The organism is Streptomyces argenteolus (assembly GCF_042902585.1).
Taxonomy (GTDB): Bacteria; Actinomycetota; Actinomycetes; order Streptomycetales; family Streptomycetaceae; genus Streptomyces; species Streptomyces argenteolus.
In genome coordinates, this window is record NZ_JBIBEG010000002.1 from 1,061,277 (window position 1) to 1,288,001 (window position 226,725).

Below are 226,725 nucleotides of genomic sequence, written 5' to 3' on the forward strand. Positions count from 1 at the left end.
TCGGGCTTTTCGATTGTTTATTTCTGGTCCCCATATTTCCCCCGGCCCCCGGTGGGGGGGGGGGGGGGGGGGCGGCCCCCCGCCCCCCCCCCCCCCGGCCGGGGGGGCGCCCCCCCCCCCCCCGCGACCGGCACCCCCGCACCCCCCCCGGCACACCCCGCGGCGACGGCCCCCGCACCCGCCCGTCAGCCCTGCGAGAACCCCCCTGCACAGGTCTCCGGCCGTACGGCAGCATGGGCGCCATGTCCGTACTGACGCGCAACGAAGCGCAGACCCGCGCCCAGCTCCTCGACGTACACCGGTACACGGTCGACCTCGACCTCACCACGGGCGAGGAGACCTTCGACTCCCGGACCGCCGTCCGGTTCACCGCCCACGAGGCGGGCAGCACCTTCGTCGAGATCAAGCCGGAAACCCTGCGCGCCCTCAGCCTCGACGGACAGCCGCTGGACCCCGAACGCCTCGACGGGAACCGCTACCCCCTCGACCGCCTCACCCCAGGCCCCCACGAACTCACCGTCGACGCCACCATGCGCTACTCCCGCACCGGCGAAGGCATGCACCGCTTCACCGACCCCGCCGACGGCGAGACCTACGTCTACACCCAGCTCTTCATGGAGGACGTCCAGCGCGTCTTCGCCGCCTTCGACCAGCCCGACCTCAAATCGGTCTTCGACATCACCGTCACCGCCCCCACCGGCTGGACGGTCCTCGGCAACGGAACCACCACCCAGGCCACCGACGGCCGCTGGGCCATCGCCCCCACCCCACCCATCTCCACCTACCTCGTCGCCGTCGCCGCCGGCCCCTGGCACTCCGTCACCACCCAGCACGCCGGACTTCCCTTCGGCATCCACTGCCGGCGCTCCCTCGCCCCCCACCTCGACGCCGACGCCGACGAGATCCTGGGCATCACCCGCGCCTGCTACGACCGGTACCACGAGAAGTTCGACGAGCCCTACCCCTTCGACTCCTACGACCAGGCGTTCGTCCCCGAATTCAACGCCGGCGCCATGGAGAACCCCGGACTCGTCACCTTCCGCGACGAATTCATCTACCGCTCCGCCGTCACCGACACCGAACGCCAGACCCGCGCCATGGTCATCGCCCACGAGATGGCCCACATGTGGTTCGGCGACCTCGTCACCCTCACCTGGTGGGACGACATCTGGCTCAACGAGTCCTTCGCCGAGTACATGGGCTACCAGACCCTCACCGAAGCCACCCGCTTCACCGACACCTGGACCGACTTCGGCGTCGCCCGCAAGGGCTGGGGCTACGACGCCGACCAGCGCCCCACCACCCACCCCGTCGCCCCGGACCCCGACGCCGTCCCCGACACCGCCTCCGCCCTCCTCAACTTCGACGGCATCTCCTACGCCAAGGGCGCATCCGCCCTCCGCCAGCTCGTCGCCTGGCTCGGCGAGAAGGACTTCCTGGCCGGGATCAACACCCACTTCACCCGCCACAAGTTCGCCAACGCCACCCTCGCCGACTTCATCGACAGTCTCGCCACCGCCACCGACCGCGACGTGCACACCTGGGCCGGCAGCTGGCTGCGCACCACCGGCATCGACACCCTCACCGCCCACGTCGAGAACACCGGCAACAGCTGGAACCTCACCGTGGACCGCGACGGCAGCCGCCCCCACCGCATCACCGTCGGCACCTACGACCACAGCCTCGACACCCAGACCGGCACCGAACAACTCGTCCTGCGCGACCGCTTCGACATCGACGTCCCCCAGGACGGCGCCCCCGCCACCCAGCCCGGCCGCCGCCCCGACCTCGTCGTCCTCAACGACAACGACCTCACCTACGCCAAGGTCCGCCTCGACACCCGGTCCTGGGACACCGCCCTCACCCACCTCTCCGGCATCCCCGACCCGCTCACCCGCGCCCTCGTCTGGAACACCGCCCGCGACATGGTCCGCGACGGCGAACTCCACCCCGCCACCTACCTCACCGCGGCCCGCACCCACCTCCCGTACGAGAGCGACCTCGCCGTCGTCCAAGGCGTCCTCGGCTTCGCGGCCACCCACATCGCCGACCGCTACCTCGCCCCCCAGGACCGCCCCACCGCCCTCGCCACCCTCACCTCCCTCTGCCGCGACCTCCTGCGCCGCACCGAAGGCCTCACCGCCAAGGACTGGGAACAGAGCCACGACGGCACCCCGCCCGGCAGCCCCGACCCCGGCCTCCGCCTGACCGCCGTACGCCACTTCATCGACGCCGCCACCCAGCCCGAGGCCATCCAGGACTGGCTCGCCGAAGGCACCGTCCCCGGCGGACCCGAACTCGACCCCGAACTCCGCTGGCGCATCCTCACCCGCCTCGCCGTCCTCGGCGCCACCGACGAAGCCGCCATCGCCCACGAACTCGGCACGGACCCCAGCGCCACGGGACAGGAAGGCGCCGCCCGCTGCCGCGCCGCCCTGCCCACCCCCGAGGCCAAGGAAGCCGCCTGGCAGGCCATGTTCACCGACGACACCCTGTCCAACTACCTCTTCACCGCCACCGCCCAAGGCTTCTGGCAGCCCGAGCAGAGCGACCTGCTGACCGACTACGTCGCCCGCTACTACCCCGACGCCACAGCCCTCGCCGACCGCCGCGGACCCGCCATGGCCGAAGCAGCCGGACGGTACGCCTTCCCCGCCCACGCCATCGACGCCGACAGTCTCCGGCTCGGCACGGCCACCCTCGACGACCCCGCCCTCACCCCCGCGCTCCGCCGCAAGCTCACCGACCAGCTCGACGACCTGCGCCGCGCACTGGCCGTACGCGAAGCCCACTGACCCACCGACCCCCCTGTGCCCGGCCCTCTCGACAGAAGGGCCGGGCACAGTCGTACGAGCGGCGCATGCCCATACCAGCCCCACCCGCGCCCGCCCACCCACACCGCACAGCAGTACCCCTTTCGGGTTCAGATCGTTGGGCTCTTCGGCCGCCCCCTCCGCAATCCGGACAAGCTGACCCCACCGCCCCCGCCCACCCGAAGGACCACACCACCCATGCCCCTCCCGCCCCTCGCCGGAGGCACCGCAGGCCCCGCCCACCTGCGCCCCCTCCTCGACACCGTCCTCGAAGCCCTGCACGACGGAGCCACCCGCCGCGACGGCCCCCTCCCCGCCGGCGGCCCCCACACCGTCACCCACCACCTCCACCACACCACCGGCCCCCTCATCCCCGACCAGGGAACCGGCGCCCACCACGCCCTGCGCACCCTCGTCACCGCCCTCGCCGAAGGCGCCGCCGACCCCGCCCACCCCCACTGCGCCGCACACCTCCACACCCCGCCCCTCGCCCTCGCCGCCGCGGCCGACCTCGCCGCCTCCGCCCTCAACCCCTCCATGGACTCCTGGGACCAGGCCCCCGCCGCCTCAGCCCTCGAAGCCGCCCTCACCGCCGCGCTCGCCGCCGAGATCTACCCCCACACCCCCCACCCCGACGCCCTCGTCACCACCGGGGGCACCGAAGCCAACCAGCTCGCCCTCCTCCTCGCCCGCGAACGCCACGGCCCCGTCCAGACCATCTGCGCCGCCAACGCCCACCACAGCATCACCCGCGCCGCCTGGCTCCTCGGCCTCCCACGCCCCGTCGTCATCCCCGCCCCCACCGGCGTCATGGACCTCACCGCACTCCGCGACGCCCTCCTCAACAACGACGGCCCCCTCCTCGTCACCGCCACCGCCGGCACCACCGACACCGGCCAGATCGACCCCCTCACCGACATCGCCGACCTCACCACCACCCACGGCGCCGAACTCCACGTCGACGCCGCCTACGGCGGCCCCCTCCTCTTCAGCCCCACCCACCGCCACGTCCTGCGCAGCCTCCACCGCGCCCACAGCGTCACCCTCGACCTGCACAAACTCGGCTGGCAACCCGCCTCAGCAGGCATCCTCGCCGTACCCCACCACCACGACCTCGACGCCCTGCACCACCACGCCCCCTACCTCAACGCCGACGACGACACCGACGCCGGCCTCCCCGACCTCCTCGGCCGCTCCCTGCGCACCACCCGCCGCCCCGACGCCCTCAAGATCGCCGTCACCCTCCAGGCACTCGGCCGCGACGGACTCGCCGACCTCATCGACCGCACCGTCACCAGCGCCCACCGACTCGCCGACCTCATCGAGGAACACCCCGCCCTCGACCTCTACGCCCGCCCCACCATCAGCACCGTCCTCTTCCGCCCAACCCACACCGACGACACCACCGTCGCCACCATCCGCCGCACCCTCCTCGAACAAGGCCACGCCGTCCTCGGCCGCGCCCGCACCGGCAACCGCCTCTGGCTCAAGGCCACCCTCCTCAACCCCCACACCACCCCCGACGACCTCCACAACCTCCTCGCCCACGTCACCCACGCCCATGCCGCAACGGAAGGCAGCACTCCCCGATGACCGACCGGACCACCCCCGAAGGCCACCGGACCCACGACCTCATCGGCATCGGACTCGGCCCCTTCAACCTCTCCCTCGCCGCCCTCGCCCACGGCCTCCCCACCACCCCCGGCCCCGCCCTCACCACCGCCTTCTACGAACAGCGCCCCGCCTTCCACTGGCACCCCGGCCTCCTCATCGACGGCGCCACCCTCCAAGTCCCCTTCCTCGCCGACCTCACCACCCTCGCCGACCCCACCAGCCCCTGGACCTTCCTCAACTACCTCCGCACCCGGGACCGCCTCTACCCCTTCTACTTCGCCGAGCAGTTCCACATCCACCGCGCCGAATACGACGCCTACTGCCGCTGGGTCAGCGAACAACTGCCCACCATCCACTTCGACCACCAGGTCGACGCCATCCACTGGAACGCCGACCGCGCCCTCTACGAGGTCGACTACACCCGCCTCCGCCACGACGGAGAAGCCGAAACACCCGGCCGCGCCCACACCCGCCACATCGCCCTCGGCGTCGGCACCGCACCCTTCATCCCCGAACCCCTGCGCCCCCTCGCACAGGCCCCAGGCGTCCCCGTCATCCACAGCGCCGACTACCTCCACCACCGCGAGGAACTCCTCGAAGCCGGCCACATCACCGTCATCGGCTCCGGCCAGTCGGGCGCCGAGATCTTCCTCGACCTCCTGCGCGCACGCCCCCGCGGGGCCGAGAAGATCCACTGGCTCGCCCGCACCCAGGCCTTCGCACCCATGGAGTACTCGAAGCTCGGCCTCGAACACTTCACCCCCGACTACACCCACTACTTCCACGCACTGCCCGAACACGTACGCGACACGCTCGTCCCCCAGCAGTGGCAGCTCCACAAAGGCATCGACACCGACACCATCTCCGCCATCCACGACGAGCTCTACCGGCGCACCCTCCACGGCGGCTGGCCCGACGCCACCCTCACCCCCGGCGTCAGCGTCCGCACCGCAGGCCGCCTCTCAGGCGCCGGCACCCGCATCGAACTCCACCTCGAGCACACCCAGCAGGCCACCCGCACCCGCCTCACCACCGACGCCGTCGTCCTCGCCACCGGCTACCGCGAACGCCCCCTCGACACCCTCCTCACCGGCATCGCCCCCCACATCCGCCGGGACACCCAGGGCCGCCCCCGCATCCACACCGACTTCCGCCTCGACCTCGACCCCGCCCTCACCGGCAACATCTACGTCCAGAACGCCGAACGGCACACCCACGGAGTCGGCGCCCCCGACCTCGGACTCGCCGCCTGGCGCAGCGCGACCATCCTCAACCACCTCACCGGCACCACCCCCTACCCCCTCCCGCGACGCACCGCCTTCACCACCTTCGGCCTCACCCCCCACACGGCGCCGGCGGTCCCCGGACAGGGCAGCCCGTCCACCCACCTCGCACCAGGCCGCTGAGTACGTCCGGGGAGACAGAGGCCACAAGCAGAAGGAGGGAGAGAGGCACGCAACGCCACGACCACAGCGCCCACTTCGGCCCGGGACCCCCGAGCCGGACCCTCCCGGACCGGAACCCCCGTCGGCCACGACCTCCAGGGGCCACGATGCCCACCATGATCATCACCGCATCGTCCGCAGCCGATTCCACACCCACCGGAGGCCTGGCACACCTCGCCGTACCGGGAAGCGCAGCCCTCCGGCACGGAGGAAGACGGGCACTCGACATCCGCGGCGCCACAGACGCCACGCCGGCACGCAGACACGCCGCCCTGGACGCCAGGGCGCAGCTGACCCGCGACCTCGGCCTCACCCCCACCGACGGCATCGGCCGCTCGTTCTTCAGACACGTCGGAATCGTCATCACCACGGGAGGACCCGTCCTGCCGGCACTCAGCGCGACCCTCGCAGCCGTCTGACCTGCCCACCCCACACGGGACAAAAAAACGGCCGCTCTCCAGAAGGAGAACGGCCGCTCCACACCGGCCCACATCACACCGGCCCGCCTCGCAGCGGACCGCGCACCGGTCAGAACACCGGCACACCGTCCCGCGTCAGACGCCAGTCCACCGACGCGAACTCCGCAGGATCGACCGTCCCCTTCGCCTCGACCCAACCGATGATCGTGTTCCGGATCTCGTCAGAATTCGCCCACACCTGCGTGGCCCCCGGAACGTGCGGGAAGTTACCCCCACCACTCGCCCGGTAGTTGTTCACCGCGAACACGAACTGCGCCGCCGGATCCACCGGCGCCCCGTCGAACGACAACCCCACGATCCGCGAACCCACCGGCTTCGCCACATCGATCTCGTACGTCACCCCCGACACCACGTCATAGTTGTAATCCGGAATGTTCTCCGCATTCGTCAGCTTCGCCGTGTCCACCGGCGCACCCGCGGGCGTCAGCACGTAGTACCGCGCCGAGTACTCCAGATAGTCCTTCAGCTGCGCGCCCGTCAGGAGCCGCGCCTCCAGCGTGTTCTCGAAGGGGTACAGCCCCGCCGCGTCCTTGATGGTCACCTCGCCCGCGGGAATCCCCGCCGTACGCGAGAAACACGCCGCCTGCGACAGCACCGGCAACGCCGCGTACTCCCCGCCCGCCAGCGCCGCCTTCACCGTCTCCGCCTGCACCACGTTGATCAGATCGATCACCGGCTCGTCCTTCCACGGCGCGTCCGCCGTGGACATCGCCGACACCGACGTCCCGATCACCTGGTTCACGTACGCCACGACCTCCCGGTGCTCGTCACCCAGCAGCGACGTGATCCGCGGGTCCTCCTCCACGGTGTTCGAGTTCAGCACCGAGGCGCCCACCTTCTCGACCACCCAACGGCCCTTCTCCCACACCAGATCGAAATCAAACAGCGTCAGCCGCTGCCCCCACTTCAACGGCTCAGACAGGACGACCTGCTTCCCCGTCTCCTTGTTCGTCACGAAGTACTCGGGAATCTCCGAGTGCGCGTGACCCACCAGGATCGCGTCGATCCCCGGCACCTGCTCCGCCACCAGACCCGCCGCGTTCTCCACGTACGGCAACTGGTCCCCGTACGACGACGTGCCCGACGAACCCGAGTGCGCCGAGACGATCACCACGTCCGCACCCATCGAACGAAGCTTCGGCACCCACTTCGCCGCCTGCTCCTCGAGGCCCGGGAACACCATCTTCCCGCCCACGTTCGCCTTGTCCCAGATCGCGATACCCGGATTCGTCAGCCCCAGCACCGCCACCCGCACATCACGGCCGTGCGGCGTGGGCATCCGCTTGATCACATACGGGGCGAACGCCGGACGCAACGTCTTCGCATCCAGCGCATTCGCACCCAGCAGCGGGAATTCACACTGCTCCTCGAACTTCCGCAGCACCGGAATCCCGTAATTGAACTCATGGTTCCCGAGCGCAGCCGCGTCATAGCCGATCGTGTTCATCGCCAGCGCCATCGGATGCACCGGACCGCGCTTCGCCGTGATCGGATCGATCTTCGCGTAGTAGTACGACAACTGAGTGCCCTGAATCGTGTCCCCGGCATCGATCAGCAGCGTGTTGCGGCGCCCCCGGTCCTCCCGGATCCGGTCCACCAGCGTCGAGATCTTCGCCAGCCCGACATCGTTGTGCGCCTTGTCGTCGAACTCCTTGTCCGTGAAGTAGTCCCAGTTGAAGACGTTCCCGTGCAGGTCCGTCGTCCCCATCACGGTGAACGAGTAGCGCTGAGCCGGACGGCCGTGACCGTGCCCCCGGGACTCCGAGGCCGCCGCCGGCCCGGCACCGACCCCTCCGGCCAGCGCCACACCCGCACCGGCGACAGCCGAACGGCCCAGAAACGTCCTACGGTTCAACGGCATCCTTGACTCCTCGTTCGTACGAACAACGCGCGTAGATTCTGGCCCAGCCACCACCACCCGCAACACCCCGGGCAGGTTGCGATCTGATGACCAGCGACAACCGCCACCTAGGCCGACGCGACCCCGGCACGCTCATCGGAGCGCCCCGCCGCACAATTCAACACTTGGCAATAACCCTTAACCCAAAGGCCGTTGCGCAGTCATGCAGAGACAAATACCTACCCACAGGTAAGGTCTAGGCTCGAACCATGCGCCGAGCGAAAATCGTTTGTACCCTGGGACCCGCAACCGACACATACGACCAGATCAAGGCACTGGTCGAAGCGGGAATGGACATCGCCCGCTTCAACCTCAGCCACGGCACCTACGCCGAACACGAAGAGCGCTACCACCACGTCCGCAAAGCGTCCGAGGAAACCGGCCGCAGCGTAGGAATCCTCGCCGACCTTCAAGGTCCGAAGATCCGCCTCGGCCGCTTCGCCGAAGGCCCCGTACTCCTTGAACGCGGCGACGACTTCACCATCACCGTCGAACCCATGGATGGTGACCGCCACACCTGCGGCACCACCTACGACGGCCTCGCCGCCGACGTCACCGCAGGCGAACGCATCCTCATCGACGACGGCCGCGTCACCCTCGAAGTCACCCAGGTCGACGGACCCCGCGTCCACACCACCGTCATCGAAGGCGGCATGGTCTCCGACCACAAGGGGCTCAACCTCCCCGGAGTCGCCGTCTCCGTCCCGGCACTCTCCGAGAAGGACATCGAAGACCTCCGCTGGGCCCTGCGCACCGGCGCCGACATCATCGCCCTCTCCTTCGTGCGCACCGGACGCGACATCGACGACGTCCACCGCATCATGAAGGAGGAGAACCGTCACCTCCCGGTCATCGCCAAGGTCGAGAAGCCCCAGGCCGTCGACCACATCGACGACATCGTCGCCGCCTTCGACGGCATCATGGTCGCCCGCGGCGACCTCGGCGTCGAAATGCCGCTGGAGCAGGTCCCGATCGTCCAGAAGCGCGCCATCAAGCTGGCCAAGCGCAACGCCAAGCCGGTCATCGTCGCCACGCAGATGCTCGACTCGATGATCGACAACTCCCGGCCCACCCGCGCCGAGGCCTCCGACGTCGCCAACGCCGTCATCGACGGCACGGACGCGGTGATGCTGTCCGGCGAGACCAGCGTGGGCAAGTACCCCGTCGAGACCGTCCGCACCATGGCCCGCATCGTCGAGGCGGCCGAGGAGGACATCCTCGCCAAGGGCCTCCCGCCCCTCACCGACCGCAACAAGCCCCGCACCCAGGGCGGCGCGGTCGCCCGCGCCGCGGCGGAGATGGGCGACTTCCTCGGCGCCAAGTTCCTGGTGGCCTTCACCCAGAGCGGCGACACCGTCAAGCGCCTCTCCCGCTACCGCTCCCCGATCCCGCTGCTGGCCTTCACCCCGGACGAGGCCACCCGCGCGCAGCTGAACCTGACGTGGGGCGTGGAGACCTTCCTCGGGCCGCACGTGGACTCGACGGACGCGATGGTGGCCCAGGTGGACGAGGAGCTGCTGCGGATCGGCCGCTGCCAGAAGGGCGACATCGTGGTCATCACGGCCGGCTCACCGCCCGGGGTCGCCGGCTCGACGAACCTGGTACGGGTGCACCACATCGGCGAGGACGACAGCCCGAAGTAGGCAACGGTCGTCAGTACTTCGGCCCGACGTGAGCGTCCATGAGGGCCACGGACGCCCGTCGGGCTACGGAGATGTTGTACTCCTTGCCCGCGCGGGTGCAGTGCGTCCACTCGACGCCCACGGCGGTGAGCGTGTCGCCGAAGAGCTTGCGGATGTCGTCGGACTTGTTGGTGAAGAAGTACCGGGGGTATTCGTACCGTTTTCGCTCGCCTCGGATAAGGCGGGTGGTCCAGTTGATGACGCGGCAGCCGTCGGAGTGGATGAGGCCCCGGATGAACTCCCAAGGGTGAGCGTCCACGATCTGTTGTTGCCACGGTTCGAGCGTGATCGTGCGGTTGTGCTTCCTGCCCGGCCCGTGCTGAGGGAGGAAGCAGGGCCAGTGCTTGCTGGAGCTCGTGACGTACTGACATCCCTGCCTCTGCACTCGGCAGACTTTGTTGGCCGGCCGCGCGCGTTGTACGGCGTCGACACAGGCGTCGATGAGCCCCGGCCATGCGTCGGCGCACGCGATGCGGAGGGAGTAGACGCCCCGCTTGCCAGAGCTGATGCAGCCGTCACCGAGGTAGAGGCCGAGCAGGTACGAGTACGCGCCAGGGTCATCGGGCAGTTTCGGGGTGCTGCTGCACCGAGGGCAATCGGCGCCTCGGTCATGACCGAGAGGCTCTATTCGTTGCAGCCAGGAACGGATGGCAGCTCGGGAGATCCCGGTCTGCTTGCTCACGGAGTTCTGGCTGAAGCCTTGAGCGACGAGCGCCAGAGCCTGCTTGCGCGTATCGAGGTCGTACACGTTGTCGATCTTGACGCACGACCTGATGCGGAGGCGGACTCGCGAAAGGCAATCACACGATCTCGTGGATTGAGACCAAGTTGCTGCAGCCTTGGAAAGTAAGGAAAAGTGCCCCAGGTGGGATTCGAACCCACACTGTCCGCTGTTTGAGAGCGGCCTCTCTAACCAGTTGGAGTACTGGGGCCTTAGAAAGAAAGGGCATTGCCTGCCCTGCGTAGTGTCACCATATCGTAGCTAGGTAGGCTCGTGGGAGCTGTACCTGCCCTGGAACAAGGAGCCCCCGTGACCACGCCCGAGTCGCCCCAGCCCGTAGACGCCGTCGACGACGACAAGTCGCACGTCCCGCCGCTGACGACCCGCGTCGTCATCGCCGAGGACGAGGCGCTGATCCGCCTCGACCTCAAGGAGATGCTGGAGGAAGAGGGCTACTCCGTCGTCGGCGAGGCCGGGGACGGGCAGCAGGCCGTGGAGCTGGCGCGGGAGCACCGCCCCGACCTCGTGATCCTCGATGTGAAGATGCCGGTCCTCGACGGGATCTCCGCCGCCGAGAAGATCACCGAGGAGTCCATCGCCCCGGTTCTGATGCTGACGGCGTTCTCGCAGCGCGACCTGGTGGAGCGGGCCCGGGACGCCGGTGCGATGGCGTATCTGGTGAAGCCGTTCAGCAAGAGCGACGTCGTCCCGGCCATCGAGATGGCGGTCTCCCGGTTCGCCGAGCTGAAGGCGCTGGAGAACGAGATCGCGGACCTGTCGCAGCGGCTGGAGACCCGGAAGCTGGTGGACCGGGCGAAGAGCATCCTCCAGACGGATTACGGGCTCTCCGAGCCGGCCGCGTTCCGCTGGATCCAGAAGACGTCGATGGACCGCCGGATGTCCATGCAGCAGCTTGCCGAGGCGCTGATCGAGGACGCCGAGGAGAAGAAGAAGGCCGCCGAGTAGGCGCCACGCGGACGACGAGAAGGGCCTGCCCCCGGAAACCTCCGGGGGCAGGCCCTTCTCGTGTGTCCGGGTGCTCAGTCCTCGCCGAGGTAGGCCTTGCGGACCGACTCGTCGTGGAGCAGGTCGGCGCCCGTGCCGGAGAGGACGACCTTGCCGACCTCCATGACGTGGCCCTGGTCCGCGAGGGAGAGGGCCGCCTGGGCGTTCTGCTCGACGAGCAGGATCGTGGTGCCCGACGCCTTGAGTTCGACGATGGTCTCCATGATCTTCTGCATCATGATCGGTGAGAGTCCCATGGAGGGCTCGTCGAGCATGAGCAGCTTGGGCTGGGACATGAGTGCGCGTCCCATGGCGAGCATCTGCTGCTCGCCTCCGGAGAGGGTTCCGGCGGCCTGCTTCCGGCGTTCCCCGAGGATGGGGAAGAGGTCGTAGGCGCGCTGGACGTCCTTCTCGATGCCTGCCTTGTCGTTGCGCAGGTAGGCGCCGAGGAGGAGGTTCTCGGCGATCGTCAGCCGGGGGAAGATGTGGCGTCCCTCGGGGGAGTGGGCGATGCCCAGGGAGACGATCTTGTGTGCGGGGATGCCGGTGAGCGGCTTGCCCTCGAAGAGGATGCGGCCGCCGGAGGGCTTGAGGAGTCCGGAGAGGGTGCGCAGGGTGGTGGTCTTGCCCGCACCGTTGGTGCCGATGAGGGTGACGACCTGGCCGGCCTCGACGGTGAAGGAGATGCCCTTGACGGCTTCGATCTTGCCGTAGGCGACGCGGAGGTCTTCGACCTCGAGCAGTGCGGTCATCGGGTCTCCTCCTCCTCGGTGGTGGCGGTGTCGGTGGCGGCCCCGGTGGTGGCCGGGGTGTCCTTCTTGCCGGTGCCGGTGCCGGTGCCGGTGCTCGTGCCCGCCGCCGAGGCTTCGGCGGCTGCGACCTCGGCGGCCTCCTCGGCGCCGGGGGCGCCTTCGAAGGGGGTGCCGAGGTAGGCGGCGACGACGCGCTCGTCGCCCTGGACGACGGGGGCGGTGCCCTCGACGAGTTTCTCGCCCTGGACGAGTACGGCGACGCGGTCGCAGAGGTTGAAGATGAACCGCATGTCGTGCTCGATGACGAGTACGGCGATGCCCTGGTCCCGGATGGCGAAGATGAGCTCTTCGGTGACGCGGGTTTCCTGGGGGTTCATGCCGGCGGTGGGCTCGTCCAGGAGGAGGAGGCCGGGGTCGCTGGCCAGGGCGCGGGCGATCTCCAGCTTGCGCTGGTCTCCGTAGGGGAGGTTCCGCGCGAGGTGGTCGGCCTTGTCGGCGAGACCGATGAACTCCAGGAGTTCCATGGAGCGTTCGCGGCTGGCGTTCTCCGCCTTCTTGTAGCCGGGCAGACGCAGGAGGGCCGACCAGAGGCCTTCCTTGGTCCTGGTGTGGCGTCCGACGAGGACGTTCTCCAGGACGGTCATGTTGGCGAAGAGGCGGATGTTCTGGAAGGTGCGGGCGATGCCTGCCTGGGTGACGAGGTGGGGCTTGGGCGGCAGGACGGTGCCCTTGTAGCTGACCTTGCCCTCGGTGGGGACGTAGAGGCCGGTGAGGCAGTTGAAGAAGGTGGTCTTGCCGGCGCCGTTGGGGCCGATGAGGCCGACGATCTCGCCCGCGTTGACGGTGAGGCTGACGTCGCGTACGGCGGTTAGGCCGCCGAAGCGCATGGTGACGCCGCTCGCGTCGAGGACGGTGGTGCCGGTGGGTGCGTCTGTCTTGGTCATGGTGGTCACGCCCCCGCCTTCGTGGTGCCGGCGGCCGTGTCGGTGAGTGGTGTGTCCGGTGGTACGTCGAGTTGGCCGGTCTCGTGGAATTCGAGCTGCTTCCTGCGGTCGGCGACGAGGCCTTCGGGGCGGAAGCGCATGAGCAGGATAAGGGCGATCCCGAAGAGGAAGAGCTGGTAGTCCTGCATGAACTGGAGCTTGGCCGGGATGAGGTAGAGCAGTGCGGCGCCGACGAGGGGTCCGCTGAGGGTTCCCATGCCGCCGAGGATGACGGCGGCGAGGAGGAACGCGGAGTTCGGAGGCACGGAGCCGGCGAACTGGTACTGCTCGGGGGTGACCGTGTAGGACACGTGTGCCTGCACGGTTCCGGCGAGGCCGGCGAGGGTGGCGCCGAGGGCGAAGGCGAGCAGCTTGAGCCGGAAGGCGTTGATGCCCATGGCGGTGGCCGCGGTCTCGTCCTCGCGGATGGCGACCCAGGCGCGGCCGATGCGGGATTCGCCGGAGCGCCGGAAGACGAGGACGACGACGGCGGTGAACAGGAGCATCAGCAGGTAGTAGTTGGCCGACCTGCCGAGGGTGATGCCGCCGATGTCGTGGCTGATCCCGAAGTCGAAGCCGAGGAGCTTGAGGTCGGGGATGCTGGGGATGCCCTGGGAGCCGTTGGTGAGGTCCGGGCCGCTGACGCCGTTGAGGGCGTTGACGGTGAGCCGGAAGATCTCTCCGAAGCCGAGGGTGACGATGGCGAGGTAGTCGCCGCGCAGCCGGAGCGTCGGGGCGCCGATGACGACGCCGAAGACGAGTGAGGCGGCGGCGCCGGTGAGGACGGCGGCCCAGAAGGGGAACTGGACGCCGACGGGGGAGAGGGGGCTGCCGGAGACGAGTGCCGCGGCGTAGGCGCCGACGCCGAGGAAGGCGACGTATCCGAGGTCGAGGAGGCCGGCGAGGCCGACGACGACGTTGAGGCCGAGTGCGACGGTCGCGAAGATGAGGATGTTGGCGCCGATGAGGGCGTATTCCTCGTTCTGCTGGGTGAAGGGGAAGCAGAAGGCTGCGACGAGTGCGGCGCACAGGGTGACGTTGCGGTGCTTGGCGGTCAGCGCGGTGATGCGGGCGATGAGGCCGGCCCGGGTGAGTGCGGTGAAGCCGAAGGCGACGGCGAGGACGTAGCCGATGAAGAGTTCGGCGTACTCGGTGTCGATGCCGTAGGTGAAGACGTAGAGCGCGACGCCGAAGGCTCCGGCGATGATGAGGATCTCGGCCCATGAGGGGAGTGCCTTGGCGCGGGCGGGTGCCGGTGCGCGGAGGCTCGCGAGGAATCGCTTGGGTGCGCTGGAGTCGGTGGTGTCGTCCTGGGGCAGGTCGCTGGGGAGTCCCAGGGCTGCGACGGCGGCGACGAGTGCGCCGACGAGGCTGATCCAGGCTCCGGGCTCCAGCTCGATCGCGCCGAGGAGGTTGCCGTTGTCGTCCTTGGTGAGGATGACGGCGATGACGGTGTAGGCGGTGGTGACGAGGGTGCCGAGGGCGAGCAGCCGGGTGGGGCTGTTGGTGCCGCCGGGGGTGAGCCAGCGCAGGCCCTTGATGCCGTAGCCGGAGAGGGCGAAGAGCAGGGTGAGGGCCGCGCTGATGAGGGTGAGGACCTGGAGGCCGCCGGGGTAGCCGGTGACGGTGAGGTCACCGGGGAAGGTGTCGGTGTAGGTCCAGGCGAGGAAGGTGCCGATGAGGGCGAGTGCGGCGCCGGTGGTGGTGGCGGCGCGTGCTGCCGTGGTGGGCAGCGGGAGGAGGGCGGTGTTCGCGGCGGGGGTCGTGGTGGTCATCGGTATCACGCCCTGTCCGCGACGCGTTCGCCCAGCAGGCCTTGCGGGCGTATGAGGAGGACGAGGATGAGGAGCACGAAGGCCCATACGTCCTTCCAGGCGCCGCCTCCGAAGAGTTCCATGCCGGGTACGTCGCTCATGTAGCCGGTGGCGAGGGCTTCGGCGACGCCGAGGACGACTCCGCCGAGCATGGCGCCGTAGATGTTGCCGATGCCGCCGAGTACGGCCGCGGTGAAGGCCTTGAGGCCCATGATGAAGCCCATGCGGAAGCCGATCTGGCCGTTCTTGAGCCCGTAGGCGACGGCGGCGACGGCGGCGAACGCGGCACCGATGGCGAAGGCCATGACGATGATGCGGTCGGTGTTGATGCCCATGAGCTTGGCGGTGTCGGGGTCCTGCGAGGTGGCCTGCATGCCGCGGCCGGCCCGTGTCTTGGAGACGAAGAGGCCGAGGGCGAGCATGCACACGGGTGCGGCGATCAGGACGAAGAGGTCACCGCGCTGGATGTGGGCGCCGAAGATGTCGATCGCTTCGCCCTTGAACTGGGGGAAGGAGCGGTCCTTGGTGGCGTCGGGGTACCACATCCACACGGCCTGCTGGAGCGCGAGGGAGAGGCCGATGGCGGTGATGAGGGGGGCTAGGCGTGGTGCCGTGCGCAGGGGCCGGTAGGCGAAGCGTTCGGCGGCGACGCTGACGGCGACGGAGCAGATGACTCCGCCGGCGATCATGAGGGGTATCGCAGCGAGCAGGGAGAGTCCGGACGGAAGCCCGAGGTAGACCGTGAGGGCTCCGAAGCCCCCGATCATGAAGATCTCGCCGTGTGCGAAGTTGATGAGCTGGATGATTCCGTAGACCATCGTGTAACCGATCGCGATGAGACCGTACATCGCGCCGAGGATGAGTCCATTGGCCAGCTGTTGCGGCAGTTCGTTCACCGCAGGGCCTCCGTGGAGTGGTTCGGATATGGCACCGCGCGGGAGCGCTCGTAGCGCTCCCGCGCGGGTTGTGTGCGTGCGCTGTGCTGTCGTGGGGCCCTGGCGGACCTACTTGACGGCCTCGCTGAGCTTGGAGACCCACTTGCCGCCGGTGACCTGGTAGGCGGTCATCAGGGTGTTGGTGGTGTCGCCGTACTCGTCGAAGGCGACCGGGCCGGTGACACCTTCGAAGCTGACCTTGGCCATGGCGTCGAGGACCTTGGCGCGGGCGTCGTCGGGGAGCTTGCCGTCGTTCTCGGCGACGACGGCCTTGACGGCCTCGATGATCGCCCAGGTGGCGTCGTAGGTGCCGCCGCCGTAGGCCTCGTAGGCGTCCTTGTAGCCGGCGGTCTTGTAGTCGGCGATGAACTTCTTGGCGGAGTCGAGCTCTTCGACGGGCTTGCCGACGGAGGTGGCGATGTCGCCTTCAGCCTTCTTGTTCAGCTTGATGAAGTCGGCGCTGTACATGCCGTCGCCACCCATGAGGGGGATCTTGACGCTGTCCTTGAGCTGCTGGCTCAGGGGTGCGCCGGCGGGGTACTCACCGCCGTAGTAGACGGCCTTGGCGCCGGAGCTCTTGACCTTGGTGACGACGGAGTTGAAGTCGCGGTCGTCGGGGTTGATGTGGTCGGTGCCGACGATCTTGCCACCGAGCTCGCTGAAGGTGGCCTTGAAGGAGGCGGCGAGACCGGCGCCGTAGGGCTTCTGGTCGTCGATGAGGTAGACGTCCTTGACCTTGGCGGTCTTGAAGAGGTAGTTCGCGGCGAAGGCGCCCTGGATGGCGTCGGTGGTGGCGGTGCGGAAGTAGGCCGCGTAAGGGCGCTTCTTGTCGCCGGTCTTCCAGTTGTTGCCCTGGGTCAGCTCGGTGCCGGTGTTGGCGGGGGAGACCTGGGTGAGCTTGGCGTCGGTGAAGGGCTTCTGCATCGACTGGGCGACGCCGGAGTTCAGCGGGCCGACGACGCCGAGGAGGTCCTTGTTGCCGATGAACTTCTGGGCGTTCTGCTGGCCGACGGAGGGCTGGGCCTGGTCGTCGAGCGCCTGGAGTTCGAATTTGATGCCGGGGACGGTCTTGTCCTTGTTGGCGGTCTTGACGGCGAGGTCGGCGGAGTTCTTGATGCCGAGGCCGAGGGCGGAGAGGTCGCCGGTCAGGGGGGCGTCGACACCGATGACGACGGTCTGGGTGTCGCCACCGCCGCTGCTCGAGGTGTCGTCGTCGCGCGAGCCGCAGGCGGTGAGCGTCAGTGCGCCTGTGGTGAGCACGGTGGTGAGGATGAGCAAAGAACGGTGTCGCACGAAAGGTCCTTTCCCTGGCGCGGCCTCCTCTGCTGAGGTGCCGTGACGTTCGCCGGGCCGTGCTGGGTCGTTTGAGGGCCGTGCAGCAGACGCGCCCGGCGGCGCGGTGACTGGCCGTGACTCTAAGGGCAGGTGAGGGGGTGCGGGACGGGTCCGCTGATGATGTGACTGTCTTGTTATGCCATGGGGAAGGCTTGGTGGTCACTGTGTGGACATGTACGGCTTTTCGTCCGGGGGAGAAGTGACCGCATGGTGAGAACGCGCAGCTCTGCTAAGGGGCTTGGGGCGATCTTGGTGCTGTCGCGCGAATCGGGGCGCAAGGGGCGCGACGCGTCGCGGCGGGGTGGGTGGCCGTGAGCCGCGCGGCCTTTTACGTGTATTGCACACATGTTACGCAGTGTTACATCCGTGGGATGTGTTTGAAATGCCGCGGGGACGGTGTGGCTGTTGGAGTGGGTCACGGAACGGGGGTACGCGTCAAGGGTGTTGACCGTGCGTGTTCGGCAACTTCCCGGAAATCTTCCGGATATGGGTCTGCCCGGTCCGGAATGCGGTGCGCTTTCCGGCCGGGCAGAGGGGTTTTGGAGCGTGCGGTGTCAGTCCGCGTCGGGGCGGGGCGCGTCGCGCAGCAGGCAGGTGAGACGGGCGGTGCAGACCCGCTTGTCGTGCTCGTCGGTGATGACGATCTCGTACGTGGCGGTGGAGCGGCCCCGGTGGACGGGGGTGGCGACGCCGGTGACGAGACCGTTGCGGGCGCCCCGGTGGTGGGTGCAGTTCAGGTCGACGCCCACGGCGATCTTGGTGGCGCCGCCGTGGAGCATGCTGCCGACGGAGCCGAGGGTCTCGGCGAGGACGGCCGAGGCGCCGCCGTGGAGCAGTCCGTAGGGCTGGGTGTTGCCCTCGACGGGCATGGTGCCCACGACGCGGTCGGCGGAGGCCTCGACGATCCTGACGCCCATGCACTCGCCGAGGTGGCCGGCGGAGAAGAGCGCAGGGAGGTCGACGCCGAGCGCGGCGTACTCGTCGATGATCTCCTGGGGGAACGTGGGTGCGGTGTGCTCGCCCATGGGTCCGGCTCCGATCGTGTGCGGTGGCTCGTTGCTGTGTGCACTGTTCTTATCAGACGGCTGAGCGAACGCTTAGGGTCCCGGGACCGGCCGCGAGGGCCGGACCCCGGACCAGGACCCTCAGGGGGTCTCGAACCGGACGACGACCGACTTGCTGGCCGGGGTGTTGCTCGTGTCGGCGGTGGCGTCGAGCGGGACGAGCACGTTGGTCTCCGGGTAGTAGGCGGCGGCGCATCCCCGGGCGGTCGGGTAGTGCACGACGCGGAAGCCCGGGGCGCGGCGCTCGACGCCGTCCTTCCACTCGCTGACGAGGTCGGTGTAGGCGCCGTCGGCGAGGCCGAGGGCCCGGGCGTCCTCGGGGTTGACCATGACGACGCGGCGACCGCCCCTGATGCCGCGGTAGCGGTCGTCGAGGCCGTAGATCGTGGTGTTGTACTGGTCGTGCGAGCGCAGCGTCTGCAGGAGCAGGCGCCCTTCGGGGAGCCGGGGGTGCTCGACGGGCGCGGCGGTGAAGTTGGCCTTGCCCGTGGCGGTGGGGAAACGGCGCTCGTCGCGGGGGGCGTGGGGGAGGGTGAAGCCGCCGGGCCGCGCGACGCGGGCGTTGAAGTCCTCGAAGCCGGGCACCACGCGGGAGATGCGGTCGCGGATCGTCCCGTAGTCCTTCTCGAACTCCTCCCAGGGGGTGGTGGAGGCGGGGCCGAGGACGGCGCGGGCCATGCGGGCGACGATCGCGGGTTCGGAGATGAGGTGGGGGCTCGCGGGGGTGAGGTTGCCGCGTGAGGAGTGGACCATGCCCATGGAGTCCTCGACGGTGACGAACTGCTTCCGTCCCGCCTGGACGTCCTTGTCGGTGCGGCCGAGCGTGGGCAGGATCAGGGCGCGGGTGCCGGTGACGGCGTGCGAGCGGTTGAGCTTGGTCGAGACGTGGACGGTCAGCCGGGCCCGGCGCATCGCGGCTTCGGTGACCGCGGTGTCGGGGGTGGCGCCGACGAAGTTGCCGCCCATGGCGAAGAAGACCTTGGCCTCGCCGTCGCGCAGTGCCTGGATGGACCGTACGACGTCGTAGCCGTGGTGGCGGGGCGAGGTGATGCCGAATTCCCGGTCGAGGGCGTCGAGGAAGGCCGGGGCGGGCCGTTCGAAGATGCCCATGGTGCGGTCGCCCTGGACGTTGGAGTGGCCGCGGACGGGGCAGACGCCCGCGCCGGGGCGGCCGATGTTGCCGCGCAGGAGGAGGAGGTTGACCACTTCGCGGATGGTCGGCACGGAGTGCTTGTGCTGGGTGAGGCCCATGGCCCAGCAGACGATGGTGCGTTCCGAGGCGAGGATCATGGCGAGCGCCTGCTCGATGGCGGCGCGGTCGAGGCCGGTGGCGGTGAGGGTCTCGCCCCAGTCGGCCCGGAGGGCCGCCCGTTCGAAGTCCTCGTACCCGTGGGTGTGCTCGGCGACGAAGGCGGTGTCGACGGCTCCGGCCTCGATGATCATTCTGTTGAGCAGCCGGAAGAGCGCCTGGTCGCCGCCGATGCGGATCTGGAGGAAGAGGTCGGTGAGCGCGGCGCCCCTGAGCATGCCGCGGGCGGTCTGCGGGTTCTTGAACCGTTCGAGTCCGGCCTCGGGCAGCGGGTTCACCGAGATGATCTTCGCGCCGGAGGACTTGGCCTGTTCGAGGGCGGAGAGCATCCGGGGGTGGTTGGTGCCGGGGTTCTGCCCGGCGACGATGATCAGGTCGGCCTGGTGGAGGTCTTCGAGGCTGACGCTGCCCTTGCCGATCCCGATGGTCTCGGTGAGGGCCGAGCCGGACGACTCGTGGCACATGTTGGAGCAGTCGGGCAGGTTGTTGGTGCCGAACTCCCGGGCGAAGAGCTGGAGGAGGAACGCTGCCTCGTTGCTGGTCCGCCCGGAGGTGTAGAAGAGGGCCTCGTCGGGGGAGGAGAGCGCGGTCAGCTCCTCGGCGATGATCTCGAACGCGCGCTCCCAGGTCACGGCCTCGTACCGGTCGGCGCCCTCGGGCAGGTACACCGGTTGCGTGAGGCGTCCCTGCTGACCGAGCCAGTAGCCGCTGCGGGCGGCCAGGTCGGCGACGGGGTGCGCGGCGAAGAAGTCCGGGGTGACGCGTCGCAGGGTCGCCTCCTCGGCGACGGCCTTCGCGCCGTTCTCGCAGAATTCCGCGGTGTGCCGCTTGTCGCCCTCGGGCCAGGCGCAGCCGGGGCAGTCGAAGCCGTCCTTCTGGTTGACCTTGAGGAGGGTTTGCGCGGTGCGGCGTACGCCCATCTGCTGCTGGGCGATGCGCAGGGTGTGGGCGACGGCGGGCAGTCCGGCGGCGGCGTGCTGGGCCGCGTCGATCCGCGGCGCGTCCTGGACCGGGTCACCGGTCGGGGGCTTGGTGGCCATGGTGCTCCCCTTCGAGCCTTCGTGCGCCTTCACTGTGTCGGTGCGGCCCCGTCTCCTGCCGGCGCGCACCGTCCTGCTGCCTCGCGCCGCCTTTCCGGCGTCGCGGCGGCCTTGCCCGGTGCGCCGCCGGCCGGCGCCGCACCGTCGTCCGATCCTGTCACGCACGCGTGCCGGGCGGTGGCGCGGGAAAGCCGGAGGCGGGTGCGGGTCCCACGGGTGCGGTGGGCGCCGGGCGCGGCGGTGGCCGGTCCGGATTGTCAGCGGTCCGTGGCAGGATCGGGGGCGTGGCTGAGACGGCATCGAAGAAGACGGCAGACAACCGACCGCGCCTGCTCCTCATGGACGGGCACTCCCTGGCGTACCGGGCGTTCTTCGCCCTGCCCGCGGAGAATTTCACGACGGCGACGGGGCAGCCGACGAATGCCGTGTACGGCTTCATGTCGATGCTGGCGAACACGCTGCGCGACGAGGCGCCCACGCATTTCGCTGTCGCGTTCGACGTGTCCCGCAAGACGTGGCGTGCCCAGGAGTTCCCCGAGTACAAGGCGAACCGCTCCAAGACCCCGGACGAGTTCAAGGGGCAGGTCGAGCTGATCGGCGAGCTGCTGGACGCCATGCACGCAGACCGGTTCGCGGTGGACGGCTTCGAGGCGGACGACGTCATCGCGACGCTGGCCACGCAGGCCGAGGCGGCGGGCTTCGAGGTGCTGATCGTCACGGGCGACCGGGACTCGTTCCAGCTGATCACCGACAACGTGACGGTGCTCTACCCGACGAAGGGAGTCTCGGAGCTGACGCGCTTCACCCCGGAGAAGGTCCAGGAGAAGTACGGCCTCACCCCTGCCCAGTACCCGGACTTCGCGGCGCTGCGCGGTGACCCGTCGGACAACCTTCCGGGCATCCCCGGTGTGGGTGAGAAGACGGCGGCGAAGTGGATCAACCAGTTCGGTTCGTTCGCCGAGCTGGTCGAGCGGGCCGACGAGGTCAAGGGCAAGGCCGGGCAGAACTTCCGGGACCACCTGGACGCGGTGAAGATGAACCGCGTGCTGACCGAGATGGTCCGTGACGTGGAGCTGCCGAAGGGCCCCGCCGAGCTCGGGCGCGCGCCGTACGACCGCACGGCGGTCACCGGTGTGCTGGACATCCTGGAGATCCGCAACCCGAGCCTGCGTGAGCGGCTGCTCGCCGTCGACCCGGGGGCCGAGGAGGCCGGTCCGCCGGAGCCGGCGGCGGGGATCGAGCTGGACGGTGCCGTGCTGGGGCACGGCGAGGTCGCCCCGTGGCTGGAGGCGCACGGCGCGCAGCCGCTCGGTGTGATGAGCGTCGACACCTGGTCGCTGGGCACCGGCTCGGTCACGGAGATCGCGCTCGCCGCCGCGGACGGTTCGGCGGCCTGGCTTGATCCGGCCGAGCTCGACGAGGCCGACGAGCGGGCGTTCGCCGCCTGGCTCGCGGACCCCGAGCGCCCCAAGGTCCTCCACAACGCCAAGAACGCCCTGCGGGTCTTCCCCGAGCAGGGCTGGCGGCTGGAGGGCATCACCATGGACACGGCGCTCGCCGCGTATCTCGTGAAGCCGGGCCGCCGTTCCTTCGCCCTGGACGCGCTGGCCGTGGAGTACCTCGGCCGCGAGCTGGCACCGGCCGCGGCGTCCGACGGGCAGCTGGCGTTCGGCGCCGACGACCGTGCGGAGGCCGATGCGCTGATGGCGCAGGCGCGCGCCGTGCTGGACCTCGGGGACGCGTTCACGACGCGCCTGAAGGAGGTCGGCGCCACCGAGCTGCTGCACGACATGGAGCTGCCCACCTCGATCATGCTGGCCCGGCTGGAGCGGCACGGCATCGCCGCCGACCGGGCCCATCTGGAGAGCATGGAGCAGCAGTTCGCCGGTGCGGTGCAGCAGGCGGTGAAGGAGGCGCACGCCGCGGTGGGCAGGGAGTTCAACCTCGGCTCGCCCAAGCAGCTCCAGGAGGTCCTCTTCGGCGAGCTGGCCCTGCCGAAGACGAAGAAGACCAAGACGGGGTACACCACCGACGCCGACGCCCTGGCCTGGCTGGCCGCGCAGACCGAGCACGAGCTGCCGGTCATCATGCTGCGCCACCGCGAGCAGGCGAAGCTGCGGGTCACGGTTGAGGGGCTGATCAAGACCATCGGTGCGGACGGCCGTATCCACACCACGTTCAACCAGACGGTCGCGGCGACGGGCCGCCTCTCCTCGACCGACCCGAACCTTCAGAACATCCCCGTCCGTACGGACGAGGGGCGGGCGATCCGCCGGGGCTTCGTCGTCGGCGAGGGCTTCGAGACGCTGATGACGGCCGACTACAGCCAGATCGAGCTGCGCGTGATGGCCCACCTCTCCGAGGACGCCGGTCTGATCGAGGCGTTCACCTCCGGGGAGGACCTGCACACGACGGTCGCCTCGCAGGTGTTCGGCGTCGAGAAGACGGCCGTGGACGCCGAGATGCGCCGCAAGATCAAGGCGATGTCCTACGGACTGGCCTACGGGCTGTCCGCGTTCGGCCTCTCCCAGCAGCTGAACATCGAGGCCGGTGAGGCCCGGGTGCTGATGGACACCTACTTCCTGCGGTTCGGCGGGGTGCGGGACTACCTGCACCGGGTCGTGGAGGAGGCCAGGTCCACCGGGTACACGGAGACAGTCTTCGGCCGCCGCCGTTACCTCCCGGACCTGAACAGCGACAACCGCCAGCGGCGGGAGACGGCCGAGCGGATGGCGCTCAACGCCCCGATCCAGGGGACCGCGGCCGACATCGTGAAGGTCGCCATGCTCCACGTGGACCGCGCCCTCACGGAGGCGCGGCTCACCTCACGGATGCTGCTCCAGGTCCACGACGAAATCGTCCTGGAGATCGCCAAGGGCGAGCGGGAGCAGGTCGAGGAGATCCTGCGCCGCGAGATGTCCACCGCGGTCGAGCTCCGTGCGCCGCTGGACGTCTCGGTCGGCGTCGGCACGGACTGGGAGACGGCCGCGCACTGACCCTGCGGCCCCGGGACGCCGTCAGCCGGCGTCCCGGCCGGCGGGCCGGCTCCGCGCGGTCCCTGCCTCCGGCGCCGGCGCCGGCCCGGGGCCGGCGGGCCTGCGCCGCAGCCTCATCCACGCCCCGTACAGCACCAGCCCGGCCGCCAGGCCGGCCCCGGCGCCGAAGCAGGCGGTCGGGACGATGTCGAGGGGTGTGGTCAGCTCCCCGACGTAGGCGTACCAGCGGGCGCACCGGTGGACCAGGCCCAGCAGGACGCACACCGCGAGGAACACGGCCGCCCACCGGCGTTCCGCCCGGCCGAGCACCGGGACGCCGTCGGGTACGGGGGCGGGCCCGGTGCGCCGCAGCCCGGTGTACGCGAACCACGCCAGGACCGTCAGGGCCAGGGCCGAACTGCCGTACTGGACCAGCTGGAAGGCGGGGAAGCCGCCGACGGACCGGTTGAGCACGGGCAGCAGCTCCGTGCCCCACCGGTCGTGATGGGTGAAGGCGTCCCAGACGACATGGGTGCCCGCGCCGATCACGGCGGACAGGACGAACCACCCCGCCTCGGGCAGGGTGGGGCCGCCGGGCTCCCTGCGCCGCCCCCGGACGAACAGGTGGACGCGCCCCCGCGCCGCCCGGGGCAGCAGGGCGACCAGCGGTTCACGCAGCATCAGCCAGAGTGCCACCAGGGCCCCGGTGATGAGGACGTCGACGGTGAGGACGCCCCACAGCGCATGGGTCACCGCCCCGAACTCCATCCCGCCCGGGACGACGGTGTCCGCGTAGTAGGTGACATCGGGGGCGAACGACCCGGCGACGAGGGCGGACGCGACGAGCGGCCCGCGGCCCGCACCGGACCGCCGGATCCCCGGGAGTACGGCTGCGGCGTGGCTGAGCGTGAACGGCATGGCGGCAAGTATGCGTGAGCCCGTGTCATCCGCTCGGGGACCCTGGTGACTTGAGGGGCGAGAAGCTGAACTTTCGGTGAGAAGCGGGCAGGGGACGGTGTCCGCTCGGCGGGAGTTGCCGTAGGGTCGCCTGAGTCCTCGCGCTGGGGAGCGCGAACAGCCGTCGACGGGGAGGGACCGACACGTATGGCAGCGCAATTCGGCCGCAGACTGCGCAGGGGGGCCACCACCACGGCGGTGGCCGCGGCTGCCGTGGCGGCTCTCTCCGCCTCACAGGCCCCCGCGACCCCGCAGACCGGCACGGCCGGTGACCGGACCGCGGCGGACGCGACACCCTCCGGCGACGGCGCGGCCACCGGCAACTCGCCCTACTACACGGACCTGCCGCCGCTCAACACGCCCAACAAGCCCGGTTCGTCCGTGAATCTGCCCGTGACGGGCAGTGCCGAAGCGGGCATACCCGCCTCGATCCTGGCCGCCTACAAGAAGGCGGAGCAGGATCTCGCGAGCACCGACGCCGCGTGCAGGCTGCCCTGGCAGCTCCTCGCCGCCATCGGCAAGGTCGAGTCCGGCCAGGCCCGCGGCGGCAAGGTCGACGCGAACGGCACCACGTTCTCCCCCATTCTGGGCCCGGCTCTCAACGGCCAGGGCTTCGCGCTGATCAAGGACACCGACGGCGGGGCGTACGACGGGGACGCCACCCACGACCGCGCCGTCGGCCCCATGCAGTTCATCCCGTCCACCTGGGCCACCTGGGGCCAGGACGGCAACGGCGACGGACGCAAGGACCCGAACAACATCTACGACGCGGCGCTGGCCGCCGGCCGCTACCTCTGCGCGGGCACCCGCGACCTGTCGCTCGCCGCGGACCTCGACCGGGCGGTCCTCAGCTACAACCACTCGACGGAGTACCTGCGCACGGTCCGCTCCTGGTTCGACTTCTACAACCGGGGCACCCACGAGGTCCCCGACGGCACGGGCGTCCTCCCGGCCGGCACCGACAGCGGCACCACCTCCCCTTCGCCCTCCCCCTCGACCGGGTCCCCGACGCCGAGCCCCGACCCGACGCCGTCGAAGCCCGGCGGCGGCGGGAGCGCGACGCCGTCCCCGGACCCCTCGCCGACGCCTCCCGCCACGACGAAGCCGCCGACGACCAAGCCCACCCCCTCCCCGTCGGAGACGTTCGGCAGCCTCGAGAACGCGGGCACCGGGATTCTCAGCGCCACGGCGGGCGACGCGTTCGCCGAGCGCGTGACGGTGCGGGCGAGGAACATGCTGGGCGCCACGCTCGCCGGAACGCAGGTCACCTTCACCGTCGTCGGCGACACCGACACCCGTTTCGAGGGCGGGAAGAGCACCGTCACGCTGAGGACCGGAGCGGGCGGCACCGCCACCGCACCGGCACTGACGGCCGGTGAGAAGCCGGGCGCCTTCCGGGTGACGGCGGTCGCCGGCACCACCGTGCCGCGTGCCCTCAGCTTCCCCGCGAAGGTCGTCGCCCGGGTCGCGGACACGGTCACCCGCACCGGCGACACGGCCCTGACCGCGGCGCCCGGCACCGCGTTCGCCGACCGGGTCGAGATCCGTACGACCTACAAGGGCACGGGTGTCGCGGACACCGCCGTCACCGCGACGATGATCACCGACGCCGAGACGCCCGCCGAGAACGACAAGGGGCCGTACTTCAAGGACGCGAACGGCGAGCCCGTGCGCACCCTGGACCTGAAGTCCGGCGACGACGGGGTCCTGACGCTCCCGGAGATCTTCGCCGACGGCACCGAGGGCACCTTCACGCTGCGGCTGACCACCGCGAGCGGCGCCACGCTGACCGTCGAGCTGAAGGTCGAGGCGCCCGCGGCCTGACCCGCCACCGCCCGGCCCCCCAGCGGGAGCCGGGCGGCACGGGCCACCGGTACCGAGGACGACCGGGGCCACCGTTGCGGCGACGCAGGGCGGCTTCGGCCCCCGCGACGTCAGGCCGGTGGCCCCGGTCGCGTCGTCCGGCCCGGCACGGCTGACCCGCCCGGCCCGGCGGTGTGGTCCCGATCGGTCCGGCGCCACCGGGGCCCCGGCCCGGCACGCCCCCGGCCCGGGCGCGTCGTTCCGCCCGGCACGATCCCGCCCCGAGCGCCGTCCTCAGGACGACCGGCCCTGGTCGCGTCGCGGCCGCGCGGAGGTGAAACGGGTCGCCTCCACCGTCGTCGGGTCCTCGGGCCACGGATGCTTCGGGTAGCGGCCCCGCAGCTCCGCCCGTACGCCCCTGTAGCCGTCCCGCCAGAACGACGCCAGGTCCGCCGTCACCGCCGCCGGCCGTCCGGCGGGCGACAGCAGGTGGACGAGGACCGGTACCCCGGCCACCCGGGGGGTCTCGCGCAGCCCGAAGAGCTCCTGGAGCTTCACCGCCAGTACGGGCTGCTCCCCGCCGTACTCCAGCCGGACCCTGGAGCCGCTCGGCACCTCGATCCGCTCCGGGGCCAGCTCGTCCAGCCGGGCGGCGTCGCCCGTCGCCCACGGCAGCAGCCGCCGCAGCGCCTGCCCGGCGTCGATCCGCCCCAGGTCCGCCCTGCGCCGGGCCCGTGACAGCTCGGGCTCCAGCCACTCCCCGGCCCGTACCAGCAGCGCGCCGTCCGAGACGTCGGGCCACGGCTTCCCGAGCACCCGGTGCAGGAACGTGAGCCGCAGCCGCAGCTGCTCGGCGTCCCGGGTCCACCGCAGCAGCCCCGTCCCCTCGCGGCGCAGGCCCTCCAGCAGCGCCCCGCGCACCAGGCCGGGCGCCGGCTCGCGCAAGGCGCGCGCGGAGAGTTCGACGGCGCCGAGGCGTTCCACGGAACGCGCCACCACGTCTCCGCCGCTCCAGCGCACCTCCTCGCCCGCGAACAGCAGATGCCCGGCGGCCAGCCGCGCCGTGCCCTCGTCCAGGACGGCCGCCAGCCGCACCCGCGCCGACGCGGCGTGCGCGGGCCGGTCCGCGACCGCCACGGCCAGCCAGGGCGCACTGCGCAGCCGCGAGCCGTCCCCCAGCTCCGCCCCCGTGCCGGACGCCATCAGGAACGCCCCCTCGCCCCGGGCCCGTGCCACCCGCTCCGGGAAGGCCAGCGCCGCCACCAGCCCCACGGCGGCGTCGTCCGGCCCGGCAGCCGTGTCCGCGCCGGAGCCGAGGAACCGCGAGAGGCGCCGCACCTCCTGCCGCCAGCGCGCCGCGTAGCCGTCCCCGCCCCGCCGCGCCGTGCGCAGGGCGTGCGCCAGGTCGTCGCCGTACTCCCGGGGCGGCTCCTCGCTCAGCAGCGCCACCACCTCCGCCGCCCGGCGCCCGCCCACCTCGTCCGCTCCGTCCAGGAGGGCACGGGCCAGCCGGGGATGCAGGCCGAGGCGTGACATCCGTACGCCGCGGGCCGTCGCGTGGCCCGCCGCGTCCACCGCCCCCACCGCTTCCAGGACCTCACGCGCCGCCCCCATGGCCCCGGCGGGCGGGGCGTCCAGCAGGGCCAGTCCCTCGGCCCCGGGGTCGCCCCAGCAGGCCGCCTGCAGCGCGAAGGCCGCCAGGTCGGCCACCTTGATCTCGGGGGAGGGGAACGCGGCCAGCCGTCCGTCCTCGGCCTCCTCCCAGCAGCGGTACACCGTGCCAGGGGCCTCGCGCCCCGCACGGCCCGCCCGCTGGCGCCCGGCCGCCCGGGACGCCCGCACGGTCGTGAGCGCGCTCAGCCCCCGCGCGTGATCGGTCCGGGGTTCCCTGGCGAGACCCGAGTCCACGACGACGCGCACGCCGGGCACCGTCAGCGACGACTCCGCGACGGAGGTCGCCAGGACCACCCTGCGCCCCCGCGAGGACCCGGCCAGCACCGCGTCCTGCACGGCGGCGGGCGCCCGTCCGTGCACCTGGAGCACCTCGGCGTCCAGGCCGGTGAGCCGGTCCGCCACCCGTGCGATCTCGCCCACCCCGGGCAGGAAGCACAGCACGTCGCCGTCCCGTTCGGCGAGCGCCCGGCGCACCACGGCGGCCACGTGCGTCAGCAGCGCCGGGTCCACCCTCATCCCGTGCGGCGGCCTCACGGGGCCGGCCGGCGGTGCCCAGACCACCTCGACCGGATGCGACACGCCCCGGGCCTCCACGACGGGGGCGCCGCCCAGCAGCCGGGCCCAGCCCTCGGCGTCGGTGGTCGCCGACGCGGCGACCAGGCGCAGCTCGGGGCGGATCGTCTCCCGTACGTCGAGCAGGAACGCGGCGGCCGTGTCCGCGTCCAGGTGACGCTCGTGGCACTCGTCGATGATCACCACATCGACCCCGGCCTGCTCCTGGTCGCGCTGGAGCCGCTGGAGCAGCACCCCGGTGGTCACGACCTCCACCACCGTGTCCGGCCCCACCACGCGCTCCCCGCGCACCGTGAACCCCACCCGGCCGCCCGGCGCCTCGCCCAGCAGCCACGCCATCCGCCGCGCGGCGGCCCGGGCGGCGATGCGCCGGGGCTCGGCCACCAGGACCCGGCGCACGGGACCGCCACCGGTCAGCCCGGCGAGCACCAGGGGCACCAGCGTCGTCTTGCCGGTCCCCGGCGGCGCGCAGAGCACCGCGGCCCCCCGCTCCTCCAGCGCCCGCTCCAGGGCGGGCACGGCGGTGCGGACGGGCAGCTGGTCGAGCGCGTCGGTACGGATCACGCCCCCAGTCTCGTACGCCGCCCCCCGCGGCGGGCCACCCGGTGCCTAGGCGCCGTCGCGGCCGTCCCGCTCGCAGACGAAGATCGCGGTCCCGGGGATCAGATGGCCGCGCAACGGGGACCAGCCGCCCCACTCCTGGTCGTTCCAGTCCGGCCACTCCGGTTCCACGAGGTCGACCAGCCGGAAGCCGCCGGCCACCACGTCCCGTACCCGGTCGCCGAGCGTCCTGTGGTGCTCCACGTACACCGCCTCACCGTGCTCGTCCTGTTCCACGTACGGCACGCGGTCGAAGTAGGACGCGGCGACCGAGAGGCCCTCGGGCCCCGGCTCGTCGGGGAAGGCCCAGCGGATCGGGTGCGTCACCGAGAAGACCCAGCGGCCCCCCGGCCGCAGGACCCGGCGTACCTCGCGGAAGACCTGGACGGGGTCGGCGACGAAGGGCACCGCGCCGTAGGCGGAGCAGGCCAGGTCGAAGGAGCCGTCCCGGAAGGGAAGGCGTCCGGCGTCGGCCTCCACCAGGGGGACGCCGCCGCCGATGCGCAGGGCGTGCTGGAGCTGGCGGTGGGAGAGGTCCAGGGCCACGGGACGGGCGCCCTGCGCGGCGAGCCAGCGCGAGCACTGGGCGGCGCCCGCGCCGATCTCCAGGACGTCCAGGCCCTTCAGCCCGGCGGCGGGGCCCAGCAGGGCCGCCTCGGCCTCGTCGAGCCCCTCGGGGCCCCAGACGAAGCGGTCGTCCCCGAGGAAGGTCCCGTGGTCGCTCTGGTACTCGTCGGCGTTCCGGTCCCACCAGCCGCGGCTGGCCCTGCTGCTCTCCGCCGCGCCGGCGTTCCGCCGGGTCGCCTCGGGTTCGGACCCGTAGATCTCTTGGCTCATCGTGCCCGTCGTTGTAGTTTGCCTTCACCCGCCTCGCGCGGGTGCTCCACGGGCCGTACGGGTGAGTACGCTCGTGTGCGCGCACCACGCCGCTGTGACCGATGTGGCCTCGGTGAACGTGAGTTGTGCCGGGATTGGGGCGTTGTGCCCCGGGTGTGCGCCTTCGCGCATTGACCCTGTCCGGCTGCCCCCGTATGCTACAAGTTGCGCTGCGAGCCTGCGCGCTTCAGACCTAGCAGGCCGCGCTCGCGTCTGTTGCATGTCCCCTCGGTTGTCGAGGTGCCTATCCGGTACAGGTTGGGTGCCCTCCAGGCTGTCCGGCTTCTGCAGAGGCGATACGGGCTTTCGGCGTAGCAGTACCTACGACTCACTGTCCGTACCGGAGCCCTTTCCCACATGACGAGCAGCACCGAGACCACCGCCACCACTCCGCAGGTTGCGGTCAACGACATCGGCGACGCGGACGCGTTCCTCGCGGCGATCGACGAGACGATCAAGTACTTCAACGACGGCGACATCGTTGACGGTGTCATCGTCAAGGTTGACCGGGACGAGGTTCTCCTCGACATCGGTTACAAGACCGAAGGTGTCATCCCGAGCCGCGAGCTCTCGATCAAGCACGACGTCGACCCGAACGAGGTCGTCAAGGTCGGCGACGAGATCGAGGCCCTGGTTCTCCAGAAGGAGGACAAGGAAGGCCGCCTGATCCTCTCGAAGAAGCGCGCTCAGTACGAGCGTGCCTGGGGCACCATCGAGAAGATCAAGGAAGAAGACGGCATCGTCACCGGTACCGTCATCGAGGTCGTCAAGGGTGGTCTCATCCTCGACATCGGCCTCCGTGGCTTCCTCCCGGCGTCGCTCGTCGAGATGCGTCGTGTCCGCGACCTCCAGCCCTACGTGGGCAAGGAGCTCGAGGCCAAGATCATCGAGCTGGACAAGAACCGCAACAACGTGGTCCTGTCCCGCCGTGCCTGGCTCGAGCAGACCCAGTCCGAGGTCCGCCAGACGTTCCTCACGACCCTCCAGAAGGGTCAGGTCCGCTCCGGCGTCGTCTCCTCGATCGTCAACTTCGGTGCCTTCGTGGACCTGGGTGGCGTCGACGGTCTCGTGCACGTCTCCGAGCTGTCCTGGAAGCACATCGACCACCCCTCCGAGGTTGTCGAGGTCGGCCAGGAGGTCACCGTCGAGGTTCTCGACGTCGACATGGACCGCGAGCGCGTCTCCCTGTCGCTCAAGGCGACGCAGGAAGACCCGTGGCAGCAGTTCGCCCGCACGCACCAGATCGGGCAGGTCGTTCCCGGTAAGGTCACCAAGCTCGTTCCCTTCGGTGCGTTCGTGCGCGTCGACGAGGGCATCGAGGGTCTGGTCCACATCTCCGAGCTGGCCGAGCGCCACGTGGAGATCCCGGAGCAGGTCGTCCAGGTCAACGACGAGATCTTCGTCAAGGTCATCGACATCGACCTCGAGCGCCGTCGCATCAGCCTCTCGCTGAAGCAGGCCAACGAGGCCTTCGGTGGCGACCCGGCCTCGGTCGAGTTCGACCCGACCCTGTACGGCATGGCCGCGTCCTACGACGACCAGGGCAACTACATCTACCCCGAGGGCTTCGACCCCGAGACCAACGACTGGCTCGAGGGCTTCGAGGCGCAGCGCGAGGTCTGGGAGACCCAGTACGCCGAGGCGCAGCAGCGCTTCGAGCAGCACCAGGCCCAGGTCATCAAGTCCCGCGAGGCCGACGAGGCTGCCGCTGCCGAGGGCGCTGCCGCCCCGGCCGGCGCTGCCCCGGCTGCCTCCGGTGGCAGCGGTGGCGGTTCGTACTCCTCGGAGTCCGCGGACAACTCCGGCGCCCTGGCGTCGGACGAGGCCCTGGCTGCCCTGCGCGAGAAGCTGGCGGGCGGCCAGAGCTGACGCTCCGACCTCCAGCCGCTCATCGGCCGTAGAGCTGTAGAGCTGTAGGTGAGGCCCGTCCCCTCCGGGGGGCGGGCCTCACGCGTACCCGGACGAGGTCAGGGGGTGACGGGGATGTTCGTCAGGCCCTTTCCGCCGGTGACCGTGTTGTCGGCGTGGACGGTGGTGGGGCAGGCCGCGCTCCGGTTCGTGACATGCACGGCGAGCTGCTGCCCACCGGTGGCTCCGCTCAGGTCCGAGGCGTTCCCGCGGAAGACCGTGCCGCAGCCCCATCCGCTCTGCTGCGTGTGCGTCTCGTAGCCGTTGTTCGTGGTGCGTACGCCCCGGTTGTTCTCGACCAGCACGTCGTTGCCCTTCACGTCGACCCAGGAGTCGTCGTAGTTGGCGCCGGTCAGCCCGTCGCCGTCGAACGTGTTGCCGATGATCTGCGCCCCGGTCGTGCCTTCCTTGATGTCGACGTTCTCACCGCCGACCCCCGGGCCGATGGTGTTGCCGATGATCCTGGCCCTGTCGCTGCGGTCGGTGAGGTCGCCCGCCGAGCCGACGTAGACGCCCTCTCCCATGCCGCGCCCGTCGTGTCCCGTGTCGTGGATCCAGGAGTTCATGACGGTGCCGTCCCGGCTGGACCTGCGGAAGTGGACGCCCTCCATGTCGAGGTCGTGCACCGTCACCGAGTCGATGACGACGCCGTCCGCCGCGTCGGTCACGATCCCCTTCTGCCCGCCGGTGACCGTGAGCCCCCGCACCGTCCACCAGGACGCGCCGTTCAGGTGCAGGCCGTAGCCGCCGCCCGAGGTCAGGACCGCCCGTGAGGAGCCGGTCAGGGTGATGCGCGCGGCCGGAGTGGCGGCGACGGCCGCCTTGAAGTTGCCCGTGTAGGTGCCGTCGGCGAGGTGGATCGTGTCACCGGGGGCGGCGGCGGCGAGCGCCGCCTTGAGCTGCGCCGCCGTCCCGACCTCGATGACCGCGGCCTGTGCGGCGCCGGCCGTGGCGGCGGGCAGGGCGCCCACGGCGAGTGCGGCCGTCAGCAGAGCGGGGATCAGTGTGCGGGTGCGCATGGGGGTGCCTTCCCGTCGGAGAAGTCCAGAAGTTCTCGTACGTGAACGCAGATCGGGACTCTGAAGCTGACGGTGACGGTAGGGATGGGTGGTGGGCATGTCAAGGTCTGGACCAATGGGCCGGACCGTCGAAGGGGCCGGGCGGGCCCCGCGTGAGCGCAAGAGGAAACGTGTGGGATACACGAGTCGCTGACGGCCCGTAACACCGTCTTGTCAGGATCCGGCGCAACGTCCGCATCACCAGGGGAGCTTGGTCATGACTCACCTCTCGCATGCCTCACGCGTCGCGCCGGCCCCCGCCGGCCCGGCGGGTGCCAGCCGCCGCAGCTTCCTCCGCAGTGTGGGCATCACCGGTGGAGCGGGCGCCATGTTCGCCACCATGGGCGCACTCGGCCTCGCGCCCACCGCCCAGGCGGCGGGCCGTGAACCCGCCTTCCGCGCCCCGCGCCCGGGTGACTTCTCGCTGAAGGGAAGAGCCGCGGCGAAGGTCGTCGTCGTCGGCGGGGGGATCGCGGGTCTCGCGGCCGCCTACGAGCTGGGCAAGGCGGGCTACGACTGTACGGTCCTGGAGGCCAGGGGCCGCACCGGTGGGCGCAACTTCACCGTCCGGGGCGGGGATTCGACCACCGACACCTACGGCAACGAACAGACCGCCCGCTTCAGTGAGGGCCAGTACATGAACGCGGGGCCCGGCCGCATCCCGCAGTGGATGGTGACCCTCGACTACTGCCGCGAACTGGGTGTGCCCGTCGAGGTGTTCACCAACGAGAACGCCAATGCCTACCTCTTCAACGAGAAGGCGGGCATGAAGGCCCCGGTGCGCTATCGCACCGCCAAGGCCGACATGTACGGCTACGTCGCCGAACTCCTGGCCAAGGCCGGCGACAAGGGTGCGCTCGACCGGGAGATCACCGCCGAGGACCAGGAGCGGCTCCTGGACTTCCTGAAGGACTTCGGTGACATCGGCGACACACTCGACTACACCGGCAGTTCCCGGCGCGGCTATCGCGTGGACCCGGCCGCCGCGGGTACCCCGGGCGAGGAACTCGGCTCCGTGCCGACCGCGTCGGAGGTCTTCGCGAGCGGGGTCGGGCGCTATTTCTCGTTCGAGTTCGAGTACGACCAGGCCATGCTCATGTTCCAGCCGGTCGGCGGCATGGACCGGATACCCGCGGCCCTCACCCGCGCGGTGGGGGAGCGCAGGGTCCTCACCGGAGCGGCCGTCACCGACATCACCGACACCGCCCACGGCGTCACCGTCACCTACACCCGGTCCGGCCGCACCCGCCGCATCGAGGCGGACTACTGCATCGCCGCACTGCCGCCGAACATCCTGGCCAAGACCTCCCACAACCTCGGTCCCGCCGTGCAGGCCGCCTTGGAGGCCTGCGCGCCGTCCTCGGCCGGCAAGATCGGGCTGGAGTACCGGAGCCGCTGGTGGGAGACGGACCACCGGATCTTCGGCGGCATCACCGAGACGGACATGGACCTCTCCCACATCTGGTACCCGTCCTACGGTCATCTCGGCGAGCGGGGAACCGTCATCGGGTACTACAACACCGGCTCCCGTGCGGACGCGTACGCCGCTCTCACGCCGCGCGAGCGCGAGGCGCGGGCCGTGGCCCAGGGCGTGAAGATCCACGGCGACAAGTACCGCACGGAACTCGCCGCGTCCTTCTCCCACCACTGGCGCCAGACCCCCTACGTGGAGGCGTCCTGGCACTCCCTGCCGGGCGGGCCCGACGCCCCCGCCTTCGCGCCGCTCAACAGCCCTGCCGGACATGTGTACTTCGCCGGCGACCATCTCAGCCACACCGACGCCTGGCAGCACGGGGCGTTCACCTCCGCGCGGAAGGCGGTGACGGCACTGCACACCCGCGTCCTCGCGTGACCGGACGGGGAGCGGGGCGATCGGGAATGCCGTGGCCGGGCAGGGTGTTCTTGTCGAGGAACACGAGGAGGAGCGGTAACCGTGCCTGAACCGCAGAGTTTGTACGAATGGGAGCCGAAGGGCCTGGCCGTCGTCGACATGGCGCTCGCCCAGGAGTCGGCCGGCCTGGTCATGCTCTACCACTTCGACGGATACATCGACGCGGGTGAGACCGGCGAGCAGATCGTCGACGGCCTGCTCGAGACGCTGCCGCACCAGATCGTCGCCCGCTTCGACCACGACCGGCTCGTCGACTACCGGGCGCGCCGCCCGCTGCTGACCTTCAAGCGTGACCGGTGGACGTCGTTCGAGGCGCCCACCCTGGACGTCCGGGTCGTGCAGGATGCCACCGGCGCCCCCTTCCTGCTGCTGTCGGGGCCGGAGCCGGACGTGGAGTGGGAGAGGTTCGCCGTCGCGGTGGAGCAGATCGTGGAACGGCTCGGTGTCCGCCTCTCGGTCAACTTCCACGGCATCCCGATGGGCGTCCCGCACACCCGCCCCGTCGGCGTCACCCCGCACGGAAATCGCACCGACCTCATGCCCGGCCACCGCAGCCCCTTCGACGAGGCGCAGGTCCCGGGCTCGGCCGAGGCGCTCGTGGAGTACCGGCTGATGGAGGCCGGGCACGACGTCCTCGGTGTCGCCGCCCATGTGCCGCACTACGTCGCCCGGTCCGCCTACCCGGACGCCGCGCTGACCGCCCTGGAGGCGATCACGGGGGCGACCGGACTGGTGCTGCCGAGCGTCGCGCACACCCTGCGCACGGAAGCGCACCGTACCCAGACGGAGATCGACCGCCAGATCGGCCAGGGCGACGAGGAGCTCGTCGCGCTCGTCGAGGGACTGGAGCACCAGTACGACGCGGTCGCGGGGTCCGAGACGCGGGGCAACCTCGTCGCGGAGCCGGTCGACCTGCCGTCGGCGGACGAGATCGGCAGGGAATTCGAACGCTTCCTCGCGGAACGCGAGGGCGATTCCTGAGCGCGCCTCCGGCCGTCCGCCGGCCGGAGGCTAGGCTCGGCCCATGCTGAAAGTGGGCCTGACCGGCGGGATCGGCGCCGGCAAGAGCGAAGTGTCACGGCTGCTCGCACGCTACGGAGCCGTGCTGATCGACGCGGACCGGATCGCGCGCGAGGTCGTGGAGCCCGGCACCCCCGGACTCACCGCCGTCGTCGAGGCCTTCGGTCCGGACATCCTCAACACCGACGGCTCCCTGGACCGCTCGGCGCTCGGCGCGATCGTCTTCGCCGACTCCGCGCGCCTGGCCACGCTCAACGGCATCGTGCACCCGCTCGTCGGGGCGCGTTCCGCCGAGCTGGAGCGGGCCGCGGGACCCGGCGCGGTCGTCGTCCACGACGTACCCCTGCTCACGGAGAACGGCCTCGCTCCCCTCTACGACCTGGTCGTCGTCGTCGACGCGAGCCCCGGCACCCAGCTCGACCGGCTCGTCCGGCTGCGCGGCATGACGGAATCCGACGCCCGTGCGCGGATGGCGGTCCAGGCCACCCGCGAGGAGCGGCTGGCCGTCGCCGACCTCGTGGTCGACAACGACGGGCCGCTGGAGGACCTGGAACCGCAGGTCCGCGCGGTCTGGTCGGAGCTCACCGCCCGCGCCGCGACGGGCTGATCCCGTTCCCGGCCGGGGCTGCTCCCGGCCGGGAGGCTGCTCCTCCCGCTCGGTCCCCCTGCTCGTCCCGTCCGCTCGCGGCGCGCTGTCCGGCTCATGGCGTGTCCGGGTGTCTGCGCGCGCTCACGCCGTGGCCCCGGCCTGTCCCGGCCGCGCCCGGCCGTCTCCCCGGGCGGCGGAATACGGGCCCCCGGCCGGATGTTGAAGACCGGAAGGCGAAGGGAAGGATAGGTCCGTGCCCGAGAGGAACCCGGAAACGCATGTCATCGACTTCCGTGCGGCGGAGCAGCTGCTCGCGGCGCGGGACCCGCGGGGTGCGGTGAAGCTGCTCGACTCGGTGATCGCCGCCCACCCGGAGAACACGGCCGCCCGCCTGCTGCGGGCCCGCGCCTTCTTCGCCGCCGCCCAACTGCGCCCTGCCGAGCTCGAGTTCGAGCTGGTCCTGGAGCGTGAGCCGGACAACGCCTTCGCGCACTTCGCCCTGGCCCGCACCTTCCAGCGCGCCGGGCGCCCCGAGCAGGCCACCCGCCACTTCCGGCTGGCCGCCGCCCTCGACCCGAACCCGGAATACCTGCGGGCCGCCCGCTTCGACGACCGCCCCTGACGGCGACGGCCGGCCGGGCGGCGTCAGCGGGCACGTCGGCCCGTTCCGCCCCGGTCCGGCTCGTACGGCGGGATGTCCCGGCCGGGCTGATAGTGCGGGCCCTGCCGGATGTGGCGCAGGACGAGGCAGAAGTCCGTCACCGTGATCGCCAGCAGCACCCCGCAGGCCGTCGCCCAGCCCGGGCGTCCCGTCCACACGAAGGCCACCAGGCCGAACGCGGCCCAGAGCATGCCCCATACACTCAGCGTCAGCCGCATCCGCAGGGGGCTGCGTGCGGTGGACGGTTCACTTCCGGTACGCATCACCATCGCCTCTTCTCCAGCATGAACCCGCGGCGCGGCATACGGAAGCAGACGCGGGGAGCGGACCGCGGCGACGACGGGGAGGGGCACACGATGAGGGGCAGCACGTCATGGGGCGCGGACGTCGCCCGCCGGTCCAGGGTGCGGGGCGCGCTGCTGGGCGGTGCGGTCGGGGACGCGCTGGGCAATCCGGTCGAGTTCCTCTCGCTCGACGGCATCCGCCGTGCTCACGGGCCGCGCGGCCTGCGAGGACCGGCGGCCGACCCCGACGGGGCCGTCGGGCGGATCACGGACGACACCCAGATGACGCTCTTCACGGTCGAAGGACTGATCAGGGCGCACGCCCGGGCGGCCTCCAAGGGCGTCGGGGGAGCCGAGACCGAGATCGTGCGCAACGCCTACCTGCGCTGGCTCGACACCCAGAATCACATGTCCCCGCCGCCGCGTGAGGGCGAGGATCCCGTACGGACGGGATGGCTCAGGCAGCAGCCCTGGCTGTACGCGCGCCGGGCGCCCGGCAACGCGTGCCTCACGGGACTGGCGGCCGGCCACGCCCCGGAACCGGGCGTCCCGCTCGGACGGCCCGGCCCCGTCAACCCCCACTCCAAGGGCTGCGGGACCGTCATGAGGTCGGCGCCCTTCGGGCTGCTCGGCGAGGACGCGGAGACGGGCTTCGAGCTGGCGGCCAGGTGCGCGCTGATCACCCATGGCCATCCCACGGGGGCGTACGCGGCGGGCGCGCTGGCCGCGATCGTCACCTACCTCCTGGAGGGCGACTCCCCGGCAGGAGCGGTGCTGCGCGCCATGGACCTGCTGTCCCGCCGCGACGGCCACGAGGAGACGACGGCCGCGCTGAGTGCGGCGGTCGACCTCGCGGCCCGGGGGAGGCCGACCGCCGAGCGCGTCGAGTCGCTGGGCGCGGGCTGGGTCGCCGAGGAGGCCCTCGCCGTCGCCGTGTACTGCGCGCTCGTGCTGCCGCGTGCCGAGGACGTGTCCGAGGCGCTCCTTCTCTCCGTCAACCACTCGGGGGACAGCGACTCCACCGGCTCGGTCTGCGGCAATCTGCTGGGGGCGCGGCACGGCGACGTAGCTCTCCCGGCCTCGTGGCTGGCCGTCACCGAGGGCCGGTCGGTGATCACCGAACTCGCCGACGACCTCTGCCTGGAGTTCGGCCGGCAGACGGACCAGGTGGCGTGGCCGGAAGGCCGCTATCCGCATCACTGAGGCGGAACGCCGGACCCCGGCGGGACGTTCTGCCGGGTATGAGCCTGATGCGTGAGGGACACACAGGGGCGGGGCCCGGCGCGATCACCCCCGACGGCTGCGCGGTCGAGCTGTACGCACGCCTGTCCGCCGGCACCGAACCGGAGGTGATCCGCTCGGCCGTGACGCCCGGCGCGAGCGTGCTCGAACTGGGCTGCGGGGCGGGGCGGGTGACCCATCCGCTGGTCGAACTCGGCTTCGTCGTGACGGCCGTGGACGAATCCGCGCAGATGCTGGAGCGGGTGCGGGGCGCGCGCACGGTGCGGAGCCCGATCGAGTCCCTGGACCTGGGCGGGGAGCGGTTCGACGCCGTGGTGCTCGGGTCCTTCCTGGTGCACACGAGCGATCACCGGGTGCGAGAGGGACTCCTGAGGACCTGCCGCAGGTATGTGAAGGACGACGGTGTCGTGCTCGTCCAGCGGGAGGGCGCCGACTACCACAGCGACCTCCCCCGGGAGCGCGAGGACCTGGCGGCGGGGTGCACGATACGGATCCTGTCGGCGGAGCCTCTGGGTGACGGGGTGGACGAGGTCCGCGCGGAGTACGTCTTCGAGGACGCCCGCTGGACCCAGACCTTCCGCTCGCGCGCTCTCTCGGTGGAGCAGTTCGAGGCGTGCCTGGAGGAGGCGGGGCTCGCGGTCGACCGTTGTCTCACTCCGGACGGCACGTGGGTGCTCGCCCGCCCGGGGAAGCCCTGAGCGCGAGCGCTCGGCGCGGACTCCGGAGGGAGGCGGGTCCGAGGTCCGGCGGGCGATGAGTTCCGGAGCTCCGGGAGGTCTGACCTTCCGTGAGCGCCGGGACGCGGTGCGGCAAGGGCCGCACCCCCCGGCGCACGTCCCGCGAGGAGCCCTCCATGTCCGAAGCCACCCCGTCCGCCGCCTTCACCGCACCGGATCCCGCCGCCGGGCCGCGCCGCCGTACCGCAGCGGTCGCGCTGACCGGCGCCCGTGCCGCCCTCGCGCTGTTCCTCGGCTTCAGCGCCGTGGCCAAGCTCGTCGCCCACGAATCGGCCGTCGCCTCGTTCGACCGGATGGGCTGGAGCAGCGAGGCGATGTACACGATCGGGGGCCTGGAACTGGCCGGCGCCGTCGCCCTGCTGATCCCCCTGCTCGCCGGGGTGGCGGCGATCGCCCTGGCCGGGCTGCTGGCCGGCGCCGCCGTGGTCCAGCTGACGCTGCTCGACCCCCCGAACGCGGTCATGCCCGCGCTGCTCGTCGTCCTGGTCGTGATGATCGCCCGTGACCGGCGGGAGGGGACCGCGGAGCTGTTCGCTCTGCTGCGCGGCGGCCGGGGCCGGGCGCCCCGGTCCGGTCAGTGGATGAACCGGTAGCTGCGCCAGGGGAGCGCTCGCGGGGCGTTGACGTCGGAGAACGTGGTGGCGACGTAGGCGGTGCTCCGCCCGGAGCAGTCGCGGGTGGGGTAGAGGACGATGTCGACGAGGGTGCGGTTGTCGATCGCGTTCGCTCCGGCGGGCGGCATCGCGTGGCAGCCCTTCACCGAGGGGCTGTGCACGGTGACGACCTTGTCCCGGTCCGTCGTGTACGAGACCGGTCCCACCGCTGATCGCCCGAGGCCCGAGCAGCCGGTGGCGGTCAGGGTGAGCAGGGCGGCTCCGGCGGCGATGCCGGCGCGGCGGCGGAGAACGGTGGGGGGCGCGGTCACGGACATGGGCGGGGTCCTCGTCTGCTCGTCCGGCTCATCGGTACGTCACAGAGACGTGCTGGCGCTGGCCACCCTGCCCGTTCCCCCGCGCACCGGCATCCGGGGCGCGGCCGGCCGGGGCCGCGGGCACCCGGACAGAGGTTCGAGGATGCGCAAACAGGGCATATCGTGTTAATAGACGCATGACGAGTGGGTGCGGGAACGCACTCCCGGACGCAGGGGGCCGTGATGGTCCAGGAGCTGGTAGTCGCGCTGGTGGCGGTGATCGCGGGATGCGTGGCGTACGCCATGGCCGCGGCGCGCGTGGTCAAGCAGTACGAACGGGGCGTGGTGCTCCGGCTCGGCAAGCTGCACGACCAGGTGCGCCCGCCGGGTTTCACCATGATCGTCCCGGGGGTCGACCGGCTCCGTAAGGTCAACATGCAGATCGTGACGATGCCCGTGCCGGCCCAGGACGGGATCACCAGGGACAACGTCACGGTGCGGGTGGACGCCGTCATCTACTTCAAGGTGGTGGACGCGGCGAGCGCGGTGGTCCAGGTGGAGGACTACCGGTTCGCGGTCTCGCAGATGGCTCAGACCTCCCTGCGGTCGATCATCGGCAAGAGCGATCTGGACGATCTGCTGTCCGATCGCGAGAAGCTCAACCAAGGGCTGGAGCTGATGATCGACAGCCCGGCCGTGGGCTGGGGCGTGCAGATCGACCGGGTGGAGATCAAGGACGTCTCGCTGCCGGAGACGATGAAGCGCTCCATGGCCCGCCAGGCCGAGGCCGACCGTGAGCGGCGCGCCCGGGTCATCAACGCCGACGCCGAGCTGCAGGCCTCGAAGAAGCTGGCGCAGGCGGCCCAGCAGATGTCCACCCAGCCCGCGGCGCTTCAGCTCCGCCTGCTGCAGACGGTGGTCGCGGTCGCGGCCGAGAAGAACTCCACGCTGGTGCTCCCCTTCCCCGTCGAACTGCTGCGCTTCCTGGAACGCGCCCAGCAGGGGCAGCAGCCGCCCGAGGTCTCCGGCCCCCGGCAGGACGCGGCCGGGCCCGCCGCCGAGGAGCCGCGCGTCCCGGACGGCACGCGGGAGCCCGGTGCCGAGCGCTCCGGCCCGGTGCGGCCCACGCCGGAACAGGACGAGCCGGACCGGTTCATGACGGAACAGCCCCTCGCGGGCCCGGGCCCGGTGCCCGACTTCGACCCGGAGGACTTCGACCCGGAGGACTTCGACACGGAGCAGCCCTCGGGCCGGCGGCGCTCCGAGCCGTTCACCCGCCACTGACCGCAGGCCGGTGCTCCGGGTGCGGCGAGGCCGGTCTTGGTGCGCCGGATCCGGCGTGTCCGGCCCGCGCCCCGTACGCGCGCGTCACGGGGCCGTGGCTTCGCCCGTGCCCGGCAGTGCTCTCGGCGTCCCTACCTCCGGCGCTTCCGGAGCCAGGCCCGCGTGCGGCCGTTCCGTCCCGGGGGTGCCGTTCCGCTCCCCGCCCGCAGAGCCGTGCCGCCCGTCCCGCCCGCAGCCGCCGGGCCCGGGCGGGACGGGCGCTGTCACACCCCCCGCCTAGACTCACGGGAGCAGGGGAAACGCCACACGACCGAGGCGGAGAGGGGTGGGGAGCATGGTGCGGCAGACGCAGGACGCGGCCGTGGACCGGCTGCTCCGGTGCGCCGCGGTGTTCCTGCCGGGTGTGCTTCCCCGTGACGGCCGGATCGCCTTCTGGGACCCGGACGGCAGCGCCGGCCTCGGTGTCCCGGGCACGGTCTTCCCCGCCGAGGGCGAGCCGGCGCGTTCCGTCGCCGAGTTCACGGTCGTCGTGCGGCACGGCGCCGACGGCGTCCGCTCCCGCACCGTGTCCTGCGTGTCGCTCCCCCTGGAGGAGGCGGTGCCCCTGCTGGCCCGCGCACGGCACCGCGCCGTCGCCCACCCCGCCACCCGCGCCTGGGGCGCTGCCGCCGTCCACGCCCTCGGCCTCGTGGCGCGCGGCAGGCTCCTGCCCGGTCTGACCGCGGACGACCACGACGCCTGGCGGGCCGGGCCGCGCGACGCCGAGGACGTCGCGCATCTGAGGGCGGTCGCCGCCGCGATGCCGCCCGAGGGGCACGCGGTCCCGATCGAGGGCACAGCCCCCCTGCGGGTGCCCGAGGCCCGTGCGCTGATCAGTGCCTTCATCGACGCCGTCGCCGACACCCTGCCCCGCACACCTGCCGCCGCCCACGCCATGGGAGCGCCGTTCGCCGCCCGCGAGCCGCAGCGGCTGCCGGAAGCCCGCGCCTGGGCCGTCGAGGTCGCCGCCGGCCTCGACGCGGGGGTGCGGGTCTCGCTGCGCCTCGACCTGTCGGCGTACGCACTCTTCGACACCTCCGCCGAAGAGGCGGAGGAGCCCGGGAGCGGGGACGCACAGAGTGCCCCGTCCGCTTCCCGCCATGCCGCCGCCGCCATCACCCAGGTGCACAGCCTGGCCGATCCGACGTACGTCACCGACGCCGCCATGCTGTGGAACGGCGAGGCAGGCGAGCCGTTCGGGCCGAGGGCGCGGATCGACGCCGTGCTCGCCCTGCGCCGCGCCGCCCGGGTCTGGCCGCCCCTGGAACGGCTGCTGGACCAGCCGGTGCCCGACGTCCTCGCCGTCACCGAGGACGAGCTCTACGAACTGATCGGTGACGCCGGAGCGCGGCTCGCGGCTGCGGGGGTCGCGGTCCACTGGCCGCGCGAGCTCGCCCGGTCGCTCACCGCCGCGGCCGTCGTCCGGCCGGCGCCGGGGTCGGCCACCGACGGAACCTCGTTCTTCGACGCCGAGCACCTCTTCGCCTTCGACTGGCAGCTCTCCCTGGGGGACGACCGGCTCACCGAGGCGGAGATGGACACCCTCGCCGAGGCGCACCGCCCGGTGGTGCGGCTGCGCGACCAGTGGGTCGTCGTCGACCCCGCGCTCGTGCGCAAGGCGCGCAAGCGGGAGCTCGGGCTCCTGGACCCCGTCGACGCGCTCGCCGTCGCCCTGACCGGCTCCGCCGAGGTCGACGGGGAGCAGGTCGAGGCCGTACCGGCCGGGGCGCTCGCCGCACTCCGCGCACGCCTCCTGGACGAGCACGCCACGCTCCCCGCCCCACCCGGTCTGGACGCCACCCTCCGCGACTACCAGCTGCGCGGCCTGGCCTGGCTCGACCGGATGACCTCCCTCGGACTCGGCGGCTGTCTCGCCGACGACATGGGCCTGGGCAAGACGATCACCGTCATCGCGCTGCACCTGCACCGCGCCCACACCGCCCCCACCCTCGTCGTCTGCCCGGCCTCCCTCCTCGGCAACTGGCACCGTGAGATCAACCGCTTCGCGCCTGGAGTCCCCGTCCGCCGCTTCCACGGCGCCGACCGCAGCCTCACCGGCGCGGACGCCGGCTTCGTCCTCACGACGTACGGCACGATGCGCTCCAGCGCGGAGCAACTCGCCGCGCACACCTGGGGACTGGTCGTCGCCGACGAGGCGCAGCACGTGAAGAACCCGCACTCCTCCACGGCCAGGGCGCTGCGCACCATCCCCGCCCCCGCCCGGGTGGCCCTGACCGGCACCCCCGTCGAGAACAACCTCTCCGAGCTCTGGGCCCTGCTCGACTGGACCACCCCCGGACTGCTCGGCCCGCTCAAGGCCTTCCGGGCACGGCACGCACGCATCGTCGAGAACACCGGCACGGCCGCGGGGCTGGGCAACGAGGAGGCGGTCGAGCGGCTGTCCCGGCTGGTCCGCCCCTTCCTGCTGCGCCGCAAGAAGTCCGACCCGGGCATCGCGCCCGAGCTGCCGCCCAAGACGGAGACCGACCACCCCGTCTTCCTCACCCGCGAGCAGGCCACGCTCTACGAGGCGGCCGTCCGCGAGACCATGGCGTTCATCGAGCAGTCCGAGGGCATCGCCAGGCGCGGGCTGATCATGAAGCTGCTGGGATCGCTCAAACAGATCTGCAACCACCCCGCGCAGTATCTGAAGGAGGAGCCGACGCGGCTCGCCGGCCGCTCCGGCAAGCTCGCCCTGCTCGACGAGCTCCTCGACACCATCCTCTCCGAGGACGGCTCGGTCCTGATCTTCACCCAGTACGTCTCGATGGCCCGGCTGCTCTCCGCCCACCTCGCCTCCCACGCCATCCCCTCCCAGCTGCTGCACGGCGGCACGCCGGTCGCAGAGCGGGAGCGGATGGTGGACCGCTTCCAGTCCGGCGAGGCCCCCGTCTTCCTGCTCTCCCTCAAGGCCGCCGGCACGGGCCTCAACCTCACCCGGGCCGCCCACGTCATCCACTACGACCGGTGGTGGAACCCGGCGGTCGAGGAGCAGGCCACCGACCGCGCGTACCGCATCGGCCAGACCCAGCCCGTGCAGGTGCACCGGCTGATCGCCGAGGGCACGGTCGAGGACCGGATCAGCGAACTGCTGGCGTCCAAGAGGGTCCTCGCCGACGCGGTGCTCGGTTCGGGAGAGGCCGCCCTGACCGAGCTCAGCGACCGTGACCTGGCCGATCTCGTCTCACTCCGGAGGGCGTCATGAGCCCCGGCGCCGGCCCCGCGCCCCGCCCCGGCCCTGACGACCTGCGGCGTTCGTTCGAGGCGGTGCCCGCCCGTGCCTCCGACGCCGAGGGGCCGTTCGCCGACAGCTGGTGGGGCCGGGCCTGGGTGGACGCCCTGGAGTCCCTGTCGATGGACGAGGGACGCCTCGGACGCGGGCGTACGTACGCCGACGGCGGTCACGTCGCCGGGATCACCGTCACCCCCGGCCGGGTCATCGCCTACGTCCACGGGAGCCGCCCGCGCCCCTACCGGGCGGAGCTCCGCCTCCGTACGCTCTCCGCGTCCGACTGGGACACCTTCCTGGACGCCGTCGCCGCCCGGCCCGGGCACCTGGCCTCGCTGCTCGACAAGGAGATGCCGCACTCCCTGGTCGACACGGCGGGCGAGGCGGGCATCCGGCTGCTGCCCACCGCCGGGGACCTGGATCCGGACTGCTCCTGCCCGGACCGTGGCTGGCCCTGCAAGCACGTGGCCGCCCTCTGCTACCAGACGGCACGGCTCCTGGACAGCGACCCCTTCGTCCTGCTGCTGATGCGCGGCCGGGGCGAGCGCGAACTCCTCGACGAGCTGGGCCGCCGCAACGCCGAGCACTCCGCCCGGGAACGCCCCGACGCACCCGCCATGCCCTCGGTTCCGGCCACGGAGGCCCTCGCCGACCGCTTCCTGCCGCCGTTGCCCGCGCCGTTGCCCCTGCCGCCGTATCCCGGTGAGCCGCCGTCCTACCCCGAGTTGCCCGGTGCCCGGGACCCGCTCGGCCTCGACCACCTCGCCACGGACGCCGCAGCCCGGGCCCACGCCCTCCTCACCACCGGGGACGACCCGCTCGCCGGGCTCAGCACCTGGCAGGACGCGGTACGCATCGCCGCGTCCCGGCCCACCGCCGGGCTCACCGCCACGACCCGCGCCCTCTACCGCGAGCTGGCCTTCGCCACCGGCCGCACCACGACCGACCTCGCCCGCGCCGTCGCGGCCTGGCGCCAGGGCGGCGCGGAGGGCCTGGACGTCCTGGAGCACCCGTGGGACCCGCCTGCCGGGCCCTTCGACCGGGCCCGGCCCGCCCTGGCCGCCGCGGACTTCCCGCGTTTCCAGCCCTGGCGCAACCACCTGACCGACGCCAGAGGCACACTGCAGCTCCGCTTCGGCCGCGACGGCCGGTGGTACGGCTACGAGTCCGACGCCGGCGAGGAGGACTGGTGGCCCCGGGCCACGCCCGACCCCGACCCGGTCACCACACTCACCGCCGTGCGGCGCTGACGCCGCGGCAGAGATGGGCCCACGGGGAGCATCCACGCCTGCGGACGCCGCGGGGCCGGTTCCGGGAACGGCGCACGAGCGCCGTGGAGTCCGCCCCGCCCTCAGAAGTCCGCGAGGGTGCGCTCGTCCAGCCGCGCCACCGAGTCCTGGGCGTAGGCACGCTCGTACGCGGCGCGGATCCGTTCGACCTGGGTGTCCCGCGTCCGGGCCTCGGACGCCGGGTACAGCAGGATCAGCTCGTACGAACGCTCCCGCTCGATCACCCCGTGGGAGTCGCGCCACTGCCCCCGGCCCTCCTGGACCGTGAGCCCGTCGGGGAACGACGGCGTGACATGGCGGTCCACGAACGCCCAGAACTGGCGCCCGGTCACATCGGGCCCGCCGTCAGGCCGCTCGGTACCGAAGAAGAGGCGCGTCTCGACGTACGCCGTCCCCCGCGCGGCCGTCGCGGGGGGAGTCCCGTCGCCGAGGGTGGCGTACGCGATCGGGGTCCCCGCGGCCAGCACGGCGCAGGTCGCGGCGGCGGCCGTGAGCGCGGTGCGCCGGGCCGAACGCTTCGGGCACGGCTTCGGATCGGTACGCGGACGCGGCACGTCGGTCTCCCCGGGCGGTCGGTTGCCTGGCCGGCGCCCACGGTGGCACGGACACCCCGCGACGGCGTGGCAGGACACCCGCTTCGCGGCCGGACCACCCGTACCGGTGAGTGGTCAGGCGCCGGGCAGGGACACCCCGCGCCCCGCGAAGAAGCACTCCAGGACGGGGACCGGAAGGGTGGCGGCACGCGTTTTGGCGGTGGTCCCCGACGGGTTGTGGAAGTGCACGCCGTCGTCGGTGCGGGCGGTGAGCAGGACCAGATGGCCGCCCCGGCCGGGCGCGGGGCGCTCGGGGTGGCGGATTCCGTGGTGCACCGAGGCCATGACCGTGCGGCCCTCGTCCAGCAGGCCGAGGACCGCGGCGGGGGAGAGCTCCCGGTGGACGACGGCGTCGAGGCCGTGGACCTCCGAGACGTACCGGGCGAAGGGCGCGTAGATGAGCCCCCTGATCACCCCGTCGGCGTCCTCGGTGTACGCGCCGTACGCCAACGCGCCGTCCCGCAGGGCGAAGAGGGACGGTGCGCCGGTGCCGAGCGCCATCCGCAGACAGGTCATCCCGCACAGATGCCCCGCCCAGCGGGCGTAGTCGGCCGGGGAGGCCGCGCCCGACTCCGCCCAGCGCGGGTCCCCGGCCGGGTCGATCCCCTCCTCCACGATCGCGCCCACCAGGCCGGGTGAGGCGAACTGGGTCTGCACGGGGACACGGCAGGTCCGGCAGGTCACTGGCGGTATCCGTTCAGGAAGCGGCCGATGCGGCTGATCGCCGCGTCCAGGTCGTCGGCGTGCGGCAGGGTCAGGATGCGGAAGTGGTCAGGGCGCGGCCAGTTGAAGCCCGTGCCCTGCACCACCTGGATCTTCTCCCGCAGCAGCAGATCCAGGACGAACCGTTCGTCGTCGGCGATCGCGTGCACCTTCGGGTCGATGCGGGGGAAGGCGTACAGCGCGCCCTTCGGCTTGACGCACGACACCCCCGGGATCTCGTTCAGCCGCTCCCAGGCCCGGTTGCGCTGCTCGTGGAGCCTGCCGCCCGGCGCGGTGAGCTCACGGATCGACTGCCGGCCGCCGAGCGCCGCCTGGATCGCGTACTGGGCGGGGGCGTTGGGGCACAGCCGCATGGACGCGAGCATGGTGAGCCCCTCCAGATAGCTGCGGGCGTGCTGCTTCGGGCCCGACACGACCATCCAGCCCGAGCGGAACCCCGCCACCCGGTACGTCTTGGACAGGCCGCTGAAGGTGAGGCAGAGCAGATCCGGAGCCAGCACCCCCACGCTGTGGTGCTCGGCGTCGTCGTACAGGATCTGGTCGTAGATCTCGTCGGCGAACACCATCAGGCCGTGCCTGCGCGCCAGGTCGAGCATGCCGTCGAGGACCTCGCGGGAGTAGACCGCGCCCGTCGGGTTGTTCGGGTTGATGATCACCATGGCACGCGTGCGGTCGGTGATCTTCGAGGCCATGTCGGCGAGGTCCGGATTCCAGTCCGCCCCCTCGTCGCACGTGTAGTGCACGGCCTTTCCGCCCGCGAGCGTGGTGACCGCGGTCCACAGCGGGTAGTCGGGGCTCGGGATCAGGATCTCGTCACCGTCCTCCAGGAGACCCTGCACGGCCATGGAGATCAGCTCGGAGACCCCGTTGCCCAGGAAGATGTCGTCCACGTCGACCTCGGCCATCCCCATCGCCTGGTAGCGCTGGGCGACGGCGCGGCGGGCGGACAGGATGCCGCGCGAGTCGGTGTAGCCGTGCGCCTGCGGGAGCATCCGGATCATGTCCTGGACGATCTCCTCGGGAGCCTCGAAGCCGAAGAGCGCCGGATTGCCCGTGTTGAGGCGGAGCACGCTGTGGCCCGCCTCCTCGAGCGCGTTGGCCTGCTCGATGACCGGGCCCCTGATCTCGTAACAGACCTCGTTGAGCTTGCTGGACTGCCGGAACTCCATGCGGTGCCTCCCCGACCCGAATTGCGATACTTGGTTTTACCAAGCTCGGGCTTGGAAAGTCCAACAACATGTCTAGACTGCGTCGCATGCCACGTCAGCAGCAGCCCGCACGTCCAGCCCGCCGCCGGAGCTACGACCAGTTCTGCGCCACCGCCCGCGCCCTCGACTCCGTCGGGGACCGGTGGACGCTGCTGATCGTCCGTGAACTGCTGGCGGGGCCCCGCCGTTACACGGATCTGCACGCCGACCTGCCCGGGGTCAGCACGGACGTGCTGGCCTCCCGGCTCAAGGACATGGAGCAGGGCGGTCTGGCCGTGCGCCGCAAGCTCCCGCCCCCCGCCGCCGCCTCGGTCTACGAGCTGACCGAGCACGGCCGGGGTCTGCTCCCGGTCCTCACGGCGCTCGCCCACTGGGGCGCGCCCGCACTCGCCGAACGCCGCCCCACGGACGCGGTCAGGGCCCACTGGTTCGCCCTGCCGCTGCTGCGCGCGCTGGACGGCCTCACCGGTGAGGGAGTGATCGAAGTCAGGCTGGCCGAGGGGCAGTTCCACCTGCGCGCGGGCGCCGGGGCCGCCACCGGCGAGGTGTACGGATACGGCCCGGCCGGCCACCCCGACGCGTGCCTCGTGCTCGGGACGGAAGCCGCTCTCGCCCTCGCGCGTGGTGAGTGCACCCTCGCCGAAGCGGTCGGGAGCGGCCGGGTGGACGTGCTCGGCGATGGGCCGCTCGCCACGGAACTCCGCGGTGAGCGGTCGTCGTGTCCATGAGGTGACCCGGGCAACTCGTCGGTAGCGTAGGGGTGTTCATCGGTCCCCGGTGCTGAGGGAGTCCTTCATGAGGTTCGACGGCATGGTTCGCGCGAAGAGCGGCGGGAGCGGGAGGAACGTGAGGAGGCTGGGCGCACTGCGCAGGGCGGGGCTCGTGGGCGTCTGTGTGGCCGCGCTCGGCCTGGTGCCCGCGGCGGCGGTCGCCACTCCCGGCAGCGGGGTGAGCGGTACCGTCGTCGCCCAGGGAACCTCCGAGGGCAAGCTCAAGATCAAGCCTCCCCACGGCCCGACGGACGTGACCTTCCGGGAGATCACCGTGCAGCCCGGCGGCTCCACCGGCTGGCACACCCACAGCGGGCAGCTGATCGCCGTCGTCAAGGCCGGGACGCTCACCCGGACCCTCGACGACTGCTCGGTCGAGGTGACGCCCGCCGGCACGTCCTTCATCGAGCCGGCCGGGAGCAACCACCGGCACATCGGACGCAACCTCGGGACCGAACCCGTGGTCCTGTGGGTGACCTATCTGCTCCCCGAAGGCAGCGCACTCTCCTACGACGCCGAAGCGGCGGACTGCCCGGGGGAGGAGCGGTCCTGAGCCCAGGTCAGTTGGCGGGCGTCTCGCCGTACGCGCCGAAGCCCGCCACGACCAGGCCGTCACGGAAGGTCAGCACCTCGCTCACCCGGCCGCCGATCTGGTTGAGGTAGTCGATCACCAGCGCGTCGACGCCCGCCCGCACGTCCATCACCTCGAACCTCAGGTCCGGGATCCGCTCCAGCCCCGCCGCCCAGTACGCGCGCAGGGCCTCTTTGCCGTGAACGGTCCCGGACGTGTCACCCGTCAGCCGGGCGATCATGGGCGAGCTGAAGGTCACGTCCTCGTGGTAGTGCGCGAGGACGCGGTCCAGGTCGTGCGCGTTCCAGTCGTCCTGCCACTGGGCGGCGAACCGGCGGGCGAAGGCGAGATCCATACGGATCATCATGGCGCAGGGCGATGATGGACGCGTGCGATATGAACCCATCACCTGGGAACGGCTGGCCCGCGCCCTCGCCGTCCACGCCGACGGACTCGAACCGGCCGACGGCGGGTCCTGGCTGAGGATCGGCGTCGACGGAGCCCCCGCAGCCCGTCCCGAGGACGCCGCCGCGCGGCTCGCCGAGGCGCTGCGGGCTCGCGGGCGGCCCGTTCTCACCGTCTCCACGGGGGGTTTCCTGCGCCCGGCCAGCCTGCGCTACGAGTACGGCAAGCAGGACCCCGACTCGTACGCCGACAGCTGGTTCGACACCGGCGCGCTGTGGCGCGAGGTGTTCCGCCCGCTGGAGCCGGGTGGCAGCGGACGCGTACTGCCCGACCTGTGGAACCCCGTGACGGACCGGGCCACCCGCAGCCCGTACCAGGAACTGCCCGAGGGCGGCGTACTGATCCTCCACGGCCCGCTGCTCCTCGGACAGTGGTTCCCCTTCGACCTCGGCATCCATCTGAGCCTCTCGCCGGGCGCCCTGCGGCGGCGTACGGAGGAGAGCGAGCGGTGGACGCTGCCCGCCTTCGCGCGCTACGAGGACGAGGTCGGGCCCGCCGGGCGCGCGGACACGGTGGTCCGGGCCGACGACCCGCGCCACCCGGCCTGGACCGGCCTCGGTACCGGCTGACGGGGCCTCTCGTCCGGGTTCAGGCCGGTCGGCCCCCGACCGTCGTGACCGCCTCTGCCCCCGCCCGGCAGCCTGCCGCGGCGGCGGTGACGTCATCCGCGCCGGCGGCCAGCGCGGCGAGGAAACCGCCGGTGAAGGCGTCCCCGGCACCCGTCGAGTCGACCGGGGCCCGCACCGTGGCCGCCGGTACCCGCGCGGTCACCGTGCCACCGGCCGCCAGCAGGACGCCCCTGTCCCCGAGCGTGACGGCGACCCGGCCCACGTGGTGGCTCAGCTTGGCCGCCGCGTCGGCGGGCTCCGGCAGCCCGGTCAGTTCGCGTGCCTCGTCGGCGTTGGGCAGCAGCAGGTCCACGCCCTGGACCAGATCGAGGAACGCCCCGGCGCCCAGCCCGGCCAGGAATCCGGCCGAGGCCGGGTCCACGCTCACCGGCACTCCCCGCCGCCGCGCTTCCCGCAGTGCGAGCGCCGCCGTCGCCCGGCTCGTCGCCGCGAAGAGGAGGTAGCCCGACAGATGGAGCAGAGCCGCGCCGTCGAGCAACGAGGCGTCCCAGTCCCCGGGGGAGAGGCGCAGCACCGCCCCGCTGTCGGTGAGGAAGGTGCGCTCGGCCGAGGCGTCGACCAGCGCCACCACCGTGCCGGTCGGCACCTCCTCGTCGACGGCCAGGACCGGACGCACCCCCGCCCGCAGCAGCGCCTCCCGGTGCCAGTCGGCCGACTCGGCCCCGGCCCGGGCCAGCAGCCGTACGTCCCGGCAGCCCGAACGCACCGCCCAGCAGGCGACGTTGGCACCCGCGCCACCCGGCAGCGTGGTGATCCGGGCCGGGGTGTCCGTGCCGTGGAGCGGCGCCGAGCCGTGCCGGACGACCACGTCGTTGACCACCTCCCCGACCACGAGCAGGGCGCCCCCGCTCACCGCGACGCCGCCACGGCGATCCGCGCGGCCAGCTCGACGTTCCCGCGTACGGCGGCGAGATTGGCCTCCAGGGACGCACCCCCGGTCTCCCTCATCAGGTACTCCAGGAGGAACGGGGTGACCGCCTGCCCCGTCACCCCGCGCTCCCGGCAGGCGGCCAGGGCGCCGGCGAGGACCCGGTCGTGCACGTCGGGGTCCAACTGCTCCTCCTCCGCCACGGGATGGGCGACGATCAGCGCGGCGGGCGGCCCGCCCAGCTCCTCCCGCGCCCGCATCACATCGGCCACCTCCTGCGGGGTCCGCACCGTCCAGTCGACCGGCTCGCCCGAGCTGCGCAGGTAGAAGCCGGGAAAATGCTCCGTGCCGTAACCGAGCACGCCGACCCCGAGCGTCTCCAGGCGCTGGAGCGTGGCGGGCACGTCCAGGATCGACTTCACGCCCGCGCACACCACCGTGATCCCGGTCCGGGCCAACAGCCGCAGGTCGGCGGACTCGTCCTGCGTCTGTGTCCACTCCCGGTGCACGCCGCCGAGCCCGCCGGTCGCGAAGACGCGGAGACCGGCCCGGGCCGCGAGGAACGCCGTCGCGGACACGGTCGTCGCGCCGCTCGCCCCCAGCGCGAGGGCGGGCGCGAGATCGCGGTGCCCCAGCTTCCGAACGGCCGGGTCCCCGGCGACCCGCTCCAACTGCGTTGCGGTCAGGCCCACATGAGCCCTGCCGTCGAGCACCGCCACGGTCGCGGGGACGGCGCCGGCCTTCCGGGTGATCTCCTCCAGCTCCTGGGCGACCTGGAGGTTGCGGGGCCGTGGCAGGCCGTGGGCGATGATCGTCGACTCCAGGGCCACCAGGGGCCGCCGCTCCGCGAGGGCCTCCCTCACGTCCGCGGAGAGCAGGAGTGCGTGGCGGCCGGATTCCTGCGACAGGGGTGCTGGATTCTGAGGCATGCCCCCATCCCTGTCGCGGGCACGGGGGCCGCAAACCAGGACCCGAGCCTTTAGCCGGGAGCGGGGGAGAGGCGCCGGGGCGTCCCGGAGTGCTCCGGCCCCGGGGATAGGCGGCCGGGGCGGACGGCCAACGGCCGGAGCCGCATCCCCAGTTCCCCTGAGCGACGCTCCTCGGAACCGGGAGCCGGGAGCCGGGCCAGGGGCCACGGGGTGCGGGACGGGGCACGGGCCCGGCGCCGGGGGCCCGGGCGTAGAACGACGGCCCCGGCCGGGGGAGCGGGCTGGAGCCGGAAGACCAGGACCGGCGCCCATGGGCGAGTCGCGCAGCACGGCGTCCGGAGCGCGATGACCAGATCCGGACCGGCGCGGCGAGCGAGAACGCCGGGCAGCCGGGAGTTCCGGACGGAGGGCCCCGGAGGCGTCAGAATGGGACGATGGATCATCACTACGTCGGCATCCCTGAGTTGACCTCCGTTCCCCGGGTCGCTGTCGTCATCGACGTGATGCGTGCCTTCACGGGGGCCGCCTGGGCCTTCGCGCGTGGCGTGGAGAAGATAGTCCTGGCCTCCACGGAGAGCGAGGCACTCGCTCTGAAGGAGAGCCGGCCGGGGTGGCTGGCGCTGAAGGACGGGGCGCGGGCGGAGGGTTTCGACGCGGTGAACTCACCGGGCCTGCTCAGGTCCCGCGACTTCACCGGCCGCACGCTGGTGCAGAAGACGACGGCGGGAACCGTGGGCGCGCTGGCCGTGGCCGGGGCACCGCTGGTCCTGTGCGCGAGCTTCGTGGTGGCCGGCCCGACCGCGCGGTTCCTGCGGGCCGGAGGTGCCGGCCCCGTGACGTTCGTCGTGACCGGCGAGGGAGGCCGGGCCGACGAGGACCTGGCCTGCGCCGAATACATCGGCCGGTCCATGGAGGGAGGCGGGGTCGAGGCGGAACCGTACCTCCACCGTGCGAGGACTTCTCGTGCCGCGGCCGATCTCGCCGGTGGTCTGCGGAGCGGATACCACCCGGACGACGTCGCTCTCTGCCTGGAGATCGACAGATTCCCCTTCGCGATGGTCGCTCGCCGGGAGGAGTCGCTGATGGTGCTCCGCCCCGTAGCCGTGCCCGGCGTCCTCCCCGGACCCGGCTGAGCCACCGCCGGGGACGCCCCTTCAGGGGCCGGCGCGGCTGATCCACCGGGGATCAGGACTGCGCCAGGGGAGGAGACGCGACGGCCCTCAGAAGAGCGGCTGCGGAAGTATCCCCTCCAGCTCCAGCAGCCGGCGCTTCGTCTCCTTCCCCCCGCCGAAACCCCCGAGGCCCCCGTCGCTCTCCACCACCCGGTGACAGGGCACCACCAGCGGCAGGGGGTTGGAGCCCATGACCGCCCCCACGGCCTGCGCCCCGCCGGGCCGGCCGACCCGGGCGGCCAGGTCGCCGTAGCCCACGACCGTCCCGTACGGCACGCCGGCTTCCAGCTCGCGGAGCACCTCGCGCTGGAAACCTGAGGTCAGGGACCAGTCGAGGGGGAGCGAGAACTCCCTCAGCCCTCCGGCGAGATAGGCGGCGAGCCGGCCGGCCGGCCCGGCCAGCCGCTCGGAGCCGGGTGCCTCCACGGGCTCCATGCCCAGACGGGACCGCAGCTGCCCCAGCGCCCGGTCCCGGACCCGGGGGCGCGCGTGGAAGGCCACGGTGACCAGGCCCGCGTGGGTGGCGGCGAGGAGCAGCGGGCCGATCTCGCTCGGCACGACCGACCACTCCACGACCTGCTCGCCGCTCTCCATGCCACCACCGTACGACCCGCCACCGACAACGCCCCCGGCGTGCGGATCAGGGCGGGCGGTCAGCGGGTGGCGTCGCGGACCACGTCCGGGTTGTTCGTGATGATGCCGTCCACGCCGAAGCCGGCCACCTTCACCGCGTTCGCCGCGTCGTTCACCGTCCAGGTGTTCACCCGGAGCGGCTTGCCGTGTGCGCCCTTGAGCTTCTGCACGGCCGCCACGTAGGCGCCGTCGACCGACGTGTACGCCGGATTGATCTGGTCGGTGAACGCCGCGTAGGACGGCAGATCGGCCACGGCCGGGGTACCCAGGAAGCCCGTGACGACGTCGGGACGCTGCGCGTGGACAGTTTTCACACTCTCTGCACCGAAGCTCTGGATGATCAGCCGCCGCTTGACGTGGGAGCGGTCCAGCCATCCCCCTTCCCGCAGGACGCGCAGGGTCTCCTTCTCGATCCCCGGGTACGTCTGCGGGCTCTTGATCTCCAGGAGCAGCTTCTGGTGGTTGCGCTCGACGCGGTGGAGGTACTGCGCCAGCGTCGGCACCCTGGCCCCCGCGAAGCGGTCGCCGAACCAGCTGCCCGCGTCCAGCTTCGCGATCTCCGCCGCCGTGAAGTCCTTGACCGCCCAGGGCGCCCGGCCGGGGAAGACCTCCTCGGCGTCGGTGGTCCTGCTCAGGGTGGTGTCGTGCACGACGACCAGCACACCGTCCTTGGTGAGCTGTACGTCGTTCTCCACCCACGCGATGCCGAGATCGTCGGCGGCGTCCACGGCCGCAAGGGTGTTCTCCGGGGCGTAGGCGGAGGCTCCGCGGTGGGCGAAGACGACCGGGGCGTCCTGGGCGGCGGAGGCCTGCGCCTGGCCGGCGGGCAGGAGGACGCAGGCCCCGAGCAGGCCGGCGACGGCGGTGGCGGCGGTGGCTGTGCGTGCGGACACGTGTACTCCTCGCGTCGGTGTGTGGGCAGGAAGAGACTCGCAGCCGATCCCCAACGGACGGCGGGACGACGGTGACCATGATGTGAACGGATTGTCGGGTACCCGGGCCCGGCCCGCTCGGGGAGCGGATAAAATGCCGTTCTTATGTTTGCTTGCCGGGCCTTGCCCTTTAGGGTCACCCCCGAACCCGGGCCACCGCGAAGGGCGTACCAGGATGCAGGGCACAGTTGACGGATTCACCTACGGGCTCGTGACGCCGGTCGCGGCGTTCCTCATGGCCTGCCTCGGTGCGGCTCTCGGTCTGCGCTGCACCAACCGGTCCCTGCGCACCCGGGGCGCCTCCAGAGCGGGCTGGCTGGCCCTCGGGGCGACCTCCATCGGCTCCGGCATCTGGACGATGCACTTCATCGCCATGCTGGGGTTCAGCGTCCGCGAGGCCCCGGTCAGCTACGACCGCCCCCTCACGTTCGCCAGCCTCGCCGTGGCGATCGTGATGGTCGGCATCGGCATCTTCCTCGTCGGCTACCGCGGTGCCACCCCCATGGCCCTGGTCACGGGCGGGACGATCACCGGCCTGGGCGTCGCCTCGATGCACTACCTCGGCATGGCCGGAATGACCTTCGAAGGGCTGTTCGCCTACGACACGCTCACCGTCTCGCTCTCCGTCGTCATCGCCGTGGTGGCGGCGACCGCCGCCCTGTGGGCGGCCGTCTCCATCCACGGCTTCCTGCCCAGCCTCGGGGCGAGCGTCGTCATGGGCGTGGCGGTGAGCGGGATGCACTACACCGGGATGGCCGCGCTCCAGGTGCACCTGCATCCCGACGCGGTGCCGGCACCGCCCGGCGACGCGCCCACCTCGCTGATCCTGCCGATGCTGATCGGGCCGGGCTGCTTCCTGCTCCTGGCGGCCGTGGTCGTCATGATCGACCCGCTCGTGGTGACCGGCCCCGCCGCGGGTTCCGTACGGCCGCCCGGCCGCACCCGGGACCCCCTCGGGCGGGTGACGGCCGTCCCCCTCCAGCGAGGCCGGTCCAGGCCCTACGAAACGGTCTCGCACCGGGAGTACCGGCAGCAGCGGAACCGCTGATCCCCGGCCGTTGTCAGTGGCGGGTCGTACCGTGGTTGCATGCGGCCCGTTTCGAAGATCGAACGTTCGGTGGCGCCTTTCGAGGTCGTCAGTCCCTACCAGCCCAGCGGTGACCAGCCCGCGGCCATCGCCGAGCTGGACCGGCGCATCCGCGCCGGGGAGAAGGACGTCGTCCTGCTCGGCGCGACCGGCACCGGAAAGTCGGCGACGACCGCCTGGATGATCGAGAAGCTGCAGCGCCCCACCCTGGTGATGGCGCCGAACAAGACGCTGGCCGCCCAGCTGGCCAACGAGTTCCGCGAGCTCCTCCCGAACAACGCCGTGGAGTACTTCGTCTCGTACTACGACTACTACCAGCCCGAGGCGTACGTCCCGCAGTCGGACACCTACATCGAGAAGGACTCCTCGATCAACGAGGAGGTCGAGCGGCTGCGGCACTCGGCGACCAATTCCCTGCTCACCCGGCGGGACGTCGTCGTGGTCGCCTCCGTCTCCTGCATCTACGGCCTGGGTACCCCGCAGGAGTACGTGGACCGCATGGTCCAGCTCAAGGTCGGCGACGAGATCGACCGGGACCAGCTGCTGCGCCGTTTCGTCGAGATCCAGTACACCCGCAACGACCTGGCGTTCACCCGCGGCACCTTCCGGGTGCGCGGCGACACCATCGAGATCTTCCCGGTGTACGAGGAGCTCGCCGTCCGCATCGAGATGTTCGGTGACGAGATCGAGGCGCTCTCGACTCTCCACCCGCTGACCGGCGAGGTCATCAGCGAGGACTCCTCGCTCCACGTCTTCCCCGCCAGCCACTACGTGGCGGGGCCCGAGCGCATGGAGAAGGCGGTCAGCGGCATCGAGCAGGAGCTGGAGCAGCGCCTCGCCGAGCTGGAGAAGCAGGGCAAGATGCTGGAGGCCCAGCGACTGCGCATGCGCACGACGTACGACATCGAGATGCTCCGCCAGATCGGCACCTGCTCCGGTGTCGAGAACTACTCGATGCACTTCGACGGCCGCTCTCCCGGCACCGCCCCCAACACCCTCCTCGACTACTTCCCCGAGGACTTCCTCCTCGTGCTGGACGAGTCGCACGTCACCGTGCCGCAGATCGGCGCGATGTACGAGGGCGACGCCTCCCGCAAGCGGACCCTCGTCGACCACGGCTTCCGGCTGCCCTCCGCGCTGGACAACCGCCCGCTGAAGTGGGAGGAGTTCCTCGGCAGGATCGGTCAGACGGTCTACCTCTCCGCCACCCCCGGGAAGTACGAGCTGTCCCGCGGCGACGGGTTCGTCGAGCAGATCATCCGGCCCACGGGGCTCGTCGACCCCGAGGTCGTCGTCAAGCCGACCGAGGGCCAGATCGACGATCTGGTGCACGAGATCCGCAAGCGGACCGAGAAGGACGAGCGCGTCCTCGTCACCACCCTCACCAAGAAGATGTCCGAGGACCTCACGGACTACTTCCTCGAACTCGGCATCCAGGTCCGCTACCTCCACAGCGACGTCGACACCCTGCGCCGCATCGAGCTGCTGCGCGAGCTGCGCTCCGGTGAGTACGACGTCCTGGTCGGCATCAACCTCCTGCGTGAGGGCCTCGACCTGCCCGAGGTCTCCCTCGTGGCCATCCTCGACGCCGACAAGCAGGGCTTCCTGCGCTCGGGCACCTCGCTGATCCAGACCATCGGGCGCGCCGCCCGTAACGTCTCGGGGCAGGTCCACATGTACGCGGACAAGGTCACCCCGGCCATGGCGCAGGCCATCGACGAGACCAACCGGCGCCGTGAGAAGCAGATCGCGTACAACACCGAGCGGGGCGTCGACCCCCAGCCGCTCCGCAAGAAGATCAACGACATCGTCGCCTCCATCGCCCGTGAGGAGGTCGACACCGAGCAGCTGCTCGGCACCGGCTACCGGCAGGGCAAGGGAACCAAGGCGCCGGTGCCCACGCTCGGCTCGCAGACCCCGGCCGGCCGCAAGGACAAGGGCCGCAAGGGCGAGCCCGCGGTGGTCACGGACCGCCCCGCGACGGAGCTCGCGGGCATCATCGAGGAGATGACGGACCGCATGCGGGCTGCGGCTGCCGACCTGCAGTTCGAGGTGGCCGCGCGCCTCCGTGACGAGGTCGGGGAGCTGAAGAAGGAGCTGCGTCAGATGAGGGAAGCGGGGCTCGCCTGACCGGTGGGGCCCGCAGTGTTGCAGGAACGACACAAAAACGGCCCATCACTGCTTCTCGCTCCCGGGGACTGCGTAGGGTGCGGGGAAACCGCACACCGACGGTTGCGGGGCAAGCGGAGAGGGGACAGCGCGTGACGGTCAACATGACCAAGGGCCAGGCCATCAGCCTGCAGAAGAGCGACGGGGGGACCCTGACCGCGGTACGGATGGGGCTCGGCTGGCAGGCGGCCCCGCGCCGCGGGCTGTTCGGCTCGCGTACGCGGGAGATCGACCTGGACGCCTCGGCGGTTCTCTTCGCCGACAAGCAGCCCGTGGACGTCGTGTTCTTCCGCCACCTCGTCAGCGACGACGGCTCGGTCAAGCACACCGGCGACAACCTCGTCGGCGGGGCCGGCTCGGGCGGCGACGACGAGGCGATCCTCGTCGACCTGCAGCGGGTCCCGGTCCACATCGACCAGATCGTCTTCACGGTGAACTCCTTCACCGGCCAGACGTTCCAGGAGGTGCAGAACGCCTTCTGCCGCATCGTCGACGAGACCAACGGCCAGGAGCTCGCCCGCTACACACTGGACGGCGGCGGCCAGTACACGGCGCAGATCATGGCCAAGGTGCACCGCTCGGGCAACGGCTGGCAGATGACCGCCCTGGGCAACCCGGCCAACGGCCGGACCTTCCAGGACCTGATGCCGGCGATCCTGCCGCACCTGTAGGCGAGGCGCGGGCCACATCCCGCCCGCGGATCCGTACGAGCAGCTCCCGGAGGCACCGCCGCCGGGAGCTGCGCCCATGGCAGGGCACCACACCGAACGTCGAGGGGACAGGGCAATGACGGCCGAGCTGGTCCGGGGGCAGAACCACACCTTGCCCCAGACCCGACTGGAGATCAGGGTGTCGGCGGGCTCACCGGTCGTGGCCGGGGCCACGCTCGGGGACGAGCGGGGCACGGTCCGCGGTGCCGAGTGGATCGCCCATCCCGGATCGCACCGGCTGCCCGGCCTTGAGGTCTCCCGGCAGGCGGCGGCCGACCACCGCCTTGCCGTGGACCTCGACGCCCTGCCCGACGCGGTGCACCGCGTCACCGTCCTCCTCGCCCTGCCCGTGGGGGCGGGGCGGCCGGTCAGGTTCGGCGCGGTCGCCGCCCCGTTCGTCGCCGTCACGGGGCTCGACGGCACCGAGATCGCCACCTTCACCCTCACCGGCCTGGACACGGAGTCCGCCGTGTCGGCCCTGGAGCTCTACCGGCGCCAGGGCGTCTGGAAGGTCCGGGCCGTGGGCCAGGGATACGCCTCGGGGCTCGCCGAGATGCTCGCCGACCAGGGGGTGGCGGAGGCCGCGGAGCTGGCCGACTCGATACAGCGGGCCGTCGCCTCGGGGCTCGCCCGCTCCGTGGCGCCCCCTCCGCCCCGCGCCCCCGAAGGCGAGCGGGTCCGCCATCCCGCCGGTCCCGCACCGTCCACGGGCGCCGGACAGCCGCCCGGCCCTCCGGTGCCCGCCCCCGGCCCGCTGGGGGGCGGCGCGCCCCCGCCTCCGGCCACCGCGGCGGGCGGGCCCATCGACTACGCGCACCCCCGCCGCCAGACCTCGGCGCCGCCCCCGCCGCCGCCCACGGCCCCGCCCGCCGCGCCGGGGCAGCCCGCGCAGCCCGTCGCGGGTGACGCCACCGGCTGGTCCATGGACGAGCGCCTCTACAACCAGGTCTGGGACATGTTCCAGGACCTCGCGCGGGCGGTCGCGGCCTACCGCAGCGCGGTCGACTTCGCCGAGTCCCGGATGGACCAGGAGCTCGACCGGGCCCTCTCCGACCCGCGCAGCCGCATCGGGGGCACGGGCGACCGGGTCCGCGAGGAGGCCAGGGCCAAGCGCGACGAACTGACCGCCAGGGCGCGCGAGGCGCTCGACCGCGATCTGGCCCAGCTGGCCGCCGAGTCCGCCGTCGTGGAGCCCGCCCTCCCCGCCTCCTACGCGGGCTGGGACAACCCCGTCTGGCACGGCTACCGCGTCCCCATGGAGATCCCCATGGCGCTGCGGATCGGCGACCTCCATCTCCCCGAGCGCACCGACCTGCGCATCCCGCTGCTGGTGCGTCTGCCCCTGGAGCGGGGGATCTGGGTCGACAGCGGACGTACGGCCTCCGAGGCCTCCGAGGCCGCCGCGGCGACGGACAACGGGGACCAGCTGCGCGGGCTTGCCATGGAGACCGCGGTCGCGCTGGCCGCCCGGCTGCTCGCGGTCTACCCGGCGAACGAGTTCTCGGTGCACGTCATCGACCCGGCCGGCGCCGCCGCCGGCCCGCTCGCGCCCCTGGTGAACTCCGGGGCCCTCGCCGGGCCTCCGGCCGTCGGGGCCGCCGGTGTCTCCGCGGTCCTCGCCCACCTCACCCGCCGCGTCGACCTGGTGCAGATGGCGTTGCGGGCCGGCGCCGCGGACTCACTGCCTCCGGACCTGGACCCGGGGGAGCAGCTGCTGATCGTCAACGACTTCCCCCACGGTTTCGACGACCGGGCCGTCACCCAGTTGCGCTATCTGGCCGACGAGGGTCCCTCGGTCGGTGTGCACCTGCTGATGGTGGCCGACCGGGAGGACGCCCGCGCCTACGGCCCGGTGCTCGACCCCCTGTGGCGCTCCCTGCTGCGGATCACCCCCGTCGCCGACGACCATCTGGCCGACCCGTGGGTGGGGCACGCCTGGACGTACGAGTCGCTGAGGGCGCCGCAGGGCAGCCGGGTCCTGGAACAGGTCCTCGCGCTGGTCGCCGCAGCCAGGCGCGCCGGCTACCGCTGAGAGGACGACGGCGGTTCACCTCTGGTCCATCCGGCCTCTGAGCAGCCATTTTGATCACGGCTTGGGAAGGACTTTACCGTTTCTTGGTGCTTCATGTACTGTTCTTGGTGCGGAGGGGAGTACTCCCGATCGCGGCGTTCCCGTCAGTACGGACTGTGACCGGTCCCGGGGCGTCGGCCCGGCACGCAGCCCGCGTGTCCCGGGTGGAAGAGACCTCCGGCAGCGACGACGCTGATCTATAGCCGTAGCGAACTGCCGGAGGCGCAGTGGACGTTTCATGGACTCTCTGGACGCTGACCATTCTCGGTCTCGTCGCACTCATCGCCGTCGACTTCTTCATCGGGCGCAAGCCCCATGACGTGTCGACCAAGGAAGCCGGAATCTGGACCGTCATCTGGATCGCGCTGGCCGTCCTCTTCGGACTCGGCCTGCTGGTCTTCGGTGAGAGCCAGGCATCAGGCGAATTCTTCGCCGGCTTCATCACCGAGAAGTCGCTCAGTGTCGACAATCTCTTCGTCTTCGTCCTGATCATGGCGAAGTTCTCGGTACCCTCCCACCTCCAGCAGCGGGTGCTGCTCGTCGGTGTACTGATCGCCCTGGTGCTGCGTGCCATCTTCATCGCAGCCGGAGCCGCGGTCATCGCCAACTTCTCGTGGGTCTTCTACATCTTCGGCGCGTTCCTGATCTACACCGCCTGGAAGCTGATCCAGGAGGCCAGGGCCGGCGAGGAGGAAGAGGAGTTCGAGGAGAACCGCCTCCTGAAGTCGATCGAGCACCGGTTCGGTGTCGCCGACAGGTACCACGGGACGAAGCTCTTCATCCGGAACAACGGCAAGCGCGTCATGACCCCGCTCATGGTGGTCATGCTCGCCATCGGCACCACGGACGTGCTGTTCGCGCTCGACTCGATCCCGGCGATCTTCGGCCTGACCCAGGACCCGTACATCGTCTTCACCGCCAACGCCTTCGCCCTGATGGGCCTGCGTCAGCTGTACTTCCTCATCGGCGGTCTGCTGAAGAAGCTGGTCCACCTCAGCTACGGGCTCTCGGTGATCCTCGGATTCATCGGCGTCAAGCTGGTGCTGCACGCCCTGCACGAGTCCGGGGTGCACGTCCCGGAGATCTCCATCCCGTTCTCCCTCTCCGTCATCTGCGGCGTCCTGGTGATCACCACGATCACCAGCCTCATCGCCACCAGGAAGAAGGACGCGGTGGAGGGCTCGGAGACGGACGAGCAGAAGGACGACAGCGAGCACGTAGGCGCGGAGAAGTAACGCCGCACGGACAGAGCGACGGCCGGGGCCCCGAGGGGCACCCGGCCGTCGGGCTTTCACCGGTTCACCAGCCGCGTTCGCGCCACTCGGGCAGATGCGGGCGCTCGGCGCCGAGCGTGGTGTCGTGGCCGTGGCCCGGGTAGACCCACGTCTCGTCCGGCAGCCGGTCGAAGAGCTTGGTCTCCACGTCGTGCAGCAGACTCGCGAAGGCCTCCGGATCCTTGTGGGTGTTGCCCACGCCGCCGGGGAAGAGGCAGTCCCCGGTGAACAGGTGCGGGGCTCCGTGCGGGTCGTCGTAGACGAGTGCGATGGAGCCCGGGGTGTGCCCCTTCAGATGCCTGGCGGTCAGGGTGACCCGCCCCACCCGGATCGTGCCCTCGTCCTCGACGAGCTCGTCGGTCGGTACGGGGATGCCCTCGGCGTCGTACACCCCCGCGTACGTCCGCGCGCCGGTGGCCGCCACGACCTCGCCGAGCGCCTGCCAGTGGTCACCGTGCCGATGCGTCGTGACGACGGACGCGATGCCGTCCTCACCGATCAGCCGCAGCAGGACCGGGGCCTCCGACGCCGCGTCGATCAGGAGCTGCTCGCCGGTGGCCCGGCAGCGCAGCAGATACGCGTTGTTGTTCATCGGGCCGACGGCGACCTTGGAGATCATCAGATCCGTCAGCTCGTGCACATCCGCAGGGCCGCCGACCTTGACCGTTCCGCTGTACGTCATGTGACGCAGCCTATAGCGGGGGCAGCGTGGGAAGGCCGCCCCCGTCGACGGTGAGCGCGGAGCCGTCGCGGCGACCGCAGAGCCAGCCGAGGATGTCGGGAGCCGTGCCCCGGACGGTGACCGGGGGGCCGTCGGAACCGCCGCCCGTGGTCCAGATCCGGCCGTCCTCGGTGACCGCGGTCGTGGGCGGGACGTCGGGGTGCCCGGCGAAACGTTCGGCCAGGAAGTCGTTCTCCCGGGTCACGAACTCCTCCGGCAGGTCCTCCAGCCCGTAGCCGGTCCCCAGGTCGACGTGGTGGAGCTCGATCTCGACCCAGCGGCGGAAGGGGATCCGGGACGCGGAGTCCGTCACACCGTTGCGCAGGGTGACCGTGCGGGACCAGTCGGCCGGCTCCGAGGCCGCGGCGAGAAAGGCCGCGCCGCTCGTGCGCAGGTCAGCGAGCTGTTCGCCCAGAGGCCGGGGCGCGTCACGCTCGATGTCGCTGTCCCGGGTTTCGCTGCTCGCGTACATCGGCCGCCCCTGGAGAACATTTGTGAGGGCGTCGGCGTTACGTGACAGGTGGGCGAGAACATGGCCGCGGCTCCAGCCCGGCAGAAGCGACGGCTCGGCCACAGAGCCGTCGTCACGTCCGTCCATGGCACTGAGCAGCCGATCGGTCGCTTCACGTACAGCTTCCAGGTCACGCACATGATCAGTCATGGCCCGAGCGTAGCCCTCACCACTCGTTCGGGTGATGCGGTCTGCGGTCGTCCGTAAATCGAATGCGCGTGCTATACGCTCGGAGTCGAAAGCTTCGTACATCGCTGTGGCGCCCCCCATACCCTGGGAGAGGGGCTCAGTTCTCCCACTTCTCTCCAGAAAGGTGCGGACCGGCGTGGCCGACCGTCTCATCGTCCGTGGCGCGCGCGAGCACAACCTGAAGAACGTCTCGCTCGATCTACCCCGTGACTCCCTCATCGTCTTCACCGGGCTCTCCGGATCGGGCAAGTCCTCACTCGCGTTCGACACGATCTTCGCCGAGGGCCAGCGGCGCTACGTGGAGTCCCTCTCCTCGTACGCCCGGCAGTTCCTCGGCCAGATGGACAAGCCGGACGTGGACTTCATCGAAGGCCTCTCGCCCGCCGTCTCCATCGACCAGAAGTCGACCTCGCGCAACCCGCGCTCGACGGTCGGCACCATCACCGAGGTCTACGACTACCTCCGGCTGCTCTTCGCCAGGATCGGCAAACCGCACTGTCCCGAGTGCGCCAGGCCCATCGCGCGCCAGTCGCCGCAGGCCATCGTGGACAAGGTGCTGAACCTGCCCGAGGGCAGCCGTTTCCAGGTGCTCTCGCCGCTGGTGCGTGAGCGCAAGGGAGAGTTCGTCGACCTCTTCGCGGACCTCCAGACCAAGGGCTACAGCAGGGCCCGGGTCGACGGCGAGACGGTCCAGCTCTCCGAGCCGCCGAAGCTGAAGAAGCAGGAGAAGCACACCATCGAGGTGGTCATCGACCGCCTCACGGTGAAGGACAGCGCCAAGCGCCGGCTGACCGACTCCGTGGAGACCGCGCTCGGCCTCTCCGGCGGCATGGTCGTGCTCGACTTCGTCGACCTCGACGCGGACGACCCCGAGCGTGAGCGGATGTTCTCCGAGCACCTCTACTGCCCGTACGACGACCTCTCCTTCGAGGAGCTGGAGCCCCGCTCCTTCTCCTTCAACTCCCCGTTCGGCGCCTGCCCCGACTGCACCGGCATCGGCACGCGGATGGAGGTGGACCCGGAGCTGATCGTCCCGGACGAGGACAAGTCCCTCGACGAGGGTGCGATCCACCCCTGGTCGCACGGCCACACCAAGGAGTACTTCGGACGCCAGATCACGGCGCTCGCGGACGCCCTCGGCTTCCGTACGGACATTCCCTGGGCCGGACTGCCGCAGCGCGCCAAGAAGGCGCTGCTGCACGGTCACAAGATCCAGACCGAGGTGCGCTACCGCAACAGGTACGGCCGTGAGCGCGCCTACACCACCCCTCGCTTCGAGGGCGCGGCGGAGTACGTCAAGCGGCGTCACTCCGAGGCCGAGAGCGACTCCAGCAGGGAGCGCTTCGAGGGCTACATGCGCGAGGTGGACTGCCCGACCTGTGAGGGCACCCGCCTCAAGCCGCTGGTGCTCGCGGTGACGGTGATGGAGAAGTCCATCGCCGAGGTCGCCGCGATGTCGATCAGCGAGTGCGCCGAATTCCTCGGCCGCCTCAAGCTGAACGCCCGCGACAAGAAGATCGCCGAGCGGGTCCTCAAGGAGGTCAACGAGCGGCTGCGGTTCCTCGTCGACGTCGGCCTCGACTACCTCTCGCTGAACCGCGCCGCGGGCACCCTGTCCGGCGGCGAGGCCCAGCGCATCCGGCTCGCCACCCAGATCGGCTCCGGCCTCGTCGGCGTGCTGTACGTGCTGGACGAGCCGTCCATCGGCCTGCACCAGCGCGACAACCACCGGCTGATCGAGACCCTGGTCCGCCTCCGCGACATGGGGAACACCCTCATCGTCGTCGAGCACGACGAGGACACCATCAAGGTCGCGGACTGGGTCGTCGACATCGGCCCCGGAGCCGGTGAGCACGGCGGCAAGGTCGTCCACTCCGGTTCGCTCAAGGAGCTCCTGGCCAACAAGGAGTCCGTCACCGGCCAGTACCTCTCGGGCAAGAGGGCGATCGAGCTGCCGGCGATCAGGCGTCCGGTCGACCCGAAGCGCCTGCTCACGGTGCACGGCGCCCGGGAGAACAACCTCCAGGACATCGACGTCTCGTTCCCGCTCGGTGTGCTCACGGCGGTCACGGGCGTCTCGGGCTCCGGCAAGTCGACCCTGGTCAACGACATCCTCTACACCCACCTGGCGCGCGAGCTCAACGGCGCCAAGTCCGTCCCCGGGCGACACACCAGGGTGGACGGGGACGACCTGGTCGACAAGGTCGTGCATGTCGACCAGTCGCCGATCGGCCGCACCCCGCGGTCCAACCCGGCCACGTACACCGGAGTCTTCGACCACGTGCGGAAGCTGTTCGCCGAGACCATGGAGGCGAAGGTGCGCGGCTACCTGCCGGGCCGCTTCTCCTTCAACGTCAAGGGCGGCCGCTGCGAGAACTGCTCGGGCGACGGCACGATCAAGATCGAGATGAACTTCCTGCCCGACGTGTACGTCCCGTGCGAGGTCTGCCACGGTGCGCGCTACAACCGGGAGACGCTGGAGGTCCACTACAAGGGCAAGTCCATCGCCGAGGTGCTGGACATGCCGATCGAGGAGGGCCTGGAGTTCTTCGAGGCCGTCCCGACGATCGCCCGTCACCTGCGCACGCTCAACGAGGTGGGCCTCGGGTACGTCAGGCTCGGCCAGTCCGCGCCCACGCTCTCGGGTGGTGAGGCGCAGCGCGTGAAGCTGGCGAGTGAGTTGCAGAAGCGCTCCACCGGACGCACGGTCTACGTCCTGGACGAGCCGACGACCGGGCTGCACTTCGAGGACATCAGCAAGCTCATCACGGTGCTCTCGGGCCTCGTCGACAAGGGCAACACGGTGATCGTCATCGAGCACAACCTCGATGTCGTCAAGACCGCCGACTGGGTCGTCGACATGGGCCCCGAAGGCGGCAGCGGCGGCGGTCTCGTCGTCGCCGAGGGCACACCGGAGCACGTGGCCTCGGTGCCCGCCAGTCACACCGGGAAGTTCCTCCAGGAGATCCTGGGCGCGGAGCGGATCGGTGAGGCCGCGGTACCGGCGGCCCGTAAGGCACGCAAGGCGCCCGCGAAGAAGGCCGTCGCCGCGAAGGCCTCGACGGCCCGCAGGACGGCCACGGCCAGGACGGCCAAGAAGGCGGCTTCCGAGGCGCCCGCACCGAAGAAGGCCGCCCGCGCGCGGAAGGCCTGACACCGAGGGATGGGACGGCCCCCGCGGCGCCGGGGACCGTCCCGGTGCGGTGGCCGTTCCCTCCGGACGGTCGTGCCCCCCCGGGGGCAGGGCCGGGGGCGGTGGACGTACAGGCGATCTCCGCCGGTATCGTCGGGTCTGTCGCCCCCGCCTTCGGACGCGGCCCGTGCCCCGGTGACCCCCTCGGCACCCGGTGCCCCGGACGGTGAGGGTGACCCCTGTCCCCCCGACCAGTGGAGCCCGCATGTCCGGCCTGCCCGCCGCCCGCCGCACCGTACTGAAGGGTGCCGCCCTCGCCGGTGCCGCCGGGCTGGGAGCGGCGGCCTGCTCGACCGAGTCGAAGCTCGGCCACGCGCAGACGCCCACCCCCACCGCGCCCGTGGAGCTCGGCTCCCCGGACGAGGTGCCCGTGGGCGGGTCGAAGCTCTACCGGGAGCAGCGGGTCGTCGTGAGCTGCCCCGCAGCCGGCCGGTACACCGCGTTCAGCGCCCAGTGCACCCACGCGGGCTGCCTCTTGGACAAGGTCGAGGACAACGAGGGCAACTGCCCCTGCCACGGCAGCCGCTTCGACGTGACCACGGGCAAGGCGCTGCGGGGGCCGGCCACCGTGCCGCTGCCCTCCGTCGAGGTGCGCGTCGAGGGCGGGAAGCTCGTCGCCGGCCCCGAAGCCTGACCGGGAGGGCTGCGGGAGCTCCCCGTTCCCCGGGAGATGCCGCTCTGTCACCGCCCGCAAGTAGGGTGTGAGACATGGCAGACCCCTCCAGCTACCGCCCCAAGCCGGGACAGATCCCCGACTCCCCGGGGGTCTACAAATTCCGCGACGAGCACCGCCGGGTGATCTACGTCGGGAAGGCCAAGAACCTGCGCCAGCGCCTGGCCAACTACTTCCAGGACCTGGCGGGCCTGCACCCGCGTACGCGCACGATGGTCACGACCGCGGCCTCCGTCGAGTGGACCGTCGTGTCCACGGAGGTCGAGGCGCTCCAGCTGGAGTACACCTGGATCAAGGAGTTCGACCCGCGGTTCAACGTCAAGTACCGCGACGACAAGAGCTATCCCTACCTCGCGGTGACGCTCAACGAGGACTTCCCCCGCGTCCAGGTCATGCGCGGCGCGAAGAAGAAGGGCGTCCGCTACTTCGGCCCGTACGGCCACGCCTGGGCGATCCGCGAGACGGTCGACCTGATGCTGCGGGTCTTCCCCGTGCGCACCTGCTCCGCCGGTGTCTTCAAGAACGCCGAACGGACCGGCCGCCCCTGCCTCCTCGGCTACATCGGCAAGTGCTCCGCCCCCTGTGTCGGACGGGTCACCCCCGAGGAACACCGGGATCTGGCCGAGGACTTCTGCGACTTCATGGCGGGCCGCACCGGGACGTACATCCGCCGCCTGGAGAAGGACATGATGCAGGCGGCCGAGGAGATGGAGTACGAGCGGGCGGCCCGGCTGCGCGACGACGCGGAGGCGCTCAAGCGCGCCATGGAGAAGAGCGCCGTCGTCCTCGCCGACGCCACCGACGCCGACCTCATCGCCGTCGCCGAGGACGAGCTCGAAGCGGCCGTCCAGATCTTCCACGTCCGGGGCGGGCGGGTGCGCGGCCAGCGCGGCTGGGTCACCGACAAGGTCGAGGCTGTCGACACGGCGGGCCTCGTCGAGCACGCGCTCCAGCAGCTCTACGGAGAGGAGTCGGGTGACTCCGTGCCGAAGGAGGTGCTGGTCCCGGCCCTCCCCGAGGACCCCGAGGCCGTGTCCCAGTGGCTCGCGGGCCGCAGGGGCTCCCAGGTCAGCCTCCGCATTCCGCAGCGGGGCGACAAGAAGGACCTCATGGGCACGGTCCAGCGCAACGCCCAGCAGGCTCTGGGGCTGCACAAGACCAAGCGTGCCTCCGATCTCACCACCCGCTCCCGCGCCCTGGAGGAGATCGCCGAGGCGCTCGGCCTCGACACGGCGCCGCTGCGCGTCGAGTGCTTCGACATCTCGCACCTCCAGGGCGACGACGTGGTCGCGTCGATGGTGGTCTTCGAGGACGGCCTCGCACGCAAGAGCGAGTACCGGCGCTTCCAGATCAAGGGCTTCGAGGGCCAGGACGACGTCCGCTCGATGCACGAGGTCATCGGCCGCCGCTTCAAGCGCTACCTCCAGGAGAAGGAACGCACCGGCGAGTGGGAGGAGACGCCCGCTCCCACGGGCCCGGTGCCGGCGCCGGCAGGCGGTGTGGCCCCGGCGGGCCCGGCGGCGGCCCTCGCCGGCGGAGTGCGTCCCACCGGCCCGGGACCGGCCCCGGCAGGCGGGGCGGAGGCCTCCGGAGAGCCCGCACCCCAGGCGGTGGCCCCCGCGCAGGCGGAAGCCGGCCCCGTGCGGGAGGAGCCCCGCGAGGACGACGGCCGTCCCAAGCGCTTCGCCTACCCGCCCCAGCTCGTCGTCGTCGACGGCGGGCAGCCCCAGGTGGCCGCGGCCAAGCGGGCCCTGGACGAGCTGGGCATCGACGACATCGCCGTCTGCGGCCTCGCCAAGCGTCTCGAAGAGGTCTGGCTGCCCGACGACGACGACCCGGTGGTCCTGCCGCGCTCCAGCGAGGGCCTCTACCTCCTCCAGAGGATCCGCGACGAGGCCCACCGCTTCGCCATCACCTACCAGCGGGCCAAGCGGGCCAAGCGCATCCGCAGCAGCCCCCTGGACGACGTCCCGGGCCTCGGCGAGACCCGCAAGCAGGCGCTGATCAAGCATTTCGGGTCCGTGAAGAGGCTGCGGCAGGCGACAATCGACGAGATCTGCGAGGTGCCGGGGATAGGGCGCAGGACCGCGGAATCCGTGGCCGTGGCCCTCGCCGCGGCGGCCCCGGCCGCACCTGCCGTGAACACCGCCACAGGAGAGATCATTGAAGAGGACGACGGGGGCAGCAGGACATGACCGAGCACGCGCATGAGCACCGGAACGAACGCGGCCGAGCAGACGGAGCAGCACACGTGAGTACGGCAAGCACCACGGAGAAGGCCGAGGCGACCGCCCCCGCCATCCCCGAGCTGGTGATCATCTCCGGAATGTCGGGCGCCGGGCGCAGTACGGCGGCCAAGTGCCTGGAAGACCTCGGCTGGTTCGTGGTCGACAACCTGCCGCCCGCCCTGATCCCCACCATGGTCGAGCTCGGCGCCCGGTCCCAGGGCAACGTCGCGCGTATCGCCGTCGTCGTCGACGTACGGGGCCGCCGTTTCTTCGACAACCTCCGGGAGTCCCTCGCGGACCTGGAGGCCAAGCACGTCACCCGGCGGATCGTCTTCCTGGAGTCCTCCGACGACGCCCTCGTACGCCGTTTCGAATCGGTCCGCCGGCCGCATCCCCTCCAGGGCGACGGCCGCATCGTCGACGGCATCGCGGCCGAGCGCGATCTGCTGCGTGAGCTGCGCGGGGACGCCGACCTGGTCATCGACACCTCCAGCCTCAACGTGCACGAACTGCGGGCCAAGATGGACGCCCAGTTCGCCGGCGACGAGGAGCCCGAGCTGCGGGCGACGGTGATGTCGTTCGGCTTCAAGTACGGCCTCCCGGTCGACGCCGACCTCGTCGTCGACTGCCGCTTCCTGCCCAATCCGCACTGGGTCCCCGAGCTCCGTCCGTTCACCGGCCTCAACGAGGAGGTGTCCGACTACGTCTTCGACCAGCCGGGCGCCAAGGAGTTCCTCAACCAGTACACGGAGCTCCTCCAGCTCATCGCCGCCGGCTACCGCCGCGAGGGCAAGCGTTACGTGACCATCGCCGTCGGCTGTACCGGCGGCAAGCACCGCTCCGTCGCGATGTCGGAGAAGCTGGCCGCCCGGCTGGCCACCGAAGGGATCGAGACCGTCCTCGTCCACCGGGACATGGGGCGCGAGTGACCAGTCGCAACATGCGTCTGCGACGGCTGAGCAGGGCCACGGCCGCGCTCTCCGGCCGCAATCGCGGCGCGCCCAAGGTCGTCGCCCTCGGCGGCGGCATGGGCCTGTCGGCCTCGCTGACGGCGCTGCGCCGGATCACGGGCGACCTCACGGCCGTGGTCACCGTCGCCGACGACGGCGGCTCCAGCGGACGGCTCCGCGAGGAGCTCGGCGTGTTGCCGCCCGGAGACCTGCGCAAGGCGCTGGCCGCGCTCTGCGGGGACGACGAATGGGGCCGGACCTGGGCCCAGGTCATCCAGCACCGCTTCGAGTCCAAGGGCGATCTGCACGAGCACGCGGTGGGCAACCTGCTCATCGTCGCGCTCTGGGAGCAGCTGGGGGACCACGTCCAGGCGCTGGACCTGGTCGGCAAGCTGCTCGGGGCGCACGGCAGGGTGCTGCCGATGTCCGCCGTGCCCCTGGAGCTCCAGGCGCTCGTACGGGGACACGACCCGGAGCGGCCCGAGGAGACCGTCACGGTGCGCGGCCAGGCCACGGTGGCCCTGACCCCGGGCGAGGTGCAGTCGGTGCACGTCGTCCCCGCCGGCCCGCCCGCCGTCCCGGAGGCGGTGGCCGCCGTCCTCGACGCCGATTGGGTGGTTCTCGGTCCAGGGTCCTGGTTCTCCTCGGTGATTCCGCATCTACTGGTGCCCGAGCTGCTCGACGCACTGGTGACCACGAAGGCCCGTAAGGTCCTCTCGCTGAACCTCGCACCACAGCCCGGTGAAACAGATGGCTTCTCACCGCAGCGTCATTTGGAGGTTTTGGGACGACACGCCCCTAAACTCGCCATGGACGTGGTGCTGGCCGACGAGGCCGCCGTGCCTGACCGCGAGTCCCTCGCCGACGCCGCCCAGCGGCTCGGAGCCGCGGTCGAGCTGGCCCCCGTGGCCTCACCCGACGGCGTTCCGATTCATGATCCGGAGCTGTTGGCCGCCGCGTACGACCGTATTTTTCGGATGCATGGAAGGATCGGCCCATGGCGATGACGCCAGCGGTGAAGGACGAAATCTCTCGGCTTCCCGTGACCCGGACCTGCTGCAGAAAGGCAGAGGTCTCGGCGATTCTCCGGTTCGCGGGCGGGCTGCACCTGGTGAGCGGCCGGATCGTGATCGAGGCCGAGCTGGACACGGCGATGGCGGCGCGTCGGCTCAAGCGGGACATCCTGGAGATCTTCGGGCACAGCTCGGAGCTCATCGTGATGGCTCCCGGCGGACTGCGCCGGGGCTCCCGCTACGTCGTGCGCGTGGTGGCGGGCGGCGACCAGCTGGCGCGCCAGACGGGCCTGGTGGACGGCCGGGGCCGCCCCATCCGGGGTCTGCCCCCGCAGGTGGTCTCGGGGGCCACCTGCGATGCCGAGGCGGCCTGGCGTGGTGCCTTCCTGGCGCACGGCTCGCTCACCGAGCCGGGCCGCTCCTCCTCGCTGGAGGTGACCTGCCCCGGCCCGGAGGCCGCGCTCGCCCTGGTCGGTGCCGCACGCAGGCTCTCCATCGCGGCCAAGGCCCGCGAGGTGCGGGGGGTGGACCGTGTGGTCGTCCGCGACGGTGACGCCATCGGCGCCCTGCTGACCCGCCTCGGCGCTCACGAGTCGGTGCTGGCCTGGGAGGAGCGCCGCATGCGGCGGGAGGTGCGTGCCACCGCCAACCGCCTCGCCAACTTCGACGACGCCAACCTCCGCAGGTCCGCGCGTGCGGCCGTCGCAGCGGGCGCACGTGTGGGGCGCGCGCTGGAGATCCTCGGCGAGGAGGTCCCGGAGCACCTCGCCGCGGCCGGACGGCTGCGCATGGAGCACAAGCAGGCCTCCCTGGAGGAGCTGGGCGCGCTCGCCGATCCGCCGCTGACCAAGGACGCCGTCGCCGGCCGCATCCGGCGCCTCCTGGCCATGGCCGACAAGCGTGCCCAGGACCTCGGCATCCCGGGCACCGAGTCGACCCTCAGCGAGGAGATGGCCGACGGCCTCGTGGGCTGAGCGCCCGGCGGGTCCCGGCCGGCTCTCGGGGTACGGCCGGGGTGTGGAGGGCGCCGGGCGGGGGTATTTCCCCGCCCGGGCGGGATCCATTCCGAATTCCGCGGACCGTTTTTCCGGTAATGGAGCGAGTGCCGCCCGGCCGGATTCGGCCAGCGGCGGGCCCACCGGATTGATCCACCGCTGTCCTGCCGATTGGCTGCGCGCGGTACCGCCCGATTGTGTGGGCACCTCGGATGCTTTGAGTGAGCGCCACCCCGCACGATTGAGCGCTTCGGGGTACAGGAGTTCCGGGTCGAGCGTCGCCCGAAAGTGTGCGGATCCGCCGCGATATCGATTGAGTGCCGCTCCGCACAATTGAGCGTAGATCCCGTCCCGCGGCATTCGCGACCCGGTCCGCCGGCGAGGCGGGGGCGGACCGAGCCCTCGTCGGTGACTGCTCGTGACATCGGCACCGCGGCCGTGTCCATGGGCCCGCGCGCCGCAAGGAGTTGGGTCCCGGCGGGAGTTGACGCTCGGTGACCACGAGGGGCGCGGCGGCCGTCCCCGGCGGCCCGCTCGAACGGAATCCGATACTCCTACTCGGGAGTAAGGAGTTCTCGCTTCACGCCGCCCCTCTCGATGTCACCCCGGGGCCTTCGGAGAGGTAGGGTCGGAGGCGGTCGGGGACATCCCTATAAAACTCGCCGGCATCGAAACCGGCGTTCCTAACGAGGAGATCGGTTCGTGACGATCCGCGTAGGCATCAACGGCTTTGGCCGCATCGGTCGTAACTACTTCCGCGCGCTGCTGGAGCAGGGTGCGGACATCGAGATCGTGGCTGTCAACGACCTGGGTGACACTGCGACCACGGCCCACCTGCTGAAGTACGACACCATTCTGGGTCGTCTCAAAGCAGAGGTGAGCCACACCGCCGACACCATCACCGTCGACGGCCACACCATCAAGGTGCTCTCCGAGCGCAACCCGGCCGACATCCCGTGGGGTGAGCTGGGCGTCGACATCGTCATCGAGTCGACCGGCATCTTCACCAAGAAGGCCGACGCCGAGAAGCACATCGCGGGTGGCGCCAAGAAGGTCCTCATCTCGGCTCCGGCCAAGGACGAGGACATCACCATCGTGATGGGCGTCAACCAGGACAAGTACGACGCGGCCAACCACCACGTCATCTCCAACGCCTCCTGCACCACCAACTGTGTGGCGCCGATGGCCAAGGTTCTGGACGAGAACTTCGGCATCGTCAAGGGCCTGATGACGACGGTCCACGCGTACACGAACGACCAGCGCATCCTGGACTTCCCGCACTCGGACCTGCGTCGCGCCCGCGCCGCCGCCGAGAACATCATCCCGACCACGACGGGCGCCGCCAAGGCGACCGCCCTGGTCCTCCCGCAGCTCAAGGGCAAGCTCGACGGCATCGCGATGCGCGTCCCGGTCCCGACCGGCTCCGCCACCGACCTCGTCGTGACGCTGCAGCGCGAGGTCACCAAGGACGAGGTCAACGCCGCGTTCAAGAAGGCCTCCGAGGACGGCGACCTCAAGGGCTTCCTGTCCTACACCGAGGACCCGATCGTGTCCTCGGACATCGTCAGCGACCCGGCGTCCTGCACCTTCGACTCCTCCCTGACCATGGTCCAGGAGGGCAACTCGGTGAAGATCCTCGGCTGGTACGACAACGAGTGGGGTTACTCCAACCGTCTCGTCGACCTGACCGTCTTCGTCGGCGGCCAGCTCTGATCCTAGGATCGGCAGGCATTCAGGTGTGATGTGAGGGGCTCGGACGGCGCGACGCGGCGCCGTTCGAGCCCCCTTGCATGCTCATCCGTCCTTCCAAGGAGTATGGGAACAGATGAAGACCATCGACGAACTTCTCGCCGAAGGGGTCGCGGGCAAGCGGGTATTCGTCCGCGCCGACCTCAACGTGCCGCTGGACGGCACCACGATCACCGACGACGGCCGCATCCGCGCCGTCCGCCCGACCGTCGCCCAGCTCGCCGCGGCCGGCGCACGGGTCGTCGTCGCCTCGCACCTCGGCCGCCCCAAGGGCGCGCCGGACCCGGCGTTCTCGCTGGCCCCCGCCGCCGCCCGGCTGGGCGAGCTGCTCGGCGCCGAGGTCGCCTTCGCGACCGACACCGTCGGTGAGTCCGCCCGCGCCACCGTCGACGCTCTCGCCGACGGTCAGGTCGCCGTCATCGAGAACCTCCGCTTCAACGCCGGCGAGACGTCGAAGGACGACGCCGAGCGCGGCGCCTTCGCCGACCAGCTCGCGCAGCTCGCCGACGTGTACGTGGGTGACGGCTTCGGTGCCGTCCACCGCAAGCACGCCTCGGTCTTCGACCTCCCGGCGCGGCTGCCGCACGCCGCCGGTGGCCTGATCGCCACCGAGGTCGGCGTCCTGAAGAAGCTCACCGAGGACGTCGCGCGCCCCTACGCCGTGGTCCTCGGCGGCGCCAAGGTCTCCGACAAGCTCGGGGTCATCGACCACCTGCTGGAGAAGGCCGACCGCATCCTGATCGGTGGCGGCATGGCCTACACCTTCCTCAAGGCCAAGGGCCTGGAGGTCGGGACCTCGCTGCTCCAGGAGGACCAGGTCCCGGCCGTGCGGGGTTACCTCAAGCGGGCCGAGGAGCTCGGTGTGGAGTTCGTGCTCCCCGTCGACGTCCTGGTCGCGGGTGAGTTCCCCGACCTGAAGACCAAGGCTCCGGCCAACCCCACCACGGTCGCCGCCGACGCCATCCCGGCCGACCAGGAGGGCCTGGACATCGGCCCCGAGACCCGCAAGCTGTACGCGGCGAAGCTCGCCGACGCGGCCACGGTCTTCTGGAACGGCCCGATGGGCGTCTTCGAGCACCCCGACTACGCCGAGGGCACCAAGGCGGTCGCCCAGGCCCTCGTCGACTCCCCGGCCTTCAGCGTCGTCGGCGGTGGGGACTCCGCAGCCGCCGTCCGTATCCTCGGCTTCGACGAGAATGCTTTCGGCCACATCTCGACGGGTGGCGGCGCCAGCCTCGAATACCTCGAGGGCAAGACGCTTCCCGGACTCGCCGCACTGGAGGACTGACCCTCAATGACCACCCGCACCCCGCTCATGGCGGGCAACTGGAAGATGAACCTCAACCACCTCGAGGCCATCGCTCACGTCCAGAAGCTCGCCTTCGCCCTGGCCGACAAGGACTACGACGCCGTCGAGGTCGCCGTCCTGCCCCCCTTCACCGACCTGCGCTCCGTGCAGACGCTGGTGGACGGCGACAAGCTGAAGATCAAGTACGGCGCCCAGGACCTCTCCGCCCACGACTCCGGGGCGTACACCGGCGAGATCTCCGGCTCCATGCTCGCCAAGCTGAAGTGCACGTTCGTCGCCGTCGGCCACAGCGAGCGCCGTCAGTACCACGGCGAGAACGACGAGATCTGCAACGCCAAGGTGAAGGCCGCGTACAAGCACGGCCTGACCCCGATCCTCTGCGTCGGCGAGGGCCTGGACATCCGCAAGGCCGGTGAGCAGGTCTCCTACACGCTGGCGCAGCTCGACGGCGCCCTGAAGGACATCCCGGCCGAGCAGGCCGAGTCCATCGTGATCGCGTACGAGCCGGTCTGGGCCATCGGGACCGGCGAGGTCGCCACCCCCGAGGACGCCCAGGAGGTCTGCGGTGCGATCCGCCGCCGGCTCGCCGAGCTGTACTCGCAGGAGCTGGCCGACGCCGTCCGTATCCAGTACGGCGGCTCCGTGAAGTCCGGCAATGTCGGCGCCATCATGGCGCAGCCCGACGTGGACGGCGCGCTGATCGGCGGCGCCGCTCTCGATGCCGACGAGTTCGTCAAGATCGTCCGCTTCCGCGACCAGTGAGTATGCGGTAGCGCCGATCCGTCGTACCCTTGCGGGGGCCGAGGGGGTTATACCTCCTGGCCCCCGCTGTTCGTACATGCAGTCCTATGAATTCCGGAAAGTAGGGACCAGCCGTGGTTTTGGCGTTCGAGATCGCCCTGATCGTCTTCAGCCTGCTGCTGATGCTGCTGGTGCTGATGCACAAGGGAAAGGGCGGCGGCCTTTCCGACATGTTCGGTGGCGGAATGCAGTCCTCCGTCGGCGGCTCGTCGGTCGCCGAGCGGAACCTCGACCGCATCACCGTCGTGGTCGGTCTGGCCTGGTTCGCGTGCATTGTCGTCCTTGCACTGCTCATCAAGCTGGACAGCTGACCCGTCGTCCGCGATTCCCGGTGAGGGTGTAACTCCTTTCACTGGACGCGCGTTGGGCCTTACGTAGACTGGGGCATCTTCGAGCACCATCACGCAGGGAGTTACGACCGTGGCAAGTGGCAACGCGATCCGGGGAAGCCGGGTCGGAGCGGGGCCGATGGGGGAGGCCGAGCGGGGCGAGTCCGCGCCGCGTCTCCGCATCTCCTTCTGGTGCTCGAACGGGCACGAGACGCAGCCGAGCTTCGCCCATGACGCGCAGGTACCGGAGACCTGGGACTGCCCGCGCTGCGGTTTCCCGGCCGGGCAGGACCAGGACAATCCGCCGGACCCGCCGCGCACCGAGCCGTACAAGACGCACCTCGCGTACGTACGTGAGCGGCGCAGCGACGCCGACGGCGAAGCGATCCTCGCCGAGGCCCTGGCGAAACTCCGCGGCGAAATCTAGTCGTTCACCGGCCGGTCACCCCTCGGGTGCCCGGCCGGAATGCGTTTGTCGCCTCCCGAACCTGCCATTGCTCCGCCGCACCCTCCCGATCAATTAGGTTGGAGGGGCAGCGGGGAAGGTTGCAGGTACGAGAAGAAGTGGGCGATTTCCGGGATGAACGCACAAGGCCGAACCAAGCTCAATCAGACTCCCGAGTGGGCGGCTCTCGGCAAGCACCGTGAGGAGTTCGGCGACACCCATCTGCGCCGGCTGTTCGCGGACGCGCCGGACCGCGGTACGGCGTACACCCTCAGGGTCGGTGACCTCCACATCGACTACTCCAAGCACCTGGTCACCGGCGAGACCTTGCGCCTGCTGAGGGACCTCGCCGCCGCGACGGGAGTGGCCGAGCTGCGGGACGCGATGTTCCGGGGCGAGAAGATCAACACCACCGAGGACCGGGCCGTCCTGCACACCGCGCTCCGCGCCCCGCGCGACGCCGTGATCGAGGTCGACGGCGAGAACGTGGTGCCGGCCGTGCACGCCGTCCTCGACAAGATGGCCGCCTTCGCGGACCGCGTCCGGGCGGGCGAGTGGACCGGGCACACGGGCAAGCCGGTCAAGAACATCGTGAACATCGGCATCGGCGGCTCCGACCTCGGGCCCGCCATGGCCTACGAGGTGCTGCGCTCCTTCACGGACCGCTCGCTCACCGTCCGCTTCGTGTCGAACGTCGACGGAGCCGACCTCCACGAGGCCGTCCGCGACCTCGACCCGGCGGAGACCCTGTTCATCGTCGCGTCCAAGACCTTCACGACGATCGAGACCATCACCAACGCCACCTCCGCCCGCGACTGGCTGCTCACCGAGCTGAGGGCCGGTCAGGAAGCCGTCGCCAAGCACTTCGTGGCGCTGTCGACCAACGCGGACAAGGTCACGGACTTCGGTATCGACACGGCCAACATGTTCGAGTTCTGGGACTGGGTCGGCGGCCGGTACTCCTACGACTCGGCGATCGGCCTCTCGCTGATGATCGCCATCGGCCCGGAGCGCTTCCGCGAGATGCTCGACGGCTTCCACCTCGTCGACGAGCACTTCCGCACCGCGCCCGCGGAGGAGAACGCGCCGCTGCTGCTGGGGCTGCTCGGCGTCTGGTACGGCCACTTCTTCGACGCGCAGTCGCACGCCGTCCTGCCGTACAGCCACTACCTGTCCAAGTTCACGGCCTACTTGCAGCAGCTGGACATGGAGTCCAACGGCAAGTCCGTGGACCGGCAGGGCGATCCGGTCGAATGGCAGACCGGGCCGGTCGTCTGGGGCACTCCCGGCACCAACGGGCAGCACGCCTACTACCAGCTGATCCACCAGGGCACCAAGGTCATCCCGGCCGACTTCATCGGCTTCGCGGCGCCGGTGCAGGACCTGCTGCCCGGGCTGATCGCCCAGCACGACCTGCTGATGGCCAACTTCTTCGCCCAGACGCAGGCGCTCGCCTTCGGCAAGACGCCGGAGGAGGTCCGCGCGGAGGGTGTGCCCGAGGAGCTCGTGCCGCACAAGACGTTCCTCGGCAACCACCCGACGACCACGATCCTCGCGGACCGGCTCACCCCTTCCGTGCTCGGCCAGCTGATCGCGCTGTACGAGCACAAGGTCTTCGTGCAGGGCGCCGTGTGGAACATCGACTCCTTCGACCAGTGGGGCGTCGAGCTGGGCAAGGTGCTCGCCAAGAAGATCGAGCCCGTCCTCACCGAGGGCACCGGCGGCGAGCAGCTGGACAGCTCCACCGCCGCGCTGGTCTCGGCGTACCGCTCGCTGCGAGGCCGCTGAGCCCATGACCAGGGGGGAGGGGACGATACGGCTCAGGCCGCCTCGCAACAGGGTGGACACCCGGGCCGTCGGCTGGTGGAGGGCCCAGTGCCTGCTGCTGACCGCGGTGCCGGTGGCGGTCCTGGGCGTCCTGGGGGCGTTCATCGCTCCGGCGAGGTTCTGGCTGCTGCTGCCGGCCGCCGTCCTCGCGGGCGCCGGTCTGCTGTGCGGAGTCCTCCTCCCGCTCTGGTGGTACCGCACCCACCGCTGGGAGGTCACCGATGACGCGGTCTACGTGAGCACCGGGGTCTTCCTGCGGGAGTGGCGGATCGCGCCGATGTCCCGCATCCAGACCGTGGACACGGTCCGTGGCCCCCTGGAACAGCTCTTCGGGCTGGCCACGGTCACCGTCACGACCGCGTCCGCCAAGGGTGCCGTGCGGATCGAGGGACTGGCGCACGAGGCCGCCGCCGGGCTCGCGGAGCGGCTGACCCGCATCACCCAGGACACGCCCGGGGACGCCACGTGAGCACGGCCACGGGCGGTGGCCCGGACTGGCACCGGCTTCACCTCCGCACGGTCCTGGTCACCGCGCTGGTCACGGCGGGGGTCGTCGGCGGCGCCGCCGTGCCGGTCACGGTCGCGCTGTCCGGCCGCCTCGGGTTCGCGAGGGCCGTCCTCTGGGAGCTGGCCGCAGCGGCCCTGCTGATCGGCTGCGCCGCCGCCGGCGACTACGTGCGGTGGCGGCGCACCCGGTACCGGGTCGGCCCCGAGCGCGTCGATCTCCACTCCGGGCTCCTCCTGGTCAGGCGCCGTTCGCTGGCCCGCGAGCGGATCCGCAGCGTCGATCTCACCGCCCATCCGCTGCTGCGCGTACTCGGGCTGGTCACGGTCCGCATCGGCACCGGCGAGCAGGGCGGCGACTCCACCCTGGAACTCGATCCCGTCACCCGCGCGGAGGGCGAGCGGCTGCGCCGTGAGCTCCTCGACCGCGGGACCCCGCCGGCCCCCGGAAGCCACCGGGAGGGCGAGCTGGCCGGCTTCGACCTCGGCTGGATCCGCTACGCACCCGTGTCCGTCGTCGCCCCCATGCTCGGCGGCGCGGCGGCGGGCGGGGTCCTCCAGATCAGCGACTGGGTCGGCGCCCAGGGCGAGGTCCTCGACTGGGTCGCCGACCGCTTCCGGGACACCCCGCTGCTCTGGGCGATCGTCCTGGCCGTCCTGGCCGCCCTGGCCGCCGGCGTCGTCGGCGCACTCGGGCTGTGGGTCGAGATGTGGTGGAACTACCGTCTGGAGCGCGAACCGGGCGGCGCCCTGCGGGTCCGGCGAGGACTGTTCACCGCGCGCTCCCTGTCCGTGGAGGAGCGGCGGCTGCGCGGGGTGGACCTGGTGGAGCCACTGGGCGTCCGGCTGGTGGGCGCCGCCCGGGTGGACGCGATCACCACCGGCCTCGCCAAGGACGAGGAGACGCGGAGCGCCGACCACACCACCTTGCTGCCGGCCGTGCCCCGCGCCGTCGCCGACGCCGTCGCGGCCGAGGTCCTGCGGGAGGCCACCACCCCGACAGGCGCCCGGCTCACGGCCCACCCCCGGGCCGCCCGGGGCCGCCGGCTGCGCCGCGCCGTGGCCGTGGCGCTCGGGCCCGTCCTGGTCCAGGCAGTCCTGGGCGTCCTGCTGAGCCCCGTACTGCTGTGGACCGCGCTCGCCTGCGCGGTGGTGTTCCTGCCGCTCTCCGTGCTGCTGGGCCTCGACGCGTACCGCTCACTGGGCCACGCGCTCAGCGGCGGCTACCTGGTCACCCGCTCCGGAACGGTCCGGCGTTCCACGGCGGCCCTCCAGCGGGCGGGGGTGATCGGCTGGACGGTGAAGCAGTCCTGGTTCCAGCGCAGGGCCGGGCTGCTGAGCGTCACCGCCACGACGGCGGCGGGAGGCGGCGCCTACACGGCACACGACACCGACGCGTCCGAGGGCCTTGCCTTCGCGTCCGAGGCCGTCCCCGGCCTGCTGGAGCCGTTCCTGGACCGGGGCTGAGCCGGCGGGGCGTACGCCACCCGGCTCGCGCGGGGCGCCGGTCCGGCGGGCCCGAGGCGGTCCGGGGTCAGCGGCCGAGCAGCGTGGTGGCGCCGAAGGCGGGGACACCGGCGGGCGGCGGAGCGTCCCGCCCGGCCCGGGCGGGGTGTCCGGCCGCCAGCACATAGAGCGGGACCTGGCCGGTGTTGTCCAGGCCGCACCGCTCGGCCACCTCGGAGTCCCTGAAGGCGCCTGTCTGGGCGGGGCCGAGGCCGAGGGCCGTCGCGGTCAGGGCGAAGGTCTGCCCGAGGTGCCCGGCGTCCAGCAGACAGACCCGGTAGGCGCGGGGCGTCGGGTACTTGGCGCTCATCCGCTCCAGCCGCGCGGCGAGCACGACCAGGAAGGCGGGCCGCGCCGCCCACTCCTGGCCGGCGCAGAGACGGGCGGCCTCCGCGGGAGTGAAGCCCTCGGTGAGCAGTTCGAGACCGTGGCGCAGGCCGTCGTAGTGATACCAGCCCGGGTCCAGGCCCTCGACGTCCAGGGCGCCCACGTAGGCGTCGATCTCCTGCCGGGAGCCGCCCTGCGGGCTGGTGCGCCGGTACAGGGCGCCCCGCCCGCAGTCGATGAAGTCGACCGGCCCGAAGACCGCGGACAGCAGGGCGGCCAGGGTCTCCAGCGGCACCGGCTCGCCGGTGAAGTCGCGGTGCGTACGGCGCTCGTACAGCACCTGCCCGAACGCTGCCCCGAGCCCCGCCGGCCGGCGGGGCAACAGGAGGAGGGGAACATCCGGATGTTCCGTGAACAGGGGAGGCAGAGGCACCGGGTCCTCGCCCGGGGCACGGTCGGGCGACGCGACTGCCGGGACCTCGCCCGGGGCCGGCGGGTTCCCGTCGGAGGGGGCACCCGGGGGGTCGTACACGTCCTGGGTGGCGTAGTGGAAGAACGAGGCCTCGGGCATCCACGAACCCCACCGCCCCGCGATCTCCTCGTCCCGGTGGGCGGCCGTGCCGCCGTGCGCCAGGAGGGCGCCGCTGCTCACCAGCGCCCCGACGGCCTCCTCCACGGTGTCCGGGGTCAGATGGGTCAGTTGCTCGGCCGCTTCGGCGGCGGTGCTCCAGTCCTCGAAAGCGTCGAGGATCTCGGCGGCAGCCGGGTGGAGCGCCGTGGGCGTGCCGTGGGGGTGGGGGTGGACGACGAAGGTGCCGTCGTGCCAGTAGCAGGTCAGGCAACGGGAGCGGCGTAGACGCAAGGTGACTCCTCGGCTCACGGGGAAGCAGGGAACAGGGCCCGGACACACGTGCGGGGCCGGGCAGGGGAGTGCCCGGCCCCGCACGCGGTCTCACGCCTGGCGGTAGGCCCACGTCCAGTTCCAGCTGGAACCCTGACCGGCCGCGGGACGGTCGGCCCGGACGGCGATCCGGTGCTTCATCTCGATCCTGCGCATATTCGACACCTCCTTTCCTGAACTCGTGCGTGTGTCGTCGCGGCGACTCCTCAATGACGCAGCACGGAATGCCGAAATGCAAGAGGCGCATTCACCGATCACTCCTTCGTGGCGATATCGATGGCCTTCGCTTTTCGATCGAGTTGCATTTCTGGGGAACGATGTCACCCGCCGTCAACTCGTTCCGTCCACGAGGGGGAGGGGGCGGGCCGCGCCTGGCCGATCCTCGTTCGAACGTCGTGGATCCCGCATCGTCCAGGGCGGCGGTGGGCGGCGCGATCGACACATCGCTGCTGCTCAGAGCCTTGCTCGGCATTCGCTTACCCATTTCTTTCCATCTTTTTTCGGCGACCTGTCGATGCGGGTGAAGCTCTCCCGGAGGTGTCATAGCGTGCGGACATCGACGCTCGACGAGCAGGCGCACTCCCACCGTCCGGTCGGCAGTATTCGCACCGCTCCGCAGGGTTTTCTCCGGTGTACAGGCATCCGGAAAAAAATGAACCCTTTTCCTCGTACGGCGGGCGTCGGACCGCTGAGATATCAAAGGGGAAGCATGACCGTATTCTCGTCCAGCGAAATGGCGTCCGACGTGTTCGGCCGGCTCTTCGACGTGCTGCTGGAGGACGAGCAGTTCGTGGAGAAGGCGCGCAGGGAGGCGCTGTCGGTGCAGCTGGTGCACACCAAGCCCGACTGCCGGATCTTCGTCTCGTCCGAGGGTGTCGTCCACGGGGAGCCCCCGTCCAAGGCCTCCATCACTCTCAAGATGTCCTGCGACACCGCGCACGCCCTGTGGATGGGCCGCCTGCTGGTGCCCGCCGCCATCGCCACCGGCAAGGTCCGGATCCGCGGCCGCATCGCCAAGGTCCTGGAGCTGGTGCCGATGCTCCAGCCCGCCTTCGACAGCTATCCGGCGATCGCCGCGGAGTCCGGCGTCGGTGCCTGACCTTCCGCGTACATCCCGACGACACCAGTGCCCGAGGAGCAACGGAACCCATGACCATTGACGTACCGGCAGACCTCTCCCCAGAGCTCAACTTCGACACGCTGCCCCCGGAGGTCCAGCAACTCAAGGACGACGCGAGGCGCTTCGCGCAGGAGACCGTCAAGCCCCTGGTCCGCCGGCTCGACCAGGCGCCGGCCGAGGACTTCGACTGGGACGTGATGCGCCGCGGCCACGAGATCGGCCTGACCCGGGCCGCGGTCCCCACCGACTACGGCGGTCTCGGCCTCGGAATGCTCGGAGTCGCCACCGCTCTGGAGGAGGTGGCCGCCGTGTGCCCCGGCACCGCGCTCGTCTTCGGGGCCACCATGCTCGGCCAGGCGCCGCTGCTCCTCTCGGGCGACCCCCGGCTCCAGGCGCGCTACCTGCCGCTCTTCTCCGGTGACGAACCGGTGCTCGCCTGCAACGCCGTGACGGAGGAGGAGGCCGGCTGCGATCTGATCATCCCGGCCAACGCACCGCACGCACGCAACGTCATGACCGCCCGCCGGGAGGGCGACGAGTACGTGCTCACCGGGAAGAAGCGGTTCATCACCAACGCCCGCTTCGCCGCCTTCGCCTCCGTGTTCGCGAACATGGAGGGCAGCCCCGGCGCCACCGGGCTCACCTCCTTCATCGTGCCGCTGAACCTCCCCGGCGTCGTGCGCGGCCCGGTCGCCGACAAGATGGGCTACCGGGCCTGCCTGGGGAGCGAACTGGAGTTCCACGAGGTCCGGGTGCCCGCCGAGAACATGATCGGCGGCGAGGGCGAAGGCATGCCCATCAACATGGCGCAGAGCAACATGGCCCGCGCCGCCGTCGCCGGCATCTCCACCGGAGTGGCCCGGGGCGCCCTCGAACAGGCCGTCGCCTGGGCCGGTGAACGCGTCCAGGGCGGTGAGCTGCTGCGCCGCCACCAGTTCACCGCGGCGAAGCTCGCCGACATGACCGCGAAGGTGGACGCGGCGCGCCTGCTGTACCTGCACGCGGCGAACACCGTGGACACCCAGCTGCCCCCGCCCGCCTACGAGCCCGCCGTCGCCAAACTGTTCGCCGACCGTGCGGCCGTCGACGTCGCCGACGCCGCACTCTCCCTCGTCGGAGCCCGGGGCTACCTCCGCTCGTACGGCGTGGAGAAGATGCTCCGCGACGCCTACGGGACCCGTATCTACGAGGGCACCCCCGAGGTGCTGGCACTCACGATCACCGAGAGCCTCTACGCGGAGGACGACGCCGAATGAACACCGCATCCCCCCGCGCGGGCGGTGACGGGCGCGCCCGCACCACGATCCCCACCTCCGCCGACCCCTCCAGCTCCCGCGCCCTGCGCTACGTCGCGGACATCATCGAACTCCACGAGCGGCTCAGCTACCGGCAGCTCCCGGCGGAGATCTCCGGCACGCCGCTGTACCACGCGGAGGACGTCCACAGCGGTCTGATCACCCTCACCGTGCGGGACAGCCAGATCCCCGCCCGCTACCTCCGGGGCATCCTCGGCTTCCGGCTCGCTCAGTACCTGCGGCTCAGCTGGATCTCGGCCGACCTCGTCTACCGGACGGCCGCCTACCACGAACCGCTGCCCCGGCCGGGCCAGATGGAGAGCATCCACACGGTGACCCTCTGCTCGCGCACCGGCCGGATCCGCGGCTACGTCGGGCTGAGCTGCTCCGCCGACCCCGTCAGTCTCCCCCTCGACTCGCCACGGCGCGCCCTGTTCCCGACCGAGGCCGCCCACGGCATCGACCTGCTCGGCCAGTACGCGCGGCTCGGGCTCGGCACCCACCAGGTCTTCGAGCTCAAGCGCTTCCTGCGCGACCAGTCGATGCCGCTCGGGATCCAGCACGACCGGGTGCCGTGGCACCTCATGCTCGGCATGGGCGAGGCGATGATCCAGCTCGACGACGCCATCCGCCTCGTGCTCGGCGACGCCAAGGAGCACGTCGCCCTGCGTCACCTGAGGCTGGCCGGATTCGACCTCCACGTCGTGGAGGACACCTCCCCGAGCCTGCCCGAGTCCGACCCGCTGGCCCCCATCTACCACCAGGGCGTCCTCGCCAAGCCGTTCGTCGCCCCGGTGCCCGAGGACCTCCCGTGGTACCGCGACGTCGTCCGCTCCTACATGGACGGCAGCAGCGACCTGACCTCGTACCACGAGATGGTGGCCCGGCTCGCCGGACGCCGGCAGGCGAACGGCGGCTCCATGATCCCCCGCCAGCGCGGAGGTGCCGCATGACCCTGGAACACCTGGGCCGTACGCCGGCCGACGGGGAATCGGGGCCGCACAGCGTCTTCTACGACGAACTGGTCACCCGGAACACGGGCGTCGTCTCGGCGGGTGAACAGTCGGCGCTCCGCGACGCCACGATCCTGGTGGCGGGGTGCGGGTCGATCGGCGGCGCGGCCGTGGAGCCGCTGACGCGGCTCGGCGTGCAGCGGTTCGTCGTGGCGGACCCGGGAACCTTCGAGCTGAACAACCTCAACCGGCAGAGCGCGGTCGCCGCCGACATCGAGCAGAACAAGGCCGCGGGTGCGGCGGAACGCATCATGTCGATCAACCCGCACGCCCGGGTGACGGTGTTCACCGAAGGGGTGACCGCGTCGACGGTGCAGCGGCTCACCGCGCCGAGCCAGCTCGTCATCGACGGGGTGGACGTCACCACGCTCGACGGATGGCGCGCCAAGCACCTGCTGCACCGCGTGGCCGTCCAGCGGAGGCTGCCCCTCATCACCGGCTGGGACATGGCCGGAAGCCAGTACGTGCGCTGCTACGACTACCGGCGCATCCGTGAACCCTTCGACGGCGCCATCACCGTGGAGGACATCGAGCAGCAGGACACCTGGGAACTCCTGCGGCGCGCGGTGCCGTTGCGCAGGGTGCCCGCCGAGATGCTCGCGGAGATCCGGGCGAACCACCTGCGCCAGGACTACAGCTTCCCGCAGGTCGCCTACACCGCCACGGCGTTCGGGGTGCTGAGCTCCCACATGGCGGTGCGCGTGCTCGCGGGCCGGCGGGTGCGTCAGGAAATCAGCCTGGACGTGCACCAGCTGGCCCGGCCGCTGGGCGAGCGCTGGCTTACCCGCCTGCGGTGGCCGTTCGAACTGGCGGCCCTGGTGCCGCCGATCATCCGCGTCATGCGCGGTACCGGCGCGCGCTGAACCGACCGCGCGCGCCTCACCGGCGGCGGTCCCGCGGCTCCCCTCCCGCGCGGGACCGCCGCCGGTGTCAGGTCCGCGGCCCCTCCTCCAGGAAAAGGCAATCATGCATGTCTCCAAGCGGAACGTCCTGTGGACGTTCCTGTGCTGTGGCCTCGGCGTGGCCATGGTCTCCCTCGACAACCTGGTCGTCATCACCGCTCTGCCCGCGATCCGGGAGAGCCTCGGCGGCGACATCCAGCAACTCGAGTGGACCGTCAACGCCTACACCCTCACCTACGCCGTCCTGATGCTTCCCGGCGCGGCCCTGGGCGACCGGTTCGGGCGCAGGCGGATGTTCGTCGTGGGACTCGGTGTGTTCACCGCCGCGTCGGCCGCGGCGGCGCTCGCCCCCGGCATCGGCGCGCTCATCGCGGCCCGTGCCCTGCAAGGGCTCGGCGCCGCCGCGCTGATGCCCCTCAACCTGACCCTGCTCACCGCCGTGGCCCCGGCTGCCCGTCGCGGCGCCGTGCTCGGGGCGCTGAGCGCCGTCGAAGGGCTGGCCATCGCGATGGGGCCGCTCATCGGCGGGGTGATGGTGGAGCACCTGACCTGGCAGTGGATCTTCTGGATCAACGTGCCGATCGGGCTCGTCCTGCTGCCGCTCGGCCGGTGGAAGCTCGCCGAGAGCCGCGGACCCAACTCCCGGCTCGACCTGATCGGGACCGTCCTGGCCGGCGTCGGTCTCTTCGGCATCGTCTTCGGTCTCATCCAGGGCCCCACGGACGGCTGGAGCAGTCCGCTCGTCCTGACCGCCCTGGCCGGGGGCGCCCTCGTCTCGGCGGCGTTCGTCCTCTGGGAGCTCCGCACGGACATGCCCATGTTCCCCATGCGGCTGTTCCGCCACCGGACCTTCAGCGGGATGAACGCCGCGGGGCTGCTGATGTTCGCCGGCATGTTCGGCTCCGTCTTCCTCCTCACCCAGTTCTTCCAGGGCCCGCGCGGCTACTCCCCGATGGAGGCGGGCCTGCGCATCCTGCCCTGGACCGCGGTACCGATCTTCGTGGCGCCGCTGGTCGGCTTCCTCTCCGACCGGATCGGGAGCCGGGCCATCGTCGCGATCGGCCTGACCTTCCAGGCCTGCGGCCTCGGCTGGATCGCCGCGCGCGTCTCACCGGACGTGGACTACGTGTCCCTGGTCCCCGCCCTCGTCATGTGCGGGCTCGGCATGACCTTCTACTTCTCCCCGACCGCGAACCTGGTGATGAGTTCGGTCGACGCCCAGGACCGGGGGATGGCCTCGGGCGCGGTCAACTCGCTGCGGGAGCTGGGCGGTGTCCTCGGAGTCGCCGTCCTGGCCTCCGTGTTCACCGCGCACGGCGACCTCGTCACGGCGGACGGGTTCACCGACGGCATGGTCCCCGCCCTGTGGACCGGCGCGTGCCTCATCGCCGTCGGCGCGCTCGCCGTCCTCACGACGCCGAGACGGCGGGGCGCGGGCCGGCCCGCCGACAGGGGTGCCGGCGTGAAGATCTCCGGCGCCGGGAGCGCCCAGGCCTGACCTGGGCGGGCCGCCGCCGGACCCGAGGGACCCCGCGCCACGGCCTTGCGGCGGACGGCCCCCACCGCTCCGGCGGGCCTGCCCTCCGAGCCCCGTCGGGCGGCGCCGGCCGACCACGGTGCCGGTCGCGGACCTGACCGCCTGACCATGACGGCATACCCCGCGGGCCGCACCACCGAGGCGTTTCCCACGTTCCGCACGGAAGGAGAGACCGATCACCGCACTCGTCCGCGTCCTGCTCGTCGACGACCGCGCCATCACCCGGACCGGCATCCGGGCCATTCTCGATCAGGACCGGGCCCTCGAAGTGGCCGGTGAGGCCGCCGACGCCGCCGAGGCCGAGCGTGAGGTGCTGCGCCTCAGCCCAGGAGTGGTGCTCGCCGACGCCCAGTCACCCGGCCTCGACGTGGTCGGCCTGGTCACGGCCCTGGCCGCACGCCACGGTGACTCCATGCCGGCGGTCCTGCTGACCGCGCAGGGGCCCGACGGCACCGCGCGGGAGGCCCTGCGCGCCGGAGCCAAGGGCGTGGTGCTGAGCAGCGCCACCCCGGAGCAGCTGGTGTCCGCCGTCCACATGGTCGCGGCGGGGTACGCCGTCCACGTGGCCCCCGGCCCGCGGCACGGCGCCGGAAGCGAAGAGCTCTGGCCGAGGCCGGTGCCCCGCCCCCTGCCCGACCCGCACGGCGCCCGTGCCGATCTGCTGACCCGGCGCGAGCGCGAAGTCCTGCACCTTCTCGCCCGCGGCCTCAGCAACGCGGAGATGGCCGCCGAGCTCGTGGTGAGCGAGAGCACCGTCAAGTCGCACGTGCAGAACCTGCTCGACAAGCTGCACCTGCGCAACCGGGTGCACGCCGTGATCTACGCGCACCGGACGGGGCTCGCGCCCACGGCCTGCGGCTGCTCCGCCCCGCCGAGGGCCGGAGTGGCGTGAGGACGGCCGAGGACCGAGTGCGCACGCCCGGGGGCCACGGGGCTTCGGCCGGGGACCGCGTGGCTTCGCCTGAGGACCGCGTGAGCGCGGTCCGATGACACCGGGCACCGACGGAGCCCCTGCCGGACCGATGTCCGGCAGGGGCTCCGTGCTCAGCCCAGCGCCTCCAGCAGATAGCCGCGCCGACTGGCCGTGCGGACCCGCAGCCCCAGGGGCAGGAGCCGGCGCCGGATCCTCATCACGTGCAGGTCCAGGGCGTTCCGGCTCGCCGTGCTGCCCCGTGTGCTCAGGAGCGTGAGCAGCTCGTCGCGGGCCACCAGGCTGCCGAAACGCTGTACCAGGGGCCGTAACAGGTACATCTCGGTCGGGGACACGGGCACGACGCGGCTGCCGTACCTGAGCAGTCCGTCATGGTCCAGCGCCGGCACGTCGTGCGAGGACGCCCTGGCGCGCAGGGCGGAGATGCGCGCGGCGAAGTCCTCCCGGGTGATCGGGGACCGGACCCAGTCCTCCCGCACGTCCGTCGACACGGGTGGCGTCGCCCCGTTCTCGATCACGAGGAGGCGGAGTACACCCTTGTGCCGGAAGTGCTCCAGCTTCGACGCTTCGACGGGCCAGCGGACTACGTGAACCTGTTCCTCGGCCGAGGACGGGTGAGGCCTTTTGGTGTGCGGCACGAATCTCCCTTTCCGATTTTTGCAGGAGAACGAGAAAGACATCCGAAGCCCCTTGGTCCCACCGCGCATCGATTTATTTTTGAAGTGCACTGGACCGAGGTGGCAGGGAACTGTTCTCTGCAGCCTCTTTCTTTACTATGCAGCATTCCTGAGTGTTGTGGCAATGAGCAATAATCGAAGGCATTGTACGACAAATCAGAAAGAATTTGATCATGGTGCTGAGCTGGGCATGCTGTACACGTCAAGGAGGTGAGGCGCTCTCTTCGTCATTCCGTTCTGCGCCCCCTGTGCCCCCCTCCGACCGGGGGAGAATCCGCTGAAAGGGGGAGGCGATAATTCGACAGAATAGCCGAGGCGGAGAAGGGGCGGTGTCGCTTAGCTTGAGTTGTGGCCGCGGTGAGAGGAATCCGCGGCCGGTAACTCGTCTCCGTCTGGTGGCATTCTGTGCGCCCGTCCGGGTCTACGGCATTTTCAAGCCACGCGCGGTGCAAAGTAATGGGGAGCTGGTATGGGTGTGACTGTGGAATCGAATGCATTTCACGGCGGGGAGGCGGCCGGCCGGAGAGAGGGTTCTGGCTCCCCGCCCGGTCCGGGCGGGGAGGCCCTCGGGGGCACCGGCGCACCGAGGGAGACCGGCGCCGGGGGAGGCACGGACATCACCACCCCCACGCGCCCGGCCGTCCACGACGACCCGGCCCAGGTGACGGGCGCCCTCGGCCTGATGCACGCGGTGGCGCGGCTCACGGTCGCGGGGCTCAGCAGGCGTGCCTGGTCGGCCGAGGGCGAAGGGGGACGTCGTGCGGCGTACGGACGGTGAGACCGCGCCTCGCCGCAGCGGGACGACGGACGACGTCCTGGTCACGGGCATGGGGGCCACGACCCCGCTCGGCGCCGACGTCCAGGCCACCTGGGGTGGACTGCTGGCGGGCCGGTCGGGCATCACGCCGATCGACGCCCCGTGGGTCACACGGCTGCCCGTCCACATCGCGGGCAGCATGCTCCAGGACCCCTACGCCGAGGTGGACCGCGTGCAGAGGCGCCGGCTGGACCGGAGTCAGGCCGCGGCGCTGGTCGCGGCCAGGGAGGCATGGTCCGACGCGGGGCCCGTGGAGGTCGAACCCGAACGGCTGGCCGTCGTCGTGGGCACCGGCATCGGGGGAGCGCTGACCATACTGGACCAGCACGACCGGATGGGTGAGCGGGGCCAGCGGGCGGTGTCCCCGTACACCGTCCCCAGGCTCATGCCCAACGGCCCTTCGGCGGTGGTGAGTCTGCTGCTCGGGGCGCGGGCCGGCACCCACGCCCCGACCAGCGCCTGCGCCTCGGGTGCCGAGGCGATCGCGGTGGGCGCCCTGCTCATCCGGGCCGGCCGTGCCGATGTGGTGGTGGCCGGAGGCACGGACGCCTGCATCCATCCCCTCTCGCTCGGCGCTTTCGCCCAGATGCGCGCCCTGTCGCTGCGCAACGACGCCCCGGACCAGGCCTCGCGGCCGTTCGACCGGGACCGGGACGGCTTCGTGATGTCCGAGGGGGCGGGCATGGTCGTACTGGAGCGGGGGGACTTCGCGCGGGCGCGCGGCGCCCGGGTGCACGCGGCGCTGGCGGGGGCCGGTGTCACGTCCGACGCGCACGACATCACGCTGCCCGACGGCGCGGGGCAGGTGCGCGCCATCGAGGAGGCCCTGCGCGACGCGGGGCTGACCGGCGGCGACATCGGCCACGTCAACGCACACGCGACCGGGACGCCCCAGGGGGACATCGTCGAGTCCCGCGCGGTGACGGCCGCGGTGGGTGATCATGCCGTGGTCACCGCCGCGAAGTCCGCCACGGGCCACCTGCTGGGCGCCTCGGGGGCCGTGGAGGCGATCCTCACGGTGCTCGCGCTCAAGGAGTCGATCGTGCCCCCGGTGCGCAACCTGGAGAAGCCCGGCGACGGCATCGAACTGGACCTCGTGACCGGTTCCCCCCGCCCGATCGACGCCACCGCGGCGCTGTCGACCTCCTTCGGCTTCGGCGGGCACAACGTGGTGCTGACCTTCACCCGTGGCTGAGCACCCGGCGGGCGCGCCGGCCGGGCCCCCGCGGAGCTACGGACCGGCGGAGGCGTTTACGTCGCTACCGGGCAGCGGCCCGCTCCCGCACCGTGACGAGGTGGCGGGCGACCTCGCCCGGATGCGTGAGCTGGGGGTAGTGCCCGGCCGACGCGATCTCGGTGACCGGCAGCCCGGTCGGCTCCGCCAGCGGGTCCCGCTCCCCGACGACGAGTTCCACCGGCACCTCGACGCGCTGCAGGGCGCTCAGCAGGGCGCCGCGCTGCCCGTACGCCGAGCGCAGGGCCGCGACCACCCTGACTGCCGCGCCGGAACGCCGCAGGTCGGCCACCGGCCCCTCGAGGTAACCGTCGTGCGGCAGCCCGAGCGATCCCGCCAGCCGTTCTGCCGTCATCCGGCGCAGTGCCGGCACGGCGAGAGGGGAGCGCATCAGCCATGAGGACGGCGGCTGGAGGAAGGCCGGGGACACGAGGACCAGGGCTCCCACGCGCTCCGGATACCTGAGCGCGTACCGCAGGGCCGGTCCGCAGGAGTAGGAGTGCGCGACCAGGACCGGCCGGTTGCCGAGCGGCGCGAGGAAGGCGGCCAGCCAGTCGTCGTGGGACTGCCGGGAGGGCGCCGACCGCCCGAACCCCGGCAGATCGGCGGCCAGGGAGGGGGCGTCCACCCGGGCGGTCACCTCCGACCACGAGTCCGCGTCGATCGGAAGGCCGTGCAGGAACACGTAGTCCGGGCGCTGCCGGTCACCCACCACCCAGGTCCTGTCCTTCCCCACCTGCTGGAATCCGTACGGCGCGCCCGGGGGCCGGACCCGGCCGAAGCGCGCGGCCACCAGATCGTCGGCCCACTCGCGCAGGGCTTCGCCCACCGGGGGCATCTCCAGGCCGCAGGACCGGGCGAACTCGCGTGCGGGCGAGGTGTCGTACCGGTCGGTGGAGAGGAAGGACAGCGTCTCGGGATCCGCTTGGGTGAGAGCGCGGGGCAGCCGCTTCAGGAGCGGGATCGGGACGAAACGGCGCGGTGCCCGCACGCCCATGTGCCCGGCGAGCAGGGAGACGAGTTCCGGCAGCGGGGGCGTGGTGTCGTCGAGCACCCAGTAGGTGCTGTCGGCGCTCGCCGGGTGCTCGGGAAGGGAGGCCAGGAACCGTACGAAGTAGGTGAGTTCGACGACGGGAAGGAAGATGTCCGGGCCGCCGGGGAGGGCGGCGAGGCGGCCCCGCCACAGCTCCCCGACCAGGTCCGCCAGGCCGACGTACTGTCCCGGGCCGATCACCGTGCTGGGGTTGGCGACGGACAGCGGAACGCCCAGTTCCCGGGCCCGCGCGCGTGCCGTCGCGTCGCCCTCGCGCTTGGACGCCTCGTAGGCGCCGTCCCGCCGGTAGTCCGGGGAGTCCGCGTCGGCCGCGGCCATGCGGTAGCCGCTGATGTGCACCACCCGACGCAGGTGCGGGAGGGCGGCGGCCCACTCGATCACATGCGCCGCGCCGTCCACGTTGACCGCTCTGGCCTCGGCCGGATCGATGCCGAAGGCGAAGCGCGCCGCCGTGTTGTAGACGTCGCGCACGTCCTCCAGACCCCGCTCCGGCAGACCGAGTCCGGGCCGGGTGATGTCGGCGTGGACGACGGTCAGCCGGCCGGTGTCCACCTGCTGCTCCGCGAGCCATCGCGTCAGCCGGTCGCCGCTGCCGTGCACGGCGGCGGCGACCTCCTGGCCGCGGCGCAGGAGTTCCACCACCAGGGAGCGGCCGATGAAACCACCGGCACCGAGGACGACCGAGTTCGCGGGCATGCCATCTCCTTGCGGCCGGGCACGAGGTGACGTCCGGTGCCGGGTGACGGAGCGGACGGGAGCGCCCGCACGGGACGTCTGTCACCGTACCGGCAATCTCACTCTCCGTGAACGGTCCGGGGCGCGGAGTCACCCGAAAGCGCGCCGCGCCCGACGGTGCCGGGAGCCCGGGGACGGGCGGTGCGGGGCGCGGGGCGCACGGGCGAGTGCCGGTCCGCCGCTCACCGCGCGCCGCGCCTGGCCCGTCGGGCGCCACGGGGCCGGGGCGGGTTGCACGCCGCGCCTGACCGGCCTGGCGGGTGACCGCGGCGACTGGGCGTCGCAGCGGAGGGCACCCCCGCGCCTGACCGGCCGGGGGGAATCGCCGTGCCCGGTCAGGCGCGGCGGATGCCACCGCCGTGCCCGACCGGCCTGGGCGGGCCACCGCCGCGCCTGGCCGGCCGACGGGTGGCACCCGCCACGCCTGGCCGACCCGGGAGCGGATCCGCCGGGTGACCTCGCAGTGCCGACGGTCCGACGGAGGCCACCCGCCGCGCCTGGCCGACCCGGCGGGCCCACCCGTCGTGCCCGACCGCCCCGGGCCCGCTCCCGCCGGACGGCCAGCCGTGCCCGACCGGCCGGCCGGCAGCAGGTGGCCCGCTGCGTGGCCGCCGTGGCGGATGGCACCGCCGTTGCCTGACCGTCAGGCGGGCCCGCCCCGCCGTGTCCGCCCGTCACGCCGGACGCCCCGCCGTGTCCGCCCGTCACGCCGGACGCCCCGCCGTGTCCGACCGTCCCGCCGACGGCACCGCATCAGCTCGCGTCCTGACCCCACCGAGAGAAACCATCCGGGAGGCACCTTCATGCAGGTCCCCTATCTCCGCAGCACCTCCGTCGACGACCGTCCCGCAGGCCGTAGGCCCCGCACCCCGCAGTGGCCCCGCCGGCAGGCCGTGCCGATCGTCCTCGGCCTCCTGTTCCTCCTCGCCGCCGTCTCCGCTCCGGACGGACGGTCCTTGCGCACCGCCTACTCCGGAGGGGACCCGGGCGCCGGGTACGCGCGGTGGGAGCGCGCCTTCGTCGCCTCCGTCGACCACCCCGACGCGCCTCCCCCCGGCGCCGACGACTGGAACTGCGAACCGAGCGCCCGCCGTCCCAGGCCCGTCGTCCTCGTGCACGGCACCTACGAGAACGCCTCCAGCAACTGGAGCGCCCTCTCGCCCCGGCTCCGGGCCGACGGCTACTGCGTCTTCGCCGGGAACTTCGGTGCCCCGCGAGGTGACGTGGTCAAGGGCCGGGCAGCGGTCCCCCGGTCCGCCGTCGAGCTCGCCCGCTTCGTCGACCGGGTCCTCGACCGGACCGGAGCACGCCAGGTCGATCTGGTCGGCCACTCCCAGGGCGGCGGCATCCTGCCGCGCTACTACCTGAAGTTCGCGGGCGGCACCGAGCCCGGCTATCCCGCGCGCAACAAGGTGCACCACCTGATCGGCATCGCCCCTGCCAACCACGGGAGCACCGTCTCAGGGCTGGCCACGCTCGCACGGCGGCTGCACATCCTCGCCCCGGTGGCGGAGTTCGGCGGTCAGGCACTGGCGGACCAGACGATCGGCTCGCCGGTCAACCGCCGGCTCGACGCCGGGGGCGACACCCTGCCCGGTGTCCGGTACACGACCGTGGTGACCCGGCGGGACAGGATCGTCACTCCCTACGAGCGTCAGTACCTCGGCCCCACCCGCTCCGGTGGCCCGGTCACCAACCTCACCGTCCAGGACCTGTGCCCGGCGGACCGGGCGGGGCACATGGGCAGCGCGTACGACCCCGTCGTCCTGCAACTGGTGAGCAACGCCCTCGACCCCACCACCGCACGGCGGCCCGACTGCGCGGAGGCGCCGGCGGACCGGGGCTGACGTGCCGATGTCCGTCCCGTCCTACAGGCAGACGGTCCCGTTGAAGACCACTCCGCGACCGGGAGCCGGGAGTCGACCGAGCGGGCGCCTCGCCCCGCAGGCACGGCAGGAGGCCCTGCCTCCGCTCCGGGGAGCGGGGGCAGGGCCTCCCTGTCGTGCGCCTATGCCGAAGCCGGCGGGTACAGCGCGCGCGGCAGCCCCGAGGCCGCCGCGGCGTCCAGCAGCCACAGCGTGCGGCCGCGGCCGTACGCCCCGGCGGCCGGGGCCTGGATCTCTCCGGCACCGGAGAGGGCGATCTCCGCCGCCTCCGCCTTGTCCTCACCCGCGGCCAGCAGCCAGACCTCGCGCGCGGCGCGGATGGCCGGCAGCGTGAGGGTGACCCGGGTCGGGGGCGGCTTGGGGGCGCCGTGCACACCGACGACGGTGCGCTCGGTCTCCCGCACCGCGGGCAGCTCCGGGAAGAGCGACGCGACATGGGTGTCCGGGCCGACGCCCAGCATCAGCAAGTCGAACGTCGGTACCGGCCCGTGGTCCTCCGGACCCGCAGCGGCGGCCAGTTCCGCGGCGTACCCCGCGGCCGCGGCATCCGCGTCCCCGCCGTACGGACCGTCCGAGGCCGGCATCGCGTGGACCCGGGAGGGGTCCAGCTCCACCTTGTCCAGCAGGGCCTCGCGGGCCTGCGTGACATTGCGCTCCGGATCGCCGTCCGGCAGGAACCGCTCGTCACCCCACCACAGGTCGAGCCGCGACCAGTCGATCGCGTCCCGCGCGGGCGAGGAGGCGAGCGCGGCCAGCAGGCCGTTGCCGTTGCGCCCGCCGGTGAGCACCACCGAGGCCGAGCCACGGGCGGCCTGGGCGTCCACGATCTTCGTGATCAGCCGGGCCGCCGCCGCCTGGGCCATCAGCTCCTTGTCGCGGTGCACGACGAGCTGCGGAGTGCTCACTTCGACGCCGCCTTCTTGGCCGCCGCCTTCTTCGCGGCGGGCGCCGCGGCACCCGTCGGCTCGGGCCGCTTCTGCCCGGTCCCGACCGACGAGGGCTCCGTGGGACCGCCGAGGCGCTCCACGCCGAACTTCACCGTGGACTCGTAGATGTTGTCCGGGTCCAGGCGGCGCAGCTCCTCCGCGAGGAGCTCGGCCGTCTCCCGCCGCTTCAGCGCGACCGCGCGGTCGGGCTGACCGGCCATGCAAAGCGTGGCCAGCGAGCCGTCGGGACGGTCGAGGACGATCGTGCCGCTCTTGCTCTCCATCCGGACGGCCGTCAGACCGGGGCCGTTGGACAGGATGCGCTCCACCGGCACCCCGAGCCGGTCCGCCAGCCACATGGCCAGCAGTTCACAGCTCGGGTTGTCGGACTCGCCCTCGACGGTCGCCGAGACGACCTGCGCGGGCTGCTGGTCGAGTGCCGCCGCCAGCATGGAGCGCCACGGGGTGATGCGCGTCCAGGCGAGGTCGGTGTCGCCCGGCCGGTACGTCGCCGCGCGCACCGCCAGCTCGTCGAGCGGGTGCTCGGCGGAGTAGGTGTCGGTGATGCGGCGCTGGGCGAGCGCGCCCAGCGGGTCCCTGGCCGGGTCGGCCGGGGCGTCCTCGGGCCACCAGACCACGACCGGGGCGTCCGGCAGCAGGAGCGGCAGGACGACCGACTGGGCGTGGTTGGCCAGTTCGCCGTGCAGACGCAGCACGACGGTCTCGCCCGAGCCGGCGTCGGAACCGACCCGGATCTCGGCGTCGAGCCGTGCGTCGCGCTTGGCGCGCGGCGACTTGCTGACCCGCTTGATCACCGCGATGATCCGCGACGGGTGCTCGCGGGACGAGTCGTTCGCCGCCCGGAGCGCGTCGTAGGCGTTCTCCTCGTCGGTGACGATGACGAGGGTGAGCACCATGCCGATGGCCGGCGTGCCGATGGAGCGGCGCGCCGAGATCAGGGCCTGGTTGATCTTGCTGGACGTGGTTTCCGTGAGATCGATCTTCATGGCCGGCGCCAGCTCCGTCCGTCGCGTGCGAGCATCTCGTCGGCCTCGGCGGGACCCCAGGTGCCGGCCGCGTACTGGGCGGGCTTGCCGTGCTTGTCCCAGTACTCCTCGATCGGGTCGAGGATGTTCCAGGAGAGCTCGACCTCCTGGTGGCGCGGGAAGAGGTTGGCGTCGCCGAGCAGGACATCGAGGATGAGCCGCTCGTACGCCTCCGGGCTGGACTCGGTGAAGGACTCGCCGTAGGCGAAGTCCATCGTGACGTCCCGGACCTCCATGGACGTGCCCGGGACCTTGGAGCCGAACCGGACCGTGACCCCCTCGTCCGGCTGCACCCGGATGACCAGGGCGTTGCCGCCCAGCTCCTCCGTCGCACCGGACTCGAAGGGCAGGTAGGGAGCGCGCTTGAAGACGACCGCGATCTCCGTGACCCGGCGGCCGAGGCGCTTGCCGGTGCGGAGGTAGAACGGCACGCCCGCCCAGCGGCGGTTGTTGATCGTCAGCTTGATCGCGGCGAAGGTGTCGGTCTTCGACTTGGGGTCGATGCCGTCCTCCTCCAGATAGCCGAGCGCTTCCTCGCCGCCCTGCCAGGCGTGCGCGTACTGGCCGCGCACCGTGTGCTTGCCCAGGTCCTCGGGCAGCTCCACCGCCGTGAGCACCTTGAGCTTCTCGGCGACCAGTGCCTTCGGGTGGAAGGAGCCGGGCTCCTCCATCGCCGTCAGCGCCAGCAGCTGGAGCAGGTGGTTCTGGATGACGTCACGGGCCGCGCCGATGCCGTCGTAGTAGCCGGCCCGGCCGCCGATGCCGATGTCCTCGGCCATCGTGATCTGGACGTGGTCGACGTACGACCTGTTCCAGATCGGCTCCCACATCGTGTTGGCGAAGCGCAGCGCCAGGATGTTCTGGACCGTCTCCTTGCCGAGGTAGTGGTCGATACGGAAGACCTCGTTCGGCGGGAAGACGTCGTGCACGAGCTGGTTCAGCTCCTGCGCGCTCTCCAGGTCGTGGCCGAAGGGCTTCTCGATGACGGCCCGTCGCCAGGTGCCTTCCTTCTGGTCGGCCAGCCCGTGCTTCTTGAGCTGCTGGACGACCTTGGGGAAGAACTTCGGCGGCACGGAGAGGTAGAAGGCGAAGTTGCCGCCCGTTCCCTGCGCCTTGTCGAGTTCCTCGATCGTGCTCTTGAGGGTCTCGAAGGCCTCGTCGTCGTCGAAGTTGCCCTGGACGAAACGCATGCCCTGGCTGAGCTGCTGCCAGACCTCCTCGCGGAAGGGGGTGCGGGCATGCTCCTTGACGGCGTCGTGGACGACCTGGGCGAAGTCCTCGTCCTCCCAGTCGCGGCGCGCGAAGCCGATGAGCGAGAAGCCCGGCGGCAGCAGGCCGCGATTGGCCAGGTCGTAGACGGCGGGCATCAGCTTTTTACGGGACAAATCGCCCGTGACGCCAAAGATCACCAGGCCCGACGGCCCCGCGATACGCGGGAGCCGTCGGTCCTGAGCGTCACGGAGCGGGTTGGCTCCGGGAACACCAGACAAGGTGGTCAGCCCTCCGAAGGAGCGAGGCGCTTGAGCTCGGCCTCGGTCGAGTTGAGCAGGTCGATCCAGGCGGCCTCGAACTTCTCGACGCCTTCGTCCTCCAGCAGCTGGACGACGTCGTCGTAGCTGACCCCGAGCGCCTTGATGGCCTCGAGGTCGGCACGGGCCTGGTCGTAACGTCCGGCCACGGTGTTGCCGGAGATCTCGCCGTGGTCGGCCACGGCCTCCAGGGTCGCCTCCGGCATGGTGTTCACCGTGTTGGGGGCGACGAGGTCGTCGACGTAGAGGGTGTCCTTGAGGGACGGGTCCTTGACGCCGGTGGAGGCCCACAGCGGGCGCTGCTTGTTGGCCTGCGCCTTGTCCAGGGCGGCCCAGCGGTCGCCGCCGAACACCTCCTCGTACGCCTCGTACGCCAGGCGGGCGTTGGCCAGGGCGGACTTGCCCTTGGCGGCCTTCGCCGCGTCGCTGCCGATGGCGTCCAGGCGCTTGTCGATCTCGGTGTCCACGCGGGACACGAAGAAGGAGGCCACCGAGTGGATCTTGGAGAGGTCGAGGCCGGCGGCCTTCGCCTTCTCCAGGCCCGCCAGGTAGGCGTCCATGACCTCGCGGTAGCGCTCCAGCGAGAAGATCAGCGTGACGTTGACGCTGATGCCCTTGCCGATGACCTCGGTGATCGCCGGGAGGCCGGCCTTGGTCGCCGGGATCTTGATGAGCGTGTTCGGCCGGTCCACCAGCCAGGCCAGCTGCTTGGCCTCGGCGACGGTGGCCGCGGTGTGGTGGGCCAGGCGCGGGTCGACCTCGATGGAGACCCGGCCGTCCTGGCCGTCGGTGGCGTCGAAGACCGGGCGCAGGATGTCGGCGGCGTCGCGCACGTCCGCCGTCGTGATCATGCGGATGGCCTCGTCGACCGTGACCTTGCGGGTGGCGAGGTCCGTGAGCTGCTGGTCGTAACCGTGGCCCTGCGAGATCGCCTTCTGGAAGATCGACGGGTTGGTCGTGACACCCACGACGTGACTCTGGTCGATCAGTTCGGCGAGATTGCCGGAGGTGATCCGAGTGCGGGACAGGTCGTCGAGCCAGATCGCCACGCCCTCGTCGGAGAGGCGCTTGAGTGCGTCTGTCATGAGAATTACATCTCCTACTTGTCGTATGTCCGCGTCAGCGCGCAGCGGCGGCGAGAGATTCCCGGGCGGCTTCCGCCACGTGTGCGGCGGTGAAGCCGAACTCGCGGAAGAGGACCTTGGCGTCGGCGGACGCACCGAAGTGCTCCAGCGAGACGATCCGGCCCGCGTCGCCCACGTACCGGTACCAGGTCAGGCCGATCCCCGCCTCGACGGCGACCCGGGCCTTGACGGACGGCGGCAGCACGCTGTCCTTGTACGTCTGGTCCTGCTCCTCGAACCACTCGACACACGGCATCGAGACCACGCGGGTCGGGACGCCGGCGGCCTGGAGCTCGTCGCGGGCCTCCACGGCCAGCTGGACCTCGGAGCCGGTGGCGATCAGAACGGCCTTCGGCTCGCCGCCCTCGGCGTCGAAGAGGACGTAGCCACCCTTGGCCGCGTTCTCGTTCGCCGGGTAGGTGGGGACGCCCTGGCGGGTGAGGGCCAGACCGTGCGGAGCGCTCGTGCCGAAGTCCTTCTTGCCGCGCCTGAGGATCTCGCGCCAGGCGATCGCCGTCTCGTTGGCGTCGCCCGGACGGACCACGTTGAGGCCCGGGATGGCGCGCAGCGAGGCCAGGTGCTCGACCGGCTGGTGCGTCGGGCCGTCCTCGCCGAGGCCGATCGAGTCGTGCGTCCAGACGTAGGTGACCGGCAGGTGCATCAGCGCGGAGAGCCGGACGGCGTTGCGCATGTAGTCGGAGAACACCAGGAAGGTGCCGCCGTAGATGCGGGTGTTGCCGTGCAGCGCGATGCCGTTCATGGCCGCGGCCATGGAGTGCTCGCGGATGCCGAAGTGGATCGTCCGGCCGTACGGGTCGGCCTCGGGCAGCGGGTTGCCGGCCGGGAGGAACGACGACGTCTTGTCGATCGTGGTGTTGTTCGAGCCGGCCAGGTCGGCGGAGCCGCCCCACAGCTCGGGGATGACACCGCCGAGCGCCTGGAGGACCTTGCCGGAGGCGGCGCGCGTGGCGACGCCGTGCCCGGCCTCGAACACCGGGAGGTGGTCCTCCCAGCCCTCGGGCAGCTCGCCCGCGTCGATGCGGTCGAACTCGGCGGCGCGCTCCGGGTTGGCGGTGCGCCACGCGGCGAAGGACTTCTCCCACTCGGCCTTGGCCTCACGGCCGCGGTCCAGGGCCTCACGGGTGTGCGCGATGACCTCGTCGGAGACCTCGAAGGTCTTCTCCGGGTCGAAGCCGAGCACCCGCTTGGTGGCCGCGATCTCGTCGTCGCCGAGCGCCGAGCCGTGCGCGGCCTCGGTGTTCTGGGCGTTCGGGGCGGGCCAGGCGATGATCGAGCGGGCCGCGATGAACGACGGGCGCTCGGTCTCGGCCTTGGCGGCCTGCAGCGCGCGGTACAGACCCTCGGGGTCCAGGTCGCCGCTGGGCAGCTGGTCCACGCGCTGGACGTGCCAGCCGTAGGACTCGTAACGCTTCAGGGTGTCCTCGGAGACCGCGGTCTCCGTGTCGCCCTCGATCGAGATGTGGTTGTCGTCCCACAGCAGCACCAGGTTGCCGAGCTTCTGGTGACCGGCCAGCGAGGACGCCTCGGCGGAGATGCCCTCCTGGAGGCAGCCGTCTCCGGCGATGACCCAGACCATGTGGTCGAACGGGGAGGTGCCGGGGGCGGCCTGCGGGTCGAAGAGACCGCGCTCGTAGCGGGCGGCCATCGCCATGCCCACGGCGTTGGCGACACCCTGGCCCAGCGGGCCCGTCGTCGTCTCGACACCGGTGGTGTGGCCGTACTCCGGGTGGCCGGGGGTCTTGGAACCCCAGGTGCGGAACGCCTTGAGGTCGTCCAGCTCCAGGCCGTACCCGGCGAGGTAGAGCTGGATGTACAGCGTCAGGCTGGAGTGGCCGGCCGAGAGGACGAACCGGTCGCGTCCGGTCCAGTCCGCGTCGGCCGGGTCGTGCCGCATCACCTTCTGGAAGAGGGTGTACGCGGCGGGAGCCAGGCTCATCGCCGTACCCGGGTGGCCGTTTCCGACCTTCTGTACGGCGTCCGCGGCGAGGACGCGGACGGTGTCCACGGCCCGCTGGTCCAATTCGGTCCACTGGAGGTCTGTGGTGGTCGGCTTGGTGCTCACCCTGAGTCAGGGCTCCTCTCCACTGTTCGTAAACCGGTGACTGGTTACCGCACCGGGCATTGTCGAGCCTACCCCCGACGCAAGGCCCTACTTCTGCCCTTTCCACAGTGCGGGCGACCTGCGGAGTTCGCCTCCCGTATGAGCGCTCCCGTTCACTTCTGCGCCACCCCAACACGAGCCCACCCCCGCGAAGGGCGGCGTGTGCCCAACGTCTACAGTGGTCTGGTTCGCGCAAGTCTTTACCGGTCTTCCTGCCCGGAGCTTGCTGGGATTTCTCTGTCAGGGGTGTGCGTGACGGCCGTCGAGTCCCGACCCGCAGGGGTCGCCTTGACTCCGAGCCCGGCGGGCCAGCGCCCGTTCGGCGCCCGCATCAAGGCATTCGTGGCTCTTACCAAGCCGCGCATCATCGAGTTGCTGCTGATCACCACCGTTCCGGTGATGTTCCTGGCGGCTCAGGGCGTGCCCGATCTTTGGCTCGTGGTCACCACCACCATCGGCGGATATCTCTCCGCGGGTGGCGCCAATGCGCTCAACATGTATATCGACCGTGACATCGACGCGCTGATGGACCGCACCTCGCAGCGCCCTCTCGTCACCGGCATGGTGAGCCCCCGGGAGTGCCTGGCCTTCGGAATCGCGCTCGGAGTGATTTCCACGGTCTGGTTCGGGCTGCTCGTCAACTGGCTCTCCGCGGCCCTCGCGCTGGGCGCACTTCTGTTCTACGTCGTCATCTACACGATGCTGCTGAAGCGCCGCACCTCGCAGAACATCGTCTGGGGCGGAATCGCCGGCTGTATGCCCGTCCTCATCGGCTGGTCCGCCGTGACCAATTCGATGAGCTGGGCCGCGGTCATTCTTTTCGCCGTCATCTTCTTCTGGACGCCGCCGCACTACTGGCCGCTGTCGATGAAGGTCAAGGAGGACTACGCCCGGGTCGGCGTCCCGATGCTCCCGGTCGTCGCCTCCAATCGGGTGGTGGCCCGCCAGATCGTGATCTACAGCTGGGTGATGGTCGGCGTCTCGCTCCTGCTCACCCCGCTGGGCTACACCGGCTGGTTCTACACGCTGGTGGCACTGCTGACCGGTGGCTTCTGGCTCTGGGAGGCGCACGGTCTGCAGAACCGGGCCAAGGCCGGCGTCACCGGTGCCAAGCTCAAGGAGATGCGGCTCTTCCACTGGTCCATCACCTATGTCTCGCTCCTCTTCGTCGCCGTCGCCGTGGACCCCTTCCTGAGGTAGTCCCGCACGCACCGGAGCTCCGCCGACGGGCGGGGGACGTGGCCCACGCCACGCCCCCCGCCCGTCGCCCGTTGCCGTACCCGTCGGTAGCATCCTGTCCATGGCAGAGACGGCAGAGGCCCAGACCCAGCAGACGGACGACAGCAGGCACGCGGCCCGTGCGGAGCGCAAGGCGGCGAAGCTCGCCAAGCAGATCGGCGCCTTCGCCGCGGCGCACGGCGGTGCCGAGGGGCAGCTCGCCTACATCGGCCAGACGGGCACCCGCATCGTGCTGGTCGGCGAGGACGGCGGCTGGGGCGATCTGGTCGCGCCCTCCTACGCCGTCGCCGAGAGCGCCGTGCGGAAGGCCGGCATCACGGTGCACGAGGACTTCGACGGAGAGTTCGCCGCCAAGGTCCGCACCGGTCCGTACGAGTGGTCCCGGATGGCCGGGATCCAGGTCGGCGGCCCGTCCAACGGCTGAGACCCGCACGTACGACGGCCTCGGCCCCCCACCCGTCCGGGTGGGGGGCCGAGGCCGTCGTACGTGCGGGATCAGACCGCGGGTGCGTGCTCCGGCTGCTGTCCGGACGCGGGGGCGGGCACGGACGCCTCGGCCGCCGGGCGCTCACGCATCGAGAGCAGCAGGCGCAGGACCGCGATCCACATCAGGGACGAGCCGAGCATGTGCAGGCCGACCAGGATCTCCGGCACGTCGTTGAAGTACTGGACGTAACCGATGCCCCCCTGCGCAAGGAGCACGATCAGCAGGTCCCGGGCGCGTGCCCGGGTGTCGGCGGGGGCGTCGACGACGCGCAGGGCGAACCACATCGCGAGGGCCAGCGCGCAGACGACCCAGGCGGCGATCGCGTGGACGTGCGCCGCGGCGCTCCAGTCCCACGGCATCCGCGGTACGTCGCTGCTGTCGCCGGCGTGCTTGCCGGAACCGGTCACGGTGGTGCCGAGGGCGATCAGCACGACCGTGGTGGCCACGACGGCCCAGGCCAGCCGGCGCACCGGGAGGGGGGCGCGCGGACGCGGCGCCCCGTCACCCTCGCCGATCCGCACCCAGGTGAGGACGGCCACGGTGAGCAGGCCGTTGGCGAGCAGGAAGTGCCCGGCCACCGACCACGGGTTGAGGCCCGCCCAGACCGTGATCCCGCCGATGACGGCGTTCCCCATCACGATCCAGAACTGGAGCCAGGCGATCCGGGTGAGGCCGCGCCGGCGGGGCTTCAGGGAGCGCGCCGCGATGATCGCCCAGCCGACCGCGGCCGACAGGACGTACGTCAGCATCCGGTTGCCGAACTCGATGGCCCCGTGCAGGCCCTGCTCGGGCGTGGCGAAGAGGCTGTCGTCCGTGCACTTGGGCCAGGTGTCGCAGCCCAGACCGGAACCGGTCAGCCGGACCGCGCCGCCGGTGACGATGATGAAAACGCTCATCACGACCGCGGAGAGCGCGGCTCGCTTGGCCGTCCTCATCGACGGTGTCCAGCGCTTGGCGATGTAGGAGAGGGGGGTTTCCACGCGCACCATCGTAGGCAACGGCTTGTGCATGTTTTCACGAGGGGTGGCCATTCCCGGATGAGCCGGGACATCGGCGGTGCGCCACCGGTGAGGCCCGGCAGGGGACGGCCGCGCGGGGCGGGGAGCGCCCCCGTACGTCATCGGCGCCCGCCCGGCCGGGGCCGGCCGTACGTCGCCCGCGCTCGCCGGGCGGCGCCGCGCCCGCTCACTCCCAGCGGAAGAACTTCGCCGCGGCACCCAGCCCCAGCACCGCCCAGGCGGCGAGGATCGCCACGTCGCCCCAGGGCATCGCGGCGCCGTGCTGGAGGACGTCCCGTAGCCCGTCGGAGAGGGCGGCGATCGGCAGCAGGCCCAGGACCGACTGTGCCGCGTCCGGGAACTTGTCCAGCGGCACGACGACCCCTCCGCCGACCAGCAGCAGCAGGAAGACCAGGTTGGCCGCCGCCAGGGTCGCCTCGGCCTTGAGCGTGCCCGCCATCAGCAGCCCGAGCCCGGAGAAGGCCACGGTTCCCAGCACCAGGAGCAGCAGCACGGCGAAGGGACCGCCCTCCGGCGACCAGCCGAGCGCGAAGGCGATCACCGTCAGCAGGACGATCTGCAGCACCTCGGTGACCAGCACCGCGAGGGTCTTCGCGGCCATCAGGCCCCAGCGCGGCAGCGGTGAGGCACCCAGCCGCTTGAGCACCCCGTAGCGCCGCTCGAAGCCGGTCGCGATGGCCTGACCCGTGAAGGCGGTGGACATCACCGCGAGCGCGAGGATGCCGGGCGTCAGGAAGTCGACCGGTTCACCCGCCCCCGTGTCCACGATGTCGACCGCGCTGAACAGCACGAGCAGCAGGGTCGGGATGACCACCGTCAGCAGCAGCTGTTCGCCGTTACGCAGGAGCATCCGCGTCTCCAGCGCGGCCTGCGCGGCGATCATGCGGGGCAGCGGGGCCGCGCCCGGCCGGGGGGTGTACGTACCGGCGCTCATGCGCGCAGCTCCTTGCCGGTCAGTTCGAGGAAGACGTCCTCCAGGGTGTGGCGCTCCACCGCGATCCCGTCCGGCATCACGCCGTGCTGGGCGCACCAGGAGGTGACGGTGGCCAGCAGCTCGGGGTCGATCTGCCCGGTGATCCGGTACGCCCCGCTGGTGAGCTCGGCCGCCTCGCTGCCGTCGGGCAGCGCCTTGAGCAGGGACCCGAGGTCCAGGCCCGGGCGGCCGGTGAAGCGCAGGGTGTTCTCGGCGCCGCCCCTGCACAGCTGCTCGGGGCTGCCCTGGGCGATGACCCGGCCCGCGTCGATGACGGCGACGTCGTCGGCGAGCTGCTCGGCCTCGTCCATGAAGTGGGTGGTGAGCACGACCGACACGCCGTCGGCCCGCAGCTCGCGGACCAGGTCCCAGGTGGAGCGGCGGGCCTGCGGGTCGAGACCCGCGGTCGGTTCGTCCAGGAAGACCAGCTCGGGGCGGCCGACGACAGCCATCGCCAGGGCCAGGCGCTGCTGCTGGCCGCCGGAGAGCCGGCGGTAGGTGGTCCGCCCGCAGCCGCCGAGCCCGAGGCGCTCGACGAGCGCGCCGACGTCCAGCGGGTCGGCGTGGAGCTTCGCCATGTGGCGCAGCATCTCCTCGGCGCGGGCGCCGGAGTACACGCCGCCGGACTGGAGCATGACGCCGATGCGCGGGCGGAGCCGGGCGGCGTCGGCGACGGGGTCCAGGCCGAGCACCCGTACGGTGCCCTCGTCGGGGCGGCGGTAGCCCTCGAAGGTCTCGACGGTGGTGGTCTTCCCGGCGCCGTTGGGGCCGAGGACCGCGGTCACCGCGCCCGCCGCGACCTTCAGGTCGAGGCCGTTCACCGCCGTCTTGCTGCCGTACCGCTTGACGAGGCCCCTGGCCTGTACGACGGGCTCACTGCTCATGGCGGGCAAGTCTAGGCGGGGGAGCACGGGCCTCCCGCAGGAGGGCACCCTCGCCCGCGGCGCGGGCAGGGGAGCGCGCCGCAGGCGGCAGGCCCCCGCGGCGCGCCCACGGACGGCCCCCGGCGGACGCCTCGCGCGGGGCACGGCCCGTCGTGCGCCAGAACCTCGGCGCTCGCGCCCGTCGGCGTCCCGACCTGCGAAGGCCGCACGGTGATCGTCGTTTCCGCAGGTCAACTTAGGTTCGCCTAAGTGATGCACCGCACCGTGCCGTCCCTCAGGGGCGGGTTGTCACGCTCGAAGGAATTACGCAACAATGGCGTTGTGAAATACGCTGGCGAGGCTCCTCAGGAGGAACTCGCGACCGGTGAGCGCTCGACGCGCAACCGGGTCGCGCGCTCCATCCTGGACCACGGCCCCTCCACCGCGGCCGACCTGGCCAAGCGGGTCGGCCTGACCCAGGCGGCCGTCCGGCGGCACCTGGACGCCCTCGTCTCCGACGACGTGGTCGAGGCCCGCGAGCAGCGGGTCTACGGGGCACGGACCCGTGGCCGCCCGGCCAAGGTGTTCGCCCTCACCGACTGCGGCCGGGACGCCTTCGACCAGTCCTACGACAAGCTCGCCGCCGACGCGCTGCGCTGGATCGCCGAGACGGCGGGGGACGAGGCGCTCGTCGCCTTCGCCCGCGCCAGAATGGCCGCCCAGTCCGAGAGGTACCGCGCCGTCGTCGAGGCCGCGGCCCCCGAGGCGCGCACCGAGGCGCTGGCCAAGGCCTTGTCCGCCGACGGGTACGCTGCTACGGCGCGCAGCGCGCCGGCCCCTCAGCAGGGCGAGCAGCTGTGTCAGCACCACTGCCCGGTGGCCCACGTCGCCGAGCAGTTCCCGCAGCTGTGCGAGGCGGAGACGGAATTCTTCTCCAGCCTGCTCGGGACCCATGTGCAGCGTCTCGCCACCCTCGCCCACGGCGACGGTGTGTGCACGACGTTCGTCCCGCGCAGCAGCCCCGCAGCGCCACAGGCTTCACAGACCACCCATTCAGCATCTGCAAGTACGGCCGGGAGGAACCCCGCATGACGCTCCCTACGGAGACTGCCCACCCTGAGCTCGAGGGTCTGGGTACGTACGAATTCGGCTGGGCCGACTCCGACGCGGCAGGCGCGGCGGCGAAGCGCGGCCTGTCCGAAGCTGTCGTCCGCGACATCTCGGAGAAGAAGAACGAACCGGAGTGGATGCTGAAGCTCCGGCTCAAGGGCCTGAAGCTGTTCGGCAAGAAGCCCATGCCGAACTGGGGCTCCGACCTCTCCGGCATCGACTTCGACAACATCAAGTACTTCGTCCGGTCCACGGAGAAGCAGGCGGAGTCCTGGGAGGACCTGCCCGAGGACATCAAGAACACGTACGACAAGCTCGGCATCCCGGAGGCGGAGAAGCAGCGCCTGGTCGCCGGTGTCGCCGCGCAGTACGAGTCCGAGGTCGTCTACCACCAGATCCGTGAGGACCTGGAGGAGCAGGGCGTCATCTTCCTCGACACGGACACCGCGCTGAAGCAGCACCCCGAGCTCTTCAAGGAGTACTTCGGCACCGTCATCCCGGTCGGCGACAACAAGTTCGCCTCGCTGAACTCCGCCGTGTGGTCCGGTGGCTCGTTCATCTACGTGCCCAAGGGTGTCCACGTCGACATCCCGCTCCAGGCCTACTTCCGTATCAACACGGAGAACATGGGCCAGTTCGAGCGGACGCTGATCATCGTCGACGAGGACGCCTACGTCCACTACGTCGAGGGCTGCACCGCGCCGATCTACTCCTCGGACTCGCTGCACTCCGCGGTCGTCGAGATCATCGTGAAGAAGGGCGGCCGCTGCCGCTACACGACCATCCAGAACTGGTCGAACAACGTCTACAACCTGGTGACCAAGCGCGCCGTGGCGTACGAGGGCGCGACCATGGAGTGGGTCGACGGCAACATCGGCTCCAAGGTCACCATGAAGTACCCGGCCGTCTACCTGATGGGCGAGCACGCCAAGGGCGAGACCCTGTCCATCGCCTTCGCGGGTGAGGGCCAGCACCAGGACGCCGGCGCCAAGATGGTCCACATGGCACCGAACACCTCCTCCAACATCGTCTCCAAGTCGGTGGCACGAGGCGGTGGCCGCACCTCCTACCGCGGCCTGATCGAGATCGGTGAGGGTGCCCCGGGCGCCAAGTCCAACGTGCTGTGCGACGCGCTGCTCGTGGACACCATCTCGCGCTCCGACACCTACCCCTACGTCGACGTCCGCGAGGACGACGTGTCGATGGGGCACGAGGCGACCGTCTCCAAGGTCTCCGAGGACCAGCTCTTCTACCTCATGAGCCGGGGCCTGACGGAGTTCGAGGCCATGGCGATGATCGTGCGCGGCTTCGTCGAGCCGATCGCGAAGGAGCTGCCCATGGAGTACGCCCTGGAGCTCAACCGGCTGATCGAGCTGCAGATGGAGGGTTCGGTCGGCTAGGACACCCACCGACCGAGTCCCCCTGACATCTGACTGAGAAAGCGAGCACTACGACAGCCATGGCTGAGGCTCAGAACATCCCGGCCGGTTCGACGACCGCCGGTTCCATCGCGGTGGCGGCCGAGTCCACCGTCGCCACGCGCATGAGCGCGCCCCCGTCCTTCGACGTCGCGGACTTCCCGGTCCCGCACGGCCGCGAGGAGGAGTGGCGGTTCACGCCGCTGGAGCGCCTGCGCGGTCTGCACGACGGCACCGCGGTCGCCACCGGCGACGGCGTGAAGGTCGTCGTGGAGGCGCCCGCGGGTGTCACGGTCGAGACCGTGGGTCGCGACGACGCCCGCCTCGGCAGGGCCGGTACCCCGGTGGACCGGGTCGCCGCCCAGGCGTACTCCTCCTTCCAGCACGCCTCGGTCGTCACGGTCGCCAAGGAGGCCGTGCTCAGCGAGCCGGTCCGGATCACCGTGCACGGCGAGGGCGGTGTGGCCTACGGCCACCAGGTCGTCGAGCTGGGCGCCTTCGCCGAGGCCGTCGTCGTGATCGACCACACCGGTGACGCCGTGCTCGCGGCCAACGTCGACTACGTCCTGGGTGACGGCGCCAAGCTGACCGTCGTCTCCGTCCAGGACTGGGACGACACGGCCGTGCACGTCGGCCAGCACAACGCGCTGGTCGGCCGGGACGCCTCCTTCAAGTCGATCGTCGTGACGTTCGGCGGGGACCTCGTCCGGCTCCACCCCCGTGTCGCGTACGCGGCCCCCGGCGGCGAGGCCGAGCTCTTCGGCCTGTACTTCACCGACAAGGGCCAGCACCAGGAGCACCGTCTCCTGGTCGACCACAACACCCCGCACTGCAAGTCCAACGCGGTGTACAAGGGCGCGCTCCAGGGCGACGACGCCCACGCCGTGTGGATCGGTGACGTGCTCATCCAGGCCGCGGCCGAAGGCACCGACACCTACGAGATGAACCGCAACCTGGTTCTCACCGACGGTGCCCGGGTCGACTCCGTGCCGAACCTGGAGATCGAGACCGGCGAGATCGTCGGCGCGGGCCACGCCTCGGCGACCGGCCGCTTCGACGACGAGCAGCTGTTCTACCTGCAGTCCCGCGGCATCCCGGCCGAGGAGGCCCGGCGGCTCGTCGTGCGCGGCTTCTTCGCCGAGCTGGTCCAGCAGATCGGTCTGCCCGACGTCGAGGCCAGGCTCCTCGACAAGATCGAGGCCGAGCTGAAGGCGTCGGTCTGAGATGGCCTTCGTCAAAGCCTGTGCGCTGAGCGAGCTGGAGGACGACACCCCCAAGAGGGTGGAGCTCGACGGCACGCCGGTATCCGTCGTCCGCACCGAGGGCGAGGTGTTCGCGATCAACGACATCTGCTCGCACGCGAACGTCTCGCTGTCGGAGGGCGAGGTGGAGGACTGCGCGATCGAGTGCTGGCTGCACGGATCGAGCTTCGACCTCCGCACCGGCAAGCCGTCCGGTCTTCCCGCGACGCGCCCCGTCCCCGTATACCCCGTCAAGATCGAAGGGGACGATGTGCTCGTCTCCGTCACCCAGGAGTCCTGAGTCACCCATGGCAACGCTTGAAATCCGCGACCTGCACGTCTCCGTCGAGGCCGACAACGCCACGAAGGAGATCCTCAAGGGCGTCGACCTGACCGTGAAGCAGGGCGAGACGCACGCCATCATGGGCCCGAACGGGTCCGGCAAGTCCACCCTCGCCTACTCGCTCGCGGGTCACCCCAAGTACACGATCACGAGTGGCACGGTGACCCTGGACGGCGAGGACGTCCTGGAGATGTCCGTCGACGAGCGCGCCCGCGCGGGCCTGTTCCTCGCCATGCAGTACCCGGTCGAGATCCCCGGCGTCTCGGTCTCCAACTTCCTGCGCACCTCCGCCACCGCCATCCGTGGCGAGGCCCCCAAGCTGCGTACGTGGGTGAAGGAGGTCAAGGAGACGATGGCGGACCTCCAGATGGACCCCGCCTTCGCCGAGCGCAACGTCAACGAGGGCTTCTCCGGCGGTGAGAAGAAGCGCCACGAGATCCTCCAGCTGGAGCTTCTCAAGCCGAAGGTCGCCATCCTCGACGAGACCGACTCCGGCCTCGACGTCGACGCCCTGCGTGTCGTCTCCGAGGGCGTCAACCGGGTCCGCGAGGGCGGCGAGGTCGGCACCCTGCTGATCACGCACTACACGCGGATCCTCCGCTACATCAAGCCCGACTTCGTGCACGTCTTCGCCAACGGCCGCATCGCCGAGTCCGGCGGCGCCGAGCTCGCCGACAAGCTGGAGAACGAGGGCTACGAGGCGTACGTGAAGGGTGGCCCCGTGAGCGGAGCGAACTCAGGAGGTACGGTCGCGTGACTGACGCCCGACAGGGGCTCTCCGGCCTCCTCGACACCGAGGCGATCCGTAAGGACTTCCCGATCCTGGACCGCACGGTCCACGACGGCAAGAAGATCGTTTATCTGGACAGCGCTGCGACCTCGCAGAAGCCGCGCCAGGTTCTCGACGCGCTCAGCGCGTACTACGAGCGGCACAACGCCAACGTCCACCGCGGTGTGTACACGATCGCGGAGGAGGCGACCGCGCTGTACGAAGGCGCTCGCGACAAGGTCGCGGCCTTCATCAACGCGCCCAGCCGCAACGAGGTGATCTTCACCAAGAACGCCTCGGAGTCGCTCAACCTCGTCGCGAACATGCTCGGCTGGGCGGACGAGCCCTATCGGGTCGACAGCGACACCGAGATCGTCACCACGGAGATGGAGCACCACTCCAACATCGTGCCGTGGCAGCTGCTCTCGCAGCGCACCGGCGCGAAGCTGAAGTGGTTCGGCATCACCGACGACGGCCGCCTGGACCTGTCCAACATCGACGAGATCATCACGGAGAAGACGAAGATCGTCTCCTTCACGCTGGTCTCCAACATCATGGGCACGATCAACCCGGTCGAGAAGATCATCCGCCGGGCCCAGCAGGTCGGCGCGCTCGTGTGCATCGACGCCTCGCAGGCGGCCCCGCACATGGTGCTCGACGTGCAGGCGCTCCAGGCCGACTTCGTGGCCTTCACCGGCCACAAGATGGTCGGCCCGACGGGGATCGGCGTGCTCTGGGGCCGGCACGAGCTCCTCGAGGACCTGCCGCCGTTCCTCGGTGGCGGCGAGATGATCGAGACCGTGTCGATGCACTCCTCGACGTACGCCCCCGCTCCGCACAAGTTCGAGGCGGGCACGCCCCCGATCGCCCAGGCGGTCGGACTGGGTGCGGCGGTGGACTACCTCACCTCGATCGGCATGGAGAACATCCACCGCCACGAGGAGGCCATCACCCGGTACGCGGTGCAGCGGCTCCTGGAGGTCCCCGACCTGCGGATCATCGGCCCGGCGACGGCCGAGGACCGCGGGGCGACGATCTCCTTCACGCTCGGCGACATCCACCCCCACGACGTGGGCCAGGTGCTCGACGAGCAGGGCATCGCCGTCCGGGTCGGGCACCACTGCGCACGGCCGGTCTGCCTGCGCTACGGAATTCCCGCGACCACGCGAGCGTCGTTCTATCTGTACTCCACGCCCGCCGAGGTCGACGCCCTGGTGGACGGCCTGGAGCACGTGCGGAACTTTTTCGGTTAGATGGCAGAGCGGCTGAGGGTTGACTGGTGAAGCTTGATTCCATGTACCAGGAAGTGATCCTGGACCACTACAAGCACCCCCACGGGCGTGGCCTGCGGGACGGCGACGCCGAGGTGCACCACGTCAACCCGACGTGCGGCGACGAGATCACGCTCCGTGTGAAGTACGACGGCGAGACCGTCGCCGACGTCAGTTACGAGGGCCAGGGCTGCTCCATCAGCCAGGCGAGCGCCTCCGTGCTCAACGAACTGCTCGTCGGCAAGGAACTCGGGGACGCGCAGAAGATCCAGGAGACCTTCCTGGAGCTGATGCAGTCCAAGGGCCAGCTGGAGCCGGACGACGCGATGGAGGAGATCCTGGAGGACGCCGTCGCGTTCGCCGGGGTCTCCAAGTACCCGGCCCGGGTCAAGTGCGCGCTGCTGAGCTGGATGGCGTGGAAGGACGCGACGGCGAAGGCGCTGTCCGAAGGGAAGACGGCATGAGCGAGAACGAGACTCTGACGACCAAGCCGGCCTCCGAGGAGGAGGTCCGCGAGGCGCTGTACGACGTGGTCGACCCCGAGCTGGGGATCGACGTCGTCAACCTGGGGCTGATCTACGGCATCCACATCGACGACGCCAACATCGCCACCCTCGACATGACGCTGACGTCCGCGGCCTGCCCGCTGACCGACGTCATCGAGGACCAGGCGAAGTCCGCGACCGACGGCATCGTCAGCGAGTTGCGGATCAACTGGGTCTGGATGCCGCCGTGGGGTCCGGACAAGATCACCGACGACGGCCGTGAGCAGCTGCGCGCGCTCGGCTTCAACGTCTGAGCCTTGACGTCCAGAACGGCCCCCGGCACACGCCGGGGGCCGTTCTTTCGCGTCGGCCGTCCGCCGTACGTGCGTCCCGTGCCCGCCGCCGGCTCGATTCCGGGTGGGCTCCGGCGCCACGGTCCGGGTGGGATCGCCGACTCGGGGCCGGGCGTGAGGCCGGTCCGGGCGGCCGGGTGTGTCCGCCGGGGCGTTCCACGGCCTCCGTCCCTGATCCGTGACACGGGTGGTGTCCGCCGGGCAGACTGGCGGGCATGTCGGTTCGCATGTACCAACTCACCGTGGACACCCACGACCTGCCGTCGCTCGCCCGCTTCTGGTGTGCGGTGCTGGACTGGAAGGTGCTGTTCGAGGACGAGGAGGAAATCGTCATCGGGGCGGACCCGTCCGCCCTGCCCGGCATGTGCTTCGTCCCCGTGCCGGACGCGAAGACCTCCAAGACCCGGCTCCACATCGACCTGGCCCCCGACGACCAGGAGGCCGAGGTGGAGCGGATCATCGGCCTCGGCGCGCGGCGCGTGGACATCGGGCAGGGCGAGGTGACCTGGGTCGTGCTGGCCGACCCGGAGGGGAACGAGTTCTGCGTGCTCAGCCCGAAGAACTCGCTGGTGGACTGAGCCCCTGACGCCCCGTGGACCCCGGCGCCTCGCGCGCGGGGCCCACGGGAGGGCGTCAGAGCCCGCCGCCGTACGGGGGCGGGCTCTGCTGCGGCAGGCCGGCGGCCTCGGCGAGTACCGGGCCGAGGTTCTCCGTCCGTATCCGCCGGTCCACGTAGAGCAGGCCGACCACCAGCTGCGGGAACGTCGTCGAGATGATCTGGCTCACCAGCTGTCCGAGCAGCGTCGCCACCAGATAGCCGCTGACCGCGACCAGCACGGCCGCGGTGCTCGGGTCGTCGCCCATCGAGGACGTCCCGATCACGCCGGGGAACATACCGAGGATCGAGAACGGCATCTGGATGACGTACCCGGCCGCGGCGGCCATCGCGACGGCCAGCAGGGTGATGCCGAAGATCCGCCACCAGTCGCCCCGCACCAGCTGGGACGAACGGCGCAGCGCAGCGAACGGCCCCTGGCCCTCGAAGACCACGACCGCCGGCGCCAGGCAGAACTTTATCCAGAGCCAGACCGCCAGAGGCCCGGTCAGCAGCGCTCCCAGCACCCCCAGTCCTGTCGCGGTGGCGGCTCCGGCGCCACCGCTCTCCATCGTGAGGAGACTGACGATCACCGCGATGAAGGCGACCATCAGCAGGATCATGGGGACGACCGCGATCAGCGCGGTGAGCACCACCGTGCCGATCACCGGGGTGACACGGGACCCGGCCCTGCGCCACACCGTGCCGAAGGAGACGGACCTGCCCAGCACCGCCTCCTGAAGAACGGCCGGCACCGCCGCGTACATCAGCCCGGAGACGAGTGCCATGACGCCGATGCCGAGCAGCAGCAGGAGCGCGCCCGAGACCACGAGCGGCACGATGTCGGAGGACGCGGCCTCCTCCTCGTAGCTGAGCGAGATCACCCGCTCCAGGTGGTCGGCGACCGCGGAGTAGGCGACGGCGACCGCCGCCACCATCAGCAGCGCGGCGCCGCCGTAGAGGGCCGCCGCCATGCCGAACAGCTGCTTCCCGTACCGGCCCATCGTCGAGAACGCCCCGCCCAGCAGGTCTCCCAGCTTCAGCGGGGCGAGCGGTATCACCCCTGGCTTCGGCGGCGGCACCCAGCCACCCCAGCCCGGCGGCCCCCCGTAAGGACCGCCCCCGTACGGTGCGCCCCCGTAGGCGCCCCCGCCCCACCCTGCGTCCTGCGCCACTACCACTCCGTTGTTCGTATCGTCCGGTCATCGGCCCTGCCGATCCGGACACCGTAGCGTCCCCGGACCACCCCGAACCCTGCCCCGACCGGGGCGAGGGCGGGCGGGACGGTCATGTGTACGGCTGTACACACCGTTGTGTACGCTCGTACGCATGGGATACGGACTGCTGGCCGCGGCGATAGCGGCGGAGGTGGCCGGGACGACGGCCATGAAGTACAGCGAGGGGTTCACCCGGCTGTGGCCCTCGCTCGTCACGGTCGTGGGCTACGTGCTGGCCTTCGCGCTGCTCGCCCAGACCCTCAGGACACTCTCCATCGGTACCGCCTACGCGATCTGGGCGGGCGTGGGCACGGCGGCCGTCGCGGCCATCGGGATCATCTGGATGGGCGAGGCCGCGGGGCCCGCGAAGCTGGCAGGCATCGCGCTGATCGTCGCGGGCGTCGTGGTCCTCAATCTCGGAGGAGCCCACTGATGGCCCGGCGGTACGACCCCGAGCGGCGCGAGCGCATCATCGACGCGGCCGTCCGGGTCGTGAGGGCCAAGGGCATCGCGGGCCTCAGCCACCGCTCGGTGGCGGCGGAGGCCGACGTGCCGCTCGGCTCGACCACCTATCACTTCGCCTCGCTCGACGAGTTGCTGGTCGCCGCCCTGCGCCGGTGGAACGAGACCTTCGCCGCCACGGTCCGTGAGAGCGCCCGGCTCTCCGACCCCGCGGTCCCGCTCGCCGACGAGCTGGCCCGGCTGCTGGGGGAATGGCTCGCGGGCGGGCGCGGACCGATGGAGCTGGAGCGCGAGCTTTGTCTCGCGGCCCTGCGCCGTCCCGCCCTGCGGCCCGTCGCCGCCGAGTGGGCCGACGGCCTGGCCGCGCTGATCGTCCCGCGGTCCGACCCGGCCACCGCGCGGGCTCTCGTCGCCCTGATGGACGGGATCAGCCTCCAGGCGCTGCTCACCGGGGGAGACTTCGACGCGGAGTACGCCAGGGAGATGCTGGCGAGGGTCGTGGCCGGGGCCGCCCACTGAGCCCGGTCAGGCGGAGCCCCGGCGCACGGCCGCCAGCGCGGCCCGCACGCTCGCCTCGATGTCCGTGATCGGGTACAGCGCCTCGACGACCGTCCGGTCCCGGTCCACCACCAGCGTCAGCCGCTTCATCCGGCTGACGCCGGCCGCGCGGAACGTCGGGAGCCGCAGAGCCGCCGTCAGCGCCAGCCCCGCGTCGGAGAGCAGCACGAAGCGCAGCCCCTCGGCCTCGGCGAACGCCTGCTGCTCGTCCGGGCGCTGGGTCGACACCCCGTGCACCGTCGCGCCCGCCTCGGTGAATTCGGCCAGCCGGTCGCGGTAGGTGCACGACTCGAGGGTGCAGCCGCGCGCGCCGGGGATCGAGGACCACCCCGGCGGATAGGAGTCCCCGCGCGCGTAGGCGCCGGGGAAGCAGTACAGGACGGTGTACGGGGTGGCGGCGACCGGGTCGTGCGACCCGCCGTCGTGGCCCAGCAGTTCCAGCTCGGGCAGCCGGGTGCCCACGAGCGCCTGGACCCGGGCGGCCTCCCTGGAATCCTCCGCGGCCGTGGCCATCGTCTCTCCCTCTCCCAGCACCCAGGCGTCGCCCCAGTCCTGGAGCGCGACGAGCACCGGCAGCAGCGCGCGCCCGCGCGGGGTGAGCCGGTATTCGTGTCGGACCGGCCGGTCCTGGTACGGGTGCCGCGCCAGCACGCCCGCGTCCGTCAGCAGACGCAGCCGCTCGGTGAGCACCTTCCGGGACACCCCCAGCTCGTGCTGGAGCGCGTCGAAGCGGTGCACCCCGCGCGCGGTGTCGCGCACGATGAGCAGGGTCCACCAGTCGCCCACGACATCGAGCGCCTGGGCGATCGCGCAGTCGGCGTCGGCCAGGCTGGTGCGCTGCGGCACGTGACCGCCTCCTCGTTCGGTTGACCTGCGGATGCCAGGCTGCCATAGTCCGTTCCCAAAAGGAACTCACTAGGGTCGGGGGACACATGCTGCGCGGTATACCGAGGACCGTCAGGCTCCTGGCCTTCGGCGCCTTCCTCAACGCCGTCGTGAGTTTCACCTTCGTCTACCTCTTCCTCTACCTGACCGGCCCGCGCGGCCTGTCCGTCGCTGAGGCGGGTGTGATCAGCGGCGTCGGCGGGGCCGGCCTCGTCGCGGGGAACTTCACCGGCGGCTGGTTCGGCGACCGTTACGGCCACCGGCGGATGCTCCTGGCCGGGGCCTGCGTCAGCGGGGCGGCGCTCGTCACCCTCCCGGTGCTGCCCCTGCCCGCCCTGTACGCGGTGCTGCCGCTCGCCCAGTACGCCTCGGGAGTCGTGCGCGCCGCCAACTCCGCGCTCGTCGCCGTCTCGGTCCCCGAGGGCGGGCGCCGCCAGAGCTTCGCCCTCACCCGCTTCGCCTCCAACGGCGGCTTCACCGTGGGTCCCCCGCTCGGCGCCCTGATCGCCGCGCGCTTCTCGTACGACTGGCTCTTCCTCGCCGACGGCCTCGGCACCCTGCTCTTCGCCGCCTACGCCGCGGCGATCCTGCCGGCCCGCGGCACCGCGCATTCGGTGCCCGCACACGATCCGCAGGCGCCGGGCCTGTGGAGCGAACTCCGGGCCAGACCCGCGCTACCGGTCCTGCTGGCCGCGATCGTCTGCGTCGACCTCGTCTACCGCCAGCAGTACTCCACCCTGCCCGTCTTCCTCGCCGACCACGGGCACGGTGCCCAGTTCTACGGCTGGCTGATCGCGATCAACGGGGGCGTCATCCTCTGCCTCGAACTCCCCGCCGCGCACGCGCTGCGCCGCCGGGCGCCGCTGACCGTGGTCGGGGCCGGACTGCTGCTGGTCGGGCTGGGGTACGCGATGCTGATCCCCGGAGCGGGGACGCTGTACGCGGTCGCGATGATGGCCTCGCTGACCCTGGGCGAGATCCTCTACAAGACCACGGCCACCGCCTATGTCGCCGACGAGGCCCCCCGGCACGCGCAGGGGCGGTTCCAGAGCCTGTACGCGGGCGCCTCGATCAGCGGCCAGGTGCTCGCCCCGCCCCTGGGCGGCGCGCTGTACACCGCGGCGCCCGCGCTGCTCTGGCCCCTGTGCGCCGTGCTCGCCGGTGGCGCGGGCCTGGCCGTACTCGCGGCGCGGCGGGTGCGGCAACCCTCCCGGACGCTGAGACCGGTTCGCCCGCGCGGGGCTCGGGCGGTTAGGTTTCGGTCATGACCGACACGACTTCCCAGGGTTCCGCCCGCACCACCGGCGCCGTCGCCGCCGGCCTCGCCACCATCGCCGGTGACGGCACCGTCCTCGACACCTGGTTCCCCGCCCCGGAGCTCGCAGCCGAGCCCGGCCCGGCCGGAACCCAGCGCCTGAGCCCCGAGGAGGCGGTGAACCGCCTCGGCGAGGGCGCGGCCAGGGCCATCGGTGTGGACGCGCGCCGCGGGGTGGAGATCGTCGCCGTCTCCACGGTCATCTCCTCGCTCGACGACAAGCCGCTCGACGCGCACGACACCTACCTGCGGCTGCACCTGCTCTCGCACCGGCTCGTCCAGCCCCACGGCCAGAACCTCGACGGCATCTTCGGCTTCCTCGCCAACGTCGCCTGGACCTCGCTGGGCCCGGTGGCCGTCGACGACCTGGAGAAGGTCCGGCTCAACGCCCGCGCCGAGGGCCTGCACCTCCAGGTCACCTCCGTGGACAAGTTCCCCCGGATGACGGACTACGTCGCGCCCAAGGGCGTGCGCATCGCCGACGCCGACCGGGTCCGGCTCGGGGCCCACCTGGCCTCGGGGACCACCGTGATGCACGAGGGCTTCGTGAACTTCAACGCGGGCACCCTCGGTACCTCCATGGTCGAGGGCCGCATCTCCGCGGGTGTCGTCGTCGGCGACGGCTCCGACATCGGCGGCGGCGCCTCCACCATGGGCACGCTGTCCGGCGGCGGCAAGGAGCGCATCGTCATCGGGCAGCGCTGCCTCATCGGCGCCGAGGCCGGCGTCGGGATCGCGCTCGGCGACGAGTGCGTGGTGGAGGCCGGGCTGTACGTCACGGCCGGCACCCGCGTCACGATGCCCGACGGGCAGGTCGTCAAGGCCCGCGAGCTCTCCGGCGCCTCGAACATCCTCTTCCGCCGCAACTCGGTCACCGGCGCCGTCGAGGCCCGCCCGAACAACGCGGTCTGGGGCGGGCTCAACGACATCCTGCACAGTCACAACTAAGCGGTAGCCGCGAGGAGTTCCTCGTACACCCTGCGCAGCCCGCCGACCGCCTCGCGGCCGGCGGGCTGCAACGGTTCACGGACCGGACCCGCGTCGAGCAGCGCCTTGACCGTGACCGTGCCGGGCAGGCCCGAGGCCATCATCGCCTCCACCAGGGGCACGGCGAGCCCGTTCAGCCGTGCGGCCTCCGCGGTGTCACCGGCGTCGAAAGCGTCCAGGACGGCCCGCATCCGGCGCGGGACCACGTTGGCGACCGTACTGACGTAACCCGCCCCGCCCAGCGCGTACAGCGGCAGGTTCAGCTCCTCGCAGCCCGAGTAGTAGGCCAGCGTGGTGCGCGCCATCACCTTCGTCGCCGCGAGCAGGTCGTACGAGCAGTCCTTGACCGCCACGACGCGCGGGTGCTCCGAGAGGCGCAGGAGGGTGTCCGGTTCGATCCTCGTGCCGGTGCGGCCGGGGATGTCGTAGAGCATCAGCGGGATGCCCGTGGCCTGCGCGATCCGCAGGAAGTGGGCCTCCACGGCCGCCTGCGGCGGGCGGCTGTAGTAGGGCGTCACCACCAGGAGCCCGTCGGCGCCCGCGGCCTCGGACTCCTGCGCCAGCCGGACCGTGTGCCGGGTGTCGGAACTGCCGACGCCCGCGAGGAGCGGGACCGATCCGCCGACCGCCTCACGGACCGCCCGGAGCAGGGCGGTCTTCTCCTCGTCCGTCGTGGTCGGGGACTCGCCCGTGGTGCCGCTCAGCACGAGGCCGTCGCAGCCCTCGGCGACGAGCCCGGCGGCGTGCCGGCGGGCGGCGTCCAGGTCCAGGTCACCCGAGGCGGTGAACGGAGTGATCATGGCGCAGAGGGAGCGGCCGAAGGGCCTGGCCGTGTGGGATGTCATCTCCGCAGTCTCGGCGCCCGGTCCGCGCGGGTCCACTTAGATCTGCTCGGGGTGAAGGCCAAGAGATGCTGAACTGTCGTACCCGCCGGCCTCGGTCTGACATGATCGAACTGATGGACGACGGGCCGTTCCAGGGGTGGGGTGCACGGTATGTGCGTACGGAAGACGATCCCGGCCGCCCTGTGCACGGTGGCCGTACTCAGCCTCTCCGGCTGCGCCGGCTTCCTGGTGCCCGCGGGGGAGGGGGAGCCGGCTCCGGCGGGCAGCCCCGCCGCCCCGTCGCCCGTGCCCGCCGTCGAGGTCCCGGACACCCCGGCAGGCGCACCCGCCCAGGGCGCGCCGTCCCCGACGGCCGTGACCGGAGACTGCCCCCCGGCGGGGGTGACCGTGGACATGGGCGAGGTCCAGACGGCGATGTTCCACCGCGCGGTGGTGCTCACGCTGACGAACTGCGGGAAGGAGCCGTACCGCGTCCACGGGTATCCCGCCGTCCGCGCGCTGGGGGAGGAGGGTGAGCGCCTCGCCGTCCCCGTGAACCCGGGAGGCTCGATGTTCGGCAACGACGAGGGCCCCGAGGAGGTCATGCTGAAGCCGGGCGGGGCCGTCCGGTCCACCCTGGCCTGGGTCTCCACCGAGGAGGGCAGCGACCTCATCGAGGGCGACGCCCTGGAGATCTCCGCGGCCCCGGACACCGGCGCGCGCGTCTTCCCGCTCGAAGGTCACGACCTGCGCCTGATGGACGAGCTGAACACGACCGCCTGGCGCACCAGCACGACAGGATGACCGGCCTACGGCGCCGGGCCCGTGCGCACGTCCGCGGCGGTACCCCCGCCCTCCCGGTCCGTGCCGCCGCCGGATTCCCGCGCCGGCGGGTGTCGGCCCCGGACCCCGGCGCGCGCGTGCCAGGCTGTGGACCGGACCCCGCGCGAGGGCTCACCGGGGTCCGTGCGAAAGAAGTCCTGAGAAACCTGGACGGCGATGTCGAGAATCCGTGACCGGCTCCGTCCCCGCTGTGAAGGCGACCACGACGGGTCGCCACGGCGAGGAGGAACACGATGGCCAAGTACCTGATGCTCAAGCACTACCGCGGCGCCCCGGCGGCGGTCAACGACGTGCCGATGGACCGGTGGACGCCCGAGGAGATCTCGGCGCACATGCAGTACATGCACGACTTCGCGGCCCGGCTGGAGGGGACCGGCGAGTTCGTCGACGGCCAGGCGCTCGCCCCCGAGGGGATGTGGGTCCGCTACGACGGTGAGGGGCGCCCGCCGGTCACCGACGGCCCGTTCGCCGAGACCAAGGACCTCATCGCCGGATGGATGGTGATCGACGTCGACAGCCGCGAACGCGCCGTCGAGCTGGCCGGGGAGCTCTCGGCCGCCCCCGGGGCGGGCGGGAAGCCGATCCACGAATGGCTGGAGGTGCGGCCGTTCCTGTCGGCGCCTCCCACCATCACGGAGTGACCGCACCGATGGACGAGGCCCTGCTGCGCAGTCTCATCCCGGGCGTTCTCGCCGTCCTCGTCCGCCGCGGGGCCGACTTCGCGGCGGCCGAGGACGCGGTGCAGGACGCACTGGTCGAGGCGCTCCGGGTCCGGCCCGCCGGATCCTCCTCCCCGGGAACCGGGTCCGGCGGCGAGGAGGGCGGGCCCGGTGGGGACGGCGGGCCCGCTGAGGGAGGCGGCTTCGGCGCGGGCGGCGGGGAGCCCGTCAGGGACCCGAAGGGCTGGCTGGTCACCGTGGCCTGGCGCCGGTTCCTCGACGCGACCCGGGCGGATGCCGCCCGGCGCCGGCGCGAGGACCGTGTCGAGGAGGAGCCGGCACCCGGCCCCGCGCCGGCGGCGGACGACACGCTCCAGCTCTACTTCCTGTGCGCCCACCCCTCGCTCACCCCGTCGTCCGCGGTCGCGCTCACCCTGCGCGCCGTGGGCGGACTGACGACCCGGCAGATCGCCCAGGCCTATCTGGTGCCCGAGGCGACCATGGCGCAGCGCATCAGCCGGGCCAAGCGCACGGTTTCCGGCGTGAGGTTCGACCGGCCGGGCGACGTGGCCACCGTGCTGCGCGTCCTCTACCTGGTCTTCAACGAGGGGTACTCCGGCGACGTCGACCTCGCCGCCGAGGCCATCCGGCTCACCCGGCAGCTCGCGGCCCGGGTCGACCACCCGGAGGCGGCGGGACTGCTCGCCCTCATGCTGCTCCACCATGCCCGGCGTGCCGCCCGGACCGCGGCGGACGGCAGCCTGGTGCCCCTCGCCGAGCAGGACCGCGGCCTGTGGGACACCGATGCGATCGCCGAGGGCGTCGCGATCCTCCAGGGGGCCCTCGCCCGTGACCGGCTGGGCGAGTTCCAGGCCCAGGCCGCCGTCGCGGCGCTCCACGCGGACGCGCCCACCGCGGAGGAGACCGACTGGGTGCAGATCGTCGAGTGGTACGACGAGCTCACGCGCCTGACCGGCAACCCCGTCGTCCGGCTCAACCGCGCGGTGGCCGTCGGTGAGGCCGACGGACCGCGCGCCGGGCTCGCGGCACTCGCGGAGCTGGACGCCGCACTGCCCCGCCACACGGCGGTGGCGGCCTACCTCCACGAGCGGGACGGTGACCTGGCGACAGCGGCACGGCTGTACGCCGAGGCGGCGCACAAGGCCCACGACCTCGCCGAGCGCGACCACCTCACCCGCCAGGCGGCCCGCCTCAACGCACACCGGCCCCGCTGACGCGGCGCAGGCCGCTCCGGGGCGCCCCGGAGCGGCCTTCTTGGCGTCGCCCTCCTCGCGCGTGGCGGACGCCGGGCGCGAGGAGGGCGACCTGCGGGAGGCGACGGCAGTGGGCGTCGACGGGACACGTCCGCCGGGCCGACTCCCCGGTGGCCGCGAGCGCGTGGGACCGGCGGGAACCCCGGTGCCGCACAGGAGGCGGGCCCGGGACCAGCAGGGCGCGACCGGCGGTGGTGTCCCCGGCCGCCCCCCGTGCGCGGCCTCGCGGCCGGCCTGCGGGAGAACCGGGCGGCTCGGGACGAAAGGCGTCTACGCTGGGGCCGCGGCCGAGGACCCGTACAGACCGGTCCGGCCCCGCACACAGCCCGCGCACGCCCCGAGGAGAATCCCCTGATGTCCGCAGAGCGCCCCTCCCTGCCGCCGGTGCGGCTGCACTCCGAGGCCGAGCTGGCACGGGACGCGCTGGCCGCTCCGCTGCTCGTCCGCGCCGTCCGCCTCGCCCGCTGGGCCGGGCCGGGGACGCGGGTCGGCGCCGGGGGCGAACTCGTCGAGACCCAACTGCCCGCCGCCGCCGAGCACCTGGGGCTCGCCGACGACGAGGACGGCGCCGCGTACGCCAGTGAGGCCTGGCGCCTCGCCGTCGACACCGGGCTCGTCGACGTGGAGGACCCGCAGGACGAGGACGGTCTGGACGAGACCGCGGGCGACGACGCCGAGGGCACCGCCACCGCGGGGGAGAATCTCGCCCTGCTCACCTCGGGATCCCCGCAGGACGTCCTCGCGATCTGGCTCGACGGCCTGGACGCCGTGCACGCGGACGCCACCGCCCCGGCCTTCGACGACTTCGCCGACCTCATCGGCGAGGACGGCAGCGTCGACTTCGACGCCCTGGACTGGGACCCGGAGGCGGAGGCCGAGTTCCTCGACGGCGTGCTCGCCAACCTCTACCTGCTGACCGTCTCCGAGGCGGGCCCCGCCGACGCCCCGGTGCCGCTGCCGGCCCTCGCCGCCTCCGTGGTGGTGCCCGAGGACATGGGCGAGCCCACCGACGACGTCCTCGAACAGGTCTCGGAGGCGATGATGCGGCTGGACGAACAGTTCCGGGTGCTGGAACCCATCGGCATCGTCGAATACCGGCCGGTGGACGAGGCGTTGCTGACCGAGGAGGGCGAGGAGGCCACACCGCCCGCCGACGACGAGGACATCACCCGCTACGGCCTGGTGAAGCTGACCCCGCTCGGGCTCTACGGCATCCGGGAGCGGATGCAGGAGGCCGGGGTGGACGCGCCTGCCGTCGGCGACCTCGCCGACAAGGGTGCCGACGCGCTCCTCGACGGCATCGCCTACTACCCCGAGGAGGCCGCGCGCTCCGAGGTCGGGCTGTGGCTCGCCCGGCGCGGCGCCGACGAGGCCGAGGCCGCCGCGGCCGAACTCCTGGGCGCGGCACGCGGCGCCGACCGGCGCGCCCCGCTGCGCAGGCTCCACTGCCAGCAGGCCCTCGCCCTGGTGGGGCCCGAGGCGGAGCCCGCGGTGCGCGCGGTGCTCGGCGACCCCGAACTCGGCGGGCTGGCGCGCGTCTGGCTCGTGGAGCGTGGCGCGACGGACGTGCCCGCTCCGCCGGAGTCGATGATCTTCTGGCTCGCCGTCGACACGATCGCCGCCCAACTGGACGCCGACGGCGACCTGGACGAGCTCCAGGAGCTGGTCGAGGGCCTCTCCGGCCAGCACAGCGGCTTCTTCGACGAGGCCTGGCGGGTCGACCACCCCGCGACGTCCGAGGTGCTCGACGCGGTGGGGCGGCTGCACCGCGACCGGAAGATCGCGAAGGAGGCCCGCAAGGCCGCCTTCAAGGCGCGTTCGCGCGCGAAGGGCTGAGCCGGGGCGGGGAGGCTTTTCGGCCAGGCGCGGTGATCCGCGCCCGGCCGGAACCCCGCGCGGCGGGTCGATTTGTCCCTGATCGCCGGAGGGCTTGATCCGAGAGCCCGCTCGACGTCGTGCGTCGTTCAACTGGTGTTGGGCCGGGGGAGAGAGCGTGATCACGCCAACCACCCGGCCACATACCCGCAGGAGTCCGCGATGTCAGTCACGCGCAGGGAATTCACCAGACAGTCAGCCCTCACCGGGGCGGGCATCGCTCTCACCGGCGCCGTCGGCGCCCTGGCCACCGCGCCCGGCGCTCTCGCCGCGGAGGACGCGCGGCACGGCCACGGCCACGGTGAGCAGGACAAGGGGCACGGCAAGGAGCTGGGCTACGGCCCGCTGATCCCCGACCCGAACGGCATCCTCGCGCTGCCCGCCGGATTCGCGTACCGCGTCCTCACGCACAGCGGTGTCACCAAGCTGGAGACCGGCGAGCCGACCCCCTCCAACCACGACGGCACCGCCGCCTTCGAGGGCCCCCGGGGCGTCACGCTCCTCGTCAACAACCACGAGCTGAGCGGCACCCGGGCCGGCTGGGAGTACCCCGTCCCGCTCACCGAGGGGCTCGTCTACGACCCGGTCGCGGCCGGTGGCTGCACCGTCGTGGAGACACGCCGTGACGGCCGTACCGCCGAGTGGGTCGGCATCGCCGGTACGTCGACCAACTGCGCGGGCGGCAGCACCGAGTGGGGCACCTGGCTCACCTGCGAGGAGACCGAGGACAAGGCAGGCAAGAACGGCCTCCTCAAGGACCACGGCTACGTCTTCGAGGTCGACCCGTACGACAAGCGCGCCAACCGCGACCCCCGCCCCATCAAGGCTTTCGGCCGCTTCGCCCACGAGGCCGTCGTCATCGACCCGAAGCAGGGGCACGCCTACCTGACCGAGGACGCGTCCGGCCCCAACGGCCTGCTCTACCGCTGGGTCCCGCCGAAGGGCTTCCGGCACGGCCGCGGCAAGCTGCGCACCCTCGCCGACGACGCCGGTGTCCTCCAGGCCACCAAGTGCTTCGACAAGAAGGGCGCGTTCGTCGACGACCTGTCCCGCGCCACCGAGATCGGGACCGTCTACGGCGTGGACTGGGTCGACGTGCCCGACCGCGACGCGAGGACGGTCTCCGTGCGCAAGCAGTTCACCGACGGCCAGGTCACCCGCGCCCGCAAGCTGGAGGGCATGTGGTGGGGCGACGGCGGTGCCTACTTCGTCTCCTCGTTCGCCCGGGGCGAGAGCCCCGTGGCGCACGACGGCCAGGTCTGGTTCTACGACCCCAAGCGCCGCACCATCACGCTGAAGGTCCTGCTCGGCGTCAACCCGGACCCGTCCGTGGACGGTGCCCTCGACGGCCCGGACAACATCACCGTCTCGCCCTACGGCGGCATCGTCATCTCCGAGGACGGCAACGGCATCCAGCACCTCTTCGGGGCGACCGACAGCGGCCGTACCTACCCGATCGCGCGCAACGAGCTGAACGAGGGAACGGAGGAGGACCCCTCCTACAGCGAGATGACCGGGGTCACTTTCTCGCCCGACGGAAAGACGCTGTTCGCCAACATCCAGAGCCCGGGCATCATGCTCGCCATCACGGGCCCGTGGAAGCGCCAGCCGAACAAGTGACGCGGCACGCGCGGCGCCGGGGGAGGGAAATCCTCTCGCCCGCCGCGCGGCTGTTCTCCTAAGGTCATGGCCATGCACCTCCCGGTGCGAAGGCAGCGGCTCCTTCCTTTCACGAGATCACGCCGCAGCCGTCCTGACCTCGGGAGGCACGAGCGCAGGGTGCCCGGTGCGCGGGCGACGGTTACTTCGTCATTCGACGGTCGCCCGGGGGCGCGGACCGGCTGGCCGAGGCGGGCATGACCTGGGAGGCGCTCGCGGGCTGGCTGCAGGGCCCGATGGACGCGGAGGCCTGGGAGGCCGTGATCCCGTCCATGGGAGCCATGGCGCTCGTGCGCAACCTGCGCAATTTCGACGAGGCGGGGGTCTCGGACGAGGTCGCGGCCTGGGTGGCGGCGCGGATCAGCGATCCGCAGGCCGTCGCGGCCTCGCGGCAGTTCCCCTTCCGCTACCTCGCGGCGTACCAGCACGCGCCGTCGCTGCGCTGGGCCCACCCGCTGGAGCAGGCGCTCGGGCACTCCCTGGAAAACGTCCCGGCGCTTCGCGGTCGCACACTGGTCCTGGTCGACCGCTCCGGCTCGATGTGGTCCCCGCTGTCGGAGCGCTCCCAGCTGAACCGGGCCGACGCGGCGCCCGTCTTCGGTGCCGCGCCGGCGCTGCGGGCCGATGACGCCGACCTGGTCGAGTTCGGGACGAGCAGCGCGCCGGTGGGGTACCGCAGGGGTGAATCCGTACTCAGGATCCTGGAGCGCTTCGGCGACCTCGGCGGGACCGACACCGCGGGGGCGGTGCGCGGGCACTACCGCGCACACGACCGGGTACTGATCGTCACCGACGAGCAGGCCTCCTTCACCCACTACGGCGACGCCACCGAGGGCATCCCGCCGACCGTGCCCGTCTACACCTGGAACCTCGCCGGATACCGGCTCGGGCACGCCCCGTCCGGAAGCGACAACCGCCACACGTTCGGGGGTCTTTCCGACGCGGCGTTCCGCATGGTGCCCTTGCTGGAAGCGGGCAGGAGCGCGGTCTGGCCCTGGAAGCGCTGATTACGAATGCGGCACTACTGACCGCTCCGGAGCGGTCGGGCATGGCGTCGGCGGCTCCCAGGGCGCATACTCGACCGTAATGAAACAGTCAGCCGGTTCCCGGCGTCACCTGCCTTCCAGTCCCTTCAACCGCCCGGCCCAGGAGGCCCCACCGGTCGAATGCTTCGATGTGGGCGACAGGGTGTCGCACGACCAGTTCGGTCTCGGGCGAATTCTCGCCGTCGAGGGCGACAACGACGCGGTGCTCATCGACTTCTCGGGGCGCCAGGGGAGGATCCTGAGCCCGTACTCCAAGCTGACCAAGCTCTGAGAGAGCGAACGAGCACGCACAGCGTCCCACCGGAGACTCTCCGGATCCGGGGCACCTGACGGATGACAGCCGTCGGGTGCCCCGGAAGCCGTTCCCGGGGGCCCGGGCCGGCCCTACAGGGCCTTCGCGGCGGGCTTCACCATGCCCCGGACGGTCCGTGACTTCACGAACTCGCCCATGCCGGTCATCTCCCATTCGCCGGAGAACTGCTTGATGAGCTTGGCCATCATCACGCCGGTCTGCGGCTCCGCGCCGGTCAGGTCGAAGCGGACGAGCTCCTCCCCGGTGGTGGCGTCGATCAGCCGGCAGTAGGCCTTGGCGACCTCGGTGAACTTCTGGCCGGTGAACGAGTTGACCGTGAAGACCAGGCCCGTCGCCTCGGCGGGGATCCGGCCGAGGTCCACGACGATCACCTCGTCGTCGCCCGCGCCCTCACCCGTGAGGTTGTCGCCGGAGTGCTTGATCGCGCCGTTCAGGATGGAGAGCTTGCCGAAGTAGCAGCTGTCCAGGTGGTTGCGGTTGGGACCGTAGGCGATGACCGAGGCGTCGAGGTCGATGTCCTTCCCGCGGAACGCCGGCTCCCAGCCCAGGCCCATCTTCACCTGCGAGAGCAGCGGCCTGCCGCCCTTGACCAGGGAGACCGTCTGGTTCTTCTGGAGACTGACCCGGCCCTTGTCGAGATTGATCTTGCCGGAGCCGGCGGGCGCGGGCGCCGCCGGGGGCGCAGGGGGAGCGATCCGCGGGTCCACGGGCGCGACGGGCGGTGCGGCCGGGGGAGCGAGGGGCGCTGCCGCGGGGGCGGGCGGGGCGGCTGCGGCGGGCTCCTCCACCGTGACGCCGAAGTCGGTGGCGATGCCCGCCAGGCCGTTCGCATAGCCCTGGCCGACCGCACGGGCCTTCCAGGCGCCGTTGCGCAGGTAGATCTCGATGACCACCAGCGCCGTCTCGCCGCCCAGCTGCGGCGGGGTGAAGGTGGCGAGCACGCTTCCGTCGTCGGCGTTGCGCACGGTGGCCGTGGGCTCGACGCCCTGGAAGGTCTGGCCGGCGGCGTCGGGGCTCGCGGTGACGACGATCTTCTCGATGCCCGGGGGGACGCCGGTGGTGTCCACCACGATCGCGTCGGGTGCGGACCCGCCGCCCGAGCGGTAGGTCACGCCGGGGCCCGAGGGCTGGTTGTAGAAGATGAAGTCGTCGTCCGAGCGCACCTTGCCGTCGGCGGTGAGCAGCAGGCCCGAGACGTCGAGCCGCACCGGGGCGGCGACGTCCACCGCCACGCGGGCGGCGGAGAGAGGGATGTTCGAGCCGGGGGTCATTGCGGTCATGCACGGGGTAACGAACGACCCGGCTTTGCCGTTCCCTTACCTTCGGTGGCTTGATCCGTACGGCTCAGCGCCGGCCGCCGGCCCGGTTGCGCGGGTGGTCCCGGGCGGTGCGCTCGTTGCCGTGCCGGTACGCGCCCGTCCAGCGCGCCATGACGAGCTGGGCGTCGCCCGACTCCACCTCGGCCAGGAACTTCTCCGCCCGGCCGCCGCGCAGCGTCCCCGCGGGGCGGCCGTGGTGGGTGAGGGTGACGCTCGCGTCACCGTGCTGCTCGTACCGGAATCCGGAAGGTCTGGGCATGGCCGTATGGTGCACCTTCCGGCGCGCCGTGGCACGGCAATTTTCCGGGGCCCGCGGAGGGGCTCAGTAGGGCCAGATCGGCGGGTCCGTGACGAAGTGGCCGCCGAGGTGGGCGTGGTCGGGATTCTCCGGGTCGAGCTCACCCTGCTCGGCGACGAGCTTGTCCGCGTACTGCTCGGAGTCGTCCTGGGGGTCGTAGCCGAGGGCGCGGGCGCTCGTCAGGTCCCACCACAGACGGGTGTTGTCGGAGGAGCCGTAGACCACCGTGTGCCGCACGTCCTCGGCGGTCAGGGCGGCGTGGAAGAGGCGCGCTCCGTCGCCGGGGCTCATCCAGACGGACAGCATCCGTACCGACGTCGGCTCCATGAAGCAGGACCCGATGCGCACGGACACGGTCTCCAGGCCGTGCTTGTCCCAGTAGAACTGGGCGAGGTCCTCGCCGAAGGCCTTCGACAGACCGTAGAAGGTGTCGGGCCGGCGGGGCGTCTCGACCGGGATCAGGGGGTCGCCGGGCAGAGGGCGCGGGGTGTAGCCGATGGCGTGGTTGGAGGAGGCGAACACGATGCGCCGGACACCCTCCTCGCGCGCCGCCTCGTAGAGGTTGTAGGTGCCCTCGATGTTGGAGCGCAGGATCTTGTCGAACGAGGCTTCCAGCGAGATGCCCGCGAGGTGGATGATCGCGTCGACGCCCCGCACGGCTTCCCGGAGCGCGTCCCTGTCGCAGAGGTCCGCGGTGACGGCGCCGGGCTCGCCGTCGACGGGCGTGAGGTCGAGGAGCCGGAGGTCGTAGCCGTACGCGGGGAGCAGTCCCCGCATGAGGGTGCCGAGGCCGCCGGCGGCGCCGGTGAGCAGGACGGTGCGGGGAGCGGGCATACGGGATCTCCTCGGTGCGGGCGCAGGACGCGGTCGCGGCGTGCGCGGACAGGTGCGGCAAGGTGCTGCGCGGAGCTGGACGTACGGACAGCAAGGTACGCGCGGCACGCGGACATGGCGCGACCCGCCCGGGGCGTCAAATGCATGGATCACATTCACATGCGTGGACACGCTAAGAAGTTCTGGCGGACCGCGTCAAGTGGGGCGCCGATGCGAACGATCCCTGCCCGAGGAGGGCGTTCTCGTCTTGACCTGCGCCGCACGGCTGCCTTAGCGTGGCAGCGTTCATGAATATGGACATCGATCATAATTGTGCACGCCTGAATCTGCTCAGGGAGCGCCCGTGACCTCAGCCCCCCTTGCCGCCCGACTCACCGACGTCGCCGGGCCGCTCTTCTTCCCCGTCACCGCCTACGGGCCGGACGGCGCCGTCGATCTCGACGCCTTCCGCGCGCACGTGCGCAAGGGTGTCGACGCCGGCGCGGCGGCCGTCTTCGCCTGCTGCGGCACCGGCGAGTTCCACGCGCTGACCCCCGGCGAGTTCCGCCTCGTCGTGGCCGCCGCCGTCGAGGAGACGGCGGGGCGGGTGCCCGTCGTCGCGGGCGCCGGCTACGGCACGGCGCTCGCGATCCAGTACGCGCAGCTCGCCGAGGAGGCGGGCGCGGACGGGCTGCTCGCCATGCCGCCCTACCTCGTCGTCGCCGGCCAGGAGGGGCTGCTGGCCCACTACACCGCCCTCGCCGCCGCGACCTCGCTGGAGACGATCGTCTACCAGCGGGACAACGCGGTCTTCACCCCGGAGACCGTCCTCGCCCTGGCCGGCACGCCCGGGATCATCGGGCTCAAGGACGGCGTGGGCGACCTCGATCTGATGCAGCGCATCGTCAGCGCCGTACGCACCGGACGGCCGGGCCAGGACTTCCTGTACTTCAACGGGCTGCCCACCGCCGAGCTCACCGGGCTCGCCTACCGGGGCATCGGCGTCACGCTCTACTCCTCGGCCGTCTTCGCCTTCGCCCCCGACATCGCGCTCGCCTTCTACCGGGCGCTGGAATCCGGCGACGACGACCAGGCCGACGCCCTGCTCGACCACTTCTACCGCCCGCTCGTCGAACTCCGGGCCAAGGGCCGGGGTTACGCCGTGTCGCTGGTGAAGGCGGGAGTCCGGCTGGAGGGCCTGGACGTCGGACCGGTGCGCACCCCGCTCACCGAACCCCCGGCGGCGCACGTCGAGGAGCTGACCGCGATCATCGCGAACGGCCGCGCCCTGCTGGAGAAGTACGGCACGCGGGAGGCGAAGTGAAGGCCTCCGCCTTCCTGTACCCCTGGGACGTCGTCGGGGACCCGGACGCCGCGGGGCGGCTCGCGGCCCTCGGCGTCCAGCAGGTGACGCTCGCCTCCGCCTACCACTCCACCCGGGCCCTGACCCCCCGCCACCCCGCCCGCCGGATCGTCACCGCCGAACACGCGGCGGTGCTCTACCCGCCGGACGCCACCCGCTGGAAGGGGCGCGAGCTGAGCCCCTACCCGCAGTCCTGGGTGCCGGGGGACGACCCGTACGCCGAGGCCGCCGATGCGCTGGAGGGGGCAGGGCTCCAGGTGCACTCCTGGGTGGTCCTGGCGCACAACTCCCGGCTCGGTGCGGAACACCCGGAGACCTCCGTGGTCAACGCCTACGGCGACCGCTACCCCTGGGCACCGTGCATCGCCCGGCCCGCCGTCCGCGCGTACCTGGTGGATCTCGCGGCCGAGGCGGCCGTGCGGCCCGGGGCGGCGGGCACCGAGCTGGAGTCGTGCGGATGGTACGGCTTCGCGCATCTGCACGCCCACGACAAGACCGCGGGAGTGGGCCTCGGGGACGCCGCGCAGTATCTGATGTCCCTCTGCTTCTGCGCCGCCTGCCGGGCCGGATACGCCTCGGAGGGGCTGGACCCCGGCGAACTGGGCGCGGCGGTCCGCCGCGCGCTGGAACCCGTCTGGGCCGGGCAGGGGTCCACGGACTCCGGCTGGCCCGCCGTGGCGAAGCTGCTCGGCGACGACCTCGCCGACGCCACCCTGCGGTGGCGCACACAGGTCGCCAGGGGCCTCCAGGAGGCGGCCGTGGCGGCGGTGCGGGCCGCCGCGCCCGGGCCGGGCTTCCAGGTCCTGCTGCACGCCGACCCGTCGCCGTACCGCACCGGGGCCAACGTCGGGACGGACCCCGCGCACATCCTGTCCACGGCGGACGGGGTGGTGCTGCCGTGCACCGGGCCGGACGCGGCCCGCGAGGCGGTCCTCGGTCCGTACGCGGGGCGCTCCGGGGTGCTCGCCGCCAACTTCAACGTGGTCACCGGGATGGGCGGCAGCCCGGGCACGCTGGCCCGGGACGCCGCGCACGCGGCCTCGCTCGGCGCGGGCGAACTGCGGCTGTACCACGCGGGTCTGGCCTCCGGTCCGGACCTGCGGGCCGTCACGGACGCCCTGTCCGCGCTCCGCGAGGGCTGACCGGCCCCGCCCGATCCCACCCGCAGGTCCCCGGCGCACCGCCGGGGACCTGCGGCGTTTGCGGTCCGCGGCGGCGCAACCAAATTTCTTCTGTCAGAAGCGTTGACGAAACATTCGCACCGCTCTAGCTTCATCGCGTCATACTTCGTACGTCATATATGAGACGCGATACGCGAGATGTGAGCACCTTTCCATGACCTTTGCGCCTGCCCCGATCCCTTCCAGGACCCAGTACGTGCTGGAGGCGATCAAGCACGCGATCCTCACCGCGCAGCTGAGACCGGGACAGGCCCTCGTGGAGACCGAACTCGCCGCCCAGTTCGGGGTGTCGAAGACCCCCGTCCGCGAGGCGCTGAAGACGCTCGCCGGTACCGGACTGGTCGTCATGAGCCAGTACAAGGGCGCCACCGTCCGTCTCGTGGACGCCGCCATGGCCCGGGAGGTGTACGACGTGCGCCTGCTCCTGGAGCCGGAGGCGCTGCGCCGCACCATCACCCGCCAGGCGTCGCTGGAAGCGGCCCAGGAGGCCCTGGAGCGGGCCGACTCGGCGATCGACAAGGCGGACCGCTCGCTCGCCAACCGGGACTTCCACCGGGCGCTCTACCTGCCCTGCGGCAACCCGCTGCTCGGACGGATGCTCGACGAGGTCCGCGACCAGGCCGCCCTCGTGTCGACCGTGGCCTGGTCGGCGATCCCCTCGTGGGAGCGCGAGGCGGCCGAGCACCGCGAGATCCTCCGGCTCGCGCTGGCCGCCGACGCGGAAGCCGCCGCGGGCGCCCTGCACGACCACATCGCATCGTTCGTACGCCGCGCCTTCCCCGACGACGAAGACGGGGGTGACACGGCGTGAACCACCCGCTGGATCCGACTCACCAGCACCTCGACGAAAGGCCAGTCCGCATGGACCTCTCCCCGCTGAAGGCGGCCCTCGCAGACGTAGTGGCGATCCCGGTGACCCCGTTCGCCGAGGACGGGAGCATCGACGTCCCGGCGCACCGCGCCCTGCTGAGGCGCCTGCTCGACGGCGGCGTCCGCATCGTCACCCCGAACGGCAACACCGGTGAGTTCTACGCGCTCACCCCCGACGAGCGGCGCACCGTCACCGAGCTGACCGTCGAGGAGGCCGGCGGACGCGCCACCGTCCTGGTGGGCGTCGGCCACGACGTGCCGACCGCCGTCGCCGCCGCGGAGCACGCCAGGGACACCGGGGCCGAGATGGTGATGGTGCACCAGCCCGTGCACCCCTACGTCTCGCAGGACGGCTGGATCGACTACCACCGGGCGATCGCCGGAGCCGTCCCGGAGCTCGGGGTCGTCCCGTACATCCGCAACCCGCTGCTGGCCGGTGAGGCGCTCGCCGAGCTCGCCGACAGCTGCCCCAACGTCATCGGCGTGAAGTACGCCGTACCGGACGCCGCGCGCTTCGGGGCCTTCGCCCGCGACGCGGGCCTGGAGCGGTTCGTGTGGGTCGCCGGGCTCGCCGAGCTCTACGCCCCCTCCTACTTCGCCACCGGCGCCACCGGCTTCACCTCCGGCCTCGTCAACGTCGCGCCCGGCGTCTCGCTGGGCATGCTGGAGGCGCTGCGGGCCGGCGACTACACCGCGGCCATGAAGGTCTGGGAGCAGATCCGCCGCTTCGAGGAGCTGCGCGCCGACCGGCAGTCCGCCAACAACGTGACCGTCGTCAAGGAGGCCCTGGCCTCGCTCGGGCTCTGCCGCCGCGACGTACGCGCGCCGAGCCGGGTCCTGCCCGAGGCGCAGCGCGCCGAGGTCGCCGACCAGGTCGCCGGGTGGTCCATATGACCGGCACCGGCACCGAAGGCCGCCGCATCGCGCCCGAGGAACTGCGCAGCCACCAGTGGTACGGCACGGACGGGCTCCGCTCCTTCAGCCACCGCGCCCGCACCCGGCAGCTCGGCTACCTCCCCGAGGAGCACCTGGGCAAGCCGGTCATCGCGATCCTCAACACCTGGTCCGACATCAACCCCTGCCATGTGCACCTGCGTGACCGCGCACAGGCGGTCAAGCGGGGCGTCTGGCAGGCGGGCGGCTTCCCGCTGGAGTTCCCGGTCTCCACGCTCTCCGAGACCTTCCAGAAGCCGACCCCGATGCTCTACCGCAACATGCTGGCGATGGAGACGGAGGAGCTGCTGCGCTCCTACCCCGTCGACGGGGCGGTGCTGCTGGGCGGCTGCGACAAGTCCACGCCCGCGCTGCTGATGGGCGCGGCCTCCGTCGACCTGCCGACCGTCTTCGTGCCCGCCGGGCCGATGCTGCCGGGGCACTGGCGCAACGAGGTCCTGGGCTCCGGCACGGACATGTGGAAGTACTGGGACGACAAGCGGGCCGGTCTCATCGGCGACTGCGAGATGGCCGAGCTGGAGAACGGGCTCGCCCGCTCGCCCGGTCACTGCATGACGATGGGCACGGCCTCGACGCTGACCGCCGCCGCCGAGGCGCTGGGGGTCACCGTGCCGGGCGCCTCGTCCATCCCGGCGGTGGACTCCGGCCACGACCGGATGGCCGCGCAGTCCGGCCTCCGCATCGTCGAACTGGTGTGGCAGCAGCTCACGCTGTCGAAGATCCTCACGGCCGACGCCTACGAGGACGCCGTCGCCACCGTCCTCGCGCTCGGCGGCTCCACCAACGCCGTCATCCACCTGATCGCGATGGCCGGCCGCTCCGGGGTGAAGCTCACCCTGGACGACTTCGACCGCATCGCCCGCACCGTCCCGGTCCTCGCCAACCTCCGCCCCGGCGGCAGGTACCTCATGGAGGACTTCCACTTCGCCGGAGGGCTGCCGGGCTTCCTGGCGCGGCTCACCGACGTGCTCCACCTGGACCGGCCCACGGTCACGCACGGCACGATGCGCGAGCAGCTCGACGGGGCGCTCGTCCACAACGCCGACGTCATCCGGGAGCGTGACAACCCCCTGGCGGAGGAGGGCGGCGTGGCGGTGCTGCGCGGCAACCTCTGCCCCGACGGCGCGGTCATCAAGCACATCGCCGCCGAGCCGCACCTGCTGCGTCACACCGGACCCGCGGTCGTCTTCGACGACTACAAGGAGATGCAGCGCACCATCAACGACCCGGCCCTGGCCCTCACCCCGGACCACGTGCTGGTGCTCCGCAACGCCGGCCCCAAGGGCGGACCGGGCATGCCCGAGTACGGCATGCTGCCGATCCCGGACTACCTGCTGAAGCAGGGCGTACGCGACATGGTGCGGCTGTCCGACGCCCGCATGAGCGGTACGAGTTACGGGGCCTGCGTCCTGCACATCGCCCCCGAGTCCTTCGTCGGCGGACCGCTCGCCCTCGTCCGCACCGGAGACCTGATCACGCTGGACGTCGAGGCGCGGCTGCTCCATCTCGACGTGTCCGACGAGGAGCTGGAGCTCCGCAGGTCCCGGTGGACCGAGCCGCCCGCCCGCTACGGACGTGGCTACGGCGCGCTCTACCAGGACCAGATCACCCAGGCCGACACCGGATGCGACTTCGCGTTCCTGGCGAGGCAGGGAGAAGTACCCGACCCGTACGCGGGCTGAAGCGGGCGAACGGCATTCAGCGCACCGCCTGTCCGGGATACCGAACGGCATGCGGTAAGCGCTTGCACCATGCACCGAAAGCACGGCACATCCAGCACTTCCCAGAGATCGGAGACGCGTCATGGCCCACACAGCCGTGGCCACACCGCCGCCCAAGGCGAAGGCGACCAAGCGCCGCTCGGCGAGTCCCCGCCGCCTGCCGTACCTGCTGATCGCGCCCGCGGGCCTGCTGATGCTGGGCTTCATCGCCTACCCGGTCATCAGCGTCTTCTACTACAGCCTGCAGAACTACAACGTCACCAAGCCGTGGCGCAACGGCTTCGCCGGCTTCGACAACTTCACCCGGATCTTCACCGAGGACGACCAGTTCTGGCCGACGCTCGGCTTCAGCGCCCAGTGGGTCTTCACCCAGGTCACCCTGCAGCTCGCCCTCGGCCTCGCGCTCGCGCTGATCGTCAACCAGACCTTCATCGGCCGCGGCATATCCCGCGCCATGGTCTTCTCGCCCTGGGCCGTCTCCGGCGTGCTGACCAGCACCATCTGGATCCTGCTCTACAACTCCTCGACCGGCTTCAGCCGCTACCTCGCGGACGCCGGGATCGGCGAGTACGGCACCTCGGTGCTCTCCGACACCGGAACGGTCTTCTGGGCGGCGACCATCTCCGAACTCTGGCGCGGAGTCCCCTTCTTCGCCATCCTCATCCTCGCCGACCTGCAGTCCGTCTCCAAGGAGCTGTACGAGGCGGCGGCGGTGGACGGGGCGGGCCGGATGCGCCAGTTCTTCCACATCACCCTCCCGCACCTGCGCGACGCGATCATCCTCGCCACCCTGCTGCGCGGGGTCTGGGAGTTCAACAACGTCGACCTGCTGTACACCCTCACCGGCGGTGGGCCGGCGGGAGAGACGACCACACTCCCGCTCTACGTCGCCAACACGGGCATCGAGGGCCACGACTTCGGATACGCCTCGGCGCTCACCACCGTCGCCTTCGTGATCCTCCTCTTCTGCTCGATCGTCTATCTGCGCCTGAGCAAGTTCGGAGGCGACCACAAGTGACTGCCGCACTCGCAGAAAAGAACAGCGCCCGCACGCCGGGCCTGTCCATGGGCGACGACGCCCCGCCGCCCTCCGCGCCCCGGCGCAGCAAGCGCGAGCGTGCCTTCGACGACGTACCGCGCTGGCAGATCTACCTGCCGCTCGGCATCTACCTGCTCTTCACGCTCATCCCGTTCTACTGGATGTTCCTCTTCGCCGTACGGCCCGCGGGCTCCACCTCGCTCGTGCCGTGGCCGATGACCGGGGACCACTTCTCCAAGGTCTGGAACGAGCGCAGCTTCGCCCTCTTCTTCCAGAACAGCATGATCGTCGGCGTCGCCACACTGATCGCCACGACCCTGGTCGCGCTGGCCGGCGGATACGCCCTGGCCCGGTTCGACTTCAAGATCAAGGGCGCCTTCATGCTGGCGCTGCTCTGCTCGCAGTTCATCCCGGGCGCGCTGATGCTCGTGCCGCTCTTCGAGATCTTCAAGAACCTCCAGATGATCAACTCTCTCGGGAGCGTCGTCATCGCGGAGACCGTCTTCCAGCTCCCCCTGTCGATCATCCTGATCAGCGGCTTCATCAAGAACGTGCCGGTCTCCCTGGAGGAGGCCGCGTGGGTGGACGGCTGCTCACGCTTCAAGGCCTTCTGCGCGGTCGTCCTGCCGCTGCTGCGCCCCGGCCTGATCGCCGTCGGCTCCTTCGCCTTCGTCCACAGCTGGAACCACTTCCTGTTCGCCCTGATGTTCCTCAGCGAACAGGACAAGCAGACGATCCCGGTCGGCCTCAACACTCTGATCGGCGCCGACAGCGTCGACCTGGGGGCGCTGGCCGCGGGCGGTGTCATCGCCGCGGTGCCCGTGGTGATCGTCTTCGCCTTCATCCAGAAGTGGCTCATCACCGGCTTCAGCGCCGGCGCGGTGAAGGGATGACGGACATGACCCCGAAGCCCCGTCCCCGGGCCGTCCGCCGCGCCGCCGCCGCGCTCACCCTGCTGCTGGGCAGCCTGGCCCTCCAGCCGGGCGCCCAGGCCGCCACCGCGGCGCCGGAGGCCCGGCCCGCCGCCCCGGGCCGTGACCTCGGCCGCGAGGTCCTCCCCGCGGGCGACGGCTGGGCGGCCGAGGGCGCCGGAACCACCGGCGGCTCGGCCGCGGACGACGCCCACGTCTTCACCGTGCGCAACCGCGCCCAGCTCGTCGCGGCGCTCGACGGCGGCAGTCCCACGCCCAAGATCATCAAGGTCGTGGGCACCATCGACGCCAACACCGACGACCGCGGCCGGCGGCTGGACTGCGCCGACTACGCGACCGACGGCTACGACCTGGACGCCTACCTCGCCGCCTACGACCCCCGCACCTGGGGCGGGGCCAAGCCGGCGGGACCCCAGGAGGACGCCCGAAAGGCCTCCGCCGCCCGCCAGGCCGAGCGTGTCGAACTCCTGGTCGGCTCCCACACCACGATCGTCGGCCTCGGCACGAGCGCCGTCCTCAAGGGTGCGAGCCTCCGGGTCGACGGCGCCGACAACGTCATCGTCCGCAACCTCGAACTGCGCGACGCCTACGACTGCTTCCCGGCCTGGCAGCCCAACACCGGCGGGCTCGGCGACTGGAAGACGGCCTACGACACTCTGTGGCTGCGCGGCGCCACCCATGTCTGGGTCGACCACGTCACCGCCAGCGACAAGGGCCACCCCGACGACCGGGAGCCCACCTACTTCGGGCGCAACTTCCTGCGCCACGACGGGCTCCTCGACATCACCAACGGCTCCGACCTGGTCACCGTCTCCTGGAGCCGGTTCGCCGACCACGACAAGGCGATGCTGATCGGCAACGGCGACGGGGTCACCACCGACCGGGGCAAGCTCCGCGTCACCCTGCACCACAACGAGTTCCACTCCGTCGTCCAGCGCGCGCCCCGCGTCCGATTCGGCCAGGTCCACCTCTACAACAACCGCTACGTCATCCCCGAGGACGGCGGTGACCACCGCTACTCCCTGGGTGTCTCCACCGAGTCCCGGATCGTCGCGGAGAACAACGCGTTCGAAGCCCCCGGCCACGTGGAGGTCGCCGACCTCGTCAAGAGCTGGAACGGGAGCGCCCTCACCGAGCGCGGCACCGTCTTCAACGGCTTCCCCGTCGACCTCGTCTCCATCAACAACGCCTACAACTCCGGCAGCGAGAGGGACCTCACCACCGACACCGGCTGGACCCCGGTCCTGCACGGGCCGGTCGACGGCGCCGAGAGCGCGGCGGCCGAGGTGGCCCGCGAGGCCGGAGCGGGGAGGGCGGGCCGATGAGCGTCACCACCCCCCTGCCCGTCGTCCTGGCCGGCGCCCGGGGCCACGGCCGCTGGCACCTCGCCAACATCCGCCGGCTCCAGCACCAGGGCCTGGTCAGGCTCGCCGGGATCTGCGAACTGAACCCGCTGAGCGAGGACGAACTCGAGGCCTTCGCAGGCGAACTCCCCGAGCAGTCGGCCGACTTCGGGGCCCTCCTGGACTCCACCGGCGCACGCGCCGCCGTCATCTGCACACCGATCCCGACACACACCGAGCTTGCCCTCACCGCGGCGTCCCGCGGCGTCCACCTCCTCCTGGAGAAGCCGCCCGCCGCCACCTGGGCCGACTATGCCCGTATGACCGAGGGCGTCCGGGAGGCGGGCGTCGCCTGCCAGATCGGCTTCCAGTCCTTCGGCTCCCACGCGGTACCCGCCATCAAGGACCTCGTACGCTCCGGAGCCGTCGGGAACGTCCGCGGCATCGGCGCCGCCGGTGCCTGGGTCCGCGACGACACCTACTTCCGCCGCGCTCCCTGGGCGGGACGGCGCAGGCTCGGCGGCACGGACGTGGTCGACGGGGTGCTCACCAACCCGCTCGCGCACGCCGTCGCGACCGCGCTCGAACTCGCCGACCGCGGAACGGCCGAGGACGTGGCCACCATCGAGACCGAGCTGTTCCGGGCCCACGACATCGAGTCCGACGACACCAGCTGCGCCCGCGTCACCACCACCGACGGGCTGCCCGTCACCGTCGCGGTCACCCTCTGCGCCGAGGAGGCCGGGGAGCCGTACGTGATCGTCCACGGCGACCGGGGCCGCGTCACCTTCTGGTACAAGCAGGACCGCGTCCTCGTCCAGCGCGCCGGACACGGCCCCGAGGAGGCCGTGCACGGGCGGACCGACCTCCTGGAGAACCTCGTCGACCACCTGGAGCACGGCACCGCGCTCCTCGTACCGCCGGAGCGCACGGGCGCCTTCATGCGGGTCGTCGATGCCGTGCGCACCGCACCCGACCCCACCGCGCTGCCCGCCACCGCCTGGCACACCCGGCCCGACGGGCCCGGCGGAGGGAACCGGCGCGTCGTGCGCGGCATCGACGGAACCGTCGCCGCCGCGGCCGACACCCTCACCCTCTTCTCCGAACTGGGCGCCTCCTGGGCGCGCCCGAGCGAGGTGAGCACACCATGACCACCGCACTCCTCAGCTGCGCCGGACGCCCCGTCGCCCGCTACACCTGCCGGCCGGGCACGGACAGCCGGCCCTACCTCCACCCGGTCACCACCCTCGCCGGTGTCCCCGTCACCGAGGAGCGCCCTGCCGACCACGTCCACCACCTCGGAGCCTCCGTCGCCGTCCCCGACGTGGCCGGGCACAACTTCTGGGGCGGGCGCACCTACGTCCGCGGTCAGGGACCCACCGCGCTCGACAACCACGGGACGCAGCGCCACATCGGCTGGAAGCTCCGCGACCCGGACGGCTTCGTGGAGGAGCTCAGCTGGGAGGCCGACGGCATCGAGCTGCTGCGTGAGCACCGCACCGTCGCCGTCGCCGAACTCTCCTCCGCGGCCTGGGCGCTGGACTTCTCGTTCTCGCTGGCCAACCGGGGCACCGACGACCTCTCCCTCGGCAGCCCGGCCACCAACGGCCGCCCCGGTGCCGGTTACGGGGGCTTCTTCTGGCGGGCGCCCAAGGAGGCGGAGCCGCCGGCCGTCTTCAGCGGGACCCTCGACGGGGAGGAGGCCGTGCACGGCAGGGCCGCGGACTGGCTGGCCCTCGCCGGGGACGGCTGGACCCTCGTGTTCGCCGGCGCGACCGACGAGACCCGGCGCGACCCGTGGTTCGTCCGGACCACCGAGTACCCGGGCGTCGGCTCGTCCCTCGCCGCTGACCGGAGGCTGCCCGTCGCCGCCGGGGCCACCGTCGTCCGCCGGATCGTCACCGTCGTCGCCGACGGACGCCTCGACCGGGACGCCGCAGCCGCCCACGTCCGGAAGGCGGTCGCCTCATGACACCCGTCCGCGGAGCCGGCCTCGACGACGGCACCTACCGCAACCCCGTCCTGGACTCGGACTGGTCCGACCCGGACGTCGTGCGCGTCGGCGAGGACTTCTACCTCACCGCGTCCAGCTTCGGCCGCGTGCCCGGACTGCCCCTGCTGCACTCCCGGGACCTGGTCCACTGGACGCTCATCGGCCATGCCCTGGACCGGCTCGAACCGGAAGCGGACTTCTCCGTGCCCCGGCACGACTGCGGGGTGTGGGCACCCTCGCTGCGCCATCACGCCGGACGCTTCTGGATCTTCTGGGGCGACCCCGACCACGGCATCCAGCAGATCAACGCCGAGGACATCCGCGGCCCCTGGAGCGCCCCGCACCTCGTCAAGGCGGGCAAGGGCCTGATCGACGCCTGCCCCCTGTGGGACGAGGAGACCGGCGAGGCCTATCTGGTGCACGCCTGGGCGAAGTCCCGCTCCGGGATCAAGAACCGGCTCACCGGCCACCGGATGAGCCCCGACGGGCGTGAACTCCTCGACGAGGGCACCACCCTGATCGACGCCGACACGATCCCGGGCTGGTTCACCCTCGAAGGCCCCAAGCTCTACCGGCACGACGGCTTCTTCTGGATCTTCGCGCCGGCCGGGGGAGTGGAGACCGGCTGGCAGGGTGCCTTCCGCTCCCGGACCTTCGAGGGCCCCTACGAGGAGCGCGTCGTCCTGGAGCAGGGCCGCACCGAGATCAACGGCCCGCACCAGGGCGGCTGGGTCCGTACCGCGGCGGGGGAGGACTGGTTCCTGCACTTCCAGGCCCGCGGAGCCTACGGGCGGGTGGTGCACCTCCAGCCGATGCGCTGGGAGGGAGGCTGGCCGGTCATCGGAGACGAGGGCGAGCCCGTCCTCGTCCACCGCCGGCCGAAGGCGGCGGAGCAGGCCGCCGGGGCACCTGCGTCCAGCGACGACTTCCCTGGCGGGCGCTTCGGCCGTCAGTGGCAGTGGACCGCCAACCCCCGGCCCGGGTGGACCGTCGGGCACGCGGGCGACGGCCTGCGGCTGAGCTGCGTACGGACCGCGTACGCACACGACCTGCGGGCACTGCCCAACGTCCTGGTGCAGCGGCTGCCCGCGGAGGAGTTCACCGTCGAGGTGGGCATCACCCTGGAGTCCGGGGAACCGGGAGCCAAGGCGGGGCTCGCCGTCCTCGGTGACGCCTTCTCCTGGATCGGGCTGGAGGCAGGGGCCGACGGCACGGCACGGCTCGTGCACCGGTACGCCGAGGCCGTGGCCGAACACGAGCGGGACGCCGAACACCCCCGCCCCGCCCCCGGGGCCGCCGTCCGCGTCCGGATCGAGGTCACCCGCGGCGCCCGCTGCCGCTTCTCCGCCGACACCGGCGACGGAGCCGGATTCCGCCCCTCCGGCCAGGTGTTCGCCGCCACCCCCTGGCGCTGGGTCGGGGCCCTGCTGGGCCTCTTCGCCACGGCACCGACCGGCACCGGGCCCTCGGGAACAGCCGGCTTCACCGCATTCCGCACCAGCGAAAGACCACGCACCTCCTGATTCCGCACCGCTGTATGGGAGCCGCAATGACGCACCTCCGTACCGAGCGCACCAGCACGAGGACTCTGTTCACCGCCGTCGCCCTCGCCGCCGCCCTCCTCCTGCCCACCGTCCCGGGCGAGGCGACGGCGGCGGAGCGGGGCGGCGGGCCCGCCACCCCGCACGGCTTCGCCTCGCTGGACGGGGGCACGACGGGGGGCCTGGGCGGCAGGGTGGTGACCGTCACCGACCAGGCGGGCCTGGAGAGGTACGCCGGTGCCGAGGAGCCCTACGTCATCAGGGTGGCCGGATCCATCGCCGTGGAGCCCTTCGGGGCGGACATCGACGTCGCGTCGGACAAGACCATCGTCGGAGCGGGGGACACCGGAGAGATCGTCCACGGTGAGCTGCACCTCGGCCCGGGCACCAGCAACGTCATCATCCGCAACCTCACCATCCGCGACTCCTACGTCGAGGGGGACTGGGACGGGAAGACCACCGACTTCGACGCGATCCAGATGGACTCCGCCGACCACGTCTGGATCGACCACAACCGGCTGACGCACATGGGCGACGGGCTGCTCGACATCCGCAAGGACAGCCAGTACGTCACCGTGTCGTACAACCACTTCGACCACCACAACAAGGCGCTCGGCATCGGCTGGACCGAGAACGTGAAGACGCAGATCACGATCGACCACAACTGGTTCAGCGGCACCAAGCAACGCAACCCGTCCGCCGACAACTGCGCCTACGCCCACCTCTACAACAACTACCTCTCCGCGCAGGTCGCGGACGGGGACCCGACGTGGACGTACGGCAACTGGGCGCGTGGCGCGACCAAGATGGTCATCGAGAACAGCTACTACCAGGACGTCCAGCACCCCTACCAGGCGGACGCCACGGCCGAGCTCGTCCAGCGCGGATCGATCCTGGAGAACACCACCGGGCGCACCGACACCCGGGGCGCCGCCTTCGAGCCGCGCGACTTCTACCCGTACACCCTGGACCGCGCCGCCGACGTGCCGAAGCTCGTGACCCGGCACGCGGGCCCGCAGAGGTACATCGGCAACGCGCCGCACGGCACATCCCACTGATTTCCCCCCACGTACGCGTACAGACCCGAGAGAGAAGAGCCGACATGAACATCTCGAAGACGCTCCGGGGGCGTGCCGCGACCGCGGTGTCCCTCACGGCGGTCCTGGCCCTGGCGGCCACCGGCTGCGGCGACGACGGCAGCAGCTCAGGCACGGAAGGCAGCGGCAAGGGCGAGATCACCTTCTGGGACAACAACGGTGGCCCGCGCACCGCGATCTGGACCGAGATCATCAAGGATTTCGAGAAGGCCAACCCGGACATCGAGGTCAAGTACGTCCCGATCCCGATCGCCGACGTCCAGTCCAAGTACGACACCGCCATCGCGGGCGGAGGCCTGCCGGACGTCGGCGGTGTGGGCACGGCCTACCTGGCCAACATCGTGTCCCAGGAGGCCCTGGAGCCGGTCAACGACCGGCTGGAGAAGTCGGAACTGAAGGGCAAGCTCGTCGAGGGCATGGTCGAGAGCGTCAGGGACGCCGGTGGCCGGGGCGACGACATGTACTCCGTGCCGACCTCCGCCAACAACGGCGCGCTCTGGTACCGCACCGACCTGTTCGAGCAGGCCGGCCTGGAGGCACCCACCACCTGGGACGCGTTCTACGAGGCGGCCGAGAAGCTCACCGACGCCAAGAAGAACAAGTTCGGCTACACCATCCGCGGCGGTGCGGGCTCCATCGCCCAGGCCCTGGACGCGATCTACGGCCAGACCGGCATCACGGACTTCTGGGACGGCGAGAAGACCACCCTGAACGACCCGAAGAACGTCGCGGCCCTGGAGAAGTACGCCGCCCTCTACAAGAAGACGACGCCCGCCGCCGACGTCAACAACGACTTCACCAAGATGGTCGCCCAGTGGGACACCGGCACCATCGGGATGCTCAGCCACAACCTCGGCTCCTACCAGGACCACCTGAAGGCGCTGGGCGAGGAGAAGTTCGCCGGCATACCCGCGCCCACCGGTGACACCGGCAAGCGCGTCCAGGTCTCCAACCCGGTCGACGGCCTCGGCCTCTTCCGCTCCAGCAAGAACAAGAACGCGGCCTGGAAGTTCATCGAGTTCGCGGCTTCCCACGAGTCGAACAGCAAGTGGAACAAGTCCGCGGGCGCCATCCCGGCCAACACGGAGGCGGCCCAGGACCCGTGGATCTCCGAGACGGAGCCGACCGCGCTCGCCGCGAAGGCCCTGACCGACGGTTCCACGACCATCGTCAACCTGCCGTACTACCTGCCCGACTGGAACAACATCAGCAAGGCCGACAACGAGCCGGAGTTCCAGAAGCTGCTCCTCGGCAAGACCACGGCCAAGGCCTTCCTGGACAAGATGGCCGAAGAGCTGAACACCGCCCAGAAGGAGTGGAAGGAACTGGGCAACGGCTGAGCCGCCGCCCACGCCACACCTCGGCACCCCGGTGACCGGGGGACCGGCGGCGGTCCGGGTCGCGTCCCGCCGCCGGTCCCCCTTCCACACACCCCCTCACGTTTGTCATCCGAGAGAGGCAGTCATCCTGTGTCACTCACCCGCAGACGGACGGCCGCCGCGCTCCTCGCGCTGCCCCTCGCCCTGAGCGCCACCCCCGCACTCGCGGCCGGCGGCGGGGGCAGGCCGAGGCCCCGGACCCTGCACATCGCGGGCGACTCCACGGCGGCCCAGAAGTACGCCGACGCCGCGCCGGAGACCGGCTGGGGCATGGCCCTCCCGTTCTTCCTCGGCCGCTCCCTCGCCGTCGCCAACCACGCGATGAACGGGCGGAGTTCCAAGAGCTTCATCGACGAGGGCCGGCTCGCCGCCCTCCTGGAGGGCGTCCGCCCAGGCGATCTCGTCCTCGTCCAGTTCGGTCACAACGACGAGAAGACCGAGGACCCCACCCGGGGCACCGACCCGTACACCACCTACCAGGACTGTCTGCGTCAGTACATCGAGGGAGCCCGCGCGCGGCGCGCGGAGCCCGTGCTGATCACGTCCGTCGAACGCCGCCGGTTCGCCGGGGACGGCACCGCCAAGGCCACCCACGGCGAGTACCCCGCCGCGATGCGCGCCCTGGCCGCCCTGGAGGACGTGGCCCTCCTCGACCTCCAGGCGCTCTCCCTGGCCCGATGGCAGGAACTCGGGCCGGACGGGACCCTCGCCTACTTCAACTGGCTCGATCCCGGCGAGTCGCCGAACTACCCGGCCGGCAGGCAGGACAACACCCACTTCGCGCCGAAGGGCGCCGTCGAGGTGGCCCGCACCACCGCCCGCGCGCTGCTGGACGAGCGGGTGCTCGCCCCGCGCGACCTGCGCCGGCTGGACGAGCAGGTCCCCGAGTCGTGGATCACCTGGCCGCAGGCCTGATCCCCGCTCCCTCCCGCACACCTCTCCTTTCCCGCGTACGACAGTTAAGGATTCGCCATGCCCGCACGCATGAGACATGTCCGAGCCATTGCCGTGGTGACGGGCTGTGCCTCGCTCGCCCTCGCCGTGGGCGTCCCCGCCCAGGCGTCCTCCCACGGCAAGGGGATCGAACGCGCGGTCCTGCCCACGGGCGACGGCTGGGCCTCTGCCGACGGCTCCACCACGGGCGGCGCGTCGGCCGCACCCGAGCACGTGTACACCGTGTCCAACCGGGCGGAGCTCATCGCCGCCTTCCAGGAGGCGGGCGACGCGCCGAAGATCGTCAGGATCGACGGCACCGTGCACGGCAACTCCGACGCCGAAGGCACCCCGATCGGCTGCGAGGCCTACCAGCAGGACGGCTACACGCTGGAGAAGTACCTGGCGGCCTACGACCCGGCCGTCTGGGGCAGCGACGCGGTCCCCTCGGGCCCGCTGGAGGACGCCCGCGCGGCGTCCGCGAAGCTGCAGGCCGCCGCCGTCAACGTGAACGTCCCGTCCAACACCACGCTCGTCGGTGTCGGCAAGGACGCCACGATCATCGGCGCCAGCCTTCAGGTGAAGAACGTCTCCAACGTCATCATCCGCAACATCTCGTTCGAGGACACCTACGACTGCTTCCCTCAGTGGGACCCGACCGACGGTGCCCAGGGAGCCTGGAACTCCGAGTACGACAACCTCGTCGTCTACGGGTCCAGCCACGTCTGGGTCGACCACAACACCTTCAGCGACGGTGACCGCCCCGACGCCGGCCAGCCGCACTACTTCGGGCAGATCTACCAGCAGCACGACGGCCTCTTCGACATCGTGCGCGGTGCCGACCTCGTCACCGTGTCGTGGAACGTCCTCAAGGACCACGACAAGACCATGCTCATCGGCAACAGCGACGGCGCCGGCGCGAGCGACCGGGGCAAGCTCCGCGTCACCCTGCACCACAACCTCTTCAAGGACGTGAAGGAGCGCGCGCCCCGCGTCCGCTTCGGCCAGGTCGACTCGTACAACAACCACTTCGTCGTCACCGCCGGCAGCGCCTACGGCTACACGTACGGCATCGGCGCCGAGTCCAAGCTCGTCGCCGAGCACAACGCCTTCACCGTCCCCAAGGGCTTCGACAAGGCGACCATCCTCAAGAAGTGGTCCGAGTCCTCCCTCACCGCGGAGAACAACTACGTCAACGGGCGCACGACCGATCTGGTCGCCGTGCACAACGCGGGCGTGCCCACCGAGCAGCTCACCGAGGGCGCCGGCTGGACCCCGACGCTGCGCACGAAGGTCAGCCACCCGCTGCTCGTCCCCGTACTGGTGGGCCTCAAGGCGGGAGCCGGCAAGGTCTCCGGCCGCTGATCCCTCCTTCCCCCGAACGGCCGGAGCGGCACCGCACCCTTCCACCACCCCGGAAGGCGCCGCTCCGGCCTGCCCCCTCCCCAGGAGTCCCGCAATGCCCAGCAGACGCAGTGCCCTGTCCCTGCTCGCCGGCGCGGGCGCGGCCCTCGCCGTCGGCGCCCCCTCCGCCGGTGCACGGCCCGCCCCTCCTCGCCCGTTCGGACGCTACGGCTCACCCTCCCGGCGCCTCGACGCCCTGACCCTCTACGTCGACCCGCACGGCAGGGGCGACCACACCGACGTGCAGTCCGCCGTCGACGCCGCCACCGGCACCGGTCACACCCTCGTGCTCGCCCCCGGCACCTACCGGGGCCGGGTCACCGTCGGCGCCGCCCGGACCGGGCTCACCCTCATCGGAGCGAGCGGCGACCCGCGCGACACCGTCGTGGTCCACGACACCGCGGCCGGCACCCCCAAGCCCGACGGCTCGGGCACCTACGGCACCAGTGGATCTGCCAGCGTCACGGTGCAGGCCGCCGGCTTCACCGCCCGCGACGTGACCTTCGCCAACGACTGGCTGCGCTCCGACAACCCGGAGTACACCGGGACGCAGGCCGTCGCGATCAAGGTGCAGGGCGACCGCTCGGCGTTCTACCGCTGCCGCTTCCTCGGCCACCAGGACACCCTGTACGCCGACTCCCTCGCCCTGACCGCCTTCGCCCGGCAGTACTACCGCGACTGCTACATGGAGGGTGACGTCGACTTCGTCTTCGGCCGTGCCACCGCCGCCTACGACCGCTGCCACTTCCGCACCCTGACGCGCACGGACCTCGCCTCGGCCCCGTACGGCTTCGTCTTCGCCCCCAGCACCGCGGGAGCCAACCCGCGCGGATACCTCGTCCTGCGCTCGCGGATCACCAGCACCGCCCCCGACGCGTACTACAAGCTGGCCCGCCCGTGGGTGCCCTCGTCGGACCCCACCGCGCACCCGATGCTCACCGTCCGCGACAGCCACCTCGGCGCGGGTATCGACGCGGTCGCGCCGTACGGCACCATGTCCGCCGGCTTCCCCTGGCAGGACCAGCGCTTCGCCGAACACCGCAACACCGGGCCCGGCGCGCGCATCACCGTCCCGGAGAACCGCCCGCAGCTGACCGCCTCCGAGGCCCGCGCCCACACCCTGGCCGGGCACCTGGGCGACTGGCGCCCCTACGCATGAGCCCGGGCCTCACCCAGGGAGTGCTGCCCGCCTTCCACGAGCGGCTCAGGGACGAACTCACCTTCCCGCTCTCCTGGGAGAGGTCCACCATCCGTGACCTCCCGGCCTGGCGCGCCCGGGCCCGCGCCGTGGCCCGGGAGGCACTGCTGCAACCGGCCTGCCCGGGTCCCGAGCCCTTCGGCCCGGTGACGGTCGAGGAACACCGGTCGGCGGCGTACACCGGGCGCACCGTGGAGTTCGCCCTCAGCCGCTACGGACGCGCCCGCGGCTCCCTGCTGGTGCCGCACGGGCCGGGGCCCTTCCCCGCCGTGCTGCTCCTGCACGACCACGGCGCCGAGTTCTCGATCGGCCGCGAGAAGGTGGTGCGGCCCCGCTCGGACCCGGCCCGGCTCGCCCTGGCCACCCGATGGGCGGACCGGTACTACGACGGGCGGTTCCTCGGCGACGAACTGGCCGCCCGGGGGTACGCCGTGCTCGCCGTGGACACCCTCGGCTGGGGTGACAGAGGCCCGCTGGCCTACGAGGACCAGCAGGCCCTGGCCGCCAACCTCATGCAGCTGGGCACCTCGATGGCCGGTCTCGCCGCGCACGAGGACATCCGCGCCGCGGCCTTCCTCGCCTCACTGCCCGAGGTCGACGCGCGCCGGGTCGGTGCGCTGGGCTTCTCCATGGGCGCCTTCCGGGCCTGGCAGCTGGCCGCCCTGACCGACGGCGTCCGGGCGGCGGCGGCCGTCTGCTGGATGACGGGCGTCAAGGAACTGACGGCGCCGGGCGGCAACACCCTGCGGGGCCAGTCCGCCTACCTCATGCTCCATCCCGGCCTGCACCGCCATCTCGACCTGCCGGACCTGGCGTCCCTCGCCGCGCCCAAACCGGCGCTGTTCCTCGCCGGAGGGCGCGACCGCCTCTTCGCACCGGCCGGGGTACGGACGGCGTACGCGAAGCTGCGCGCGGTCTGGGAGGCGGCGGGAGCGGGGGACCGGCTCACCACGACGTTGCGGCCCGAGGCGGGCCACGCCTTCACGGCGGCCATGCAGGACGAGGTCCACGCATGGCTGGACACCTGGCTCGGCGCCCCCGCCGGGTCCGGACCGGGACCCGGCGGGGGCACCACACTGCCGCCTCCTAGTCGTAGCTGAGGTCCGAAGCGGTGTAGCGGCAGTACGTGCCGTCCGGGCCGCTGCCCGTCTCCGTCGGCTCGGCACCGGTGTTGTTGCCGGTGTAGCGGACGCACGGCTTGATCTTCTTGCTGCTGTCGCCGTGGATCCGCACCGAGCGCAGTGCGGCGGTGTCCCCGTAGTTGGTGTTGATGCCGACCAGGGACTTGCCCGGTGCCGTGATGTCGACGTCGTTCACGATGATGGAACGCCGGTACTGGGTGGAGCAGTTGCCGCAGGAACGCACCAGCTTGCCGAAGTCCGCCACCTGGAACTTCGTGATGACCAGCTTGCCCGCGCCGTTGAACTGGAAGACCTTGTCGGAGGCCTTCCTGGCGCCGCCGCCGTACACCGTGTAGACGGAGCCGGTGGACTTGCCCTTGAAGGACGCGGCGTCCTCGCCGACGTCCTCCCACCAGACGTTCTGGATCGTGCAGCTGCCGGAGCAGTGGACGCCGTCGGCGGCCGGCGAACCCAGGACGACGTTCTTGAGCGTCGCCCCGTCGGCCAGCTTGAAGATCGGGCCCTGGCCCTCGTCCTGACCGCCGTCGCCGAGGTCGCCGCTCCCGTAGAAGCGCTTCAGCGATCCGTCGTACGTCCCGGAGACCTCGATGGTCTTCGAGACGGCCTGGCTGCCGGTCGGGCTGGGCCAGGCGGGCACGGCTGCGGTGGCCGCGCCGGCCGGCTGGAGCATCACGTTGGTGGCCAGGGCGGCGCCGGTGAGTCCCAGGGCGGCGGTCAGCGCGGCGGCCATGCGGCGCCTGCCGGGGCGGCGCCGGTGGGTGTGCGCTCGTTCGCTCATGTCGGTCGGTCCGTTCCTCGGGGGTGGGGGTGGGTGTCGCGCTGATGGGTCGCCACCGCCCGCGAAAGGGTTGCCGTGTCATGGTGGGGTCTTCTCCGGGACCGCCCCCGGGCCCTCAGCGGGTGTCGCCGAAGTCCCCGCCCACCGAGGCCGGTCCGCCCGCCGCCCGGGCCCGCGCCGTGTAGTCGTCCCGCCCCGTGTCGCGCACGCCCTCGGCGTGGTTGTACTGCCCCGCGAAGGTGTGCGTGCCGGTCGGCACGCTCCGGCCCGGCTTCAGCGTCCAGCGGTAGACGAGGTAGCCCTCCTCCTCGCGCGCCGTGACCTCGAAGTCCTGCTCCGGCAGGGACCGCCAGGAACCGGTGGTGTTCACACCGCCGTTCAGCGCGACCCGCAGTTCGACGGTGAGCTCGGACAGCGGCTCCGCCGTCTTCACCACCACCTCGCTCTGCGCCCAGTAGTCGCTGCTGCTGGGGTTCAGCGAACCGTCCGACCACAGCGGGCCCCGGCCGGCCGGCAGCGCGGCTCCCCGGGCGGCGGGCGGTGAGGCGGGCGCCGGGGACACGGGCTCGGCGGCGACCCGCTGCCCGCCCGCGGGCTGTTCCGGGCCGGCCGAGGTGACCGCGACCGCACCGGCCGTCAGCACCCCGCACACCGCCACCGTGGCGCCCGCGATCCGCAGCCACGGCATCGGCGGGCGCGGGGCCCGCGCGGGGCGGGCCGACGGCTCCTGGGCCATCCCGCGCTCGATCCGGGCCAGCATCCGCGCCCGGTCGGGCCGGTGCGAAGCGGCGGCCGTGCGCAGCCGCTCCCGCAGCTCCTCGTCCATCAGTGCCTTCCTCCGGCGCGCTGACCCGCAGCCGCCACCTGTACCTGTGCCGCCGGGGTCTCGGGTCCGAGCAGCCGCTGGAGTTCCGCCACACCACGCGAGGTCTGGCTCTTCACCGTACCGACCGAGACCCCGAGGACGAGAGCGGTGTCGCGTTCGGACAGGTCGAAGGCGTGCCGCAGCACCACGCACGCCCGCTTGCGGAACGGCAGCCGCCGCAGGGCCTCCTGGACGTCCACCACCGCCGACACGTCGGGGCCGTCGGCCGTGTAGGCGTCGCCGGCCCCGCGCGGCATCCAGAACAGCGCGATCCTCCGGCGCTCGCGCACCGCGCTGCGGATGCGCGTGCGGGCGAGATTGGCGACCACCCCGCGCGCGTACGCCCCCGGGTGCTCGGCGTCCCTGACCCGGTCCCAGCGGTGCCAGAGGGCCAGCAGCGCGTCGGCTGCCAGGTCGTCCGCCGCATCGGCCTCGCCCGTCAGCAGATGGGCGAGGCGGGCGAGTTCGGTGTAGTGCGCCTCGAAGAACGCATGGAACTCGGCGGCAGCAGCATCGTCAACGACTGTGCCCACGGGTACCTCTTCTCTGCACTGGGATCCCCTGCGCGCTCGAACGGGCTGTGTACGTTCCCAACCCCGTTCGTGGGGCGCGAGCGTACCAATGAGCACCCCGGAAGCGCTTCGACACGGGTGCGCCTCCCAGTAAGGCGTAACACGGCGAAAACCTGAACCCCCTTGCGGCAGGTGAACGACCGGGGTCTGCGCGCCGCCCCCACGACGCCGAGATCCTCCGGGCGTTCACCCGGTGGTGGGCCCGGGCGGTCCTCAGCCGTCGGGCGAGGTCAGCACCCCACGTGCCGGAGCGGATGCCGTACGGGAACAGGCCGCCGGAGAGTTCGGGTAGCGCCCCCGCCCGTGGGCACCGGCCCGGCGGTGCCGACGGGCCAGGACTCAGTCCTTCAGGGCCGCCTTCATCATCTTCTGCGCGACGGGAGCCGCCAGGCCGTTCCCGCTGACCTCGGAGCGGGCCGCCCCCGAGTCCTCGACGACCACCGCGACCGCGACCTGCTCGCCGGTCGAGTCGTCCTTCGCGTACGAGGTGAACCAGGCGTAGGGGGTGTTGCTGTTGTCCACGCCGTTCTGCGCGGTTCCCGTCTTGCCGCCCACCTCGGCGCCGTCGATCCTCGCGTTGCTGCCGGTCCCCTCCTCCACCACGGTGACCATCGCGCTGCGCAACTGCTCGGCCGTCGACGCCTTCACCACACGCTCGGTGTCGCCGTCGGAGTACTCCTGGAGCGTGGAACCGTCGGAGTCCGTCACCTTCGAGACCATGTGCGGCGCGGCCAGCTCGCCGCCGTTCGCGAGGGCCGACGAGACCATGGCCATCTGGAGCGGCGTCGCGGTCACCTCGAACTGGCCGATGCCGGTCAGCGCCGTCTGGGCCTCGTCCATGCCGGACGGGTACACGCTCTGCGACGCCCGCACCGGCACGTCCAGCTTCTCCGTGTCGAAGCCGAAGGCGTCCGCCATCGCCTTGAGCTTGCTCTGGCCGAGATCGGCCGCGACCTTCGCGAAGACGTTGTTGCACGAGTACTGGAGGGCGGTGCGCAGGGTGGCGTTCTCGCAGGGGGCCGAGGGGTTCTCGTTCGACAGGACCGTGGTCGTGTGCGGGAGGGTGTACGGATCGGGGCTGTCCGTGGCCTCGTCGACCGAGCTGTAGAGGCCGTTCTCCAGCGCCGCCGACGCGACCACCAGCTTGAACGTCGAGCCCGGCGGGAGCGGCTGCCGCAGCGCCCGGTTGACCAGGGGCTTGTCCTTGTCGCCCAGCAGCTTCTGCCAGGCGGCACCGTCCGACGTGCCGCTGATGTCCGAGGGGTCGTACGAGGGTGAGGAGACCATGCCGAGGATGCGCCCCGTCTCCGGATCGATCGCGACGGCCGCGCCCCGGTCGTCGCCGAGTGCGTCGAAGGCCGCCTTCTGGACGTCCGGGTCGATGGTCGTCACCACGTCGCCGGGGGCCGCCTGCGCACCGGTCAGCAGATCGGCGGGATTCTTCAGCCGGTCGTCGGTGCCGTCGAGGACATCGCCGTAGATGCCTTCGAGCTGGGTGGCGCCGTAGGCCTGCGAGCTGTAGCCGGTGACCGCCGCGTACAGATCGCCCTGGTCGTAGGTGCGTGCGTAGCGGAGGTCGTCGCCGTCCGTCTCCTTCGAACCGGTGACCGGGGAACCGGCCACGATGATGTCTCCGAGCGGCTGCGCGTACTGCGCGATCACGTTCCGCCGGTTGTGTTCGTCGTCTGCGAGCGCCCGGGCCTCGTACGCCTGCACCCAGGTCGCCCGCACCAGCAGGGCGAGCACCATGAGCAGACAGAAGACCGAAGCGCGCCTGATCGTCTTGTTCATCCCGATGGAGGGACGAACGGGGGCGCCGGGGGCGTTCCCGCCCGTGTTCCTTCTCACCGGTTTCTCAGGAGCGCGGGTCTCCCGGGAGCGCGACAGGCCTCCGGTGCTCAGAGCCGCCGGGTCGCGAGCGTGAGCCGGTCGCGGGCGTCGAAGAGGGCGTCCTTGACCATCTGCTCGTGCGCGGGTGTGAGCCGGGCGACCGGCACCGAGCAGCTGATCGCGTCGCGCGCCGGGGTGCGGTACGGGATCGCCACGCCGAAGCAGCGCAGCCCCAGCGTGTTCTCCTCGCGGTCCACGGCGTAACCCTGCTCGCGGATGAGGTGCAGTTCCTCGATCAGCTTCTCGCGGTCGGTGAGGGTGTGCTCCGTGAGGGCCGGGAGCGTCTCGGGCAGCATCTTGCGGACCTGCTCGTCGCTGTGGGTGGCGAGCAGCGCCTTGCCGAGCGAAGTGGAGTGGGCCGGGAGGCGGCGGCCGACGCGCGTGAAGGGGCGGAGATAGTGCTGCGACTGCCGGGTGGCGAGGTAGACCACGTTCGTCCCGTCCAGCCGGGCCAGGTGGATGGTCTCCGTGGTGTCGTCCGAGAGCCGGTCCAGGGTGGGCCGGGCCGCCGCGACGACCTCGTCGCCGTCGATGTACGAGGTGCCGACGAGCAGGGCACGCACGCCGATGCCGTACCGCGTGCCCGTGGCGTCGGTCTCCACCCAGCCGAGCTCCACCAGCGTGCGCAGCAGCATGTAGAGGCTGGACTTGGGGTAGCCGACGGCCTCCTGGACCGCGGCCAGCGAGTGCATACCGGGGCGCCCCGCGAAGTATTCGAGGAGTTCCACCGTCCGTACAGCGGACTTGACCTGCGCCCCACCAGACTCGGCTACCGACATGCCTTATGCCCCTTCCAGCCCTGTTGTACGACCCTGCGACTTCTTGCCAACACGGAACGCCCGGAAATAGAGTTCCGGTGTATTCACGATCAGGAACGCTGTTCAGAATACCGAACAACTTCTCCTGTGTGGCAGTGGACCGGAAGGAAACACGGTGGCAGCAGCACCAGTCTGGAGCGTCGACCCCCGAACGGGGAACCCGCGTGAGCAGGTTGCGGTGGAGGCTACAGCGGAGGAGGTCGACCGTGCGGTCCGGGCGGCGCACGCCGTGCGCGGCGCGCTGGCCGACCGCACCGTGCGCGCGGCCTTCCTGCGCACCGCGGCCGATCTGCTCGCCGAGGCCCAGGACCGGATCGTCGAGACCGCCGACGCGGAGACCGCGCTCGGCCCCGTCCGGCTGACCGGAGAACTCGCCCGCACGGCCGCGCAGCTGCGGGCCTTCGCGGAGGTCGTGGACGAGGGCGCCTACCTCGACATCCACATCGACCACGAGGACGGCAGCAGGACGCCGCCCTGGCCGGACCTGCGCCGCTACAAGATCCCGCTCGGCGTCGTCGCCGTCTACGCGGCCAGCAACTTCCCGCTCGCCTTCTCCGTCCCCGGCGGCGACACCGCGAGCGCGCTCGCCGCAGGCTGCCCGGTCGTCGTCAAGGCGCACCCCGACCACCCGGCGACGTCCGCGCTCTGCGCCTCGATCCTGCGCACCGCCGCCTCGCGCAACGGCCTGCCCGAGGACGTCGTGAGCGTGCTGCACGGGTTCGACGCCGGCGTCGAGCTGGTGAAGCACCCGCTGATCTCCGCCGCGGGCTTCACCGGATCGATCCGCGGCGGCCGTGCCCTGTTCGACGCGGCGGCGGCCCGCCCCACCCCGATCCCCTTCCACGGCGAGCTCGGCTCGCTCAACCCCGTCGTGGTCACCGAGGCCGCGGCGGCGGAGCGCGGCGAGCAGATCGGTGCCGGGCTCGGCGGCTCGATGACCATGGGCACCGGACAGTTCTGCACCAAGCCCGGCTTCGTGTTCGCCCCGTCCGGCGCGGCCGGTGACCGGCTGCTGAAGTCCCTGACCGAGACGGTCGGCGCCACCGGTGCCGGCACCATGCTCGACCACCGGATGCGGGACGCCTTCGTCAAGGGCGTGGCTGAGCGGGCCGCGCTCCCGGACGTCGAGACCCCGGTCACCCCGGGCGCCGGGGACGAGCACACGGTCTCCGCCGGCTTCCTCACCGTGCCCGCCCGTCGCCTGGCCGAGCAGGGCCCGCACGACGCGCTGCTGGAGGAGTGCTTCGGCCCGGTCACCGTCGTCGCACGCTACGACTCCCCGGACGAGATCACCGCCGTGCTCTCCCGGCTCCCCGGCAACCTCACCGCCACCCTCCAGATCGCCACGGAGGAGGCCGACGGCAGCGCCGCCGGACTGCTCGGCGAACTCACCCCGGTGGCGGGGCGCGTGCTGGTCAACGGCTGGCCGACCGGCGTCGCCGTCGCTCCCGCCCAGCACCACGGCGGCCCCTACCCGGCCACCACCTCCACCTCCACCTCCGTCGGTGCCACCGCGATCGAGCGCTGGCTGCGCCCCGTCAGCTACCAGTCGACGCCCGAGGCGCTGCTCCCTCCGGAGCTGCGCGAGGACAACCCGCAGGGCCTGCCCCGCCGGGTCGACGGGCGGCGCGCATGACCGCCGTGCAGCTCCCCGAGCTCCCCTTCTCCCTGGAACCGACCGGGCCCGACGGCGGATGGACGTACGAGAACGGGGTGCTGACCGGTCTGGCCGGCGCCGAGCAGGACCGTTTCGTCCCGCCGGGCGGAGACGCCGTGGAGCCCGCCACCGACGCGCCGCGGCTGCTGGGCGCGGCCCCGGAGGGCGACTTCCAGCTGATCGCCCGGGTGCGCGTGGGCTTCGAGGCCGCCTTCGACGCGGGGGTCCTCTACCTCCACGTGGGGGAGCGGGAGTGGGCGAAGCTCTGCCTGGAGCTCTCCCCGGAGCTCCCGACGATCTGCACCGTGGTCACCCGGGGGCAGTCCGACGACGTCAACTCCGCCGTCGTGGAGGGTGACACCCACTGGCTGCGGCTGACCCGTAGCGGCGGCGCCTTCGCCTTTCACGCCTCCGCGGACGGCGAGCGCTGGACCTTCGTCCGGGTCTTCACCCTAGGGACGGAACAGGAGCGCGCCGCCGCCCGTATCGGTTTCCTCGTCCAGTCGCCCACCGGCAAGGGCTGCGAGGTGGCGTTCGACCGCATCGCCTTCCGGCCCACCGCCCCCGGCGACCTGCGTGACGGCAGCTGACCTGGCGGACACACAGGGAGGAAGGGCCCGGATCCGAGAGGATTCCGGGCCCTTCGCCCGTCCGGGGCCCGTGCGCCGTCCGGGCTCGCCGTTCCCGTTCCGGATGTCCGGGGACCCCTGCGATCACGCGTCTTTCCGTCCGGGACCCTGGTGGCCTCCCGGCCTGCCGATCCCGCGGCCCGCGGCGGGACACCGGTCAGCGCACGACGTCGAAGACGTTCTTCTGCAGCCCGTTGGCGTACGCCTCGTGCTCGACGAGCTTCAACCGCTGGGTGTCCTTGTCCGTCGCGCTGAACAGGCGCTTGCCCGCGCCGAGCAGGAGCGGGAAGACCAGCAGGTGGTAGCGGTCGATCAGGCCCGCGTCCGAGAGCCCCTGGTTCAGGGTGGCGCTTCCGTGGACGATGATCGGGCCGCCCTCGGTCTCCTTCAGCGCGGCGACGTCGTCGAGCGAGCGCAGGATGGTGGTCTCGCCCCAGCCCGGCACCAGCTCCTGCTCGGTGAGGGTCGTGGACACGACGTACTTCGGCATCACCTTGTAGTCCGCGAAGTCCTCCATGTCCGGCCACACGGGGCTGAACGCCTCGTAGCTGACCCGGCCCATCAGCATCGCGGACGCCTCCTTCTGCTCCCGGCCCTTGATCTCGAAGGCCTCGGGGAGGAACTCCACCTCCTTGAAGGTCCATCCGGAGTTCCGGTACCCGGGCTCGCCCCCCGGGGCCTCCACGACACCGTCGAGCGAGACGAAAGCGGTGCTGATCAGGGTGCGCATCTGAAGTTCCTCGGTTCTCGTGGTGGATCCCAGCGGGTTCGTCCGGTGCGCGCCGCGACCCGTTCGTGCCGCCGCGCACCCCTCATGGTCTTGGACTGCGGCTCCTACGGAAACTCATCGGTCCGGGCCCGCCGTTCCCTCACCGCCGCGCCGTGCTGTTCGCGCCGTCGATCGCCTCCCGGACGATGTCGGCGTGCCCGGTGTGCTGCGCCGTCTCCTGGAGGAGGTGCAGCAGGATCCGGCGTGCCGGCCAGTGGCGTACGACGCCGGGCTCCCAGGGTGTCTCCGGGAGGCGGGCCTCCGCCTCCGGACGCATCCTTCCGGCCGCTTCGTCGGTGGCGCGGGCGGCCTCCTCGTAGGGGGTGCGCAGGCCGGCGACCGTGGCGCCCCCGGGGGTCAGGTACTGGCCCGTGTCCCACATGCCCTCAGGGGTCCGGCCGGTGGTGTCGGTGAGGATCTGCGTCCAGACCCGCTCGGCGCGGGTGAGGTGGTTCAGGATGCCGCCGAGCGTCAGCTCGCTCACGGTGGACCGCTCGGTCAGCTGATCATCCTTCAGGTCCGTCGTGGTGATGAGGAGAAGCCGGCGGGCTTCGCGCAGGGCGGTCAGGATCGCCTCGGTCTCGGGTGTCATGGGGCCACCGTAGGGAGCGAACAGGTCGGAACCTGTCCTCTTTCGGGCGCCTCGACGCCCCTGCCCCGGGCTCGGGACGCCTGCCGTACCGGATGGAGGGCGAGCGGGGACTCCGGGGAGTGGCCGCGCCGGATACGTCCGGCGCCCATCCGAAAGTCGTTCAACGTTCATCTTCTACGTCGAGTCTCCTCGTGCGGCCCGCGCGGGCCGGCGGAACCAGCCGCAGCGGGCGGCCACCCAGCCACGAGGAGCGCCATGGGACACGGGCACGGTCATCACCACCACGACCACGACCACGGTCATGACCACCACCACGACCACCGGCACGAGGCGGCGCCCCTGCCCGCGGCGTTCGACACCTCCGTCCCCGACGAGGAGCTGAACGCCGAACAGCGCTCCCGCCGCAGCCTCCTGCGCCGCGCCGGGCTGCTCGGCGCCGGGGTGGCCGCGAGCAGCGTGCTGGCCGGAGCGGTGAGCGCCCCCGCCCACGCGGACGACCGCTCCGCGCGCCGCGGCACCAAGGGCTTCCTGTGGCTGGCGGGCGACCACCACATCCACACGCAGTACAGCAGCGACGGCAAGTACCGCGTGGTGGACCAGGTCCGTCAGGGCGCGCGGCACGGCATGGACTGGCTGGTCATCACCGACCACGGCAGCGGCACCCACGCCCGGATCGGTGTGGACAAGGTCAACCCGGACATCCGGGCGGCCCGCGCCGCCTACGAGGACACCCTCGTCTTCCAGGGGCTGGAGTGGAACATCCCGGCCGCCGAGCACGGCACCGTCTTCGTGCACCCGGGCAGGAACGAGGTCTCGGTCCTCAAGCAGTTCGAGACCGGCTACGACGGTGCCGTCAGGGGCGCCACCGGCTCGACGCCCGCCAACGAGGCGCTCGCCATAGCCGGCCTGACCTTCCTCTCCGAGCAGGTCGCGCGGCGCAAGATCAAGGACGCCCTGATGCTCGCCAACCACCCGGCGCGCAAGGGCATCGACTCCCCGCACGAGATCCGCGCCTGGCGCGACACCACGCCCGGCGGCCACCGCATCGCCGTCGGCTTCGAGGGCGCCCCCGGCCACCAGGCGGGCGGCCTGCCCGAACCTCTCGGACCCGGTGGCGCCCGTGGCATCTACAACAACAGCCCCGGCAGCGACTCCTTCCCCGGCTACCCGCTGGAGAGCTACCGCACCTGGGGCGGTTTCGACTGGATGACCTCCACCGTGGGCGGCCTGTGGGACAGCCTGCTCGCCGAGGGCAAGCCGTGGTGGATCACCGCCAACTCCGACTCGCACCAGGTCTACGGCGACACGGCGGTCCGCGGCGGCGGCGACTTCGCCGCCGAGGGGCGCTACGACGACCCGGTGTACGGCGGGCGGATCGACGTCACCGAGAACGACTTCTGGCCCGGCTACTACAGCCGCACCCACGTCGGCGCCGAGAACTTCTCCTACGGGGCCGTCATGGACGGCATCCGGGCCGGCCGTGTCTGGGTCGACCACGGTCAGCTGATCAGCGGCCTCGACGTCCGGGTCTCCGGCGGCAGCCGCTGGGCGACCCTGGGCGGTGCCCTCCAGGTCAAGAGGGGCACCCGCGTCACCCTCACCGTGGACGTGACCACGGCCGGCGGCCCCAACTGGGCCGGCTTCCGGCCCACCCTGGCCCGCGTCGACGTCGTCCAGGGGGACGTCACCGGCGAGGTGAAGGACAAGGACAGCTTCACCGCGCCCAGCGCCAGGGTCGTGAAGTCGTACGAGGTGAACAAGGCGACCGGCACCGTCCGCCTCACCTACGACCTGGGCCGGGTCGACCGCCCGGTCTACCTCAGGCTCCGCGGCACCGACGGCAACCGCTCGGCCGTCGGCCAGATGGGCGCCTCCGTCGACCCGGCGGGCCCGGCCATCGACGTCGTCGGTGACGCCGACCCGTGGCGCGACCTGTGGTTCTACTCCAATCCGGTGTGGGTCCTGCCGTCGTGAACCGGCCGCCGTACGCGATCGGCATCGACACCGCCCTGACCGGTCTGCGCGAGGCCGACCGCCTGCTCCAGGACCTGGCCGCGGGGCTGGGCCTCACGGAGGACGTCTTCGGCTGCACCCACCTGGTGCGCGACGGCGGCCGGCCCCGGGTGGCGCTGTCGCTGGGCGCCGGCTCCGAGGCGGTCGTCGAGGGTGCGGGGGCCCGGCTCGCGGACCAGGGGTACGAGGTCAGGGAGGGGCTCTGGGACCAGGCGGGGCGCGCGGTGCTGTATCCCGGCGCCGGTGCCCTGACGGGGACCCTCACCGTCGCCGAGCTGGTGAGCCGTTCGGCGATCCGGCGGGTCCGGGTGCTCGGCAGCGCGGACCCGCCGGATCCCGCGACCCTGCTGGTCACCCGGGAGTTCGTCCGTCCGCACTGGAGCGACGGCGAACTGGTGCTCGCCGCCATGCCCGCGGCGGGCGGGACCCTCGTCCCGTTCGAGGTCCCCGACCCCACGCCCTGCTGCGCGGACCACTGACCAGCCGGCCGGCGGGTCCGCACGGGCCCGCCGGCCAGGCGCGCCCGTGCCGTACGGGCCCGTCCCGGCACCCGGGAATCAGTCGCGCGGTCCGCACGTTGAACCGGCGGCGGAGGCTCCCTCCGCACCGTTGCTGCAGAGGTGGAGAGTAGAAGAGTCATGCGCGTCGAGATATGGAGCGACATCGCCTGCCCGTGGTGCTACGTCGGCAAGGCACGCTTCGAGAAGGGCCTGGCCGGGTTCGCCCACCGGGACGAGGTCGAGGTGGTCCACCGCTCCTTCGAGCTCGACCCCGGCCGGGCCAAGGGTGACATCGAGCAGGTCGTCGACATGCTGGCGCAGAAGTACGGGCGCACCCCCGAGCAGGCCAGGGGGATGGAGGCCAACGTCGCGGCGAACGCGCAGGCCGAAGGGCTCGGTTACCGCGTCGAGGGACGCGACCACGGCAGCACCTTCGACATCCACCGGCTGCTGCACCTCGCCAAGGCCCGGGGCCGCCAGGACGAGCTGCTGACGCGTGTCTACCGGGCGAACTTCGCCGAGGAGCGCTCGGTCTTCGACGACGCGGTGCTGGCCGACCTGGCCGTCGAGGCGGGTCTCGACGCCGACGAGGCGCGTGCGGTGCTGGCCGACCCCGAGGCGTACGCCGACGACGTACGGGCGGACGAGCGCGAGGCCGCCGAGTTCGGCGCCAACGCCGTGCCGTTCTTCGTGCTCGACCGGCGCTACGGAATCTCCGGCGGGCAGCCCGCGGAGGTCTTCGCCCAGGCACTGGAGCAGGCCTGGAAGGACCGCCAGGTGCCCGGCCTCACCCAGGTCGGCGGGGACGCCGCGGCCTGCGATGTGGACGGATCCTGCGAGGTGCCTCAGCAGGAGGCGGCCGACCAGCGCGTATAAGGATGTCTAGGACGTGCCGTTCGAATCCGCGTAATTGACGGGGAGTTGGGCGGCCGTCAGGCTGGCGCGCATGGAGACTTCTGCGCTCGACCGGGCACGGGCCACCGAATTCGCACCCGAGACCACCTATCTCAACACCTCCACCTGCGGGTTGCTGCCCCGCCGGACCGTCGAGGCCGTCACGTCGCTGGCCGGCGAGAACGCCGCGGGAACCCGGGCCGGCGCGGGCAGCCTCGAGCGGGTGGACGCCGCCCGGGCGGGCTTCGCCCGGATCGCCGGGGTCGGCGCCGACCGGGTGGCCACCGGCGGTTCCGTCGCCGCCCATGTGGGGCTCGTCGCCGCCTCGCTCCCCGCTGGTGCCGAAGTCCTGGCTCCCGAGGGGGAGTTCAGCTCCGTCGTCAGCCCTTTCGCCGTGCGTGGCGACCTGAAGATGCGGTACGTCCCGCTGGCCGGGCTGGCGGAGGCGGTACGGCCCGGGACCTCGCTCGTCGCGTTCTCGGCCGTCCAGTCCGCCGACGGCCGGGTCGCCGACCTGGACGCGATCCGTGCCGCCGCCGCCGAGCACGGGGCCCGGACCCTGCTCGACGCCACCCAGTCGGCCGGCTGGCTTCCCCTGGACGCGGGGGCCTACGACTACACGGTCACCGGCGGCTTCAAGTTCCTGCTGTGCCCGCGGGGCGCCTCCTTCCTCACGGTGACCGAGGAGGCGCAGGCGACCCTGCCCGCCCTCTACGCGGGCTGGGTCTCGGCCGAGGACCCCTGGAACAGCACCTACGGACCGGTGGAGCAGCTGGCGTCCACCGCCCGGCGCTTCGACGAGCCGGTCGCGTTCCTCTCCTACCACGGCGCCGAGCGGTCGCTGGAGCTCCTGGCCGAGGTCGGACCCGACGCGCTGTACGCCCATGCGACCGGGCTCGCCGCCCGCCTGCGGGAAGGGGCGGCGTCGCTCGGGCACGAGGCGGTGCCCGGGACCTCCGCGATCGTCGCCCTGCCCGGACTCGGTGGCCGGGAGCCGGATCTGGCCGCGGCCGGGGTCATGGTCTCGGCCCGGGCCGGGAACCTGAGGGCGGCCTTCCACCTGTACAACACCGACGCGGACGTCGACCGGGTGCTGGACGTGCTGTCCGGCTGAGCGGGGACGTGCTGTCCGGCCGGGCGGCTACCGCCCGGAGCAGTCGCCGGCCTCCCGGCAGAGGTTCTCCTCCACCTTGCCGAGCAGCCTGATCAGTTCGGCGCGCTCCGCCGGTTCCAGTCCCGCGAGGGTGTGCTCCTCCAGGCTCGACCAGGCGTCGCACACCTCGGTGCGCAGGGCGCAGCTCTCCAGGGTGGCCTCGACCAGGACGGCCCGCCGGTCGTCCGGGTCGGGGCGGCGGCGTACGTGCCCGGTCTGTTCGAGGCGTTGGAGCATCTTGGTCACGGTGGAGGGGTCGAGATCCATCGCCTTGATCAGCTCGGCCTGGCGGACCGCCCCCGTGTCCCACAGGTGCATCAGCAGGAACTCCTGCCCGGGGTAGAGTCCGAGCCCCCGGAGCAGCCTGCCCGCCGCGTTCCTGTGCAGCCGGGCGACCCGCGAGACGGCATGGCTGACGGGGCCGCCCAGAGCCGTGCTCGGAAGTCCGCCGGTGCAGGCGGGATCGGCGGCCTTGGTGCTGTCGGGTTGCATCGGGACTCCTCGGGGCGGTGTCGCTGCCCGGTCCGCCGCCGGGTTCATGACGTCCTCGTGAACTTTACCTTGGTCGGCCAATTAATGGGTTACAGTGGCCGCGGCTCATTACTTGGCCGACCATGTAATTTTCGACGGAGGCACTCATGACCACGGTGTTCGACCCCATCGACCTCTCCGGCACCCCGCTCGCCAACCGCATCGCCCTCGCCCCCATGACGCGCAGCCGGGCCGGCGAAGGGGGTACGGCCACCGATCTCACCGTCGAGTACTACACCCAGCGCGCCTCCGCCGGGCTGATCATCACCGAGGGCATCCAGCCCTCCGTGGTGGGGCAGGGTTACCCCTCCACCCCTGGCCTGCACAGCGCCGAGCAGGTCGCCTCCTGGCGCAAGGTCACCGACTCCGTCCACGCGGCGGGCGGCAGGATATTCGCCCAGATCATGCACGCGGGCCGGATCGGCCACCCCGTCCTGCTGCCGGACGGGCTCACCCCGGTCGCCCCCTCCCCGGTGACGGCGCCCGGCCAGGTCTACACGCACGTGGGGCCGAAGGACTTCGTGGCACCGCACGAGCTCACCGACGCCGAGATCCGCGCGACGACGGCCGACTTCGCCACCGCCGCCCGCAACGCGATCGAGGCGGGCTTCGACGGGGTCGAGCTGCACGGGGCCAACGGCTATCTGATCCACCAGTTCCTGGCCCCCAACACCAACCTGCGCACCGACGGATGGGGTGGCTCCGACCAGGCGCGCATCCGTTTCGCCGTGGAGGTGACCAAGGCGGTCGTGGCCGAGATCGGCGCCGGGCGGACCGGGCTGCGCATCTCGCCCGGCAACCCCTACAACGGCATCGAGGAGCCTGAGCCCGACGCCGTCTACCACGCGCTCGTCGCGGAGCTCGAACCGCTCGGCCTCGCCTACCTGCACGTACTGGAGCAGGCCGACGGCCGTGAGCTGACGCTCGCGCTGCGCAAGAAGTTCACCGGAACCCTCGTCATCAACGTCTTCTCCGACGGGCCGACCGGCCCCGGGCACCACACGGTGATCGACGACGGCATCGCGGACGTCATCTCCTACGGCGCGCTGTTCCTCGCCAACCCGGACCTGCCTGCCCGGCTGAAGGCCGGCGGGCCGTTCAACACCCCGGACCCGGCGACCTTCTTCGGCGGGGGCGCGGAGGGCTACACCGACTACCCGGCACTCCCGGTCTGAGCCCGATCCCCGGGGGCGGGCGTACGGGCCCGCCCCTGGGGGGGCGAAGAAACAGTAGCCATGGACATAGTAGCTATGTACTCTATTTCCATGAGCAAGGGTTCACCGGGTCCCACGCCCGGATTTCTGGTGTGGCGGCTCGCCAACAAGTGGCGGGTCGCGGTCGATCGTGCGCTGGCCCCGCTGGGCCTCACCCACGCGCAGTACGCGGTGGTCGCGTCGCTGTACGGCATGGCACGCGCCGGGGAGCGGCCCAGTCAGCGCAGGCTCGCCGACCACACCGGCATGGAGGCGCTGTACGTCTCGAAGCTGGCGCGCGCCCTGGAGACGGCCGGCCTGATCGAGCGCACCCGTGATCCCCGCGACCCGCGTGCCGTGCAGCTCACCCTCACCGACGGGGGCCGGACCGTCGCCCGGCAGGCCGTGGAGACGGTCCAGGAACTGCTCCAGCAGTTGCTGGAGCCGCTCGGCGGCCTCGACTCGGCGCGGACCCGCGTGTTCACCGACGAGCTGACGACCCTGCTCGACGCACCTCTCGCTCCATCCGTACCGACCGACGAGAGCACCCAGGGGAGAACACCATGACCACCACCGCACCCGCCGCGGACGCCCGCACCCTCGGCCTGGCCCACTACGCCGCCCGCGGCGTCCAGGAACACGTCCTGGCGCGGCACGGCGCCACCTTCCAGCAGCAGATCACCCTGCGCGCCGCCGTCACCGCCGACGCCCCGATGACCGCGGACGCACTCGTCGCCCAGGTCAAGGAGTACCTCAAGGCCGATCCGGCCGGGATCCGCGTCACCCTCGACGAGCTGCTGGCCGGACAGCTGCTCGTCGCGGACGGCACGCACCTGCGCCCGACCGAAGCGGGGCGTGCGCTGATCGCGGCCGTCGGCGCGGAGACCGCCCCTTTGTCCGCCCGCATCTGGGCGGGCATCCCGGCCGACGACCTGGCGGCAGCCGGGCGGGTGCTCGCCCTGGTCACCGAGCGCGCGAACGCCGAGCTCGCGGCACTGGCCGTCCGACCCGCCTGACCTACGCCGACTCCCGGCGTACCAGTTCGGTGGGGAGGATGACCGCTGCCGGGTCCTCCCCGCCGATCTGCGCCAGCAGCACCCGGACCATCTCCGCGCTGATCCGGTCCCACGGCTGACGGACCGTCGTCAGCTCCGGCCGGGCCGCGAGCGCCGCGGGGGAGTCGTCGAAACCGCCGATCGCGATGTCCTGCGGCACCCGCCGGCCCGCCCGCTCCAGAGTGCTCAGCACCCCCTGCGCCATCAGGTCGGACGCGACGAACACCGCGTCCACGTCCGGCGCCCGCTCCAGCAGCAGCGCCGCCGCGGCCTCGCCGCCCGCCCGGCTGTAGTCGCCCGGCACGATCAGCGACTCGTCCACCGGCAGCCCGCACTCGGCGAGCGTCTCGCGGTAGCCCGCCAGCCGGTCCACACCTCCCGGGGTGTCCAGCGGCCCGGTGACGGTGGCGATCCTGCGGCGCCCCGACTCGTACAGGAAGCGCACCATGTCCCGCGCTCCGTTGCGGTCGTCCGCCGCCACATAGCTGACCCGCGACCCCTGGCCGAGCGGCTTCCCGCACGCCACCAGCGGTACGCCGGCCTCGTGCAGCTGGGCCGCCACCGGGTCCCCCGAGTGGTTGGATACCAGCAGCACCCCGTCCACGTGCCCGGCGATGTAGCGCATGTTGCGGCGCCGCTCCGCCTCGGTGCCCGCGATCATCAGCAGCAGCGGGATGTCGTGCGCGGCGAGGGCGGTGGTGCAGCCGCGCAGCAGCACGTTGAAGTTCGGGTCCTCGAAGAAGCGCTCCTGCGGCTCGGTCAGCAGGAACGCCACCGAGTCGGAGCGGCCCGTGATCAGGGAGCGGGCATGCCGGTTGACGGTGTAGCCGGTCCGGCGGATGGCGGACTGAACCGCTTCGAGCGCGGCCGGGCTGACGTTGTGACCGCCGTTGAGCACCCGGGAGACGGTGCCCCTGGAGACTCCGGCCTCCCGGGCGACGTCGTGGATCGTCGGAGGCCTGCGGCGTCCCGCGCCGTTCTGTTCTGTGCGGCTCATGGTGCTTGATCTTTCATGAAGGGGTGCCCTGTTGAGGAGCTGTCAGGACTTTACGGCGCCGGAGAGCAGGTCAAGGCTCCAGAACCGCTGGATCACGAGGAACAGGGCGATCAGCGGGACGATCGCCAGCAGGGCGCCCGTGATGACCAGCGTGTACAGCGCCGGGGTGTTCGAGCCCTGCTGGAGCAGGGTGTAGAGGCCCAGGGTCACCGGGAACTTCTCGTCGTCGCCGAGCATGATGTAGGGCAGCAGGAAGTTGTTCCATACCGCTACGAACTGGAAGAGGAACACGGTCACGAGCCCGGGCAGCATCATCGGCAGGGCGATCGTCCGGAAGATCCGCCACTCGCCGCCGCCGTCCATCCGCCCGGCCTCGATCACATCCGCAGGCACGGCCGCCGCCGCGTAGATCCGGGCGAGGTAGACGCCGTACGGCGAGAGGATCAGCGGCAGCAGCACCGAGAGGTAGGAGTCGGTCATGTCCACCTCGGCCAGCAGCAGGTACTGCGGCACGGCGAGGATCACCGGCGGCATGAGCACCCCGGCGAGCAGGACGTTGAAGACCGTCTCCCTGCCGCGGAAGCGGTAGACGGCCAGGGCGTAGCCCGAGACCGCGGACACCGCGGTGGAGAGCAGGGCGCCCGCCCCGGCGTAGAAGGCCGAGTTGGCCATCCACCTCCAGTACACCCCGTCGCGGTACTCCGTGAGGTCGGCGACGTTCTGCGTGAAGCCGGAACCGGGCAGGAAGGTGAAGGTGGAGAACAGCTCGCTGCCGGACTTCGTCGAGGCGACCAGGACCCAGGCGACGGGCAGCAGGCAGTACAGCGCGCCCAGGAGGAGCGCCGCGGTCGGCACGAGCGGGAGGCGGCGGCGGCCGGGGGCCGCCAGGGGCTGGGTGCTCATCGTGAGTCTCCCTGCTGCGTACGGGAGTTGGCCGCCCGGAGGAAGCCGAAGGACAGGGCGAGGGTGGCCAGGGCGATGATGACCGCCTGAGCCGCCGCCGCATGGATGTCGTTGTTGACGAAGGCGTCCTGGTAGACCTTCATCAGGGGACTCCAGGTGGTGGAGAGCGAGTTGGTCAGCGGCTTCAGCGTGGTGGGCTCGCTGAACACCTGGAGCGTCGCGATGATCGAGAAGAAGAAGGTCAGGATCAGGGACGGCGCCACCATCGGGATCTTGATGCGCAGGGCGATCTGGAGCTGGGAGCAGCCGTCGAGCCGGGCGGCCTCGAAGATCTCGGCGGGGATGGCCCGCAGCGAGGTGTAGATCACGATCATGTTGAAGCCGGTGCCGCCCCACACCGCGATGTTGGCCAGGGAGGCGTACAGCGGCCCGCCGTCCAGCAGATCGGGCTGAGGGAGCCCCAACGCGTCGAGCGCGTAGAGGAAGGGGCTGACGTCGGGCAGGTACAGGAAGCCCCACATCAGCGCGGCGATGACACCCGGGATCGCGTACGGCAGGAAGATCGCCAGCCTGCTGAAGCCGCGCATGCGCAGCCCGTCCGTGTCCAGCAGCAGGGCGAAGAGCAGGGCGAGGCCGAGCATCACCGGGACGACGATCGCGCCGTAGCCGAGGATGCGCAGCGCCCCGTGCAGCAGCTCGGAGTCGGAGAGCGCGTCGGTGTAGTTGGCGAGTCCGGCCCAGATCTCCTCCCGCGCGCCCTTGCCGAGACCCAGGCCCCTGACCTCGGTCCTGCGGAAGCTGAGGTGGACGGCGTAGCCGATGGGCAGGGCGAAGAAGAGCAGGAACAGGACGGTGGCGGGGACCAGGAAGACGTACGGGGCGCTCTTGACCCCGGACGCCTTCCCGCGCGGTGCGCGTGTCACTCCGAGACCCCGAAGCCCTGCTTCTTCAGGTCCGCGACGGTGGCGTCCTGCATGGCGGTCAGCGCGGCGCCGAAGTCCGACCGGTCCTTGGCGGCAGCGGCGAAGTTGTCCTTGAAGGCGCTGTACGCGACGTTGACGTTCGGGCCCCACGCGGCGGGGGCGGTGCCCTGGGCGATCTTGGCCGCCTCCGTGTAGAAGGCGGGCTGGTTGGAGAAGTAGTCCGGAGCCTTCGACAGGGCGCCGCCGGTCTGTGCGGCCGTGGCGGCGGGGTAGATGCCGCTCTCCTTCACCAGCGCGGCGAGGGCCGCCGGGTCGGTGTTCAGCCACTTCGCGAAGGTGGCGGCGGCCTTCTTGTTCCTGGAGTCGTTGGTGACGGCGGTGGAGGAACCGCCCCAGCTGCCGGTGACGTTCGCACCCGCGGTCCACTGGGGGAGCGGGGCCATCGCCCACTTGCCCTTGGTGTCGGGTGCCGCGGTGGTCAGCGTGCCCGGCGCCCACACCGCGCTGACCCAGGCCACCTGCTTGCCGGTGTTGAGCGCCTTGTTCCAGGCGGGGGTGTACATCGGCTGGTTGTCGATGACGCCCTCCTTCACCAGGCCGCCCCAGAAGTCCGCGACCTTCTGCGTGGCGGTGTCGGCGATGGCGACCTTCCACTTGTCGCCGCCCGTGGTCCACCACTTCGCCCCGGCCTGCTGGGCGAGCCCAGCGAAGAGCCCCGAGTCGTTGGAGGAGAAGGTGGTGAGGTCCTTGTCGGGCGCCTTCTTCTTCAGCGCCCTGGCGGTCTCGGCGAACTCGTCCCAGGTGGTGGGCACGGTCAGGCCGTACTGCTCGAAGAGGTCCTGGCGGTAGTAGAACATCAGCGGGCCGGAGTCCTGCGGCAGCGCGTACAGGGCGTCCGAACCGAGCGTCGCCTGCTGCCAGACGCCCTCGGTGAACTCGCCCTCGGCGTCGCCCGCCTCCTTCGATATGTCGGCCAGGACGTCGTTGGAGACCAGCGTGGGGAGCGCCTGGTACTCGGCCTGGACCAGGTCGGGGGCCTTGTGGGCCTTGGCCGCCGTGATGATCTTGGTGACCAGGTCGTCGCCCGACGCCTGCTTCTTCACCGTGACCGTGATGTCCTGCTCCTTGCCGGGGCCCTTGTTCCAGAGGTCCGCGACCTTGTCCAGGCCCGGTGCCCACGCCCAGTAGGTGAGCGAGACGGGCCCCGAGGCGGCCGGCTCGTCGCCGCCGTCGTCCGAGCCGCATCCCGACAGCAGGGCGGTGGCGGCGAGAGCGGCGGCGGTGGACACCGCGACGATGCGGTATTTCATGGTTTCTCCCCTGACGAGACCGGCGAGCGCACCGGCCGACTGGCCGGATCTGCGCTGTGAGCGTTCACAGTAGAGAAACCAAACCGACACTTGTCAATGGTTGTTGCTGTGCGGTTATGTTGGCCCTGCGCCGCCGAGAGTGTGTGTGCACGTTCCCAGAAGTTGTCCCGAAGAGCCAGGAGCTGTCCATGCCGCATCCAGAATCCGCTCCCTACCCGGCCGGCCTGCGCACGCTGGCCTTCGGCGGCGACTACAACCCCGAGCAGTGGCCCGAAGAGGTCTGGCACGAGGACGTACGCCTGATGCGGGAGGCCGGCGTGAGCATGGTCAGCGTCGGGATCTTCTCCTGGGCGCTCCTGGAACCCGAGCCGGGCACCTACGACTTCGGCTGGCTCGACCGCCTCCTGGACCTGCTGCACGTCAACGGCATCCGCGCCGACCTCGGCACCCCCACCGTCGCCCCGCCGGCCTGGTTCTACCGCGCCCACCCCGAGGCCCTGCCCGTCAACCGGGACGGGGTCCGCTACGCCTTCGGATCGCGCGGCGCCATCTGCCACAGCTCGGCGCCCTACCGCGCCGCCGCGGCGAACATCACCGAACAGCTCGCCCGGCGGTACGCCACGCACCCCGCCCTCGCGCTCTGGCACGTCCACAACGAGTACGGCGTCCCGGTCAGCGCCTGCTACTGCGACAGCTGCGCCGCGCACTTCCGCCGCTGGCTCGCGGCCCGGCACGGCTCCGTCGAAGCGGTGAACGAGGCCTGGGGCACCGCGTTCTGGGGCCAGCGCTACCGCAGCCTCGACGACATCGACCCGCCCCGCACGACCCCCACGGTCGGCAACCCCGCGCAGCAGCTGGACTACGCCCGCTTCGCCGACGCCACCATGCGCGAGAACTTCACCGCCGAACGCGACATCCTGCACCGGCTCGCCCCCGGCATCCCGGTCACCACCAACTTCATGACCGCGCTCAGCCAGTGCGAGTCCGTCGACTACTGGGCCTGGGGCCGCGAGGTCGACCTCGTCACCAACGACCACTACCTGATCACCGACGGCCGCCGCACCCACGTCAACCTCGCCATGGCCGCCGACCTCACCCGCTCGGTCGCGGGCGGCGCCCCCTGGCTCCTGCTGGAGCACTCCACCAGCGGCGTCAACTGGCAGCCCCGCAACCCCGCCAAGCGCCCCGGCGAGATGGCCCGCAACAGCCTCGCCCACGTCGCCCGCGGCTCCGAGGGCGCCATGTTCTTCCAGTGGCGGCAGTCACGGCGCGGCGCCGAGAAGTTCCACTCCGCGATGGTCCCGCACGCCGGAACCGACTCACGGGTGTGGCGCGAGGTGAGCGCGCTGGGCGCGGGCCTGGGCCGTCTGGAGGACGTCCGGGGCACCCGCACCGTCGCGGACGTGGCGATGCTCTGGGACTGGGAGTCCTGGTGGGCGCAGCGCCTGGAGTGGCGGCCGAGCGAGGAGCACGACGCCCGCGAGCGCGCCGACACGTTCTACGCCTCGCTCTACGACCGTCACCTCACCGTCGACTTCGCCCACCCGGACGCCGACCTCTCCGGCTACCCCCTCGTCGTCGTCCCGGCCCTCTACCTCGCCACCGAGGAGACCGGCCGCAACCTGCGCCGGTACGTCGAGAACGGCGGCACCCTCGTCGTCTCGTACTTCTCCGGCATCGTCGACACCGACGACGCCGTGCACCCCGGGGCCTACCCGGGCGCGCTCCGGGACGTCCTCGGCCTGACGGTCGAGGAGTTCGCCCCGCTCGGCGAGGGCGGCACGGTCCGGCTGATCACCCCCGAAGGCGCCCCCGACGGTCCCGGGCTGACCGGTGACCTCTGGTCGGACGTGGTGATCCCGCGCGGGGCCGAGACCGCGTGGTCGTACGCCGACGGCATCCCGGCGGGCCGCCCCGCCGTCACCCGTAACCGCCTCGGCGAGGGCACCGCCTGGTACATCTCCACCCGGCTCTCCGGCCCGGACCTGGACGCCGTCCTGGACCGCGTGGCCGCCGACGCCGGCGTCGAGGCGCGCACCGGCCTCCCCTACGACGTCGAGGTCGTGCGCCGCACCGGCGCCACCGGCACTTTCCTCTTCGTGATCAACCACACCGACGCCGACGCCGGGGTACCGCTGGACGCCCCCGGCACCGAACTCCTCACCGGCGAGCCCGCCGCGGACGAACTCGCCGTTCCGGCGGGATCGGTCCGCGTCGTCCGTCTCGACGGCTGAGGCGCCCGCACGTTAACCCCGCACAACTGTCGAAGGGACATCGACGATGTACGGAACGACGCACATCCGCGCGAAGGCGGCCGGGGCGGTGGCCGCCCTCTCCGGTCTCCTGCTCGCCGCACTACCCGCCCAGGCCGCCCACGCGGCCACCGCCCCGGTCAACACCGGCTTCGAGTCCGGGACGACGGGCTGGTCGACGTACTCCGCCGGGGGCCAGAACGCCGCCTCCTTCACCGAGGCGGGCGGCCACGGCGGCAGCACCCGGCTCAGCCACTGGTCGGCCTCGGCGTACAAGGTCGAGACCTACCAGTACCTGAGCGGCCTCACCGACGGCACGTACACCCTCAGCGCCTGGGTCCGCTCCGGCGGTGGCCAGAACTCCGCCTACATCGCCCTGCGCAACTGTGGCTCCGCCGAACAGCGCACGGACCTGCCGCCCACCGCGAACGGCGCCTGGATCAGGCTCGTCACCTCCGTCAAGGTGATCGGCGGGGCCTGCACGATCAGCCTCAACTTCGACGCCCACGCGGGGGAGTGGGCCAACTTCGACGACATCACCTTCACCCCGGGGACCACCGGGCTGAGCGTCAGGGGCGGTGACCTCTCCACGCTGCCGAAGAACGAGGCGTACGGCGCCACGTACCGCAACGCGAGCGGCACGGCGGGGGACGCCATGAGCATCCTCAAGAGCTCCGGCATGAACTACGTACGCCTCAAGGTGTGGGTGAACCCGGCGGACGGCTACAACACCAAGGCCCGCGTCCTCGCCATGGCCAAGCGCGCCAAGGCCCTCGGGATGAAGATCCTCGTCGACTTCCACTACTCCGACGCCTGGGCCGACCCCGGCAAGCAGAACAAGCCCGCCGCCTGGGCGGGCCACGGCTACACCCAGCTCCGCACCGACGTCTACAACCACACCTACGACGTGCTGAACGCCCTGAAGGCCCAGGGCACCACCGCCGACATGGTGCAGATCGGCAACGAGATCAACGGCGGGATGCTCTGGCCGGAGGGCTCCACGGACAACTGGTCCCAGCTGGCGGGCCTGATCACCTCCGGGGCGAACGCGGCCAAGGCCGTCTCCTCCGGCACGAAGGTGGCGCTGCACCTCGCCGAGGGCGGCGACAACGCGGGCACCCGCTGGTGGTTCGACAACGCCGTGGCGCAGAAGGTGCCCTTCGACGTCATCGCCCTGTCCTACTACGGCTACTGGCACGGGGCGCTGTCCGAGCTCCAGGCCAACCTAGACGACGCGGCCTCCCGCTACGGGAAGCCGGTGATGGTCGCCGAGACGGCCTACGCCCACACGCTCGCGAACGACGACGGCCTGGAGAACAACGTCGCCACCACGAACCAGCTGGTCACCGGCTACCCGGCCACCCCGGCCGGCCAGGCGGCGAACCTCCGCGACGTCATGAACGTCGTGGAGGCCGTCCCCAACGGCCGGGGTCTGGGCGCCGTCTACTGGGAGCCCTCCTGGACGGCCGTGACCGGCAGCGGCTGGGACCCCGCCGACCCGTCGTCGGGCAACGCCTGGGAGAACCAGGCGGTGTTCGACCACAACGGCAAGCTGCTCCCGGCGGCCACCTGGTTCTCGCACAGGTAACCGTTACAGGGGCGCGCCGTGCCACCTCCACGAGGTGACACGCTCGCGCCCCGGCAGATCGGCCCGGCCGGTGGACCAGAGCAGCACGGTCCACCGGTCGTCGTCGTCCGGCGCCTCGGGGAAGAGCCGGGCGAGTACCCGGTCGCACAGGTCCCGGGGCGGCGTCCAGGAGAGCGACAGCCCGGCGGCGACGTCGTGGGTGTGCACCAGGGTCTCGACGATGCCCATGGCGGCGAAGCCCTCCGGGTCGGAGAGCCCGTACACGTGGTGGGAGCGCACGTCGGCGGGGGTCGTCCGCACCATCGCGGCCAGCAGGGCCCCGCTCGCCTCCAGCGTCTGGAGCAGCCCGGCCGTCCCCGCCTCCGGGTCGGCGAAGATCGAGTTGGCGGGGCCGCCCTCGCGCTCGGCGCCGTACCGGTAGGGCACCTCACGAGCCTGCGGCGGCCTGCGCGGGCCGAGCTGGACGGCGTACGCGAAGAGGTCGTCGCTCAGATGCTCCACGGTCTCCCAGCAGTCCCAGGTCAACGAGCCCGCCGGGACACGCCAGTCGTCCGCGGGGGACTGCGCGAGGGTGTCGACCGCCAGCCGCACCGCCAGCGTGACGTCGTCAGCGGTGACGGGAAGCCGTGCGCCGGTCAGCGCGGCGCGTTCCGCGGCACCGCACTCCACGCAGAACTCGTTGCCCTCGGGATCGGCCAGGGTCGCCCAGCCCCTGCCGTTCGGCTTGCGGTGGTCGGCGACCATCGTGGCACCCGAGGCCAGCAGCCGCTCGACCTCCTCGTCGCGGGTGCGCCCCTCGGGGCGTACGTCCAGGTGGACGCGGTTCTTGCCGCTCTTGGGTTCGGGCACCGTGACGAAGAGCAGCGCCGCTCCCGGGGCCTCGACGAGGGCCTCGGGATCGCCGGGCGCGTCGTCGTCGGACAGGGGCGCGCCGAGCACCTCGGCCCAGAAGCGGGCCAGTCCGTAGGCGTCGGCGCAGTCGATGGTGATGTGCTGTACGAGCGAGGTCATGGGGGCCACTGTCTCCGCTGACCCCCGCCCGGGTCCAGTGAGTTGGTGTCCTTCGGTCAGGGGGCCCCGACACCGCGCAGCAGCGTGTCCACGACGACGTCCGCCGCCCGGGCGGAGCTGAGGCCGGGCAGCTGCCGGGCGACCAGGTGCATGAGCTGGGGCAGCAGTGCGCTCACCCAGCCCTCCGGGGCACCGGGGCGCAGGAGCCCCTCCTCGGTGGCGCGACGCAGGAACACGTCGACCTCATGGGCCGCGGCGTCCCGGCGAGCGCGCACCCCGTCGTCGGCCAGCATGCGGGTGAGGTCCACGGGCCACGTGCGGTTGACCTCGATGACGTTCTCGACGTAGCGGTGCAGGGCGACGGCGACCGGCGCCTCCCGCAACCGGGCGTCCTCGACGGCCCGTTCCACGGCCGTCAGACGGAACTCGTAGATGGCGGCCAGCAGTTCCTCGCGGGAGGCGAAACGCCGGTAGACGGTGCGCCGGTCCACACCTGCCTCGGCGGCGATGCTCGCGATGCTCGCGCCGGGGTCCGCGGCGAGCATGCGCGCCCCGGTGGTCAGGACGGCTTCCAGATTGCGTGCTGCGTCGGCTCTCACGGCGTCGAGTGTAACGGCGGAGTGTGACTCCTGAGTGGAGTGCTGTCACGCATATGTGCGGTAGAGCCTATCAAAGGCGACAGCAGAGTGACATGTGATGCCGGAGGCCCCGCCCGTCGAGGGTCAGGTCCCGGCGGGGCGATGGTGCGGGTAAATGGCGCTCCAACGTGAAGCTACGAATGGTAAGTGCTACATTAAAGTGACAGTTAAGCGGAGCGCGGGTACGCCCGACAGCGTGGAAGTGGGACAGCACATGATCACGTACGACCGGCTCTTCGTCGGTGGATCCTGGGTCGAGGCGAGCGAGCCGGAGCTGCTCGACATCGCCTCCCCCCACGACCGTTCGGTGGTCGGCCGGGCCGTCCAGGCGCGGCCCGCCGACATCGACCGTGCGGTCGCCGCGGCACGCGCGTCCTTCGAGGCGGGCCGGTGGCGCCTGACCCCGCCGGCGGAGCGGATCGCGGCGCTGCGGCGCTTCAACGCGCTGCGCGAGAGGAGTGCGGAGCGCATCGCGCGCCTGATCTCCCTGGAGAACGGCTCCGCCGGGTGGTTCACCCGCGCGGGACAGCCCGGTCTCACCCGGCAGGCGAACGCCTACCTGAAGGCGGCGCAGGAGTTCGCCTGGGAGGAGACCCAGGCCCCCTCCGACCCGGGGTCGAAGGTGCGGAGCGTGGTGCGCCGTGAGGCGGTCGGCGTCGTGGCTGCGGTGATCCCGTGGAACTCGCCGTTCTCCTCGGCCACTTCGAAGATCATCCCTGCCCTGGTCACGGGGAACTCCGTCGTGCTCAAGGTCTCGCCTGAGAACTCGCTGAGCATGGGGTTCCTGGCCGAACTGCTGGAGCAGGCCGGCCTGCCCGACGGCGTGATCAGCGTCCTGCCCGCGGACCGGGAGACGAGCGAGTACCTGGTGTCGCACCCGGAGGTCGACAAGATCTCCTTCACCGGCTCCACACGGGCCGGCCGTCGCATCGCGTCGATCGCGGGCGAGCAGCTGAAGCGGGTCAGCCTGGAGCTGGGCGGCAAGTCCGCCGCCCTCATCCTGCCCGACGCCGACATCGCGAAGGCGATCGAGGGCGTGAAGTTCGCCTCCCTGCTCAACAACGGTGAGTCCTGCATCGCCCAGACCCGGATCCTTGCTCCGCGCAGCCGGTACGAGGAGATCGTGGCCGGGCTGAAGGACCTGGTGGAGTCGCTGAAGGTGGGTGACCCCGACGACCCCGAGACCTTCGTCGGCCCGATGATCCGCCCCGACCAGCAGGAGCGGGTGCGCGACTACATCCGCCTCGGCATCGAGGAGGGCGCCCGGCTGGTCACCGGGGGCCCGGAGGTCCCCGAGGGCCTGGAGCAGGGCAACTACGTCACGCCCACCGTCTTCGCCGACGTCGACAACTCCATGCGGATCGCGCGGGAGGAGATCTTCGGCCCGGTCCTCGTCGTCATCGCCTACGACGACGTGGACGAAGCGGTCCGCATCGCCGACGACTCCGAGTACGGCCTCTCCGGTGGCGTCTGGTCCTCCGACGAGGAGCACGCCCTCGCGGTCGCCCGGCGCCTGCGCACCGGCACCGTCACCGTCAACGGCGCCTCCGTCGCCTTCGACGGCCCGTTCGGCGGCTTCAAGTCCAGCGGCATCGGCCGCGAGTACGGCGCGGTCGGACTCGGTACGTACACCGAGTACAAGACCATCACGGTCTGACGCGGCTACCCGCCCCGAGGCAGGGCCGGCGCACGGAGAGGCGGAGGCCGCGACCGTTACCCGGCGGGCTCACCGGGATCCAGCACGTCGGCCGACGCGGGCGGCCGGATGTCCAGCGGCTCGTCGAAGTCGCTGAACGACGTGGTGGTGACCTGCTTGCCGCTCCGGTACACGGCCTTCAGCAGATGAGGTTCGCCCTCGGTGGCGACGTAGAAGGTGTACGTGCCTTCCTTGTCCGCCGGATCGGTCACGTCCAGCCCGAGCGCCTCGCGGCCGTCGATCCGGGTGGCCTCGCCCTTCTTCGCCGTGCCGAACGACTCGAACGGCCTCGTGCAGCGGGAGAGCCCGTCGCCCTCCCTCGCCCGGGAGACGGGCACCTTCGCCCAGGTGCCCGGGTGGGCGGCGCCGAGATCGTTGCCGCTCCAGGCCTCCAAGTACGCCTTGTCCGGGCGCACGTAGTCCGTCTCGCCGATCCGGATCTGCTCCAGGGTGCCACTGCGGGAGAAGGTGTTCCTCACCTGGCAACGGCTCTTGAGGTCCGTGGTCATCCGCCAGGTCACACGGTCCTCGCCTACCGTGTTGCTGATCTCTATGGTGAGGGAACTCAGCTTCTCCATCCTGGCGTTGGCCTCGTCGAGCAGCTCCGAGGCGGACTTCTGCGCCGGCCCCGCGCCCTCGCCCCCGCACCCGACGAGTGCGGCACCGGCCAGCAGAGACGTCAGTGCCCCCGCCGTCGTCCTGTGAACCGTTCGCATGGGGTCCCACCTCTCCGAGGGGCGCGCGATCACCACCATGATCGGCGAAGGCAGCGTAACAACGGACGGGTGGCCGGCAGCCTCCCGGGCGGCCGTTCGCCGAGGCCGTACGCAGGCGGCCGGCCCAGCCGTGCTCCGCGATCCGCACGCGGACGGGGCGGAACGCCTGACGCGTTCCGCCCCGTCCGTACGCCGTGCGTGACTACCTCACCGGGGTGAAGTCGCGCGCCCCGATGAACTCGGGCCGGCGGATCGGAGCCGCGAACGGCTCCTGCGCGGTGTTCTCGACGCTGTTGAAGACGATGAACACGTTGCTGCGCGGGTACGGGGTGATGTTGTCGCCCGACCCGTGCATCGCGTTGCAGTCGAACCAGGTCGCCGAACCGGCCTTGCCCGTGAAGAGCTTGATGCCGTGCCGGTCGGCCATCTTCGTCAGCGCCTCGTCGGACGGGGTGCCGGCGTCCTGCATCTGCAGGGACTTCTTGTAGTTGTCCCTCGGTGTCTCGCCCGCGCAGCCGAGGAACGACTTGTGCGAACCGGGCATGATCATCAGCCCGCCGTTGGTGTCGTAGTTCTCGGTCAGCGCGATCGAGACGGACACCGTCCGCATGTTCGGCAGACCGTCCTCGGCGTGCCAGGTCTCGAAGTCCGAGTGCCAGTAGAAGCCCGAGGCGCCGAAGCCGGGCTTCACGTTGATCCGGGACTGGTGGACGTACACGTCCGAGCCCAGGATCTGGCGGGCCCGGCCCACCACCCGCTCGTCACGGACGAGGTTCGCGAACACCTCGCTGATCTTGTGCACCTCGAAGACGGAGCGCACGCTCTGGGACTGCGGCTCGATGATCGAGCGCTCGTCGGCGCGGATGCGCGGATCGGCGATCAGCCGGTCCAGCTCCGCGCGGTAGACGGCCACCTCGTCGGGAGTGACGAGCTGGTCGACGGTGAGGAAGCCGTTCTCCTCGAACCCCTGGAGGTCCTTCGCGGTGACCGGCCCCGGCGCGCCCGGCGCGGACCAGATGACCGGGTCCTGGCGGGGAGTGGTCATCTCGGCGGCGCCGCGCGAGGGGTACAGGTCGGCGCGTACATCGGTGGTCATGGTTCAGCCCTCCTCTGTCAGCAGCGGGTAGACACCGTTCTCGTCGTGGTCCTCCCGTCCGGTGACGGGGGGATTGAAGACGCACACGCAGCGGAAGTCGGTCTTCGGCCGCAGGGTGTGGCGCTCGTGTCCGTCCAGCAGGTACATCGTCCCGGGGGAGATCCAGTGCTTCTCGCCGGTCTCGTCGTTGGTGAGCTCGGCCTCGCCCTCGGTGCACAGAACGGCCTCGATGTGGTTCGCGTACCACATCGACGTCTCCGTGCCCGCGTAGAGCACGGTCTCGTGGAGCGAGAAGCCCACCTTCTCCTTGGCGAGCACGATGCGCTTGCTCTCCCAGGTGCCTGATGCGGACCTGATGTGCCGGTCGGTGTTCTCGATGTCACTGAAAGATCGGACGATCACGGTGGGGTGGTGCCTTTCTCTTCTGTCCTGCTCTGGGTGCCTGTTCCGGGGTGTGGCCCGGGTCAGGCGGTCTCGCGGACGGAGCGGGCCAGCGTGCGCAGGCCCTCGTCCAGTTCCTCGGGGGTGATGGTCAGCGGCGGGAGCAGCTTCACGACCTCGGACTGGGGGCCGGAGGTCTCCAGCAGCATGCCCAGCTCGAAGGCGCGCGCGCAGACGGCGGAGGCGCGCGCCGGGTCGGTGAACTCCAGGCCCCAGACCAGCCCGCGGCCACGGAAGTGCGCGGTCGGGTCCTCGGCACAGATCGCCAGCAGTGTCTGCTCGACCTGCTCGCCACGGGCGAGGGTCTGCTTCTCCATCTGGCCGTCGGCCCAGTAGGCGTCCAGCGCGGCGGCGGCCGTGACGAAGGCCGGGTTGTTGCCGCGGAAGGTGCCGTTGTGCTCGCCGGGCTCCCAGATGTCCAGCTCGCCCTTGAAGAGGCAGAGCGACATCGGCAGGCCGTATCCGCTGATCGACTTCGACAGCGTGACGATGTCCGGGACGATGCCGGCCTCCTCGAAGGAGAAGAAGCCGCCGGTCCGGCCGCAGCCCATCTGGATGTCGTCGACGATCAGGAGCATGTCCTGGCGGTGGCAGAGCTCCTGGAGCGCGCGGAGCCACTCGGCACGGGCGACGTTGATGCCGCCCTCACCCTGCACGGTCTCCACGATCACGGCGGCGGGCTTGTTGAGCCCGGAGCCCTGGTCCTCCAGAAGCCGCTCGAACCAGAGGAAGTCGGGGACCTTGCCGTCGAAGTAGTTGTCGAACGGCATGGGGGTGCCGTGCACCAGCGGGATGCCGGCGCCGGCCCGCTTGAACGCGTTGCCGGTCACGGCGAGCGAACCGAGCGACATGCCGTGGAAGGCGTTGGTGAACGAGACGACGGACTCGCGCCCCTTGACCTTGCGGGCGAGCTTCAGCGCCGACTCGACGGCGTTGGTGCCGGTCGGGCCCGGGAACATCACCTTGTACGGCAGGTCCCGGGGACGCAGGATCACGTTCTCGAAGGTCTCCAGGAAGGCCCGTTTGGCCGTCGTGGCCATGTCGAGGCCGTGGGTGACGCCGTCGCGCTCGATGTAGTCGATCAGCGCGCGTTTCAGCACCGGATTGTTGTGGCCGTAGTTGAGTGAACCGGCACCGGCGAAGAAGTCGAGGTACGAGTGGCCGTCCTCGTCGGTCATACGGGCGCCCTGCGCGCGGTCGAAGACTGCGGGCCAACCGCGGCAGTAGCTCCGTACTTCCGACTCCAGGCTCTCGAAGACGCTCAGGGCGGGCGGGGTGATGGTCACAGCGAATCTCCTGCTCGAGGGGGGGTGTGACGGGCGGCGGGTCGTACATGCCCCAGGAAGCCGCGCCCGGGCGGGGCGCGGAGGGGCGACAGGAGGCCCTAGAAGGGGCCGATGCGGTACAGCACCTCCGGCAGGTGCGTCCCCTCCGGGAACAGCGACCCGTCGAAGAGCACCTCGCGCTCCAGCGGCACGTCGTGGCGCTGCGCGAAGGAGGTGAACAGCCGGTCGGAAGCGGTGTTGTCCGGGGTGACGGTCGTCTCGACCGATGCCAGGCCCTGGCCGGAGGCGACACGGGCGGTCAGCGCGTCCAGCAGCGTGGCCGCCAGTCCCTTGCCACGGTGGGCCTGGTCGACGGCCACCTGCCAGACGACGAGCGTCTCGGGGCGGTCGGGGCGGATGTACCCGGTCACGAAGGCGATCGGGTCGCCGTTCTCGTCGCGGGCGACCACGGAGGTCGCCGCGAAGTCACGGCACCACAGCAGGTAGCTGTACGAGGAGTTGAGGTCCAGGACCTCGGAGTCGCGGGCTATACGCCAGATCGCGGCTCCGTCCTCCACTCGAGGGGTGTCGATTCTGAGGAATTCGCTTCGGGCACGGGCAAAATCTGCTGGTGCGGCGGTCATGCGAATTGAATTTACCCAGCAAAAATCAAAATTGCATCGCCGCAAGGGGTTGGGTGCAGAAGCCTGTTGTGTTATCACGCGGGCGCGGCCTGGCCCTGAGAGGGAGGCGTTTTAGCCTGTCCTGTCCGGAATTTACCGCCCATAACGGGCGTGATGTGGGGTCGGTCACATCGTTGTAACTCCCCTGACATCCGTTTGGACCGCTTGGGCCGATCGAGTGAAAACCGCGGCGTTTAGGCTCGTGGAACGGGGGAAGAAGAATGCGGGGAGCTGCTTTCGATAAAGCAGCTCCCCTTTTATGTCGATTGAATCCTCGACCATGGGTCGCAATGAGTAATTCAGCTGTTCCGCCAGGTTTCCGCGACGGCTTTCCGGGCAGCATCGACATCGGTCGCCCGGCCCGCGTCCTCCAGTGCGGCGCCCAGGGCGGCCAGCGAGGCGAGTACCGCGTCCCGCGTGGCATCCGCACCGTAGTGATTGACCCGGATCATCTCCTTGGACAGTGCCCCACCACCCGCGATCAGCGGCAGCGAGGGATCGGCCGCGAGCGCCCGGCCGACCAGTGCCGCTGCGTCGAGGCCCTCCGGTACGCGCAGTGTCGTCGCGACCGGAGCCGCGTCGCGGGCGTCGTGCACGTACGGCTCCAGACCGCCGCCGAGCGCCGTGGCACCCGCCCGGGTGGCCGCGGCGGCGGACGCGTGCCGTGCCATGACGGTGTCCAGGCCGTCCGCCTCGATCCGCTCCAGGCACGCCTCCAGCGCGAGCATCTCCAGCTGGGCGGGAGCGTGCGGCAGCGCCTTGCGGCCCCCGTCGATCCAGCGGGCCTTCCAGTCCAGCAGCGAGAGATAGGACTGACGCGGAGCCCGCGGGTTCGCGGCCATCCGCTCCCACGCCCGCGCGCTCACCGACACCGCCGAGACGCCGGCGGGCCCGCCCATCGCCTTCTGCGCGCCGATGACGCACAGGTCCACGCCCCAGGCGTCCACCAGCAGCGGTTCCGCGCCCACGGAGGCGACCGCGTCCACCATGAACAGCGCCCCGTGCGCCCGTACGGCCGCGCCGATCTCCGCGACCGGGTTGGTGTTGCCGGTCGCCGCCTCGGCGTGCACGAGCGAGACGAAGTCGATCTCGGGGTGCTCCGCGAGCGCCCGCTCCACCTGCTCGGCGGTGACCGCGGCGTGGAACGGCACCGTGAGGTCCACGACCTCGGCGCCGCAGTCCCGCAGCCAGTTGCCGAAGGTCTGGCCGTACGGGCCGGTGACGATGTTCAGCGCGGTCGAACCCGGCCGGGCGCCGCCCCGGATGCAGCCTTCGAGGGGCAGCAGCGCCTCGCCCTGCATGATGACGACGTCCTGTTCGGTCGCGAGAAGGCCGGCCACCCGCCCCTCGATCGCTGCGAAACGCGCGGCGGTGAGCGGGGGGAGGTCGAGGAACGGGTGCGTCACGGTGGTGCTCTCTTCGGGTCGGCAGGTGCGCGTAAAGCGCCTGCGTCGAGGGTACCCAGCACCTCCGGGAGCCCCGGTGGGCCCGCCTCGTACAGTGCTGTCCATGAGCGATCACGAGGTGGCGCCGGTGCTGCGCATCAAGGGGCGGGTGCTCGTCGGGCCCGACGAGGTGAGGGACGAACTCTGGGCCGTGGACGGGCAGATCACCTACACGAGGCCGCCCGGCGCGGACGGTGCGACGACGCTCACCGGCTGGGCGCTGCCCGGCCTGGTCGACGCCCACTGCCATGTCGGCCTCGGCCACGAGGGGCCCGTCGACATGGCGACGAGCGAGAAGCAGGCTCTCACCGACCGGGAGGCCGGCACGCTCCTCATCCGGGACGCGGGATCGCCCTCGGACACCCGGTGGACCGACGAGCGCGAGGATCTGCCGAAGATCATCAGGGCGGGCCGCCACATCGCGAGGACCCGCCGCTACATCCGCGGTTTCGCCCACGAGATCGAGCCGGGCGACCTGGTCGCCTACGTCGCGCAGGAGGCGCAGCGCGGAGACGGCTGGGTGAAGCTGGTGGGTGACTGGATCGACCGGGACGCCGGAGACCTGGCCGCCTGCTGGCCCCGGGGCGAGGTCGAGGCCGCGATCGCCGAGGCTCACCGGCTGGGTGCCCGGGTCACCGCGCACTGTTTCGCCGAGGCGGCCCTGCGCGATCTGGTGGAGGCCGGGATCGACTGCATCGAGCATGCGACGGGGCTCACCGAGGACACGATCCCGCTCTTCGCGGAACGCGGCGTGGCGATCGTCCCGACCCTCGTCAACATCGCCACGTTCCCGGGTCTCGCCGCGGCCGGCGAGGTCCGGTACCCGCGCTGGTCCGCTCATATGCGGCAGCTGCACGCCCGGCGGTACGAGACCGTGCGCGCGGCGTACGACGCGGGCATCCCGGTGTTCGCCGGCACGGACGCGGGCGGCTCGCTGGCCCACGGCCTCGTCGCCTCGGAGGTCGCCGAGCTGGTGAAGGCCGGCATCCCGCCCCTGGACGCGCTCTCCGCGACCGCCTGGGGCGCGCGGAGCTGGCTGGGCCGCCCGGGGCTGGAGGAGGGCGCCCCCGCGGACCTGGTGCTGTACGACGAGGATCCGCGGGCGGATGTGCGGGTGCTGGGCTCGCCGCGCAGGGTGGTGCTCAACGGGAGGGTGATCGGCTGATTCCGGTTGACCCGCCCGCGGGCGTCGTGTTGACCGGCGGTGACCTCGGGGCGGACCTCTCGTTGAAGCACCTCGGTCCGCCCGGCGGTGAGGCGCGACGTCCGTGCCGAACGGCCGGTGAAGCGGTGATTCCGGGTGACGCAGAGGAACTCCTGTGCCCGGGGATTCGAATACGTACGCGGAAACCCCTCGTTGGAGTGAACTGGCTGAAGGGAGCGGCCAGTTCACTCTCCGTGCGTAAAGATTCACGGAGTCGAGGCCACCGGTGCCCGCGATGTCCCCCATTGGACGGCGCCGGCGGCTCCATGTCTCTTGTGGGGGTTCCACCATCTTGAACAGCAACACCTTCCGTCTGGCCGCCCTGGCGGTCGCCGCCGCTCCCGTCGCTCTGCTGGTCGCCGTCCCCGCGCACGCAGCCCCCGCGACGAACCCGGCCACGCCGGGCGGTGGCCACGGAAAGGCCGGCGCCGTCGTGCTCCGCACCGGGCTGGACGTCTCCCTCCTGAACAAGTCGATCCAGGTTCCGCTCGAGGCCACGCTCAACGAGGTGCACGCGCCGGCCACGGCGAAGAAGACCGCCCTCACCGTCGAACTCGACGGCGTCGACAAGGGGCGGCCGATCCACGTCCTGAAGGCCGACGTGGCCACGGCGAACGCCATGGTGGACGCACACAAGGCCGAGGGGTACGTCAACCTCGCGAAGGCCCGGGTCCATCTGCCCGGTCTGCCGTTGCTCTCGCTGATCGAGGTCCAGAAGGTCACCTCCAAGGCGCTGTGCGAGGTGGGCCGCAAGCCGGTCGCCGAGTCCAACGTGCTGGGTCACGTGTCCGTGCTCGGCAAGAGGGTCCGGCTCACGTCCGCCGGTACGACGAGGATCGAGGTGCCGGGCGTCGGAGAGGTCACGCTCGACCTGTCGAGGACCGATACCACCACGCGCACGGCAGCCGCGACGGCGCTGCGGCTCGCGGTGTCCGTCAACCCGGCGAACCTCAATGTCGCCGAGGTGGAGGGCGAGGTGACGCTGGCCGAGGCGACCTGCCGGACACCCAAGGGCGGCGGGTCGGGTGACGGTGGTGCGGAGAACGGCGGGTCCTCCGGCAACGGCGGTTCGGGTGACGGTGGTTCGGAGAACGGCGGGTCCTCCGGCAACGGTGGGTCGACGGGCGGCGACTCGGGCTCGGGTGACAGCGGGACGGGCGGCAGCGGTTCCGGTGACACGGGCGGCACGGGTGGTACGGGTGGCACGGGCGGCACGGGCGGCACGGGTGGTACGGGGGGTGCGGACGACGGCGTAGATGTGAAGCCGCAGACCGGATCCGGCCCGGTTCAGGCGTCCGGACCGGGCGATCTCGCAGAGACCGGCTCCAGCTCGTCGACCCCGTACCTCGCGGGCGGCGCGGCAGTCCTGCTGGCCGCCGGTGCCGGCGCCACCGTCCTGGCCCGCAGGCGCGCCCGGGGCTGAGGCCTGCGCCTGGGCCTGCTCGGGGGCGCCTGCGCTGCGGAGGGCGAGCCGCTGGGGGGCGCTGCTCTCTGGGGTGTTCGCGGGGAACCGCTGCTCTCTGGGGCGTTCGCGGAGGAACGTAGCGCGCCGGGTGGGGCGGTGGTGGTGCGGGGGAGCGCGGTTCGCCGCCTGGGGGCGAGGGGAGTGCCGGGAGCGCTGCACTCGGGTGAGGGCGGCGCACATGTCGGGGAGCACTGCTCTCGGGTGGGGGCGGCGCACACGTCGGCCGGGGGTCGGTGCATGTGCCGGCCGGGGGTGGCACCGCGTGGGGGAGCGCTGCTCTCAGGCGAGGGCGGTGTTGCTGGACCGGAGCACTGCTCTCCCGGGCGAAGGCCCGCTCGGAGGCGTGTGTGTTCCCGTGGTGAAGCGCCGCTCTCGGTGGGGGCGGGTGATGCCGTGCCAGAGCGGCGCTCTCCCGCGCGGTGGGGAATCGCCTCATCGCAGTGCTGCTGCTCGCGGAGTGGGGGAAGTGGGCGGTGTACGTGCGTGTGCGGCGGAGCAGTGCTCTCCTGTGCGGGCAGTGATTACGTGCGGGAGCGGTGCCCCCGGGGGTGGGGAGTGCTCGTGCTGTGGAGCGGTGCTCCGGGGGCAGCGGTGTTCACGCGGTGGAGCAGTGCTCCCCCGCGCGGGCGGCAGCGGTGTTCACCCGGTGGAGCAGTGCACCCCGTGCGGGCAGTGGTCACGGGGGAGAGCGGTGCTCTTCAGCGCGGGCGGCGCTCCAGGCGTGGGCGGGTGGGCGGTGCTCACGTGGGGGAGCACTGCTCTTCAGATAGGCGGTGCTCCCCCAGAAGAGCAGTGCTCTGGGGTGGGCGGTGCTCACGCGGCAGAGCGGCGCTCTCCCGGGCGGGCAGTGCTGCCGTACCCGAGCACTGCTCCTCGCGTTCCCCAGCCTCACTCGCCCAGGGGCACGCCCGGGGGGCTCGTTGTTCCTCCCCCGCCGGCCCGGAGCGACCCTCGGAGCACCGCCCCGGCGCCCCGGGGTGACCTCGTCCCACGCGCCCCCAGCCCCCGCCGACGCACCCTCACCGCCCCGCGACAACTGCCCCGCAACCACCGCCCCGCAGCCACCACCCCGCGACCCCGGCTCCCGGCTGCGGAGGCACCCCGGCCCTCAGCCGGCGGTCCTCCTGGGCAGCCCCTGCAACGCCAGGTCGAGCGCCTGCAGGAACCGATTGGTCGTCACCCGGTCGCGTACGGCGAGGCGCAGCCACTCGCTTCCCAGCCCCGGGAAGGTGTCCCCTCGTCGCGCCGCGAACCCGCGCGCTCGCAGGAGTTCCCGTACTTCGTCCGCGCGCTCCAGCCGCAGCAGCACGAACGGGCCCTCCGCCGGTTCCACCACCCGCACCTCGCTGAACTCCGCCAGCCCGGCCAGCAGATGGGCCCGGTCGACAGCGATCCGGTCCGCCGCGTCCGCCGCCTCGACCAGCGCACGCGGCTCCATGCAGGCCTCGGCCGCCGCCAGGGCGGGGGTGGACACCGGCCACAGCGGCTGCGCCTCCTGGAGCAGCGCGAGGGTCGCCGGGTCGGCCAGGACATAGCCGATTCGCAGACCCGCCAGACCCCAGGTCTTGGTCAGGCTCCGCAGCACCACGAGCCCGGGGAGGTCCTGGCGGGCGCAGAGCGCCTCCCGCTCGCCCGGTACGGCGTCCATGAACGCCTCGTCGACCACCAGGGTCCGCCCGGGGCGCGCCAGTTGCTCCAGTACGCCCGCGGGGTGCAGGACGGACGTCGGATTGGTCGGGTTGCCGACCACCACCAGGTCCGCCTCCTCGGGCACCGCCGACGGGTCCAGCCGGAAGCCGTCCTCAGGGCGCAGCAGCACCCGCCCGACCTCGTGGCCCGCCGCGCGCAGGGCTGCCTCAGGCTCGGTGAACTGGGGATGCACGACCACCGGCCGCCGCGCCGGCAGGGCCCGCGCGATCAGCACGAACGCCTCCGCCGCGCCTGCGGTGAGCAGGACTCTCTCCTCGGGCAGCCCGTGCCGCCCGGCGACGGCCGCGCGGGCGGGCCGGCCGTCCGGGTAGGCGGCCAGCGACCCCAGAGACGTGGTGATCCGCTCGCGCAGCCAGTCGGGGGGTGTGCCGGTGCGGACGTTCACTGCGAGGTCGGTCAGATCCAGACCGCGTATCTCCGCGTCGCCGTGGTGCCGCAGATCGGGACCGGCGTCATCCGTGTGCTTCGTGTGCTTCGTGGGGGGCAGCATGGCAGCCATGGTGAACGGCCGGGAGCCATTCGTCGATGCCGGGTTCTCAGCCATCGGACTCCGGCGGGCCACCGCGCAGGTCGCCGACGCCGATTTCCGCTTCGGGACAAGCAGTTCACCGGGCTCCGCGAGTGCCGCCGCCTCCGCGACCGAACGCGTGGCGACAGCGGCGTACGGCGCCGCCGAGGGGTTCGGTACGCGCACCTCCGCCAGCCTTCCGGCGGGGTACGACCGCACCGGCACCCCCAGCCGTGCCGCGGCCCCGGTGATCCCCGGCTCGTCGGCCCTGGTGTCGAGCGTCGCCAGTTCCACCACGTCACCGGCCGCGAGTCCGGCCGCCTCCAGCGTCCCCCGGATCAGACCGAGCACCTCTTCGGCCGGGGTGCCCCGGCGGGCACCCACACCGACGACGAGGGCGGCACGGGTCATGGGAAGAGGTCCTTTCGAGGGGCGCGGGGAAGGGGGCCTGAGGTGCGCGGAGCGGGGTCGATCCGCTAGCAAGGGCCCATGGCGGTATTCGTCGCGCTCGGCGCGTTCCTGATGACCCTTGCGGGCGGGTGGGTCGCACAGCGCGTCAGTGACCGCCGGCATCTCGTGCTCGGCCTCGCCGGCGGACTCATGCTGGGCGTGGTCGGCCTCGACCTCCTGCCCGAGGCGCTGGAGGCCGCCGACGGAGTGGTCTTCGGCGTGCCGGCCGCCCTGCTGCTCTTCGTGGGCGGCTTCCTGACCGCCCATCTCGTCGAGCGCTCGCTCGCGGTACGCCAGGCGGCACACGGGGCGAGCGACGAACGGGTCCCGCAGGTGGGCCTGACGGCGGCAGCCGCGATGGTGGGGCACAGCCTGATGGACGGCATCGCGCTCGGCGCCGCCTTCCAGATCGGCGGAGGCATGGGAGCGGCCGTCGCGCTCGCCGTCATCACCCACGACTTCGCCGACGGCTTCAACACGTACACGATCACCAGCCTCTACGGAAACGCCCGGCGCAAGGCGCTCCTGATGCTCTACGCGGACGCCGTCGCCCCGATCGTGGGAGCCGCGACCACGCTGCTGTTCACCCTTCCGGAGGAACTGCTCGGCTGCTATCTCGGCTTCTTCGGCGGGGCACTGCTCTACCTCGCCGCCGCCGAGATCCTGCCCGAGGCGCACCACCGCCACCCGGCCCGTTCCACGATGCTGTGCACCGTGGCGGGCGTGGGTTTCATCTGGCTGGTGGTCGGCCTCGCGGAGTGACCCGGCTCCCGGCACCGGCCGGTTCCGCGCTCGCGCCGCTCCGGCCACGCGCACGACCGGCGACGGGACGGCGGGACGAAGCTCCGCCCTCACCCCCGGCACTGCTCCACGAAGCGCCGGGCCACCCCGGGCGACGCCGCCCAGTGCGTGTGCAGATAGCTCGCGTGCACGCCCTTCTGGACGAACCCCTCCACCCGCCGCTCCGGCTGGTGCAGGCCCCAGGCGGGCGTCGCTCCGGCGCCGGGTTCCAGGACGGTGCGGTGGAACTCGTGCCCGCGCAGCCGCGTCCCCGCCACCGCCAGCACACTGTCGGTGACCGCCACCGCCTGCCGGTAACCGAGCGTCAGCCGCTCCGACATCCGGGCCGAGGCGTCCAGCACCCCGCACATCGGCCGCCCGTCCAGCTCACGGGCCAGATACAGCAGGCCCGCGCACTCCGCCGCCACCGGGGCGCCGGACAGGGCCAGTTCGGTCACCGCCCGGCGCAGTGGCTCGTTCGCGGACAGCTCCGGGGCGTACACCTCGGGGAAGCCGCCGCCGACGACCAGGCCGGCGGTGCCCGGGGGCAGCTTCTCGTCGCGCAGCGGATCGAAGACCGCCACCTCCGCGCCGGCCGCCGTCAGCAGCTCGGCGTGTTCCGCGTACGCGAAGGTGAACGCCGCGCCGCCCGCCACGGCCACCACCGGCCGGGTCCCGTCGTCGGGGTGGCGCTCCGGCTCCCAGGCCTCGCCGGGCAGGCCGGGTGCCGTGCGCGCCAGCGCCAGCAGGGCGTCCAGATCGCAGCCCTCCCGCACCCGCTCACCCATCGCCCGTACGGCGTCGAGGGCGTCGGCCTGCCGCTCGGCCACCGGGACCAGCCCCAGATGACGTGAGGGCGTCGCCACCTGCGGCGCCCGGCGCAGCACCCCGAGCACGGGCAGACCCGACTCGTCCAGCGCCTCCCGCAGCAGGGCCTCGTGACGGTCGGACGCCACCTTGTTCAGGATCACCCCGCCGATCCGCACCTCCGGGTCCCAGGAGGCGAAGCCGTGCACGAGGGCCGCCACCGAGCGCGACTGGGAGGACGCGTCGACCACGAGCACCACCGGCGCCCTGAGCAACTTGGACACCTGGGCGGTCGAGGCGAGCTCGCCCTGGCCCGACGCCCCGTCGTACAGCCCCATCACGCCTTCGACGACGGCCAGATCGCAGCCCTGCGCACCGTGCGCGAACAGCGGGGCGATCAGGTCGGTCCCGCACATGTACGCGTCGAGGTTGCGCCCCGGCCGACCGGTGGCCAGCGCGTGGTAGCCCGGGTCGATGTAGTCGGGCCCCACCTTGTGCGGGGAGACCGCGAGGCCACGTCCCGCGAAGGCGGCCATCAGCCCTGTGGCGACCGTGGTCTTGCCGCTGCCCGACGACGGCGCCGCGACGACCAGACGAGGAACACTCACCACTCGATGCCTCTCTGGCCCTTCTGCCCGGCGTCCATCGGGTGCTTGACCTTCGACATGTCGGTCACCAGGTCGGCGGCCTCGATCAGCTTCCGCGGGGCGTTGCGGCCCGTGATCACCACGTGCTGGGTCCCCGGCCGGTCCCGCATGACCTCGACGACCTCGTCGGTGTCGATCCAGCCCCAGTGCATCGGATAGGCGAACTCGTCGAGCACGTACAGCTTGTACGTCTCGGCGGCCAGGTCACGCTTGACCTGCTCCCAGCCCTCGCGGGCCTTCTCCTCGTTGTCGGAGTTGTCCCCGTGCAGGCCCCGCTGGACCCACGACCACCCCTCGCCCATCTTGTGCCAGGCGACGCTGCCGCCCTCGCCGCTCGCCCCGAGCACCTTCAGCGCGTTCTCCTCGCCGACCTTCCACTTCGCGGACTTCACGAACTGGAACACCCCGATCGGCCAGCCCTGGTTCCAGGCCCGCAGCGCCAGCCCGAACGCGGCGGTCGACTTGCCCTTCCCGATGCCCGTGTGCACGAACAGCAGCGGGCGGTTGCGCCGCTGCCGGGTCGTCAGTCCGTCGTCCGGTACCGATACCGGCTGTCCCTGTGGCATTACGCGGCCCTCCCGGCAGCTGTGATGTCCTTGACCAGCCCGGCGATCGAGTCGGCGCGCAGCTCGTCGAGCGTGACCGCGCTGCCCCCCAGATCCCGGGCGAGCTGTGCGGCGAGACCGAGGCGCACAATCCCCGACTCGCAGTCCACGACGACCGACGCGGTGCCCTCGCCGGCGTGCAGCCGCCCGGCCCGCGCCGCCAGCGCCACCGGATCGACGCCGCCCGTGGCCCGGCCGTCGGTGACCACCACGAGCAGCGCCCGGCGCGACGGGTCGCGCAGCCGTTCCACCCGCAGCACGTCGTGCGCCTTCAGCAGCCCCGCGGCCAGCGGCGTGCGCCCGCCGGTCGGCAGCGACTCCAGCCGGGCGGCGGCGGCGTCCACCGAGGAGGTCGGCGGCAGCGCGACCTCGGCGTCCCTGCCCCGGAAGGTGACCAGACCGACCTTGTCCCTCCGCTGGTAGGCGTCCAGCAGCAGCGACATCACGGCGCCCTTCACGGCGCTCATCCGCTGCCGGGCCGCCATCGACCCGGAGGCGTCCACGACGAACAGGACCAGATTGCCCTCGCGCCCCTCCCGGGTCGCCTGGCGAAGATCGTCCCGCCGTACGACGAGCCCGCGGCCCGAGCGTCCCCGGGCCCGCTGATGCGGCGCCGCCGCCTGCACGGTCGCCGCCAGGTGCAGCTTCGTCAGCGCCCCCTCGGGCCGCCGCGAACCCGTGGTCCGGCCGTGCTCCGTACGCGCCCGGGACCGCCGCCCGGCCGCCCCCTCACCCAGACCCGGCACGCTGAGCACCTTCGTGCGGAACGGCTCGCCGGACCGCACCGCCTGCCGCTCGCCCGCCTGGGCGCCCGGTGACGGCGCGGGCGAGGACGAGGGAGCGTCACCGCTCCCGGCCTCCGCCGGCTCCGGTGCGCCCGGCGCCCGGTCCTCCCGGCCGCCCCCCTCGGGGCCGGCGTCCTGGGGAGGCACTCCGCCGTCCCCCTGCGGAGGTGCTCCGCCGCCGGGCCCCCCGGGCCCGGGGTCGTCGTCGCCCCCGCCCTCCGCGTCCTTCAGCGTGTCGTCCAGCTTGTCCTCGTCGAGGCCGGGCGCGTCGAAGGGATTGCGGCGGCGCCGGTGGGGGAGTGCGAGCAGCGCGGCCTGCCGCACGTCCTCGGCGACGACCTCCTCGCGCCCCGCCCACGCCGCCAGGGCGGTCGCGGTGCGCGCCATGACGATGTCGGCACGCATCCCGTCCACCTCGAACGCCGCGCACGTGGCGGCGATCTGCCGCAACACGCCGTCGCCGAGCACCACGCGGGGCAACAGGGCGCGCGCGGCGGAGATCCGCTCACGCAACGCGCTCTCCTCGTCGGCCCACCGTGCTGCGAACCCCGCCGGATCGTCGTCGTACGCCAGCCGCCGGCGCACGACCTCGACGCGCTGGTCCGTGTCGCGTGAGGCGGCGACCTCGACCGTCAGCCCGAAGCGGTCCAGCAACTGCGGCCGGAGCTCGCCCTCCTCGGGGTTCATCGTGCCGACCAGCAGGAACCGTGAGGCGTGGCGGACGGAGACCCCTTCGCGCTCGACGTACGAGGCGCCCATCGCCGCCGCGTCGAGCAGCAGGTCCACCAGGTGGTCGTGGAGCAGATTGACCTCGTCCACGTACAGGATCCCGCGGTGCGCGTCCGCGAGGAGGCCCGGTTCGAAGGCCTTGACGCCCTCCGACAGAGCCCGCTCGATGTCGAGTGCGCCGACGAGCCGGTCCTCCGACGCGCCGACGGGCAGCTCCACGGTCCGCGCCGGGCGCGGCACACCCGGTGCCGGCTCGTGCGGACCGTCGGGACACGCCGGATCGGGGGCCGCGGGGTCGCACGAGAACCGGCAGCCCGCCACCACGGCGACCTCCGGCATCAGCGCGGCCAGGGCCCGCACGGCGGTGGACTTGGCCGTGCCCTTCTCACCCCGCACGAGGACCCCGCCGACAGCCGGGCTGACCGCGTTGAGCAGCAGCCCGAGCCGCAGATCGTCCTGGCCCACCAGGGCGGTGAAGGGATACGGGGTACTCACTGAGCCTCCTGTGTCGTCACGGAACCTGCATGATCGGACCCACCGCGCCCCCGGCCGGCGACGCGCGGCTCCGGCACGGGCGGCGCGCCCGGGGCGAGGAACGGCAGCCCCGCCGGAACGCCCCGCTCGATGAGCCGCCACAGCGCGTCGGTGTCCGCGTGCTCCTCGATCAGGTCCCCCAGCCGGTCGAGCTGTTCCTCGCGCAGCGCGCCGAAGCTCGTGTCCGGTGCCGCGGTGAACCGCCGGCCCGAGGCCCGCGCGACCTCGCCCAGGAACGCCCGCCGGAACGCGTCGCTCTCCAGCGACCCGTGCCAGTGCGTCCCCCACACCGGGCCCACCCGGCAGCCGTCCAGGAAGGCCTCACCGCCGTACACCTCGGCGACGCCGTGGTGGATCTCGTAACCCTCCACGGGCTCCCCGAGCGCCGACCCGGAAGGTCTCTCCAGGACCTTCTCCCGGCCGAAGCGGACGCGCACGGGCAGCAGCCCGAGCCCCTCGACCAGCCCGGCCCGGGACTCCACGTCGTCCTCGATCCACTCGCCGAGCACCTGGAACCCGCCGCAGATGCCCAGCACCGGCCGTCCCTCTGCCGCCCGCCGCCGCAACGCCTCGGCGAGCCCCCGCTCCCGCAGCCACGCCAGCGCCTTCACGGTGCCCCGTGTCCCGGGCACGATCACGAGATCGGCGTCCGCGAGCTCCTCCGCCCGGTCCACGAACCGCACCACGACACCGGGCTCGGCCGCCAGCGCGTCCACATCGGTGAAGTTCGACATCAGCGGTACGGCGCACACCGCGACCCGCAGCACGTCCTCGCCGTGCGGAGGAGCGACGACCGACTCGCGTACGGTCCCGCGCATCGAGACGCGCAGCCCGTCCTCCTCGTCGATGCCCAGCCCGTGGGCGTACGGGAGCACCCCGTACGAGGGGCGCCCCGTGAGCCCGAGCAGCATGTCGAGACCGGGCTCCAGCAGCGAGACGTCGCCGCGGAACTTGTTGACGAGGTACCCGGCGATCAGCGACTGGTCCTCGGGGCTCAGCAGCGCCGTCGTACCGAAGAACGAGGCGAACACCCCGCCCCGGTCGATGTCGCCGACCACCAGCACGGGAAAGCGCGCGGCGCGCGCGATGCCCATGTTCACGATGTCCGTCCGCCGCAGATTGATCTCGGCGGGGCTGCCCGCCCCCTCGCAGATCACGGCGTCATACGTGCTCCGCAGCTGCTCCAGGCAGTCCACGACCGTCCCGAGCAGCGCCTCCTGGCGTCCTCCGTGGTAGCCGCGCGCACTCATCTCGCCGACCGGCTTCCCCATCAGGACGACCTGGCTGGACCGGTCGCCGCCGGGCTTGAGCAGCACCGGGTTCATCAGCGCCGAGGGCTCCACCCGGGCGGCCTGCGCCTGCATGGCCTGGGCCCGGCCGATCTCGGCCCCCTCGCGGGTGACGAACGAGTTCAGCGACATGTTCTGCGCCTTGAACGGCGCGACCTTCACCCCCCGGCGCACCAGCCAGCGGCAGATCCCGGCCGTGACGACGCTCTTGCCCGCGTCCGAGGTGGTGCCGGCCACCAGCAGCCCGCCGCTCATCTGCCCCTCCGCCCCATGGCCAGCCTCCCCGCCGCGCACACGGCGAGGGCCAGCACACTCACCCGGCGCGAGAGCCGCACCGCGCGTTCGATGTCCGAGACCCGCACCTCGCGGCCGGCCTCCCCGTTGAGTACGGGCCGGTGCTCGACCCGCCCGCCGTACGCCAGGGTGCCGCCGAGACGCACTCCCAGTGCCCCCGCGAACGCGGCCTCCACCGGGCCCGCGTTGGGGCTCGGGTGCCTGTCCGCGTCCGCCCGCCAGGCCCGGACGGCCTCGCGGGGGCGCCCCCCGGCGGCCACCGCCAGCGCGGCGGTCAGCCGGGCCCCGGGCCAGCCGGCCAGGTCGTCGAGGCGCGCCGACGCCCATCCGTAGCGCCGGTAGCGGGGCGACCTGTGCCCCACCATGGCGTCCAGGGTGTTGACGGCGCGGAAGGCGACCAGCCCGGGCACACCGCCGAGCGCCCCCCACACCAGCGCGCCCACCACGGCGTCGGAGGTGTTCTCGGCGACGGACTCCACCACCGCACGCGCCATCTGCTGCGTGTCCAGGGACTGGGGGTCGCGCCCGCACAGATGCGGCAGCCGCTCCCGGGCCGCCTCGACGTCCCCGGCGGCGAGCGACCCGCCCACGGCACGGGCCTCGCGGCCCAGCGACGTCCCCCCGACGACGGACCAGGTGGCGGCTGCGGTCAGCGCCACGGCCGCCGCCGGACGCCCGCGCACGGCGTGGGCGGTCAGGGCCGCGGCTCCCGCGGCACCCCCCGCGCAGACGAGTGCGTGCAGGGCGCCCCAGCCACGGTGATCACGCCACAGCCGGCTCTCGACGCGCGCCGCGGCACGCCCGAAGGCGGCGACGGGATGGCCCCGCCGGGGATCACCGAGCAGCAGGTCGCCGATCAGGCCGGCGGCGGCGCCGTACACGAAGATGCGGTCGGCTCGCACGGCTCAGCCGGCCGTCGCGCCTCGAAGGGCCTTCGTGACGGATGGCGGTGCGGTGACCGACGCAGGGCAGCCAGACATGGCGTATGTCCTCACTCAGGGTCCGCGCCCTGGTTCGACGTGACCGGCGACGAGAGTCTCCTGGCTCCCGGATCCGCAGGTCCTCCGGCCTTCCAGTCCGCGTCGGCGGACCGTGACTTCCGTATGGAGGCTGCTCCCCGGTGACAGTGGCGGGACCGCGCCGGATTCGCACCGGCTTCCTCTCCTGTCGCCGTAAATGGCTCCGGCAGTCCACCACGGCCCAGGAAGGCCCGTCAACCTGCCGTTGACCTGCGGGGCTTCAGTGTGCTGAGACGCACACCGGGCCGGACACACGCGCGGTGTGTCCGGCCCGGGGGAGTCCGCTCGGGATCAGGCGACGATCAGGTAGATCCCGTAGGCGACCGCCGCCGCGCACAGCGCGAAGCAGGCGTACGCGCCGGTGCGCGCCAGGGCGCCGGTCCCACCGGTCTGCGTCGTGGACGCCTGCTTGGCGAGTCCGGTGATGCCGAGGGTGAAGAGGCCGACCAGGGCGACGGTGACCACGAGGCTGACGCCGAAGACGGAGGCGAGGGCTGCCCAGTCGATGTTCATGGGGATCTGTCCTTACACCGTGGCCGGCCGGTCGGCCGGGGTCTCGGCCGTCGGGGCGTGGATGGTGGTCTTGAAATCCGGGACGTTCAGGCCCGCGGGCGGCGGGCTGACGGCCGCGATGGCGGTGGTGACGACACCCGCGGGCTCGCCCTCGGTCGCGTTGACGTTGGTGTGGTCGACCGGCTTGCGGCGCGACAGCAGCCAGATGGCGCCGGAGCCCGCGACGAGCAGCACGGCGACCACCGCGACGCCCCAGGAGCCCTGCTTGGTCAGGAACTCGGCACCCGCGCCGACCAGACCGGCGGCCGGCAGCGTGAGGCCCCAGGCGACGAACATCCGGGTGGCGGTGGACCAGCGGACCACGCCCCCCTTGCGTCCGAGTCCCGCGCCCATGACGGCACCGGAGCAGGACTGGGTGGTCGAGAGCGAGAAACCGAGGTGCGAGGAGGCCAGGATGACCGTGGCCGCGCTGGTCTGGGCCGCGAAGCCCTGCGGCGGGCGCAGATCGGTGAGGCCGCTGCCCATGGTGCGGATGATGCGCCAGCCGCCGAGGTAGGTGCCCAGCGCGATGGCGATACCGGCGGAGGCGATGACCCAGACCGGCGGGTTCGAGCCGGGGGCGAGGACACCACCGGTGACCAGGGCCAGGGTGATGATGCCCATGGTCTTCTGCGCGTCGTTCGTGCCGTGGGCCAGCGAGACGAGCCCGGCCGAGGCGATCTGACCGGCGCGGTAGCCCTTCGCGGTGGACTTCAGCTGCGCCTCGTCGGTCATCTTCCGGTTGAGGCGGTACGTCAGCCTCGTGGCCAGAAGCGCGGCGACACCCGCCACGAGGGGCGCGGCGATGGCGGGCAGCAGGATCTTCGTGACGACGGTGCCGCCGTTGATCGAGGACCAGCCGGCGGACATGACCGCGGCGCCGATGAGGCCGCCGAAGAGTGCGTGGGAGGAACTGGAGGGCAGGCCGACCAGCCAGGTCAGCAGATTCCACAGAATCGCGCCGACGAGCGCGGCGAAGATGACCTCGGTTCTGAGGCCTCCCTCGTCGACGATGCCGCCGGAGATCGTCTTGGCCACCTCCACCGAGAGGAAGGCGCCGACGAGATTGAGAACGGCGGACATGGCCACCGCTGTCTTCGGCTTGAGGGCGCCGGTCGAGATGGTGGTCGCCATCGCGTTGGCGGTGTCGTGGAAACCGTTCGTGAAATCGAACACGAGAGCTGTCACGACCACAATCGCGAGCAGCAGCGTGATGTGTTCCATTTACCCAGGCAATCGTTCGACGTCATTGGCACGTGGAACGTAAGCAACCTGGGTGAACGGAAGATGAACTGGGCAGGGCCGCACGGTGACCCCAACCGCGTATGCGGGTTCCGCTTGTGTCTTTCCTGAGCGGCGCGGCGGCCTCGCACCGTTGCGGCGCCCGGCCCGTGGTGGTGGCCGCGCCCCCGAAGGCCGCCGTGTCCGCCGTCCCGGGGAGACCTCGGTCACCTGATCGTCCCCGCCCTAGGATCTGCGCATGAGCGACGGACGTCAGGACGCGATCGCACGGGCATGGGAAGAGGTCGTCGCGACGGCCCGCCGGACACGGGAGGAGGGCCTGGTCGTCGGCACCTCGGGCAACGTGTCGGCCAGGGTCGGCGACATCGTCCTGGTGACCCCCACCGGGGTGCCCTACGACAGGCTGGGCCCCGGCGACGCGGTCGGCGTCGACCTGGAGGGCCGCCAGGTCCTGGGCGGCCTCGTCCCCACCAGTGAACTCCCGCTCCACCTGGCCGTCTACCGCGGCAGCGGCGCCCGCGCCGTCGTCCACACCCACGCCGTCCACGCCACGGCCGTCTCCACCCTCGTCCCCGAGGTCCCGCTCGTCCACTACGCCGCCGCCCTGCTCGGCGGCCCCGTCCGCACCGCCCCCTACGCGCGCTACGGGACGCAGGAGCTCGCCGACCACATGCTCGCCGCTCTGCGCGACCGCACGGGATGCCTGCTGCGCAACCACGGCACCGTCACCTACGGGGACAGCCTCGACGAGGCCTACGACCGCACCGCCCAGCTCGAATGGATGTGCAGGGTCTGGCTCACCGCGAGCTCCGTGCCCGGCCACAGCCCGACGCTCCTCACCCCGGGCCAGTTGCGGGACGTGCAGGAGGCGCTGGAGGGATACGGCCAGCCCGGCTGAGGGCGCCGGCCGCACCGTACGGCCGTCGCCCACTGGCCGTCGGCCGCCCCGCCCGTGACACTGGAGCCGTGCGCCCGGCAACAGCGGCGGCAGTGGCCGTCACATCGATCCTCGGCGCCGGCGCGACAGCGGTCGCCGCCGGCCGCTACGCCAGCGACGCCGCCCTCGGGGCGCCCTCGCCACGTCCCTTCCCGGCGGACCGCCGTCTCACCGTGCACGCCACCGCGGCCGGGCAGGTCACCCTGACCCGCTCCTTCTCCGCGCTGCGCCCCGGCACGTACGGACTGGCGGGCCGCGGTGTCCACGCGGTCGTCGGACCGGTGATCGAACAGCCGCCCGGCCACCCCGAGGCCTCCGCCGACACGGTCGTACGCCGGCTGGAACGCGTCAGCCTCGGCAGTCTGAAACCCGGTTCCAGGGTCCGCCTCACCCCGGAAGTCCACCGGGGCGACCCCCTGGCCGCCCTGGGCCTCGCCCACAAGGAGGTCGAGGTCCCGGGGGAGCTGGGCGCCCTGCCCGCCTGGTTCGTGCCCGGTGCCCGCGACACCTGGGTGATCACCGTGCACGGCCTCGGCACCACCAGGGAACACCCGCTGAACGTGCTCGGCTTCCTCCACGGCCAGCAGCTGCCCGTGCTCGACCTGGCCTACCGCGGCGACCCGGGTGCCCCGCGCTCCCCGGACGGACTCACCCACCTCGGCGAGTCGGAGTGGCGCGACCTCGACGCCGCGATCCGCTACGCCGTGCGCTACGGCGCGGAGAACGTCATCGTCCACGGCTGGTCGTCCGGCGCGTCGATGGCCCTGCACGCGGCCGTCAACTCCGCGCTCCGCGACCGCATCCGGGGTCTCGTCCTGGACTCCCCGGTGCTGGACTGGAGGACGACCCTGCGCGCCCTCGCCTCGGCCAGAGGCGTCCCCTCGGCCCTGCTGCCCCTCGCGGTCCGCGCGGCCCAGGGCCAGACGGGCCTGCGCGGCGCCCCGCTGCTGGACACCTCGGTGCCGACGGCCCTGCACGCCCCCACGCTCATCGTCCACGGCCCCGACGACACCCTGGCCCCCTGGCAGCCGTCCCGGGAGCTGGCCGCACGCCGGCCCGACCTGGTGACCCTGCACTCCGTGCCGCAGGCTCCGCATGCGGCGATGTGGAATGCCGATCCGGCCGGCTACGAAGAGGCCCTCCGGCGCTTCCTCACGCCCCTGATGTGAGCTGATGGGCCGGAACCAACCGGTTGGTGACCCCGCCCCGGTGGCCTTCCAAGCCCGGTGACACGGCTTCCGTTTGGGCTTTCGGCCCGTCAGAGGCAAGACTGCTCCTCGTGACGTCCCGTACCCCGCGCGACTCCAGGCTGCGACTTGTCCGCCCTCGACCCCAGGCGACCGCCCGAAAGGCCGTGTCGACCCGGCGCACCAGGCCGGCCCCCCGCCCACCGGAGGGCACACCGCCCCCGGCGGAACTGGCACGCCAGGCCAGGGCCGTACTGGCCGACGCGGTGCGGATCGCCCACTGGGCGGCGGACGGCACGAGCCCCGGATCCGCCCCGCTCGCCGCGCAGGCCCTGCAACGGGCCTCGGCGGCGCTGGAACTCACCCCGGCCCAGGTGCTGGCCGGCTGGGACCGGGCCAGGCTGGCCGGGCTCATCGAGCTCCACGGGGACACCGCCCGCCCCGGCTGGCGGCTGCGGGCCTGGGACCGCGACGACTCCGCCGTGCTCCGCGGCTGGGTGGCGCTCTTCGACGCCTGGTCGCTCGTCCACGCCTCACCCGAGGGCATCGAGGCCACCGCGGTGGCCGAGGCCGTCGAGGCGGTGCCCCAGGTCCTCTCGCTCCTCCAGCTCTCGGCCGGCCCCGTCACCGTGCCCGCGCTCCTCGACCTGCTGGCCCAGCGGGTCGCGGAACTCCACGAGGAGCGGTGCGAGGTGCCGTACGGGCCGCAGGAGCAGCCCGCCCCCGCGGGCGCCACCGGTACCTCCGTCGACCTGAACGCGCTGCTCCTCGACTGGGCGCTCGAGGGCCTCGCCTCCGTCGGCGCCCTCACCCTCGGCGCCGGGCACGCCACCCTCACCCCGCTGGGCAACTGGGCGGTCTGGGTCAAGCTGGAGCAGATCTGCGTCGCCGCCCAGAGCCCGGCCGGGAACATCGAGCAGTCCGCGGCCGACATGCTGCTCGGCTGCGCACGGCTCACCCCCGGTCCGGCCCGCGCGGAGTACCGGGCCTGGCTCGCCGCCCGGCCCGTCGGCAGCGCCGTGGCCGAACTGCTCGCCGTCGCGCGCGGCGAGGACGCCCTGCTGCGCGGTCTCGCCTTCGAGGCGCTGCGTGTCGTCGGCGCCCCCGCCGAGCCCGTGGTCCGCTCGGTCGTCTCCGAGGCGCCCCTGCGTCCGTACGCGCTGCTCTGGCTCGCCGAGTACGAGGGCACCGACCCGGACGACGCCCAGGACGTGCTGAGCCGTGAGGAGGCCACCTGGCTCTGGGTCGACACCGCAGCGGCCGTCGCCGACCACGGCGAGACCGGTCTGCTGGTCAGGCATCTCGACTCCGCGGTCCAGGGCACGGTTCCCGCGCTCCTGGACGAGGTACGGGCCGTCGGCCACCCGCGCACGGTCCAGGTGCTCGTCGCCCTGGCCGCCGCCCACCCGGACCCCGCCCTCGCCAAGGCCGTACGCCGAGCCGCCTTCCAGGTGCACACCGGCGGGGCGTGACGGCGTCACACCCCCGGGGCTCAGCCCGAGGACCCCGGGGCGTAGGTCCCGAAGCTCCACACGTTGCCCTCCGCGTCCCGGGCCATGTAGTCCCGCGAGCCGTAGTCCTGGTCGGTGGGCGGCATCAGGATCTCCACCCCGTGCTCCACGGCCCGTGCGTGGTGGGCGTCCACCTCGTCCACGACGACGTACACCGCCGCGGGCCCCGCGCCCGCCATCGCCTCGGCGAACGCGCCTGCGCCCCCCTTGGACCCGAGCATCACCCTGCCGTTGCCGCAGGACAGTTCGGCGTGCACCACGCTGCCGTCCTCCCCTTCGTGGACCGCTTCCTCCGTGAAGCCGAGAGCCTCGGTCAGCACCCGGATCGCGGCCTTCGCGTCGTCGTACAGGAGCGCCGGGTACACCGTGGGAACACCGTCCGTCCGTGCCATCTCCCGCACCCTCCTCGCGTCCGACGGGATGTGATCCGCGTCTCAGTCTTCCACCGATCGCCGGACGCGTCGGCGCGGAGCGGCTCCGCGATCAGCGGCCCTTCCGGCTCGCCGGTCCCGCAGGCCGCTGAGCACCGCCACCGGCCGGCGGCCGACCCCGGTGTTCGCGTCGTCGGCCTCGGGCGCGTCCGGGCCGGCGGCCTCGCCGCACCGCGCGAGGCCGCCACCCTCCGCTCCGGCCGCTCCACGGTGTGTGCGCCGTCCTGGGGTGTGTATCAGCCGGTTCGGTCCGGTATGCCTGGCCGAGGTCGGGTGCGAGGGCTGCGGGGAGCACGCGGAAAAGCAGGTGGACACCGCCAGTAGACTGAGTCCCATGGCAATTCTCCTTGTGCATTAGACGGCGTCGAGTCGTGAGTCCGCTGTCCCTCCGCCGTCCATACCGCCCTGGAGTATTTCCGTGATCACCGCTTCCGGCATCGAGCTGCGCGCCGGCGCCCGCATCCTCATCGAGTCCGCTTCCTTCCGTATCGCCAAGGGCGACCGCATCGGCCTGGTCGGCCGCAACGGCGCGGGCAAGACCACCCTCACCAAGTGCCTGGCGGGGGAGGGGAACCCGGCGGGCGGCACGATCACGAGCAGCGGCGAGGTCGGCTACCTCCCGCAGGACCCGCGCACCGGCGACCTCGAGGTCCTCGCCCGCGACCGCATCCTCTCGGCCCGCGGGCTCGACGAGATCCTGCGCAGGATGCGGGAGAACGAGGAGCGGATGGCGAACGGCAAGGGCGCCACCCGCGAGAAGGCGATGAAGAAGTACGAGCGCCTGGAGACAGAGTTCCTCACCAAGGGCGGATACGCCGCCGAGGCCGAGGCCGCCACCATCGCCGCCGCGCTCAGTCTGCCCGACCGGGTGCTCGGCCAGCCGCTGCACACCCTCTCCGGTGGTCAGCGCCGCCGTGTCGAGCTCGCCCGCATCCTCTTCTCGGACGCCGACACCCTGCTCCTCGACGAGCCCACCAACCACCTCGACGCGGACTCCATCGTCTGGCTGCGTGACTACCTCAAGTCCTACCGGGGCGGCTTCATCGTGATCTCCCACGATGTCGAGCTCGTCGAGACGGTCGTCAACAAGGTGTTCTACCTGGACGCCAACCGCGCGCAGATCGACATCTACAACATGGGCTGGAAGCTCTACCAGCAGCAGCGAGAGGCCGACGAGAAGCGCCGCAAGCGCGAGCGCCAGAACGCCGAGAAGAAGGCCGCGGCACTCAACTCCCAGGCCGACAAGATGCGCGCCAAGGCGACCAAGACCGTGGCCGCCCAGAACATGGCCAAGCGCGCCGAGCGCCTGCTGTCGGGGCTGGAGGCGGTCCGCGTCTCCGACAAGGTGGCCAAGCTGCGCTTCCCGGAGCCCTCGCCCTGCGGCAAGACCCCGCTGATGGCCGAGGGGCTCTCCAAGTCCTACGGCTCGCTCGAGATCTTCACCGATGTGGACCTGGCCATCGACAAGGGCTCCCGCGTGGTCATCCTCGGCCTCAACGGCGCCGGCAAGACCACGCTGCTGCGGCTCCTGGGCGGCGCGGAGAAGCCCGACACCGGTCAGGTCATCGAGGGCCACGGCCTCAAGCTGGGCTACTACGCGCAGGAGCACGAGACCCTCGACCCGGACCGCACCGTCCTGGAGAACATGCGCAGCGCGGCGCCCGACCTCGATCTCGTCGAGGTCCGCAAGACGCTCGGATCGTTCCTCTTCTCGGGTGACGACGTCGACAAGCCGGCCGGAGTGCTCTCCGGTGGCGAGAAGACCCGTCTGGCCCTGGCGACCCTGGTCGTCTCGTCCGCGAACGTGCTGCTGCTCGACGAGCCGACGAACAACCTCGACCCCGCCAGCCGCGAGGAGATCCTCGGGGCCCTGCGCACCTACAAGGGCGCGGTCGTCCTCGTCACCCACGACGAGGGCGCGGTCGAGGCGCTCCAGCCGGAGCGGATCATCCTGCTGCCCGACGGGGTCGAGGACCTCTGGGGTGCGGACTACCGGGACCTGGTGGCCCTCGCCTGAGCCCCGCCGGGTGCCCTCCCCGGACGGTGCGGCGTCCGGTGATCCAGTGCGTATGGATCATTCGGCCCATCGGTGATCCATCATCTGGGTGAGGGGCTCTCGTACCCCGGCGCGGCGCCCGGCCGATAGCTGCCGGGCGCACCCATTTCGGGCCCCCTCGCACCCTACGGCCCTGACCTGGCCGTTCTTCACGCTGCCCGCTCCAGGGGGCCTCCGGAACCCTCGGGAGCCCTGGATTCCGCTTGTGTCGGACCGTCTCGGGGTGCGGAATCCTCTCGTACGGACCTTGCCGAATGGGTGGCCAGGAAGCCCAGGAGGGGTGATCATGAGAGTCCAGAGCGCACTTCCTTGAGGAGGCACGGGTGGCCGAGACTCTGAAGAAGGGCAGCCGGGTTACCGGCGCCGCGCGCGACAAGCTCGCGGCAGACCTGAAGAAGAAGTACGACTCCGGTGCGAGCATCCGGGCGCTGGCCGAGGAAACCGGCCGCTCCTACGGGTTCGTCCACCGGATGCTCAGCGAGTCCGGAGTCACGCTGCGGGGACGCGGCGGAGCGACTCGCGGCAAGAAGGCCGCTTCGGCCTGACGGCGGGCAGAGGTCAGGTTCGGGCTCAGGTCCGGACCTGGAGGCCCACCGGAACACCGGGTGGCCACCCGGCCGATCGCCAGATCGTCCGGGTGGTTACTGTTCAGTTACTTGCCAGTAAGTGCTGACTGCACCCGATCCGGAGGCGCTCCATGACCTCGCTCGACTCTGTGCTCGACAAGGACGGCGTACGGCTCACCGTCGAAGACGCGGTTGCCACGGTGACGCTCACCAACCCGGCCAAGCGCAACGCTCAGTCTCCCGCTCTGTGGCGGGCGTTGGCAGAGGCCGGACGGGCACTTCCCGGGAGCGTGCGGGTCGTCGTGCTGCGCGGTGAGGGCAAGTCCTTCTCCGCCGGCCTCGACCGGCAGGCGTTCACCCCCGAGGGGTTCGACGGCGAGCCGTCCTTCCTCGACATGGCGCGCGGCCCCGAGGCTGAACTCGACGCGACCATCGCCGCGTACCAGGAGGCGTTCACCTGGTGGCGCCGCAACGACATCGTGTCCGTCGCGGTCGTCCAGGGGCACGCGATCGGTGCCGGCTTCCAGCTCGCCCTCGCCTGTGATCTGCGGATCGTCGCCGAGGACGTCCAGTTCGCCATGCGTGAGACCAGCCTCGGTCTCGTCCCTGACCTCACGGGCACCCACCCCCTGGTGAACCTCGTGGGCTATGCCCGCGCGCTCGAGATCTGCGCCACCGGCCGCTTCGTGCACGCCGAGGAGGCCGAACGCACCGGGCTCGCCAACCTCGTGGTCCCCGTGGACCAGCTCGACGCGTCCGCGCGCGACCTGGCCGCCGCCCTGCTCGCCGCCCCCCGCGACGCGGTCGTCGAGACCAAGGCGCTGCTGAGCGGCGCCGTCTCGCGTACGTACGAGGAGCAGCGCACCGCCGAGCGGGCCGCCCAGGGCCGCCGGCTGCGCGACCTCGCGGGCATCGCGGACTGAACCGCCCGGACGGGCGGCTGGCCCGGCCGTGCCCCTCGCCGCGAGGCGAGGGGCGTCCGCCGTTCCGCGGCGCCGTCACCCCGGTGCCGGCGCTCCGTCCTCACCCCGTCGCCGTTCGCCCCGCTCCACCACCGCCGTGACCAGCACGGCGACGCCCGGCCGGCCCTCCACGGCGCCCGCCACCGCCCCGCGCACGGCCTGAGCCACGTCGAGCGCCCGGTGGCCCCCGTCTGTCGCGAGCTCCACCCGGACGTGCCCCTCCGTGTGCGTGACAGCGCGGCCCAGCACCCGGGTCAGCGCGACCACGCCCGGGACGCCGGCCGCAGCCGCCCCGGCGGCCCCCTCCGGTTCCGCCGGGCGTAGCTCGGACGGCCCCTCCGATTCCGCCGCGCGTCCCTCGGACGGCGGCTTCGCGACCGCGGCGGATTCCTCCTCCAGCAGTTCCGTCACCCGCAGGTCCACCTCGTCCACCACAAGGCCGAGGCGCTGCGCCGCAGCCGCCAGCAGAGCCGCCCGCAACGCGTCCGCGGTCACGGTCAGTGGTCGCCGGGCCGTGGCGGCGAAGGCCGCCTCGATCCGCAACGGGCCGGGCGGCAGGGCGCTGGGCGGCGGCGGAACCACTGGTTCCGGGGCCTCGTGGGCATCGTCGGCGGGGGCGATCCTCAGCGTCCCGAGCACCGCGCCCGAACCGCGGGCCGCGTCGCGCAACACCGCCGCCGCAGCCCTTTCCGCGATCCAGGAACCATCCTCGGGGTCACCCAGAGGCAGCAGCCTGCCCAGTCCGAGCCGCCGGCGTACGGCGGCGGTCCATCCGTCGGCCCGGTGCGGGCCGTCAGCCGTTGTCATTGCTCCACCCTGCCCCATCCGTGGCGCGGGACCGGGCAAGCGCACTTACTGTGGGCAACGGAAGTTACACCCGCCCCGAAGGGAAGAGCGGCGATGACCGAGACCCCACAGCGGAACCGGCCCGAGAACCCCGGCAGTGCGCCCGGCGGGGACGAGGGCAGGCAGAGCCAGTTCAGCAAGCGCGGCGGCGGCGCTCCCGGGACCCGCGGCCGCACCACCATCGCCGACGGCGTGGTCGAGAAGATCGCCGGAATGGCCGCACGTGACGTGGCCGGTGTCCATGTGATGGGCAGTGGCCTCTCCAGGACCTTCGGAGCGATGCGCGACCGTGTCCCCGGCGGCGGCAGGTCCGTGTCGCGCGGTGTCAAGGCGGAGGTCGGTGAATCGCAGACCGCCCTCGACCTGGAGATCGTCGTCGTCTACGGGGTGTCGATCAGGGAGGTGGCCGGCGACGTACGCGAGAACGTCATCGCGGCGGTCGAGCGGATGACCGGTCTGGAAGTCGTCGAGGTCAACATCGCCGTGAGCGACGTGAAGCTGCCCGACGAGGAGGACGACGAGGACGAATCCGAGTCACGCGTCCAGTAGCCCCACACGCGCGGCAGTTGAGGAGCACAAGATGAGCATGGCTGTGGTCGGCCTGGTGGCCGGCATGGCGCTCGGTTTCGCCGGTTACTTCGGCGGCTTCGGGGCCTTTCTGCTGGTGGCCGCACTGGGCGCGGTCGGCTTCATCGCCGGTCGCCTCCTGGACGGCGACCTCGAACCCGGCGACTTCTTCAGGCGCCGCGATCGCGGCGACCGGCGACGGTGACGGCGGTGACAGGCCGGGTCGACGCCGCCGAGCGCGGGCAGACCAGGATCGCCGACCGGGTCGTAGCGAAGATCGCCGCGCAGGCGGCGAAGGAGGCCGTGGACGAGCGGCCCAAGGGCGCCGCCTCCCCGCGCGCCACCGTCACCGTGCACCGCGACACGGCGCGCGTGCGGGTCAGCCTCGACCTGGCCTACCCCTGTGACATCGGCCGTCAGTGCGGTGCGGTGCGTCGTCGCATCGCCGAGCGGGTGAGAGCACTGGCGGGGATGGAGGTGCCCGAAGTGGCGGTTCAGGTCGAACGGCTGCACGCACAGGGATCGGGCGCGACACCGGAGGGGAGCATCCGATGAGCGAGCCCCAGGACCCGGAGAACAGCACGCGGCGCCTGCCCACGGTGGAGCCGGCACCCTCCGGTGGCGTAATCGAGATGGACCGGTCCGCGTCGGGCTCGACCTACGAGGCCGCTGACGCGGCGCAGCGGAAGGGCGGCCGTGCGGGCCGCTTCTGGTCCGGGCGCAGAGTCCCCGCCGCGCTGGTCGCCCTGATCGTCCTCGGTGGCAGCGGACTCCTGCTCTACGACATCGCGGCGGTCCGCGCCGACCACCCGGCCATGCAGTGGCGGCGCACGGTCGCCGACGACCTGGCGAGCCGTCACCTCGACGACGTATGGGTGCTCGCGGGATCCGCCCTCGCGGCTGCTCTCGGGCTCTGGCTGCTCGTCCTGGCCCTCACCCCAGGACTGCGCAAGCTTCTGCCCATGCGCCGCGAACACCCGGAGGTCCGGGCCGGTCTCGACCGGAACGCCGCGGCACTCGTGCTGCGTGACCGGGCGGTGGAGGTGGCCGGGGTACAGGCCGTACGGGTCAGGATGAAGCGCCGCAAGGCGAGCGTGCGGGCCGTCTCGCACTTCCGTGAACTCGACGACGTCAGGGCCGACCTGGAAACCATCGTGTCCACGGCGATCAGTGAGCTGGGCCTGGCGCGGCCTCCAGGCCTCTCCGTACACGTCCACCGGCCGGCGAAGAAGGGATGACCCCGTGATCGGAACCGTCAACCGGGTCCTGCTCGGCCTGGCCGGGCTGGTCCTGCTCGTCGTCGGCGGCGCCGTCCTCGTGACGGGCCTCGGTCTGTCCCTGCCCTCCTGGTGGCCCTGGGACGGCACGGACGACGTGCTGCTCAGCAGGTCCGACCGGACCAGGTGGCGGGACGAGGGCTGGTGGTGGCCCACCGTCATCGCCGTCCTGGCCGTCCTGGTGGTCCTGGCGCTGTGGTGGTTCCTGGCCCAGCTGCGCCGCAGACGCCTTGCCGAGGTGCTGGTGGACAGCGGCGACGGAGAGGGAGCGATGCTGCGCGGCAGGGCGCTGGAGAGCGTACTCGGCGTCGAGGCGGCCCGGCTGGACGGGGTCGCCGACGCGAAGGCCGCGCTCACCGGGCGGCGTACCGCCCCGCGGGCCAGGGTCCGCATGCTGATGGAGCCGCACGCGTCTCCCGGGCTGGCGCTGCGAGGCCTCTCCGAGGGGGCGCTGACCCACGCGCGGACCTCGGCCGGGCTGGACGAGCTGCCCGCCGAGGTCCGTCTGAAGGCGGTCAAGCACCACGTGGAACGGGTGACCTGACGGCGGGACGGGCCGGACGTGCTGCCCGCCGGGGTCCGTCTGAAGTCGGTCAAGCACCACGCGGAGCGGGTGACCTGACGGCGGGCCGTCCGCGACGCCGCCTCAGAAGCCGTGCCGGGCGCCGCCGTCGACCGGCACCATGATGCCCGTCAGGTAGGAGGCGGCCGGGGAGAGCAGGAAGGCCGACGTCTTCCCGAACTCCTCCGGGGTGCCGTAGCGGCGCAGCGGGATGCGCGCCTCGTTGGCCGTGCGGGACGCCTCCGCGTCGCCGGACAGGGCGTCGAGCTCTCGTACCCGGTCCGTGTCGATCCGCGAGGGCAGCACGCCCACGACCCGGATGCCGCGCGGGCCCAGCTCGTCGGCGAGTGACTTGGCGAAGCCGGCGAGGCCGGGGCGCAGTCCGTTGGAGATCGTCAGACCGGCGATCGGCTCGTGCACCGAGCCGGACAGGACGAAGCCGATGACGCCGCCCTCGCCGAGTGCCTCGGCCGCCGTTCGGGCCAGCCGCACGGCGCCGAGGAAGACCGACTCGAACGCCGACTGCCACTGGTCGTCCGTGTTGTCGGCGAGGAAGCCGGGCGCGGGACCGCCGACGCTGATGAGAATGCCGTCCAGCCTGCCGAAGCGTTCCTTCGCCGCGTCCACGAGACGTCGGCCGGCCAGCGGATCGGCGTTGTCCGCGCCGACGCCGATCGCCTCGGGGCCCAGCTCGGCGGCGGCCTCCACGGCGGTCTTCCCGTCCCGTCCGGAGATGACCACCTTGGCCCCGTCGTCGGCGAGGGCGCGCGCGGTGGCGTTGCCGAGTCCCCGGGTCGCCCCGGTGACGATGTACACACGGTCCTTCAGTCCAAGATCCATGGGTCTATCCTGCCAAGTCCTCACCGGCGAGGTCGACCGCGCTGTTCACCAGGCCGATGTGGCTGAACGCCTGCGGGTAGTTGCCGAGCTGGCGAGCCGCCACCGGGTCGTACTCCTCGGCCAGCAGCCCCACGTCGTTGCGCAGCTCCAGCAGCCGCTCGAAGAGCTCCTCGGCCTCCTCCCTGCGGCCCGTCCGCAGCAGGGCGTCGACCAGCCAGAACGAGCAGGCCAGGAAAGCGCCCTCGTCGCCGGGGAGCCCGTCCACCGACGCGCCCTCGGTGCTGTAGCGGCGGATCAGGCCGTCGTGGGCGAGCTCGTCGCGCACGGCGTCGACCGTGCCGATGACCCGGGGGTCGTCCGGCGGCAGGAAGCCGGTGCGCACGATCAGCAGCGTCGAGGCGTCCAGCTCCTGGGAGCCGTAGTACTGGGTGAAGGTGTTGCGCACGGGGTCGTAGCCCTTGTCGCAGACCTCCGCGTGCACGGCGTCCCGCATCGCCCGCCAGCGGTCGGCGTCGCCGGGGAGCTCGGGGTTCTCCTCCAGGGTGCGCACCGCGCGGTCGGCCGCGACCCAGGCCATCACCTTGGAGTGCACGAAATGGCGGCGCCGGCCGCGTACCTCCCACAGGCCCTCGTCCGGCTCGCGCCAGGTCGACTCCAGGAAGCCGAGCAGACTGAGCTGCAGATTCCAGGCGTGCGGCTTGTCGTCGAGGCCGGCGGTGCGGGCCACCCTGAGCGAGTCGATGACCTCGCCGTAGACGTCGAGCTGCCGCTGGCGCACCGCCGCGTTGCCCGTGCGGACCGGCAGGGAGTTCTCGTAGCCCCGCAGCCAGGGCAGCTCCGTCTCCGGGAGTCTGCGCTCGCCCGCGAGCCCGTACATGATCTGGAGGTCGGCGGGATCACCGGCCACGGCGCGCAGGAGCCAGTCCCGCCACGCCGCCGCCTCCTCCAGGTATCCCGCCGAGATCATGGCGCCCAGGGTGAGGGTGGAGTCCCGCAGCCAGCAGTAGCGGTAGTCCCAGTTCCGTACGCCCCCGATCTCCTCCGGGAGCGAGGTCGTGAGGGCCGCCACGATCCCGCCGGTGGGGGCGTAGGTGAGCGCCTTCAGGGTGATCAGGGAGCGGAGCACGGCCTCCCGGTGCCTGCCGTGGTAGGTGCACCGTGCCGCCCATTTCGCCCAGTCGGTGAGGGTGTGCTTCAGCGCCTTGTGCGGATCGATCAGCTTGGGCCGCGGGGAGTGCGAGGGGTGCCAGGTCAGGACGAAGGCCACCGACTCGCCCTCGGCGACCGTGAAGGAGGAGCAGGTGCTGAACTGCTGGCCCCAGGTCTTGACCGGCGGTTCGCTGCGCAGCCAGACGGAGTCGGGTCCCGCCACCGCCACCCGGTGCCCGTGCGAACGGCGCATCCAGGGGACCACGGAGCCGAAGTCGAACCGGAGCCGCAGGACGGAACTCATGTCGACGCTGCCGCTGACCCCCTGCACGATCCGCATGACGTCGGGTGCCTTGTCGCGCTGCGGCATGAAGTCGACGACCTTGACCGTCCCGGTCCTGGTCTCCCAGTAGGTCTCCAGGACCAGGGAGTCCTCCACGTAGCACCGCCGGGTGCAGGTCTCCGTGCTGTCGGTGCCCTGGGGGGCGATGCGCCAGTGCCCGTTGTCCTCGTCGCCGAGCAGCGCCGCGAAGCAGGCGCCCGAGTCGAAGCGGGGGAGGCACAACCAGTCGACAGAACCGTTCCTGCCGACCAGAGCGGCCGTCTGGAGATCGCCGATGAGGGCGTAGTCCTCGATGCGTGGGGTCACGCTCTGGCGTCTTCCCGAACCTGGGCTCCGCTAAGCAGCGAACAAGGTGGGAACAGCCCTCAGGCGGTGGCCGGCTCCGGCTCCCGCGCCGCCTCGGCGTCCGCGGCCGCCTGGGCACGGTCGCGCTTCTCCCGGCGTACGAGTACGACCCAGCCCACCGGGACACCCGCGGCGAACAGCCACCACTGGACGGCGTACGCCATGTGCGGGCCGATGGAGCCGTCGTCGGGGGCCGCGATCGTCTCGGGACTGCCGCCGGCCGGCTCGGGGCTCGTCAGCTCCAGGTAGCCGCCGAGGACAGGACGGCCGAGCAGGTGCGACTGCTGGGCGCTGTTGATCAGCATCACCTGACGGTCCGGCAGGCCCCGCAGGTCCTTGATGCCGCTGGCGCTCGTCGTCTCGTCCGCCTTGAGCCTGCCCGCGACGGTGACCTCGCCGCCGGGCGGCGGAGGAACCTCGGGGTAGGCCTGCTGGTCCGCCGCGGCGGGGACCCAGCCGCGGTTGACCAGGACGGTGCCGCCGCCCTTGAGGTCCAGCGGGGTCAGCACCAGGACGCCGATACGTTCGTCCCGCGAGGTGCGACGGCGTACGACCACCTCGTGCTCGGTGTCGAAGGTCCCGGTCGCCGTCACGGCCTTCCAGTAGTCGGAGCGCGGGACGGTGTGGCCGGGCGAGGTCACCCGGGCCACCGGGACGGGCTCCGCCTCGAGGTTCCGGGTGATGAGCGCGTTCTGCTCGACCCGGTGTTCATGCCGGTGCAGCTGCCAGAAACCCAGCTCGATCATCGTGGGAATCAGCGCCAGGACGAGGAGGGTGAGAATCACCCACTGCCGGGTCATCAGGAAGCGGTACACCCCATGACCGTACAACCGGGGTCATGGGGTGCGGCACGGAGGGTCCCCCGTGCGGACGGAGCGGACCGTCACACTTTGTCCACGATGCCCGCCCTCCCCTCGGCGCGGGCGCAGTGGCCGCCGCAGTACCAGTGGCCGTCGACCTCGACGCCCTGGCCGATGACCTGCACCCGGCAGTGCTCACAGATGGGCGCCATGCGGTGGATGGCGCAGGAGAAGCAGTCGAAGACGTGCACCGCGCCCTGCGCGTGCACCTCGAAGGACATCCCGTAGTCGTTTCCGCAAACCTCGCAACGTGCCATGCGCCACAGGGTGGGACGCGGGAGGGCGGCGGGCGAGCGGATGCCGGGCGAGTCGCCCCCGGTTCACTCCGATGACGGTGACGGCTTCGGCACGACGACCGAGGTCGCGGGTGCCACGTCCCGCAGCAGATGGGTGAAGGCGCTCTCCTCCAGGATCGGCGTGCCGAAGGACTTCGCCTTCACCGTCTTGGACGTCACGGAGTCCGGATCGTTGGTGACCAGCAGGCTCGTCAGCCGCGACACGCTGGTCGCCACGTGCAGACCGGCCTCCACGGCGCGGTCCTCCAGGAGCTCCCGGTCGACGGAGGTGTCTCCGGAGAACGCCACCCGCATGCCCTGCATGAGAGGTTTGTCCGACTCGTACCGCCCCGGGTTCGGGTAGGGGCACGCGGGACGCTTGCGCGAGGGGCGCCAGCTCTGTGTCTGCGAGGGCCGGTAGCCGGCGCGCGGGGTGACCGGGGAGTCGTACCACTCCGTCAACGGACGGCACTCCAGCAGCGGCAGCCGCACGCCGCCCCGGGCCGCCGCGTGCAGGCTCGGGCGGAACGCCTCGGCCAGCACGCGTGCGTCGTCGAGGGCGTGGTGCGCGCGTTGCTGCACGACTCCGAAGTGCGCGGCCAGCGACTCCAGCTTGTGGTTCGGCAGGGGGAGCCGGAGCTCCTTGGACAGCGCGATGGTGCACAGCCGCTGCTCGACGGGCGCGGTGACCGCCGCGCGTGCGTACTCCCGGGCGATCATCGACCAGTCGAACGCGGCGTTGTGGGCGACGAGCACCCGCCCGGCCAGGCGCCGGGACAACTCCTCCGCGACCTCCGGGAAGAGCGGCGCGCCCTCCAGGACGTCGCTGGTCAGCCCGTGGATCCAGACCGGACCGGGATCGCGCTCGGGGTTCACCAGGGTGTACCAGTGGTCCTCGACGTCGCCCTGGGCGTCCAGGCGGTACACGGCAGCGGAGATTATCCGGTCGTCGCGGGCGAGTCCGGTGGTCTCCACGTCGACGACCGCGTACCCCTTGGGATACGCGGCCGGCCACGGCGCTGCGGTCTGACGGTCGTCGAGCATGGTCACAGAGAATACGGGCCGGGACCGACAGTGACCTATCCGGGCGGTCCCGCCATGAACCCTGTGGTAGCGGAGAGCAGTTGACGGGGGGCCGGAACCGCGGGTCGCGGATGCGCCTGGCAAGGGGGCGGTGAGACGCTCCCGGGGTGACGGAGACACAGGCGCAGACACACGACGAACCCCACCGCGGCGGACTCGGTGCCCGGCTCAACTGGCTCCGGGCCGCGGTGCTCGGCGCCAACGACGGAGTGGTCTCCACGGCGGGCCTGGTCGTCGGGGTGGCCGGGGCAACGGGTGACCGGTCCACCCTGCTGACCGCCGGCCTGGCGGGGCTGCTCGCGGGCTCCATGTCGATGGCGGCCGGCGAGTACGTGTCGGTGTCCACCCAGCGCGACTCGGAGAAGTCCGCGCTGGAGACGGAGGAACGGGAACTCCGGGAGACCCCGGAGGCCGAGCTCGCCGAGCTGACCGGACTCCTGGAAGGGAAGGGGCTGAGCAACGCGCTCGCCCGGGAGGCCGCGGTACAGCTCACGCAGCGCGACGCGCTACGGGCCCACGCCGAGGTCGAGCTGGGCATCGACCCGGACGAACTGACCAACCCGTGGCACGCGGCGGGAGCGAGCTTCCTGGCCTTCACGGTGGGTGCGCTGCTGCCGCTCCTGGCGATCGTGCTGCCGCCGCCCTCCGCGCGGCTGGCCGTCACCGTGCTGTCCGTGCTCGCGGCGCTCGCCCTCACCGGCTGGTGGAGCGCCCGGCTCGGCGAGGCGCCCGCCGGGCCTGCGGTCCTGCGGAACATGGCCGGGGGAGCCGTGGCCATGGGCGTGACCTACGGGGCGGGTGTGCTGCTCGGGGCGGCGGGGGTGTGAGGGCGGGGCTTCCTCCGGGCCTGCGGTGCGATCCCTCCGCGAAGTGACGCGTCCCTGACCTCCCCGGGCCCGGCAGTTGGCGGAACCTGCCAAACACTCATGACACCGCGTCTCACATACTTGTCGGTAACACCATCTATGCCCGGTGCCACCGGCGGCCCTACGGTGCACGCATGGAGCCGAACCTGCCCGATGTCGTGCTGTGGTCGATCCCGGCCTTCGTCCTGCTCACCGTCCTCGAAATGGTCGTCCACCGGCTTCACCCGGACGAGGAGGCCGCCGGGTACGACGCCAAGGACGCCGCCACCAGCGTCACCATGGGACTCGGCAGCCTGGTCTTCGACCTGCTGTGGAAGATACCCATCGTGGCGATCTACGCCGCGGTCTACGAACTGACCCCGCTGCGCGTCCCCGTCCTGTGGTGGACGATCCTGCTCATGCTCCTGGCCCTGGACTTCTTCTACTACTGGTCCCACCGGGGCCACCACGTCATCCGGATCCTGTGGGCCTGCCACGTCGTCCACCACTCCAGCCGCAAGTTCAACCTCACCACCGCGCTGCGCCAGCCCTGGACGTCCCTCACCTCCTGGCCCTTCTACCTGCCGCTCGTCGCGCTGGGCGTCCACCCCGCCGCGCTCGCCTTCTGCTCCTCGGCGAACCTCGTCTACCAGTTCTGGGTGCACACCGAGCGGATCGACAAGCTGCCCCGGCCCTTCGAGTACGTCCTCAACACGCCCTCCCACCACCGGGTGCACCACGCCTCCCAAGGCGGCTACCTGGACCGGAATTTCGGCGGGATCCTCATCGTCTGGGACCGGCTCTTCGGCTCGTTCGCGGCCGAGACCGAGCGTCCCGTCTTCGGGCTCACCAAGAACATCAGCACCCACAACCCCCTCCGCGTCGCCAGCCACGAGTACGCGGCCATCGCCCGCGACGTGCGGGCCGCGGCAACCTGGAGCGAGCGGGCGGGCCGCGTCTTCCGGGGCCCGGGCTGGCAGCCGGCGCCCACCACCGGGACGGCGCCGGCCACCGTCACCGCCCCGCAGCCGCAGACCGCCGAGGGCACCGGATGACGCCCCGCGCCGGTGCGCCCCGGCTCGTACGCCCGCTGCTCGTCGCGTTCCTCGCCGTCTCCGCCGTCCATCTGGCAGGGCTCCTCGCCGGGACGGAAGCGGTGCACGTGGCCACCAAGCCGCTGCTGATGCTCCTGCTCGCCGCCTACGCCGCGGCGCGCGGCGGACGCCGCCTGCTGATCGCCGCGCTGCTGTGCGGCTGGGCGGGCGACGTGCTGCTGATGCCCGACGCGGAGGCCGCGTTCCTCGCCGGGATGGCCTTCTTCGCCGCGGGGCACGTCTGTTATCTGCTGCTCTTCGGCCGGGCCCCCGTGCGGACGGTCGCCGGTCTCGTGTACGCCGTCGTGCTCGTCACCTTCGTCGTGCTCCTGTGGCCGGGGCTGCCGGGCGGACTACGCGTGCCCCTCACCGGATACAGCCTGCTGCTCACGGCGATGGCCTGGCGGGCGGGGGTCCTCGGCCGGGGCGCCGCCGCCGGCGGGGCCCTCTTCCTGCTCTCCGACGCGCTCATCGCGACCGGCATCGCGGAATGGCCCCCGCTGCCCGCTCACCACTTCTGGATCATGCTGACCTACATCGGCGCGCAGTACCTGCTCACGCGGGGGGCGCTCGACGGAGGAGTGGATTCCACCGGCGCCGCCCCCGAGGCGTACCGTGAGGGGCGTATCAGAATCTGAGACCAGCGAGGACCCCCACGCATGCGCGCCACCGTCATCCACGGCCCCCACGACATCCGTGTCGAGGAGGTGCCCGACCCCACGGTCCAGCAGCCCACCGACGTGGTCCTGCGGGTGCTGCGTGCCTGCATCTGCGGCAGTGACCTGTGGGCCTACCGGGGCGAGTCCGCACGGCAGCCCGGTCAGCGCATCGGCCACGAGTTCCTCGGTGTCGTCGAGGAGGCCGGTCCCGGGGTCAACGGCTTCGCCCCCGGCGACCTCGTGGTGGCCCCGTTCGTCTGGTCCGACGGCACCTGCGCCTACTGCGCCGAAGGGCTCACCACATCCTGCCCCCAGGGAGGCTTCTGGGGGTCGGTCGGCTCCGACGGCGGGCAGGGCGAGGCCGTGCGCGTCCCGTTCGCCGACGGCACCCTGGTGAAGCTCCCGGCGGCCGCCGCCTCCGACGACCGGCTGCTCACCGCCCTCCTGGCCCTCTCCGACGTCCTGGGCACCGGGCACCACGCGGCGCTCGGCGCGGGCGTGCGGCCGGGCAGCACCGTCGCCGTCGTGGGTGACGGCGCGGTCGGCCTGTGCGGCGTCATGGCGGCCAAGCGGCTCGGCGCCGAGCGGATCATCGCGCTGGGCCGCCACCAGGCCCGTACCGACATCGCCCGTGCCTTCGGTGCCACGGACGTCGTCGCCGAGCGCGGCGACGCCGCCCTCGCCGCCGTGCGCGAACTGACCCGCGGGGAAGGCACCCACGGGGTGATCGAAGCGGTCGGCACGGAGCAGTCGATGCGCACGGCCCTCGGCATCGTGCGCGACGGCGGCTCGGTCGGATACGTCGGAGTCCCGCACGGCAGCGGTACCGGAGTGGACCTCGGCGTCATGTTCGACCGCAACATCGCGCTGCGGGGCGGCGTGGCGCCGGTGCGCACGTACATCCCCGACCTGCTCCCCGACGTGCTCGACGGCACGATCGACCCGTCGCCGGTCTTCGACCTGACGGTCGGGCTGGACGGCGTGCCGGGCGGCTACAAGGCGATGGACGAGCGCACGGCGCTCAAGGTCCTCGTCACGCCGTAGCCGGCGGGGCGGAACGCGGGAGGGGCCGGGGACAGCTGTCCCCGGCCCCTCCCTCATGTCTTACCTGCGGACCGCGTCCAGCGCGTCCACGACACCGGCTCCGTAGAAGCCGTTGTACTGCGTGCCGCCCTCGCAGACGGCGTCGACGGTGCCGTCACCGTCGATGTCGTACGGCGCACCGCACGCGGTGGCGTCGGCCTGGTGGGTCAGCAGCGCCTTCACCACCGCCGGCGAGGCATGCGGGTGGGTCGACTTGATCAGGGCCGCGACGCCCGCGACGTGCGGGGACGCCATCGACGTACCGGCCTTGTAGCCGAATCCGCCACCCGGCAGCGTGGACAGGATCAGACCGCTGACGGCCGGTGCCTCCGGCGTCTGGTAACGCGTCGAGTCACCGCCCGGGGCGGCCACGTCGATGACACCGAGACCGTAGTTGGAGTACGAGGACTTCAGCCCCTTCGCGCCGGTCGCCGAGACCGTCACGACACCCGGCAGCATGGTCGGGATGTCGGGGCAGGCGCTCGGGTCGACCGTGCGCGTGACCGGCGTCGTGTCGTTCGGGCTCGTGGAGTCCTCGATGGCGTCGAGGGCCAGATCGTGGTCGGAGTTGCCGGCCGCCGCGACGTTGACGACGCCCTTGCCCTCCGCGTAACGGGTGGCGCGGGTGATCGCCTCGACGAGGGCGCCCTGGTCGGGGTCGTTCTTGCAGTTGAACAGCCAGGGGTCCGTGTAATAGCTGTTGTTGGTCACGTCGACGCCGTGCTCGGCCGCCCAGACGAAGCCGCACACGACGGCCTCGGTGTAGAAGAAGCCGGCCGGCGTGGACACCTTGATGCCGGAGACCTTCACGCCGGGAGCGACGCCCGTGACGCCGGTGCCGTTCTTCGCCGCGGCTATGGTGCCCGCGACGTGCGTGCCGTGGTCGCTCTCGCCGGCCGCGGGACGCCAGGCGCCGTCCGTGGTGTCCGGGGCGCCGGACACGCAGTTCACCGAGGCCTCGCGGTCGAAGTTCGGTGCCAGGTCCGGGTGGGTGTCGTCCACACCCGTGTCGATGACGGCGACCGTCACCTTGCTGCTGCCGAGCGACTTCTCGTGCGCCTTGTCCGCCTTGATGGCGGGCAGGTCCCACTGGAGCGGTTCGAGCGCGTCCTGGCCGGCCACGGCCTCGTCCGCCGCCGCCCGTGCCTGCGCGGCGGTGAGGGGCTGCCCGACCCCGACGTCCTTCGTCGCCTGCGGGACGATCGGGTTGGTGCGCGTGGCGCCCGCCGACTGGACGCCCTTGGCCTTGCGGATCGTCGGGCCGAAGTCCGGGTTCTTCGAGTGGACGACGACGACGCCTATCTTGTCGTACGACGTCACGACGGTTCCGCCGGCCGCGGCTATCGCCTTGCGGACCTGCTTGACGGTGCCGTGACCGGCCCGCGTGTTCACGACGTACGACAGCTGGGGGCCGTCTGCCGTCACCGCCGCCGGCTCCTCCGCGGGTGCGGCTGCTGCGGTCCCCGTCGGGAGGAATCCGAGCGAGGCCGTGAGCGCGAGTCCGACGGGCAGCGTGAGTACGCGTGTCCGTCTGGATGCCAGATGAGCCATGGGTTCTCCACATCATCCGTGCCAGTGGTCCGGGCACAGGCGTGACCGGACCGGTACATGACCTGTGAAGTTATCGCTGATCTTCCCGGCGCATCAATGAATACGGGCAAGTGAGTTCGAGGTGTGACCTCCGGGAGGCGCGTCCAGGGGCCTGTACCGCAGAAGACCGAACCTGCGGTGAACCGCTTCGCCGCGCTCTCCGTGCCGTTGCACAGGGAGCCGTGCACCAGCCCCGATCACGCAGAGGACTCCCTGTGAAATCCACCGTGCCCACCACCACACCCGCGTCGCGAGGAGAATCCGTGGCTACCGAAGCACCGCCGCCCCAGAAGCGTGAGGACGACAGCCCCGTCCAGCCCACGACCGAGGCGTTCCTCGAGGCGCAGAACAGTGCGGAGTTCACCCAACTGCGCCGCTCCCACCGCTCCTTCGCCTTTCCGCTGACCGTCGGCTTCATCGCCTGGTACCTGCTGTACGTGCTGCTGTCCAGCTACGCCGGCGACTTCATGGGCACCAAGGTCGTCGCCAACTTCAACGTGGCCTTCGTCTTCGGCCTCGCCCAGTTCGCCACCACGTTCCTCATCGCCTGGTTCTACTCGCGCCACGCCACGAACAAGCTCGACCCGCAGGCGGCGGCCATCAAGTCCCGTCTGGAGGCCGACGCATGAGCGCCGCGTACGCATCCCACCCCGTGATCCAGCTGGCCGCCTCGTCCACGACGGAGCACCGGCCGCTGATCATCACCCTCTTCGCGGTCTTCGTCGCCGCGACCCTGGGCATCACCGTCTGGGCGGGCCGCCAGACCAAGAGCGCCTCCGACTTCTACGCCGGCGGGCGGCAGTTCACCGCCTTCCAGAACGGCCTCGCCGTCTCCGGCGACTACATGTCGGCGGCGTCCTTCCTCGGCATCGCCGGGGCCATCGCGCTCTTCGGCTACGACGGCTTCCTCTACTCCATCGGCTTCCTCGTCGCCTGGCTGGTGGCCCTGCTGCTCGTCGCCGAGCCGCTGCGCAACTCCGGCCGCTACACCATGGGCGACGTCCTCGCCTACCGGATGCGCCAGCGGCCGGTGCGCACCGCCGCGGGTGTCTCCACCATCGTCGTGTCGATCTTCTACCTGCTCGCCCAGATGGCGGGCGCGGGTGTGCTCGTCGCCCTGCTGCTCGGCATCACCAGCGACGCAGGCAAGGTGCTCATCGTCGCGCTGGTCGGCGTACTCATGATCATCTACGTCACCATCGGCGGGATGAAGGGCACCACCTGGGTCCAGATGGTCAAGGCCGTGCTGCTCATCGCGGGCGCGCTGCTGATGACCCTCATGGTCCTCTGGAAGTTCGACTTCAACGTCTCCGACCTGCTGGGCACCGCCGCGGAGAAGAGCGGGCACGGCGCCGCGTTCCTGGAGCCGGGCCTCAAGTACGGCGCCACCGACGTGTCGAAGCTGGACTTCATCTCGCTCGGCATCGCGCTGGTGCTCGGCACCGCGGGCCTGCCGCACATCCTGATCCGCTTCTACACCGTCCCGACCGCCAAGGCCGCCCGCAAGTCCGTGAACTGGGCCATCGGCATCATCGGGGCCTTCTACCTGATGACGATCGCCCTCGGCTTCGGCGCCGCGGCGCTCATCGGGCCCGAGGAGATCAAGGCGAAGAACCCCGCGGGCAACGCGGCGGCGCCCCAGCTCGCCGAGTACCTCGGCGGGGTCGGCACCACCGGTGGCGCGGTCATGCTGGCCGTCATCTCCGCCGTTGCCTTCGCGACGATCCTCGCCGTGGTCGCGGGCCTCACGCTCGCCTCCTCGTCCTCCTTCGCCCACGACATCTACGCCAACGTCATCCGCAAGGGGAAGGCGACCGAGAAGGAGGAGATGAGCGCGGCCCGCTGGGCCACCGTCGCGATCGGCGTCGTCTCCATCGGCCTCGGCGCGATGGCCCGCGACCTGAACGTCGCAGGACTCGTCGCCCTGGCCTTCGCCGTCGCCGCGTCGGCCAACCTGCCGACCATCCTGTACAGCCTCTTCTGGAAGCGCTTCACCACCCAGGGCGCCCTCTGGTCGATCTACGGCGGCCTCGCCTCGTCCGTCCTGCTGGTGCTCTTCTCCCCGGTCGTCTCCGGCAAGGCCACGTCCATGTTCCCGGACGTGGACTTCGCCTGGTTCCCGCTGGAGAACCCGGGCCTCATCTCCATCCCGCTGGGCTTCCTGCTCGGCTGGCTCGGCTCGGTCCTCTCCAAGGAGGTGCCGGACAAGGGCAAGTACGCCGAGCTCGAGGTCAAGTCCCTCACCGGCACCGGAGCCCACTGACCCGGCAGCCCGGCCGCCCGCGGAGCCCCGTCGCGCAGACCCGCGACGGGGCTCCGTCGTAGGGATCTACGACGGAGCCCCGTCCCACCTCGTGGCAACCGCGCTCCCTGGATGTCACCGCTCTCGCGTAGTCTCGGAGGAGTCAGAACCGCAACCGCGGACATCACCGGGGGAGGGGGCCCACAGTGCTCATCGACACCTACGGCCGGGTCGCCACCGACCTGCGTGTTTCACTGACCGACAAGTGCAATCTCCGCTGCACCTACTGCATGCCCGAAGAAGGCCTCCAGTGGCTCGGCAAGACCGAGCTCCTCAGTGACGACGAGATCGTCAGGCTCATCCGCGTAGCCGTCACCGACCTCGGCATCAGGGAAGTCCGCTTCACCGGCGGCGAGCCGCTGCTGCGCCCCGGACTGGTGTCGATCGTCGAGCGGTGCGCCGCGCTGGAACCCCGCCCGAAGATGTCCCTCACCACCAACGGCATCGGGCTCAAGCGCACCGCCACCGCCCTGAAGGCGGCGGGCCTGGACCGGGTCAACGTCTCGCTGGACACCCTGCGCCCCGACGTCTTCAAGACGCTCACCCGACGCGACCGTCATCAGGACGTGCTCGACGGACTCCAGGCCGCCCGGGAAGCCGGACTCACCCCGGTCAAGGTCAACTCCGTCCTGATGCCCGGCCTCAACGAGGACGAGGCCCCCGAGCTGCTCGCCTGGGCCGTGGAGCACGACTACGAGCTCCGCTTCATCGAGCAGATGCCGCTCGACGCCCAGCACGGCTGGAAGCGCGACGGGATGATCACGGCGGGCGACATCCTCACCTCGCTGCGCACCCGGTTCACCCTCACCGAGGAGGGCGACGAGAAGCGCGGATCGGCACCCGCGGAGCGCTGGACGGTGGACGGCGGCCCGCATCGGGTCGGTGTCATCGCCTCCGTGACCAGGCCTTTCTGCCGCGCCTGCGACCGCACCCGGCTCACCGCCGACGGCCAGGTCCGCACTTGCCTCTTCGCCCGTGAGGAGACGGACCTGCGCGGCGCCCTGCGCTCCGGCGCGCCGGACGAGGAGATCGCGAAGATCTGGAAGCTCGCGATGTGGGGCAAGAAGGCGGGTTCCGGTCTGGACGACCCGTCCTTCCTCCAGCCCGACCGCCCGATGTCAGCGATCGGTGGATGAGGACTCCCACTCCCCGAGGGTGACGACGTCCTTCAGGAAGCCCCGAACACCGAGGAACGAGGAGAGGTGCTCCCGGTGCTCCTCGCAGGCCAGCCAGGTCTTGCGCCGCTCGGGAGTGTGGAGCTTCGGGTTGTTCCAGGCCAGCACCCACACGGCGTCGGCGCGACAGCCCTTGGCGGAGCAGACCGGTGCGCCCGAGGCGCTCTCGGCTGAGGTATCGGGGAAGTTCACGGCCTCAACCCTAAGGGTTCCCTGCCGGAGCGCCGCGGCGCATCCCCGCCGGAGAAAGGCGACGCCGAGCAGCCACGGGGGGAGCTGCCCGGCGTCGGTCCGTCGCTCCGACGGGGGATGCGGAGCGCTCCCGAAGTATGCCACGCGCACCGGGGTGCGGTGCAGCGGAACGTCATGATTGATCTGAGCTTTTCTTGAGCTTCGCGCCGCGTCGCCGGTCAGTCCGCACGGCGGGGATCGTCGGCGCCGCCCGGCCGGCGGTGTTCCGCGGCGGGCTCCGCGACCGGTTGCCCCGGGCCCGCCGCCGCGGGCGCGCCGAGAGCGGGACGCAGCGGCGCGGGCACGAACGTCGAAGGCAGCGAAGGGGTGTTCTCGCGACCGGCGTTGGCGATGACCACCGCGACATAAGGGAGCAGAACGCCCAGCGCGAGCGCCACCACCGCCACATGCCGCTCCACGTTCCACAGCGTCGCCGCCAGCACCACGGACACGGTGCGCACGGACATCGAGATGATGTAGCGCCGCTGCCTGCCCCGCACGTCGTCGGCGAGTCCCTGCCGGGCGCCCGTGATACGGAATACCTCCGGGCCGCTCTGCTTCCGCATCGTGATTCCACCACCAGATCTCTGTGCCGGACTTCCCCGGACGGTGCGGCTCCTACGGTACGCCCGGTGTCCGCCGGCTTCGAGACCGGGGAGTGTCCCCTTCGTACCGGTCCGCTCCCCCCGCGCCACGTTCGGCCCCGTCCGGCATGCGGCGTACGTCCAGGGTGGCGAGACTGGGCGGACGTGCGCACACCGCGCCGCACGAGGAGGCGATATGAGCTGGCTGTGGGCAATCATCGTAGGTCTGGTGCTGGGTGTGATCGCGCGGGCGATCCTCCCCGGCAAGCAGGACATCCCCCTCTGGCTGACGGCGGTGTTCGGCATCCTCGGCAGCATCCTCGGCAACGCGGTGGCGGGCTGGATCGGCGTGGAGGACACCAAGGGGATCGACTGGATCCGTCATGTGCTGCAGCTGATCGGTGCCGTCGCCGTCGTCGGTGTCGGAGACATGCTCTGGCAGTCGATCAGGGGCAACAAGGGCAAGAGGCAGAGAACCTGAAAAGGGTGTGACACAGCACCGCGGCCGGCCACGCGTCATGCGTGACCGGCCGCGGTGCTGTCGGGCGGAGGGGCCTCAGCCGGTGACGACCTCGACGGCGGCCAGGTTCTTCTTGCCCCGGCGCAGCACCAGCCAGCGACCGTGCAGCAGCTCCTCGGTGGCGGGGGCGCTCTCGCCGTCCGTGACCTTCGCGTTGTTCACGTACGCCCCGCCCTCCTTGACCGTGCGGCGGGCGGCCGACTTGCTGGCGGACAGCCCGACCTCGACCAGGAGGTCCACCACCGGGCCCAGCTCGGCCACCCGGGCGTGCGGCACCTCGGACAGGGCCGCGCCGAGCGTCGCCTCGTCCAGCTCACCGAGCTCGCCCTGGCCGAACAGCGCCTTCGACGCCGCGATGACCGCCGCGCACTGCGCGCCGCCGTGCACCAGCGTCGTCAGCTCCTCGGCCAGCGACCGCTGCGCCGAACGGGCCTGCGGGCGCTCCTCGGTGAGCTTCTCCAGCTCCTCGAGCTCCTCGCGGCTCTTGAAGCTGAGGATGCGCATGTACGTCGAGATGTCACGGTCGTCCACATTCAGCCAGAACTGGTAGAACGCGTACGGCGTCGTCATCTCCGGGTCCAGCCAGACGGCGCCGCTCTCCGACTTGCCGAACTTCGTGCCGTCGGCCTTCACCATCAGCGGGGTCGCCAGCGCGTGCACCTGCGCACCCGGCTCCAGGCGGTGGATCAGGTCGATGCCCGCGGTGAGGTTGCCCCACTGGTCGCTGCCGCCCTGCTGGAGGGTGCAGCCGTAGCGCCGGTACAGCTCCAGGAAGTCCATGCCCTGCAGCAGCTGGTAGCTGAACTCCGTGTAGCTGATGCCCTCCTGGGACTCCAGCCGGCGGGCCACCGAGTCCTTGGTGAGCATCTTGTTGACCCGGAAGTGCTTGCCGATGTCCCGGAGGAACTCGATCGCGGACAGGCCCGCGGTCCAGTCCAGGTTGTTCACCATCGTCGCGGCGTTCGGGCCCTCGAAGGTGAGGAAGGGCTCGATCTGCCCACGCAGCCGCTGGACCCACGCGGCGATGGTCTCCGGGTCGTTCAGCGTGCGCTCCGCGGTCGGCCGCGGGTCACCGATCTGACCGGTGGCCCCGCCCACCAGGGCGAGCGGCTTCAGCCCCGCGAGCTGGAGCCGCCGCATCGTGAGGACCTGCACCAGGTGGCCGACGTGAAGGCTCGCCGCGGTCGGGTCGAACCCGCAATAGAAGGTGACCGGGCCGTCCGCGAGAGCCTTGCGCAGTGCGTCCTCGTCGGTGGACTGGGCGAACAGCCCACGCCACTTCAGCTCGTCGACGATGTCGGTCACGGTCGATTCTCTCCTCGGGGGGTTCGATGAC

At 71.7% G+C, this 226,725-nt stretch carries 203 protein-coding genes, 1 tRNA gene, 2 pseudogenes and 1 riboswitch; of the genes and pseudogenes, 124 read left to right on the forward strand and 82 right to left on the reverse strand.

Features of this window, described 5'->3' with window-relative positions; all coding sequences use genetic code 11:
* Window positions 1-242 precede the first annotated feature (242 nt).
* From pepN to ACFY8O_RS11355, 4 genes are all read left to right on the forward strand, one after another.
* Window positions 243-2,795 carry an aminopeptidase N gene (pepN, locus tag ACFY8O_RS11340; RefSeq protein ID WP_387900728.1) on the forward strand — a complete coding sequence of 851 codons (2,553 nt, stop codon included), beginning with the start codon at window positions 243-245 and terminating at the stop codon, window positions 2,793-2,795.
* Between the two features lie 216 nt (window positions 2,796-3,011).
* Complete coding sequence (locus ACFY8O_RS11345; protein WP_387900730.1) at window positions 3,012-4,406, forward strand: pyridoxal phosphate-dependent decarboxylase family protein; 1,395 nt, start codon at window positions 3,012-3,014, stop codon at window positions 4,404-4,406.
* Entirely contained in the window at window positions 4,403-5,833 is a 1,431-nt protein-coding gene (locus ACFY8O_RS11350) for a lysine N(6)-hydroxylase/L-ornithine N(5)-oxygenase family protein (protein ID WP_145802277.1), read from the forward strand. The genes ACFY8O_RS11345 and ACFY8O_RS11350 overlap by 4 nt, the downstream gene beginning before the upstream one ends.
* Window positions 5,834-5,988: 155 nt before the next feature.
* On the forward strand, window positions 5,989-6,291 hold the full coding sequence (locus ACFY8O_RS11355; RefSeq protein ID WP_387900733.1) for a hypothetical protein: 303 nt from the start codon (window positions 5,989-5,991) through the stop codon (window positions 6,289-6,291).
* Window positions 6,292-6,400: 109 nt separating this feature from the next.
* On the opposite strand, the gene ACFY8O_RS11360 is transcribed toward ACFY8O_RS11355, so the two are convergent.
* A complete protein-coding gene (locus ACFY8O_RS11360; protein WP_387901117.1) occupies window positions 6,401-8,212 on the reverse strand; it encodes a bifunctional metallophosphatase/5'-nucleotidase in 1,812 nt (603 codons plus the stop codon).
* A gap of 248 nt (window positions 8,213-8,460) precedes the next feature.
* On the opposite strand from ACFY8O_RS11360, the gene pyk reads away from it, so the two are divergent.
* Complete coding sequence (gene pyk, locus ACFY8O_RS11365; protein WP_387900735.1) at window positions 8,461-9,894, forward strand: pyruvate kinase; 1,434 nt, start codon at window positions 8,461-8,463, stop codon at window positions 9,892-9,894.
* A gap of 10 nt (window positions 9,895-9,904) precedes the next feature.
* Here pyk and ACFY8O_RS11370 read toward each other — a convergent pair whose 3' ends face one another.
* Both ACFY8O_RS11370 and ACFY8O_RS11375 read right to left on the reverse strand, forming a co-directional pair.
* Window positions 9,905-10,681 carry a helix-turn-helix domain-containing protein gene (locus tag ACFY8O_RS11370; protein ID WP_145802283.1) on the reverse strand — a complete coding sequence of 259 codons (777 nt, stop codon included), beginning with the start codon at window positions 10,679-10,681 and terminating at the stop codon, window positions 9,905-9,907.
* A gap of 109 nt (window positions 10,682-10,790) precedes the next feature.
* A tRNA-Leu gene (locus ACFY8O_RS11375) sits at window positions 10,791-10,865 on the reverse strand.
* A gap of 98 nt (window positions 10,866-10,963) precedes the next feature.
* Between ACFY8O_RS11375 and ACFY8O_RS11380 the strand changes: the two genes are divergently transcribed.
* The gene (locus tag ACFY8O_RS11380; RefSeq protein ID WP_145802285.1) at window positions 10,964-11,620 is read left to right on the forward strand and encodes an ANTAR domain-containing response regulator; all 657 of its coding nucleotides are present in this window, start codon (window positions 10,964-10,966) and stop codon (window positions 11,618-11,620) included.
* Between the two features lie 74 nt (window positions 11,621-11,694).
* On the opposite strand, the gene ACFY8O_RS11385 is transcribed toward ACFY8O_RS11380, so the two are convergent.
* The 7 genes from ACFY8O_RS11385 to ACFY8O_RS11415 all read right to left on the reverse strand — a co-directional run bounded on the left by ACFY8O_RS11385 (window position 11,695) and on the right by ACFY8O_RS11415 (window position 20,891).
* Window positions 11,695-12,411, reverse strand: a complete 717-nt coding sequence (locus ACFY8O_RS11385; RefSeq protein WP_145802287.1) for an ABC transporter ATP-binding protein — start codon at window positions 12,409-12,411, stop codon at window positions 11,695-11,697.
* Window positions 12,408-13,355 (reverse strand): ABC transporter ATP-binding protein, encoded by a 948-nt coding sequence (locus ACFY8O_RS11390; protein WP_387900737.1) that lies wholly within the window; start codon window positions 13,353-13,355, stop codon window positions 12,408-12,410. The genes ACFY8O_RS11385 and ACFY8O_RS11390 overlap by 4 nt, the downstream gene beginning before the upstream one ends.
* 5 nt (window positions 13,356-13,360) lie before the next feature.
* Window positions 13,361-15,169 carry a branched-chain amino acid ABC transporter permease gene (locus ACFY8O_RS11395; protein WP_145802301.1) on the reverse strand — a complete coding sequence of 603 codons (1,809 nt, stop codon included), beginning with the start codon at window positions 15,167-15,169 and terminating at the stop codon, window positions 13,361-13,363.
* 5 nt (window positions 15,170-15,174) lie between these two features.
* Window positions 15,175-16,104, reverse strand: a complete 930-nt coding sequence (locus tag ACFY8O_RS11400) for a branched-chain amino acid ABC transporter permease (protein ID WP_145802303.1) — start codon at window positions 16,102-16,104, stop codon at window positions 15,175-15,177.
* 108 nt (window positions 16,105-16,212) lie between these two features.
* Entirely contained in the window at window positions 16,213-17,421 is a 1,209-nt protein-coding gene (locus ACFY8O_RS11405; protein ID WP_145802800.1) for a branched-chain amino acid ABC transporter substrate-binding protein, read from the reverse strand.
* Between the two features lie 611 nt (window positions 17,422-18,032).
* A complete protein-coding gene (locus ACFY8O_RS11410) occupies window positions 18,033-18,503 on the reverse strand; it encodes a PaaI family thioesterase (protein WP_387900739.1) in 471 nt (156 codons plus the stop codon).
* 120 nt (window positions 18,504-18,623) lie between these two features.
* Window positions 18,624-20,891 (reverse strand): FdhF/YdeP family oxidoreductase, encoded by a 2,268-nt coding sequence (locus tag ACFY8O_RS11415; protein ID WP_387900740.1) that lies wholly within the window; start codon window positions 20,889-20,891, stop codon window positions 18,624-18,626.
* 284 nt (window positions 20,892-21,175) lie between these two features.
* On the opposite strand from ACFY8O_RS11415, the gene polA reads away from it, so the two are divergent.
* On the forward strand, window positions 21,176-23,887 hold the full coding sequence (gene polA, locus ACFY8O_RS11420) for a DNA polymerase I (RefSeq protein ID WP_387900741.1): 2,712 nt from the start codon (window positions 21,176-21,178) through the stop codon (window positions 23,885-23,887).
* 21 nt (window positions 23,888-23,908) lie between these two features.
* Here polA and ACFY8O_RS11425 read toward each other — a convergent pair whose 3' ends face one another.
* The gene (locus ACFY8O_RS11425; protein ID WP_387900743.1) at window positions 23,909-24,784 is read right to left on the reverse strand and encodes a DUF4184 family protein; all 876 of its coding nucleotides are present in this window, start codon (window positions 24,782-24,784) and stop codon (window positions 23,909-23,911) included.
* A gap of 186 nt (window positions 24,785-24,970) precedes the next feature.
* Between ACFY8O_RS11425 and ACFY8O_RS11430 the strand changes: the two genes are divergently transcribed.
* Entirely contained in the window at window positions 24,971-26,647 is a 1,677-nt protein-coding gene (locus tag ACFY8O_RS11430) for a lytic transglycosylase domain-containing protein (RefSeq protein ID WP_387900744.1), read from the forward strand.
* Window positions 26,648-26,920: 273 nt separating this feature from the next.
* Here ACFY8O_RS11430 and hrpB read toward each other — a convergent pair whose 3' ends face one another.
* Both hrpB and ACFY8O_RS11440 read right to left on the reverse strand, forming a co-directional pair.
* Window positions 26,921-29,437, reverse strand: a complete 2,517-nt coding sequence (gene hrpB / locus ACFY8O_RS11435; RefSeq protein ID WP_387900746.1) for an ATP-dependent helicase HrpB — start codon at window positions 29,435-29,437, stop codon at window positions 26,921-26,923.
* 45 nt (window positions 29,438-29,482) lie between these two features.
* Window positions 29,483-30,310: a class I SAM-dependent methyltransferase gene (locus tag ACFY8O_RS11440; protein WP_387900748.1), complete on the reverse strand. Its 828-nt coding sequence runs from the start codon at window positions 30,308-30,310 to the stop codon at window positions 29,483-29,485.
* A gap of 396 nt (window positions 30,311-30,706) precedes the next feature.
* Between ACFY8O_RS11440 and rpsA the strand changes: the two genes are divergently transcribed.
* Window positions 30,707-32,218, forward strand: a complete 1,512-nt coding sequence (rpsA, locus tag ACFY8O_RS11445; protein WP_014156844.1) for a 30S ribosomal protein S1 — start codon at window positions 30,707-30,709, stop codon at window positions 32,216-32,218.
* 98 nt (window positions 32,219-32,316) lie between these two features.
* Here the strand turns inward: rpsA and ACFY8O_RS11450 are convergent, their stop codons facing one another.
* Complete coding sequence (locus ACFY8O_RS11450; RefSeq protein ID WP_387900749.1) at window positions 32,317-33,276, reverse strand: right-handed parallel beta-helix repeat-containing protein; 960 nt, start codon at window positions 33,274-33,276, stop codon at window positions 32,317-32,319.
* Window positions 33,277-33,643: 367 nt separating this feature from the next.
* On the opposite strand from ACFY8O_RS11450, the gene ACFY8O_RS11455 reads away from it, so the two are divergent.
* The 4 genes from ACFY8O_RS11455 (at window position 33,644) to ACFY8O_RS11470 (ending at window position 37,437) form a co-directional block, all read left to right on the forward strand.
* Window positions 33,644-35,167, forward strand: a complete 1,524-nt coding sequence (locus ACFY8O_RS11455; protein ID WP_387901120.1) for a flavin monoamine oxidase family protein — start codon at window positions 33,644-33,646, stop codon at window positions 35,165-35,167.
* Window positions 35,168-35,248: 81 nt separating this feature from the next.
* Window positions 35,249-36,187 (forward strand): PAC2 family protein, encoded by a 939-nt coding sequence (locus ACFY8O_RS11460; protein WP_145802321.1) that lies wholly within the window; start codon window positions 35,249-35,251, stop codon window positions 36,185-36,187.
* A 43-nt stretch (window positions 36,188-36,230) separates the two neighbouring features.
* Complete coding sequence (coaE, locus tag ACFY8O_RS11465; protein WP_145802323.1) at window positions 36,231-36,833, forward strand: dephospho-CoA kinase; 603 nt, start codon at window positions 36,231-36,233, stop codon at window positions 36,831-36,833.
* 235 nt (window positions 36,834-37,068) lie between these two features.
* Complete coding sequence (locus tag ACFY8O_RS11470) at window positions 37,069-37,437, forward strand: tetratricopeptide repeat protein (protein ID WP_145802325.1); 369 nt, start codon at window positions 37,069-37,071, stop codon at window positions 37,435-37,437.
* 23 nt (window positions 37,438-37,460) lie between these two features.
* On the opposite strand, the gene ACFY8O_RS11475 is transcribed toward ACFY8O_RS11470, so the two are convergent.
* Window positions 37,461-37,745, reverse strand: a complete 285-nt coding sequence (locus ACFY8O_RS11475; RefSeq protein WP_167526126.1) for a DUF6343 family protein — start codon at window positions 37,743-37,745, stop codon at window positions 37,461-37,463.
* 87 nt (window positions 37,746-37,832) lie between these two features.
* On the opposite strand from ACFY8O_RS11475, the gene ACFY8O_RS11480 reads away from it, so the two are divergent.
* The 3 genes from ACFY8O_RS11480 (at window position 37,833) to ACFY8O_RS11490 (ending at window position 40,332) form a co-directional block, all read left to right on the forward strand.
* Complete coding sequence (locus ACFY8O_RS11480; RefSeq protein WP_387900752.1) at window positions 37,833-38,963, forward strand: ADP-ribosylglycohydrolase family protein; 1,131 nt, start codon at window positions 37,833-37,835, stop codon at window positions 38,961-38,963.
* A gap of 38 nt (window positions 38,964-39,001) precedes the next feature.
* A complete protein-coding gene (locus ACFY8O_RS11485) occupies window positions 39,002-39,700 on the forward strand; it encodes a class I SAM-dependent methyltransferase (protein ID WP_387900753.1) in 699 nt (232 codons plus the stop codon).
* Between the two features lie 155 nt (window positions 39,701-39,855).
* Window positions 39,856-40,332 carry a DoxX family protein gene (locus ACFY8O_RS11490; protein WP_387900755.1) on the forward strand — a complete coding sequence of 159 codons (477 nt, stop codon included), beginning with the start codon at window positions 39,856-39,858 and terminating at the stop codon, window positions 40,330-40,332.
* Here ACFY8O_RS11490 and ACFY8O_RS11495 read toward each other — a convergent pair.
* Window positions 40,314-40,670: a hypothetical protein gene (locus ACFY8O_RS11495; protein ID WP_387900757.1), complete on the reverse strand. Its 357-nt coding sequence runs from the start codon at window positions 40,668-40,670 to the stop codon at window positions 40,314-40,316. The two genes, ACFY8O_RS11490 and ACFY8O_RS11495, sit on opposite strands and share 19 nt — an antisense overlap.
* A 222-nt stretch (window positions 40,671-40,892) precedes the next feature.
* Here ACFY8O_RS11495 and ACFY8O_RS11500 point away from each other — a divergent pair, with 222 nt between their 5' ends.
* The 3 genes from ACFY8O_RS11500 to ACFY8O_RS11510 all read left to right on the forward strand — a co-directional run bounded on the left by ACFY8O_RS11500 (window position 40,893) and on the right by ACFY8O_RS11510 (window position 46,451).
* A complete protein-coding gene (locus tag ACFY8O_RS11500) occupies window positions 40,893-41,933 on the forward strand; it encodes a slipin family protein (protein ID WP_387900759.1) in 1,041 nt (346 codons plus the stop codon).
* 334 nt (window positions 41,934-42,267) lie between these two features.
* Window positions 42,268-45,177, forward strand: a complete 2,910-nt coding sequence (locus tag ACFY8O_RS11505; RefSeq protein ID WP_387900761.1) for a DEAD/DEAH box helicase — start codon at window positions 42,268-42,270, stop codon at window positions 45,175-45,177.
* Entirely contained in the window at window positions 45,174-46,451 is a 1,278-nt protein-coding gene (locus ACFY8O_RS11510; protein WP_387900763.1) for an SWIM zinc finger family protein, read from the forward strand. Before ACFY8O_RS11505 ends, ACFY8O_RS11510 begins: the two co-directional genes overlap by 4 nt.
* 101 nt (window positions 46,452-46,552) lie before the next feature.
* On the opposite strand, the gene ACFY8O_RS11515 is transcribed toward ACFY8O_RS11510, so the two are convergent.
* The 3 genes from ACFY8O_RS11515 to ACFY8O_RS11525 all read right to left on the reverse strand — a co-directional run bounded on the left by ACFY8O_RS11515 (window position 46,553) and on the right by ACFY8O_RS11525 (window position 48,975).
* Entirely contained in the window at window positions 46,553-47,044 is a 492-nt protein-coding gene (locus ACFY8O_RS11515; protein ID WP_387900765.1) for a DUF3574 domain-containing protein, read from the reverse strand.
* A 114-nt stretch (window positions 47,045-47,158) separates the two neighbouring features.
* Window positions 47,159-47,767 carry a peptidase gene (locus ACFY8O_RS11520; RefSeq protein ID WP_387900767.1) on the reverse strand — a complete coding sequence of 203 codons (609 nt, stop codon included), beginning with the start codon at window positions 47,765-47,767 and terminating at the stop codon, window positions 47,159-47,161.
* Window positions 47,764-48,975, reverse strand: coding sequence for a pyridoxal phosphate-dependent aminotransferase (locus ACFY8O_RS11525; RefSeq protein ID WP_387900769.1), 1,212 nt, complete (start codon window positions 48,973-48,975; stop codon window positions 47,764-47,766). The genes ACFY8O_RS11520 and ACFY8O_RS11525 overlap by 4 nt, the downstream gene beginning before the upstream one ends.
* A gap of 68 nt (window positions 48,976-49,043) precedes the next feature.
* Between ACFY8O_RS11525 and ACFY8O_RS11530 the strand changes: the two genes are divergently transcribed.
* Entirely contained in the window at window positions 49,044-49,742 is a 699-nt protein-coding gene (locus ACFY8O_RS11530; RefSeq protein WP_387900770.1) for a winged helix-turn-helix transcriptional regulator, read from the forward strand.
* A gap of 67 nt (window positions 49,743-49,809) precedes the next feature.
* On the forward strand, window positions 49,810-50,337 hold the full coding sequence (locus ACFY8O_RS11535) for a cupin domain-containing protein (RefSeq protein WP_387900771.1): 528 nt from the start codon (window positions 49,810-49,812) through the stop codon (window positions 50,335-50,337).
* A 7-nt stretch (window positions 50,338-50,344) separates the two neighbouring features.
* On the opposite strand, the gene ACFY8O_RS11540 is transcribed toward ACFY8O_RS11535, so the two are convergent.
* Window positions 50,345-50,710, reverse strand: coding sequence for a nuclear transport factor 2 family protein (locus tag ACFY8O_RS11540; RefSeq protein ID WP_387900772.1), 366 nt, complete (start codon window positions 50,708-50,710; stop codon window positions 50,345-50,347).
* 34 nt (window positions 50,711-50,744) lie between these two features.
* Between ACFY8O_RS11540 and ACFY8O_RS11545 the strand changes: the two genes are divergently transcribed.
* Window positions 50,745-51,389, forward strand: coding sequence for a uridine kinase (locus tag ACFY8O_RS11545; protein WP_145802352.1), 645 nt, complete (start codon window positions 50,745-50,747; stop codon window positions 51,387-51,389).
* A gap of 19 nt (window positions 51,390-51,408) precedes the next feature.
* Here ACFY8O_RS11545 and ACFY8O_RS11550 read toward each other — a convergent pair whose 3' ends face one another.
* Window positions 51,409-52,302 (reverse strand): carbohydrate kinase family protein, encoded by an 894-nt coding sequence (locus ACFY8O_RS11550; RefSeq protein ID WP_387900773.1) that lies wholly within the window; start codon window positions 52,300-52,302, stop codon window positions 51,409-51,411.
* A complete protein-coding gene (locus tag ACFY8O_RS11555) occupies window positions 52,299-53,246 on the reverse strand; it encodes a pseudouridine-5'-phosphate glycosidase (protein WP_387900775.1) in 948 nt (315 codons plus the stop codon). The genes ACFY8O_RS11550 and ACFY8O_RS11555 overlap by 4 nt, the downstream gene beginning before the upstream one ends.
* Before the next feature lie 434 nt (window positions 53,247-53,680).
* On the opposite strand from ACFY8O_RS11555, the gene ACFY8O_RS11560 reads away from it, so the two are divergent.
* Complete coding sequence (locus ACFY8O_RS11560) at window positions 53,681-54,379, forward strand: 2-phosphosulfolactate phosphatase (protein WP_387900777.1); 699 nt, start codon at window positions 53,681-53,683, stop codon at window positions 54,377-54,379.
* An 87-nt stretch (window positions 54,380-54,466) separates the two neighbouring features.
* On the opposite strand, the gene ACFY8O_RS11565 is transcribed toward ACFY8O_RS11560, so the two are convergent.
* Both ACFY8O_RS11565 and ACFY8O_RS11570 read right to left on the reverse strand, forming a co-directional pair.
* Window positions 54,467-55,012, reverse strand: a complete 546-nt coding sequence (locus tag ACFY8O_RS11565; protein ID WP_145802358.1) for a methylated-DNA--[protein]-cysteine S-methyltransferase — start codon at window positions 55,010-55,012, stop codon at window positions 54,467-54,469.
* 59 nt (window positions 55,013-55,071) lie between these two features.
* The gene (locus ACFY8O_RS11570) at window positions 55,072-55,944 is read right to left on the reverse strand and encodes a glycerophosphodiester phosphodiesterase (protein WP_387900779.1); all 873 of its coding nucleotides are present in this window, start codon (window positions 55,942-55,944) and stop codon (window positions 55,072-55,074) included.
* 214 nt (window positions 55,945-56,158) lie between these two features.
* Here ACFY8O_RS11570 and ACFY8O_RS11575 point away from each other — a divergent pair, with 214 nt between their 5' ends.
* From ACFY8O_RS11575 to ACFY8O_RS11595, 5 genes are all read left to right on the forward strand, one after another.
* Window positions 56,159-57,031, forward strand: a complete 873-nt coding sequence (locus tag ACFY8O_RS11575) for an MHYT domain-containing protein (RefSeq protein WP_387900781.1) — start codon at window positions 56,159-56,161, stop codon at window positions 57,029-57,031.
* Between the two features lie 39 nt (window positions 57,032-57,070).
* Window positions 57,071-59,200: an excinuclease ABC subunit UvrB gene (gene uvrB / locus ACFY8O_RS11580; protein WP_387900783.1), complete on the forward strand. Its 2,130-nt coding sequence runs from the start codon at window positions 57,071-57,073 to the stop codon at window positions 59,198-59,200.
* Window positions 59,201-59,331: 131 nt separating this feature from the next.
* Complete coding sequence (locus tag ACFY8O_RS11585; protein ID WP_073747806.1) at window positions 59,332-59,910, forward strand: TerD family protein; 579 nt, start codon at window positions 59,332-59,334, stop codon at window positions 59,908-59,910.
* Between the two features lie 115 nt (window positions 59,911-60,025).
* Window positions 60,026-61,981 carry a TerD family protein gene (locus ACFY8O_RS11590; RefSeq protein WP_387900785.1) on the forward strand — a complete coding sequence of 652 codons (1,956 nt, stop codon included), beginning with the start codon at window positions 60,026-60,028 and terminating at the stop codon, window positions 61,979-61,981.
* A 266-nt stretch (window positions 61,982-62,247) separates the two neighbouring features.
* Window positions 62,248-63,255 carry a TerC family protein gene (locus tag ACFY8O_RS11595; protein WP_387900787.1) on the forward strand — a complete coding sequence of 336 codons (1,008 nt, stop codon included), beginning with the start codon at window positions 62,248-62,250 and terminating at the stop codon, window positions 63,253-63,255.
* A gap of 64 nt (window positions 63,256-63,319) precedes the next feature.
* Here the strand turns inward: ACFY8O_RS11595 and ACFY8O_RS11600 are convergent, their stop codons facing one another.
* Both ACFY8O_RS11600 and ACFY8O_RS11605 read right to left on the reverse strand, forming a co-directional pair.
* On the reverse strand, window positions 63,320-63,976 hold the full coding sequence (locus ACFY8O_RS11600; RefSeq protein WP_387900788.1) for an MBL fold metallo-hydrolase: 657 nt from the start codon (window positions 63,974-63,976) through the stop codon (window positions 63,320-63,322).
* 10 nt (window positions 63,977-63,986) lie between these two features.
* A complete protein-coding gene (locus ACFY8O_RS11605; RefSeq protein WP_387900790.1) occupies window positions 63,987-64,676 on the reverse strand; it encodes a maleylpyruvate isomerase family mycothiol-dependent enzyme in 690 nt (229 codons plus the stop codon).
* 175 nt (window positions 64,677-64,851) lie between these two features.
* On the opposite strand from ACFY8O_RS11605, the gene uvrA reads away from it, so the two are divergent.
* From uvrA to ACFY8O_RS11675, 14 genes are all read left to right on the forward strand, one after another.
* Window positions 64,852-67,869, forward strand: coding sequence for an excinuclease ABC subunit UvrA (gene uvrA / locus ACFY8O_RS11610; protein WP_387900792.1), 3,018 nt, complete (start codon window positions 64,852-64,854; stop codon window positions 67,867-67,869).
* Window positions 67,870-68,113: 244 nt separating this feature from the next.
* On the forward strand, window positions 68,114-68,542 hold the full coding sequence (locus ACFY8O_RS11615; protein ID WP_145802377.1) for a Rieske (2Fe-2S) protein: 429 nt from the start codon (window positions 68,114-68,116) through the stop codon (window positions 68,540-68,542).
* A gap of 74 nt (window positions 68,543-68,616) precedes the next feature.
* Window positions 68,617-70,776 carry an excinuclease ABC subunit UvrC gene (uvrC, locus tag ACFY8O_RS11620; RefSeq protein WP_145802378.1) on the forward strand — a complete coding sequence of 720 codons (2,160 nt, stop codon included), beginning with the start codon at window positions 68,617-68,619 and terminating at the stop codon, window positions 70,774-70,776.
* The gene (gene rapZ, locus ACFY8O_RS11625; RefSeq protein ID WP_145802380.1) at window positions 70,773-71,738 is read left to right on the forward strand and encodes an RNase adapter RapZ; all 966 of its coding nucleotides are present in this window, start codon (window positions 70,773-70,775) and stop codon (window positions 71,736-71,738) included. Before uvrC ends, rapZ begins: the two co-directional genes overlap by 4 nt.
* Window positions 71,735-72,766, forward strand: coding sequence for a gluconeogenesis factor YvcK family protein (locus ACFY8O_RS11630; protein WP_387900795.1), 1,032 nt, complete (start codon window positions 71,735-71,737; stop codon window positions 72,764-72,766). Before rapZ ends, ACFY8O_RS11630 begins: the two co-directional genes overlap by 4 nt.
* Entirely contained in the window at window positions 72,757-73,746 is a 990-nt protein-coding gene (whiA, locus tag ACFY8O_RS11635; RefSeq protein ID WP_014045276.1) for a DNA-binding protein WhiA, read from the forward strand. Before ACFY8O_RS11630 ends, whiA begins: the two co-directional genes overlap by 10 nt.
* 723 nt (window positions 73,747-74,469) lie before the next feature.
* A complete protein-coding gene (gene gap, locus ACFY8O_RS11640) occupies window positions 74,470-75,480 on the forward strand; it encodes a type I glyceraldehyde-3-phosphate dehydrogenase (protein ID WP_145802384.1) in 1,011 nt (336 codons plus the stop codon).
* A 112-nt stretch (window positions 75,481-75,592) separates the two neighbouring features.
* Window positions 75,593-76,804 carry a phosphoglycerate kinase gene (locus ACFY8O_RS11645; RefSeq protein ID WP_387900798.1) on the forward strand — a complete coding sequence of 404 codons (1,212 nt, stop codon included), beginning with the start codon at window positions 75,593-75,595 and terminating at the stop codon, window positions 76,802-76,804.
* 6 nt (window positions 76,805-76,810) lie between these two features.
* Window positions 76,811-77,587: a triose-phosphate isomerase gene (gene tpiA / locus ACFY8O_RS11650; protein ID WP_145802388.1), complete on the forward strand. Its 777-nt coding sequence runs from the start codon at window positions 76,811-76,813 to the stop codon at window positions 77,585-77,587.
* Between the two features lie 113 nt (window positions 77,588-77,700).
* The gene (secG, locus tag ACFY8O_RS11655; RefSeq protein ID WP_014156893.1) at window positions 77,701-77,937 is read left to right on the forward strand and encodes a preprotein translocase subunit SecG; all 237 of its coding nucleotides are present in this window, start codon (window positions 77,701-77,703) and stop codon (window positions 77,935-77,937) included.
* 109 nt (window positions 77,938-78,046) lie between these two features.
* Window positions 78,047-78,382 carry an RNA polymerase-binding protein RbpA gene (locus ACFY8O_RS11660; protein ID WP_073747820.1) on the forward strand — a complete coding sequence of 112 codons (336 nt, stop codon included), beginning with the start codon at window positions 78,047-78,049 and terminating at the stop codon, window positions 78,380-78,382.
* 153 nt (window positions 78,383-78,535) lie between these two features.
* Window positions 78,536-80,188: a glucose-6-phosphate isomerase gene (gene pgi, locus ACFY8O_RS11665; protein ID WP_387900801.1), complete on the forward strand. Its 1,653-nt coding sequence runs from the start codon at window positions 78,536-78,538 to the stop codon at window positions 80,186-80,188.
* 4 nt (window positions 80,189-80,192) lie between these two features.
* Window positions 80,193-80,696: a PH domain-containing protein gene (locus ACFY8O_RS11670; RefSeq protein WP_145802392.1), complete on the forward strand. Its 504-nt coding sequence runs from the start codon at window positions 80,193-80,195 to the stop codon at window positions 80,694-80,696.
* On the forward strand, window positions 80,693-82,198 hold the full coding sequence (locus ACFY8O_RS11675) for a PH domain-containing protein (RefSeq protein ID WP_387900803.1): 1,506 nt from the start codon (window positions 80,693-80,695) through the stop codon (window positions 82,196-82,198). Before ACFY8O_RS11670 ends, ACFY8O_RS11675 begins: the two co-directional genes overlap by 4 nt.
* Before the next feature lie 67 nt (window positions 82,199-82,265).
* Here the strand turns inward: ACFY8O_RS11675 and ACFY8O_RS11680 are convergent, their stop codons facing one another.
* Complete coding sequence (locus tag ACFY8O_RS11680) at window positions 82,266-83,426, reverse strand: SagB/ThcOx family dehydrogenase (RefSeq protein WP_387900805.1); 1,161 nt, start codon at window positions 83,424-83,426, stop codon at window positions 82,266-82,268.
* 748 nt (window positions 83,427-84,174) lie between these two features.
* Here ACFY8O_RS11680 and ACFY8O_RS11685 point away from each other — a divergent pair.
* The 6 genes from ACFY8O_RS11685 to ACFY8O_RS11710 all read left to right on the forward strand — a co-directional run bounded on the left by ACFY8O_RS11685 (window position 84,175) and on the right by ACFY8O_RS11710 (window position 90,224).
* Window positions 84,175-84,564, forward strand: coding sequence for a hypothetical protein (locus tag ACFY8O_RS11685; RefSeq protein ID WP_145802398.1), 390 nt, complete (start codon window positions 84,175-84,177; stop codon window positions 84,562-84,564).
* Between the two features lie 50 nt (window positions 84,565-84,614).
* A complete protein-coding gene (locus ACFY8O_RS11690; protein ID WP_145802400.1) occupies window positions 84,615-85,841 on the forward strand; it encodes an acyl-CoA dehydrogenase family protein in 1,227 nt (408 codons plus the stop codon).
* Window positions 85,838-86,833: a hypothetical protein gene (locus tag ACFY8O_RS11695; RefSeq protein ID WP_145802402.1), complete on the forward strand. Its 996-nt coding sequence runs from the start codon at window positions 85,838-85,840 to the stop codon at window positions 86,831-86,833. Before ACFY8O_RS11690 ends, ACFY8O_RS11695 begins: the two co-directional genes overlap by 4 nt.
* Entirely contained in the window at window positions 86,830-87,756 is a 927-nt protein-coding gene (locus ACFY8O_RS11700; RefSeq protein ID WP_145802404.1) for a HesA/MoeB/ThiF family protein, read from the forward strand. The genes ACFY8O_RS11695 and ACFY8O_RS11700 overlap by 4 nt, the downstream gene beginning before the upstream one ends.
* A gap of 103 nt (window positions 87,757-87,859) precedes the next feature.
* Entirely contained in the window at window positions 87,860-89,293 is a 1,434-nt protein-coding gene (locus tag ACFY8O_RS11705; protein WP_387900808.1) for an MFS transporter, read from the forward strand.
* A 235-nt stretch (window positions 89,294-89,528) separates the two neighbouring features.
* A complete protein-coding gene (locus ACFY8O_RS11710; protein ID WP_387901123.1) occupies window positions 89,529-90,224 on the forward strand; it encodes a LuxR C-terminal-related transcriptional regulator in 696 nt (231 codons plus the stop codon).
* A 152-nt stretch (window positions 90,225-90,376) separates the two neighbouring features.
* Here ACFY8O_RS11710 and ACFY8O_RS11715 read toward each other — a convergent pair whose 3' ends face one another.
* The gene (locus tag ACFY8O_RS11715; protein WP_387900810.1) at window positions 90,377-90,901 is read right to left on the reverse strand and encodes a winged helix-turn-helix domain-containing protein; all 525 of its coding nucleotides are present in this window, start codon (window positions 90,899-90,901) and stop codon (window positions 90,377-90,379) included.
* Between the two features lie 514 nt (window positions 90,902-91,415).
* Between ACFY8O_RS11715 and ACFY8O_RS11720 the strand changes: the two genes are divergently transcribed.
* The gene (locus tag ACFY8O_RS11720) at window positions 91,416-91,718 is read left to right on the forward strand and encodes a hypothetical protein (protein WP_387900811.1); all 303 of its coding nucleotides are present in this window, start codon (window positions 91,416-91,418) and stop codon (window positions 91,716-91,718) included.
* A gap of 49 nt (window positions 91,719-91,767) precedes the next feature.
* On the forward strand, window positions 91,768-92,952 hold the full coding sequence (locus tag ACFY8O_RS11725; RefSeq protein ID WP_387901126.1) for a beta-ketoacyl-[acyl-carrier-protein] synthase family protein: 1,185 nt from the start codon (window positions 91,768-91,770) through the stop codon (window positions 92,950-92,952).
* A 64-nt stretch (window positions 92,953-93,016) separates the two neighbouring features.
* Here the strand turns inward: ACFY8O_RS11725 and ACFY8O_RS11730 are convergent, their stop codons facing one another.
* Window positions 93,017-94,741 carry an alpha/beta fold hydrolase gene (locus tag ACFY8O_RS11730; protein ID WP_387900812.1) on the reverse strand — a complete coding sequence of 575 codons (1,725 nt, stop codon included), beginning with the start codon at window positions 94,739-94,741 and terminating at the stop codon, window positions 93,017-93,019.
* 842 nt (window positions 94,742-95,583) lie between these two features.
* Here ACFY8O_RS11730 and ACFY8O_RS11735 point away from each other — a divergent pair.
* A complete protein-coding gene (locus ACFY8O_RS11735) occupies window positions 95,584-96,627 on the forward strand; it encodes an esterase/lipase family protein (RefSeq protein ID WP_387900814.1) in 1,044 nt (347 codons plus the stop codon).
* Window positions 96,628-96,788: 161 nt separating this feature from the next.
* On the opposite strand, the gene pgl is transcribed toward ACFY8O_RS11735, so the two are convergent.
* The 5 genes from pgl to tkt are packed head-to-tail and all read right to left on the reverse strand — an operon-like array spanning window position 96,789 to window position 103,374.
* Window positions 96,789-97,571 carry a 6-phosphogluconolactonase gene (gene pgl / locus ACFY8O_RS11740; protein WP_387900816.1) on the reverse strand — a complete coding sequence of 261 codons (783 nt, stop codon included), beginning with the start codon at window positions 97,569-97,571 and terminating at the stop codon, window positions 96,789-96,791.
* On the reverse strand, window positions 97,568-98,599 hold the full coding sequence (opcA, locus tag ACFY8O_RS11745) for a glucose-6-phosphate dehydrogenase assembly protein OpcA (RefSeq protein ID WP_387900817.1): 1,032 nt from the start codon (window positions 98,597-98,599) through the stop codon (window positions 97,568-97,570). The genes pgl and opcA overlap by 4 nt, the downstream gene beginning before the upstream one ends.
* Window positions 98,596-100,128: a glucose-6-phosphate dehydrogenase gene (gene zwf / locus ACFY8O_RS11750; protein WP_387900819.1), complete on the reverse strand. Its 1,533-nt coding sequence runs from the start codon at window positions 100,126-100,128 to the stop codon at window positions 98,596-98,598. The genes opcA and zwf overlap by 4 nt, the downstream gene beginning before the upstream one ends.
* Window positions 100,129-100,133: 5 nt before the next feature.
* A complete protein-coding gene (tal, locus tag ACFY8O_RS11755) occupies window positions 100,134-101,252 on the reverse strand; it encodes a transaldolase (RefSeq protein WP_387900821.1) in 1,119 nt (372 codons plus the stop codon).
* Window positions 101,253-101,286: 34 nt separating this feature from the next.
* Window positions 101,287-103,374 (reverse strand): transketolase, encoded by a 2,088-nt coding sequence (gene tkt, locus ACFY8O_RS11760; protein ID WP_387900823.1) that lies wholly within the window; start codon window positions 103,372-103,374, stop codon window positions 101,287-101,289.
* Window positions 103,375-103,659: 285 nt separating this feature from the next.
* Here tkt and ACFY8O_RS11765 point away from each other — a divergent pair, with 285 nt between their 5' ends.
* Window positions 103,660-104,613, forward strand: coding sequence for a heme o synthase (locus tag ACFY8O_RS11765; RefSeq protein WP_167526127.1), 954 nt, complete (start codon window positions 103,660-103,662; stop codon window positions 104,611-104,613).
* A 100-nt stretch (window positions 104,614-104,713) separates the two neighbouring features.
* Window positions 104,714-105,076, forward strand: coding sequence for a hypothetical protein (locus tag ACFY8O_RS11770; protein ID WP_387900824.1), 363 nt, complete (start codon window positions 104,714-104,716; stop codon window positions 105,074-105,076).
* 71 nt (window positions 105,077-105,147) lie between these two features.
* On the opposite strand, the gene ACFY8O_RS11775 is transcribed toward ACFY8O_RS11770, so the two are convergent.
* The 3 genes from ACFY8O_RS11775 to ACFY8O_RS11785 form a co-directional block, all read right to left on the reverse strand.
* Window positions 105,148-106,128, reverse strand: a complete 981-nt coding sequence (locus ACFY8O_RS11775; protein WP_145802428.1) for a COX15/CtaA family protein — start codon at window positions 106,126-106,128, stop codon at window positions 105,148-105,150.
* 196 nt (window positions 106,129-106,324) lie between these two features.
* Window positions 106,325-107,092, reverse strand: coding sequence for an ABC transporter permease (locus ACFY8O_RS11780; protein ID WP_387900825.1), 768 nt, complete (start codon window positions 107,090-107,092; stop codon window positions 106,325-106,327).
* Window positions 107,089-108,015 (reverse strand): ABC transporter ATP-binding protein, encoded by a 927-nt coding sequence (locus ACFY8O_RS11785; RefSeq protein WP_387900827.1) that lies wholly within the window; start codon window positions 108,013-108,015, stop codon window positions 107,089-107,091. The genes ACFY8O_RS11780 and ACFY8O_RS11785 overlap by 4 nt, the downstream gene beginning before the upstream one ends.
* A 321-nt stretch (window positions 108,016-108,336) precedes the next feature.
* On the opposite strand from ACFY8O_RS11785, the gene ACFY8O_RS11790 reads away from it, so the two are divergent.
* The 9 genes from ACFY8O_RS11790 (at window position 108,337) to ACFY8O_RS11830 (ending at window position 115,562) form a co-directional block, all read left to right on the forward strand.
* Window positions 108,337-109,086 (forward strand): helix-turn-helix transcriptional regulator, encoded by a 750-nt coding sequence (locus tag ACFY8O_RS11790; protein WP_145802434.1) that lies wholly within the window; start codon window positions 108,337-108,339, stop codon window positions 109,084-109,086.
* Window positions 109,083-110,504 carry a Fe-S cluster assembly protein SufB gene (gene sufB, locus ACFY8O_RS11795; protein WP_145802436.1) on the forward strand — a complete coding sequence of 474 codons (1,422 nt, stop codon included), beginning with the start codon at window positions 109,083-109,085 and terminating at the stop codon, window positions 110,502-110,504. Before ACFY8O_RS11790 ends, sufB begins: the two co-directional genes overlap by 4 nt.
* Before the next feature lie 59 nt (window positions 110,505-110,563).
* Window positions 110,564-111,745, forward strand: coding sequence for a Fe-S cluster assembly protein SufD (sufD, locus tag ACFY8O_RS11800; protein WP_387900830.1), 1,182 nt, complete (start codon window positions 110,564-110,566; stop codon window positions 111,743-111,745).
* Between the two features lies 1 nt (window position 111,746).
* A complete protein-coding gene (locus ACFY8O_RS11805) occupies window positions 111,747-112,064 on the forward strand; it encodes a bifunctional 3-phenylpropionate/cinnamic acid dioxygenase ferredoxin subunit (protein WP_014156911.1) in 318 nt (105 codons plus the stop codon).
* 7 nt (window positions 112,065-112,071) lie between these two features.
* Complete coding sequence (sufC, locus tag ACFY8O_RS11810) at window positions 112,072-112,863, forward strand: Fe-S cluster assembly ATPase SufC (protein WP_387900832.1); 792 nt, start codon at window positions 112,072-112,074, stop codon at window positions 112,861-112,863.
* A complete protein-coding gene (locus ACFY8O_RS11815) occupies window positions 112,860-114,128 on the forward strand; it encodes a cysteine desulfurase (RefSeq protein WP_145802442.1) in 1,269 nt (422 codons plus the stop codon). The genes sufC and ACFY8O_RS11815 overlap by 4 nt, the downstream gene beginning before the upstream one ends.
* Before the next feature lie 26 nt (window positions 114,129-114,154).
* The gene (sufU, locus tag ACFY8O_RS11820; protein WP_167526128.1) at window positions 114,155-114,610 is read left to right on the forward strand and encodes a Fe-S cluster assembly sulfur transfer protein SufU; all 456 of its coding nucleotides are present in this window, start codon (window positions 114,155-114,157) and stop codon (window positions 114,608-114,610) included.
* Window positions 114,607-114,945 (forward strand): metal-sulfur cluster assembly factor, encoded by a 339-nt coding sequence (locus ACFY8O_RS11825; RefSeq protein ID WP_145802444.1) that lies wholly within the window; start codon window positions 114,607-114,609, stop codon window positions 114,943-114,945. Before sufU ends, ACFY8O_RS11825 begins: the two co-directional genes overlap by 4 nt.
* Before the next feature lie 254 nt (window positions 114,946-115,199).
* Window positions 115,200-115,562: a VOC family protein gene (locus ACFY8O_RS11830; protein WP_145802446.1), complete on the forward strand. Its 363-nt coding sequence runs from the start codon at window positions 115,200-115,202 to the stop codon at window positions 115,560-115,562.
* A 55-nt stretch (window positions 115,563-115,617) separates the two neighbouring features.
* On the opposite strand, the gene ACFY8O_RS11835 is transcribed toward ACFY8O_RS11830, so the two are convergent.
* Entirely contained in the window at window positions 115,618-116,661 is a 1,044-nt protein-coding gene (locus ACFY8O_RS11835) for a hypothetical protein (protein ID WP_387900835.1), read from the reverse strand.
* Window positions 116,662-116,908: 247 nt separating this feature from the next.
* On the opposite strand from ACFY8O_RS11835, the gene ACFY8O_RS11840 reads away from it, so the two are divergent.
* Window positions 116,909-117,229, forward strand: coding sequence for a DMT family transporter (locus ACFY8O_RS11840; protein ID WP_145802448.1), 321 nt, complete (start codon window positions 116,909-116,911; stop codon window positions 117,227-117,229).
* Window positions 117,229-117,777, forward strand: a complete 549-nt coding sequence (locus ACFY8O_RS11845; protein WP_387900837.1) for a TetR/AcrR family transcriptional regulator — start codon at window positions 117,229-117,231, stop codon at window positions 117,775-117,777. The genes ACFY8O_RS11840 and ACFY8O_RS11845 overlap by 1 nt, the downstream gene beginning before the upstream one ends.
* Window positions 117,778-117,783: 6 nt before the next feature.
* On the opposite strand, the gene ACFY8O_RS11850 is transcribed toward ACFY8O_RS11845, so the two are convergent.
* Window positions 117,784-118,662, reverse strand: a complete 879-nt coding sequence (locus ACFY8O_RS11850) for a winged helix-turn-helix transcriptional regulator (RefSeq protein WP_145802452.1) — start codon at window positions 118,660-118,662, stop codon at window positions 117,784-117,786.
* Window positions 118,663-118,748: 86 nt separating this feature from the next.
* On the opposite strand from ACFY8O_RS11850, the gene ACFY8O_RS11855 reads away from it, so the two are divergent.
* Both ACFY8O_RS11855 and dapD read left to right on the forward strand, forming a co-directional pair.
* Window positions 118,749-119,969: an MFS transporter gene (locus tag ACFY8O_RS11855; RefSeq protein ID WP_145802453.1), complete on the forward strand. Its 1,221-nt coding sequence runs from the start codon at window positions 118,749-118,751 to the stop codon at window positions 119,967-119,969.
* Window positions 119,966-120,964 (forward strand): 2,3,4,5-tetrahydropyridine-2,6-dicarboxylate N-succinyltransferase, encoded by a 999-nt coding sequence (dapD, locus tag ACFY8O_RS11860; protein ID WP_387900839.1) that lies wholly within the window; start codon window positions 119,966-119,968, stop codon window positions 120,962-120,964. The genes ACFY8O_RS11855 and dapD overlap by 4 nt, the downstream gene beginning before the upstream one ends.
* Here the strand turns inward: dapD and dapA are convergent.
* On the reverse strand, window positions 120,961-121,848 hold the full coding sequence (gene dapA, locus ACFY8O_RS11865; protein WP_387900841.1) for a 4-hydroxy-tetrahydrodipicolinate synthase: 888 nt from the start codon (window positions 121,846-121,848) through the stop codon (window positions 120,961-120,963). The genes dapD and dapA overlap by 4 nt on opposite strands.
* Before the next feature lie 150 nt (window positions 121,849-121,998).
* On the opposite strand from dapA, the gene ACFY8O_RS11870 reads away from it, so the two are divergent.
* From ACFY8O_RS11870 to ACFY8O_RS11900, 7 genes and pseudogenes are all read left to right on the forward strand, one after another.
* Window positions 121,999-122,631, forward strand: coding sequence for a DUF4232 domain-containing protein (locus ACFY8O_RS11870; protein WP_387900843.1), 633 nt, complete (start codon window positions 121,999-122,001; stop codon window positions 122,629-122,631).
* 272 nt (window positions 122,632-122,903) lie between these two features.
* Window positions 122,904-123,311 (forward strand): YciI family protein, encoded by a 408-nt coding sequence (locus tag ACFY8O_RS11875; RefSeq protein ID WP_145802462.1) that lies wholly within the window; start codon window positions 122,904-122,906, stop codon window positions 123,309-123,311.
* Between the two features lie 8 nt (window positions 123,312-123,319).
* Window positions 123,320-124,564 (forward strand): RNA polymerase sigma factor, encoded by a 1,245-nt coding sequence (locus ACFY8O_RS11880; protein ID WP_387901128.1) that lies wholly within the window; start codon window positions 123,320-123,322, stop codon window positions 124,562-124,564.
* A 393-nt stretch (window positions 124,565-124,957) separates the two neighbouring features.
* Window positions 124,958-126,439 carry a hypothetical protein gene (locus ACFY8O_RS11885; protein ID WP_387900845.1) on the forward strand — a complete coding sequence of 494 codons (1,482 nt, stop codon included), beginning with the start codon at window positions 124,958-124,960 and terminating at the stop codon, window positions 126,437-126,439.
* A 201-nt stretch (window positions 126,440-126,640) separates the two neighbouring features.
* Complete coding sequence (locus tag ACFY8O_RS11890; RefSeq protein ID WP_387900847.1) at window positions 126,641-128,098, forward strand: alkaline phosphatase PhoX; 1,458 nt, start codon at window positions 126,641-126,643, stop codon at window positions 128,096-128,098.
* 203 nt (window positions 128,099-128,301) lie between these two features.
* Window positions 128,302-129,144, forward strand: a pseudogene (locus tag ACFY8O_RS11895) (TROVE domain-containing protein); the annotation flags it as partial.
* Between the two features lie 79 nt (window positions 129,145-129,223).
* Window positions 129,224-129,454 carry a hypothetical protein gene (locus ACFY8O_RS11900; protein ID WP_003969918.1) on the forward strand — a complete coding sequence of 77 codons (231 nt, stop codon included), beginning with the start codon at window positions 129,224-129,226 and terminating at the stop codon, window positions 129,452-129,454.
* 113 nt (window positions 129,455-129,567) lie between these two features.
* On the opposite strand, the gene ACFY8O_RS11905 is transcribed toward ACFY8O_RS11900, so the two are convergent.
* The 3 genes from ACFY8O_RS11905 to ACFY8O_RS11915 form a co-directional block, all read right to left on the reverse strand.
* Complete coding sequence (locus ACFY8O_RS11905) at window positions 129,568-130,776, reverse strand: TerD family protein (RefSeq protein ID WP_387900849.1); 1,209 nt, start codon at window positions 130,774-130,776, stop codon at window positions 129,568-129,570.
* 64 nt (window positions 130,777-130,840) lie between these two features.
* Entirely contained in the window at window positions 130,841-131,074 is a 234-nt protein-coding gene (locus ACFY8O_RS11910) for a hypothetical protein (protein WP_145802469.1), read from the reverse strand.
* A gap of 63 nt (window positions 131,075-131,137) precedes the next feature.
* Complete coding sequence (locus tag ACFY8O_RS11915) at window positions 131,138-131,947, reverse strand: NAD-dependent epimerase/dehydratase family protein (RefSeq protein WP_387900851.1); 810 nt, start codon at window positions 131,945-131,947, stop codon at window positions 131,138-131,140.
* Between the two features lie 343 nt (window positions 131,948-132,290).
* Between ACFY8O_RS11915 and ACFY8O_RS11920 the strand changes: the two genes are divergently transcribed.
* From ACFY8O_RS11920 to ACFY8O_RS12000, 17 genes and pseudogenes are all read left to right on the forward strand, one after another.
* Complete coding sequence (locus tag ACFY8O_RS11920) at window positions 132,291-133,250, forward strand: 5-dehydro-4-deoxyglucarate dehydratase (RefSeq protein WP_145802473.1); 960 nt, start codon at window positions 132,291-132,293, stop codon at window positions 133,248-133,250.
* The gene (locus tag ACFY8O_RS11925) at window positions 133,247-134,431 is read left to right on the forward strand and encodes a hypothetical protein (protein WP_387900853.1); all 1,185 of its coding nucleotides are present in this window, start codon (window positions 133,247-133,249) and stop codon (window positions 134,429-134,431) included. Before ACFY8O_RS11920 ends, ACFY8O_RS11925 begins: the two co-directional genes overlap by 4 nt.
* 193 nt (window positions 134,432-134,624) lie before the next feature.
* Window positions 134,625-135,281 (forward strand): GntR family transcriptional regulator, encoded by a 657-nt coding sequence (locus ACFY8O_RS11930; protein ID WP_145802478.1) that lies wholly within the window; start codon window positions 134,625-134,627, stop codon window positions 135,279-135,281.
* A 50-nt stretch (window positions 135,282-135,331) separates the two neighbouring features.
* A complete protein-coding gene (locus ACFY8O_RS11935) occupies window positions 135,332-136,234 on the forward strand; it encodes a dihydrodipicolinate synthase family protein (protein WP_387900855.1) in 903 nt (300 codons plus the stop codon).
* Window positions 136,231-137,976 (forward strand): L-arabinonate dehydratase, encoded by a 1,746-nt coding sequence (gene araD, locus ACFY8O_RS11940; protein ID WP_145802482.1) that lies wholly within the window; start codon window positions 136,231-136,233, stop codon window positions 137,974-137,976. Before ACFY8O_RS11935 ends, araD begins: the two co-directional genes overlap by 4 nt.
* Window positions 137,977-138,097: 121 nt before the next feature.
* On the forward strand, window positions 138,098-139,033 hold the full coding sequence (locus ACFY8O_RS11945) for a carbohydrate ABC transporter permease (RefSeq protein WP_145802484.1): 936 nt from the start codon (window positions 138,098-138,100) through the stop codon (window positions 139,031-139,033).
* Window positions 139,030-139,947, forward strand: coding sequence for a carbohydrate ABC transporter permease (locus ACFY8O_RS11950; RefSeq protein WP_387900857.1), 918 nt, complete (start codon window positions 139,030-139,032; stop codon window positions 139,945-139,947). Before ACFY8O_RS11945 ends, ACFY8O_RS11950 begins: the two co-directional genes overlap by 4 nt.
* Window positions 139,948-139,952: 5 nt before the next feature.
* Complete coding sequence (locus ACFY8O_RS11955) at window positions 139,953-141,311, forward strand: pectate lyase family protein (RefSeq protein ID WP_145802487.1); 1,359 nt, start codon at window positions 139,953-139,955, stop codon at window positions 141,309-141,311.
* Window positions 141,308-142,480, forward strand: a complete 1,173-nt coding sequence (locus ACFY8O_RS11960) for a Gfo/Idh/MocA family protein (RefSeq protein ID WP_387900860.1) — start codon at window positions 141,308-141,310, stop codon at window positions 142,478-142,480. Before ACFY8O_RS11955 ends, ACFY8O_RS11960 begins: the two co-directional genes overlap by 4 nt.
* Window positions 142,477-143,301 (forward strand): DUF6807 domain-containing protein, encoded by an 825-nt coding sequence (locus ACFY8O_RS11965; protein ID WP_387900861.1) that lies wholly within the window; start codon window positions 142,477-142,479, stop codon window positions 143,299-143,301. The genes ACFY8O_RS11960 and ACFY8O_RS11965 overlap by 4 nt, the downstream gene beginning before the upstream one ends.
* The gene (locus ACFY8O_RS11970) at window positions 143,298-144,845 is read left to right on the forward strand and encodes a glycoside hydrolase family 43 protein (protein ID WP_387900863.1); all 1,548 of its coding nucleotides are present in this window, start codon (window positions 143,298-143,300) and stop codon (window positions 144,843-144,845) included. Before ACFY8O_RS11965 ends, ACFY8O_RS11970 begins: the two co-directional genes overlap by 4 nt.
* A gap of 26 nt (window positions 144,846-144,871) precedes the next feature.
* A pseudogene (locus ACFY8O_RS11975) lies at window positions 144,872-145,894 on the forward strand (pectate lyase family protein); the annotation flags it as partial.
* 71 nt (window positions 145,895-145,965) lie between these two features.
* On the forward strand, window positions 145,966-147,300 hold the full coding sequence (locus ACFY8O_RS11980; protein ID WP_387900867.1) for an ABC transporter substrate-binding protein: 1,335 nt from the start codon (window positions 145,966-145,968) through the stop codon (window positions 147,298-147,300).
* Between the two features lie 129 nt (window positions 147,301-147,429).
* Window positions 147,430-148,254 (forward strand): rhamnogalacturonan acetylesterase, encoded by an 825-nt coding sequence (locus ACFY8O_RS11985; RefSeq protein ID WP_387900869.1) that lies wholly within the window; start codon window positions 147,430-147,432, stop codon window positions 148,252-148,254.
* 57 nt (window positions 148,255-148,311) lie between these two features.
* A complete protein-coding gene (locus tag ACFY8O_RS11990) occupies window positions 148,312-149,637 on the forward strand; it encodes a pectate lyase family protein (protein WP_387900871.1) in 1,326 nt (441 codons plus the stop codon).
* A 94-nt stretch (window positions 149,638-149,731) separates the two neighbouring features.
* Entirely contained in the window at window positions 149,732-150,835 is a 1,104-nt protein-coding gene (locus ACFY8O_RS11995; RefSeq protein WP_387900873.1) for a pectinesterase family protein, read from the forward strand.
* The gene (locus ACFY8O_RS12000; protein WP_387900875.1) at window positions 150,832-151,974 is read left to right on the forward strand and encodes a dienelactone hydrolase family protein; all 1,143 of its coding nucleotides are present in this window, start codon (window positions 150,832-150,834) and stop codon (window positions 151,972-151,974) included. The genes ACFY8O_RS11995 and ACFY8O_RS12000 overlap by 4 nt, the downstream gene beginning before the upstream one ends.
* Here ACFY8O_RS12000 and ACFY8O_RS12005 read toward each other — a convergent pair.
* The 5 genes from ACFY8O_RS12005 to ACFY8O_RS12025 all read right to left on the reverse strand — a co-directional run bounded on the left by ACFY8O_RS12005 (window position 151,961) and on the right by ACFY8O_RS12025 (window position 156,900).
* The gene (locus ACFY8O_RS12005; protein WP_387900876.1) at window positions 151,961-152,794 is read right to left on the reverse strand and encodes a pectate lyase; all 834 of its coding nucleotides are present in this window, start codon (window positions 152,792-152,794) and stop codon (window positions 151,961-151,963) included. The genes ACFY8O_RS12000 and ACFY8O_RS12005 overlap by 14 nt on opposite strands.
* A 115-nt stretch (window positions 152,795-152,909) precedes the next feature.
* Window positions 152,910-153,620 (reverse strand): hypothetical protein, encoded by a 711-nt coding sequence (locus ACFY8O_RS12010; protein ID WP_387900878.1) that lies wholly within the window; start codon window positions 153,618-153,620, stop codon window positions 152,910-152,912.
* Window positions 153,620-154,192, reverse strand: a complete 573-nt coding sequence (locus tag ACFY8O_RS12015) for a SigE family RNA polymerase sigma factor (RefSeq protein ID WP_145802513.1) — start codon at window positions 154,190-154,192, stop codon at window positions 153,620-153,622. Before ACFY8O_RS12015 ends, ACFY8O_RS12010 begins: the two co-directional genes overlap by 1 nt.
* A 378-nt stretch (window positions 154,193-154,570) precedes the next feature.
* Entirely contained in the window at window positions 154,571-156,022 is a 1,452-nt protein-coding gene (locus ACFY8O_RS12020) for a peptidoglycan D,D-transpeptidase FtsI family protein (RefSeq protein ID WP_387900880.1), read from the reverse strand.
* Between the two features lie 107 nt (window positions 156,023-156,129).
* Complete coding sequence (locus tag ACFY8O_RS12025; RefSeq protein ID WP_037691667.1) at window positions 156,130-156,900, reverse strand: IclR family transcriptional regulator; 771 nt, start codon at window positions 156,898-156,900, stop codon at window positions 156,130-156,132.
* Between the two features lie 154 nt (window positions 156,901-157,054).
* Between ACFY8O_RS12025 and ACFY8O_RS12030 the strand changes: the two genes are divergently transcribed.
* Both ACFY8O_RS12030 and ACFY8O_RS12035 read left to right on the forward strand, forming a co-directional pair.
* Complete coding sequence (locus tag ACFY8O_RS12030) at window positions 157,055-158,575, forward strand: aldehyde dehydrogenase (NADP(+)) (RefSeq protein WP_387900882.1); 1,521 nt, start codon at window positions 157,055-157,057, stop codon at window positions 158,573-158,575.
* Window positions 158,572-159,186 (forward strand): DUF1349 domain-containing protein, encoded by a 615-nt coding sequence (locus tag ACFY8O_RS12035; RefSeq protein WP_387900884.1) that lies wholly within the window; start codon window positions 158,572-158,574, stop codon window positions 159,184-159,186. The genes ACFY8O_RS12030 and ACFY8O_RS12035 overlap by 4 nt, the downstream gene beginning before the upstream one ends.
* A gap of 196 nt (window positions 159,187-159,382) precedes the next feature.
* On the opposite strand, the gene ACFY8O_RS12040 is transcribed toward ACFY8O_RS12035, so the two are convergent.
* Together ACFY8O_RS12040 and ACFY8O_RS12045 are read right to left on the reverse strand one after the other, a co-directional pair.
* Entirely contained in the window at window positions 159,383-159,955 is a 573-nt protein-coding gene (locus ACFY8O_RS12040) for a dihydrofolate reductase family protein (protein ID WP_387900885.1), read from the reverse strand.
* A gap of 139 nt (window positions 159,956-160,094) precedes the next feature.
* On the reverse strand, window positions 160,095-160,586 hold the full coding sequence (locus ACFY8O_RS12045; RefSeq protein WP_387900887.1) for a mycothiol transferase: 492 nt from the start codon (window positions 160,584-160,586) through the stop codon (window positions 160,095-160,097).
* A gap of 255 nt (window positions 160,587-160,841) precedes the next feature.
* On the opposite strand from ACFY8O_RS12045, the gene ACFY8O_RS12050 reads away from it, so the two are divergent.
* The 4 genes from ACFY8O_RS12050 to ACFY8O_RS12065 all read left to right on the forward strand — a co-directional run bounded on the left by ACFY8O_RS12050 (window position 160,842) and on the right by ACFY8O_RS12065 (window position 165,107).
* On the forward strand, window positions 160,842-162,560 hold the full coding sequence (locus ACFY8O_RS12050) for a PHP domain-containing protein (protein WP_387900889.1): 1,719 nt from the start codon (window positions 160,842-160,844) through the stop codon (window positions 162,558-162,560).
* The gene (locus ACFY8O_RS12055) at window positions 162,557-163,078 is read left to right on the forward strand and encodes a hypothetical protein (protein WP_387900891.1); all 522 of its coding nucleotides are present in this window, start codon (window positions 162,557-162,559) and stop codon (window positions 163,076-163,078) included. The genes ACFY8O_RS12050 and ACFY8O_RS12055 overlap by 4 nt, the downstream gene beginning before the upstream one ends.
* 159 nt (window positions 163,079-163,237) lie before the next feature.
* Window positions 163,238-163,975, forward strand: a complete 738-nt coding sequence (locus tag ACFY8O_RS12060) for a DsbA family oxidoreductase (RefSeq protein ID WP_387900892.1) — start codon at window positions 163,238-163,240, stop codon at window positions 163,973-163,975.
* 70 nt (window positions 163,976-164,045) lie between these two features.
* A complete protein-coding gene (locus ACFY8O_RS12065; RefSeq protein ID WP_387900894.1) occupies window positions 164,046-165,107 on the forward strand; it encodes an aminotransferase class V-fold PLP-dependent enzyme in 1,062 nt (353 codons plus the stop codon).
* A gap of 27 nt (window positions 165,108-165,134) precedes the next feature.
* On the opposite strand, the gene ACFY8O_RS12070 is transcribed toward ACFY8O_RS12065, so the two are convergent.
* Complete coding sequence (locus tag ACFY8O_RS12070) at window positions 165,135-165,638, reverse strand: MarR family winged helix-turn-helix transcriptional regulator (protein WP_387900896.1); 504 nt, start codon at window positions 165,636-165,638, stop codon at window positions 165,135-165,137.
* A 146-nt stretch (window positions 165,639-165,784) separates the two neighbouring features.
* Between ACFY8O_RS12070 and ACFY8O_RS12075 the strand changes: the two genes are divergently transcribed.
* The 3 genes from ACFY8O_RS12075 to ACFY8O_RS12085 all read left to right on the forward strand — a co-directional run bounded on the left by ACFY8O_RS12075 (window position 165,785) and on the right by ACFY8O_RS12085 (window position 167,886).
* On the forward strand, window positions 165,785-166,852 hold the full coding sequence (locus tag ACFY8O_RS12075) for an alkene reductase (RefSeq protein WP_387900898.1): 1,068 nt from the start codon (window positions 165,785-165,787) through the stop codon (window positions 166,850-166,852).
* A gap of 90 nt (window positions 166,853-166,942) precedes the next feature.
* Window positions 166,943-167,437, forward strand: a complete 495-nt coding sequence (locus ACFY8O_RS12080) for a MarR family winged helix-turn-helix transcriptional regulator (protein ID WP_387900900.1) — start codon at window positions 166,943-166,945, stop codon at window positions 167,435-167,437.
* A complete protein-coding gene (locus tag ACFY8O_RS12085; protein WP_387900902.1) occupies window positions 167,434-167,886 on the forward strand; it encodes a MarR family transcriptional regulator in 453 nt (150 codons plus the stop codon). The genes ACFY8O_RS12080 and ACFY8O_RS12085 overlap by 4 nt, the downstream gene beginning before the upstream one ends.
* A 1-nt stretch (window position 167,887) precedes the next feature.
* Here the strand turns inward: ACFY8O_RS12085 and ACFY8O_RS12090 are convergent, their stop codons facing one another.
* From ACFY8O_RS12090 to ACFY8O_RS12105, 4 genes are read right to left on the reverse strand one after another with little or no spacing between them, the layout of a single operon-like run.
* The gene (locus ACFY8O_RS12090; RefSeq protein ID WP_145802541.1) at window positions 167,888-168,922 is read right to left on the reverse strand and encodes a LacI family DNA-binding transcriptional regulator; all 1,035 of its coding nucleotides are present in this window, start codon (window positions 168,920-168,922) and stop codon (window positions 167,888-167,890) included.
* A gap of 42 nt (window positions 168,923-168,964) precedes the next feature.
* Window positions 168,965-169,825, reverse strand: a complete 861-nt coding sequence (locus tag ACFY8O_RS12095; protein ID WP_387900904.1) for a carbohydrate ABC transporter permease — start codon at window positions 169,823-169,825, stop codon at window positions 168,965-168,967.
* The gene (locus ACFY8O_RS12100) at window positions 169,822-170,748 is read right to left on the reverse strand and encodes a carbohydrate ABC transporter permease (RefSeq protein ID WP_145802544.1); all 927 of its coding nucleotides are present in this window, start codon (window positions 170,746-170,748) and stop codon (window positions 169,822-169,824) included. The genes ACFY8O_RS12095 and ACFY8O_RS12100 overlap by 4 nt, the downstream gene beginning before the upstream one ends.
* On the reverse strand, window positions 170,745-172,058 hold the full coding sequence (locus tag ACFY8O_RS12105; protein ID WP_387900907.1) for an ABC transporter substrate-binding protein: 1,314 nt from the start codon (window positions 172,056-172,058) through the stop codon (window positions 170,745-170,747). Before ACFY8O_RS12105 ends, ACFY8O_RS12100 begins: the two co-directional genes overlap by 4 nt.
* Before the next feature lie 188 nt (window positions 172,059-172,246).
* Here ACFY8O_RS12105 and ACFY8O_RS12110 point away from each other — a divergent pair, with 188 nt between their 5' ends.
* Complete coding sequence (locus ACFY8O_RS12110) at window positions 172,247-174,292, forward strand: beta-galactosidase (RefSeq protein ID WP_387900909.1); 2,046 nt, start codon at window positions 172,247-172,249, stop codon at window positions 174,290-174,292.
* 46 nt (window positions 174,293-174,338) lie between these two features.
* Window positions 174,339-175,898 (forward strand): glycoside hydrolase family 53 protein, encoded by a 1,560-nt coding sequence (locus ACFY8O_RS12115; protein ID WP_387900911.1) that lies wholly within the window; start codon window positions 174,339-174,341, stop codon window positions 175,896-175,898.
* Between the two features lie 3 nt (window positions 175,899-175,901).
* On the opposite strand, the gene ACFY8O_RS12120 is transcribed toward ACFY8O_RS12115, so the two are convergent.
* On the reverse strand, window positions 175,902-176,909 hold the full coding sequence (locus tag ACFY8O_RS12120) for a VOC family protein (RefSeq protein WP_387900913.1): 1,008 nt from the start codon (window positions 176,907-176,909) through the stop codon (window positions 175,902-175,904).
* A 56-nt stretch (window positions 176,910-176,965) separates the two neighbouring features.
* Window positions 176,966-177,454, reverse strand: coding sequence for a TetR/AcrR family transcriptional regulator (locus ACFY8O_RS12125; RefSeq protein WP_387901130.1), 489 nt, complete (start codon window positions 177,452-177,454; stop codon window positions 176,966-176,968).
* Window positions 177,455-177,761: 307 nt separating this feature from the next.
* On the opposite strand from ACFY8O_RS12125, the gene ACFY8O_RS12130 reads away from it, so the two are divergent.
* The gene (locus ACFY8O_RS12130) at window positions 177,762-179,204 is read left to right on the forward strand and encodes an aldehyde dehydrogenase (RefSeq protein WP_387901132.1); all 1,443 of its coding nucleotides are present in this window, start codon (window positions 177,762-177,764) and stop codon (window positions 179,202-179,204) included.
* A 56-nt stretch (window positions 179,205-179,260) separates the two neighbouring features.
* Here the strand turns inward: ACFY8O_RS12130 and ACFY8O_RS12135 are convergent, their stop codons facing one another.
* From ACFY8O_RS12135 to ACFY8O_RS12160, 6 genes are all read right to left on the reverse strand, one after another.
* Entirely contained in the window at window positions 179,261-179,959 is a 699-nt protein-coding gene (locus tag ACFY8O_RS12135; protein WP_387900915.1) for a hypothetical protein, read from the reverse strand.
* A 202-nt stretch (window positions 179,960-180,161) separates the two neighbouring features.
* Window positions 180,162-181,055, reverse strand: a complete 894-nt coding sequence (thpD, locus tag ACFY8O_RS12140; RefSeq protein ID WP_145802558.1) for an ectoine hydroxylase — start codon at window positions 181,053-181,055, stop codon at window positions 180,162-180,164.
* Window positions 181,056-181,058: 3 nt separating this feature from the next.
* Window positions 181,059-181,457: an ectoine synthase gene (locus ACFY8O_RS12145; protein ID WP_387900917.1), complete on the reverse strand. Its 399-nt coding sequence runs from the start codon at window positions 181,455-181,457 to the stop codon at window positions 181,059-181,061.
* Between the two features lie 62 nt (window positions 181,458-181,519).
* Entirely contained in the window at window positions 181,520-182,782 is a 1,263-nt protein-coding gene (ectB, locus tag ACFY8O_RS12150; RefSeq protein ID WP_387900919.1) for a diaminobutyrate--2-oxoglutarate transaminase, read from the reverse strand.
* 98 nt (window positions 182,783-182,880) lie between these two features.
* The gene (gene ectA, locus ACFY8O_RS12155; protein ID WP_387900921.1) at window positions 182,881-183,405 is read right to left on the reverse strand and encodes a diaminobutyrate acetyltransferase; all 525 of its coding nucleotides are present in this window, start codon (window positions 183,403-183,405) and stop codon (window positions 182,881-182,883) included.
* 338 nt (window positions 183,406-183,743) lie between these two features.
* Window positions 183,744-184,850, reverse strand: coding sequence for a pyridoxal-phosphate-dependent aminotransferase family protein (locus tag ACFY8O_RS12160; protein ID WP_387900924.1), 1,107 nt, complete (start codon window positions 184,848-184,850; stop codon window positions 183,744-183,746).
* A 103-nt stretch (window positions 184,851-184,953) separates the two neighbouring features.
* Here ACFY8O_RS12160 and ACFY8O_RS12165 point away from each other — a divergent pair, with 103 nt between their 5' ends.
* A complete protein-coding gene (locus ACFY8O_RS12165) occupies window positions 184,954-186,054 on the forward strand; it encodes an amidohydrolase family protein (protein ID WP_387900926.1) in 1,101 nt (366 codons plus the stop codon).
* Window positions 186,055-186,385: 331 nt separating this feature from the next.
* The gene (locus ACFY8O_RS12170; protein ID WP_387900928.1) at window positions 186,386-187,516 is read left to right on the forward strand and encodes an SCO1860 family LAETG-anchored protein; all 1,131 of its coding nucleotides are present in this window, start codon (window positions 186,386-186,388) and stop codon (window positions 187,514-187,516) included.
* A gap of 1,150 nt (window positions 187,517-188,666) precedes the next feature.
* On the opposite strand, the gene cobC is transcribed toward ACFY8O_RS12170, so the two are convergent.
* Complete coding sequence (gene cobC / locus ACFY8O_RS12175; protein WP_387900931.1) at window positions 188,667-190,187, reverse strand: Rv2231c family pyridoxal phosphate-dependent protein CobC; 1,521 nt, start codon at window positions 190,185-190,187, stop codon at window positions 188,667-188,669.
* 78 nt (window positions 190,188-190,265) lie between these two features.
* Between cobC and ACFY8O_RS12180 the strand changes: the two genes are divergently transcribed.
* Entirely contained in the window at window positions 190,266-190,988 is a 723-nt protein-coding gene (locus ACFY8O_RS12180) for a ZIP family metal transporter (protein ID WP_145802571.1), read from the forward strand.
* A gap of 89 nt (window positions 190,989-191,077) precedes the next feature.
* Here ACFY8O_RS12180 and ACFY8O_RS12185 read toward each other — a convergent pair whose 3' ends face one another.
* The 7 genes from ACFY8O_RS12185 to ACFY8O_RS12215 all read right to left on the reverse strand — a co-directional run bounded on the left by ACFY8O_RS12185 (window position 191,078) and on the right by ACFY8O_RS12215 (window position 199,491).
* A complete protein-coding gene (locus ACFY8O_RS12185; RefSeq protein ID WP_387900934.1) occupies window positions 191,078-192,424 on the reverse strand; it encodes a cobyrinate a,c-diamide synthase in 1,347 nt (448 codons plus the stop codon).
* A complete protein-coding gene (gene cobO / locus ACFY8O_RS12190; protein ID WP_387900936.1) occupies window positions 192,418-193,026 on the reverse strand; it encodes a cob(I)yrinic acid a,c-diamide adenosyltransferase in 609 nt (202 codons plus the stop codon). The genes ACFY8O_RS12185 and cobO overlap by 7 nt, the downstream gene beginning before the upstream one ends.
* Window positions 193,026-195,074: a putative cobaltochelatase gene (locus tag ACFY8O_RS12195; RefSeq protein ID WP_387900939.1), complete on the reverse strand. Its 2,049-nt coding sequence runs from the start codon at window positions 195,072-195,074 to the stop codon at window positions 193,026-193,028. The genes cobO and ACFY8O_RS12195 overlap by 1 nt, the downstream gene beginning before the upstream one ends.
* Complete coding sequence (locus ACFY8O_RS12200; RefSeq protein WP_387900942.1) at window positions 195,071-196,657, reverse strand: cobyric acid synthase; 1,587 nt, start codon at window positions 196,655-196,657, stop codon at window positions 195,071-195,073. Before ACFY8O_RS12200 ends, ACFY8O_RS12195 begins: the two co-directional genes overlap by 4 nt.
* Window positions 196,654-197,598 (reverse strand): cobalamin biosynthesis protein, encoded by a 945-nt coding sequence (locus ACFY8O_RS12205; RefSeq protein ID WP_145802579.1) that lies wholly within the window; start codon window positions 197,596-197,598, stop codon window positions 196,654-196,656. Before ACFY8O_RS12205 ends, ACFY8O_RS12200 begins: the two co-directional genes overlap by 4 nt.
* A 131-nt stretch (window positions 197,599-197,729) precedes the next feature.
* Window positions 197,730-197,858: riboswitch (cobalamin riboswitch) on the reverse strand.
* A gap of 148 nt (window positions 197,859-198,006) precedes the next feature.
* Window positions 198,007-198,228: a hypothetical protein gene (locus ACFY8O_RS12210; protein WP_145802581.1), complete on the reverse strand. Its 222-nt coding sequence runs from the start codon at window positions 198,226-198,228 to the stop codon at window positions 198,007-198,009.
* A 12-nt stretch (window positions 198,229-198,240) separates the two neighbouring features.
* Entirely contained in the window at window positions 198,241-199,491 is a 1,251-nt protein-coding gene (locus ACFY8O_RS12215; protein ID WP_387900945.1) for an inorganic phosphate transporter, read from the reverse strand.
* A gap of 256 nt (window positions 199,492-199,747) precedes the next feature.
* On the opposite strand from ACFY8O_RS12215, the gene ACFY8O_RS12220 reads away from it, so the two are divergent.
* The 3 genes from ACFY8O_RS12220 (at window position 199,748) to ACFY8O_RS12230 (ending at window position 203,105) form a co-directional block, all read left to right on the forward strand.
* Entirely contained in the window at window positions 199,748-200,407 is a 660-nt protein-coding gene (locus ACFY8O_RS12220; RefSeq protein WP_387900946.1) for a class II aldolase/adducin family protein, read from the forward strand.
* Between the two features lie 68 nt (window positions 200,408-200,475).
* The gene (locus ACFY8O_RS12225) at window positions 200,476-201,615 is read left to right on the forward strand and encodes an alpha/beta hydrolase (protein WP_387900949.1); all 1,140 of its coding nucleotides are present in this window, start codon (window positions 200,476-200,478) and stop codon (window positions 201,613-201,615) included.
* A 185-nt stretch (window positions 201,616-201,800) separates the two neighbouring features.
* Window positions 201,801-203,105 (forward strand): hypothetical protein, encoded by a 1,305-nt coding sequence (locus tag ACFY8O_RS12230; RefSeq protein ID WP_145802821.1) that lies wholly within the window; start codon window positions 201,801-201,803, stop codon window positions 203,103-203,105.
* A 20-nt stretch (window positions 203,106-203,125) separates the two neighbouring features.
* Here the strand turns inward: ACFY8O_RS12230 and ACFY8O_RS12235 are convergent, their stop codons facing one another.
* On the reverse strand, window positions 203,126-203,536 hold the full coding sequence (locus tag ACFY8O_RS12235; protein WP_145802588.1) for a VOC family protein: 411 nt from the start codon (window positions 203,534-203,536) through the stop codon (window positions 203,126-203,128).
* A 457-nt stretch (window positions 203,537-203,993) separates the two neighbouring features.
* Here ACFY8O_RS12235 and ACFY8O_RS12240 point away from each other — a divergent pair, with 457 nt between their 5' ends.
* From ACFY8O_RS12240 to ACFY8O_RS12250, 3 genes are all read left to right on the forward strand, one after another.
* Window positions 203,994-205,592 carry an ABC-F family ATP-binding cassette domain-containing protein gene (locus ACFY8O_RS12240; RefSeq protein ID WP_145802590.1) on the forward strand — a complete coding sequence of 533 codons (1,599 nt, stop codon included), beginning with the start codon at window positions 203,994-203,996 and terminating at the stop codon, window positions 205,590-205,592.
* Between the two features lie 362 nt (window positions 205,593-205,954).
* Window positions 205,955-206,176, forward strand: coding sequence for a helix-turn-helix domain-containing protein (locus ACFY8O_RS12245; RefSeq protein ID WP_006123601.1), 222 nt, complete (start codon window positions 205,955-205,957; stop codon window positions 206,174-206,176).
* Between the two features lie 152 nt (window positions 206,177-206,328).
* Window positions 206,329-207,120 carry an enoyl-CoA hydratase/isomerase family protein gene (locus ACFY8O_RS12250; RefSeq protein ID WP_145802592.1) on the forward strand — a complete coding sequence of 264 codons (792 nt, stop codon included), beginning with the start codon at window positions 206,329-206,331 and terminating at the stop codon, window positions 207,118-207,120.
* A 75-nt stretch (window positions 207,121-207,195) separates the two neighbouring features.
* Here the strand turns inward: ACFY8O_RS12250 and ACFY8O_RS12255 are convergent, their stop codons facing one another.
* Window positions 207,196-207,966 (reverse strand): hypothetical protein, encoded by a 771-nt coding sequence (locus ACFY8O_RS12255; protein WP_387900953.1) that lies wholly within the window; start codon window positions 207,964-207,966, stop codon window positions 207,196-207,198.
* A 93-nt stretch (window positions 207,967-208,059) separates the two neighbouring features.
* Here ACFY8O_RS12255 and ACFY8O_RS12260 point away from each other — a divergent pair, with 93 nt between their 5' ends.
* The 5 genes from ACFY8O_RS12260 to amaP are packed head-to-tail and all read left to right on the forward strand — an operon-like array spanning window position 208,060 to window position 210,393.
* Window positions 208,060-208,554, forward strand: coding sequence for an Asp23/Gls24 family envelope stress response protein (locus ACFY8O_RS12260; protein ID WP_145802596.1), 495 nt, complete (start codon window positions 208,060-208,062; stop codon window positions 208,552-208,554).
* Window positions 208,555-208,585: 31 nt separating this feature from the next.
* Window positions 208,586-208,777, forward strand: a complete 192-nt coding sequence (locus ACFY8O_RS12265; protein WP_145802599.1) for a hypothetical protein — start codon at window positions 208,586-208,588, stop codon at window positions 208,775-208,777.
* Complete coding sequence (locus tag ACFY8O_RS12270; RefSeq protein ID WP_145802601.1) at window positions 208,774-209,127, forward strand: Asp23/Gls24 family envelope stress response protein; 354 nt, start codon at window positions 208,774-208,776, stop codon at window positions 209,125-209,127. The genes ACFY8O_RS12265 and ACFY8O_RS12270 overlap by 4 nt, the downstream gene beginning before the upstream one ends.
* The gene (locus ACFY8O_RS12275) at window positions 209,124-209,810 is read left to right on the forward strand and encodes a DUF6286 domain-containing protein (RefSeq protein ID WP_145802603.1); all 687 of its coding nucleotides are present in this window, start codon (window positions 209,124-209,126) and stop codon (window positions 209,808-209,810) included. The genes ACFY8O_RS12270 and ACFY8O_RS12275 overlap by 4 nt, the downstream gene beginning before the upstream one ends.
* Window positions 209,811-209,814: 4 nt before the next feature.
* A complete protein-coding gene (gene amaP, locus ACFY8O_RS12280; protein WP_387900958.1) occupies window positions 209,815-210,393 on the forward strand; it encodes an alkaline shock response membrane anchor protein AmaP in 579 nt (192 codons plus the stop codon).
* Window positions 210,394-210,495: 102 nt separating this feature from the next.
* Here the strand turns inward: amaP and ACFY8O_RS12285 are convergent, their stop codons facing one another.
* The 5 genes from ACFY8O_RS12285 to ACFY8O_RS12305 form a co-directional block, all read right to left on the reverse strand.
* The gene (locus ACFY8O_RS12285; protein ID WP_387900960.1) at window positions 210,496-211,251 is read right to left on the reverse strand and encodes an SDR family oxidoreductase; all 756 of its coding nucleotides are present in this window, start codon (window positions 211,249-211,251) and stop codon (window positions 210,496-210,498) included.
* A 4-nt stretch (window positions 211,252-211,255) separates the two neighbouring features.
* The gene (locus ACFY8O_RS12290) at window positions 211,256-213,049 is read right to left on the reverse strand and encodes a glycoside hydrolase family 15 protein (RefSeq protein WP_387900962.1); all 1,794 of its coding nucleotides are present in this window, start codon (window positions 213,047-213,049) and stop codon (window positions 211,256-211,258) included.
* 59 nt (window positions 213,050-213,108) lie between these two features.
* Window positions 213,109-213,903: an SURF1 family cytochrome oxidase biogenesis protein gene (locus ACFY8O_RS12295; RefSeq protein ID WP_145802611.1), complete on the reverse strand. Its 795-nt coding sequence runs from the start codon at window positions 213,901-213,903 to the stop codon at window positions 213,109-213,111.
* A gap of 68 nt (window positions 213,904-213,971) precedes the next feature.
* On the reverse strand, window positions 213,972-214,205 hold the full coding sequence (locus ACFY8O_RS12300; protein WP_073747930.1) for a hypothetical protein: 234 nt from the start codon (window positions 214,203-214,205) through the stop codon (window positions 213,972-213,974).
* A 63-nt stretch (window positions 214,206-214,268) separates the two neighbouring features.
* Complete coding sequence (locus tag ACFY8O_RS12305) at window positions 214,269-215,273, reverse strand: DEDDh family exonuclease (RefSeq protein ID WP_387900966.1); 1,005 nt, start codon at window positions 215,271-215,273, stop codon at window positions 214,269-214,271.
* Between the two features lie 140 nt (window positions 215,274-215,413).
* Here ACFY8O_RS12305 and ACFY8O_RS12310 point away from each other — a divergent pair, with 140 nt between their 5' ends.
* The 4 genes from ACFY8O_RS12310 (at window position 215,414) to ACFY8O_RS12325 (ending at window position 218,948) form a co-directional block, all read left to right on the forward strand.
* Window positions 215,414-216,133 carry a VIT1/CCC1 transporter family protein gene (locus ACFY8O_RS12310; protein WP_387900969.1) on the forward strand — a complete coding sequence of 240 codons (720 nt, stop codon included), beginning with the start codon at window positions 215,414-215,416 and terminating at the stop codon, window positions 216,131-216,133.
* A gap of 173 nt (window positions 216,134-216,306) precedes the next feature.
* Window positions 216,307-217,206: a sterol desaturase family protein gene (locus ACFY8O_RS12315; RefSeq protein WP_387900972.1), complete on the forward strand. Its 900-nt coding sequence runs from the start codon at window positions 216,307-216,309 to the stop codon at window positions 217,204-217,206.
* Window positions 217,203-217,883 carry a lysoplasmalogenase gene (locus tag ACFY8O_RS12320; RefSeq protein ID WP_387900974.1) on the forward strand — a complete coding sequence of 227 codons (681 nt, stop codon included), beginning with the start codon at window positions 217,203-217,205 and terminating at the stop codon, window positions 217,881-217,883. Before ACFY8O_RS12315 ends, ACFY8O_RS12320 begins: the two co-directional genes overlap by 4 nt.
* A gap of 21 nt (window positions 217,884-217,904) precedes the next feature.
* A complete protein-coding gene (locus ACFY8O_RS12325) occupies window positions 217,905-218,948 on the forward strand; it encodes a zinc-dependent alcohol dehydrogenase family protein (protein WP_145802619.1) in 1,044 nt (347 codons plus the stop codon).
* A gap of 60 nt (window positions 218,949-219,008) precedes the next feature.
* On the opposite strand, the gene ACFY8O_RS12330 is transcribed toward ACFY8O_RS12325, so the two are convergent.
* Window positions 219,009-220,538, reverse strand: coding sequence for a S8 family peptidase (locus ACFY8O_RS12330; protein WP_145802621.1), 1,530 nt, complete (start codon window positions 220,536-220,538; stop codon window positions 219,009-219,011).
* A 302-nt stretch (window positions 220,539-220,840) separates the two neighbouring features.
* Here ACFY8O_RS12330 and ACFY8O_RS12335 point away from each other — a divergent pair, with 302 nt between their 5' ends.
* From ACFY8O_RS12335 to moaA, 3 genes are all read left to right on the forward strand, one after another.
* Window positions 220,841-221,206: a DUF485 domain-containing protein gene (locus tag ACFY8O_RS12335; protein ID WP_145802622.1), complete on the forward strand. Its 366-nt coding sequence runs from the start codon at window positions 220,841-220,843 to the stop codon at window positions 221,204-221,206.
* Window positions 221,203-222,840 (forward strand): solute symporter family protein, encoded by a 1,638-nt coding sequence (locus ACFY8O_RS12340; RefSeq protein ID WP_145802624.1) that lies wholly within the window; start codon window positions 221,203-221,205, stop codon window positions 222,838-222,840. Before ACFY8O_RS12335 ends, ACFY8O_RS12340 begins: the two co-directional genes overlap by 4 nt.
* A 185-nt stretch (window positions 222,841-223,025) precedes the next feature.
* On the forward strand, window positions 223,026-224,015 hold the full coding sequence (gene moaA, locus ACFY8O_RS12345) for a GTP 3',8-cyclase MoaA (RefSeq protein WP_145802626.1): 990 nt from the start codon (window positions 223,026-223,028) through the stop codon (window positions 224,013-224,015).
* Here moaA and ACFY8O_RS12350 read toward each other — a convergent pair.
* Window positions 223,998-224,246 carry a hypothetical protein gene (locus ACFY8O_RS12350; RefSeq protein WP_145802628.1) on the reverse strand — a complete coding sequence of 83 codons (249 nt, stop codon included), beginning with the start codon at window positions 224,244-224,246 and terminating at the stop codon, window positions 223,998-224,000. The genes moaA and ACFY8O_RS12350 overlap by 18 nt on opposite strands.
* 218 nt (window positions 224,247-224,464) lie before the next feature.
* Complete coding sequence (locus ACFY8O_RS12355; protein ID WP_387900978.1) at window positions 224,465-224,851, reverse strand: DUF3099 domain-containing protein; 387 nt, start codon at window positions 224,849-224,851, stop codon at window positions 224,465-224,467.
* 214 nt (window positions 224,852-225,065) lie between these two features.
* Between ACFY8O_RS12355 and ACFY8O_RS12360 the strand changes: the two genes are divergently transcribed.
* Complete coding sequence (locus ACFY8O_RS12360) at window positions 225,066-225,350, forward strand: GlsB/YeaQ/YmgE family stress response membrane protein (RefSeq protein ID WP_145802632.1); 285 nt, start codon at window positions 225,066-225,068, stop codon at window positions 225,348-225,350.
* 75 nt (window positions 225,351-225,425) lie between these two features.
* Here ACFY8O_RS12360 and tyrS read toward each other — a convergent pair whose 3' ends face one another.
* A complete protein-coding gene (gene tyrS / locus ACFY8O_RS12365) occupies window positions 225,426-226,694 on the reverse strand; it encodes a tyrosine--tRNA ligase (RefSeq protein ID WP_145802634.1) in 1,269 nt (422 codons plus the stop codon).
* Between the last annotated feature and the right edge of the window lie 31 nt (window positions 226,695-226,725).

Excerpts from the sequence above, each read along its gene's own strand:
- pepN (WP_387900728.1), top strand. The coding sequence starts at position 243 with ATGTCCGTACTGACGCGCAACGAAGCGCAGACCCGCGCCCAGCTCCTC.
- ACFY8O_RS11345 (WP_387900730.1), top strand. The coding sequence starts at position 3,012 with ATGCCCCTCCCGCCCCTCGCCGGAGGCACCGCAGGCCCCGCCCACCTG.
- ACFY8O_RS11350 (WP_145802277.1), top strand. The coding sequence starts at position 4,403 with ATGACCGACCGGACCACCCCCGAAGGCCACCGGACCCACGACCTCATC.
- ACFY8O_RS11355 (WP_387900733.1), top strand. The coding sequence starts at position 5,989 with ATGATCATCACCGCATCGTCCGCAGCCGATTCCACACCCACCGGAGGC.
- ACFY8O_RS11360 (WP_387901117.1), bottom strand. The coding sequence starts at position 8,212 with ATGCCGTTGAACCGTAGGACGTTTCTGGGCCGTTCGGCTGTCGCCGGT.
- pyk (WP_387900735.1), top strand. The coding sequence starts at position 8,461 with ATGCGCCGAGCGAAAATCGTTTGTACCCTGGGACCCGCAACCGACACA.
- ACFY8O_RS11385 (WP_145802287.1), bottom strand. The coding sequence starts at position 12,411 with ATGACCGCACTGCTCGAGGTCGAAGACCTCCGCGTCGCCTACGGCAAG.
- ACFY8O_RS11390 (WP_387900737.1), bottom strand. The coding sequence starts at position 13,355 with ATGACCAAGACAGACGCACCCACCGGCACCACCGTCCTCGACGCGAGC.
- ACFY8O_RS11395 (WP_145802301.1), bottom strand. The coding sequence starts at position 15,169 with ATGACCACCACGACCCCCGCCGCGAACACCGCCCTCCTCCCGCTGCCC.
- ACFY8O_RS11410 (WP_387900739.1), bottom strand. The coding sequence starts at position 18,503 with ATGGGCGAGCACACCGCACCCACGTTCCCCCAGGAGATCATCGACGAG.
- ACFY8O_RS11415 (WP_387900740.1), bottom strand. The coding sequence starts at position 20,891 with ATGGCCACCAAGCCCCCGACCGGTGACCCGGTCCAGGACGCGCCGCGG.
- ACFY8O_RS11425 (WP_387900743.1), bottom strand. The coding sequence starts at position 24,784 with ATGCCGTTCACGCTCAGCCACGCCGCAGCCGTACTCCCGGGGATCCGG.
- ACFY8O_RS11430 (WP_387900744.1), top strand. The coding sequence starts at position 24,971 with ATGGCAGCGCAATTCGGCCGCAGACTGCGCAGGGGGGCCACCACCACG.
- ACFY8O_RS11440 (WP_387900748.1), bottom strand. The coding sequence starts at position 30,310 with ATGAGCCAAGAGATCTACGGGTCCGAACCCGAGGCGACCCGGCGGAAC.
- rpsA (WP_014156844.1), top strand. The coding sequence starts at position 30,707 with ATGACGAGCAGCACCGAGACCACCGCCACCACTCCGCAGGTTGCGGTC.
- ACFY8O_RS11450 (WP_387900749.1), bottom strand. The coding sequence starts at position 33,276 with ATGCGCACCCGCACACTGATCCCCGCTCTGCTGACGGCCGCACTCGCC.
- ACFY8O_RS11455 (WP_387901120.1), top strand. The coding sequence starts at position 33,644 with ATGTTCGCCACCATGGGCGCACTCGGCCTCGCGCCCACCGCCCAGGCG.
- coaE (WP_145802323.1), top strand. The coding sequence starts at position 36,231 with ATGCTGAAAGTGGGCCTGACCGGCGGGATCGGCGCCGGCAAGAGCGAA.
- ACFY8O_RS11475 (WP_167526126.1), bottom strand. The coding sequence starts at position 37,745 with ATGGTGATGCGTACCGGAAGTGAACCGTCCACCGCACGCAGCCCCCTG.
- ACFY8O_RS11480 (WP_387900752.1), top strand. The coding sequence starts at position 37,833 with ATGAGGGGCAGCACGTCATGGGGCGCGGACGTCGCCCGCCGGTCCAGG.
- ACFY8O_RS11485 (WP_387900753.1), top strand. The coding sequence starts at position 39,002 with ATGAGCCTGATGCGTGAGGGACACACAGGGGCGGGGCCCGGCGCGATC.
- ACFY8O_RS11490 (WP_387900755.1), top strand. The coding sequence starts at position 39,856 with ATGTCCGAAGCCACCCCGTCCGCCGCCTTCACCGCACCGGATCCCGCC.
- ACFY8O_RS11495 (WP_387900757.1), bottom strand. The coding sequence starts at position 40,670 with ATGTCCGTGACCGCGCCCCCCACCGTTCTCCGCCGCCGCGCCGGCATC.
- ACFY8O_RS11500 (WP_387900759.1), top strand. The coding sequence starts at position 40,893 with ATGGTCCAGGAGCTGGTAGTCGCGCTGGTGGCGGTGATCGCGGGATGC.
- ACFY8O_RS11505 (WP_387900761.1), top strand. The coding sequence starts at position 42,268 with ATGGTGCGGCAGACGCAGGACGCGGCCGTGGACCGGCTGCTCCGGTGC.
- ACFY8O_RS11510 (WP_387900763.1), top strand. The coding sequence starts at position 45,174 with ATGAGCCCCGGCGCCGGCCCCGCGCCCCGCCCCGGCCCTGACGACCTG.
- ACFY8O_RS11525 (WP_387900769.1), bottom strand. The coding sequence starts at position 48,975 with ATGGAGTTCCGGCAGTCCAGCAAGCTCAACGAGGTCTGTTACGAGATC.
- ACFY8O_RS11530 (WP_387900770.1), top strand. The coding sequence starts at position 49,044 with ATGTCTAGACTGCGTCGCATGCCACGTCAGCAGCAGCCCGCACGTCCA.
- ACFY8O_RS11535 (WP_387900771.1), top strand. The coding sequence starts at position 49,810 with ATGAGGTTCGACGGCATGGTTCGCGCGAAGAGCGGCGGGAGCGGGAGG.
- ACFY8O_RS11540 (WP_387900772.1), bottom strand. The coding sequence starts at position 50,710 with ATGGATCTCGCCTTCGCCCGCCGGTTCGCCGCCCAGTGGCAGGACGAC.
- ACFY8O_RS11555 (WP_387900775.1), bottom strand. The coding sequence starts at position 53,246 with ATGCCTCAGAATCCAGCACCCCTGTCGCAGGAATCCGGCCGCCACGCA.
- ACFY8O_RS11560 (WP_387900777.1), top strand. The coding sequence starts at position 53,681 with ATGGATCATCACTACGTCGGCATCCCTGAGTTGACCTCCGTTCCCCGG.
- ACFY8O_RS11565 (WP_145802358.1), bottom strand. The coding sequence starts at position 55,012 with ATGGAGAGCGGCGAGCAGGTCGTGGAGTGGTCGGTCGTGCCGAGCGAG.
- ACFY8O_RS11575 (WP_387900781.1), top strand. The coding sequence starts at position 56,159 with ATGCAGGGCACAGTTGACGGATTCACCTACGGGCTCGTGACGCCGGTC.
- uvrB (WP_387900783.1), top strand. The coding sequence starts at position 57,071 with ATGCGGCCCGTTTCGAAGATCGAACGTTCGGTGGCGCCTTTCGAGGTC.
- ACFY8O_RS11590 (WP_387900785.1), top strand. The coding sequence starts at position 60,026 with ATGACGGCCGAGCTGGTCCGGGGGCAGAACCACACCTTGCCCCAGACC.
- ACFY8O_RS11600 (WP_387900788.1), bottom strand. The coding sequence starts at position 63,976 with ATGACGTACAGCGGAACGGTCAAGGTCGGCGGCCCTGCGGATGTGCAC.
- ACFY8O_RS11605 (WP_387900790.1), bottom strand. The coding sequence starts at position 64,676 with ATGACTGATCATGTGCGTGACCTGGAAGCTGTACGTGAAGCGACCGAT.
- ACFY8O_RS11615 (WP_145802377.1), top strand. The coding sequence starts at position 68,114 with ATGTCCGGCCTGCCCGCCGCCCGCCGCACCGTACTGAAGGGTGCCGCC.
- uvrC (WP_145802378.1), top strand. The coding sequence starts at position 68,617 with ATGGCAGACCCCTCCAGCTACCGCCCCAAGCCGGGACAGATCCCCGAC.
- rapZ (WP_145802380.1), top strand. The coding sequence starts at position 70,773 with ATGACCGAGCACGCGCATGAGCACCGGAACGAACGCGGCCGAGCAGAC.
- whiA (WP_014045276.1), top strand. The coding sequence starts at position 72,757 with ATGGCGATGACGCCAGCGGTGAAGGACGAAATCTCTCGGCTTCCCGTG.
- ACFY8O_RS11645 (WP_387900798.1), top strand. The coding sequence starts at position 75,593 with ATGAAGACCATCGACGAACTTCTCGCCGAAGGGGTCGCGGGCAAGCGG.
- tpiA (WP_145802388.1), top strand. The coding sequence starts at position 76,811 with ATGACCACCCGCACCCCGCTCATGGCGGGCAACTGGAAGATGAACCTC.
- pgi (WP_387900801.1), top strand. The coding sequence starts at position 78,536 with ATGAACGCACAAGGCCGAACCAAGCTCAATCAGACTCCCGAGTGGGCG.
- ACFY8O_RS11670 (WP_145802392.1), top strand. The coding sequence starts at position 80,193 with ATGACCAGGGGGGAGGGGACGATACGGCTCAGGCCGCCTCGCAACAGG.
- ACFY8O_RS11685 (WP_145802398.1), top strand. The coding sequence starts at position 84,175 with ATGACCGTATTCTCGTCCAGCGAAATGGCGTCCGACGTGTTCGGCCGG.
- ACFY8O_RS11690 (WP_145802400.1), top strand. The coding sequence starts at position 84,615 with ATGACCATTGACGTACCGGCAGACCTCTCCCCAGAGCTCAACTTCGAC.
- ACFY8O_RS11695 (WP_145802402.1), top strand. The coding sequence starts at position 85,838 with ATGAACACCGCATCCCCCCGCGCGGGCGGTGACGGGCGCGCCCGCACC.
- ACFY8O_RS11700 (WP_145802404.1), top strand. The coding sequence starts at position 86,830 with ATGACCCTGGAACACCTGGGCCGTACGCCGGCCGACGGGGAATCGGGG.
- ACFY8O_RS11705 (WP_387900808.1), top strand. The coding sequence starts at position 87,860 with ATGCATGTCTCCAAGCGGAACGTCCTGTGGACGTTCCTGTGCTGTGGC.
- ACFY8O_RS11725 (WP_387901126.1), top strand. The coding sequence starts at position 91,768 with ATGGGGGCCACGACCCCGCTCGGCGCCGACGTCCAGGCCACCTGGGGT.
- ACFY8O_RS11730 (WP_387900812.1), bottom strand. The coding sequence starts at position 94,741 with ATGCCCGCGAACTCGGTCGTCCTCGGTGCCGGTGGTTTCATCGGCCGC.
- ACFY8O_RS11735 (WP_387900814.1), top strand. The coding sequence starts at position 95,584 with ATGCAGGTCCCCTATCTCCGCAGCACCTCCGTCGACGACCGTCCCGCA.
- opcA (WP_387900817.1), bottom strand. The coding sequence starts at position 98,599 with ATGAAGATCGATCTCACGGAAACCACGTCCAGCAAGATCAACCAGGCC.
- tal (WP_387900821.1), bottom strand. The coding sequence starts at position 101,252 with ATGACAGACGCACTCAAGCGCCTCTCCGACGAGGGCGTGGCGATCTGG.
- ACFY8O_RS11770 (WP_387900824.1), top strand. The coding sequence starts at position 104,714 with ATGGCAGAGACGGCAGAGGCCCAGACCCAGCAGACGGACGACAGCAGG.
- ACFY8O_RS11775 (WP_145802428.1), bottom strand. The coding sequence starts at position 106,128 with ATGGTGCGCGTGGAAACCCCCCTCTCCTACATCGCCAAGCGCTGGACA.
- ACFY8O_RS11780 (WP_387900825.1), bottom strand. The coding sequence starts at position 107,092 with ATGAGCGCCGGTACGTACACCCCCCGGCCGGGCGCGGCCCCGCTGCCC.
- ACFY8O_RS11785 (WP_387900827.1), bottom strand. The coding sequence starts at position 108,015 with ATGAGCAGTGAGCCCGTCGTACAGGCCAGGGGCCTCGTCAAGCGGTAC.
- sufB (WP_145802436.1), top strand. The coding sequence starts at position 109,083 with ATGACGCTCCCTACGGAGACTGCCCACCCTGAGCTCGAGGGTCTGGGT.
- sufD (WP_387900830.1), top strand. The coding sequence starts at position 110,564 with ATGGCTGAGGCTCAGAACATCCCGGCCGGTTCGACGACCGCCGGTTCC.
- ACFY8O_RS11805 (WP_014156911.1), top strand. The coding sequence starts at position 111,747 with ATGGCCTTCGTCAAAGCCTGTGCGCTGAGCGAGCTGGAGGACGACACC.
- sufC (WP_387900832.1), top strand. The coding sequence starts at position 112,072 with ATGGCAACGCTTGAAATCCGCGACCTGCACGTCTCCGTCGAGGCCGAC.
- ACFY8O_RS11825 (WP_145802444.1), top strand. The coding sequence starts at position 114,607 with ATGAGCGAGAACGAGACTCTGACGACCAAGCCGGCCTCCGAGGAGGAG.
- ACFY8O_RS11830 (WP_145802446.1), top strand. The coding sequence starts at position 115,200 with ATGTCGGTTCGCATGTACCAACTCACCGTGGACACCCACGACCTGCCG.
- ACFY8O_RS11840 (WP_145802448.1), top strand. The coding sequence starts at position 116,909 with ATGGGATACGGACTGCTGGCCGCGGCGATAGCGGCGGAGGTGGCCGGG.
- ACFY8O_RS11845 (WP_387900837.1), top strand. The coding sequence starts at position 117,229 with ATGGCCCGGCGGTACGACCCCGAGCGGCGCGAGCGCATCATCGACGCG.
- ACFY8O_RS11855 (WP_145802453.1), top strand. The coding sequence starts at position 118,749 with ATGCTGCGCGGTATACCGAGGACCGTCAGGCTCCTGGCCTTCGGCGCC.
- dapD (WP_387900839.1), top strand. The coding sequence starts at position 119,966 with ATGACCGACACGACTTCCCAGGGTTCCGCCCGCACCACCGGCGCCGTC.
- dapA (WP_387900841.1), bottom strand. The coding sequence starts at position 121,848 with ATGACATCCCACACGGCCAGGCCCTTCGGCCGCTCCCTCTGCGCCATG.
- ACFY8O_RS11870 (WP_387900843.1), top strand. The coding sequence starts at position 121,999 with ATGTGCGTACGGAAGACGATCCCGGCCGCCCTGTGCACGGTGGCCGTA.
- ACFY8O_RS11875 (WP_145802462.1), top strand. The coding sequence starts at position 122,904 with ATGGCCAAGTACCTGATGCTCAAGCACTACCGCGGCGCCCCGGCGGCG.
- ACFY8O_RS11880 (WP_387901128.1), top strand. The coding sequence starts at position 123,320 with ATGGACGAGGCCCTGCTGCGCAGTCTCATCCCGGGCGTTCTCGCCGTC.
- ACFY8O_RS11885 (WP_387900845.1), top strand. The coding sequence starts at position 124,958 with ATGTCCGCAGAGCGCCCCTCCCTGCCGCCGGTGCGGCTGCACTCCGAG.
- ACFY8O_RS11890 (WP_387900847.1), top strand. The coding sequence starts at position 126,641 with ATGTCAGTCACGCGCAGGGAATTCACCAGACAGTCAGCCCTCACCGGG.
- ACFY8O_RS11900 (WP_003969918.1), top strand. The coding sequence starts at position 129,224 with ATGAAACAGTCAGCCGGTTCCCGGCGTCACCTGCCTTCCAGTCCCTTC.
- ACFY8O_RS11905 (WP_387900849.1), bottom strand. The coding sequence starts at position 130,776 with ATGACCGCAATGACCCCCGGCTCGAACATCCCTCTCTCCGCCGCCCGC.
- ACFY8O_RS11910 (WP_145802469.1), bottom strand. The coding sequence starts at position 131,074 with ATGCCCAGACCTTCCGGATTCCGGTACGAGCAGCACGGTGACGCGAGC.
- ACFY8O_RS11915 (WP_387900851.1), bottom strand. The coding sequence starts at position 131,947 with ATGCCCGCTCCCCGCACCGTCCTGCTCACCGGCGCCGCCGGCGGCCTC.
- ACFY8O_RS11930 (WP_145802478.1), top strand. The coding sequence starts at position 134,625 with ATGACCTTTGCGCCTGCCCCGATCCCTTCCAGGACCCAGTACGTGCTG.
- ACFY8O_RS11935 (WP_387900855.1), top strand. The coding sequence starts at position 135,332 with ATGGACCTCTCCCCGCTGAAGGCGGCCCTCGCAGACGTAGTGGCGATC.
- araD (WP_145802482.1), top strand. The coding sequence starts at position 136,231 with ATGACCGGCACCGGCACCGAAGGCCGCCGCATCGCGCCCGAGGAACTG.
- ACFY8O_RS11945 (WP_145802484.1), top strand. The coding sequence starts at position 138,098 with ATGGCCCACACAGCCGTGGCCACACCGCCGCCCAAGGCGAAGGCGACC.
- ACFY8O_RS11955 (WP_145802487.1), top strand. The coding sequence starts at position 139,953 with ATGACCCCGAAGCCCCGTCCCCGGGCCGTCCGCCGCGCCGCCGCCGCG.
- ACFY8O_RS11960 (WP_387900860.1), top strand. The coding sequence starts at position 141,308 with ATGAGCGTCACCACCCCCCTGCCCGTCGTCCTGGCCGGCGCCCGGGGC.
- ACFY8O_RS11965 (WP_387900861.1), top strand. The coding sequence starts at position 142,477 with ATGACCACCGCACTCCTCAGCTGCGCCGGACGCCCCGTCGCCCGCTAC.
- ACFY8O_RS11970 (WP_387900863.1), top strand. The coding sequence starts at position 143,298 with ATGACACCCGTCCGCGGAGCCGGCCTCGACGACGGCACCTACCGCAAC.
- ACFY8O_RS11980 (WP_387900867.1), top strand. The coding sequence starts at position 145,966 with ATGAACATCTCGAAGACGCTCCGGGGGCGTGCCGCGACCGCGGTGTCC.
- ACFY8O_RS11990 (WP_387900871.1), top strand. The coding sequence starts at position 148,312 with ATGCCCGCACGCATGAGACATGTCCGAGCCATTGCCGTGGTGACGGGC.
- ACFY8O_RS11995 (WP_387900873.1), top strand. The coding sequence starts at position 149,732 with ATGCCCAGCAGACGCAGTGCCCTGTCCCTGCTCGCCGGCGCGGGCGCG.
- ACFY8O_RS12000 (WP_387900875.1), top strand. The coding sequence starts at position 150,832 with ATGAGCCCGGGCCTCACCCAGGGAGTGCTGCCCGCCTTCCACGAGCGG.
- ACFY8O_RS12005 (WP_387900876.1), bottom strand. The coding sequence starts at position 152,794 with ATGAGCGAACGAGCGCACACCCACCGGCGCCGCCCCGGCAGGCGCCGC.
- ACFY8O_RS12010 (WP_387900878.1), bottom strand. The coding sequence starts at position 153,620 with ATGGACGAGGAGCTGCGGGAGCGGCTGCGCACGGCCGCCGCTTCGCAC.
- ACFY8O_RS12020 (WP_387900880.1), bottom strand. The coding sequence starts at position 156,022 with ATGAACAAGACGATCAGGCGCGCTTCGGTCTTCTGTCTGCTCATGGTG.
- ACFY8O_RS12025 (WP_037691667.1), bottom strand. The coding sequence starts at position 156,900 with ATGTCGGTAGCCGAGTCTGGTGGGGCGCAGGTCAAGTCCGCTGTACGG.
- ACFY8O_RS12035 (WP_387900884.1), top strand. The coding sequence starts at position 158,572 with ATGACCGCCGTGCAGCTCCCCGAGCTCCCCTTCTCCCTGGAACCGACC.
- ACFY8O_RS12040 (WP_387900885.1), bottom strand. The coding sequence starts at position 159,955 with ATGCGCACCCTGATCAGCACCGCTTTCGTCTCGCTCGACGGTGTCGTG.
- ACFY8O_RS12045 (WP_387900887.1), bottom strand. The coding sequence starts at position 160,586 with ATGACACCCGAGACCGAGGCGATCCTGACCGCCCTGCGCGAAGCCCGC.
- ACFY8O_RS12050 (WP_387900889.1), top strand. The coding sequence starts at position 160,842 with ATGGGACACGGGCACGGTCATCACCACCACGACCACGACCACGGTCAT.
- ACFY8O_RS12060 (WP_387900892.1), top strand. The coding sequence starts at position 163,238 with ATGCGCGTCGAGATATGGAGCGACATCGCCTGCCCGTGGTGCTACGTC.
- ACFY8O_RS12065 (WP_387900894.1), top strand. The coding sequence starts at position 164,046 with ATGGAGACTTCTGCGCTCGACCGGGCACGGGCCACCGAATTCGCACCC.
- ACFY8O_RS12070 (WP_387900896.1), bottom strand. The coding sequence starts at position 165,638 with ATGCAACCCGACAGCACCAAGGCCGCCGATCCCGCCTGCACCGGCGGA.
- ACFY8O_RS12075 (WP_387900898.1), top strand. The coding sequence starts at position 165,785 with ATGACCACGGTGTTCGACCCCATCGACCTCTCCGGCACCCCGCTCGCC.
- ACFY8O_RS12080 (WP_387900900.1), top strand. The coding sequence starts at position 166,943 with ATGAGCAAGGGTTCACCGGGTCCCACGCCCGGATTTCTGGTGTGGCGG.
- ACFY8O_RS12085 (WP_387900902.1), top strand. The coding sequence starts at position 167,434 with ATGACCACCACCGCACCCGCCGCGGACGCCCGCACCCTCGGCCTGGCC.
- ACFY8O_RS12090 (WP_145802541.1), bottom strand. The coding sequence starts at position 168,922 with ATGAGCCGCACAGAACAGAACGGCGCGGGACGCCGCAGGCCTCCGACG.
- ACFY8O_RS12095 (WP_387900904.1), bottom strand. The coding sequence starts at position 169,825 with ATGAGCACCCAGCCCCTGGCGGCCCCCGGCCGCCGCCGCCTCCCGCTC.
- ACFY8O_RS12105 (WP_387900907.1), bottom strand. The coding sequence starts at position 172,058 with ATGAAATACCGCATCGTCGCGGTGTCCACCGCCGCCGCTCTCGCCGCC.
- ACFY8O_RS12110 (WP_387900909.1), top strand. The coding sequence starts at position 172,247 with ATGCCGCATCCAGAATCCGCTCCCTACCCGGCCGGCCTGCGCACGCTG.
- ACFY8O_RS12115 (WP_387900911.1), top strand. The coding sequence starts at position 174,339 with ATGTACGGAACGACGCACATCCGCGCGAAGGCGGCCGGGGCGGTGGCC.
- ACFY8O_RS12120 (WP_387900913.1), bottom strand. The coding sequence starts at position 176,909 with ATGACCTCGCTCGTACAGCACATCACCATCGACTGCGCCGACGCCTAC.
- ACFY8O_RS12125 (WP_387901130.1), bottom strand. The coding sequence starts at position 177,454 with ATGCTCGCCGCGGACCCCGGCGCGAGCATCGCGAGCATCGCCGCCGAG.
- ACFY8O_RS12130 (WP_387901132.1), top strand. The coding sequence starts at position 177,762 with ATGATCACGTACGACCGGCTCTTCGTCGGTGGATCCTGGGTCGAGGCG.
- ACFY8O_RS12135 (WP_387900915.1), bottom strand. The coding sequence starts at position 179,959 with ATGCGAACGGTTCACAGGACGACGGCGGGGGCACTGACGTCTCTGCTG.
- thpD (WP_145802558.1), bottom strand. The coding sequence starts at position 181,055 with ATGACCACCGATGTACGCGCCGACCTGTACCCCTCGCGCGGCGCCGCC.
- ectA (WP_387900921.1), bottom strand. The coding sequence starts at position 183,405 with ATGACCGCCGCACCAGCAGATTTTGCCCGTGCCCGAAGCGAATTCCTC.
- ACFY8O_RS12165 (WP_387900926.1), top strand. The coding sequence starts at position 184,954 with ATGAGCGATCACGAGGTGGCGCCGGTGCTGCGCATCAAGGGGCGGGTG.
- cobC (WP_387900931.1), bottom strand. The coding sequence starts at position 190,187 with ATGACCCGTGCCGCCCTCGTCGTCGGTGTGGGTGCCCGCCGGGGCACC.
- ACFY8O_RS12180 (WP_145802571.1), top strand. The coding sequence starts at position 190,266 with ATGGCGGTATTCGTCGCGCTCGGCGCGTTCCTGATGACCCTTGCGGGC.
- cobO (WP_387900936.1), bottom strand. The coding sequence starts at position 193,026 with ATGCCACAGGGACAGCCGGTATCGGTACCGGACGACGGACTGACGACC.
- ACFY8O_RS12200 (WP_387900942.1), bottom strand. The coding sequence starts at position 196,657 with ATGAGCGGCGGGCTGCTGGTGGCCGGCACCACCTCGGACGCGGGCAAG.
- ACFY8O_RS12210 (WP_145802581.1), bottom strand. The coding sequence starts at position 198,228 with ATGAACATCGACTGGGCAGCCCTCGCCTCCGTCTTCGGCGTCAGCCTC.
- ACFY8O_RS12215 (WP_387900945.1), bottom strand. The coding sequence starts at position 199,491 with ATGGAACACATCACGCTGCTGCTCGCGATTGTGGTCGTGACAGCTCTC.
- ACFY8O_RS12220 (WP_387900946.1), top strand. The coding sequence starts at position 199,748 with ATGAGCGACGGACGTCAGGACGCGATCGCACGGGCATGGGAAGAGGTC.
- ACFY8O_RS12235 (WP_145802588.1), bottom strand. The coding sequence starts at position 203,536 with ATGGCACGGACGGACGGTGTTCCCACGGTGTACCCGGCGCTCCTGTAC.
- ACFY8O_RS12250 (WP_145802592.1), top strand. The coding sequence starts at position 206,329 with ATGACCTCGCTCGACTCTGTGCTCGACAAGGACGGCGTACGGCTCACC.
- ACFY8O_RS12255 (WP_387900953.1), bottom strand. The coding sequence starts at position 207,966 with ATGACAACGGCTGACGGCCCGCACCGGGCCGACGGATGGACCGCCGCC.
- ACFY8O_RS12260 (WP_145802596.1), top strand. The coding sequence starts at position 208,060 with ATGACCGAGACCCCACAGCGGAACCGGCCCGAGAACCCCGGCAGTGCG.
- ACFY8O_RS12265 (WP_145802599.1), top strand. The coding sequence starts at position 208,586 with ATGAGCATGGCTGTGGTCGGCCTGGTGGCCGGCATGGCGCTCGGTTTC.
- ACFY8O_RS12275 (WP_145802603.1), top strand. The coding sequence starts at position 209,124 with ATGAGCGAGCCCCAGGACCCGGAGAACAGCACGCGGCGCCTGCCCACG.
- ACFY8O_RS12285 (WP_387900960.1), bottom strand. The coding sequence starts at position 211,251 with ATGGATCTTGGACTGAAGGACCGTGTGTACATCGTCACCGGGGCGACC.
- ACFY8O_RS12300 (WP_073747930.1), bottom strand. The coding sequence starts at position 214,205 with ATGGCACGTTGCGAGGTTTGCGGAAACGACTACGGGATGTCCTTCGAG.
- ACFY8O_RS12315 (WP_387900972.1), top strand. The coding sequence starts at position 216,307 with ATGGAGCCGAACCTGCCCGATGTCGTGCTGTGGTCGATCCCGGCCTTC.
- ACFY8O_RS12320 (WP_387900974.1), top strand. The coding sequence starts at position 217,203 with ATGACGCCCCGCGCCGGTGCGCCCCGGCTCGTACGCCCGCTGCTCGTC.
- ACFY8O_RS12325 (WP_145802619.1), top strand. The coding sequence starts at position 217,905 with ATGCGCGCCACCGTCATCCACGGCCCCCACGACATCCGTGTCGAGGAG.
- ACFY8O_RS12330 (WP_145802621.1), bottom strand. The coding sequence starts at position 220,538 with ATGGCTCATCTGGCATCCAGACGGACACGCGTACTCACGCTGCCCGTC.
- ACFY8O_RS12340 (WP_145802624.1), top strand. The coding sequence starts at position 221,203 with ATGAGCGCCGCGTACGCATCCCACCCCGTGATCCAGCTGGCCGCCTCG.
- ACFY8O_RS12355 (WP_387900978.1), bottom strand. The coding sequence starts at position 224,851 with ATGCGGAAGCAGAGCGGCCCGGAGGTATTCCGTATCACGGGCGCCCGG.
- ACFY8O_RS12360 (WP_145802632.1), top strand. The coding sequence starts at position 225,066 with ATGAGCTGGCTGTGGGCAATCATCGTAGGTCTGGTGCTGGGTGTGATC.